This window comes from Enterobacter cloacae complex sp. S1 (genome assembly GCF_014930525.1).
In the GTDB taxonomy this organism is placed as follows: Bacteria; Pseudomonadota; Gammaproteobacteria; order Enterobacterales; family Enterobacteriaceae; genus Enterobacter; species Enterobacter hormaechei_C.
In genome coordinates, this window is sequence record NZ_JADBRE010000001.1 from 57672 (window position 1) to 242395 (window position 184724).

Sequence of the window (184724 nt, forward strand, 5' to 3'; positions counted from 1 at the left end):
GGCGAGAGCAGTACCATATCGCCGGGCTTCACGCGTGGGGCGATGAGGCGCATCGCCTGCTCCATGGTCTCGGTTTGCTCGGCGACTTCAGGACGCAACGCCGCCAGCTCGCTGCCATCGCGGCCAAAGCAATACAGGCGCACGTTCTCACCGTTGAGGTACTGCTTCAGCGAGGAGAAGTCAGCCGATTTACCGTCGCCGCCCAGCAGCAGGTGTAGCGTGCCATCAACGTGCAAACCGTTCAGTGCCGCCTCGGTGCTACCCACGTTGGTCGCTTTGGAATCGTTAATCCAGCGTACGCCGTTGTGCTCCAGCGCCAGCTGGAAGCGGTGCGCCAGACCGGTAAAGGTAGTGAGCGCCTTCAGGCTTGAAGATCGCGGCAGGCCAACGGCATCCGCCAGCGCCAGCGCCGCCAGGGCATTGGTGTAGTTATGCTGGCCGGAGAGCATCATTTCTTTCACGTTCAGCACTTTCTCACCTTTCACGCGTAGCCAGGTTTCGCCCTGCTGACGATTAAGGTGATAGTCACCCATGTTAATACCGAAGCTAATGCAGCGTTCGTCTGCGCCGCGCACCGGCATGGTGAGTGCATCATCGGCATTCACTACGCAAACTTTGGCATTTTCATAAACGCGCAGTTTGGCCGCACGGTACTGCTGCAAGCCGAACGGGTATCTGTCCATATGATCTTCGGTGACGTTTAGGATCGTCGCCGCCGCCGCATGCAGGCTTGAAGTGGTTTCCAGCTGGAAGCTGGAAAGCTCAAGGACGAACAGCTCACACCCTTTATCAAGCAGCATCAGAGCGGGCAGACCAATGTTACCGCCCACGCCGACATTTTTGCCCGCCGCCTTCGCCATTTCCCCCACCAGCGTGGTGACGGTGCTTTTACCGTTTGAACCGGTAATGGCGACGATCGGGGCCTGCGCCTCCCGGCAGAACAGTTCGATATCGCCGACAATCTCAACGCCTGCATCCGCGGCGGCGCTCAGGGAAGGATGCGCCAGCGCCATACCGGGGCTGGCAACAATCAGATCGGCGGCCAGCAGCCACTCATCATTCAGACCACCCAGGTGGCGTTCTACCTGCTCCGGCAGCTTGTCCAGACCCGGCGGAGAGACGCGCGTATCCATCACGCGCGGCGTCACGCCACGCGCAAGGAAAAAGTCCACGCAGGAGAGGCCGGTGAGGCCCAACCCGATGATTACGACTTTTTTGCCCTGGTAATCTGCCATGATTAACGTACCTTCAGCGTTGCCAGGCCAATCAGCACCAGCATCAGCGAAATAATCCAGAAGCGCACAATGACGCGCGGCTCCGGCCAGCCTTTCAGTTCATAGTGGTGGTGAATCGGTGCCATACGGAAGATGCGCTGACCGCGCAGCTTGAAGGAACCGACCTGCAAAATCACCGACAGGGTCTCAACCACAAACACACCGCCCATGATCACCAGCAGGAACTCCTGACGCAGCAGCACGGCGATAATGCCCAGCGCGCCGCCCAGCGCCAGTGAACCGACGTCGCCCATAAAGACCTGCGCCGGATAGGTGTTAAACCACAGGAAGCCCAGCCCCGCCCCGACAATCGCCGTACAGACGATCACCAGCTCACCCGCATGTCGCAGGTACGGGATGTGCAGGTAGTTTGCAAAGTTCATGTTACCGGTCGCCCACGCCACCAGCGCGAAACCGCCCGCGACAAACACGGTTGGCATGATGGCCAGGCCGTCCAGACCATCGGTCAGGTTGACGGCGTTGCCGGTGCCGACGATCACAAAGTAAGCCAGCAGAATGTAGAACAGCCCCAGCTGCGGCATCACGTCTTTGAAGAACGGCACCACCAGCTCGGTGGCCGGGGTGTCTTTTCCTGCCAGGTAAAGCGCGAAGGCCACGCCCAGCGCAATCACCGACATCCAGAAATACTTCCAGCGGGCGATCAAACCTTTGGTGTCTTTGCGCACGACTTTACGATAGTCGTCAACAAAACCGATGATCCCGTAGCCAACCAGGACGGTCAGCACGCACCAGACGTAGGGGTTAGACGGATAGGCCCACAGCAGAACGGACACCACAATCGCGGTCAGGATCATGATCCCGCCCATGGTCGGCGTACCGCGCTTGCTGAAGTGCGATTCCGGACCATCGTTGCGTACAACCTGGCCGAAAGAGAGTTTTTGCAGACGGGCAATCATGCGCGGGCCCATCCACAGCGAGATGAACAGCGCAGTCAGCAGGCTGACGATGGCGCGAAACGTCAGATAGGAAAAGACGTTAAAGCCTGAGTAATATTTGACCAAATGTTCGGCCAGCCAAACTAACATGTCCCGTTCTCCTGTAATGCGTGCACAACCTCTTCCATGGCGGCACTACGTGAACCTTTAACTAAAACAGTCACAATCTGTTTTTCTGTAATCAATGCCTTCAGGCGTTCGATCAGTGCAGATTTATCGGCAAAATGTTCGCCAACTTCACTGGCATCGGAAATGGCCTTGCTCAGCGTGCCTGCGCTCAATACGCGGTCAAGCCCGGCGGCTTTCGCCGCTTCACCCACCTGAACATGGCAGGCTTCGCTTTCATCACCCAGCTCGGCCATATCGCCCACAACCATCACGCGATAGCCCGGCATCTCAGACAAGACCTGCACGGCCGCCGTCATGGAGCCGACGTTAGCGTTGTAGGAGTCATCCAGCAGAAGTTTGTTTTCAGCCAGCTGGATCGGGAAAAGACGCCCCGGCACGGCTTTTAAATTTGCCAGACCTGCTTTGATCGCCGCGTGTGAGGCACCTACCGCCATTGAGAGCGCTGCCGCAGCAAGCGCATTGGCAATGTTATGACGACCGGGCAGGGGCAGCAGCACCTCGATGTCGCCCGTTGGGGTCGTGAGGGTGAACTCGGTGCCGTGTGACGTCACATGAATGTTGGTCGCCGAAAAATCACTGTTTGCCGCATTAGGTGAGAAGCGCCAGGTTTTGCGTGAACCAATGATGCTCTGCCAGTTCAGCCAGTCGTTGTTATCGGCGTTCATAATGGCGATGCCGTCATCCGGCAGTCCGGTATAAATTTCACCTTTCGCTTTCGCCACACCGGCCAGCGAACCAAAACCTTCAAGATGTGCCGCCGCCAGGTTATTCACCAGCGCCGCTTCCGGACGCGTCAGGCTCACGGTCCAGGCGATTTCGCCCTGATGGTTAGCCCCTAACTCAATCACCGCATATTCATGCTCGTGGGTCAGGCGCAGCAGCGTCATCGGTACACCGATGTCATTATTAAGGTTGCCCGCCGTATAAAGCGTGTTACCGCACTGGCTAAGGATCGCCGCCGTCATCTCTTTAACGGAGGTTTTGCCCGACGAGCCCGTCAGCGCCACGACGCGAGTCGGTACCTGCTGGCGAACCCATGCCGCCAGCTCGCCAAACGCCAGGCGCGTATCTTTCACCACAATCTGCGGCAAATCGATATCGAGCTTACGACTGACCAGCAGCGCGCCCGCGCCGTTATCTTTAGCCTGTTGCGCAAAATCGTGGGCGTCAAAACGCTCGCCCTTCAGCGCCACAAACAGGCAGCCCGCCGTCACCTTACGGGTGTCGGTGGTCACAGCCTCAATGGTCAGATCCTGACCATGCAGCATCCCCTGCAATACCGCAGCGGCCTGGCTTAACGTAATGCTAATCATGCCACCACTCCCAGCAGACGCGCTGCCGTCACGCGGTCGGAGTAATCCAGACGACGATTGCCGACGATCTGATAATCTTCATGACCTTTACCGGCCAGCAGAACCACATCGTTCTCCTGCGCCTGCATAATGGCGTTAGTCACGGCCTCCGCACGGCCTTCGACCACGCGCGCACGACCCGCATCCAACATGCCCGCCAGAATGTCATTGATAATGGCCCGCGGCTCTTCGGTACGCGGGTTGTCATCGGTTACCACGGGAATATCCGCGAACTGCTCAGCGATGGCGCCCATCAGCGGACGTTTGCCCTTGTCGCGATCGCCACCGCAGCCAAACACGCACCAGAGCTTGCCTGCGCAGTGCAGACGCGCCGCTTCCAGCGCTTTTTCCAGCGCATCCGGCGTGTGTGCGTAATCCACGACCACCGTCGGCTTGCCCGGCGCGCTGAACACTTCCATGCGGCCACAGACCGGTTGCAAACGCTCAGACGTTTTCAGCAGATCCGCCATCGGGTAGCCCAGCGCCAGCAGCGTCGCCAGCGCCAGCAGCAGGTTACTGACGTTAAAGGCCCCCATCAGGCGGCTTTCAATTTCACCTTCGCCCCAGGTGGAAGCGAAGCGGATCGTCGCCCCACTATCGTGGTAGTTCACCTCGACCGCCTTCAGCCAGCGGCCGCGGCAGTTCGGATTAATGCGATCTTCCATCGACACCGCCACCGCATCCGGCAGTTTTTCCAGCCAGCGGCGACCGACTTCGTCGTCGGCGTTAATGATCGCCTGCCCGTGGTGGTGAGTGGAATAAAGCAGCCATTTCGCCGCTTCGTAGTGCTCCATATCACCATGATAATCAAGGTGATCGCGGCTCAGGTTAGTAAAGACAGAGGCAGCAAATTTCAGGGCCGCCACGCGATGTTGTACCAGACCATGGGAAGAGACTTCCATCGCAGCGAAGGTCGCCCCCTGCTCAGCGAGGCCCGCCAGCACACGCTGCACGTCAACCGCCGAGCCTGTAGTGTTTTCCGTCGGGCTTACTTTGCCCAGAAGACCGTTCCCCACCGTGCCCATGACGGCACCGGCTTCGCCCAGCAGCTGCGCCCACTGCGCCATCAGCTGAGTGGTGGTGGTTTTTCCGTTGGTTCCTGTCACGCCAACCAGCTTTAACTGGTCGGAAGGTTCGTTGTAAAAACGTCCTGCCAGCGCGGAGAGACGCTCATTCAGCTGGCTGAGATAGATGACCGGCACGCCGTGCATTTCACGGATCTCACCGTCTGTTGCCTCATCTTTGGCCTCAGCAATAATGGCAGCAACACCTTGCGCAATCGCCTGCGGGATATAACGACGCCCGTCCGCCTGATGACCCACTACTGCCACAAAAAGATCGCCAGAAGCCGCTACGCGGCTGTCCAGTACCATCTCTCGCAGTGCTCGCGCAGGTAGCATAGGCACCCACGGAGCAAGAAGGTCGCGCAAATTACGATCTGCCACCTGTTCCCTCGCCTTGATTAATTACAAATTCACTTTTTTCGCCCGTCGCCAGCGCATCCGGTTCAATGTTCATGGTGCGCAACACGCCGCCCATAATAGCCCCGAACACAGGCGCGGAGACGGCGCCGCCGTAGTATTTACCCGCCTGCGGATCGTTGATGACGACCACCAGCGCAAAACGCGGATTGCTTGCAGGCGCTACGCCTGCGGTATAGGCAATGTATTTGTTGATATAGCGGCCGTCCGGCCCCACTTTTTTCGCTGTACCGGTTTTAATGGCGATACGATAGCCCTTAATTGCGGCCTTCACGCCGCCACCGCCAGGTAACGCGACGCTTTCCATCATATGCACGACGGTACGAACGATAGATTCCGGGAAAACACGTTCCCCCGGAACCGGTGGATCAACTTTGGTGATCGACAGCGGACGATAAATGCCATAGCTGCCAATCGTTGCGTAGACTCGCGCTAACTGTAAGGGAGTTACCATTAGCCCGTAGCCGAAAGAGAAGGTGGCCCTCTCTATGTCAGACCACCGTTGTTTTTGAGGATATAAGCCACTGCGTTCTCCGACCAACCCCAAATTGGTCGCCTTTCCCAGCCCAAAACGTGAGTAAGTATCTACTAACGCTGAGGACGGCATCGCTAACGCCAGTTTTGACACACCGACGTTACTCGACTTCTGTAAGACCCCGGTGAGGGTCAGTTCGCTGTAACGTGCCACGTCTTTGATTTCGTGACCGTTAATTCGATAAGGAATCGTATTCAGAACGGTATTTTCGTTGACGATGCCTCGCTGTAGAGCCGTCATCACTACCATGGGTTTTACGGTTGAGCCGGGTTCAAACACATCGGTGATGGAGCGGTTACGCATTGCATCTTTTGCTGTACCGGCAAAATTATTCGGATTGTATGAGGGGCTACTGGCCATCGCCAGCACTTCACCTGTCGCCACATCCACCAGCACGGCGCTGCCCGATTCCGCCTTGTTAAACGCGACGGCGTTGTTCAGTTCACGATAGACCAGCGCCTGCAAGCGTTCATCAATACTCAAGGCCAGGTTGTGCGCGGCCTGGCTGTCTGTCGAGGAAATGTCTTCAATGACGCGACCATAGCGGTCTTTACGCACGATTCGCTCGCCAGGCTGGCCGGTAAGCCACTTGTCGAAGCTTTTTTCAACGCCCTCAATCCCCTGGCTATCCACGTTGGTAAAGCCAATCAGGTGCGCGGTGACTTCGCCCGAAGGATAGTAACGGCGGGATTCTTCCCGCAGATGAATGCCCGGCAGCTTCAGTTTCTTAATGTAGTCAGCCATGTCAGGGTTCACCTGACGGGCAAGATAGATAAAGCGCCCTTTCGGGTTGGCGTTAACGCGCGACGCCAGCTGATCCAGCGGCATTTTCAACGCGTCTGAGAGCGCCTTCCAGCGGTTATCAAGGGTGATCCCGCCTGCGTCGTGTAACTCTTTCGGATCGGCCCAGATCGCCTTCACCGGCACGCTCACAGCCAGTGGACGACCGGAACGATCGGTGATCATTCCACGAGAGGTAGAAACTTCCTGCACGCGCAGAGAACGCATATCACCCTGACGTACCAGCATGTCAGGCGCGATGATTTGTAGCCACGCCACGCGTCCCAGCAGGAAACCCAGCGCCAGTAAAATGCAGCCGCAAAGCAACGCAAAACGCCAACTGACAAAGTTGGCCTGTTCTTCCTGGCGTTTTGGTTTTAGCGTTTTTGCCGCTGCTTTCATGCGTCGCGTTTTCCCTTATTTTTGTACTACGATATTTTCCTGCGAAGGATCAACATGCTGTAATTGCAGTTTTTCCGTTGCGATCCGTTCAACCCGGCTGTGATCGCCGAGCGCGTTTTCTTCAAGGATCAGATTTCGCCATTCAATATCCAGCGCATCGCGTTCCAGTACCATCTGTTCGCGCTGCGCAGTTAATAAACGGGTATGGTGAGCGGTGGTGACCACCATGACTGCCGTCACAATGATGCAAATGAACAAGCAGAGTGGCAGCTTCCCAAACCGCAAAAGATCGTCGCCGATCACGCCAGGCAAGGCATGGCGCTCGTTGCTTCCTAACGATCCCTTAACTTTGCTTAGGGTCTCTGTCACTCTGCTGATCATGCGTTCGTCCTCTCTGCAATACGCAGCACTGAACTACGGGCACGTGGATTCTCTGCCACCTCTTCTTCGCCCGGCATCAACTTGCCTAATGCTCGCAACTGACGGCCTCCCAGCTTTCTGAGTTGTTCTTCCGTCATCGGCAGCCCAGCTGGAACCTGCGGACCGCGGCTCTGTTCACGCATAAAGCGTTTTACGATGCGATCTTCCAGCGAATGGAAGCTGATGATGGATAACCGCCCACCCGGGGCCAGCACGTCGAGCGAGCTTTTTAGCGCCAGCTCTATTTCCTCCAGTTCACTGTTTACCCAGATACGAACCGCCTGGAAGGTACGGGTCGCAGGATGTTTGTGCTTGTCCTTCACCGGCGTTGCCGCCGCGATGACTTCTGCCAGCTCTTTGGTACGGGTCATTGGCTCAACGCGGTTGCGCTCCACGATGGCGCGCGCAATACGTTTGCCAAAGCGTTCTTCACCGAAGGTTTTGATTACCCAGGCAATATCCGCTTCGTCAGCCGTTTGTAACCATTCAGCGGCAGACTGGCCGCGAGTGGGGTCCATACGCATATCCAGCGGTCCATCACGCATAAAGGAGAAGCCGCGTTGTGCATCATCAAGCTGTGGTGAAGAGACGCCAAGATCGAGGAGAATCCCGTCGATCTTGCCGGTCAGGCCGCGCTCAGCGACATAATCCGCAAGCGCAGAGAAAGGTCCATGCACGATGGAAAAGCGAGGATCATCGATGGTTTGCGCAACGGCAATCGCCTGCGGATCGCGGTCAATTGCCAGCAGGCGTCCTTCCGCTCCAAGCTGGGAGAGGATCAAACGCGAGTGGCCACCGCGACCAAAAGTGCCATCAATATAGATGCCGTCTGGACGAATATTCAGGCCGTTAACGGCCTCATCCAGCAGCACCGTTGTATGTTTATAATTTTCCATCATATTTATAGAGACAAGTCCCGCAGCCGTTCCGATAATGTTGCGGAATCAGACTGCTCAGCGTCGATATCTTCCTTGACCTGTTGATACCAGGTCGTTTCGTCCCACAGTTCAAACTTGTTGAACTGCCCGACCAGCATCACTTCTTTAATCAGACCGGCATGTTGCCGCAACACAGGCGCAATCAATAATCGCCCGGCGCTATCCATCTGACATTCACTGGCATGTCCCAATAACAACCGCTGCACGCGGCGTTCTTGCGGGTTCATGCTCGACAGTCGCGACAGCTTTTGCTCAATGATTTCCCATTCAGGCAAAGGGTAAAGCAGCAGGCAGGGGGAGTTGATGTCAATGGTGCAAACCAGTTGACCCGAAGCGTTCTCAATCAGCTGGTCGCGATATCGGGTTGGTACCGATAAACGCCCTTTGCTGTCGAGATTGACTAACGTTGCTCCACGGAACATGCCAGCCTCACCCCTCCTCACCACTTTAACCCACAAATTCCCACCTGAAGGAGTTTACGGAGCGAGGGAAAAGCTTGTCAAGCCAGGACTCTCTCTATAAGGACGCGAAAGCACCGTATTTACAGAGCAAGAGTGACCTGGCTAATAACTACACAACTGGCGAGGCAAAATTAACGTTATGAATATTTGTAAGAAAAAAAACGAATATGCACACGAGCGTTAAGACTCACTCAATATCATCGCAGGGAAATATAAAGTGTCAGTTTGCGACGCGGGCAGCATTTTAAGGCATATCGCCGGGGGATAACAGCACCAGATTAAGCGCAAGGCAATATGGATTCGTTCGTGTGCATTGAGGGCTGAAGGGGAGAGTAAAAAATGGCTGAATATTCATCGGCTGGCGGCTGTTTGTAACAAAACAATACAAAAGAATGCCCGTTAAAAATTATAATTGCGCTTTTTAACGCCAAAACGGATTCAGAAAATAGCCGGCTACGAATCTTAGAGATAAATCCTAATTTTTATCCGGGAATTATTTCCCGCAATAAATGCGCCGCAAAAGGGGCAGTTTTACCGCCCCTGTGGAAATATTAATGGCGGCTCAAAATCCCGCGCCGATAGAGATTACGTTTGATACGCGTAAGCCCGGGTTTCGGTTTGCGAGGTTCATCCAGGCTTGCCAGAACAATCTCAAGCACGCGCTCGGCGACGTCGCGGTGACGCTGAGCCACGGCCAGCACCGGACATTGCAGGAAGTCGAGCAGTTCGTTATCGCCGAAGGTCGCAATCGCCAGATCGGATGGCAGCTTGCCATCGCGACGTAACGTCACGTCCATCACCCCCTGCAACAGGGCAAACGAGGTGGTAAACAACGCCTGCGGCATCGGGTGCGTTTCCAGCCATTTCTCGAACAGCTGAGCAGCCGCTTCGCGCTCATAGCTGTTGGCATACAGATAATGAACGTCACGCGGATCGTCTTTCCACGCCGTACGGAACCCTTGTTCACGCAGGAAGCTCACGGATAGTTCAGGCAAAGCGCCAAGATAGAGCACCGTTTCCGCCGGGAAGGTACGCAGCTCGGCAGCCAGCATTTCTGCATCGTCCTGATCGGCACCTACGACGCTGGTGAAATGTTCGCGATCCAGCGCGCGGTCGAGCGCCACAATCGGGAAGGGATCGTTCGCCCAGCGCTGATAGAAAGGATGCTCGGGTGGTAAAGAGGTCGACACGATGATGGCGTCAACCTGGCGTTGCAGCAGATGCTCAATGCAGCGCATCTCGTTGTCGGGCTGATCCTCGGAGCAGGCAATCAACAGCTGATAGCCCCGCTGACGAGCCTGACGTTCAAGATAGTTGGCGATGCGGGTATAGCTGGTGTTTTCCAGATCCGGGATCACCAGGCCAATCGAGCGGGTGCGTCCGGCACGTAAACCTGCGGCGACAGCATTCGGATGGTAATTATGCTCACGAACGACTGCCATCACTTTCTCAACGGTCTTATCGCTGACACGATACTGCTTTGCTTTACCGTTAATCACATAGCTGGCCGTGGTTCTCGACACGCCGGCGAGCCGGGCGATTTCATCCAGTTTCACAATTGCCCCTCAAAAAAAGAAAAAAGTCCATGGCCCTGTCAAGGTTATGGTTAAATATTTTAACATCTAAACGCAGAATAGCTTTCACGGCAACCGCTTTTGTCCGCGTTGTCGGCGGATTACGCAAAAAAAAGCCCGGCTTTGGCTACCGGGCTGAAAGAGGCGAACCTTTTGCGCAACTAACGCATGATTTTATCGCCGCGCGAGAGGCCAACAACGCCAGAGCGCGCAACTTCAACAATTTTTGCCACATCCCTGACGGAGGCCAGGAACGCATCCAGCTTATCGCTCGTTCCGGCAAGCTGCACAGTATATATAGAAGGCGTGACGTCAATGATCTGCCCACGGAAAATATCCGTGTTACGCTTGACCTCTTCACGGCCATAACCGCTGGCCTGAATTTTCACCAGCATCACTTCACGTTCGACGTAAGCCCCCTGCCCCAGCTCGCTGACGCGCAACACGTCCACCAGCTTGTGCAATTGCTTTTCGATCTGCTCAAGCACTTTCGCATCGCCGACAGTCTGGATCGTCATGCGGGAGAGCGTTGGATCATCGGTCGGCGCAACGGTCAGGCTTTCAATGTTGTATCCGCGCTGCGCAAAAAGCCCAATGACGCGTGACAGTGCGCCCGACTCATTTTCCAGTAATACAGATAATATCCGGCGCATATCAGGTTCTCTCCGTTTTGCTTAACCACATTTCATCCATACCACCGCCACGGATATGCATCGGATAAACGTGCTCTGTGCCGTCGACGATGACGTCCATGAAGACGAGGCGATTGTTTTTAACGTGCTCAAGCGCTTCGCCGAGCTTCGCTTCCAGCTCTGACGGATCGGTTACCCGCATGCCAATATGACCATAGGCTTCAGCCAGACGGACAAAGTCCGGAAGTGACTTCATATAAGACTGAGAGTGACGGCCGGAATAAATCATATCCTGCCACTGCTTCACCATACCGAGGTAACCGTTATTCAGGTTAAGCACCAGCACTGGCAACTCATATTGCAGCGCAGTAGAAAGCTCCTGAATATTCATCTGTATACTGCCATCACCCGTTACGCAGATAACCGTTTCGTTCGGCAACGCCAGCTTCACCCCCAGCGCGGCGGGCAGACCAAAGCCCATCGTGCCAAGCCCGCCTGAGTTGATCCAGCGACGCGGTTTATCAAACGGGTAATACAACGCAGCGAACATCTGATGCTGGCCTACGTCAGAAGTGACATACGCCTCGCCTTTGGTCAGATGCCAGATCGTCTCGATCACCGCCTGCGGCTTGATGTTCTCACTCTGCGTGTCGTATTTAAGGCACTGACGGCCGCGCCATTGTTCGATTTGTTGCCACCAGTCACGGATCTCATCCAGCGGTTGAGAGGCGGTCTCCTGCGCCAGCAGTTCCAACATTTGATCCAGCACCTGTCGTGCGTCCCCCACGATGGGCACATCCGCCGGCACCGTTTTAGAGATAGAAGTAGGATCGATATCAATGTGCAGCACCGTCGCATTCGGACAGTATTTCGCCAGGTTATTGGTGGTGCGATCGTCAAAACGCACGCCGACGGCAAAAATCACATCAGAATGGTGCATCGTCATATTGGCTTCATAGGTGCCATGCATACCCAGCATGCCCAGCGCCTGACGGTGGGTAGCCGGGAATGCCCCCAGCCCCATCAGCGATGACGCGACAGGAAGATTCAGCTTCTCAATCAGTTCGCGTAGTTGCGTTTCACAGGCTGCATTGACGGCGCCGCCCCCCACATAGACTACGGGCTTTTTCGCAGCCAGCAGCGTTTGCAGCGCACGCTTAATCTGGCCTTTGTGCCCTTGCGTCGTCGGATTATACGAACGCATGCTCACCGACTCAGGCCACAGGTAAGGCAGTTTATTCGCGGGATTGAGAATATCTTTTGGCAGATCGACAACCACTGGCCCAGGACGACCGCTGGCGGCCAGCCAGAAGGCTTTTTTCAGCACGCCCGGGATATCTTCCGTTTGCTTAACCAGAAAGCTGTGCTTCACCACGGGGCGTGAGATCCCCACCATGTCGCATTCCTGAAACGCATCATAGCCAATCAGTGACGTCGCCACCTGTCCGGAGAGAATGACCAGTGGAATAGAGTCCATATACGCAGTCGCAATGCCGGTGATGGCATTGGTCGCTCCCGGCCCCGAAGTGACCAGCACTACACCCACTTCGCCCGTGGCGCGGGCCAGGCCGTCAGCCATATGCACAGCAGCCTGTTCATGACGAACCAGAACATGATCAATACCGCCTACCGTGTGCAGCGCGTCATAAATATCGAGAACCGCGCCTCCGGGATAGCCAAACACTTGTTTCACGCCCTGATCGATAAGCGATCGGACGACCATTTCCGCGCCAGACAACATCTCCATGCTTTGCCTCCAGGCTTTTGTTATAGACGGTCAACAGAATTCTTTTCCGCGCCGTCTTCTGACAGGGTAAACCCATCTTATAATGTGCAGAGTGAGGGATACCTTAACCGCTCGTTATGAGGCAGGCAATTAGCAAACGGAATGCGAGAATGGGCAATAAAAGCAGAAAAAACAGCTATGAGACACGAATATGGTGAATTCGTCTGGTATGAGGGGAGACGCTAATAATTCATCTCTTAAATAGAGGATGGATCAGGAAATCATCTATTTTTAAGCCTCCCTGAGTGTCTGAAAAAATGCGCACAGAACAAAATATTGCCTGCATAAAAAATCACAGAATAAACCGCATGGCACCATGCGGTTTATTCACCCTGACTTATCGACGACAAATATTGATCAGCAGCTCTTCCATCCACTGATGCCCTTTATCCCGCCCCGCCGCTTCATGCCAGGAAAGATAACAGGTACGGCTATTCAGCTTGAGCGGCAGAGGTAAAATTTGTAAGCTCAGCGAATCGGAGAACTCTTCAGCAAGCCAGCGCGGTGCAATAGCGACTAGCTGCGTCTGAGAAACGACATTTAAAACGCTGACCATCGCCATCCCCTGATAGGCCACGCTGGCTTGCTTATCGGCAGTGTCATACCACGGCTGACTGAACGAAGCATATCTGTCCAGAGCAACAACGGCATGCTGCTCGCTGTAAACATCGCTTTCACGCAGCGGCGAATTCATGCGTGGATGTTTTTTGCTGGCGACTAACACCATTTCATCTTTGAACAACGGAACACAGGCAAACTCTGGACGGCGAAACTCTTCGTAGCCCAGAACGAACTCCGTTTCCTGATAACGAAGCTGGTGCTCAGTGTTTTGATTTAAAGATGATTTAAAAACGAGATGAATATTAGGAGCAATCTGTTCAACTTTATTATATATAACAGACGTCAAATAATTGTCTAACGGACTGCAAACACAGAGATGGAAAACCCGCTCACTGCTTAAAGGTTCAAACCCTGAGCCGGGAAGCTCATTTTGAACCAGCTGTAGCGCCTGACGAACCGAACCGAATAGCTGGAATGCACGCGCTGTGGGCTGGATACCTCTTCCATACCGGACGAATAACTCGTCGTTAAACATCACCTTAAGTCTGGCTACGGCATTACTCACGGCAGGTTGAGACATTCCCAGAGATTGCGCTGCTCGCGTAATATTCTGCTCCTGCATAACTGCATCAAATACAGTTAACAGGTTGAGATCCACTGTGCGTAACTGAGGCTTAACCCCATCATAAGGCTGTGGTTGGTTAATATTATTTTCTGGCATTTCTGACTCCACTGTCACGCTAAATTCCCTTTGCCAAAGTACAGTAATAACTTCGAAAAATATGATTTACCATGCATATACAACAAGCGAAAGGAAATTATTTAAAATTCAGAATATATAAAGAACCCTCATTCAAGAGATGGCATTACGCATTCCCTAAATGAAGAGCTAAAAATCGTTCAAATGATATCTAAAACTTTAATGCATGCATGAAACCATAAAGCAGGCAAATACACAATCACCGCCTTAGTTAATAGTAACTTAAGTAATATTAAACTATGCAGGGCAGACACAGCGATTTCATTAACAAAATGATATCACTATTGATAACTTTCCCACCCGTGATTCATTCATGGAACTTATAACTCAATGAAATTAAACATATTCCATTTCACACCACATCGGTAAAATTACTGTGTTCAATTGCTACCAAGTATATTCAAATTATTCCAGAGATGAATCGCCAGTCCAATAATAGACAATTAAGTCGGTTAGCCACGTAAAAACCAGCACAATTAGCTAATGTGTTTATCCTGCGTTGAGTGGCCGTTTTACCTGAGAGGGGTTGACATGAGTCGGCGTATCCAGTACCACTAAAAGCATATCGCATTCATCTGGAGCACGATTCATGATTCGCACCCTTCGTTTCACCGGTCTACTACTACTAAACGCATCCACTCTGCGCGGTAGGCTGGCGGGCGAAATTCAGCGTTGAATCGTCTTCAGTAAAACTAAAAACCCGCGCCACTGCGCGGGTTTTTTTATGCTCGTAGCAAGGCGCCCTAAGACTGACAAGGACCTAACCCATGAGCCAGCAAGTCGTTATTTTCGATACTACTTTACGTGACGGTGAACAGGCATTACAGGCGAGCCTGAGTGTTAAAGAAAAACTGCAAATTGCGCTGGCCCTCGAACGCATGGGTGTAGACGTAATGGAAGTCGGCTTTCCCGTCTCCTCGCCGGGTGATTTCGAATCAGTACAGACCATTGCCCGCACCATCAAAAACAGCCGCGTGTGCGGTCTGGCTCGCTGCGTTGAGAAAGATATTGATGTGGCCGCGGAATCCCTGAAAGTTGCAGAAGCCTTCCGTATCCATACATTCATTGCCACCTCCCCCATGCACATTGCGACAAAGTTGCGCAGCACGCTGGATGAAGTGATCGAACGAGCGGTGTATATGGTTAAACGCGCGCGTAACTACACTGATGACGTCGAATTCTCCTGTGAAGATGCAGGCCGCACGCCGATTGACGATTTGGCTCGTGTAGTAGAAGCCGCGATTAATGCCGGAGCCAGAACCATCAACATCCCGGATACCGTCGGCTACACCATGCCGTTTGAGTTCTCTAACATCATCACCGGCCTGTACGACCGCGTACCTAATATTGATAAAGCCATCATCTCTGTTCACACCCACGATGATTTGGGTCTGGCTGTGGGCAATGCCATCGCTGCCGTCCACGCCGGCGCGCGTCAGGTAGAAGGGGCAATGAACGGCATTGGTGAACGCGCCGGCAACTGCTCGCTGGAAGAAGTGATCATGGCGATCAAGGTGCGCAAAGACATTATGAACGTACACACTCGCATCAATCACAACGAAATCTGGCGCACCAGCCAGACCGTGAGCCAGATTTGCAATATGCCGATCCCGGCGAACAAGGCGATTGTTGGTACTGGCGCGTTCGCTCACTCCTCCGGTATTCACCAGGATGGCGTGCTGAAGAACCGTGAAAACTACGAAATCATGACTCCGGAATCCATCGGTCTGAACCAGGTTCAGCTGAACCTGACCTCACGCTCTGGCCGCGCGGCGGTGAAACACCGTATGGAAGAGATGGGGTATCAGGACAGCGATTACAACATGGATCAGCTGTACGACGCATTCCTGAAGCTGGCTGACAAGAAAGGCCAGGTCTTCGATTACGACCTGGAAGCGCTGGCATTTATCAACAAACAGCAGGAAGAGCCAGAACACTTCCGTCTGGACTACTTCACCGTTCAGTCAGGCTCAAGTGATATCGCTACCGCCTCCATCAAGCTGGCCTGCGGCGATGAAATTAAAGCGGAAGCCGCCAACGGTAACGGCCCTGTTGATGCCATTTACCAGGCGATTAACCGCGTCACTGAGTACGACGTAGAGCTGGTGAAATACGATCTGACGGCAAAAGGGCACGGTAAAGACGCCCTGGGCCAGGTTGATATCGTCGTCAACTATAACGGCCGCCGCTTCCACGGTGTGGGTCTGGCGACAGATATCGTCGAATCCTCCGCGAAAGCGATGGTGCATGTCCTGAACAACATCTGGCGCGCCGCCGAAGTCGAAAAAGAGCTGCAACGCAAAGCTCAGAATAAAGAGAACAACAAGGAAACCGTGTGATGTCGAAGAATTACCATATTGCTGTGTTGCCGGGTGACGGTATTGGCCCGGAAGTGATGGCACAGGCGCTGAAAGTACTGGAAGCCGTTCGTTCGCGTTTTGCGATGAAAATTACCACCAGCCACTACGACGTGGGCGGTATTGCCATTGATAACCACGGTACTCCCCTGCCGAAAGGGACTGTAGAAGGCTGCGAGAATGCCGATGCCGTTCTGTTTGGATCCGTGGGTGGCCCTAAGTGGGAACATTTGCCTCCAGCAGAGCAGCCAGAGCGCGGCGCGCTGCTGCCGCTGCGTAAACACTTCAAACTGTTCAGCAACCTGCGTCCGGCGAAGCTGTACCCGGGGCTGGAAGAGTTCTGCCCGCTGCGCGCGGATATTGCGGCCAACGGTTTCGACATCCTGTGCGTGCGTGAGCTGACCGGCGGCATCTACTTCGGTCAGCCAAAAGGCCGCGAAGGCAGCGGTCAGCATGAGAAAGCGTTCGATACCGAGGTCTATCACCGTTTTGAAATTGAACGTATCGCCCATATCGCGTTTGAGTCAGCGCGCAAACGCCGCCGTAAAGTGACCTCGATTGATAAAGCAAACGTGCTCCAGTCGTCCATTTTGTGGCGCGAAATCGTCAGTGAAGTCGCTAAGCAGTACCCGGACGTTGCGCTGTCGCATATGTATATCGACAACGCAACGATGCAGTTGATTAAAGATCCGTCCCAGTTTGACGTGCTGCTGTGCTCCAACCTGTTCGGCGATATTCTCTCGGATGAATGCGCGATGATCACCGGCTCCATGGGGATGCTGCCATCCGCAAGCCTGAACGAAGAAGGGTTTGGTCTGTATGAACCAGCAGGTGGTTCTGCCCCGGATATCGCGGGTAAAAACATCGCCAACCCGATTGCGCAGATCCTCTCCCTGGCTCTGCTGCTGCGCTACAGCCTGGATGCAGGCGAAGCAGCAACCGCAATTGAAAACGCCATTAACCGGGCGTTAGAAGAAGGCGTCCGTACCGGTGATTTAGCACGCGGCACGGCGGCAGTCAGTACCGATGAAATGGGCGACATCATTGCCCGCTATGTCGCTGAAGGGGTGTAATCATGGCTAAGACGTTATATGAGAAGTTGTTTGATGCGCACGTTGTTTACGAAGCACCAAACGAAACCCCACTGTTGTACATCGACCGTCATCTGGTACACGAAGTGACCTCTCCTCAGGCATTTGACGGCCTGCGCGCGCACAAGCGCCCGGTGCGTCAGCCGGGTAAAACCTTTGCCACGATGGATCACAACGTTTCCACCCAGACCAAAGACATCAATGCATCTGGCGAGATGGCGCGTATCCAGATGCAGGAGCTGATTAAGAACTGTAACGAGTTTGGCGTGGAGCTGTACGATCTGAACCACCCCTATCAGGGCATCGTCCACGTAATGGGGCCTGAGCAGGGGATTACGCTGCCGGGCATGACCATCGTCTGCGGCGACTCCCACACCGCGACGCACGGCGCATTTGGCGCCCTGGCGTTCGGGATTGGCACCTCTGAAGTTGAACACGTTCTGGCGACGCAGACCCTGAAGCAGGGCCGCGCCAGAACCATGAAGATTGAGGTGAAGGGCAAAGCCGCACCGGGTATCACCGCGAAAGATATCGTGCTGGCGATTATCGGCAAAACCGGCAGCGCAGGCGGCACCGGTCACGTCGTTGAGTTCTGCGGCGACGCTATCCAGGCACTGAGCATGGAAGGTCGTATGACCCTGTGCAACATGGCCATTGAGATGGGCGCCAAAGCAGGCCTGGTGGCCCCAGACGAAACCACCTTCAATTATGTGAAGGGGCGTCTGCATGCCCCGAAAGGACAGGATTTTGACGACGCGGTAGCGTACTGGAAAACCCTGAAAACGGACGAGGGGGCAATTTTTGATGCCGTTGTGACGTTACAGGCGGAAGAGATCGCCCCGCAGGTCACCTGGGGCACCAACCCGGGCCAGGTGATTTCCGTCAACGACAGCATTCCTGACCCGGCCTCCTTTGCCGATCCGGTCGAACGTGCCAGTGCGGAAAAAGCGCTGGCTTACATGGGGCTGAAACCCGGCGTACCGCTGACCGACGTGAGCATTGATAAAGTATTCATCGGCTCCTGTACCAACTCCCGTATTGAAGATTTACGCGCAGCGGCAGAAATTGCTAAAGGCCGCAAAGTGGCGCCGGGCGTGCAGGCGCTGGTTGTGCCGGGCTCCGGGCCGGTGAAAGCCCAGGCGGAAGCGGAGGGTCTGGATAAGATCTTTATTGAAGCAGGCTTCGAGTGGCGCCTGCCGGGTTGCTCCATGTGTCTGGCCATGAACAACGACCGCCTGAATCCGGGCGAGCGCTGTGCCTCCACCAGCAACCGTAACTTTGAAGGCCGTCAGGGCCGCGGTGGGCGCACCCACCTGGTCAGCCCGGCAATGGCCGCCGCTGCGGCAGTCACCGGTCATTTCGCCGATATTCGCAGCCTGAAATAAGGAGACAATCATGGCAGAGAAATTTACCCAACATACGGGCCGGGTTGTCCCTCTGGACGCCGCTAACGTCGATACCGACGCGATCATTCCTAAGCAGTTTTTACAGAAAGTGACGCGCACGGGTTTTGGTGCGCATCTGTTCAACGACTGGCGTTTCCTCGACGATAAAGGCGAAGTGCCGAACCCGGAATTCGTCCTGAACTTTCCGGAATACAAAGGCGCCTCCATTTTGCTGGCGCGGGAAAACTTTGGCTGCGGATCGTCGCGTGAACATGCGCCCTGGGCATTAACCGACTACGGCTTTAAGGTGGTTATCGCCCCGAGCTTCGCGGATATCTTCTACGGCAACAGCTTCAACAACCAGCTACTGCCGGTGACGCTGAGTGACGAACAGGTCGATGAACTGTTTGCGCTGGTGCAGGCGAATCCCGGGATTTCGTTTGAGGTGGATCTGGAAGCGGAAGTGGTCAAAGCCGGGGATAAGACCTACAGCTTCAGCATTGATGCGTTCCGCCGCCATTGCATGCTGAACGGTCTGGACAGCATTGGCCTGACGCTCCAGCACGAAGAGGCCATCTCCGCCTACGAGAAAAAACAGCCTGCGTTTATGGGCTAAAGGCAATGGCCCGCAGGGCGCGGGCCATTGATAAGGGTGCGTTGAGGCTCAACCACTCTGGAGAGGCGGGGAAAACTCCCCGCCAATACTGCTAACGTTTTGCTTCGTAAGCCAACACTGCCGCCAGCTCTGTTTTCTCCTGTCTGAAGTGCAGCTCACACAGCGAGTCGCGCACCATCCAGGTGAAGATCAACAGCGTCGTACAGATCAGAAACAAACCTAACAGCAGAGTACGTTTTGGCATTCCAGCCTCCTTATTGCTTTTCGGCAATGAAGAGACTAACCTCGCAATGTTGGTTGTGAAGTTGGTCTCCCCATCAGTTTTTTTGATGTGGGACTCTCCACTGTTTGCCTCTTGCGAAAGCCTGAGGCAAACAGCCTCAAGCACCCGTCACGCACTCTATGCGCCTTCTCTGCGCCTGTCAGAAAATCGTTTCATTTCGTGAAGCCGCCTTCCAGAATCAAACGTCTTTTACCCGACACGTCAACACCAGCGTGACAATCGAAATCGCCGCTATCACCCAGTACACGGATGGATGCCCATAGCTTTGCGCCAGCGCACCCTGAATCACCCCTGCCAGAATCACACCGGTAGAGATACTGTTGGTAAACAGCGTGGTCGCGGAGCCTGCGCGCCCCGGCATTAAATCCTGGAACCAGAGCATGCCTATCCCGGCAACGATTCCGATAAACACCGCGTTAAAGAGCTGTAACGCCAGCAAAGCTTCACGCGAATGGAACAGGATCAGCCCCGCGTAGAACAGTACCCCGGCCGCCACGGCGACGACCATCATCCGACGCTTTCCGAAACGTTTGACGTAGTAACCCGCCAGAATCATCGCCGGGATCTCCAGCCCGGCAGCGGTGCCCATCAGAATACCCGCCAGCTTGTCGGGCAGTCCCAGATCGCTGCTGATCCACAGCGGCATATCAATAATGTACATGGTGTTGCAGGTCCACATCAGCGTGGAGGCGATAAACAACATGCGGACGTTTTTATCCTGCCAGCCGCTCACCTGCGTGATGGGCTTGTCCGTCACCTGCTCTACGCGCGCCACCGATGGCAGCGCAAAGGCTATCAGCGCCAGGCTGATGACAAAAATCCCCGCCGCGATGGAAAACATGGTGGTGAAGCCGTAGTTCAGCGCCAGCATAAACGCCAGCGGCGGACCGATGACCCACGCGAGAGAGAGCTGCGCACGCATCACCGAGCTGAACATCACCACTTCTCTCGCCGAGCTGTCGGCGTACTCCCGGGCCAGGGCGAACAGTTGCGGCATGGCGGTGTTCGCCAGAGAGGCCAGCAGCACGCCGCAGGTAATGAGCGTCAGGTAATGGCGGTTGAAGGCAAACAGCAGCGCGTTGCCCACGGCCATGGCGCAACAAAAGAGGATCAGCTTGCGGCGATCGCCCTGGCTGTCGGATCGTTTCGCCAGCCACAGGCTGACGAGGATCCCGGCAATGGCGTTGACGGTGTAGAACAGACCCACCCAAAACGGCTGCGCCCCCACCTCGCGGCTGAGAAACAGGCTCAACGTCGGCGCCTGTAGCGCGCCGGCCACGCCCATCATGAAGGCCACCAGCATAAAAGCGGCGTACACGCCATTCAGGCGTCGCCCCATCGTCATCAACCAGAGCATTTGCAAGTCCTTATGAAAGCGAATCGAAATTGGGTGAAATAGTAAACGAAAAAAGCCAGCAAAAAACATTTTGCTGGCGGGTGATTAGCACCAATACTCAGTCACACATGATCGAGGCGAGTTAGCGAGAAGAGGTCGGTTTCGTAACGTCCCACTGCATCAGATCTTCCAGTATTCTCAGCCGCTGCTCTGCGCACTGGCGGGCCAGCCAGGACACTCCCTTTGTCGCTGAAAAATAGTGCTGATAAAACTGACGTGCGGTAGACCTCTTCATAATTTACCTCCTCGCTTCATCGAAAAGGATTATTGGCTTAATATAGGGATTAATAAATTGCTGATTTTTTGTCAGGAGTTCCCCTTTTATGCCTTCCGGTCGTCTGCAACAACAATTTATCCGCCTCTGGCAGTGCTGCGAGGGGCAATCGCAGGAGACCACGCTGAACGAGCTGGCCGAGCTCCTCAACTGCTCCCGGCGTCATATGCGCACGCTCCTTAATACCATGCAGCAGCAGGGCTGGCTAAACTGGGAGGCCGAAGCCGGACGCGGCAAGCGCTCGCGCCTGACTTTCCTTTATACCGGCCTGGCGCTACAGCAACAGCGGGCGGAGGATCTGCTGGAGCAGGACCGCATCGATCAGCTGGTCCAGCTGGTGGGCGACAAAGCCGCCGTGCGCCAGATGCTGGTCTCGCATCTGGGACGCAGCTTTCGTCAGGGACGCCACATTCTGCGGGTACTTTACTACCGCCCAATGAAAAATCTGTTGCCCGGTACGGCGTTACGTCGCTCTGAAACCCACATGGCCCGGCAGATATTCAGCGGTCTGACGCGGATAAATGAGGAAAACGGGGAACTGGAAGCGGATATTGCCCATCACTGGCAACAGGTGTCTCCGCTGCACTGGCGCTTCTTTCTACGCCCCGGCATTCATTTCCACCATGGACGCGAGCTGGAGATGCGCGACGTAATCGTCTCTTTAGAGCGCGCCCGCACGCTGCCGCTCTATTCGCATATCGCACGGATCCACTCTCCAACGGCTTGGACGCTGGATATTGAGCTTTCGCAGCCGGACAAATGGCTTCCGTGGCTTCTGGGCTACGTGCCATCAATGATCCTGCCTGCCGAGTGGCGCTCCCTGAACAATTTTTCCAGCCAGCCGATTGGTACGGGCCCCTACTCCGTTACACGAAATAACAGTAATCAGCTGAAGATCCGCGCCTTTGATGATTACTTTGGCTATAGGGCGTTGATCGACGAAGTGAACGTCTGGGTGTTACCGGATCTCAACGAAGAGCTGAGCGCAGGCCTGACCCTGGAAGGGCCAACAGCCGGTGAAAAGGCGTTCGAAAGCCGCCTGGAGGAGGGCTGCTACTACCTGCTCTTTGATGGCCGCAGCCATCGCGGGGCAAACCACGACGTCCGCAGGTGGATAAGCCATATTCTGGCGCCCGCTAACCTGATTTATCACGCAGAGGAGCAATACCAGACCTGGTGGTTCCCGGCCTATGGCCTGCTCCCACGCTGGCACCATGCGCAGCCCGTCCGCAGTGAAAAGCCTGCCGGACTGGAGACCATCACCCTCAGCTACTATCGCGATCACATTGAGCATCGTTTTCTGGCGAGGATCATGAGCACGCTGCTGGCAGCCGAAGGCGTGACGCTGGCGATACAGGAAGTCGATTATGATGAATGGCATCGCGGAGACGTCATCAGCGATATCTGGCTCAACAGCGCAAACTTTACGCTGCCGCTTGATTTCTCGCTCTTTTCTCACCTGTACGAGGTGCCCCTGATTCAGCACTGTATCAACCGGGACTGGCAGCAGGACGCCGCGCGGTGGCGGGCGGGAGAAATGGATCTGGCCGCCTGGTGTCAGGAATTACTGACCGGGCAGACGATCGTACCGCTGATTCACCACTGGCTGCTGATCCAGGGGCAGCGCAGCATGCGCGGCCTGCGGATGAATACCCTCGGCTGGTTTGATTTTAAATCCGCCTGGTTTGCGCCGCCGGAGCCATAACGCTTTCGTAATATTCACCAAATCATTACAATAGCGCCGTTCTCAACGGGGTGCTGCATCACTGATGTGCGCTGAGATAATACCCGTCGAACCTGATCCGGATAACGCCGGCGAAGGGATTTGAGGCTGTCTCTCAAAATCCTTTGCCACTCAACCCTGAGGTGCAAAGTGTTAAAAAACGTTCTTCCTCTGCTGGCGCTGTTTGCGCTGCCTGTTTTTGCTAAGCCCGTTCTGACGGTCTATACCTACGACTCCTTCTCCGCCGACTGGGGCCCCGGCCCGGTGGTAAAAAAAGCCTTTGAAGCCGACTGCAACTGCGAGCTGAAATTCGTGGCGCTGGAAGATGGCGTCTCGCTGCTCAACCGTCTGCGCATGGAAGGCAAAAACAGCAAAGCCGACGTGGTGCTCGGGCTGGATAACAACCTGCTGGAAGCCGCCACCCAAACCAGACTGTTCGCCAAAAGCGGTGTGGCGTCAGATGCCGTCAACGTACCGGGCGGCTGGAAAAACGACACCTTCGTTCCCTTTGATTACGGTTACTTTGCGTTTGTCTACGATAAAAACAAGCTGAAGAATCCGCCCAAAAGCCTGAAAGAGCTGGTCGAAAGTGACCAGAAATGGCGCGTAATTTATGAAGATCCGCGTACCAGCACGCCGGGTCTGGGGCTGCTATTGTGGATGCAGAAAGTCTACGGGGATAAAACGCCGGAAGCGTGGCAGAAGCTGGCCGCGAAAACCGTTACCGTCACCAAAGGCTGGAGCGAAGCCTACGGCCTGTTCCTGAAAGGCGAAAGCGATCTGGTGCTGAGCTACACTACCTCTCCGGCCTACCACATTATCGCCGAGAAGAAGGATAACTACGCCGCCGCGAACTTTGCTGAAGGGCATTATTTGCAGGTGGAAGTGGCCGCCCGCACCGCCGCGAGCAAACAGCCGGAGCTTGCCGAAAAATTCCTGAAATTTATGGTCTCCCCGGCATTCCAGAATGCTATTCCGACAGGAAACTGGATGTACCCGGTCACTGACGTTGCGCTGCCGGCAGGCTTTGAGCAGCTAAACAAGCCGCAAACCTCACTGGAATTTACGCCGCAGCAGGTTGCCGCCCAGCGCGCCGCATGGATTAGTGAATGGCAACGCGCCGTCAGCCGCTGATCCCCGGCTGGTTAGTTCCCGGGCTGCTCGCCGCCATACTGATGGTGGTCGTCAGCCTGGGTGCATTCCTTGCGCTGTGGTTTAACGCGCCAGAGAGCGATCTGCTCGCCCTCTGGCACGACAGCTATCTCTGGCACGTCATCCGCTTCTCCTTCTGGCAGGCGTTTCTCTCCGCGCTGCTGTCGGCGATCCCGGCCATTTTCCTCGCACGCGCCCTCTATCGCAGACGTTTTCCCGGCAGGCTTGCCCTGCTGCGGCTGTGCGCGATGACGCTGATCCTGCCCGTGCTGGTGGCGGTGTTCGGTATTCTGAGCGTCTACGGTCGGCAGGGCTGGCTGGCATCCCTCTTCAACCTGCTTGGTCTGGAATGGACCTTCTCCCCTTACGGCCTGAAAGGCATTCTGCTTGCGCATATTTTTTTCAATATGCCGATGGCGACGCGCCTCTTTTTACAGGCGCTGGAAAACATTCCCGGTGAGCAGCGTCAGATTGCCGCTCAGCTTGGCATGCGCGGCTGGTCGTTCTTCCGCTTTGTCGAATGGCCGTGGCTGCGACGCCAGATTGCCCCGGTGGCCGCGCTAATCTTTATGCTCTGCTTCGCCAGCTTCGCGACCGTGCTTTCTCTCGGCGGCGGGCCGCAGGCCACCACCATTGAGCTGGCGATCTATCAGGCCTTAAGTTACGACTACGATCCGGGCCGCGCCGCGCTGCTGGCGATGGTGCAGATGGTCTGCTGCCTGGCGCTGGTGTTACTCAGCCAGCGGCTGAGTAAAGCGATCCCCACAGGCAGCAATCACTTGACAGGCTGGCGCGATCCGCAGGACAGCCTGCACAGCCGCGTCGCGGATTTTATGCTGATCGCGCTGGCACTCCTGCTTCTGCTGCCCCCGCTGCTGGCCGTTATCGTTGATGGTCTGAATCGCAATGTGTTGTCGGTACTGCAACAGCCTGTCCTGTGGCAGGCGACGTGGACCTCATTGCGCATTGCGCTGGCAGCCGGGCTGCTGTGCGTGATCCTGACCATGATGCTGCTCTGGAGCAGCCGCGAGCTGTACGCGCGTCATGCCCGTAAAGCCGGACACGCGCTGGAACTGACGGGTATGCTGATCCTGGCGATGCCGGGCATTGTGCTGGCGACCGGATTCTTTTTACTGTTCAACAGCACTATCGGCCTGCCGGAAAGCGCCGACGGCATCGTCATTTTTACCAACGCGCTGATGGCTATCCCTTACGCGCTCAAGGTGCTGGAAAACCCAATGCGCGACGTCAACAGCCGCTACAGTTTGCTGTGTCAGTCGCTGGGCATGCAGGGCTGGCAGCGTCTGAAGGTGGTCGAACTCCGCGCGCTAAAGCGTCCGCTGGCTCAGGCGCTGGCGTTTGCCTGCGTGCTGTCGATTGGCGATTTTGGCGTTGTGGCCCTCTTTGGCAACGAGGATTTTCGCACGCTGCCGTTCTGGCTTTATCAGCAAATTGGCTCCTATCGTAGCCAGGACGGCGCCGTCACGGCACTTTTACTGCTGGTGCTGTGCTTTGCGTTATTTAGTGTTATCGAAAAACTTCCGGGGCGTGATGTTAAAACTGACTGATGTAACCTGGCTTTATGAGCACCTGCCAATGCGTTTTACCCTCTACGTTCGTCAGGGAGAGCGAATCGCAGTGCTTGGCCCCAGCGGGGCCGGAAAAAGTACTCTGCTCAATCTGATTGCCGGTTTTTTGCAGCCTGCCAGCGGGTCGATCGTCATTGATAATGGCGAATATACCTACGCTCCGCCGGCTAAGCGCCCGGTGTCGATGCTGTTCCAGGAAAACAATCTGTTCAATCATCTTACGGTGTGGCAGAACATCGCGCTGGGTATGGAGCCGGGGTTAAAGCTCAGTGTTGCGCAGCGTCAGACGCTGGAGGCGATCGCCGAACAAATGGGCCTGGCTGCGTTTATCAACAGACTACCGGGTGAGCTTTCCGGCGGCCAGCGCCAGCGCGTGGCGCTGGCACGCTGTCTGGTGCGCAAGCAGCCGCTGCTGCTGCTCGACGAACCCTTTTCGGCGCTCGACCCCGCCCTGCGTCAGGAGATGCTCTCGCTGGTTGAGGAGGTTTGCGAGCGCGAGCAACTGACGATGCTGATGGTTTCGCATAGCATCGAAGATGCCGCACGCATCGCGCCGCGATCGGTGGTGATCGCGGAGGGACGTATTCTGTGGGATGGGGAAACAGAAGAACTTCTGAGTGGTAAGGCGGGGGCGTCTTCATTGTTGGGTATTCGTGCGGTCTGATGCCCTCACCCTGGCCCTCTCCCACAGGGAGAGGGAAACACCTTAACGGCTCACCACCTTCAACAGGATCTCGCCGTACACCGGCATCAGCGGGTGGCGGATCAGCGCGATCAGCGCCACCACGGCCACTCCCAGCGTCAGCGGGGCCAGCCACAAAAGACGAGAGCGCGGAAGATAGCGCGTCAGGCGATTAACACTGGCTTTCGCGCTGCGCCACAGGCGCCAGCAGAGCCAGACCGCCAGCCACAGCAGGACCGCCGTTCCCAGCAGCAGCCACTTGAACTCACCGCTTTGCATACCGTCAGGAATATCGATGGCCGCACCCGCCAGGATCCCCGGCAGGAAGTAGAACGGCGGCCAGAAGACGCAGCCGATGATGTTCGGCACCACAAACTTCGCGACGGGCAGATCCAGCATCCCGGCCACCATCGGCACCAGCGGGCGCGTTGGGCCAACGAAGCGCCCCACGAGGATGGTGAACATGCTGTGCTGGTGCAGCGCGTGCTCGGTTTTATCCAGCAGCGCTTTGTTTTTTTTCATGAACGACCAGCGGTGCAGCGGCTTCTTAAAGCGCCAGCCCAGCCAGAAGGAGATCCAGTCCCCCAGCAAACAACCGATGATACCGGCCATCCACGCCTGCCAGAAATTGACCTCGCCGCTGCCGATAAGCGCCCCAAGCCCTGCCATCATCACGGTGCCGGGCAGGATCAGCCCGACCAGCGCCAGCGACTCCAGAAACGCCACCAGCGCCACGGCGATGAGCGAATACATAACGGACTGGGTAATAAAATGTTCCAGCAATGCCTGCATAACTATTCCGGTCAGAAAACGAATCAGCGATTCTGCTTAGCGCCCTGCACCGCGTCAAGGCATCAATTGTCTGAATAGTTTACAAGATGCGCCTGAAGTTCACCTGAATGTTTACCGATTATTCACATCCCGCACGGAATTCGCTCGGGCTGGCACCGGTGCACTTCTTAAACACGCGAGAGAAATAGAGCTGATCTTCAAAGCCGACGTTACGCCCGACGGTGGCGATAGGCATTCGGGTGGTGCTGAGCAGCAGTTTCGCCTGGCTGATGCGCTGATCCTCACGCCAGCTGAGTACACTCACGCCAAGCTGCTGGCGGAACAGATGAGAGAGCCGTGACGGCGACAGACACACATGCTGGGCGACGCTGGCAATATCAAACTGGCTGTCGGCAAGGTGGTCGCTGATGTACTGGCAGGCGTCGCGGACGCGGTTGTCCAGCGGCGGATTAAGCGACTCGTTGATGGCCTCCATGCGGCGCAGCAGCACCTGTTCAAGCAGGTTGATGGCCAGCAGTTCGGCGTAGCGCCCGCCCGCCTGCCCTGCCTCAATAATCTGTGCGAACAGCTCACGGAACTGCGCCAGATGCGCCTCATCCGGGCGATATAAACCGGTATGGGCGAAAATGGCCGGCCACGAGAGCCACTCCTGCCAGTAGGCGCGCGGACGGAAATAGACCCACTGGTGATACCACTCTTTGGCATCCGGATGGCGCCCGTAGTGGTGGATCTCCCCCGGCGGGAACAGCAGCATATCACCGGGGCGGCAGATAAACTGCTGATCCCCGTTTTTGACGACCCCTTCTCCGCGTACGGTCAGGTTGAGGATATATCCCTTCATGCCAAGAGGGCGATCGACGTAAAAATCGAGATATCCCTCGGCCTCAATTGGCGTCAGCCCCGCCACCAGATGGGCGTTAAATGAGTAGCCCGGCAGTAAGGGATCGTTTTGCGGTTCGGCCATAGATTCAGTTCTCCCAAGGGTCCTGAAGGAAACCAATTGTCCATATCGATAAAAGCAGTATAAAAATGGCCCGCGAAAAGATCCAAAAAGCATCACGCCTCTTTTACGTCCGCCATGTTTCAGCCTTTCCCCCTGATTTGTCCGCCAGTACGGGCAGATAAGCAGTAACAAAAGTGTCTATAAGTGCGGCAGAAATGTCCACATAGAATATTTGCACGGCGTCACACTTTGCGTGGCTACAGCAATTTAGTCCATAAGATTAGCGGATCCTGCCTGACGATTTTTGTCCCCAGTCTCTAATGTTCTTCCATACCTGTTTTTTGGATGGAGCAACACCATGGCAATTGCAATTGGCCTCGATTTTGGCAGCGACTCAGTTCGCGCGCTGGCAGTGGACTGTACGACTGGCCTGGAGATAGCAACCAGCGTTGAGTGGTATCCGCGCTGGCAAGAGGGGCGCTACTGCGATGCGCCGAACAACCAGTTCCGCCACCACCCGCGTGATTACATTGAATCAATGGAAGCGGCGATCAAAACCGTGCTGGCGGAGTTGACGGACGCCCAGCGGGCCGATGTCGTGGGGATTGGCGTTGACAGCACCGGCTCAACGCCTGCTCCTGTCGATGCCGAAGGCCGCGTACTGGCGCTGCGACCGGAGTTTGCCGACAACCCGAACGCCATGTTTGTACTGTGGAAAGACCATACCGCCGTGGAAGAGGCGGAAGCCATCACCCGCTTATGCCATCAGCCGGGCAAAACTGACTACTCCCGCTACATCGGCGGGATTTACTCCAGCGAGTGGTTCTGGGCCAAGATCCTGCACGTTACCCGCGCGGACGCGTCGGTCGCACAGGCAGCGGCATCATGGATTGAGCTATGCGACTGGGTTCCCGCCCTGCTCTCCGGCACCACTCGCCCGCAGGATATCCGCCGTGGCCGTTGCAGCGCCGGGCATAAATCGCTGTGGCATGAAAGCTGGGGGGGGCTGCCTCCGGCAGCGTTCTTCGATGAACTCGACCCGATCATCAACAAAAACCTGACATACCCGCTGTTTACCGACACCTTCACCGCCGATATTCCGGTCGGCACGCTCTGCGAAGAGTGGGCGAAACGCCTCGGTCTGCCGCAAAACGTGACCATTTCCGGCGGCGCGTTCGACTGCCATATGGGTGCCGTGGGCGCGGGTGCGCAGCCCAACACGCTGGTGAAAGTTATCGGCACCTCCACCTGTGACATTCTGACGGCAGATAAAGCCAGCGTCGGCGACCGCGCGGTGAAAGGCATTTGCGGTCAGGTTGACGGCAGCGTGGTACCCGATTTTATCGGCCTCGAAGCGGGTCAGTCCGCCTTCGGCGATATCTACGCCTGGTTTGGCCGCGTGCTCGGCTGGCCGCTGGATCAGCTGGCTGCCGCGCATCCTGAACTGAAAACGCAGATTACGGCGAGCAAAAAACAGCTCCTGCCGCAGCTCACCGAAGCCTGGGCAAAAAATCCGTCTCTCGACCACCTGCCGGTGGTGCTGGACTGGTTCAACGGCCGTCGTACGCCGTTTGCCAACCAGCGTCTGAAAGGAGTGATTACCGATCTCAACCTCGCGACCGACGCGCCCGCGCTGTTTGGCGGCCTGATCGCCGCCACCGCATTCGGCGCGCGCGCCATTATGGAGTGCTTCACCGGGCAGGGCATTGACGTGAACAACGTGATGGCGCTGGGCGGCATCGCCCGTAAAAACCCGGTGATTATGCAGGCCTGCTGCGACGTGCTGAACCGGCCGCTGCAAATTGTGGCCTCCGATCAGTGCTGTGCGCTGGGCGCGGCGATTTTCGCTGCCGTGGCCGCAGGCGTACATGCGGATATCCCGACCGCGCAACAGCATATGGCGAGCGCCGTCGAAAGTACGCTCCAGCCGCAGACTCAGCAGGCACAACGCTTTGAACAGCTTTATCAGCGCTACCAGCAATGGGCAAAAAGCGCCGAACTTCACTATCTCCCTGTCGCCGCCCCGGCCAAAAGCACCGCGGATACTACGGCAACCCTGACACATTAAGGACACGATAATGACCATTTTTAATAATTATGAAGTGTGGTTTGTGATTGGCAGCCAGCATTTGTACGGACCGGAAGCGTTGCAGCAGGTGACGAAACACGCGGAGCACGTTGTGAATGCGCTGAACGCGGAAGCCAAACTGCCGTGCAAACTGGTGCTGAAGCCGCTGGGTACCACCCCGGACGAAATCACCAACATTTGCCGCGATGCCAATTACGATGACAAATGCGCTGGCCTGGTGGTGTGGCTGCACACCTTCTCGCCAGCCAAAATGTGGATCAACGGCCTGGCTATCCTCAACAAACCGCTGCTGCAATTCCACACGCAGTTCAACGCCTCCCTGCCGTGGGACAGCATCGACATGGACTTCATGAACCTGAACCAGACCGCGCACGGCGGCCGCGAGTTCGGCTTCATCGGCGCGCGCATGCGTCAACAGCATGCCGTGGTGACCGGGCACTGGCAGGACGGTCAGGCACAAAAACGCATTGGCTCCTGGATGCGTCAGGCGGTATCTAAGCAGGATACCCGCCACCTGAAAGTGGTGCGTTTCGGCGACAACATGCGCGAAGTGGCGGTCACCGACGGTGATAAAGTGGCCGCGCAGATTAAATTTGGCTTCTCCGTCAACACCTGGGCGGTGGGCGACCTGGTGCAGGTGGTGAATGACATCAGCGATGGCGACGTTAACGCGCTGGTGGACGAGTACGAAAGCAGCTATCGCCTGACGCCTGCGGCACAGGTCAACGGTGACAAGCGCCAGAACGTGCTGGATGCCGCACGTATTGAGCTGGGCATGAAGCGTTTTCTGGAACAGGGCGGCTTCCATGCCTTCACCACCACCTTTGAAGATCTCCACGGCCTGAAACAGCTCCCGGGTCTGGCGGTACAACGTCTGATGCAGCAGGGCTACGGCTTTGCGGGCGAAGGCGACTGGAAAACTGCCGCTCTGCTTCGCATCATGAAGGTGATGTCGACCGGTCTACAGGGCGGCACCTCTTTTATGGAGGACTACACCTACCACTTCGAGAACGGCAACGATCTGGTGCTCGGCTCGCACATGCTGGAAGTGTGTCCATCCATCGCGGTTGAAGAGAAACCGATCCTCGACGTGCAGTACCTCGGCATTGGCGGCAAAGCGGATCCGGCCCGTCTGATCTTCAACACCCGTACCGGCCCGGCCATTAACGCCAGCCTGATTGACCTCGGCGATCGTTTCCGCCTGCTGGTGAACTGCGTCGATGCGGTTGAAACCCCGCATTCTCTGCCGAAGCTGCCGGTCGCCAACGCTTTGTGGAAAGCACAGCCTGACCTGCCAACCGCCTCGGAAGCCTGGATCCTGGCCGGCGGCGCGCACCACACCGTATTCAGCCACGCGCTTGACCTGAACGATATGCGTCAGTTTGCCGAGCTGCACGACATCGAACTGACCGTAATTGATAACGACACCCGTCTGCCAGCCTTTAAAGACGCGCTGCGCTGGAACGAAGTCTATTACGGTTCAAAACGCTAAGTACGGAGTGCCCGGTGGCACTTCGTTTACCGGGCCTACGGTTCTGTAGGCCGGATAAGCGCAGCGCCATCCGGCAGGAGACGACAATGTTAGAAGATCTCAAACGTCAGGTACTCGAAGCCAACCTGGCGCTGCCAAAACATAACCTCGTAACCCTGACATGGGGCAACGTCAGCGCCGTTGACCGGGAAAAAGGGGTGTTCGTGATCAAGCCTTCCGGCGTGGATTACACGGTAATGACCGCAGAAGACATGGTGGTGGTCAGCATCGAAACGGGTGAAGTGGTTGAAGGCAATAAAAAGCCCTCCTCCGATACGCCCACTCATCGCCTGCTGTATCAGGCCTTCCCGACCATCGGCGGGATTGTGCATACCCATTCGCGTCACGCGACCATCTGGGCGCAGGCGGGCCAGCCTATTCCGGCCACCGGCACCACCCACGCGGACTACTTTTACGGCACCATTCCCTGCACGCGTCTGATGACCGATGCGGAGATCGGCGGTGAGTACGAATGGGAAACGGGGAACGTGATTGTCGAAACCTTCGAAAAACAGGGAATCGACGCGACGCAAATGCCCGGCGTGCTGGTGCACTCCCACGGCCCGTTTGCCTGGGGTAAAAACGCGGAGGACGCGGTGCACAACGCGATCGTGCTGGAGGAAGTCGCCTATATGGGGATCTTCTGCCGCCAGCTGGCACCGCAGCTGCCGGATATGCAGCAAACCCTGCTGGATAAGCATTACCTGCGTAAGCACGGTGCGAAAGCCTACTACGGGCAGTAAACCCTTGCCCGGTGACGCTGCGCTTACCGGGCCTGCGGAACCTGTAGGCCGGATAAGCGCAGCGCCATCCGGCGGAACGGGCACTGTATAAAACCCCAGCAAACACCCCTCAACCAGGCTATAATCAGGCCTGGTTTTGTTTTATGGGATAACGCCGTGACGCAGGCGCAAGAAGGCTTTTTACTGACCAGACACTGGCGGGATACCCCTCAGGGTACTGAGGTTGAATTCTGGCTGGCAACGGACAACGGCCCACTAAACGTTACGCTCCCGCCGCAGGAGTCCGTGGCCTTTATTCCTGAAGCTCACGTCGAGAAAGTGAAACAACTGCTGCGCGGCGAAAACAACTGGCGCCTTACGCCGCTTCAGCTGAAAGATTTCCACCGCCAGCCGGTTTACGGCCTCTACTGCCGCGCCCATCGCCAGTTAATGCGCTATGAAAAACTGCTCCGTGAAGCGGGCGTGACGCTTTACGAGGCCGACATTCGCCCGCCTGAACGCTTTCTGATGGAGCGGTTTATCACCGCCCCCGTCTGGGTAGATGGCGCCGCGCAAAACGGCAGGATCGTTAACGCGCGCCTGAAGCCTAATCCGCACTATCGCCCGCCGCTAAAGTGGGTGTCGCTGGATATTGAAACCACCCGCCACGGCGAACTGTACTGCATTGGCCTGGAAGGCTGTGGGCAGCGGGTTGTCTATATGCTCGGGCCGCCGAACGGCGATGCGTCCGCGCTGGATTTTAATCTGGAGTACGTCAACAGCCGCCCGCAACTGCTGGAGAAGCTTAACCAGTGGTTTGCCGAGCACGATCCGGATGTTCTGATCGGCTGGAACGTAGTGCAGTTTGACCTGCGCGTGCTGCAAAAACATGCCGAGCGTTACCGTATCCCGCTGATTCTGGGGCGCGGCAACAGCGAGCTGGAGTGGCGTGAGCACGGTTTCAAGAACGGTGTTTTCTTCGCGCAGGCTAACGGTCGCCTGATTATCGACGGCATCGAGGCGCTGAAATCCGCCTTCTGGAACTTCTCTTCCTTCTCGCTGGAAGCGGTCGCCCAGGAACTGCTCGGCGAAGGTAAATCCATCGACAATCCCTGGGACCGAATGGACGAGATCGACCGGCGCTTTAATGAAGATAAGCCGGCGCTCGCTACCTATAACCTGAAGGATTGCGAGCTGGTGACGCAGATCTTCCACAAAACCGAGATTATGTCGTTCCTGCTGGAGCGGGCGACGGTGAACGGCCTTGCGGTCGACAGGCACGGCGGCTCGGTAGCGGCCTTCAGCCACCTCTATTTCCCCCGGATGCACCGGGCAGGGTATGTCGCCCCTAACCTTGGCGACGTGCCGCCGCAGGCCAGCCCCGGCGGTTACGTGATGGATTCACGGCCCGGACTGTATGACTCGGTGCTTGTGCTGGATTATAAAAGCCTGTACCCGTCAATTATCCGCACGTTTCTGATTGATCCGGTGGGGCTGGTAGAGGGGATGGCGCAGCCAGACGATGCGCACAGCACCGAAGGTTTTCTTGGAGCTCGCTTCTCGCGCGAAAAACACTGCCTGCCCGAAATTGTGGGAAACATCTGGCACGGCCGCGACGAGGCCAAGCGCCACGGCAACAAGCCGCTCTCACAGGCGCTGAAAATCATTATGAACGCCTTTTACGGCGTGCTGGGTACCAGCGCCTGCCGCTTCTTTGATCCCCGTCTGGCGTCGTCCATCACCATGCGCGGGCACGACATTATGCGCCAGACCAAAGCGCTGATTGAATCCCGGGGCTATGACGTTATTTATGGCGATACCGACTCCACCTTTGTCTGGCTGAAAGCGGCCCATTCAGAAGACGACGCTGCGCGAATCGGCAAAGAACTGGTCGCCTACGTGAACGACTGGTGGCGCGAAAATTTGCAAAAAGAGCGGTTAACCAGCGCGTTAGAGCTGGAGTTTGAAACCCATTTTGCCCGCTTTTTAATGCCGACCATTCGCGGAACCGACCAGGGCAGCAAGAAGCGCTACGCCGGGCTGATTGAGGAAGGTGACACGCAGCGGATGGTCTTTAAAGGGCTGGAGACGGTGCGCACCGACTGGACGCCACTGGCGCAGCAGTTCCAGCAAACCCTCTACCTGCGGGTGTTTCGCAACGAGCCCTATCAGGACTACGTGCGCGACACCATCGCCAGCCTGATGGCCGGTGAACTGGATGACCAGCTGGTATATCGCAAGCGCCTGCGCCGCCCGCTGGCCGAATATCAACGTAACGTTCCTCCCCACGTACGCGCCGCGCGGCTGGCGGATGAAGAGAATGTTCGCCGGGGCCGTGCGCCGCAGTATCAGAACCGGGGTACGATCAAATACGTCTGGACAACTAACGGCCCGGAACCCGTTGATTACCAGCAGTCTCCGCTCGATTACGATCACTACCTGACCCGCCAGCTTCAGCCGGTTGCGGAGGGAATTTTACCGTTCATCAATGACGACTTTGCTACACTAGTGACAGGACAACTTGGGCTATTTTGACGCGTGACGAAACCGTTGCCATCCAGTACCATAGCGCCCTTTCCATTCCCGGACCCATTTTTCGATGACCGTCTTTTTTGACGGGGTCGAACTATTGCCTGCAATTAAAGATTAGAGCCGAACAACTATGCCTTTTACACTTGGTCAACGCTGGATCAGCGATACAGAAAGCGAACTTGGATTAGGAACCGTCGTTGCCGTCGATGCGCGCATGGTTACCCTCCTTTTCCCTGCTACCGGTGAAAACCGCCTGTACGCTCGCAATGACTCCCCTGTTACCCGCGTAATGTTCAATCCGGGCGACACCGTGACCAGCCACGAAGGCTGGCAGCTGAAGGTTGAAGACGTAAAAGAAGAGAATGGACTGCTCGCCTACATTGGAACGCGTCTTGATACCGACGAGACGAATGTTATCCTGCGTGAAGTGCTGCTCGACAGCAAACTGGTTTTCAGCAAGCCGCAGGACCGTCTGTTTGCCGGGCAAATCGACCGAATGGATCGCTTCTCCCTGCGCTACCGCGCGCGTAAGTTCCAGAGTGAACAGTACCGCATGCCGTGGAGCGGCCTGCGCGGCCAGCGTACCAGCCTTATTCCCCATCAGCTGAATATCGCCCATGACGTGGGCCGTCGCCATGCGCCTCGCGTGCTGCTGGCTGACGAAGTGGGCCTGGGTAAAACCATCGAAGCAGGCATGATCCTGCACCAGCAGCTGCTCTCTGGCGCTGCCGAGCGCGTGCTGATTGTGGTGCCGGAAACGCTGCAACACCAGTGGCTGGTCGAGATGCTGCGCCGCTTTAACCTGCGCTTCTCCCTGTTCGACGACGAGCGCTATGCCGAAGCCCAGCACGACGCGGACAACCCGTTTGAAACCGAACAGCTGGTGATCTGCTCCCTGGACTTCGTACGCCGCAGCAAGCAGCGCCTGGAGCACCTGTGCGACGCAGAATGGGATCTGATGGTCGTCGACGAAGCACACCACCTCGTCTGGAGCGAAGATGCGCCAAGCCGTGAATACATGGCGATTGAGCAGCTTGCCGAGCGCGTACCGGGCGTTCTGCTTCTGACCGCCACCCCGGAGCAGCTGGGTCTTGAGAGCCACTTCGCCCGTCTGCGCCTGCTCGATCCGAACCGTTTCCACGATTTTGAGCAGTTTGTTGAAGAGCAGAAAAACTACCGTCCGGTGGCGGACGCCGTCGCGCTGCTGCTGGCCGGTAATCGTCTCTCTAATGATGAACTTAACACCCTCAGCGATCTGATCGGCGAGCAGGATATTGAGCCGCTGCTTCAGGCCGCGAACAGCGACAGCGATAATGCGGGATCTGCGCGTAAAGAGCTGATCGACATGCTGATGGACCGTCACGGCACCAGCCGCGTGCTGTTCCGCAACACCCGTAACGGCGTGAAAGGCTTCCCGAAACGCGAGCTGCACACCATCAAACTGCCGCTGCCGACTCAGTACCAGACGGCGATTAAAGTCTCCGGCATTATGGGCACCCGTAAATCAGCGGAAGATCGCGCGCGCGATATGCTCTACCCGGAGCAAATTTATCAGGAATTTGAAGGCGACACTGGCACCTGGTGGAACTTCGATCCGCGCGTGGAGTGGTTAATGGGTTATCTGACCGCGCACCGTTCCCGGAAGGTGCTGGTGATCTGCGCCAAGGCAGCCACCGCCCTGCAACTTGAACAAGTGCTGCGCGAGCGCGAAGGTATTCGCGCCGCCGTGTTCCATGAAGGCATGTCTATTATCGAGCGCGACCGCGCTGCGGCGTGGTTTAGTGAAGAGGACAGCGGCGCGCAGGTTCTGCTGTGCTCCGAAATCGGTTCTGAAGGCCGTAACTTCCAGTTCGCCAGCAATCTGGTGATGTTCGATCTGCCGTTTAACCCGGATCTGCTGGAGCAGCGTATCGGCCGTCTGGATCGTATCGGTCAGGCGCACGATATTCAGATCCACGTTCCGTATCTGGAGAAAACCGCCCAGTCCGTTCTGGTTCGCTGGTACCACGAAGGCCTGGATGCGTTTGAACATACCTGCCCGACGGGCCGCACCATTTATGACCAGGTGCATAGCGATCTGATCGGTTACCTCGCGGCTCCGGAAAACACCGAGGGCTTTGATGAGCTGATCAAATCCTGTCGAGAGAAGCACGACGCGCTGAAAGCTCAGCTGGAGCAGGGTCGCGATCGCCTGCTGGAGATCCACTCCAACGGCGGTGAAAAAGCGCAGCAGCTGGCCGAAAGTATCGAAGAACAGGACGATGACACCAGCCTGATCAGCTTCTCCATGAACCTGTTCGACATCGTCGGCATTAACCAGGACGATCGCGGCGAGAACATGATCGTGCTGACCCCGTCCGATCATATGCTGGTGCCGGATTTCCCGGGCCTGCCGGAAGACGGCTGCACCATCACCTTTGAGCGTGATGTGGCGCTTTCCCGCGAAGATGCACAGTTCATCACCTGGGAGCACCCGCTGATCCGCAACGGTCTGGATCTGATCCTCTCCGGCGATACCGGCAGCAGCACCATCTCCCTGTTGAAGAACAAAGCCTTGCCTGTGGGCACGCTGCTGGTGGAGCTGATCTACGTTGTGGAAGCGCAGGCGCCGAAACAGCTTCAGCTTAACCGCTTCCTGCCGCCAACTCCGGTGCGTCTGCTGCTGGATAAAAACGGTACGAACCTGGCCGGCCAGGTGGAGTTTGAAAGCTTCAACCGTCAGCTGAGCGCGGTGAACCGCCATACCGGCAGCAAGCTGGTGAATGCGGTGCAGCAGGACGTGCATGCCATTCTGCAACTGGGTGAAGCCCAGGCCGAAAAAGCGGCCAGAGTGCTGATCGATGCGGCGCGTAGCGAAGCCGATGAGAAGCTTTCTGCCGAGCTGTCGCGTCTGGAAGCGTTGAAAGCAGTGAACCCTAACATTCGTGACGATGAGCTGGCCGCCATTGAGAGCAACCGCCAGCAGGTGCTGGAAAGCCTGAATCAGGCGGGATGGCGTCTCGACGCCCTGCGTCTTATCGTTGTGACGCATCAGTAAGCGGAGCGCAAGATGGTAATGGAGCCCTACAATCCCCCGATGGATCCGTGGCTGGTCATTCTGTATCAGGACGAGCACATTATGGTGGTTAACAAGCCGAGCGGCTTGTTATCCGTGCCGGGGCGTCTGGAAGAGCATAAAGACAGCGTGATGACGCGTATCCAGCGTGATTATCCCCAGGCCGAGTCTGTCCATCGTCTGGATATGGCGACCAGCGGCGTGATTGTGGTGGCTCTGAATAAAGCGGCAGAACGCGAGCTGAAGCGTCAGTTCCGCGAGCGCGAGCCGAAGAAACAGTATGTCGCGCGCGTCTGGGGCCATCCGGCGCAGGCGGAAGGGCTGGTGGATTTACCGCTGATTTGCGACTGGCCGAACCGGCCAAAGCAGAAGGTGTGTTACGAAACCGGCAAGGCCGCGCAAACCGAGTATGAAGTGCTGGAGTACGCGCCGGATAACACCGCGCGCGTCCTGCTGAAGCCGATTACCGGGCGCTCCCACCAGCTGCGTGTGCATATGCTTGCGATGGGTCACCCCATTCTGGGGGACAGATTCTATGCGCCGCCGGAAGCGCTGGCGTTAGCGCCGCGCCTGCAACTGCATGCGCAGACGCTCACCATCACCCACCCTGCTTTCGGCAACGCCATGACGTTCAAAGCCCCGGTGGACTTCTGAAAAAATGGCACGACACTGTCGGGCCATTTTTTTATTTAAAACCTTTCTGCTCTTTAATTAGCTCGTAGGCTTTCTGGATTTCCTGCGCTTTCTGTTTCGCCATCTCCATCATCTCTGGCGGCAGGCCTTTCGCCACCAGCTTATCCGGATGGTGCTCGCTCATCAGCTTACGATAGGCGCGTTTGATGGTCGTGACATCGTCAGACGGCTTCACGCCGAGGACGTTACAGGCATCTTCAAGCGTAGGGCCACGCTGCGCCTGCTGCCAGCCGCCGCCGGACGATTGCTGCTGATAACCGCCGCCAAAGTGCGCGCCGCCCTGCATCATGCGCAGGAACTGATCGAACTGCATGCGGGAAATGCCCAACTCTTCAGCAATCACATACAGGACGTCCCGTTCATTCGGATGCAGAGAGCCATCCGCGAAGGCGGCCTGGATTTGAATTTCCAGAAACATCCGAATTAAATCAAAACGCCCGAAACAGATGCTACGGAACTGCCGCATTTTTTCACGCAGCGGGTAGTGATCTGATTTACCAATCCGGAACGCATTCTGCGCCGCGATGCGGGATTCGCCGTGCAGATTCATGCGATCCATAAAGACGCTGGCCACCTGAATATCGGCTTCCGTTACGCGTCCTTTTGATTTGGTTAAGTGCCCCATCACCTCGAAGGTGGTGGAGAAAAAGAGTGACTGGCGCTCGCGCTGGTTGGCAAACCAGGCCATTTTGCGGCTGCGTGCTTTATCAAACATATGGCCGATAATGAGGCCAAGAACGACACCCCAGAATCCGGCACCCATAATAATTGCGAACGCAACGCCGATTATTTTACCCCAATACTGCATATACTCCCCGAATGGTCATGTTCCTGGCCGACGCAACGCCATCATTACAGTGGTCGCGCCACGGTCAATTGAGGGACATCGCCTATAATTTGCATTATCATACTCGTCATTCGATAGCGAGCCTAACACTCTGGCGCGCAAACGGGCAGGATTAACGCTGGTACTGCGCTGATGAGTAAGATAGTCTCTGAGCGTTTGTAAGCCGTAGCCACTGATGACGGAACAATAAAATACAACGTATGAAAAAAAGTATCCCCACCCTTCTGGCCACAATGATTGGCACCGCCCTGTATAGCCAACAGGGGCTCGCAGCCGATCTCGCCTCGCAGTGTATGCTTGGCGTCCCAAGTTACAATCGCCCACTGGTGAAAGGCGATACGAATGACTTACCCGTCACCATTAATGCCGACAGTGCAAAAGGTAATTATCCTGACAATGCGACCTTTACGGGCAATGTCGATATTAACCAGGGAAACAGTCGCCTGCTTGCTGACGAAGTGCAATTGCACCAGAAGCAACCGGAAGGTGCTCAGGCGCCTGTCCGTACGGTGGATGCGCTGGGTAATGTGCACTATGACGACAATCAGGTCATCCTGAAAGGTCCGAAAGCCTGGTCGAATCTGAATACCAAAGACACCAACGTCTGGGAAGGTGATTACCAGATGGTCGGTCGTCAGGGGCGCGGTACCGCGGACCTGATGAAGCAGCGCGGCGAAAACCGCTACACCATTCTCGAAAACGGCACGTTTACCTCCTGTTTGCCAGGGTCAAATACCTGGAGCGTTGTGGGCAGTGAAGTGATCCACGACCGTGAAGAACAGGTTGCAGAGATCTGGAACGCCCGTTTTAAACTCGGCCCGGTGCCCATTTTCTATAGCCCTTACCTGCAACTGCCTGTGGGTGACAAACGTCGTTCAGGTTTCCTGATCCCGAACGCCAAGTACAGCACGTCGAACTACTTTGAGTTCTACCTGCCGTACTACTGGAACATTGCGCCCAACATGGACGCCACGATCACGCCGCACTATATCCATAAGCGCGGTAACATCATGTGGGAGAACGAATTCCGCTATCTGACCAAGGCGGGCGCGGGTCTGATGGAATTTGATTATCTGCCATCAGATAAGGTGTTCCAGGACGAGCATCCGAGCGAAGGTGATAAGCACCGCTGGATGTACTACTGGAAGCACGCCGGGGTATTGGATCAGGTGTGGCGCTTCAACATCGACTACACCAAAGTCAGCGATCCGTATTACTTCAACGACTTTGATTCTAAATACGGCTCCAGTACCGACGGTTACGCCACGCAGAAATTCAGCGTGGGCTACGCCATTGAGAACTTTGACGCGACGGTGTCGACCAAACAGTTCCAGGTATTTGATACGCAATCGCGTAGTACCTATGGTGCCGAGCCGCAGCTGGACGTGAACTGGTACCAGAACGATGTGGGTCCTTTCGACACGCGCGTTTACGCTCAGGCGGTCCATTTCGTCAACACCAACTCGGATATGCCGGAATCAACGCGTCTGCATATCGAGCCGACGATCAATCTGCCGTGGTCAAACGACTGGGCGAGCCTGAATACCGAAGCTAAGCTGATGGCCACCCACTACCAGCAGAAAAATCTGGACTGGTATAACAAACGCTATGGCACCGATCTTGAAGAGTCGGTAAACCGTACGCTTCCGCAATTCAAAATGGACGGGAAGCTGATCTTCGAACGTGATATGGGCCTTCTCGCCGATGGATACACCCAGACGCTTGAGCCGCGTATGCAGTATCTGTACGTGCCTTATCGCGATCAGAGCAAAATTCAAAACTACGACTCTTCCTTCCTGCAATCAGACTACAGCGGCCTGTTCCGTGACCGTACCTACGGCGGGCTTGACCGTATTGCGTCTGCTAACCAGTTAACGACTGGCGTCACAACGCGCGTATATGATGATGCTGCCGTTGAACGTTTTAACGTTTCTGTTGGTCAAATCTACTATTTCACCGAGTCTCGTACCGGTGATGACGACATTAACTGGGAGAAAGACAACAAAACGGGCTCACTGGTATGGGCGGGCGACACCTACTGGCGCATGACGGATCGTTGGGGTCTGCGCGGTGGTGTTCAGTACGATACACGACTGGACAATATCGCGACGGGCAGCGCAGCCATCGAATACCGTCGTGATGAAGACCGCATGTTGCAGTTGACGTACCGTTACGCCAGCCCGGAGTATATCCAGGCGACGCTGCCAAACTATGCGAATACAGACCAATACAAAGACGGTATTTCACAGGTGGGTACCGCCGCGAGCTGGCCGATCGCCGATCGTTGGTCAGTCGTCGGGGCCTACTACTATGACACGAATGCCCAAAAACCTGCTGACCAGATGCTGGGTCTGCAATACAACTCCTGCTGTTACGCAATACGTGTCGGTTACGAACGCAAACTTAACGGCTGGGATACGCAAAACAGTCAGGGCAAATATGATAACGTGATCGGCTTTAATATCGAGTTGCGCGGCCTGAGTTCCAACTACGGTCTGGGCACGCAGCAGATGCTGCGCTCGAACATTCTGCCGTATCGTAGTTCATTGTAATGTGCTTGATTTACAACGTAATCCGCTTTGCGGTTAATTGAAATGGAAAAAGTATGAAGAACTGGAAAACGCTGCTACTCGGTGTCGCTATGGTTGCGAATACCAGCTTCGCGGCCCCACAGGTTGTCGATAAAGTCGCGGCTGTGGTTAACAACGGCGTCGTGCTTGAAAGTGACGTTGACGGTTTGATGAAATCTGTAAAGCTCAACTCGGGCGAAGCAGGTCAACAGCTTCCGGATGACGCTACGCTGCGCCACCAGATCCTGGAGCGTCTGATCATGGATCAGATTGTTCTTCAGATGGGCCAGAAAATGGGCGTGACGATCTCTGACGAGCAGCTCGATCAGGCGATCGCCAACATTGCAAAGCAGAACAACATTACCCCGGATCAGATGCGTAGCCGCCTGGCCTATGACGGCATCAGCTATGCCACCTACCGTAATCAGATCCGTAAAGAGATGCTGATTTCAGAAGTGCGTAACAATGAAGTCCGTCGCCGCGTCACCATCCTGCCTCAGGAAGTGGATGCCCTGGCAAAACAGGTGGGGAATCAGAATGATGCCAGCACTGAGCTTAACCTGAGCCACATCCTGATCCCACTGCCGGAAAACCCAACTTCCGATCAGGCGGCTGAGGCGGAAAGCCAGGCGCGCGCTATCGTTGAGCAGGCGCGTAATGGTGATGACTTCGGCAAGCTGGCGATCACGTACTCTGCTGACCAGCAGGCGCTGAAAGGCGGCCAGATGGGCTGGGGCCGTATTCAGGAGCTGCCATCCCTGTTTGCCCAGGCGCTGAGCACGGCGAAGAAAGGCGACATCGTCGGTCCAATCCGTTCCGGTGTGGGCTTCCACATTCTGAAAGTGAATGACCTGCGCGGCCAGAGCCAGAACATTTCGGTTACCGAAGTACATGCGCGTCATATCCTGCTTAAGCCGTCTCCGATCATGACTGACGATCAGGCTCGTGCGAAGCTGGAACAGATCGCCGCAGACATCAAGAGCGGTAAAACCACCTTCGATAAAGCGGCAAAAGAGTTCTCTCAGGATCCTGGCTCTGCAAACCAGGGCGGTGACCTGGGTTGGGCGGCAGCGGATATTTACGATCCGGCTTTCCGCGATGCGTTAATGAAGCTGAATAAAGGCCAGATGAGCGCGCCGGTACACTCCTCCTTCGGCTGGCATCTGATCCAGCTGATGGACACGCGCAACGTGGATAAAACCGACGCGGCGCAGAAAGACCGTGCGTATCGCATGCTGTTTAACCGTAAGTTCTCTGAAGAAGCCGCAACCTGGATGCAGGAACAACGCGCCAGCGCTTACGTGAAAGTGTTGAGCAACTGATGAAACCGCATCGTGTTGTGATCACCCCCGGCGAACCCGCCGGGATTGGGCCTGACCTTGTGGTTCAGCTCGCCCAGCGCAGCTGGCCGGTAGAGTTGGTTGTCTGCGCAGATGCAACACTGTTACAAGACCGGGCAGCTTTGCTCGGTCTGCCTTTAACGCTCCTCCCTTACGTTGAAGGCCAACAGCCCGCACCGCAGCAGGCGGGTACTCTCACCCTGCTTTCTGTTCCGCTCCGTGCGCCTGTTGTCCCCGGTGAGTTACACACCGAAAACGGCCACTACGTTGTCGAGACGCTGGCGCGCGCCTGTGACGGTTGCCTTCAGGGCGAATTTGCCGCCCTGATCACCGGTCCGGTGCATAAAGGCGTGATCAATGACGCGGGCATTCCGTTTACCGGGCATACCGAATTTTTCGAAGAGCGTTCGCACAGCCCGAAAGTGGTGATGATGCTGGCAACCGAAGCAATGCGCGTTGCGCTGGTAACAACGCACCTGCCGATCAAAGCCATTCCGGATGCCATTACGCCTGAACTCTTGCGTGAGATCATTGGCATTTTGCATCACGATCTGCAAACCAAATTCGGCATTCCGCAGCCGCATGTGCTGGTTTGCGGCCTGAATCCGCACGCGGGTGAGGGCGGACATATGGGCACCGAAGAGATCGACACCATCATTCCGGTGCTTGAGGAGATGCGGGCGAAGGGGATGAACCTCAGCGGGCCTCTGCCTGCCGACACCCTTTTCCAGCCCAAATACCTGGATAATGCCGACGCCGTACTCGCGATGTACCACGATCAGGGTCTGCCCGTGCTAAAATACCAGGGCTTTGGCCGCGGGGTGAATATCACCCTCGGTTTACCCTTTATTCGAACGTCCGTTGACCACGGTACTGCGCTGGATCTGGCAGGCCAGGGAAAAGCGGATGTCGGCAGTTTTATTACGGCGCTTAATCTCGCCATCAAAATGATTGTTAATACTCAATGACTAATCGAGTCCATCAGGGCCACTTAGCCCGTAAACGCTTCGGGCAAAACTTCCTCAACGATCAGTTTGTGATCGACAGTATCGTTTCTGCCATTAATCCGCAGAAAGGTCAGGCCATGGTCGAAATCGGCCCGGGTCTTGCCGCGCTGACCGAGCCGGTAGGCGAACGCCTCGACGAACTGACCGTTATCGAACTCGACCGCGATCTGGCCGCGCGTCTGCAAACGCACCCGTTCCTCGGGCCGAAGCTGAAGATTTATCAGCAGGATGCGATGACCATGAACTTTGGCGAACTGTCAGAAAAAATGGGACAGCCGCTGCGCGTGTTCGGTAACCTGCCGTACAACATCTCCACCCCGCTGATGTTCCATCTGTTTAGCTATACTGATGCCATTGCCGACATGCACTTCATGTTGCAAAAAGAGGTCGTTAACCGTCTGGTTGCAGGGCCGAACAGTAAAGCGTATGGTCGTTTAAGCGTGATGGCGCAATATTACTGCAACGTGATCCCGGTATTAGAAGTACCGCCTTCCGCATTCACGCCACCGCCAAAGGTAGATTCTGCGGTTGTGCGCCTGGTGCCACATAAAACGATGCCGTACCCGGTCAAAGACCTGCGCGTGCTGAGCCGTATCACGACAGAAGCCTTTAACCAGCGCCGTAAAACGATTCGTAACAGCCTTGGCAATCTGTTTACCGTTGACGTATTAGCTGAGTTGGGCATCGACCCGGCAATGCGTGCGGAAAATATTTCCGTAGAGCAGTACTGCAAGCTGGCTAATTACATCAGCGACAATGCGCCGCAGAAGGAGAGCTAAGCCATGATTGATTCGCCCCGCGTCTGTGTTCAGGTTCAAAGCGTCTACATTGAGTCCCAATCCACACCGGATGAAGAACGTTTTGTCTTTGCTTATACCGTAACCATTCGCAATCTGGGGCGGATGCCTGTGCAACTGCTCGGGCGCTACTGGCTTATCACCAACGGCAATGGCCGTGAAATTGAAGTCCAGGGCGAAGGTGTGGTCGGTGAACAACCCCATATCGCCCCTGGCGAAGAGTATCAGTACACCAGCGGCGCGGTCATTGAAACGCCGCTGGGTACCATGCAGGGCCATTACGAAATGGTCGATGCCGACGGTAATGCTTTCCGCATTGCTATTCCCGTATTCCGTCTCGCCGTACCTACACTTATTCATTAATCTAATGTCTACATATCTGATTGGCGACGTTCACGGTTGCTACGATGAACTGATCGCATTATTAAAACAGGTCGACTTCACCCCGGGGCAGGACACGCTCTGGCTGACGGGCGACTTAGTGGCGCGCGGTCCCGGTTCCCTGGACGTCCTCCGCTATGTCAAATCGCTGGGTGACAGCGTGCGCATGGTGCTGGGCAACCACGATCTGCATCTGCTGGCCGTATACGCCGGGATCAGCCGTAATAAGCCGAAAGATCGCATTACCCCCCTGCTGGAAGCACCGGATGCCGATGAGTTGCTCAACTGGCTGCGTCGCCAGCCGCTGCTACAGATTGACGAAGAGAAAAAACTGGTGATGGCGCATGCCGGCATCACGCCTCAGTGGGATCTTGAGACGGCAAAAACCTGCGCGCGCGACGCCGAAGCGGTGCTGGCGAGCGACTCCTACCCGTTCTTCCTTGATGCGATGTACGGCGACATGCCAAATAACTGGAGTGATGACCTCAGCGGCCTGGCACGACTGCGTTTTATCACCAATGCTTTTACGCGGATGCGCTACTGCTTCCCGAACGGGCAACTGGATATGTATTGCAAAGATACGCCTGAAAATGCCCCTGCGCCGCTTAAGCCATGGTTTGCGATTCCGGGCCCCGTGACAAACGAATACAGTGTGGTATTTGGACACTGGGCATCGCTGGAAGGAAAAGGCACCCCGGAAAATATCTATGCGCTGGATACCGGATGCTGCTGGGGCGGGGATTTAACCTGCTTACGCTGGGAAGATAAAACCTACTTTGTGCAGCCATCCAACCGACAGCTGGACTTAGGCGAGGGTGAGGCAGTCGCCTCCTGAAGATGTTTATCCTCTCCCTTCGGGGAGAGGATAAAACCGTTAACGACGTTCCAGAATTTCGAAGCAGTAGCTGTGTGAGTTCTGCGCATCCGCATCGTGAAACTCACTGAATACGGACTCCCACTCGTCCGGATCGTAATCCGGGAAATGGGTATCCCCTTCCACTTCCGCATCAATGTGCGTCAGATACAGTTTCTGCGCTTTAGGCAGGAACTGCTCATACACACGCCCCCCGCCGATCACCATGATCTCTTCGGCATCGCCGCAGGCGGCAATTGCTTCATCAACGGACTTAACCCACTGAACGCGATCGTCAGTGCCCGGCTGGCTACTGATCACAATATTCTTACGACCCGGCAGTGGACGACCAATCGACTCCCAGGTCAGGCGGCCCATCACTACCGGCTTGTTTAACGTAGTACGTTTAAACCATGCGAGATCGGCAGGCAGGTTCCACGGCATGGCGTTTTCCATGCCGATAACGCGGTCTACCGCCAGCGCTGCAATCAGACTGATCATTGAAAATTTCCCGGATGCAAAAAATTGCCGCCACTATACGGAAAGCTTAATCTTTCGTCGACTGGCGGCAGGGTAAAGAATTAGAAATTTTTTAATATTGCTGGCAACTCCACTTCACGCAGAGGGTTTACTCTCCGGTTCATCCGCAGGATCACCAGTATGCTTGCCCTCTTCCGTTCCTTGCCAGCCGTGGCGCTGAACCAGCGACAGATGATTACGATCCTCGTTGATGATCTCCGTCAGCATGGTGCTGGTGCGTTTAAACACCGCAGCGCGTTCGGTTGCCGTACTGCTCGCCATCGCCACCATCTCTTCCACCATCTCATGATTAAAACGGCGGAACAGATCGGCACGCTCACGCGCTTCATACGCACCAAGCCCCAGGCTTTCCAGCGCCATGCGGCCAGATTTAAGCGCCCCTTCGAAGGTTTCGCGTTCAGGGGCTGCCACACCCGCCTGACGCAGCTGGATGTAGTGATCCACATCGCGCGCACGGGAGATAATGGTCAGATGCGGAAAATGCTCTTTAACCAGCTCAACCATCTGCATACTGGTCTCTGGATCGTCAATGGCATTAATCAACACCTCGGCTTTCGCCGCCCCGGCGGATTCCAGCAGATCAACTCGGGTCGCATCACCGTAAAACACTTTCATATCGAATTTACGCAGCGTATCGACATGGTCAGGATCGTGATCGAGGATAACCATTTTGACTCCGCTGGAGAGCAGTAAACGGCCAGTAATCTGCCCGAATCGGCCAAATCCGGCGATGATCACCCGCGGCTGCTCCTCGTCGATCTCATCGGCTTCTCGCTCCTGTTCGCTTCCCGTTTTTTCCAGACGCGTCAGCAGCACCAGCAGGATCGGCGTTGCGGCCATCGACAGCGCAACCGCCAGCGTCAGCGCTTTTGCCCATTCAGGATCGAGTACATTTGCCATCTGCGCTGCGCCAAAGACCACGAAAGCAAACTCACTCCCCTGCCCCAGTAGCACGGCAAACCAGCGGCGCTGCGGTTTTGGCACATTTAACGGGCGGGCAATCAGCCACAGCATCGCCATTTTAATGACCAGGAAACCCACCAGCAGAATGATGATGCGCAGCGGATGGGTTACCAGCGTCCCGAAGTCGATAGACATCCCGACGCCGATGAAAAACAGCCCCAGCAGCAGTCCTTTAAACGGCTCGATATCGCTTTCCAGCGCGTGACGGTATTCGGAGCTTGCCAGTAAGACCCCTGCGAGGAACGCGCCCATTGCCATCGACAGCCCGGCCTCTTCCAGCAGCAATCCAAAACCAAACACCAGGAATAACGCAACGGCGCTGAATACTTCGCGCAGGCCAGAGCGAGCAACAAAGCGCAGCAGCGGACGCGTTACGTAGCGACCAAGCAGAACAACCAGCGCCAGCGCACCGGCAACCTTCAGCGCTGATAAGGCAAATGCTCCCAGCGTCGTTGATGCGCCGCTGGCTGCCAGCAGCGGGATCATCGCCACCAGCGGGATGGCGGCAATATCCTGGAACAACAGTACGGAGAAGGTGCTGCGCCCCATTTGCGACACCGTCAGGTTACGCTCGTTCATTGCCTGCATGGCAATCGCCGTCGAGGAGAGCGCCAGCGTCATGCCGATCAGCTCTGCGACTTTCCACTCCATCCCCAGCAGAATGCAGAACCCGCCCAACAGCAGACCGCAGGCCAGCATTTGCAGGGCGCCACCGCCAAACACCGAGGCGCGCAGTTTCCACAGCCGCTGCGGATCCAGCTCCAGACCAATCACAAACAGCATCAGCACCACGCCGATCTCCGCAAAATGCAGGATCGACTCGGCATCCGTCACCAGCCGAAAGCCCCAGGGGCCAATCACACACCCGGCAATCAGATAGCCGAGCACCGAGCCCAGCCCCAGACGAACCGCCACTGGCACAATTAATGCCGCCGCGCCGAGGTAAATCAGCGCCTGTATCAGCGTATGGCTATCCATTGTGCGTCTCCTGCCACTCAAGTAAACGTTGTTTGTAGTGACGAGCCTGCGCCTGCAAGGTTTCATCGTCGCAGACAAAGGTACAGTGCATCGCAAAAGGCGGAAGCCAGTTCAGACCGCAGTAAAGGGCAGTAGCCTGGAGCGGCTGCGCCAGCACGTCAAATCCGGGGAAGGCGCCAATCTCAAAGTGGCTTTCCCCCCCTCCGGTGGTAACAGCCCACATCAGGCTTTTGCCCTGAAGCGCGTTGCCGTTGTGTCCATATGCCCAACCGTGGGAGAAAACTTTGTCGATCCACAATTTCAGCAGCGGAGGCGTGCTGTACCACTGCATCGGATGCTGCCAGACGATCAGATCGGCACGGGAGAGCGCCTCCTGTTCGGCGGCGACATCGATATTAAAATCAGGATAGAGTTGATAGAGGGAACGTATCTCTACGTTTTCGAGCGTCCCTGCCTGCTCAAGCATCCGCTTATTCGCATGCGAGTGCTGCGGATAGGGGTGCGCATAAATTATCAGAATCATTGAGTAGCCTGTTGTTTTACCGCCTTCTTTTACCAGAAGAGTGTAGACAGTAATTCAACAGGCTAATAGTGAATATTATTGACGGGCTAACGTCAGAAATCTGAATTAGTTATCCAGCTCGCCCATTGATTTAACCTGGTCACGGTTAATCTGTTCAGTTTGACCGGTTTCGGCGTTTTTGTACGATACCAGACCGGTATCGTCATCCACCTGCGGTTTCCCGTCAGTAACAATCGTTTTGCCATCGGTGGTTTTTACGGCCTGATTGGACGAACAGCCCGCCACGGTGAACATTGCGGTGGCAGCCAGAACGGAAGCGATCAGTAGTTTATTTTGCATGGTGTATTCCCCTGCTCTCAGTTGAATTTTCGTTATCGACCTAACTATTTTAGGCTAACTGACTGAAAGCGGATGAAAAACCAGAAGGTTCTTAAGATGGGAAAATTGCCCGGTAACCGGATGGCACCGGGCAATGTGTGTTACTTGCTAATCTGAGCGTGCATTTCCTGTACCGAAATCACCTTCTCGGTGGCATCCGCATTCAGCGCCATGGCCGTCGCGAAACCGCCGTTCAGGGTGGTGTCGTAATGCACTTTGTACTGGAGCGCGCTGCGGCGAATCAGTTTGGAGTCTTCAATCGCCTGGCGACCTGCGGTGGTGTTAATGATGTAGGTGTACTCGCCATTCTTAATGCGGTCCTGAATGTGCGGACGACCTTCATGCACTTTGTTCACCAGACGCGGGTTGATACCCGCTTCACCCAACACAATCGCCGTACCGTGAGTGGCGTCCAGCTCGAAGCCCTGTTTCAGCAGCTTGGCAGCCAGGTCAACCACGCGCTCTTTATCGCCTTCGCGAACGGAGAGCAGCGCACGGCCAGATTTTCTCATGGTGGAGCTACTGCCCAGCTGCGCTTTCGCAAACGCTTCTGCGAAGGTACGGCCAACGCCCATCACTTCCCCGGTAGAGCGCATCTCTGGCCCTAACAGCGGGTCAACGCCCGGGAATTTGTTGAACGGCAGTACCACCTCTTTCACCGAGTAGTAAGGCGGGATAATTTCTTTCGTGACGCCCTGCTGAGCCAGCGTCTGGCCAGCCATCACGCGCGCCGCCACTTTCGCCAGCGGAATACCGGTCGCTTTGGAGACGAACGGTACGGTACGCGCCGCACGCGGGTTGACTTCAATCAGATAGACTTCGTTGTCTTTTACCGCGAACTGAACGTTCATCAGGCCGCGAACCTGAAGCTCGAAGGCCAACTTCTGCACCTGCTGGCGCATCACGTCCTGAATCTCCTGGCTCAGGGTGTACGCTGGCAGAGAACAGGCGGAGTCACCGGAGTGCACGCCCGCCTGCTCGATGTGCTCCATGATGCCGCCAATCAGCACCCTTTCGCCGTCGCAGATGGCATCCACGTCGACTTCAACCGCGTCGTCGAGGAAGCGGTCGAGCAGCACTGGCGCATCGTTGGAAACGCTCACCGCCGTCTGGAAGTAGCGACGCAGGTCCGCTTCGTCGTAGACGATTTCCATCGCGCGGCCGCCCAGTACGTAGGATGGACGCACCACCAGCGGGTAGCCGATCTCTTTCGCTTTCTCAACGGCCATCTCAATGGCGGTCACGGTGGCGTTCGCCGGCTGTTTCAGCTTGAGACGGTCAACCGCCTGCTGGAAACGCTCGCGGTCTTCCGCACGGTCAATCGCATCCGGGCTGGTGCCGATAACCGGCACGCCTGCTGCTTCCAGCGCGCGCGCCAGCTTCAGCGGAGTCTGGCCGCCGTACTGCACGATCACGCCTTTTGGCTTCTCGATGCGCACGATTTCCAGCACGTCTTCCAGGGTAACCGGCTCGAAGTAGAGGCGGTCGGAGGTGTCGTAGTCGGTCGAGACGGTTTCCGGGTTACAGTTGACCATAATGGTCTCGTAACCGTCTTCGCGCAGCGCCAGTGAGGCGTGTACGCAGCAGTAGTCAAACTCGATGCCCTGGCCGATACGGTTTGGACCGCCGCCCAGCACCATAATCTTGTCGCGGTCGACGGACGGGTTCGCTTCGCACTCCTCTTCATAGGTGGAGTACATGTATGCGGTATCGGTCGAGAATTCAGCCGCACAGGTGTCCACGCGCTTGTAGACCGGGTGCAGGTCGTACTGGTCGCGCAGCTTGCGGATTTCCGCTTCACGCACGCCCGCCAGCTTGGCCAGACGCGCATCGGCGAAGCCTTTACGCTTCAGCACGCGCAGGAAGTCTGCGTCCAGTCCGGTGATGCCCAGCTCAGCGACCTGCTCTTCCAGACGCACCAGCTCTTCAATCTGCACCAGGAACCAACGGTCGATGTTAGTCAGGTTAAATACGCCGTCGACGGACAGGCCCGCGCGGAAGGCATCGGCGATGTACCAGATACGCTCTGCGCCCGCGTCTTTCAGCTCGCGGCGGATTTTGGTCAGTGCTTCCGGATCGTCCAGGCTGACTTTCGGGTCAAAGCCGGTCGCGCCCACTTCCAGGCCACGCAGCGCTTTTTGCAGGGATTCCTGCTGCGTGCGGCCAATCGCCATGACTTCACCAACAGATTTCATCTGGGTAGTCAGACGGTCGTTGGCACCGACGAATTTCTCGAAGTTAAAGCGTGGAATTTTGGTCACAACGTAGTCGATGGACGGTTCGAACGAGGCAGGCGTGCGGCCACCGGTGATGTCGTTCATCAGCTCGTCAAGGGTGTAACCCACCGCCAGTTTCGCCGCCACTTTCGCAATCGGGAAGCCGGTGGCTTTGGAGGCCAGTGCGGAGGAACGGGACACGCGCGGGTTCATTTCGATAACAATCAGACGGCCGGTTTTCGGGTTCACCGAGAACTGCACGTTAGAGCCGCCGGTTTCCACGCCGATTTCACGCAGTACCGCCATCGAGGCGTTACGCATGATTTGGTACTCTTTGTCGGTCAGCGTCTGAGCTGGCGCAACGGTGATGGAGTCGCCGGTGTGGATCCCCATCGCGTCGAAGTTTTCGATGGAGCAGACGATGATGCAGTTGTCATTTTTATCACGCACCACTTCCATCTCGTACTCTTTCCAGCCAATCAGCGATTCATCAATCAGCAGCTCTTTGGTTGGGGAGAGATCCAGGCCGCGCTCGCAAATTTCTTCAAACTCTTCGCGGTTGTAGGCAATGCCGCCGCCGGTGCCACCCATGGTGAAGGAAGGACGGATGATGCACGGATAACCCACTTCGGCCGCAACGGCCAGCGCTTCTTCCATATTATGCGCGATACCGGAACGTGCGGTATCAAGGCCAATTTTTTTCATTGCCACGTCGAAGCGACGACGGTCTTCTGCTTTATCAATCGCGTCGGCGGTCGCACCGATCATGGTCACGCCGAACTCTTCCAGCACGCCCTGACGCTCCAGCTCCAGCGCACAGTTCAGCGCCGTCTGGCCGCCCATGGTCGGCAGCACCGCGTCCGGACGCTCTTTCTCGATAATTTTACGTACCACTTCCCAGTGAATCGGCTCGATGTAGGTCGCATCCGCCATTTCCGGGTCGGTCATGATGGTGGCCGGGTTAGAGTTCACCAGGATAACGCGGTAACCCTCTTCACGCAGGGCTTTACACGCCTGCGCGCCGGAGTAGTCGAATTCGCAGGCCTGGCCGATGACAATCGGGCCAGCGCCAAGGATCAGGATGCTTTTTATGTCTGTACGTTTTGGCATGGTCTTCTCAGCTCCTGATTATTTAGCGGTCTTACGGTATTGCTCGATAAGTTCGATGAAGTGATCGAACAGCGGCGCGGCATCGTGTGGGCCCGGGCTGGCTTCAGGGTGGCCCTGGAAGCTGAACGCAGGCTTATCGGTGCGATGGATACCCTGCAAGGTACCATCGAACAGTGACTTATGCGTCACGCGCAGGTTAGCCGGCATCGTCGCTTCATCCACAGCGAAGCCGTGGTTCTGCGCGGTGATCATCACCGTGTTGTTGTCGATATCTTTCACCGGGTGGTTACCACCGTGGTGGCCAAACTTCATCTTGACGGTGTTCGCTCCGCTCGCCAGCGCCAGCAGCTGATGGCCGAGGCAGATGCCGAATACCGGAATGTCGGTTTCAAGGAAGGACTTGATGGCGGCGATAGCGTAGTCGCACGGCGCCGGGTCGCCAGGACCGTTAGAGAGGAAGATGCCGTCCGGGTTCATCTTCAGAACATCTTCCGCAGACGTTTGTGCCGGGACGACCGTCAGGCGGCAGCCACGGTCAACCAGCATACGCAGGATGTTGCGCTTGGCGCCAAAATCATAGGCCACCACATGGAACGGCAGCTCGCTTTCCGGTTTCGCTTCCGGCAGGTCGCCTTCCAGCGTCCAGCTTCCCTGCGTCCAGCTGTAGGCTTCAGCGGTGGTCACTTCTTTCGCCAGGTCCATACCGTTCAGTCCCGGGAAGGCTTTCGCTTTTTCCAGCGCCAGCGTCGCATCGAGGTTATCCCCTGCGATGATACAACCGTTTTGTGCACCCTTCTCGCGCAGCAGACGCGTCAGCTTACGGGTATCGATATCGGCAATCGCCACAATGTTGTGGCGCTTCAGGTAAGAAGAGAGGTCTTCGGTGTTGCGGAAGTTGCTGGCAATCAGCGGCAGGTCGCGAATGACCAGGCCTTGCGCATGTACCTGAGAGGATTCTTCGTCAGCCGCATTGGTGCCGACATTGCCGATATGAGGATAAGTAAGAGTAACGATTTGGCGAGAATAGGAAGGATCAGTGAGGATTTCTTGATAACCGGTCATTGAAGTATTGAAAACGACTTCCCCAACCGCCGAACCCGTTGCCCCTATGGCCCGACCGATAAACTGGGTTCCGTCTTCCAGAACCAATAGCGCTGACTTAATCAAAACACCCTCCAGAGAATATTCACTCACTTTATTTGCATATTAATTCATAACCATGTCATGGATCAATGCAAATGTGTTGCCAGCGGATTTTTGGCAAACGGCGGCATTCTGGGGATTTGCCATGTAAAAGTCAACTTAAAACGGGAGTTTTGTATATTCTTTTGCAAGCCTGGAGGCCTGAACTCAGATTAAGCGGCAAAAAGATCAACTAAATCACTGTGGAAACCGCTTGCGTATGCAGTTTAATAGAAAGGAACGTCTTGCAGGAATAAAAAGTGGACCAAATGGTCAAAATTTACAGTCCAGCAACAGAAATTATCGAGAAAACGCTTACTTTAAACCAGTTAGACACAATAAATACCCCAAACGGACAAAATAAAAGGGCAATAAAATATTGCCCTATGCAATCAATTAATTACGACTGCAATAACCACATCACGATGGGTAATAATGCTTACAAATTGTTGAGTTCGAGGACATCTCGCATATCAAAAAGACCATTACGCTTACCTTTCAGCCACAATGCCGAACGTACCGCCCCGTTTGCAAATGTCATACGGCTGGATGCTTTATGGGTGATTTCGACCCTTTCGCCAATATCGGCGAACATAGCGGTATGTTCACCGACGATATCACCCGCGCGAACGGTGGCAAACCCAATGGTGCCAGGCACGCGCTCGCCAGTGTGGCCTTCGCGAGAATAGACCGCGATGTCTTTCAAATCTTTATCCATTGCATAAGCAATCGCTTCGCCCATCGCCAGCGCCGTGCCTGACGGAGCATCGACTTTGTGGCGATGGTGCGCTTCGACGATTTCAATGTCGGTGTAGTCGCCCATCACCTTCGCCGCCTTCTCCAGCAGTTTCAGCATGACGTTTACCCCCACGCTAAAGTTTGCCGCAAAGACAATCGCAATCTCGGTGGACGCATCCTGAATGGCTTGCTTACCGACCTCGTCAAAACCGGTGGTGCCAATCACCATCCCTTTACCGTGCTGACGGCAAAACGCCAGGTGAGCCAACGTGCCTTCAGGGCGGGTAAAATCGATAAACACGTCAAAGTCTTCTTTCACCGCCTCAAGGCTGCTCTGCACGGTAACGCCCGTCTGACCTGCGCCTGCCAGCTCGCCTGCATCGGCTCCCAAAAGCGATGAACCTTCACGCTCCAGCGCCGCGCCAAGCGCCACGCCATCCATCTGTAGTGCCGCCTGAATCAGCTGACGGCCCATACGTCCACCCGCGCCCGCAATGGCGACGCGGATCTGTGCATCATGCATAGTTATTCTCTTACGTTAAAATGATGTAAATCGTTTTCAGATTAACCAGCCTTTGCACAGGCTGCCACAGAAAACGCCGATAATTAGAATTTAATGATAAACAGGGTGAGATATCAGTGAAAGACATGATCGTCAGCGAAAACCACATGATTCCCGCACCACCAGCGCAGGCGGCAGAATGATTCGTTTGGCGGGTTCGTCGTTGCCCTGTATGCGGCTGTAAAGTAACTCCCCTGCCTTACGACCAATCTCTTTCGCCGCCACCGATACGGTGGTCAATGCGGGCTGCACCAGAGCCGCTTCGGTAATATCATCGAAACCGACCAGCGCAAAATCACGTCCCGGCTCACGGCCCATCTTGCGTAAGCTTTGCATCACCCCCAGCGCCACAACATCCTGATAGCAAATCGCCGCACTGATGTGTGGATGCTCGAGAAGTAACGCCTCTGCCACGCGCGCGCCGTCGCTTTGGCTGGCGTGAGAGGTTCTGATCCAGGCAGGATTCGGCGTCACGCCGTACTCCAGCAGCTTGCTGGTAAAGCCCCCGATACGCTGCGCCCGAGAGCCCGAATTCTGGCTCCCTCCAATGAACGCAATGTGCCGATGGCCCATTCTGAGCAGATGCTCCGTCGCCATCTGCGTGCCTAAGAAGTTATCCGTTCCGACAAAATCAAAATCCGGATCGTTCAGCGGGCGCACAACCATGATAGCCGGAATATTGCGCCGCTTCAGACCCTCAAAAAAGGCCTGGGGCGTTTCCCGAGCCGCACACAGCACCATACCGCCGACGTTATTACGCATCAGTGAATCAACAAATTTTTGCTGTCGCTCTGCCGATTCCTCGCTATTCGCCAGAAAAAGCATCAGCTCGTGGCGCTCCATTTCATGACTTAACCCTGCCGTCATCTCGCTGTAAAAAGGGTTGGTGATATCGTGCAAGAGCAGCCCGACCTGGTTACTGCTGCGGTTACGTAAATTGGCTGCCGTCTGGTTATAGACATAGCCGGATTCATCCAGCGCCTTAAGCACACGTTCACGCGTGCTTTGCGAAATGCGGCCTTTGTTGCAGAGCACCATCGAGACCGTCGCCGTTGACACGCCGGCGCGTTTCGCGACATCGGCCAGTGTAATTCCCGTCATGTTGTCTCCTTCATCATCACTACAGGTTAATCGAATAACCTTTTTTTGCATTTTTCCCTGTGAGACTCTTCACATTACCGCTGTTGTTCTGGATTCGATTCGTATTTATGGCGGGTTAATCGCGTTAACCACTCTTCTCAAATACGGTTAATCGAATAACCTTAAATAACGATTACGGAGGATACAATGACAACCTACGACAAATTCCCCACGGTGGCGATACAGGGTTTTGATGACAGCGCCTGGCAAGGCTGGGAAGCAATAACCCGCGTTCTTGAGTCACAAACCCAACAGCGCAGCCGCACGGTGCTGGTGATTGACTGCTATCCGGGCGTGCGCATGACCGAGCTTGAAGAGAACGTGCTGCCGCGTCTACGCCCGACGCTGGCGATCAATGCTGAACAGGCGCGACGGGATGAGTGTGCCATTCATGAGATGCTGGCGCGCAACCTCACAGACGATCGCGTCTTTGGCGTTCTCTCCTGCCACCAGCTTGGAGAGTTTTTCGATCCCGCGCGTCTGGAGGCGTTGCAGGTTCAGGTGAACCAGTGTTCCGGGGGGCTGATTGTGATCTACGGACCCGGTGCGACGCTTGTCCATCCGGGTGATGTGCTGGTGTATGCCGATCTGCCGCGCTGGGAGATCCAGCAGCGTATGCGCCGGGGTGAGACTGGGAACTGGGGCGCAGATAATCAGCAGGAAGATATGCTTCGTCGCTACAAGCGCGCCTTTTTTGTCGAATGGCGCGTCTTCGATCGCCACAAAACGCCGCTGCTCAGGCGCACCGATTTTTTACTGGATACAACCCAGACGAACCAGCCCGCGATGGTCAGCGGCGAGGCCCTGCGAGCCGGGCTGAAGCAAACTACCACCCAGCCTTTCCGCGTGGCACCCTTTTTCGATCCTGGCGTCTGGGGCGGCCAGTGGATGAAACAGCAATTCGATCTCGATCCCTCTGCACCCAATTACGCGTGGTGTTTTGACTGCGTGCCCGAGGAGAACAGCCTGTTACTGCGTTTTGGCGCAGTGCGGATCGAGATCCCCTCTCAGGATCTGGTTTTGCTTGAGCCCCGTGCTCTGCTGGGCGAGAAAGTTCACGCACGTTTCGGCGCGGAATTCCCGATCCGTTTTGACTTCCTCGACACCATGGGTGGCCAGAATCTGAGCTTCCAGGTCCACCCCATTACCGAGTACATCCAGCAGCAGTTTGGGATGCACTATACCCAGGATGAGAGTTATTACATTCTGGAAGCGGAGCCGGGTGCCGTCGTCTATCTGGGGACCAAAACCGGCACAGACCCTGAGGCCATGATGGACGATCTCAGGCGCGCGGGTCGCGGTGAAAAACCGTTTGATGACGACCGCTTCGTTAATCAGATCCCGGCAAAAAAGCACGACCATTTCCTGATCCCGGCTGGGACGGTGCACTGCTCCGGCGCGGGAACCATGGTGCTGGAGATCAGCGCTACGCCGTATATTTTCACCTTCAAACTGTGGGACTGGGGCCGCCTGGGCCTGGACGGGCTGCCGCGCCCGGTACACCTGGAGCACGGTGAAAAGGTGATCGACTGGCAGCGCGACACGCGGTGGGTACATCAGCATCTGGTGAATCAGTTCGAACCTGTCGCGGAAGGAAACGGCTGGCGTGAAGAGCGTACTGGCCTGCACGAGCGTGAATTTATCGAAACCCGCCGCCACTGGTTTAGCGAACCCGTTGTGCACCACACCGGCGGCGGCGTGAACGTGCTGAATCTGGTAGAGGGCGACGAAGCAATTGTCGACAGCCCAACCGGTGCATTTGAGCCGTTTACCGTCCATTACGCCGAAACTTTCATCATTCCGGCAAGCGTAGGTGATTATCGCATTTCACCGTCAGCCCGTGCTTCCGGACACCCCCTCGCGACGATCAAAGCCTGGGTAAGGAGCTAACGATGATTCATTTTATTGTCGCCACTCATGGGCCGTTAGCCGCCGCGCTGCTGGAGAGCGGCCGGATGGTATACGGCGAGCTCCCCGGCGTACACACCGTTTGTCTGACCGAACAGGCGGGAATAGAAGGCTTCCGGCAGGATTTCATCGCCACGCTGGAAGCGGCAAGCGCCAACGCTGACGGCGTGCTGGTGCTGTGCGACATGCAAAGCGGCACGCCGTGGAACGTGGCCTGTGAGGCCGCGTTTAACCCACATACGCAGCCGCCGGTCGCCGTGGTGGCTGGAGTCAACTTCCCGATGCTGCTGCAAACCGATGAGGTGATGATGGCTCGCGATGTTCATCAGGCTGCCGGGCAGCTTATCGAAATTACTCTGCCGACGCTGGTACAGGCGAAACCGGCAGATACTGCACAGACAGACGATTTTTAAGGAGCCGCATATGAGTATTTCTTTTGTACGCATTGACGATCGCGTGATCCACGGGCAGCTCATTACACGCTGGGCCAGGGAGCTGCCCTGCGACGGCATCGTTGCCATTGACGATGCCGTTGCGGCCGATCCGCTGTTATCGTCGGTCATGAAAGGAGCCGTATCAGATACTAAAGTGTGGCTGTTCGATACGGCAACCGCGATCGAAAAACTGCCAAAAGTGATTGCCAGCGAAAAGCGCTATTTCGTGATTGGCAAATCTCCACTCACGCTACAGCGCATTGAGCAGGCGGGCATTAGCCTGAAAAACAGCAACGGAAAAATTAACGTCGGCCCGATGAGCGCCCGGGCTAACACGATCACCATCGGCCCGAATCAATCGGTAACCCAGGATGAAGCGGCGGCGTTCGAGTGGCTGACCGGGCAGGGACACGCGATTGAATTCCGCCTGGTTCCTGATGCCAGTTTTTATACCTGGCAGGATGCCAGACAAAAGCTGAAATAAGGAGCAGATCATGATTATCGAAGCGGCTTTAATTGGCCTGCTGTGTTATCTGGGCGCACTCAGTAGTCCGTGGCTTTTAGGGTTGACGGGCGGCTGGTATCTCATCTCCCGACCGCTCATTTCCGGGATGCTGGTTGGCCTGATCCTGGGCGATATCAAAACCGGGATTATGATTGGCGTAGCGGTGCAGGCGGTGTATATCGCAATGGTGACACCCGGCGGCTCGATGCCAGCAGATTTAAACTTTGTGGCTTATCCGGCCATTGCGCTGGGAATACTTTCCGGCAAAGGACCTGAGGTTGCCGTCGCGCTGGCGGCGACTATTGGGATCGCCGGAACCATTCTCTTCAATGCGATGATGGTGCTGAACTCCTTCTGGAACCATCGTGCGGATGTGGCGCTGGAGAACGGCGACGAGCGCGGGATCTACCTTAACAGCGCCATCTGGCCGCAGGCGATGAACTTTGTGCTGCGCTTTGTGCCTACCTTTATCGCCGTCTTTTTTGGCGCACAGTACATTAGCGGGTTTATGGACAGCCTGCCGCATATCGTCCTCTCCACCATGAACGTGCTGGGCGGCATCTTGCCCGCCGTCGGTATTGCCATCCTGCTTAAGCAGATCATCAAAAGCTATACCATGCTCATCTACTTTCTGGTGGGCTTCGTTTGCATCGTTTTCCTGAATCTCAATATGGTCGCGCTGGTGATCGTGGGCGCCCTGCTGGCACTGATTCATTACAACTATAAACCCGAGGCACCGCAGGCCGTGGCTTCAGCACCTGTCCCTGACGACGAGGATGAATTCTGATGGAAGAACGTAAACTCACCCGCAAGGATCTGCGCCGCTGCTGGCGAGCGTGGATGATGCACAACCTCTCCTCAATGAGCTTTGAACGCCTTGAATCCTTCGGCTTTTGCCTGAGCATGCTGCCGGTCGCAAAAAAGCTCTATCCCGACCCGGTACAACGTACCGAGATGCTGCGCCGTCACGCGTCGTTCTACAACACGGAGCCACAGATTGGCGCGATCGTTAACGGTATGGCGCTGGGGCTGGAGGAGAAAAAAGCCAACGGCGAGCCGATTGACGGTGAAACCATAAATACCCTGAAGGTAGGCCTGATGGGGCCAATTGCCGGGATCGGCGATTCGATGATCCCGGGCATGCTGATCCCGATCCTGCTTAGCATTGGGATGGCGCTGGCGGCAGGCGGAAATATCCTCGGTCCACTGTTTTATACCGTTGCCTGGCTGGCCATCATTATCCCTGGCTCCTGGTTCCTGTTTCTGAAAGGCTACCAGATGGGATCAGGCTCCGTGGAGATGCTGGTCAGCAGCAAATCTACCCGGCTACGGGAAGCGCTCTCGCTACTGGGCGTATTTGTCATGGGCGGCGTGGCGGCCAGCTACGTGAAGCTCGGCACCGGGCTGGAGTTCATCACCCGGGACGGGGTTAACATTCACGTTCAGCAGATGCTGGACGGTATTTTCCCGCAGCTGCTTCCGCTGGCGGTGGTGCTGGGGACCTGGTATCTGATGGCAAAACGCGGCGTGTCGCCGGTAAAAGCCATGATATTGCTGCTTATACTGGCAGCGCTTGGCGTGGCGTCCGGTTTGTTTGCAGGATAAGAAAACCGGGGCAATGCCCCGGCTTCTTTATGGATGGAAGTTATTCCACAGTTCTGCGACTTTATCCGGACGCGAAATAAACTGGAACCGTGCGGGGTCATCAATAAACTGCTGATAAACAGGCGCATCAGTAATGCCAAATTCCGGATAACTTCTCGGCGTAATCATCTGCAAGCGCCCTGGTCTGTAGTGACTGTTATGCTGCCAGACAATATGATTACCCTGAACTAAGGGATACCAGGCCAGACCTTTTCGCGCACGAACGGCCTCATACTCAAAGCCATATTCCCGATCGCACCACGCACCAAACGTCAGCGGCTCATTGGGCGAGGCCGAAATCGTCGCATGGCCCCATCCGGGAGGGACCAGTACCTTTTCACCCGGCCCCGCGAGTACCGCAAAACAACGTCCCGGATCGTCGTCCACATACTCCTGCATGTAGATAATCGCTTTACCCTGCCAGATTTCGTACAGCTCAGGGGGCGACCATCCGCTGTGCTGGCTAATACGGTGAACATGTCCCTGGCTGCGGACCGGCTCATCGCCAAGCGTGCCTGCCGCGTAGGTGACCACACCAAAAAGCAGCATGCGTTTTTCGAGCTCCGGCCTGTCCGCCAGACGCGCCACGTCCATCGCGATGGCATATACCTGTTCAGGCCCTTCGCAGTCCGGATTGCGCAGCGACGGGCGGATCTGATCCAGCGTTCTGATCTCCGGCATCGGCCCGGTAACATCCTCTCCGTAGCAAAAACCGAGCGGCTGACGGTTGATGGTCATATCAAGGCCATAGTTAGCCATGGCGCACCTCGTAACCTTCCCCGGAGGCAAAGATCCGCAGGGTGAAGCCCTCTGCCAGCGCCGCATAGTCGTGTCCCGCAATGCTCGGCCAGACGGCAAGGGAGGATAGCGTCTCGTTGCCAGTGTTAATCAAACGATGCGCTGTAAAAGGAGGAATAATATGCACGGAGCCAGCCGTCACCTGCTCAAGCCGCGCGTCGCCCGCCTCCGTTTGCAGCAGCAACAAGCCACATCCGCGCAGGCCAAAATAGACCTCGCCCTGTTCGCGGCGCTGATGAAAATGACCGCGAGTCATAAAGAACTCATCGCCCACGTTACCCGCACGCAGGTGAGTTACCCCAACGAAGAGTGCCCCTTCCCCTACGGGCGAGCCCAGTACGTCTACGTCATACACACTTTTTTGAGGATTGCCGCACTTCCACGCCTCGCCGTCTGCGAAGATCCCAGGAAGATCCGCAAGACGAGTCGTTTTGCGGATAAGCGGCCCGCCGGCTAGCGCGCCGGTAGCCCACGTCAACTGAGGTGGCAAAAAGATGTCTGAATTCATATCGCTCTCCGGCCCGAGGAGAACAGCAATATCATGATGGCAGATTAAACGATTAACCTAGTGATAAAAGCGTCAATATTGATGGTGAATCACAGTTAACCAGAAACAAAAATGCCGGAGGCTTTCGCCACCGGCATTTTGAAGATTGAGAGGACATTATTCCACTTCGCGGGCGTCGATTCGCAGCTCTTTCGGCACTTCGAAGACAATGTTCTCTTCACGGCCTTCCAGCGGCACCGCTTCGCCACCGCCCAGCTCTTGCAGGCGGGCAATGACGTTTTGCACCAGGATATCCGGCGCTGAAGCGCCTGCGGTAACACCGACGCAGGCCGCGTTTTTCACCCACGCTTCCTGAATGTCCGTTGCGTCGTCGATCAGAAAAGCTGCTTTCCCCATACGCTGCGCCAGTTCGGCCAGACGGTTGGAGTTAGAGGAGTTTTTCGAGCCGACCACCAGCACCACATCCGCCTGTTCAGCCAGCGCGCGTACGGCTTCCTGACGGTTGGTGGTTGCATAGCAGATATCATCTTTGCGCGGCCCGACGATTTTCGGGAAGCGCTGGCGCAGGGCGTCAATCACGTCTGAGGTGTCGTCTACGGAAAGCGTCGTCTGGGTCATAAACGACAGACGGGCTTCGTTTTTCACATCCAGCGTAAAGACGTCTTCCGGCGATTCGACCAGGTACATGCCCCCTTCCGGGTTGCTGTACTGGCCCATGGTGCCTTCAACTTCCGGGTGACCGGCGTGACCAATCAGAATTGACTCTTCACCACGACGGCTGGCGCGCGCCACTTCCATATGCACTTTTGTCACTAACGGACAGGTGGCATCGAATACGGTCAGATCGCGGCTTTTCGCCTCGTTGCGTACCGCCTGAGAGACGCCGTGCGCGGAGAAGATGAGGATTGCGCCGTCCGGCACTTCGCTGATCTGCTCGATAAAAATCGCACCGCGCTCGCGCAGGCTGTCGACCACGTAGCGGTTGTGCACCACTTCGTGACGCACGTAAATCGGCGCGCCGTAAATCTCCAGCGCGTTTTCAACAATGCTGATAGCGCGGTCTACACCGGCGCAGAAACCGCGCGGGTTAGCCAACAGGATCTGCATTTCAGGCCTCCAGTGCCGGATCGATCTCCAGCACTTCTACATCAAAATGAACGGTACGCCCGGCAAGCGGATGGTTGAAATCAACGGTAATGGAGTCCCCGTTGATTTCGCGGATCACGCCAGGCATTTCGCTGCCGTCCATAGCGGTAAAGAGCATAATCGCCCCGATTTCTGGTTCACCCGCGTCCATGAACTCACGACGCGAGAAATACTGGATCAGGTCCGGGCTTGGCACACCGAATGCCGCATCCGGCTCCAGCGAAAACGCTTTTTTCTCGCCCTCTTTCAGACCCAGAAGCTGCTGCTCAAGGCCTTCAGACAGGGAGGTGTCACCCAGACGAAACAGCGCCGGTTTGCCATTGTTGCGGGTGGATTCGGCCGTGGAGCCGTCATCCAGCTTCAGCGTGAAGTGAACGAGAACCGCGCTGTTGCTCTGTACGGATTTAGACATGCAAATTGCTCGCTTGTTTTGGGTCACCTGTTGCCCGGTGGCGCTACGCTTACCGGGCCTACGGGGGCCACAAATTCTGTAGGCCGGGATCGCTACGCGTCACCCGGCTGGTTTTGTTACGCCTGCTCTTTCGCGGCCGGTTTAGGCAAGAAGCCTTCCAGCACGATTAACGCCGCACCAACGCATATTGCGCTATCGGCGAGGTTAAAGGTCGCGAAGTGCCAGTCGCCGACGTAGAAATCGATCATATCGACCACAAAGCCGTGCCACAGGCGGTCAAACAGGTTACCCAGCGCGCCGCCAATGATCAGCGCGTAGGCGATGTTATTCAGCTTTTGCGTGGCCTTTGAGCGGTACATCAGCACCGCCAGCACGACGCAGATACCGATAGCGATACCCGCGAAGAACCAGCGCTGCCAGCCACCGCTGTCGGCAAGGAAACTAAACGCCGCACCATAGTTGCGGGCATAGTGCAGGTTAAGCGACGGAAACAGCGGGACCGTATCCCCCAGAGCGAAATTCTGGAGGATCAGGAACTTGCTGCCCAAATCAATAATCAGCACCACCACCACCAGCCACAGCCAGCGCAGTCCTGTTGAACAGAGAGTTTTACTCATCAGGCAAACTTACGTTTTTCGCCGTCACCGGCGACGTTGCTTACACAGCGTCCGCAGATGTCTGCGTGTTCCGCCACCTGACCGACATCAGTGGTGTAATGCCAGCAACGCGGGCATTTTTCACCGTCGGCTTTGCTCAGTGCGACCTTCAGTCCTTTGAGCAGTTCACTCTGCTGAGCATCAGCAGTAGCTTCGGCATAATCCGCAACTTTCGCACCGGAGGTCAACAGGACAAATCGTAATTCATCGCCCAGCGCGGTCAGTTTGGCCGCCAGCTCCGGTTCGGCGTACAGGGTCACGATCGCTTCCAGCGAACCACCGACTTTCTTGTCAGCGCGCGCCTGCTCGATAACCTTATTCACTTCGCCACGCACTTTCAGCAGCTCGTCCCAGTAGGCATCGTTCATTGCTTCAGTGCTGGAGAGGTCGAACAGACCTTCGTACCACTCGCCGGTGAAGACATACTTCTCGCGTTCGCCCGGCAGGTAACCCCAGATTTCATCCGCGGTGAAGGACATGATCGGCGCCATCCAGCGTACCAGCGCCTCTGCGATGTGGAACAGCGCAGTCTGGCAGCTACGACGCGCCACGCTGTCCGCTTTCGCGGTGTACTGGCGGTCTTTGATGATGTCGAGGTAGAACGAGCCCATCTCGATGGAGCAGAAGCGCATCAGGCGCTGCACCACTTCGTGGAAGTCGTAAGACTCATAGGCTTTAAGAATATCTTCCTGCGCCGCTTTCGCGCAGCCTACCGCCCAGCGATCGAGCACAACCATCTCTTCCGGCTTCACCATGTCTTTCACCGGATCGAACCCGTTCAGGTTCGCCAGCAGGAAGCGCGCGGTGTTACGAATACGACGATAGCTGTCAGCAGCACGTTTCAGGATCTCATCAGAGACCGCCATTTCGCCGGTGTAGTCGGTAGAGGCCACCCACAGACGCAGAATGTCCGCGCCCAGTTTGTTCATCACGTCCTGCGGAGAAACGGTGTTACCGATAGATTTGGACATCTTACGGCCCTGACCATCCACGGTGAAGCCGTGGGTCAATACCTGGCGGTAAGGTGCTTTACCCTTCATGGCGGTGGAGATCATCAGCGATGACATGAACCAGCCGCGGTGTTGGTCAGACCCTTCCAGATACATATCGGCAGCGTGACCAGCAAACTCCGGACGCACGTCAACCACGGAGGAGTGGGTAGACCCGGAGTCGAACCACACGTCCAGGGTATCCGGCACTTTCTCGTAGCTGTCTGCGTCAGCGCCCAGGATGTCGCGGGCGTCGAGATCCCACCACGCCTGAATGCCGTCAACTTCGACGCGCTTCGCCACTTCTTCCATAAGTTCCAGCGTGTTCGGGTGCAGCTCCTGCGTCTCTTTATGTACGAACAGAGACATCGGCACGCCCCAGGTGCGCTGACGGGAGATACACCAGTCAGGACGGTTAGCCACCATGGATTCGATTCGCGCCTGGCCCCAGTCAGGGATCCACTGCACGCCTTTGATCTCTTTCAGAGACTGCGCGCGCAGGCCTTTCTGGTCCATGCTGATAAACCACTGCGGGGTTGCACGGAAGATGATCGGGGTCTTGTGACGCCAGCAGCACGGATAGCTGTGCTGCATTTTCTCAACGTGCAGCAGCGCGCCGCTGGTGCGCAGCATGTCAACGATGATGTCGTTAGCTTTAAAGACGTTGATGCCGTCCAGCGCCGGGTACGTGCCTGGCAGGTAAGAGCCGTCCGGACCAACCGGGTTAGCGATTTCCAGACCATATTTCAGGCTGATGTTGTAGTCGTCAGGACCGTGGCCACCGGCGGTATGCACCGCACCGGTACCCGCGTCCAGCGTGACGTGGTCGCCCAGGATCGCCGGAACGTCGAAGTCCAGGAACGGGTGTTTGAAGCGCATCAGTTCCAGCGCGTCACCTTTTACGGTGCCCAGCACGGTGTAATCGGTGATGTTCGCGCGTTTCAGCACGCTTTCGACCAGGTCTTTCGCCAGGATAACCGCACGGCCATCAATCTGCACCAGCGCATACTCAAACTCGCCAGAGAGGGAGATCGCGCGGTTAGCAGGCAGCGTCCACGGGGTGGTGGTCCAGATCACCAGAGAGATCGGGCCGCTTACGCCAGGCAGACCAAATTTAGCTTTGATCGCATCCTGATCGACCGCTTCGAAGGCCACGTCGATAGAAGGCGAGGTTTTGTCGTAATACTCCACTTCCGCTTCTGCCAGCGCAGAGCGGCAGTCGACGCACCAGTGCACCGGCTTCGCGCCTTTGTGCAGGTGACCGTTGCCGATGATTTTACCCAGCGCACGGATGATGTTGGCTTCGGTTTTGAAGTCCATGGTCAGGTACGGGTGCGACCAGTCGCCCAATACGCCCAGACGGATGAAGTCAGCGCGCTGACCGTCAACCTGCGTAGCGGCGTATTCGCGGCACTTCGCACGGAACTCGGCGGCGGTGAACTTCTCACCCGGCTTACCGTATTCTTGCTCAACTTTCAGCTCGATTGGCAGACCATGGCAGTCCCAGCCCGGAACGTAAGGCGAGTCATATCCCGTGAGGCCTTTGGACTTCACGATAATGTCTTTCAGAATCTTGTTAACCGAGTGACCAATATGAATGCTGCCATTCGCATATGGAGGGCCATCATGCAGAATGAAGGTTTTTTTGCCTTTTTTGGCTGCACGAATGATGCCGTACAGGTCATCATCGGTCCAACGCGCCAGCATTCCCGGTTCGCGCTTGGCGAGATCGCCGCGCATCGGGAACCCTGTTTCCGGCAAATTCAGGGTTGATTTATAGTCACTCATCAGATTCTCGGTTCCGTATTTATCACGTAGGCATTTAAGCCGGGTTCAAAGCCCAAAAAACTCGCGGGCCGTTAATTCATCTCGCGCGATTTGCGCCTTAAGTTCATCCAGCGAAGCGAATCGCTGTTCATTGCGTATTTTTTTACGCAGTATCACATCTATATGGCGACCATACAGGTCCATTACAACGTCCAGCAGGTGTACTTCTAACTGTTGACGCACACCGGCAACCGTTGGACGTGTGCCAATGTTGGCGACGCCGTAGAAAGGCTTCTCGCCCAGCCCTGCCACTTCCACCGCATAGACCCCTTTAACCGGGGAGACCTGACGACGCAGCGGTATATTCGCCGTCGGGAAACCTATCGTGCGGCCCAGCGCATCGCCATGGACCACGCGACCTGAAATTGTGAACGGGTGACCCAGCAGCGTTTCTGCCTTGTCCAGTTCATCGTTCGCCAGCGCCTGACGTACCGCCGTGCTGCTTACGCGCACGCCGCCCTCACAGAAGGTCATCGTGCTGGTGACGTCAAACCCGTACTCCAGGCCAGCCTTCTGTAATAACAAGAAATCGCCCTGACGACCAGCGCCAAAGCGGAAATCATCGCCCACGGCGAGAAACTGCACGCCAAGCTGCCTGACCAACAGGTCGCTGACAAAATTTTGTGCGGTCAGCGCGGCAAACCGACGGTCGAACCGTACGCACAGGACGTAGTCCACCCCTGACTCCGCCAGGTAGCGTAACTTCTCGCGCAGACGCGTCAGCCGCGCGGGGGATTTCTCGCCTGCAAACAGCTCCAGCGGCTGAGGCTCGAAAATCATCACCACGACGGGCAGGCCTCGCGCCTCGCCTTCTTTACGCAATCCCTGCAACAGCGCCTGATGCCCACGATGCACGCCGTCAAAATTACCAATGGTCAGCACGCACCCGTGCGGGGCTTGACTGAGATTATGTATGCCGCGTATCAGCTTCATGACTGGCTCAAAACAGTGAAAATCGCCAAAGTATACCTTGTACAGCGGTTAAGGTTAACCGGCGATTGTTCACGCTAAACAGAAAGCCGTATGATTTCATCACGCTGACCTTTCACAGCAAAAAAATCTGTCCGCGAACTGCGATTTTTACGCCGAAAAGCTGTATTCACGAACGACAAGCTGGTAGAATCCTGCGCCATCACTACGTAACGTAGCGTCGCCACATTAACGGCGCTTATTTGCACAAATCCATTGACAAAAGAAGGTATAGAGGGCATATTCCTCGGCCTTTGAATTGTCCACATAGATCATATTTGGGAGTTGGACCTTGGCTAATATCAAATCAGCTAAGAAACGTGCCGTTCAGTCTGAAAAGGCTCGTAAGCACAATGCAAGCCGTCGCTCTATGATGCGTACTTTCATCAAGAAAGTATACGCAGCTATCGAAGCTGGCGACAAAGCTGCAGCGCAGAACGCATTTAACGAAATGCAACCAATCGTGGATCGTCAGGCTGCTAAAGGTCTGATCCACAAAAACAAAGCAGCGCGTCATAAAGCAAACCTGACCGCGCAGATCAACAAACTGGCTTAATCGCCACTTGTTGTTGCTTGTTTGAAAGAACCCGCTTAACGCGGGTTTTTTTATGTCTTCAGATTGCCGGCGGCGTAAAAAGCGCCGAATAGTCGCGATTGCAGATTCGCTGCACCGCCGGGTGCTGAATCATCCTTTCGGCGAATATGGCGTGATACTCTTCCATCACGTTATCCACCCTGCCGATCTCGGTAATTTTGTCGTCTGAATAGAGATCGTGCGCGTACAGCGTCGGAGCAACGAAGATAGCGTTATGCGCTTCGCCAAAGGCTTTCATCAGCGCCGCATCGTCGAACTCACCGAGAATTTCTACGTTCAGCCCCTGCGAGTTAAACCAGTTCAGCAGCTTACGTCCGAGCATGGACCGCCGACCCGGCACCAGCAAGCGGCGCTCTTCCAGGCAGGCCGGAAACGGTTTTTCCGGTGGCGGATTGATGCACCAGAAACTGACGCCGCATTCGCCAATTTTCACCGAGAACAAGCCTTCCTGCTGCGTGGAATCGATAGGGCAATCCGAAATAATCATATCCAGCTTATGCTGGCTCAGCTGTTCCAGCAGCATCTCGTGAGTGGATTCAAAGCAGCGTAAATGGATCTGTTCATCTTCCACCACCGCCGCATCCAGCACGCCACTCACCAGCCGTTTGGACAGCGCATCCGCCACCCCCACGTCAAAAAGCAGGTTAGACTCTTTGCGGTAGTTGACGATATCCAGCATCTCCTGGCTCAGGGTGAACATTTTATCCGCATAGCGGAACACCAGCTCGCCCAGCTCACTGGGCTCAATCCCACGGCCCTTGCGCTTGAACAACTTGCCCTGTAACCGCTCTTCCAGGGCTTTGATTTGCCCGGTAATGGTTTGTGGCGTCAGGTAAAGCGCTTCTGCCGCCCCCACGACCGAGCCCTGTTTATAAACGTGCCAGAAGTAATAAAGATGGTTGTAATTCAAATGAGACATCGCGTGTTCTCTCCCTGAGTGTGTATCGGGAGAAGGAGCCCCCTCCTCCCGGTTTTCCGTTATGCCTGGACAGCCTGTCCGGACAATTTCACCTTCAACAAGGTATAACCAATGGCTGCGGCCAGTAATGACCCGATGAGAATGCCGAGTTTTGCCCAGACGATAAGCTCAGGCGCGTTTGCGCCAAACGCCAGCGTCGAGATAAAGATCGACATGGTGAATCCAATACCGCACAGCACGCCGACGGCCATAATCTGGCTAAAGGTGGTCCCGTTTGGCAATGACGCCAGCTTCAGCTTCAGCGCCAGCCAGCAGAACAGGCTGATACCCAGCGGCTTACCGATAAACAGACCGGCGATGATACCCAGCGGCAGCACGGAGGTGAGTCCGTCCAGGGTAACCCCGGCCAGGGAAACTCCCGCGTTGGCAAACGCAAACAGCGGCAGGATCATAAAACCCACCCACGGATGAAGCACATGCTCCAGCTGTCTGGCAGGCGATTTGCCGTCCTGCTCCTTCAGCGGAATAAAGAAGCCAACGATGACGCCCGCCAGCGTGGCATGCACGCCAGACTTCAGCACCGCCGTCCACAGCACCATGCCCACCAGAATATAAATACCCGTACGTCGGACGTTGAAGACGTTCAGCAAGGCCAGCACCACAATAGCCACGGCCGCCACGCTCAGCGACAGAACCGACAGATCGCTGGTGTAGAACAGCGCGATAATCACGATAGCGCCCAGATCATCGATAATCGCCAGCGCCATCAGGAAAATTTTCAGTGCTACCGGGACGCGGCTACCGAGCAAGGCTAAGACCCCGAGCGCAAACGCGATATCCGTTGCGGCCGGGATCGCCCAGCCGTCACGCGCAACCGGATCCTGCCACGCAAACACGAGAAAGAGCAACGCCGGAACGATCATCCCGCCAATCGCCGCGATCACCGGAAACGCCGCGCGCTGACGGCTGGCAAGCGAACCGATCACCAGCTCACGTTTAACCTCCAGACCCACCAGCAGGAAGAACACCGCCATCAGCGCATCGTTGATCCACAGCAGCATGTTCTTGTTAATTTCCAGCGCCCCGACTTTCAGCTCGACGGGCGTTTCCAGAAATGCGTGATAGAGATCGCGCGTCATGCCCATATTGGCGAGCAGCATAGCGGCCGCAGCAGCAATAATCAGGATGACGCCGCCGGATGCCTCACTGCTAAAGAAACGGTGTAGTAATTTCACGTTTAAACTCTCTTTTACAACAATACCTCGGTAAAACCATAATATCAGCGCAAACAGATCGGTAAAAACAGATTAATATTGGGTATATATTCAGTTTAACCGAGGAATAACGCTATAAACAAAAAGCCCGGAATCGCTTCCGGGCTTTAAAGGATAGTAACCAGCTGGCGGGTTAGCGGGTTAAATCGTCGAAGAATTTTTTGACGCCATCGAAGAAGCTTTTGGAGCGCGGACTGTTTTTCTCGCCCGTCGGGCCACCAAAACTCTCCTGAAGCTCTTTCAGCAGCTGTTTCTGCTTGTCGTTCAGGCCGACCGGCGTTTCCACGACCACGCGGCATAACAGGTCACCCTGCGCGCCACCGCGAACGGATTTAACGCCTTTGCCGCGCATGCGGAACAGCTTCCCGGTCTGGGTTTCGCCAGGGATTTTCAGGTTAACGCGACCGTCCAGCGTCGGCACTTCGATTTCGCCACCCAGCGCCGCCATCGCAAAGTTGATCGGCACTTCACAGTACAGGTTGTTACCTTCACGCTCGAAGATGGCGTGCTGCTTCACCTGAACCTGAACGTACAGATCGCCTGCCGGTGCGCCGTGCTCGCCGGCTTCACCCTCACCTGCCAGACGGATGCGGTCGCCCGTATCCACCCCTGCCGGGATCTTAACGGACAGCGTTTTGGTTTTCTCCACGCGACCGTGACCGTGGCATTTGGTGCACGGATCTTTAATCAGCGTACCGCGACCATGACAGTGCGGACAGGCCTGCTGCACCGCGAAGAAGCCCTGGCGCATCTGCACCTGACCGGAACCGTGACAGGTTGGGCAGGTCTGTGGCTGAGTCCCCGCTTTCGCGCCGCTGCCGTGGCAAACGTCACACTCTTCCAGCGTCGGAATACGGATCTCTTTGGTGACGCCGCGAACCGCTTCTTCAAGCGTCAGCTCCATGTTGTAGCGCAGGTCTGCGCCGCGCGCCGCGCGCTGACGACCACGCCCGCCGCCGAAGATATCGCCAAATACATCACCAAAGATATCGCTGAAATCAGCGCCGCCGCCGAAGCCGCCGCCACCAAATCCACCGCCGCCCATGCCGCCCTGTTCAAAGGCCGCGTGACCATACTGGTCATAGGCCGCACGTTTTTGTGCATCGGTCAGGACTTCGTAGGCTTCTTTAATCTCTTTAAATTTGGCTTCAGCCTCTTTGTCACCCTGATTACGGTCAGGGTGGAATTTCATGGCCAGGCGCTTATACGCCTTTTTGATTTCACGCTCTTCCGCAGTTTTCGGAACGCCTAAAATCTCGTAATAGTCTTGCTTTGCCATTGGTTTTTTTAAGCCCCTTAACATGCGAGCACGGGCGTGGAGAATTCTCCTACGCCCGTGCCGATTACTTACCCTGCATCAGGGCGATTATTTTTTGTCTTTCACTTCTTCGAACTCAGCGTCGACAACATCGTCGTCTTTCGCGTTGTTCTGGGAAGCATCAGCGCCCGCCTGCTGCTGTGCGTGCTGCTGCTGAGCGATTTCCATCAGCTTCTGAGAAACCTGTGCCAGCTCCTGCATCTTCGCTTCGATGTCCGCTTTGTCTTCGCCTTTCAGAGACGTTTCCAGCGCGCTCAGTGCAGTTTCGATCGCAGTTTTGTCTTCCGCTGGCAGTTTATCGCCCGCTTCTTCAACCTGCTTACGGGTGCTGTGCAGCAGATGGTCACCCTGGTTACGGGTCTGAACCAGCTCTTCGAACTTACGGTCGGATTCCGCGTTAGCTTCGGCATCACGAACCATTTTTTCGATTTCCGCTTCGTTCAGGCCAGAAGATGCCTTGATGGTAATCTTCTGCTCTTTACCGCTGTTTTTGTCTTTCGCAGACACGTGCAGGATACCGTCAGCATCGATGTCGAAGGTGACTTCGATCTGTGGCATGCCGCGTGGTGCCGGGTTAATACCGTCCAGGTTGAACTGACCCAGAGATTTGTTATCCGCCGCGCGCTTACGCTCACCCTGAATCACATGGATGGTTACCGCAGACTGGTTGTCTTCAGCGGTAGAGAACACCTGGCTGTGTTTCGTCGGGATAGTGGTGTTTTTGTTGATGAGCGGAGTCATCACCCCACCCATGGTTTCGATACCCAGAGACAGCGGGGTAACGTCCAGCAGCAGTACGTCTTTTACTTCACCCGTCAGAACACCACCCTGAACCGCAGCACCGATAGCAACCGCTTCGTCCGGGTTCACGTCTTTACGTGGCTCTTTACCAAAGAACTCAGCCACTTTCTTCTGAACCATTGGCATACGGGTCTGACCCCCTACCAGGATAACGTCCTGAATGTCAGACACGGACAGGCCAGCGTCCTGCAATGCAACTTTCAGTGGCTCGATAGAACGGTTCACCAGGTCTTCTACCAGGCTTTCCAGTTTCGCACGGGTCACTTTGATGTTCATGTGTTTTGGACCGGTCGCGTCTGCGGTGATGTACGGCAGGTTCACGTCGGTCTGCTGAGCGGAAGACAGCTCGATCTTCGCTTTCTCAGCGGCTTCTTTCAGTCGCTGCATGGCCAGCGGGTCGTTACGCAGGTCAATGCCCTGATCTTTCTTGAACTCGTCAACGAGGTAGTTGATCAGACGGGTATCGAAGTCTTCACCACCCAGGTGGGTATCACCATTGGTTGCCAGAACTTCGAAGGTTTTTTCGCCGTCAACGTCGTCGATTTCGATAATAGAGATATCGAAGGTACCACCACCCAAGTCGTAAACCGCGATAGTACGGTTGCCAACTTCTTTATCCAGACCGTAAGCCAGTGCTGCTGCGGTTGGTTCGTTGATGATACGTTTTACTTCCAGACCTGCGATACGGCCAGCATCTTTGGTTGCCTGACGCTGAGCATCGTTGAAGTAAGCAGGTACGGTGATAACAGCTTCAGTTACCGGTTCACCCAGGTAATCTTCCGCGGTTTTCTTCATTTTCTTCAGCACTTCAGCAGAGATCTGCGGAGGTGCCGTTTTGGTGCCTTTCACATCAAGCCATGCATCGCCGTTATCGGCTGCGATGATTTTGTAAGGCATGATGGAAACGTCACGCTGAACTTCTTCGTCCTGGAAGCGGCGGCCAATCAGGCGTTTGATCGCAAACAGGGTATTTTGCGGGTTTGTCACGGCCTGACGTTTAGCCGGCTGACCAACCAGAGTTTCACCATCCTGGGTATAAGCAATGATAGAAGGCGTGGTGCGATCGCCCTCGGCGTTCTCCAGCACACGTGCAGTAGTGCCATCCATAATCGCTACACAAGAGTTGGTAGTACCCAGGTCGATACCAATAATTTTACCCATCTAAACGTCTCCACTAAAAATTCAGTCAACATGTGGTTGTGTACCTGTAATAAGGGCAGAACGTGCTTTTTCAACTGCCCAGATTTGATTTTTTTCAGGTCCACACACTGCGGTTGCTTACAAGATGGGGTCACAACGGCATCCATCAAGGGGGAAGGATAAAAAATTTTTTAATTTCACCCCGGTGAGATCATAGACGGCGTCGATGCCGCCCATTATGATGCCGCGCCCCGTCAGGTAGAACTGGCGCGGGTTTAACCATTTCACCATATTAATGATGATTTTTTTGAGGACTTATGGGCAACACTAAGTTGGCTAATCCGGCTCCGCTGGGCCTGATGGGTTTTGGCATGACCACCATTCTGCTGAACCTGCACAATATCGGGATGTTCCCGATGGACGGCATTATCCTGGCGATGGGCATTTTTTACGGCGGTATCGCACAGATCTTTGCGGGCCTGCTGGAATATAAGAAAGGCAACACCTTCGGCTTAACCGCCTTTACCTCTTACGGTTCCTTCTGGCTGACTCTGGTCGCAATTCTGCTGATGCCTAAAATGGGCCTGGCAGAGGCGGCAAACGCCCATTTCCTGGGCGTGTACCTGGGACTGTGGGGCGTGTTCACCCTGTTCATGTTCTTCGGTACCCTTAAGGCGAACCGCGCACTGCAATTCGTCTTCCTGAGCCTGACCGTACTGTTCGCTCTGCTGGCCATCGGTCACCTGGCGGATAACGAAGGCATCGTTCACGTTGCCGGCTGGGTAGGTCTGGTTTGCGGCGCAAGCGCAATCTACCTGGCCATGGGTGAAGTGCTGAACGAGCAGTTCGACCGCACCATTCTACCGATTGGTGAAAAACACTGATCCCTCTGTCGTGCCCGCGTCGCGGGTACGACGTCCCTCTGACTGGCGAAGCCACACCCCCAAAACCAGTCCCATCAGCGATAACGCCAGCACGTACCACGCAGGTGCAAGGAGTGACACCCCCATCAACACCGTCACCACAATCGGGGTCAGCCCACCGAAAATGGCATACGAGACATTATAAGAGAAAGAGATCCCAGTGAAGCGTACCTCCGGCGGGAAGGCGCGGACCATTACGTACGGTACGGCGCCAACGACGCCCACGCACAGCCCGACGACACCGTACAGCAGGAACAGCTGTTCAGGATGGGTGCCCGCAAGATGATAAAATGCCCAACTCGACGCAGCCAGAAGCAGACTGCCGACAATAAAGGTCGCGCTTGCGCCAAAACGATCCGCCGCCAGCCCGGCGGCCAGACAGCCAAAGCAGAGCATAATTGTCGCGATACTGTTCGCCTGTAACGTCACGGCAGGCGCAAAACCGTACTGTTTTTGCAGCCAGACCGGCGACATCAAAATGACCACCACGATCCCCGCAGACAGCAGCCAGGTCAGAAGCATCGACACCACTACCGCTTTTTTATGCCGCACTACTACGGTTTTCACCGGCAGTTCTTGCGCCAGCGCCTTCCGCTGCTGCATTTCCAGAAATATTGGCGTCTCCTGCAACCAGCGTCGCAGGTACATCGCCACCAGCCCAAACGCCCCGCCCAGCAGGAACGGTATACGCCAGCCCCAGTCGTGAACGGCCTGTTGCGTCATGCTGGTATTGATGATGGTTGCAACCACGGAGCCAAGCAGGATCCCGATCGTCAGCCCTGCGGTCAGCGTTCCGCACGCAATGCCGACGCGGCGCACCGGGACGTGCTCAGCGACAAACACCCAGGCGCCCGGCACTTCCCCGCCGATGGCCGCGCCCTGGAGAATACGCATCAGCAGCAGCAATAACGGGGCGATAATGCCCATCGACTCATAGGTAGGCAAAAGCCCAATCGCCAGCGTCGGCACGGCCATAAGCAGGATGCTGAGGGTAAACATCTTCTTGCGCCCAACCAGATCGCCAAAGTGCGCCATGACAATGCCGCCCAGCGGACGCGCCAGATAGCCGGCAGCGAAAATGCCGAAGGTTTGTACCTGACGCAGCCATTCCGGAATATCCGCCGGGAAAAACAGCGCCCCCACAACGGCGGCGAAGAAGACAAAGATGATGAAGTCGTAAAACTCCAGCGCGCCGCCCAGGGCAGCGAGCGTGAGGGTTTTGTAGTCCTGTCGATTCAGAGGTCGGGTGTTATGTGACATAGCGAACCATTGTGCATGTGTTGTGGATTATTTTTTACAGCAATCGTAAATAAAAAATTACTATATCGTAAATCCATTTACACGCTACCGCGGCTGGCGCTAATGTCACATTTTAAAGAATTTCAGGAGATTGTTTCGCGGCGAGCGCTTTTAGGGCGAAATGCTGCTACCACGTTGCCGTCAGTTTCCACATACGGACCGTCAAGCAGTTGTATACAATACGGTACACTTGCAAAGATACCGTGGACGATAACGCTGCCGTCCTCGGCTTTTACCCCTTCCAACGTCTCTTTTATCGACTTCGGCTGCCCCGGCAGGTTCAGGATCAGCGCCTGTTTGCGGATCACCCCGACCTGACGGGAAAGAATGGCCGTCGGGACAAAGTGTAGACTGATCTGGCGCATCTGCTCACCGAAGCCCGGCATTTCACGATCGGCGATAGCCAGCGTCGCGTCCGGCGTTACATCGCGGCGCGCGGGGCCGGTTCCGCCCGTCGTCAGCACCAGGTGGCAGCTCATCTCATCCACCAGTTCACACAGGGTTTGCTCGATGATCGGCTGCTCGTCCGGGATCAGGCGAGTCTGGATCTCAAACGGGGTAGTGAGCGCGCTGCCCAGCCACGCTTCCAGAGCAGGGATGCCTTTATCCTGATAAACACCGCTGGAGGCGCGGTCAGAAATCGACACTAAGCCGATGCGTAAGGTATTCATATCCATTCCATTCAAAAAGTACTGATTAAAGGGAATGATACACGCAGAGAGAAAATTCAGACAGAGGCGGGGGAAAGACGCGTGACCGGGAACCCGGTCACGCAGAATGATTACAGCAGGTCGCCGATCATTTTTTCCAGTTTTTCCTGGTCGATAGCAAACTTACGGATACCGTCCGCCAGTTTATCTACGGCCATTGGATCCTGGTTGTGCTGCCACAGGAACTCGGACTCGGTGATGCGCTCAGGGCGTGCTTTCACTTCGCCGGTGTAGGACAGTTTACGCTCGATAGCACCTTCGCTTTCTGCCAGCTCTTTCAGCAGCGCAGGAGCGATGGTCAGGCGGTCACAGCCAGCCAGCTCGATGATTTCGCCGACGTTACGGAAGCTTGCGCCCATAACAACGGTCTCATAGCCGTGCTGTTTGTAGTATTCGTAGATTTCAGTCACTGAAATCACGCCTGGATCTTCAGACGCCGCGTACTCTTTCTTGTCGGTGTTGGCTTTGTACCAGTCCAGAATACGGCCCACGAACGGAGAAATCAGGTATACGCCAGCTTCGGCACATGCACGCGCCTGCGCGAAGGAGAACAGCAGAGTCAGGTTACAGTTGATGCCTTCTTTTTCCAGCTGCTCAGCAGCGCGGATGCCCTGCCAGGTAGACGCCAGTTTGATCAGGATACGGTCATTGCTGATGCCCGCATCGTTGTACAGTTTGATCAGGCGTTTTGCTTTTGCGATAGACGCTTCGGTGTCGTAGGACAGGCGAGCATCAACTTCGGTAGAGATACGGCCAGGAACGAGCTTCAGGATTTCCAGACCGATGTTCACTGCCAGTTTGTCAGTAGCATCCACAACCTGCTGCGCGCGGTCATTGCTCTGTGCTTTTGCCCAGGTCACCGCCTCGTCGATCAGTTTGCGATACTCAGGGATCTGCGCGGCGTTAAGGATCAGAGAAGGGTTGGTTGTGGCATCCTGCGGCTGGTACAGCTTCATTGCCGCGATATCTCCGGTGTCAGCGACGACAGTGGTGAACTGACGAAGGGAGGTCAATTTATCCGTCATGATAGTGTTTCTCTTTTAACGTGCCCTGGATAATTCACACTACCGACAGCTTGCCAGCAGCGGAAAAATGACAGGTTTACTTGTTAGGGGGATGTAACCGGTCTGCCCTGATGATAACACGAGTGAGAGGCAGCGCAACCGCAGACAGTGCGCTTAGGCAGAGTATGATAAACTCAGAATATTAACAGGCTGCTAAGTAACAGCATGCACAATCAGTGGTAGCGCTTACATATTCACTTTGGCATCAACAAGAGGGACGTTAGTGCCTGATTTCTTTTTCTTTATCAACGAAGTCCTCTGGGGTTCGATCATGATATACCTGCTTTCAGGAGCAGGTATCTGGTTTACGTGGCGCAGCGGTCTGATTCAGTTTCGCTATATCCGCAAATTTGGCAGAAGTCTGAAAAACAGCGTCACCCCACAGCCGGGCGGCCTGACCTCGTTTCAGGCGCTCTGTACCAGCCTGGCCGCGCGCGTCGGCAGCGGTAACCTGGCCGGTGTCGCGCTGGCGATCGGCGCGGGCGGTCCGGGCGCGGTATTCTGGATGTGGGTGACGGCGATTATCGGTATGGCCACCTCCTTTGCTGAATGCTCGCTTGCGCAACTCTACAAAGAAAAAGACGGCAAAGGTCAGTTTCGCGGCGGTCCCGCCTGGTATATGGCTCGCGGGCTGGGAATGCGCTGGATGGGCGTTCTGTTCTCGATCTTTTTGCTGATTGCCTATGGCCTTATTTTCAATACCGTTCAGGCAAATTCCGTCGCCCACGCGCTGCGCTTTGCCTTCAATTGTCCGGAGTGGCTGACGGGCGGCGCGCTTGCCCTTCTCACCCTGCTGACCATTGTGACCGGGCTCAAAGGGGTTGCCCGCCTGATGCAGTGGCTGGCTCCGCTGATGGCGCTGCTGTGGGTGTCCACCAGCCTGATGGTATGCGCGATACATATCGACGAGGTGCCGAACGTCATCGTCACCATTTTCCAAAGCGCGTTCGGCTGGCGCGAAGCGGCTTCCGGCGCGCTGGGTTACACCCTTAGCCAGGCACTCACTGCGGGTTTTCAGCGGGGTATGTTCTCCAACGAAGCGGGAATGGGCTCCACGCCGAATGCCGCCGCAGCGGCCGCATCCTGGCCCCCACATCCCGCCGCGCAGGGCATTGTACAGATGATTGGCGTCTTCACAGACACCATTGTTATCTGCTCCGCCAGCGCGATGATAATGCTGCTGGCCGGTGCCGCTGAACAACCGTCCGGTAGTACGGCAGGCATTCATTGGGTACAACAGGCGCTGGTCTCCCTCGTCGGCGGCTGGGGCGCGGGCCTTGTCGCACTTGTCGTGGGACTTTTTGCCTTTAGTTCCATTGCGGTGAACTATATCTATGCCGAAAACAACCTTATCTTCCTGAAAGTTGACTCGCGTCTGGCCCGCAACATCCTTCGCGCGGGCGTGCTGGCGATGGTGTTTGTAGGTTGCCTGCTCAGCATGCCGATGATCTGGCAAATAGCGGACGTCATTATGGCGCTGATGGCCATCACGAACCTGACGGCCATTTTGCTGCTTTCACCGGTTGTGGCGCTGATCGCGCGCGATTATCTGCGTCAGCGCAAGCTCGGCGTACCGCCCGTCTTTGACGCCTCACGCTATCCCGAAATCGAGTCACAAATTGCCCCTGGCACCTGGGATGATTTGCCGCGGCAATAACAGCTATCGATCAATTCAGGGCGATTTTTTGTTAAAGTCGCTCTAAATTTCCTGCAAGGACTGGATATGCTGATTCTGATTTCACCTGCCAAAACGCTCGACTACCAGAGCCCGCTCGCCACTGAGCGTTATACCCAGCCGGAATTGCTGGACTACTCGCAACAGCTGATCCACGAGACGCGTAAGCTTTCGGCTCCGCAAATCGCTTCGCTGATGAGCATCAGCGATAAACTCGCCGACCTGAATGCCACCCGTTTTCATGAGTGGCAGCCTGACTTCACGCCCGCCAACGCCCGCCAGGCGCTGTTGGCCTTCAAAGGTGACGTCTACACTGGCCTGCAAGCAGAAACGTTTAGCGAAGCCGATTTCGATTTTGCCCAGCTGCATCTGCGCATGTTATCCGGCCTGTACGGGGTGCTGCGACCGCTGGATCTGATGCAACCGTATCGTCTGGAGATGGGTATCCGCCTGGAAAACGCTAAAGGTAAAGATCTGTACCAGTTCTGGGGCGATGTCATTACCGACAAGCTTAACGCGGCGCTGCAAGCCCAGGGGGACAACGTGGTGATCAACCTGGCCTCCGATGAGTACTTCAAATCGGTGAAGCCTAAGAAGCTGGATGCGGACATTATCAAGCCGATATTCCTCGACGAGAAAAACGGCAAATTTAAAGTGATCAGCTTCTACGCCAAAAAAGCGCGCGGTCTGATGAGCCGCTTCATCATTCAAAACCGTCTGACGAAGCCAGAGCAGCTCACTGGCTTTAACAGTGAAGGGTATTTTTTCGACGAGGCATCGTCAGGAAAAAACGAGCTGGTGTTTAAGCGTCACGAGCAATAAAAAGACAACCCCGCCAGCTGGCGGGGTTTGTGTTAATGGTGCTTCCGGTCCGGGCCCGGGCGACGATCGTCATGACGGTGGTGATCGTCACGATCGCGATGTTCATCGTGCGGACGCCAGTGGTTATCGCGCCAGTCATAGTGCGCTTTCCACCAGTCATGGTCGCGCCAGCGGCCGCCATCCCAGTAGTGCCCGTTATTATCCCGATCGCCAATTTGCAGTTTTACCGCTGGCACGAGGGTGATCTCAGCTGCCTGCACCGCCATGGGAGCGACCAGCATCAGTGAAAGCGCGATAAGTGCAGGTTTCAGTGTAGACATAGGTGACTCCTTATTCTTCTTGCCCAACGTGGGCCGATGTAAGGAGAGTACGTGATGGGAACGGGGGATGTTATTCTCTGCAATCCTAAACGCTAAGTGACCGCATTTATTGGGAATTTCTGCTTTTTTCCTGCTGTTTTTCTCCTTAATTTCTTCACAAAAAAGCCGGGTGGCGCTGCGCTTACCCGGCCTACGATGAGTTCGCCGTTGTAGGCCCGGTAAGGCGAAGCCGCCACCGGGCAGCACAATCACGCTCGGGTCATCATCAGCTTACGCAGCTCGGCAAAGTCTGCGGGCAGCTCATGAGACAGCAGCGGCAGGTCGGCGCGCTCGGCCAGCTCTTTTGGCAGCGGCAGCGTTTCCCCCAGGATCGCTTCCACGCTCTCTTTGAACTTGGCCGGATGGGCGGTGCCGAGGAACAGGCCATACTCACCCGGTTGAAGCTGATCGCGCAGGGCACGATAGGCAATCGCCGCGTGCGGCTCAGAGGTATAGCCCACCGCTTTCAGCTCGCGCATGGTGGCTTTAGTGGTTTCGTCCGTCACCGCTGCGTAACCCAGATCGCCCAGACGCCAGACCTTACGGCGGAACAGCTCTTCCACACGCGGCCAGTTGTTAGGCTGTGACACATCCATCGCATTGGAGAGCGTGGCCTGAGTCGCGTTCGGCGCCCATTTTCCGTCCTTCAGGAAACGCGGCACGGTGTCGTTGGCGTTGGTGGCGGCGATAAAGCGCTTCACCGGCAGGCCGAGTGATTTCGCCAGCAGGCCTGCCGTCAGGTCGCCGAAGTTCCCACTTGGCACGGAAACCACCAGCTGATTGCGCGCGTCCTGCGGCAGCTGCGCCACCGCTTCGAAGTAGTAGCAGATCTGCGCCAGCAGACGGCTGATGTTGATGGAGTTGGCAGAGTTCAGCCCCAGCGCCGCCTTCAGATCTTCGTCATCGAAGGCCTGCTTCACCAGCGCCTGACAGGCATCGAAATCGCCGTCGATCGCCACGGTTTCAATGTTGCCCCCAAGGGTGCAGAACAGTTTTTCCTGAAGCGGGCTGATTTTGCCTTTCGGATAAAGGATCACCACGCGGACGTTTTTCAGGCCGTAGAACGCATGGGCCACCGCCGCTCCGGTATCGCCTGAAGTCGCGGTAAGAATGGTCACCTGTTTGTCGCCGCTGATGTGGGTCAGCATCTGCGCCATAAAGCGACCGCCGAAATCTTTGAACGCCAGCGTCGGACCGTGGAACAGCTCCAGACAACCAACGTCAGGCTCCACCTGCTTCACCGGCGCCGGGAAAGCAAACGCCGCACGCACGCGTTCTTCGAGCAGCTCCTGCGGGATTTCGTCGCCGATAAAGGCAGACAGAATTTTGGTGCTGCGGGTGACAAAGTCCTGCTTCAGCAGCTCATCGATTTCGGTCAGCTGAAATTCCGGCAGGTCGTGGGGGAAGAACAGCCCCTGATTTTTGCCAAGCCCCTGCGTTACCGCCTGCGCGAAGCTGACCTGCTCGTTATGATCTTTAAGGTTGTAGAGTTTCATTCGTTATCCCAGTACTCGTGCGCCAGCCGTGTCCAGACGGCAAATATGAACAAAGCCTTCCTGATTTTGCAGGTAGTGTTTAGAGAGCCAGTCCGCCACGCGCTGCGCGGTGTCTGGCTTGTCGCATAAGGCGAACAGCGTCGGGCCGGAGCCGGAGATGCCGCACGCCTGTGCGCCGATATCCATGGATGCCTGTCGCGCTTCGTTAAAGCCCGGCAGCAGCTTCGTGCGATACGGCTCGGCAATGACGTCTTTCATCAGTTTCGCCGCCAGCTGCGGCTGACGGGTGTAGCAGGCGTGAATAAAGCCCGCCAGATGACGCCCGTGGGCGATACAGTCCTGACGACGATACTGCGCTGGCAGGATCGCACGCGCTTCGGCGGTAGACACTTTAATGCCCGGATAGGCCAGCACCCACAGCCACTCATCAAACCCTGGCACCTGCTGGCTGATGATGCCATTTTCTTCAATCATCAGCTGCATGCCGCCAAGGAAGCACGGCGCCACGTTATCATAATGAATGCTGCCGGAGATGCGCCCTTCCAGCTCGCCCATCAGTGCCAGCAGACGGCTGTTGTTCAGCGGCTTGCCGCAATGCTCATTCATCGCCACCAGCGCGGCGACCACCGAGCAGGCGCTCGAGCCCAGCCCCGAACCAATCGGCATGCTCTTTTCCAGCGTCATGGCGACCGGCACGTTTTTGCCGATCTCCTGACAGAAGCGTTCCCAGCACTGATAAACGATATTCTCGCGCGGTTCAGACGGCAGCTTACTGGCGAAGCGGCCGATGTTATTCAGGCTGAAGCGCTCTGCCGCCTCAACCGTAACCGTATCGCCCAGCAGCGAACCGTCCACCGGCGTGACCGCCGCGCCCAGCACGTCAAATCCGACGCTCATATTGGCGCTGGAAGCCGGGGCATATACTTTAACCATCTTAAACTCCTAACTTCCATGACAGGGTACGCAGCAGATCGGCAAACACGCCCGCCGCCGTCACATCATTCCCTGCGCCATAGCCGCGAAGCACCAGCGGCAGTGGCTGATAATAATGGCTGTAGAACGCCAGGGCGTTCTCGCCGTTTTTCACCTTGTACAGCGGATCGTTGCCATCCGCTTCGGCAATCTTCACCCGGCAGACGCCGTCTTCTTCAATGTTGCCAACATAGCGCAATACCTTACCTTCATCACGGGCTTTCGCAACGCGTGCGGCAAAGGCGTCGTCAAGCTGCGGCAACCTGGCCATAAAGGCGCTGACGTCACCGCTGTCATCAAATTCTGCTGGCAGCACCGGCTCAATCACGATATCCGAAAGCTCCAGCTCGCGGCCAGTTTCGCGGGCCAGGATCAGCAGCTTACGCGCCACGTCCATGCCGGAGAGGTCGTCGCGCGGATCCGGCTCGGTGTAGCCCAGCTCGCGCGCGGCGCGGGTGGCTTCCGACAAGCTCATCCCTTCGTCCAGCTTGCCGAAGATAAACGACAGGGAGCCGGAGAGGATGCCGGAGAAACGCTGTAGTTCGTCGCCCGCGTTCAGCAGGTTTTGCAGGTTCTCGATGACCGGCAGGCCCGCGCCCACGTTGGTGTCATACAGAAACTTACGGCGCGACTTACTCGCCGCCAGCCGCATCTGATGATAGTAATCCATCGACGAGGTGTTGGCCTTTTTGTTCGGCGTCACCACGTGGAACCCTTCGCGCAGGAAATCCGCGTACTGATCGGCCACCGCCTGGCTGGAGGTACAGTCAACGATCACCGGGTTAAGCAGGTGATATTCTTTCACCAGGCGGATCAGGCGGCCCAGGTTAAATGGCTCTTTCGCCTCTTCCAGCTCCGCCTGCCAGTTTTCCAGATTCAGACCGTGGACGTTAGTCAGCAACGCTTTCGAGTTCGCAATGCCGCAAACGCGCAAATCGATATGTTTCTTCTTAAGCCACTCCTGCTGGCGCTTCACCTGCTCCAGCAGCGCGCCACCGACACCACCGACGCCCACCAGGAACAGCTCAATCACCTGGTCGGTGTTGAACAGCATCTGATGCACCACGCGCACGCCGGTAGTGGCGTCATCGTTATCCACGACAACGGAAATGGAACGCTCTGATGAGCCCTGGGCAATCGCCACGATATTGATATTAGCCCGCGCCAGCGCGGCAAAGAATTTGGCGGAGATACCGCGCAGGGTGCGCATGCCGTCGCCGACCACCGAGATAATCGCCAGACGCTCCTGAATCGAGAGCGGCTCCAGCAGCTCTTCTTTCAGCTCCAGATAGAACTCTTCTTCCAGCGCGCGACGGGCACGCAGGCAATCACCCTGCGGAACGCAGAAGCTGATGCTGTATTCGGAAGAAGACTGCGTGATCAGCACCACGGAGATCCCGTTGCGGGACATAGCGGCAAAGACGCGTGCCGCCATACCGACCATGCCCTTCATCCCCGGGCCGGAGACGCTGAACATCGCCATGTTATTGAGGTTAGAAATGCCTTTCACCGGCAGGTCATCTTCATCCGCGCTGGCGCCAATCAGCGTGCCCGGCGCCTGAGGGTTACCGGTATTCTTAATCAGGCAAGGGATTTGGAACTGGGCAATCGGGGAGATGGTACGCGGGTGAAGAACTTTAGCGCCGAAGTAGGAAAGCTCCATCGCTTCCTGGTACGACATCGACTTCAGCAGCCTGGCGTCCGGTACCTGGCGCGGATCGCAGGTATAAACGCCGTCGACGTCAGTCCAGATCTCACAACAGTCTGCGCGTAAACAGGCGGCCAGCACGGCGGCGGAGTAGTCAGAGCCGTTACGCCCCAGCACCACCAGTTCGCCCTTCTCGTTACCGGCGGTAAAGCCTGCCATCAGGATCATATGGTCAGACGGGATTTTGCTCGCCGCAATACGACGTGTCGACTCGGCAATGTCGACGGTGGATTCAAGGTAGTGGCCCACAGCCAGCAGTTTTTCAACCGGATCGATGACCGTCACGTGGTGACCGCGCGCTTCCAGCACGCCTGCCATGATGGCGATAGAGAGTTTTTCACCCCGGCAAATCAGCGCCGCGTTGATGCTGTCCGGGCACTGACCAAGCAGGCTGATACCGTGAAGAACGTGTTTAATCTGGGCAAATTCAAGTTCAACGGTGCTTTTCAGCTGCGCCAGCGGGAAACCAGGCTGGGCGTCGGCCAGCCCCTGAAGCAGATCGGCAAAGATACGCTCGGCGTCGCTGATGTTCGGTAGTGCATCCTGACCACCGATGGTTTTTTCAATCATCGCCACCAGGTGGTTCGTGATTTTGGCCGGGGCAGAGAGCACGGTGGCAACCTGCCCCTGCCTGGCGTTGCTTTCCAGGATATCGGCAACACGCAGAAAACGTTCTGCATTTGCCACTGACGTACCGCCGAACTTCAACACTCGCATGGTTCTACCTCATTTCCTTTAGCCGAAAAAAAAGCCCGCACTGTTCAGGTGCGGGCTTTTTTCTGTTTTTCCTGTACGCGTCAGCCCGCATCGTTACCTGTGGTAATGATGATGGTTGTAGTAATGGTGGTGATGCTGATGCGTTTCATGGATGTTGTGTACTCTGTCATTATTATCTGTCTGTGCTCTATTCTTTTAGGGTTAAAGGATCGAGCCCCTTAAGTCAATGAATTTTTAATTCGATCACAATTCGGGACATTCTCACGTCCCGCTGCGCGCAGATTTATTTTCATCGGAATACCCCAGATGCAACCCCAGACATCAGCAGGATCGGCCATAATAAAAACCTATGACACTATTTTACTCGGCTAATTTTTTTTCAATATCATGAAGCAATCGGTGCAGCATTGCCGTATCGCGCTGCTCAAGACGCCCCAGGCGCTGCTGTAACCAGTCCACCATTTTCTGATCGTCAGCGACGCCCAACTGCTCAAGAAGGTTATTTGCACGAACACGCAGTGCCGCCAGCTGGTTTTCATCCGAAACTGTCACCGGTGGCTGAGAAATTTGTATTAAGGATGCTAATTGATAGCAATAGACCATCACCGCCTGCCCCAGATTGAGTGACGGATAATCCGCCACCATCGGCGCGCCCGTCAGCACGTCAGCCAGCTCCAGCTCTTCGTTAGTCAGCCCGGAATCTTCTCGCCCAAACACCAGCGCGGCTTTCTCCAGCCACTGGCTTTTCTCTTCCAGCATCGGCACCAGTTCAGCAGGCGTGGCGTAATAGTGAAACTTCGCCCGGCTGCGCGCGGTCGTCGCGACGGTAAACGAAATATCGTGGAGTGCGTCGGCGAGCGTAGCGTAAGTGGTTATATTATCGAGAATATCACCCGAACCGTGCGCAACCCAGCGCGCAGCAGGCTCCAGATGCGCCGTGCTGTCCACAATACGCAAATCGGTAAAACCCATAGTCTTCATGGCACGCGCCGCAGCGCCAATATTTTCAGCTCTTGCTGGTGCCACCAGCACAATCGACAGATGCATTTACGCTCTCTTTTTAATCAGTTAGCAGGTAAAAATGTGATTCAGTTCAACATATTACGCAGCACGAATTTACAATTTTGCAACACAAATCACCGAAATAGCGTTTCATAACAATTAAAAAAAGCTAAACTATTTTGTGGCTGAACAATCAGTTAGAATGTTAACAGAAGTCCATTATCCTTATGTTTTGTAATGATAATGACCATATGAATACTCTTTTCTGATTGGATTCGTACCGTTTATCAATCAATGTCCGCAACTAGTTGGTTTATTGAAAAATTGTGACAAAGGCTAGCATTCAGCTACGATGATTTCATCAAACTGTTAACGTGCTACAATTGAACTTGATATATGTCAACGAAGCGTAGTTTTATTGGGTGTCCGGTGTCACTTAGCCTGTTATGTTGCTGTTAAAATGGTTAGGATGACAGCCGTTTTTGACACTGTCGGGTCCAAAGGGAAAGTACCCACGACCAAGCTAATGATGTTGTTGACGTTGATGGAAAGTGCATCAAGAACGCAATTACGTACTTTAGTCACGTTAAGCCGATCATGTTAATTTGCGACATGCATCAGGCAGGTCAGGGACTTTTGTACTTCCTGTTTCGATTTAGTTGGCAATTTAGGTAGCAAACATGCAGACCCCGCACATTCTTATCGTTGAAGACGAGTTGGTAACACGCAACACGTTAAAGAGCATTTTCGAAGCAGAAGGCTACGATGTCTTTGAAGCGACCGATGGCGCAGAGATGCATCAGATCCTTTCTGAAAATGATATCAACCTGGTGATTATGGATATCAACCTGCCGGGCAAAAACGGGCTTCTTCTGGCGCGCGAACTGCGTGAACAGGCGAACGTCGCGTTGATGTTCCTGACGGGCCGTGACAACGAGGTTGATAAAATTCTTGGTCTGGAAATCGGCGCGGATGACTACATCACCAAGCCGTTCAACCCTCGCGAGTTAACCATTCGTGCACGCAACCTGCTGTCCCGCACCATGAATCTGGGTACGGTAAGTGAAGAGCGTCGTAGCGTCGACAGCTACAAATTCAACGGCTGGGAACTTGATATCAATAGCCGTTCGCTGATTAGCCCGAACGGTGAGCAGTACAAACTGCCGCGCAGTGAATTCCGCGCGATGCTGCACTTCTGCGAGAACCCGGGCAAGATTCAGTCCCGTGCAGAACTGCTGAAGAAAATGACCGGTCGTGAGTTGAAGCCACACGATCGTACCGTTGACGTAACCATCCGTCGTATTCGTAAGCACTTCGAATCTACGCCGGATACGCCGGAAATCATCGCCACGATCCATGGTGAAGGCTATCGTTTCTGCGGTGACCTCCAGGAGTAATTCTCCCGTCACGCAGTAAAAAACGGCGCATTTGCGCCGTTTTTTTTATCAATGCCACGGCATAATCGGTACCGCGCTTATCGCGTTTTTCGGTGAGCCGTCCACGACTTTGTCGGAATAAGCCAGATAAGCCAGGGTGTTACGCTTCGCGTCATAAAAACGGACCACCTGTAGCTTTTTGAACACCAGCGAGGTCCGTTTCTGGAATACGACGTCGCCCTGCGCTTTGCCGTTTTTGATTTTGTCACTCAATTCCACCGGGCCAACCTGCTGGCAGGAGATGGCCGCGTCAGACGTGTCTTCAGCCAGCCCCAGGCCGCCTTTAATCCCGCCGGTCTTTGCCCGGCTGACATAGCAGGTGACGTTTTTAACGTCCGGATCGTCAAAGGCTTCCACCACAATTTTGTGGTCCGGCCCAAACATTTTAAACACAGTATCCACGGAGCCAATTTGCTCCGCCTGTGCCACGCGCCCTGCCATCAGCGCCAGTGCTGCAAAGACTAAAACCTTGTATTTCATATTGTTACCATTCATAAAAATTACGCTGAGCGATTATTCAACAGGTTAGATAAAAATGTAGCAAGATCACAGGATTAGAATATATCCGCACATAAATCACTACAAAAAGCATTTATGCGCAAAAAAAACACTGAATGCTAAAACGTCAAAAAATGCTATTATCCGCTAACCTGTAAACAGGCACCTGCGGCAGTTTTAAGGATGAGGATAGTATATGGATCAGGCTGGAATTATTCGCGACCTGCTCACCTGGCTGGAAGGTCATCTCGACCAGCCTTTGTCACTGGATAATGTGGCGGCAAAAGCAGGCTATTCCAAGTGGCATCTGCAAAGGATGTTCAAGGATGTCACCGGTCATGCTATCGGTGCCTATATTCGCGCACGTCGTTTATCAAAGTCTGCTGTCGCGTTGCGCCTGACCGCGCGACCAATCCTGGATATTGCCCTGCAATATCGCTTCGATTCACAGCAAACCTTCACCCGCGCGTTTAAAAAACAGTTCTCGTTAACGCCAGCGCTTTATCGCCGCTCGCCGGACTGGAGCTCCTTTGGTATGCGCCCGCCGCTGCGTCTGGGCGAGTTTGCGATGCCAAAATATGAAATTATCACCCTGCCGGAAACGCACCTGGTCGGCACCACGCAGAGCTACTCCTGTTCCCTGGAGCAGATCTCCGAGTTCCGCCATCAGATGCGCGTTCAGTTCTGGCGCGAATTTTTAAGCCATGCTCCGGCGATCCCGCCGATTCTGTATGGCCTGAACGAAACGCATCCCAGCCAGGAAAAAGACGACGAGCAGGAGGTGTTCTATACCACGGCGCTGACGCCTGACATGGCGAACGGTTACATTCATGGCTCGAAGCCTGTCGTGGTGGAAGGCGGCGAGTATGTGATGTTCTCATACGAAGGTTTAGGATCGGGCGTTCAGGAGTTCATCCTGACCGTTTACGGGACCTGCATGCCGATGCTGAATCTGAATCGCCGTAAAGGTCAGGACATTGAGCGCTACTATCCGGCGCAAGATGCTAAACCGGAAGAAGGCCCTATCAATCTGCGTATGGAATTCCTGATTCCGGTACGTCGTTAACGCTGCAACTCATCCAGTGCAGGGGCATCAAGATGCGAAATGTCCCCTGCCATCTCAACTACCCACCCCGATGCCAGCCAGGCACTTTCCTGATAGTCGATACGGGAAATGGAACAGTTGCGCAGACGCAAACGGCGTTCGGCGTAAGCCGGCAGTCCCAGAATGGTGCTCACCAGGCAACCCAGCGCGATACCGTGGCTTACCAGCAGCGGTCGGCTACCTGCCGGGAGTTTCAGGCACTCGGCCAGCGCGGCATGCATGCGCACGCTCAGCTCCTGCATGGATTCCCCTTCAGGGATGCGACCATCTTCAGTGCCGTTCACCAGCGTGCGGCGCCAGCCTTCTTCGGTTTCCGTCAGCGTATCGATAGGACGTTTTTCCAGCACGCCCATATCCAGCTCGCGCAGACGCGGTTCGAGGGTCACGTCGCAGCCACAGGCATCGGCGATGATGCGTGCCGTCTGCTGCGTGCGGCCTAAATCACTGGAGATGACGTGAGTGATACCCAGCGTTCTGGCGCGCTCCGCCACCTGCCATGCTTGCTGCACACCTTTGTCGGTGAGAGGACTATCTGACTGGCCTTGAATACGTCGCTCGGCGTTCCACTGCGTTTCACCGTGGCGAACAAGGTATACCTGTAACATGCTTTTTTTCCGTTATACTGCGATGAATTTTTTAAATCGAGCTTAATTATGCACCATGTTGTCTCTGCTACCACCAATCCTGCCAAAATTCAGGCAATTCTAAGGGCATTTGAAGAGATCTTCGGCGAAGGATCCTGCCATATTGACGCCGTCGGCGTCGAGAGCGGTGTGCCGGAACAGCCGTTTGGCAGCGAGGAAACACGCGCTGGCGCACGAAATCGCGTGGCGAATGCAAAAGCCGCCGCGCCAGACGCTGACTTCTGGGTCGCGATTGAAGCAGGCATCGACGAAGGGGCGACCTTCAGCTGGGTTGTCATCGAAAGCCGTGAGCAGCGCGGCGAAGCGCGTTCTGCCACGCTGCCGCTGCCGGAAGTCATACTGGAGAAAGTCCGCGCGGGTGAGGCGCTGGGGCCGGTAATGTCGCACTACACCGGCATTGATGAAATTGGTCGTAAAGAGGGGGCGATTGGCGTCTTTACGGGTGGCAAGCTTACGCGTTCAGGCGTTTACCACCAGGCCGTTATTCTGGCGTTAAGTCCGTTCCATAACGCGATTTATCGTTAAGTTTGCAGGCCGGATAAGGCGAAGCCGTCATCCGGCGTTTTTCAGCAATACCGCTTCCAGCCACTGACGCAGTTCAACCGGCGCCGACTTCAGGCTGTTTGAACCACGGGTGATGGTCGCGATGCCCGCGCCCAGCTCGTTTTTCAGCTCGCGCTGGCTCATTTCGCCGCGCAGCAGTTCCTCAATAATGCGTACCCGCGTGCCCAGCGCTTCGCGTTCATCGGGCGTCAGCATCAGCTGTAGCAACGGTAAATGCAGATCTTTGTCGTAAGACTGGCGGAGCAACTCCACAAAACGAAGCCACTCCTGATGACGCTGTTCGGCCATGGCCGAGGAATACGGGGAATGCTGGGTCATGTTATGCTGCCTCTTGTACTCATTAGCGAGTACAGCATAACACAACCCGCGCCGATCAGTAACGTCTCTGCCACTCGGCATCGCTCATCAGGGTATCTTTCTGCCCCATGAAGTAGCGATAGTAGGCGTCATAAGCCAGCACATTCTTCACATAGCCGCGCGTTTCCGAGAACGGAATGCTCTCGACAAACGCCACGGCGTCGATGCGCCCTGCGCTGTTGCCAAGCCATGTCCGCACGCGGCCAGGCCCGGCGTTGTACGCCGCTGACGCGAAGATACGGTTATTACCGAACTGCTGATAGACGTACTGCAAGTAGCTGGTACCGATGTTGATGTTAGTCTCCGGATCCAGCAGCTGGGACGGGCTGCTGTAGCCTGGAATATTAAACATCTTCACCGTGTGCGTCGCGGTACCCGGCATAATCTGCATCAGGCCGCTGGCACCCACCGGAGAACGCACTTTCGGGTTCCAGGCGCTCTCCTGACGGGCAATGGCCATCGCGTAGCTTTGCGGAATATCTTTGCCGCTGGTGTAGCGATCGAACAGATCCTTATAAGCCAGCGGGAAACGCTCTTCGAGATGATCCCACAGTTTGCCGGCGATCGTCGCCTGCACGCTCAGATCCCACCAGCGATTATCAAATGCATAGCGGGCAAGCTGCGCTTTCTCATCGGTGGTACGGCTGGTGACCAGATTCGCCCATTCGCTGCGCGCGGTATTATCCAGATTCCAGTACATCAGCTCGCGCACGCGCGCCATTTCCGGCCCCTGCGTCAGCGCCGGGTTCGCGTTGGCTGGCGCTTTGTCGATCTTCAGGGTGTACTCCTCGCCCAGACGCTGCGCCGCCGCCATCGGGTAGAATCCGCGCTGCTGCATCAGGGAGTGGAGGATCTCTTTGGCTTCATCTTCACGACCACGTTCCAGCAGCATGTCCGCCTGCCAGTAACGCCATTCATCTTTCTCTTTGGCATCCATCGGCAGACGCGCCAGCCAGGTATTGAGGCCACGACGATCGCCCGTTCCCAGCGCCATGCGCACGCGACGCTCCACCAGCGAGACAGAGTTCGAACGCATCACCGCATCGTCACGCCAGCGCGCCTGTTCGTCGGTGACATCTGTCCCCATCAGTCGCCATGCCACAATATCGCGCAGCTCCTGAGTTTGATCGTCATTAAGCTCCTGGGCCTGCACCAGCTGCGGGATCATCAGCCGGGCGTTTTCCACATCATCACGCGCCACGCTGGCAAAGGCCACCGCCGCCATCTGGCGGGTAAAATCGGTCGCGCCGGTGGTACGCGCAAACGTCAGCACGGTATTGGGATCGTTTGCCAGACTGATAACGGCAGACGCAATGGTCTGATAATCTGCGGGCATCTGGCCCGCCAGCACGGTGACCAGCCGGGTGTTTCCGGCCTTCATCGCCAGGCGAATACGTTCCAGGTAAGAGAGCGGATCCTGCTTGCCCGAGGCGCGCCAGGCGCTGAACAGCGGGTCACAGGCGTTTGGCTGGCTTTTGCCCGTCAACCACAGCTCTTTCGCGCCGGTCCAGGCTTCCTCCTGCTGACCGGTCGCCCATTTCGCATAATAGTAATTACACTGCGCTTCCGTCGCGCCCGGTTTATCCGGGCTGAAAGCCAGCAGGCCGCGCCAGTCTTCGCGACGGGCCAGCTCGTTCACAAACCGGGACTTCAGGGTGCGCGCAGGCGGCAGGGTCGGGTTCGCCTGAATGAAGTTATTCACGGTGACGGTCGGTTGATTCATGAGATCGTCCGTGATCTGACGATACTCAAGATACGGATACAGCGGATAATCCTTCAGCGTCGGCATCAGCGCCTGCACGGTATCCATCTGCTTGTTGTCCCATGCCTGTTTAATCTGGGCATAGCGGTTACGTTGTTCATCCAGTGAATCGGCATGCACCGCCTGGCTTACCGCCATTACGCATACGCTGGCAGCCAGCAGACGCCAGACCACCCGTTTGGCTTTTTCCACAAGCTCTTCCTCATTGTTTTTCGTCAGTTGCAGCGTCTTGCCACGTCAAAGTTACATCAACTTATGCTAACCAGGCATCCCACAACGCGCCACGTCATGGACACTTTTTTACCTTTCTTGCGCGTTTTAACACTCCCGACGTTCCTGGCTGGGATTAGGGCGTGAAAAAGGCTACACTTCGAGGCTGAAATTCATTCTCATCACGATAAAAGAGGCGAAGTCCAACGTGGCTCAATTCGTTTATACCATGCATCGTGTCGGCAAAGTTGTCCCGCCGAAACGTCATATTCTTAAAAATATCTCGCTGAGCTTCTTCCCGGGCGCAAAAATCGGTGTTCTGGGTCTCAACGGTGCCGGTAAGTCCACCCTGCTGCGCATCATGGCCGGCATCGATACAGACATCGAAGGTGAAGCCCGTCCGCAGCCTGGCATTAAGATCGGCTACCTGCCGCAGGAACCCCAGCTGAACCCGGAACACACCGTGCGTGAATCCGTTGAAGAAGCGGTATCCGAGGTGGTTAACGCCCTGAAAGGTCTGGATGAAGTGTATGCCAAATACGCCGAGCCGGATGCGGACTTCGACAAACTGGCCGCTCAGCAGGGCAAATATGAGGAAATTATCCAGGCGCACGACGGTCACAACCTGAACGTGCAGCTGGAGCGCGCGGCCGATGCCCTGCGTCTGCCAGACTGGGATGCGAAAATCGCTAACCTGTCCGGTGGTGAACGCCGCCGCGTGGCGCTGTGCCGCCTGCTGCTGGAAAAACCAGACATGCTGCTGCTCGACGAACCTACCAACCACCTGGATGCGGAATCCGTGGCGTGGCTGGAGCGCTTCCTGCACGACTTCGAAGGCACCGTGGTGGCGATTACCCACGACCGTTACTTCCTCGACAACGTTGCGGGCTGGATCCTGGAGCTGGACCGCGGCGAAGGTATTCCGTGGGAAGGCAACTACTCTTCCTGGCTGGAGCAGAAAGATCAGCGTCTGGCGCAGGAAGCATCTCAGGAAGCGGCGCGTCGTAAGTCTATCGAGAAAGAGCTGGAGTGGGTGCGTCAGGGCGCGAAAGGCCGTCAGTCCAAGGGCAAAGCCCGTCTGGCACGCTTCGAAGAGCTGAACAACACTGAATACCAGAAACGTAACGAAACCAACGAACTGTTTATTCCACCTGGCGCACGTCTGGGGGATAAAGTGGTTGAAGTGACCAACCTGCGTAAGTCCTACGGCGACCGTCTGCTGATCGACGACCTGACCTTCTCCGTGCCGAAAGGCGCTATCGTTGGCATCATCGGTCCGAACGGCGCAGGTAAATCGACCCTGTTCCGCATGATGTCCGGTCAGGAACAGCCTGACAGCGGCTCTATCACCCTGGGTGAAACCGTGAAGCTGGCTTCCGTGGACCAGTTCCGCGACGCAATGGATAACAGCAAAACCGTGTGGGAAGAGGTTTCCGGCGGTCTGGATATCATGCGTATCGGCAACACCGAGATGCCAAGCCGCGCTTACGTTGGCCGCTTTAACTTTAAGGGCACTGACCAGGGCAAACGCGTGGGCGAGCTGTCCGGCGGTGAGCGCGGTCGTCTGCACCTGGCAAAACTGCTCCAGGTTGGCGGCAACGTTCTGCTGCTTGATGAACCTACCAACGACCTGGACATCGAAACCCTGCGCGCGCTGGAAAACGCCCTGCTGGAGTTCCCGGGCTGCGCGATGGTTATCTCGCACGACCGCTGGTTCCTGGACCGCATCGCAACCCACATCCTGGACTACCAGGACGAAGGTAAAGTGGAGTTCTTCGAAGGTAACTTCACCGAATACGAAGAGTACAAGAAACGCACGCTGGGCGCAGACGCGCTGGAGCCGAAGCGTATTAAGTACAAGCGTATTGCGAAATAAAAGCAAAACGGCAACTTCGGTTGCCGTTTTTTATGTTTGTACCCTCTCCCCGTGGGAGAGGGCCAGGGTGAGGGCATCAGGCCGCACAGTGTGTAGGCCGGGTAAGGCGAAGCCGCCACCCGGCTTTTTTATTTGCCCACGTAATACCGCTTCACCTCATCAAACTGCATCGCAAAGTCGATATAGCTCATCAGCGCAGGCGAATTGAGCTTACGGCTCGGGTAGGCCAGCCAGAGATCGTTTCCCTCAACGCTCCACGCCGGCAGCACCTTCACCAGCGCGCCCTTTTCGATCTTATCTTCCAGCAGGAATGCGGGTAACAGCGTGATCCCCGCCCCGGCAATGGCGCATTCCCGGGCGTACACCAGGTTATCGGTCATATGGGCGTTATCCGGCAGGTAGCGGTAATCCTCACTCTCGCTTCGCAGAAGCCACTCCGACCATGCCCGGTGCGTAATGCAGCGGTGCTCCACCAGCTGTCGGGGATGGATTAACGGCGCCCGACGCGCCAGGTAGTCGGGCGAGGCCAGCATGTAGCGAGGACAGTGCCCAATCATGCGGCCAATCAGGGAAGAATCCTGCGGTTTGCCGGTGCGCAGCGCCACGTCAAAGCCAGACTCGACCAGATCCACCACGTCGTCTGAGATCGACACATCCAGTGACACGTCCGGATAGCGAAGCTGGAACTCGGCATTCATATGCGCCAGCAGCGTTGCGCCAATTCCCGCCGGACAGGTGATCCGCAGCCGCCCGCTGGGGTTTTCACGCAGCCGCTGAATGGCATACTCCGCGCGCTCGCTGGCCGCCAGCATTTCACGACAGTGCACCAGATAGTGTTCGCCCGCAAACGTCAGGCTTATTCTGCGCGTGGTGCGATTCAACAGACGGATCCCCACCTGTTGCTCCAGCTGGCTAATCCGCTGGCTGACGCTGGATTTCGGCAGTTCCGCCTTCTGCGCCGCCGCGGTAAAGCTACCCATCTCGGCCACCAGCGCAAACAGTGCCATATCCTGAAGCTGTTTAAACATGATTGTTCACTCTGTACGAACGCTGAGTTCTTGATTGTCCATCTTATCATGCAGCTGACCACTTAATAGACTAGCCTCAACAAAACGCATGCCATTGAGGAGCACACCATGTCAGTGAAAGCCATTGCCGTTAACCCAGAAAATCCCTCCACCTTCGTTGAAATCACCCCGCCGATGCCGCAGCCCGGTGAACACGATCTGCTGGTGGAGGTAAAAGCCGTCTCCGTAAACCCGGTGGACACCAAGGTACATGCAGGCATTGCCAAAAGCGGACTGAAGGAGCCGCGCATTCTCGGGTGGGATGCCAGCGGTATCGTAAAAGCCGTTGGGGCTGGCGTCACCGGATTCAAACCGGGTGACGAAGTGTGGTACGCGGGGGATATCACCCGTCCGGGCAGTAATACCACGCACCAGCTGATCGATGCGCGCATTGTCGGGCACAAGCCTGCAAGCCTTGACTGGGCCGCCGCGGCTGCATTGCCGCTGACGGCGCTCACCGCGTGGGAAGGCCTGTTTGAACGGCTGAAGATTCAGGATGCCGACGCAGATAAAACGCTGCTGATAATTGGCGGCGCGGGTGGAGTCGGATCGCTGGCGATCCCGTTTGCGAAGCACAACAGCAAGGTGAAGATCGTCGCAACCGCTTCACGAGAAGATTCCGCCCGGTGGTGTCGCGATCGCGGGGCTGACATTGTTGTAAATTACCACGACCTGAAGGGAGAACTGGCGAAACAGGGGCTCACCTTTGTTGATTACATTTTTATCCTCAACGATACCGACGGGCACTGGGATGCGGTCAGCGATCTGATTGCCCCTCAGGGAGACATTTGTTCCATCGTTGAAAACGCGCATCCGCTGAACCAGGACAAGCTGAAGTCCAAATCTGCCGCCCTGCACTGGGAATTTATGTACACCCGTAGCATGTACCAGACCACGGATATGGCGCGTCAGGGTGAGATTTTAGATGAGGTGGCGAAGCTGGTGGATAACGGCGTGGTGGAAAGCTCGCTCAGCGAAACGCTGCACGGGCTAAGCGTGGAAAGCATTACCGAAGCGCACCGCAGGGTGCTGGAGGGGCATATGCGTGGGAAGGTGGTGGTTGAGTATTGAGTGAACTGATTCCCTCACCCCGGCCCTCTCCCAAAGGGAGAGGGCGATTAAAGCCCCCTCTCCTGGTGGGAGAGGGGAAGTTATTAACCCTGCTCCCCCATCATCTCCTTCACCAGTTCGACGCAGCGCAGGAAGCGGGAGTCGTAGTCCGACTCTTCCACATGTACAAACTCAACGTTGTTCTCGTTAAGCATCTCCACCAGCATGGTCTGGAACTCCCGCCTGTCCACCGAGCTGCCCAGGCTGCGCATGCCGTCGGCCACCCACGGGGTGTTGTTTTCCAGCAGGATCACCAGGTCAAAGCGGTATTCGTCAATCAGCGCCTGCACAAACGGGTGCTCGCGCCCTTCGTACTTTTTGCAGAACGCCTGCGTGGTGACGAAATCGGTATCAATAAAGGCGACTTTATTGGCGTATTTCACCGCAAAATCAATGTACTGGGCATGACCGAGCGCGATTTTATCGTAGTCGGAATACTGCAACGCCATCTCGTCGCCGCCAAGGTGTGAGAAGACGTAATCGCGGCCATACTCCCACGCACTGGTGGTATTGAAGATGTTAGCCAGCTTATTTACCAGCGTCGATTTCCCGCTCGACTCGCCGCCGAGGATCGCCACCGTACGCACGAAGAACGGCTTCACCTCGGTCGGGATGTAGTCCCAGTAACGGAACGGGTTCTCGCGGATCTGCGCCCCGCTGATGTTCATGAAGGTGCGTTTAGGATCGATCAGCACCGTCTCGATGCCCAGATGCTCGCGGAACTGCGGCGCGTCGGACTCTTCAGAGGTGTAGATCCAGTTAGGCGCAATGCCCTTCTCTTCCATAAACGCTTTGATGCCGTTGCTCCACACGTCCCAGCCGTGCGGATACGGCTCCATGCCCTCTTCGTTAAAGGCATGAATACGAATATTTTTCTGATATTTAAAGGTCTGAAGCAGCCAGCGCAGGCGGTCCGGCACGGTGGGCTGCTGCGACATGGCGCTGTCTTCAAACAGCTGGCGATCGCGGGTTTCATCATAACCCATGATGATATGCAGTTCGTCGACCTGGCTACAGGCGCGCTGGATCAGATAGATATGCCCAGTATGCAGCGGGTAGAACTTACCGAACACCACGCCAATGTTCTTTTGCATCCGCGGAAATTCAAGCCCCAGAAAACGGTGCAGCGCTTCCAGCTTCTGCGCGCTGGGGCTTTTGATTTTGGCGTTCAGCAGTTGGCTCAGGTAGCCCTTGGTCATGCCGCTGGCGTCCGCCACCTGCTGCAACGTGCAGCCCTTCTGGCGGATAGCGGTCTTGATGTAGTCAAATGATGACATAAATTACGGTGCCTCCTGCAAAATCGAATACGTAATTATAAGTCGTCAAAGACATTTAACGCATCTGCAAGTTTTTTAACGCCAAAAACCTGCATCCCTTCCGGAATTTTTTTCGGCACGTTGGCGGCCGGAACAATCGCGCGGCGGAAGCCATGTTTTGCCGCTTCGGAGATACGCTCCTGACCGCTCGGCACCGGGCGGATCTCGCCGGCCAGCCCTACCTCACCAAATACCACCAGATCCTGCGGCAACGGTCTGTCGCGCAGGCTGGAGACCATTGCCAGCAGCAGCGCCAGGTCCGCGCTGGTTTCCGTAACCTTCACCCCACCAACCACGTTGACGAACACATCCTGATCCGCCATTTGCAGACCGCCGTGACGGTGCAGCACCGCCAGCAGGATCGCCAGGCGGTTCTGTTCCAGACCGACCGCCACGCGCCGCGGGTTGCCCATCATCGATTGATCCACCAGCGCCTGAATTTCAACCAGCAGCGGACGCGTCCCCTCCCACAGCACCATCACCGAACTACCGGACGTGATCTCGTCGCCACGGCTCAGGAAGATGGCCGACGGGTTGCTGACTTCGCGAAGCCCCTGCTCGGTCATGGCAAACACGCCCAGCTCATTCACCGCGCCAAAGCGGTTTTTATGGCTGCGCAGGGTACGAAAACGGGAATCCGCATCGCCATCGAGCATCACCGAGCAGTCGATACAGTGTTCAAGCACTTTCGGTCCCGCCAGCGAGCCGTCTTTGGTCACATGACCAACCATCACAATCGCCACGCCGCGCGTTTTGGCAAAGCGCGTCAGGTAGGCCGCGGTTTCACGCACCTGCGCCACGCTTCCCGGTGACGACTGAATGTCAGCCATATGCATCACCTGAATGGAGTCAATCACCATCAGCTTCGGCTGCTCTTCTTCGGCGATCATGCAGATCTGCTCGATGCTGGTTTCCGAAAGCATATTCAGATTGCCGGTCGGCAGGCCGAGGCGGTGCGCGCGCATCGCCACCTGCTGAAGTGATTCTTCCCCCGTGACGTACAGGGTTTTCATCTGTTCGGCTAGCTTGCAGAGCGTTTGCAGCAGCAGGGTCGATTTACCCGCTCCCGGGTTACCGCCGATCAGAATGGCGCTGCCCGGCACTACGCCACCGCCGAGCACGCGGTCAAATTCTTTGAATCCGGTGGAAAAGCGCGGCAGCGCTTCCAGGCTGATATCCGAAAGTTTTTGTACCTTCGACACGCCTGCATTGCCCGCATAGCCGCTCAGCCGTTCATTGCGGGCCACGCTCGGCGAAGCCGCCACACCACGCACTTCGGTGATGGTGTTCCAGGCATGGCAGGCGCTGCATTGCCCCTGCCAGCGCGGATAATCCGCACCACATTCATTACAGACAAATGCGCGTTTTGGAGCTTTCGCCACGGTTTACCTCGTTATTTCTGTGCGGTCTGCGCGCCGGGTGGCGCTGACGCTTACCCGGCCTACAAAAGCAGGCCGCTATTTTTGATTAATGCTGCCGGAGAGAATACAGAACACCCCCATCAGATCAGCATGACGGATAGTGACTTCCGTCTTTTCATTCACTTTCGGCTTGGCATGGTAGGCAATACCCAGCCCGGCAACTTTGATCATCGGCAGATCGTTCGCGCCATCGCCGATGGCGACGGTCTGCTCGACCGGAATGGCATATTTCTCCGCCAGACGCGTCAGCGTATTGGCTTTGTACTGCGCATCCACGATGTCGCCGATGACCTGTCCGGTGAGTTTGCCGTCCATGATCTCCAGCTCGTTTGCCACCACGGTGGTCAGACGCAGCTTGTCACGCAGGTAGTCGGCAAAGAAGGTGAACCCGCCGGAGGCAATCGCCACTTTCCAGCCGAGCGTCTCCAGCTTGAGCACTAGCTGCGTCAGCCCAGGCATCAGGGGCAGTTCATCGCGCACCTGACGCAAAATGTTAGCATCGGCCCCCTTCAGGGTCGCCACGCGCTGTCTCAGGCTGGCGGTAAAATCCAGCTCGCCGCGCATCGCGCGCTCGGTGACTTCCGCCACCAGCTCGCCGCTGCCCGCCAGTTTAGCAATCTCGTCAATACATTCGATCTGAATGGCGGTGGAGTCCATGTCCATTACCAGCAGGCCGGGCGTTTTCAGGTGCGGAATTTTGCCGAGGGGGGCAACGTCCAGCCCGGCGTCGTGCGCCAGACGCGTGGCGCGCTGCGTCAGGGAACCCGCCAGGCGAATAACCTGATAATCTTCCACGCACCAGGCCGCAACGATGACCATCGCTGCGCCCAGTTTGGTTTGATACTGGGTGAGGCGTTGCTTATCCAGGCCGCGTCCGTACAGCAGCCAGCCGCTACGGCCAGCGTGGTAATCGAGAGGCATCACCTCATCGCCACTTAAAGAGAGCGGCAATCCTGGCCATAAAGAGACATCCGTTGGCAGGTCGCACCAGGTAATGTTCGGCATTGAAGCTCCTGTAATTTCGTTCGCGCCGGAAGGTTCCAGAGGGAAAATAACGCATGAGGCTACCCTGTAACCATCACTTCTGGCAACATTAAGCCGTAAATTTTAAGCAGGTGGAATATGGCTCGCGCAAAACTGAAATTCCGGCTTCATCGCGCCGTGATTGTCCTGATCTGTCTCGCACTATTAGTGGCGCTGATGCAGGGGGCATCCTGGTTTAGCCAGAATCACCAACGACAGCGTAACCCGCAGTTTGAGGAACTGGCCCGGACGCTGGCGCGCCAGGTGACGCTCAACGTTGCGCCGTCTATGCGCACCGAAACGCCGGATGATAAGCGAATAGCCCAGGTATTGCGCCAGCTTACGGAAAACAGCCGCATTCTGGATGCGGGTGTGTACGATGAACAGGGCGACCTGATTGCCCGCGCGGGTGAGCATGTCGACGTGCGCGACAGGCTGGCGCTGGATGGCAAAAAAGCCGGTGGTTATTTCAACCAACAAATCGTCGAACCCATTCAGGGCAAGAATGGTCCGCTCGGCTATTTACGTCTGACACTCGACACCCACACCCTGCCAACCGAAGCCAAACAGGTGGATAACACCACCAATATTTTGCGCCTGATGCTGCTGCTCTCGCTGGCGATTGGCGTGGTACTGGCGCGCATGTTGCTCCAGGGCAAGCGCACCCGCTGGCAGCAGTCGCCGTTCCTGTTAACCGCCAGCAAGTCGGTTCCCGAAGAGGAAGAGAGCGAGAAGAAAGAATAGTGATAAAGTAGGCGGATGATTCGGAAAAGGAACTCTGCCATGTCGACGTTACGCCTGCTAATCTCTGACTCTTACGATCCCTGGTTTAACCTGGCGGTAGAAGAGTGCATCTTCCGCCAGATGCCTGCCACCCAGCGCGTCCTGTTTCTCTGGCGCAACGCCGATACGGTCGTTATTGGTCGCGCGCAAAATCCGTGGAAAGAGTGTAACACCCGCCGTATGGAAGAGGACAACGTCCGCCTGGCGCGCCGCAGCAGCGGCGGCGGTGCGGTGTTTCACGATCTGGGCAACACCTGCTTTACCTTTATGGCGGGCAAGCCGGAGTACGACAAAACCATCTCGACCTCCATTGTGCTTAACGCGCTCAATTCGCTCGGCGTGACGGCTGAAGCCTCGGGACGTAACGATCTGGTCGTGAAAACGCCTGAAGGCGACCGGAAAGTGTCAGGCTCAGCCTACCGCGAAACGATGGATCGCGGATTCCACCACGGCACATTATTGCTGAATGCCGATCTGAGCCGTCTGGCAAACTATCTGAACCCGGACAAGAAAAAGCTCCAGGCCAAAGGCATTACCTCCGTGCGCGGTCGCGTGGCGAATCTGGTGGAGCTCCTGCCGGGGATTACCCATGAACGCATTTGCGATGCGATCCGCGAGGCCTTTTTCAGGCATTACGGTGAACGCGTAGAAGCCGAGGTTATTTCTCCGGATAAAACCCCGGATCTGCCAAACTTCGCGGAAACCTTCGCCCGCCAGAGCAGCTGGGAGTGGAATTTCGGTCAGGCACCGGCGTTTTCACACCTGCTGGATGAGCGATTTACCTGGGGCGGCGTTGAGCTGCACTTTGACGTCGAGAAAGGCCATATCTCTCGTACCCAGGTATTTACGGATAGTCTTAATCCGGCACCGTTAGAAGCGCTGGCTGCACGTTTGCAGGGCTGTCTCTATCGGGCAGATATGCTGCAACAGGAGTGTGACGCGTTACGTGTTGATTTTCCGGAACAGGAACAAGAGTTGCGGGAGTTATCGGCGTGGATTGCGCAGGCAGTACGCTAATAAAAAGCCCGCTGGCGCTCTGCTTAGCGGGCCTGGAAAACCGCAGGCCGGGTCAGGCGAAGCCGCCACCCGGCACAACAGGTATTACTCTTTATCGCCGAGCAGAACGGATTCCAGCGCGATTTTGATCATGTCGTTGAAGGTGGTCTGACGCTCGGCAGCGGTAGTCTGCTCGTGGGTACGGATGTGGTCAGACACGGTGCAGATGGTCAGCGCTTTCGCACCGAATTCAGCCGCCACGCCGTAGATACCGGCCGCTTCCATTTCCACGCCCAGAATGCCGTATTTTTCCATCACGTCGAACATGTCGCCTTCTGGCGAGTAGAACAGATCGGCAGAGAACAGGTTGCCCACGCGCGCGTCAACGCCCAGCGCTTTTGCCGCGTCAACCGCGTTACGCACCATGTCAAAGTCAGCGATGGCCGCAAAGTCATGATCTTTAAAGCGAATGCGGTTGACTTTAGAGTCGGTGCACGCGCCCATGCCGATCACCACGTCACGCAGCTTAACGTCCATGCGCACTGCGCCGCAGGAGCCGACACGGATGATTTTCTTCACGCCGAAATCGGTGATCAGCTCTTTGGTGTAGATGGAGCAGGATGGGATACCCATGCCGTGACCCATCACGGAGATTTTGCGGCCTTTATAGGTGCCGGTGAAGCCCAGCATGCCGCGCACGTTGTTCACTTCACGCACGTCTTCGAGGAAGGTTTCTGCAATGTGCTTCGCGCGCAGCGGGTCGCCCGGCATCAATACGACGTCAGCGAAATCACCCATTTCTGCATTAATGTGAGGAGTTGCCATCTTCAGTTCCTTTTACATTGTTGTTTTTGCCGGGTGGCGGCTACGCCTTACCCGGCCTACATTCTGTTTCTCCCTCTCCCGGTGGGAGAGGGCCGGGGTGAGGGCATCAGGCCGCACCCAATCCGTTTAGAACATAGCCTTGCCATATTCCATGTCAGACGTACCAAAGTATTTCGCAATCGTCTGGCCGATGTCCGCGAAGGTCTCACGGTGACCCAGCGAGCCCGGTTTGACTTTCGGGCCGTACACCAGCACCGGAATGTGCTCACGGGTGTGGTCGGTACCGGTCCAGGTCGGGTCACAGCCATGGTCAGCGGTCAGGATCAGAATGTCATCTTCCCCCACCAGCTCCATCAGCTCTGGCAGACGGCGGTCAAACAGCTCCAGACCCGCAGCATACCCGGCGACGTCGCGACGGTGGCCCCAGGAGGAGTCGAAGTCCACGAAGTTGGTGAAGACAATGGTCTTATCGCCCGCTTCTTTCATCTCTTTGATGGTGGCGTCGAACAGCGCATCCAGACCGGTCGCTTTGACCTTTTTGGTAATGCCGCAGTTGGCGTAAATGTCCGCGATTTTACCCACGGAAACCACGTGGCCGTCTTTCTCGTCGACGAGTTTTTGCAGCACGGTCGGCGCCGGTGGCTCCACGGCCAGATCGTGACGGTTGCCGGTACGCTGGAAGTTACCCGCTTTGTCGCCGATAAACGGACGCGCGATAACGCGGCCAATGTTGTAGCCGCCTTCGGTCAGCTCTTCACGGGCGATCTCGCACAGCTCGTACAGTTTATCCAGGCCAAACGTCTCTTCATGGCAGGCGATCTGGAACACGGAGTCAGCAGAGGTATAGAAAATCGGCTTGCCGGTTTTCATATGCTCTTCGCCGAGCTGATCCAGAATCACGGTACCGGAAGAGTGGCAGTTGCCGAGGTAGCCCGGCAGGTTGGCGCGCTTCACCAGCTTATCGAGCAGCTCCTGCGGGAAGCTGTTCTCGTGATCGGAAAAGTAACCCCAGTCAAACAGCACCGGCACGCCGGCAATTTCCCAGTGGCCGGACGGAGTATCTTTCCCGGAAGAGAGCTCGTGCGCCCACGCGTAGGCGCCCACCACTTCCGCGTTACCGTCCATACCGGCTGCGATCTTACCGGTAGAGCCTTCATGCGCTTTTACCAGCCCCAGACGGGTCAGGTTTGGCAGGTTCAGAGGGCCTTTACGACCGTTGTCCGCTTCGCCTTTTGCACAGGCTTCCGCGATGTGACCCAGGGTATCGGAACCCACGTCACCAAATCGTTCTGCATCTTCGGTTGCGCCGATGCCGAATGAGTCCAGCACCATAATAAATGCACGTTTCATAATTGTTCTCCGTACTTAGTGCTTCATAAAAATGCGATCAGATCAGTATACCGCTATTCAGTGATACGACGATAGACCGTCGGTGTGGTTTCCGGTGCTTTATCGTCAAGAGATATTGCCGCCTTCACCGCTTTCGCCGCGTCCTGCCAGCTGGCTTCATCTTTCGCGTGGATCACCGCCAGCGGACGTTGGCCGTCAACGCTGTCGCCCAGACGGGCCATATCGGTAAAGCCGACGCTGTAATCAATGGTGTCCGATGCCTGACGACGACCGCCGCCCATAGACACAACAGCCATGCCGAGCGCGCGGGTATCCATAGCCGAGACAAAGCCTTCGCTGTCCGCATAGACCGCTTTGCTGAGCATCGCGGTGGGCAGGTATTTCGCGTAGTTTTCCACGAAGTCGGTCGGGCCTTTCTGCGCCGCCACCATCCGACCAAAGATCTCCGCCGCTTTGCCGTTGTCCAGCACCGCCTGAAGCTTCGCGCGGGCTTCCGCGTCGTCTTTGGCCAACTTGCCGGAGATTAACATCTCAACGCACAGCGCCATGGTGACATCGAACAGGCGCGGGTTACGGTATTCGCCTGTGAGGAACTGCACGGCCTCACGGACTTCAACCGCGTTACCGGCGCTGGAGGCCAGCACCTGGTTCATGTCCGTCAGCAGTGCAGTGGTGCGCACGCCCGCGCCGTTGGAGACGCCAACGATCGCTTCGGCCAGCGCCTCAGAGAGTTCATAGGTTGGCATAAACGCGCCGCTGCCCACTTTCACATCCATCACCAGCGCATCCAGACCTTCCGCCAGTTTTTTGGCAAGGATAGAGGCGGTGATCAGCGGGATGGAGTCTACGGTCGCGGTAATGTCACGCGTCGCGTAGAAACGCTTGTCAGCCGGAGCAAGAGAGCTGGTCTGGCCGATAATCGCCACGCCAACGTCTTTAATAATGTCGCGGAAGCGGTTGTCATCCGGGAAGATATCGAAGCCCGGAATGGCTTCCAGTTTGTCGAGCGTACCGCCGGTATGACCCAGGCCGCGCCCGGAAATCATCGGGATGTAACCGCCACAGGCCGCCACCATTGGGCCGAGCATCAGAGACGTCACGTCGCCCACGCCGCCGGTGGAGTGTTTGTCCACAATTGGGCCGTTAAGGTTGAGGCTTTTCCAGTCCAGAACGGTTCCTGAATCTCGCATCGCCATGGTCAGCGACACGCGCTCAGGCATCGACATATCGTGGAAGAAAATGGTCATCGCCAGAGCCGCAATCTGCCCTTCAGAGATGGTGTTATCACGAATGCCATTGATAAAAAAGCGGATTTCTTCGTCGCTTAATGCATGACCATCACGTTTTTTACGAATAATTTCTTGTGCGAGAAACACGGTAACCTCCATGCGGAATCGGGTGAATGGCGGCGGATATGTTGACCCGCCCTACGATCCTGTAGGCCGGGTTAGCGTAGCGTCACCCGGCAATTCAACTTAGTAGCTGCTTGCGCTCTTACCGTCACCGTGACCCAGCGCTTTCAGCAAGCTGGCCAGCAGGCTGGACGCGCCGAAGCGGTAGTGGCGGGAATCAGCCCAGTCGGCGCCGAACAGCTCGTCGGCAATCGCCAGGAACTGCTGCGCGTCTTCCGCGGTACGCACGCCGCCCGCCGGTTTGAAGCCAACGGTTTTGGACACGCCCATATCACGGATGACTTCCATCATGATGCGTGCGCTTTCCGGAGTAGCGTTGACCGGCACTTTACCGGTAGAGGTTTTAATGAAATCCGCGCCCGCTTTGATGGAGATTTCAGACGCCTTACGAATCAACGCCTCTTCTTTCAGCTCGCCGGTTTCGATGATCACTTTAAGCAGCACGTTTGCCGCCGCACACGCGTCTTTACAGGCTTTCACCAGGTCAAAACCGACCTGCTCGTTGCCGGCGATCAGCGCGCGGTACGGGAATACCACGTCAACTTCGTCCGCGCCGTACGCAATCGCCGCGCGGGTTTCTGCCAGCGCGATCTCGATATCGTCATTGCCGTGCGGGAAGTTAGTTACGGTGGCAATGCGCACGTCCGGCGTGCCCTGCTCTTTCAGCGTTTTGCGGGCAATCGGGATGAAGCGCGGGTAGATACAGACGGCGGCGGTGTTACCCACTGGCGTTTTCGCCTGATGGCACAGGGCGATGACTTTTTCATTGGTGTCGTCATCGTTCAGGGTGGTCAGGTCCATCAGTTTCAACGCGCGCAGGCTGCTTGCAGTTAAATCGGTCATAACATTCTCCAACGGCAGTGCCGTATAAATTTTACCTTGCGGGTCTGTGAGTATTCTAACATTCACCCGCATCCACACTTCGACATTCATCACAGTTAATGAAAACTGTGTGCAAATTTGCATTACTGTAATGAGATCTTCTTCAAATTTTAGTGCGTTAATTGCTGACTAAATCGGCGATATCCCCTGTCTGATCAAAAGCGCCACCAGGCTGGCTTCCTACAATTCGTTCACCATCCGCAGAACAACCAAGGAAGTGAACATGCCCGACGCCCTGCAACAACGTTGCCAGCACATTGTGACCAGCCCGGTGTTAACCCCAGAACAAAAACGTCATTTTCTGGCGCTGGAAGCAGAGAACAATCTGCCCTATCCCGCTCTGCCAGAGGCGGCCCGGGCCGCGCTGGACGAGGGATTCATCTGCGACATGTTCGAAGGCCATGCGCCTTACAAACCGCGCTACGTGCTGCCGGACTACGCTAAATTTCTGGCTAACGGCTCAGAATGGCTGGAGCTGGAAGGGGCTAAAGATCTGGATGATGCCCTCTCGCTGCTCACTATCCTTTATCACCATGTTCCGTCCGTCACATCGATGCCGGTCTATCTGGGCCAGCTCGATGAGATACTCAGCCCCTATGTTAAAATTCTAACACAGGATGAAATCGATAGCCGAATAAAACGTTTCTGGCGTTACCTGGACAGAACCCTGCCCGATGCGTTTATGCATGCCAATATCGGCCCGGCGGATACGCCTGTCACCCGAGCCATCCTTCGTGCGGATGCAGAACTGAAGCAGGTTGCGCCGAACCTGACCTTTATCTACGACCCGGATGTAACCCCCGGCGATCTGCTGCTGAGCGTGGCGGAAAACATTTGTGAATGTGGTAAACCGCATATTTCTAATGGCCCGGTGAATGATAAAATTTTCACAAAAGGTCGCTATGGCGTGGTGAGCTGTTACAACTCCCTGCCGCTGGCGGGCGGCGGCAGCACGCTGGTGCGCCTTAACCTGAAAGCGATTGCGGAACACAGCCGCTCACCGGAAGACTTTTTCACCCGTACCCTGCCACACTACTGCCAGCAACAAATCGCGATCATCAATGCGCGCTGCGATTTTTTATATGAACAATCCGGCTTCTTTGAGAATAGCTTCCTGGTGAAAGAGGGGCTGATTGATGCCGATCGCTTTGTGCCGATGTTTGGCATGTACGGTCTGGCCGAAGCGGTGAATGTGCTGTGCGAGAAAGCAGGCATTACGGGACGTTACGGTAAGAACGAACAGGCCAATGCGCTGGGCTACCGCATCAGTGAACAGCTTGCGGCGTTTGTTGAAAACACGCCGGTGAAACACGGCTGGCAGCACCGCGCGATGCTGCATGCCCAGTCTGGGATCAGTTCCGATTCTGGCACCACGCCGGGCGCACGTCTGCCGTACGGCGACGAACCGGACCCTGTCAGCCACCTGCTGGCCGTGGCGCCGCATCATAAACACTATCATTCGGGGATCAGCGATATTCTCACCCTGGAGGAAACGGTTAAACGCAATCCTCAGGCTGTGGTGCAGCTGTGCCTGGGGGCGTTCAACGCCGGTATGCGTGAGTTCACCGCGAATGTAGCCGGAAACGACCTGGTGCGCGTCACCGGGTATATGGTGCGGCTCTCCGATCTGGAGAAATACCGGGAGGCCGGCTCGCGCACCAACACCACCTGGCTCGGCGAGGAGGCCGCGCGCAATACCCGTATTCTGGAACGTCAGCCGCGCGTGATAAGCCATGAACAGCAGATGCGCTTTAGTTAGTCAGGTCATACCCTTCTCCTGCGTGGACGGGCCGGGCAGCCGCCTGGCGTTGTTCCTCCAGGGCTGTAACCTGCGCTGCAAAACCTGCCACAACCCGTGGACGATAGGGCGCTGCAACGACTGCGGCGACTGTGTTCCCCACTGTCCTCATGATGCGCTGGCAATTCAGGCCGGGCGCGTCTGGTGGCAGGAGAGTCACTGTCAGCAGTGCGACACCTGTCTGCACCTGTGTCAGCAGCAGGCGACGCCGATGGCGCAGCGCTATAGCGTCGAGGAGATCCTCTCCCGGGTTCGCACGTCCGCGCCGTTTATTGAGGGCGTGACCGTCAGCGGGGGTGAGGCCACCACGCAGCTGCCGTTTTTGGTTGCGCTGTTCACCGCGATCAAAGCCGATCCGTCCCTGCGCCATCTGACGTGCCTGGTGGACAGCAACGGCCTGTTAAGCGAAACCGGCTGGCAAAAGCTGTTACCGGTGTTTGACGGCGCGATGGTGGATCTGAAAGCCTGGGGCAATGAACATCACCGTTTTCTGACCGGGCGCGAAAACACGCAGATCAAGCAGAGCATCCGCTGGCTGGCCGATCGTCATCGCCTGACGGAGCTGCGCCTGCTGGTGATCCCCGCTCGGTGTGATTATCTGCACCATCTGCCATCGCTGACCGCTTTTATCCACGCGTTGGGGAACGTTCCTGTGCGGATCAACGCGTTTCATGCTCATGGGGTTTACGGGGAGGCGGCGCGATGGCGGAGCGCCACGCCGGAGGACATCGAGCCGCTGGCGCAGGCCCTGGAACGGCAGCAGATCACGGTGATCCGCCCGGCCCTTTATTTATAGCGTGATGCCGAAGACCGCGCGGGTGTTTTCCAGCAGCGCGCTGGCAATCACATCTTCAGGCTCCTGACGCAGCTCACACAGCACATCAAAAACGCGCGCCGCCTGCTCCGGGCGGTTGGGCTGGCCCTGAAAACCATTCAGCGGCATGTCAGGCGCATCCGTTTCCAGCAGGAGCGAGGTCAGCGGGAGCTGCGCCATCACATCACGGGTTTTGCTGGCACGCGGATAGGTAATGGTGCCACCGACGCCAATCTTATAGCCCAGCTCAATAAAACGCTGCGCCTGCTGAAGGCTTCCAGCGAAACCATGGACCACGCCCCTGCGCGGCACGTCGATACGCTTCAGGTGCATCGCCAGTTTGTCATGGGTACGTCTGGAGTGGAGGATCACCGGCAGATCGTGGCGCTTTGCCAGCCGGAGCTGCGCATCCAGGATCGTCTGCTGGCGCTCAAACTGCGGATCTTCACGATAGAGATCGAGGCCGATCTCACCGATGGCAACCAGCTTCGTATCCGCATTTTGCAGCGTGGCATCCAGCCTGTCGAGATGGTCATCAAGATGGTGCTCAATAACGATCGGATGCAGACCCAGCGCGGCATACAGCGCATCGTGCTCCCGGGCAAGCGCCAGAACTTTGTCGAATCTCGCCGCTTCAATAGCGGGCACAATAATGGCTCTCACACCGGCCTCAGCCGCGCGCGCAATACTTGATGTTTCCTCCCCGCTAAACGGCGGGAAATCAAAGTGGCAATGGGTATCGATAAAGCAGTGCGTCACGCCAGATCCTCGTTATCGAGTAAGCCATCGTTGGCCTGCGGCGCGTCCACCAGCGGCATCGCCAACGCGTCATTGGCCACAACGGCAGGCGGCAAAATGATGCTTTTATGCCGATGAAGAGGCGGTTGCTCCGCCAGCATTTTCCCGACTGTCGCCAGGAAGTAACGCCCGCACAGCCGCCCCGTTTTGTAATCCATACGCAACGCAGGCAGCCGACTGCCCAGCGCCATGCTCAACAGCGGCTTAGGCGGATAAATTTCAAAGATGCGCAGCTTGCCCGGTGGTTTTTCAATAAAACGCTGCATCGCGCCGTAGGTGGTTTCATGCTGCTTCGCGATATTCACCAGCGGTTGCAGGCTGCTGTCGCCCAGCCAGCGTTCCATCCGCTTAAACCACTGTGGGGTGTAATACATCTGCGAAGGCACCGTGCGGATCACCACAATGGTTTTTGCCCCGCGCCGCGCCGCCTCCTGTACCGGCACCGCGTCGCTGATACCGCCGTCAAGATAGCTTATCCCCTCCAGCAGGGCGCCGGTGCGGTAGAATCCCGGGATCGCGCTGGACGCGCGGATGATATCCAGCCAGTTCTCTTTCTGCGGCGAAAAGTAACCCGGCGAATAGTCATCGCCACGGCTGGCGCACATCCAGAACTCTTTGCCGGTATCGAACAGACGTGACGCGGTATCCATGGCCAGCGGCATCTGGCTGGAGGTAGCATCCAGTAACCAGTCGAGATCGATCAGGTTCCCGCCGCGTACGAAGCGTACCGGATTGAAGAATTCTTTGGAGGTGGTGTAGCGCATAATCACTTTGCGCGCATAGCCGGGCTGGTTGCAGACATAGGCGGAGAGGTTCTGCGCCCCGGCAGAGGTACCGAAATAGAGATCGAACGGGTTGAATTGTGCGCGCATAAATTCGTCAAGCACGCCAGCAGTGAAAATACCGCGCTGCCCTCCCCCTTCACAGACCAGCGCAAGCTGGCCTGCATGAAACGGTTTTAACGTCAGCGGCGCAATATTGCCGAGCGTAACGGGAATTCGTTGCCCCACCTCTGCCTTCCTGTTTTCATTATTTTGATGAGACACAGTAACGCACTTCCCCGGTGGTTCTCAAACGAGAAAAAGCCAGTCACGAGGACTGGCTTGAGTTTGTTTAATAAATATTGCGTTTGCTACGGGCGACGTCGACCCGTAAACAGGCTGACCAGGAACAGAATAATACCGACGACGAAGACAATTTTCGCTGCCCATGCCGCGGTACCCGCCAGTCCACCAAAGCCCAATGCGGCGGCAATTAACGCGATAACCAGAAATATAATGCCCCAACGAAACATAAGCCTCTCCTTTACCATAGTTAATGTCGGCCGCTAAACGTGAGCGCTCAGGTCACTCACCGGCTTTTCCAGAATCGTTTTTATTTCGCCCGCGGTTTTCAGCCTGACGGGCGAATGGTACTGCTTTACTTCGTTTTCAGATCGTTTTTGACGCTTTTCACACCATCAATAGCTTTCGCAATTGACTCGGCACGATCGCTTTGTGCCTGATTCTCAACCGTACCGGACAGCTGGACCACACCATCGGTGGTTTCAACTTTCACCATACGGGATGGCACGATGTCGTCAGCTAACAGTTTAGCTTTGATTTCGCTGGTAGTTGCTGCATCTCCGGCATAGCCCTTCACCGACGATTCTTTGCTGTCACGTACGTGCAGTTTGTCGCTGACGGAGCTTACGCCCTCAACGCCTTTCGCCACTTTAACGGCTTCTTCGGCCTGGGTCTGGCTTTCAACGAAACCGCTCAGGGTGACAACCTTGTTGTCGGTTTTAACAGAAATATCGGTGCTCTTGATGGATTCGTGATCCACCAGTGCGGCTTTCACTTTTGCTGTGATTGAGCTGTCATCCATGAAATTACCGACTTTATTCATAGAGCTATCGATTTTTTCCCCTGCGGTATTGGCGGAATTTTGCGCTTTATCCATGGTGCTGGTTTCCGCCAGAGCAGAACCGCTTACCAGGACACTACCCAACGTTACGGCCAGCAGAGTTTTAGAAATCTTCAGTCTTGTCATATTCATCGATTTATTCCTGTGTTTTGCCCATTATTTGGGCGACATACTTCCCTAATCTTGGTTTTATATATTGCGAATTAACACCGGGGCAAAATGGAGAACCAATGGACATGCATTGAACAGTTAATTCATCCACGCCCGGTGCTAAACACTGAGTTAAATATAGATCACAATCAGAGGGGTGCATTCAGAATTGGGGAAAAAACGAACGAATAGCGAAAAATTGCGGTGAATTAAGAACATTCCGCAAGGGTTTAATAACACAGGAATTAAAGAAGAGCACGGCGGCTGCCGTGCTCTGAAAGGAAATTAATGCTCGCGCGTTTTGCGGAACTGAACATCAGGATAACGTTCCTGCGTCAGGTTCAGGTTTACCATGGTTGGGGCGATATAGGTCAGGTTATCGCCACCGTCCAGCGCCAGCTGAACTTCGTTCTTACGTTTAAATTCTTCGAATTTCTTCACGTCAGAACACTCAACCCAGCGCGCCGTCGCCACGTTCACCGATTCGTAAATCGCTTCCACGTTGTACTCGCTCTTAAGACGGGCAACCACCACGTCGAACTGGAGCACACCCACCGCGCCCACGATCAGATCGTTGTTGGCGATTGGGCGGAACACCTGTACCGCGCCCTCTTCGGAAAGCTGGACCAGGCCTTTCAGCAGCTGCTTCTGCTTCAGCGGATCGCGCAGGCGAATGCGGCGGAACAGTTCTGGCGCGAAGTTAGGGATACCGGTGAACTTCATCATTTCGCCTTGCGTGAAGGTATCGCCAATCTGAATGGTACCGTGGTTGTGTAAACCAATGATGTCACCCGGATAGGCTTCTTCTACATGCGAACGGTCGCCCGCCATGAAGGTCAGCGCGTCGGATATCACTACGTCTTTACCGATACGGACCTGACGCAGCTTCATGCCCTTTTCGTACTTACCGGAAACCACGCGCATAAAGGCGACGCGGTCGCGGTGTTTCGGGTCCATGTTGGCCTGAATTTTAAAGACGAAGCCGGAGAACTTCTCTTCCTTCGCTTCTACTTCGCGGGTGTCGGTTTTACGCGGCATCGGCTGCGGGGCCCACTCAACCAGACCGTCGAGCATATGGTCAACGCCGAAGTTGCCGAGTGCGGTACCGAAGAAGACCGGGGTAATTTCACCGCTCAGGAACAGCTCTCTGTCGAACTCATGCGACGCGCCTTTAACCAGCTCCAGTTCATCGCGCAGCTGGGCGGCCAGCTCTTCACCGACAGCGGCGTCCAGCTCCGGGTTGTCCAGACCTTTCACAATGCGGACTTCCTGAATGGTGTGGCCCTTACCGGTCTGGTACAGGTAGGTTTCGTCTTTATAGAGGTGGTAAACCCCTTTGAACAGCTTGCCGCAGCCAATCGGCCAGGTGATTGGCGCGCAGGCAATCTTCAGCTCGTTTTCCACTTCATCCATCAGCTCCATCGGATCACGGATGTCACGGTCGAGTTTGTTCATAAAGGTGAGGATCGGCGTATCGCGCAGACGGGTGACTTCCATCAGCTTGCGGGTACGATCTTCAACACCTTTCGCGGCGTCGATCACCATCAGGCAGCAGTCCACCGCCGTCAGCGTACGGTAGGTATCTTCGGAGAAGTCTTCGTGCCCCGGGGTGTCCAGCAGGTTCACCAGGCAGTCGTGATACGGGAACTGCATCACGGAGGTGGTAATCGAAATACCACGCTGCTTTTCCATCTCCATCCAGTCGGATTTAGCATGCTGGCTGGAGCCACGGCCTTTAACGGTACCCGCGGTCTGGATCGCCTGTCCGAACAGCAACACCTTCTCGGTGATGGTCGTTTTACCGGCATCCGGGTGCGAGATAATGGCAAAAGTGCGGCGTTTGGCCACCTCTTGCAGATAAGGAGACAACGTCATAATCAATTCTTCTTAGGTAAGCGCGGCAGCAGGCCGCGCATCATGGAATACGAAAAATGCGGCTATTTTACCCATCAACAGGGGGCAGGCAATCATTGTTTACACAGGAGCTGCTCCAGTTCGTTCAATGACGTAACGGTCCAGGTCGGCTCGATGCCTTCCGGCAGCGTGCGACCATGCGCATTCAGCCAGACGGTCGACAGGCCCGATCTCATACCTCCCAGAATATCAGATTCTGCCGTATCCCCCACCATCAGCACGCGATCGCGGTCAGGATTGCCCGCTTGCGCCAGCGCATAATCGAAAATACGCGGATCCGGCTTCGGTACGCCCACCTCTTCGGAGATCACCAGCGCGTCGAAATGATCGCGCAGGCCGGTGCGTTCAAGGCGGATCTGCTGAAGCGCGGTAAAGCCGTTGGTAATGATCCCAAGCTTCACCTTCCCTTTCAGCGAATCCAGCAGAGAAACGGCGCCGGGCAGCGGCGCGCAGATATCCGCCATCGCATTCAGGAAGGCCTCGTTCAGCGCCCCAGGACTGACGTTTAACCGTTCAGCCCACACGTCAAAACGCTGATGCTGAAGCTGTAACGCGGTGATGGCTCCGTTCTGGTAATCCACCCACAGCGGTTTGTTCACCGCCTGATAGTCCTGAAAATCTTCCGCGGTGAACGTCACGCTATAGTCGAGAAACATTCGCTGTAGGCCGCCGAACGAGTCAAACGTAAACAGCGTTTCGTCGGCATCAAAGAAAATCCAGTCCCATTTCATCGTTACAACCTTATTTTCGTTATCCAATCGGCAGAGCCATGATAATGGCGTCTTCACGTCCCTCTGCGGTGGGGTAGTAGTTACGGCGGATAGTCGCCTCGTTGAAGCCTAAGCTTTCATAGAGCGCGATGGCGGCGACATTGGACGCGCGCACCTCCAGCCACAGGGTGAAAACGTCACGGGTTTCCAGCTCACGAATGAGGTGCTCAAGCAGTTCCCTGCCCACCCCGCGGCGCTGGTAAGCGGGATCGACCGCAATATTAAACAGCGTCGCCTCGTCCAGAACGACCTGCGTGATGGCGAACGCAGCCATCGCACCGTCAACGTCCAGGCGGAGATTTAAATAGCGTTCGCCCTGATTGCTGGCAAACGTCTTTTCGCTCCACGGAAAGGCATGGGCGCGGGTTTCAATCGCGAACGCGGTGGTCAGGTCAGCCGTCGTGAGGGAAGAAATCGTGTTCATATTCGCAAATTTGTTGCCATAGCGCGCTACGCGCTTTTGGGTTGGCTTTCAGTTCGTCCAGCGCTGGCGAACTGATCTGGCTTCCTTCAAGAGGTAGCTCGTCCACCGCCCCGATTCGCCAGCTGTTACAGCGGCTGTCAGGGGGAAGCATCGCGACGCTTTCGGGCGCCAGCTGTAATACCTGATCGCGGGTCACCTTCAGGGTGCGAAGGACATCCTCAATCAGGGGCTCGTTCAGGGCAGGCGGCGCTTCTGCCACCATCACCAGGCGGACATGCGCAGGTATGGAGATGGCTATTTCGCCCCGCAACGCCGTCGGGCGACGCAAAGCCCACTGGGTAATGCCCAGCTGCTGCAACTGCCAGTCTCGTCGGGATGTCATAGCGAAAACTCCTGTCTCTCAGGCGCGCAAATATAGCAAATGTGTCGAAACTGCGCCATCTACCTACTATAATCCCCGCCTGAGTTTATTGAGGAACAATTCATGTCTGCATTTACCCCGGCAAGTGAAGTCTTGCTGCGTCACAGTGATGATTTCGAAGAAAGCCGTATTCTGTTTGCCGGAGATATGCAGGATGACCTGCCCGCGCGTTTCGACTGTGCTGAGAGCCGTGCTCACACCCAGTACTATCACCACTGGCAGGTGCTGAGCCGCCAGATGGGCGAGCGCGCGCGCTTTAGCCTGGCGGCGGAGCAGAGCGATATTGCTGACTGCGATACGCTCATTTACTACTGGCCGAAAAACAAGCCGGAAGCCCAGTTCCAGCTGATGAACTTGCTTTCTCTGCTGCCGGTCGGCTGCGATATTTTTGTTGTCGGTGAGAACCGCAGCGGGGTGCGTAGCGCAGAGCAGATGCTCGAAGCCTGGGCGCCGCTGACGAAAATCGACAGCGCCCGTCGCTGCGGACTGTACCATGGTCGTCTGGAAAAACAGACCACCTTCGATGCCGACGCCTTCTGGGACGAGTACCAGCTTGACGGCCTGACCATTAAAACCCTGCCGGGCGTGTTCAGTCGTGATGCGCTCGATACGGGCAGCAAGCTGCTGCTGTCCACCCTGACGCCTCACACCAAGGGCAAGGTGCTGGACGTCGGCTGTGGCGCGGGCGTGCTGTCAACGGTTCTCGCCAGCCACTCACCAAAAGTGCGTTTAACCCTGTGTGACGTGAGCGCCCCGGCAGTAGAAGCCAGCCGCGCCACGCTTGCTGCGAATGGCATAGAAGGTGACGTGTTTGCCAGCAACGTCTTCTCCGACGTGACCGGTCGCTTTGACATGATCATCTCTAACCCGCCGTTCCACGACGGAATGGAGACCAGCCTTGAAGCGGCGCAAACGCTGATCCGTGGCGCAACCCGTCACCTCAACAGCGGCGGTGAGCTGCGTATCGTAGCGAACGCCTTCCTCGCGTACCCGAAAGTGCTGGATGAAACCTTTGGCTTCCACGAAGTGATCGCCCAGACGGGCCGCTTTAAGGTCTATCGCACCGTGATGACGCGCCAGGCGAAAAAGTAAACCCCCGGTCCGGCGATGGCTGACGCTGCCATCGCCCATTTTTGCAGCAATCAAAACAACGTGCGCAATTTTCTGTTGACGTAAAGCTGAAAACATCTAGAATGCGCCTCCGTGGTTACGATACTTTTACAGTGTCGATGGTATGCGAAGGTGGCGGAATTGGTAGACGCGCTAGCTTCAGGTGTTAGTGTCCTTACGGACGTGGGGGTTCAAGTCCCCCCCCTCGCACCATAAATCACGTTGATATTGCTCGCACTGGGCGAAGGTGGCGGAATTGGTAGACGCGCTAGCTTCAGGTGTTAGTGTCCTTAGGATGTGGGGGTTCGAGTCCCCCCCCTCGCACCAACGAGGCGATATCAAACCAGTAAGATGACTGTGCGAAGGTGGCGGAATTGGTAGACGCGCTAGCTTCAGGTGTTAGTGTCCTTACGGACGTGGGGGTTCAAGTCCCCCCCCTCGCACCAATTATCTTACATCCCCTCAGCAGTGCCTCCTGTTTTTCCCTTTTATTTCAAACTCATCAGAATCACCAGCAGTCCACTGATTAGCGCAACGCATGATGGCAGCAGCACGTAATGCCGTAACTGTTTGTGCCAGATCATTGCGGATGTCACCAGCAAGCCTGAAACAATCATTGCTTTCCAGACATCAATGGGGAGATCGGCAAACATTAGCCCACCGATAATGGAACCAGGCAGTAATATTCCCCACCCACTTCCCAGCGCTTTGCTCAACATGGTTTCACCTCTCGCACTGATAATGATAACCAGTATCATATGATAGTAATTATCACTTGTCAGCATGCGACATAAGAAATTGCGCCAGCAATTGCTTTCCCATAATGACAGAGAATGTGTAAGGTGATAAATTGCCCACCTGTTAACTTCCGATAAAGTTTTTCTGATAATAAAAATTCAATTTTGTAGCGCCCAATATTACACAACAACACCTTGCTCATTGTTTTAATTGAGTTTTAATAAAAACGCACGCATATGACATCACAATCCTGGCTGTCTTTAGTCAACAAGAAATATCAGCTATCTTTACGTTTGTTTTTATTTCTGAACGCCGCATCAGCATTGTTCTCGGTAACAAACCCTCTCTATTCCGTGCGTGTGTTATCAGTCCCGCTCTTTGCCGTACTGACTATCAGCACAGGCTTACTTATCTGGCACTGGAAAAACAGCACGCGAAAAATAAATATCCCTGTTGTTTCAGCTATTTTTGGTCTTTTATGGGCCTGGCAGATCGTCTCTAAATTTCTGTTAATCACGCACGATCACGCGACCTATTTAATGATGGCGCTATTAACAGTTCTTTTTATAGGGTCTCTGGCGTTCGCAAGTAATATTAAAGCCTTTACGTTACATTCATTTCCCGCTTTTATATCCTGCCTGTGGCTTAGTCCGTCCGAAAACTGGCTGAGAATGGCCTATTTTTTCGCGCTGCCGGTGGTCGCCATTGGTATCCATCATGTTCTTCAGCGGCGCAATGACCGTTTCGCCCAGGAGCTGCTTTCCGAACTGCTGGAGGAGCGCGAAACCCTGACCGATCTCAGCATGATGGACCCGCTCACCGGCCTATATAACCGTCGCGGGCTGCAAAGCCGGCTGGAGAATCTTCCCAGGCCTGACGCTGGCGAGCACTTCGTGCTGCTGATGGATATCGACCACTTCAAAGCCTACAACGACCATTATGGCCATATGATGGGCGATCAGGCCTTGATCAGGGTCTCGGCTGCGATACGCGACGCCGTGCGCTCACGCGATGTTGTCGCCCGGTTTGGCGGGGAAGAATTTATGGTGCTGTTGAGTAACATCCCGCTGGAGCAAGCGCGACAGACGGCTGAACGCATACGTCAGAAGGTTTACGATCTTAAAATCCCCCATATGTTTAACGAAAGCGTCGCCACTAACGTGACCATCAGCATCGGCATCGCCATGTTCGAAGGTGAAGACGTTGAGGGCGCGCTGGCGAAAGCCGATAAAGCCCTCTATGAAGCCAAGCATATGGGACGTAACAGCATTCTGCTGAGCGAAGAGCTTCATACCGCCTGAAACCGCCTTCACAGCGCCAGGATAAAACGCTTGCGCTCGGTTTTATCTATAGTTAGGATTGGCAATCATTATCATTTAGATTTGTAATCCACACTATGGCGACTCGTACCGCACACATCGTTGAGCCCCTGCTCTGGCGAGCTCCACTCTCCGCCGGGGAAACGACGCTTGCGGATGCCATTCGGGAAAAAATTGCCGTAACGCGCGCCCATCTGCTGGATTTCATCAAACTGGATGAAGCACCGCCGCATCATGCTCTGACGCTGACTGAGTGGCAACGCCCTGCGGAGCTGCGGTCACTGCTGGCAACCTATTCCGACCATATTTATCGTAACCAACCTACCCTGACGCGGGAAAACAAACCGCTGTTATCCCTCTGGGCACAGTGGTATATCGGGCTGATGGTGCCGCCTGTCATGCTGGCCCTGTTGACCCAGGAAACGATGCTCGATCTCTCGTCGGAACATTTCCATGTTGAGTTTCATGAAACCGGGCGCGCTGCCTGTTTCTGGATTGATGTACATGAAGATCCGAGCGCGAGACACCTGTCAGCGCAGGCGCGTATGGAACGGCTGATTACAAGAGCGCTGGTTCCGGTCATTGATGCGCTGGAAGCGACGGGAGAGATTAACGGCAAACTGATCTGGAGTAATACCGGGTATCTTATCCACTGGTATTTAACGGAGATGAAGCCGCTGCTCGGCGACGAGAAAGTGGATGCACTGCGTCAGAGCTGTTTCTTTGCCAGACAGCTGTCGGATGGACGGGACAACCCTCTTTACCGCACCGTGGTTCCGCGTGAGGGACTTCTGGTACGTCGTACCTGCTGTCAGCGCTACCGTCTGCCGGACGTGCAGCAGTGTGGCGATTGCACGCTTAAGTAGTCTGGCCCCCTCTCCCGCAGGGCTAATGCCTGCACAGACGGCCCCCTCTCCCTTGAGGGAGAGGGCCGGGGTGAGGGGGAACATACGGCTCTGGCGGTCATTAAACGGCAACCTGCGTTGCCGTTTTGCTTTTACCTAAGCGACCTGCTGATTTTCCTCTTCTCCATTACGCTGTGCTTCTTCCGCTTCCTGCTGAAGCAACTGTTTCTCGTACACCTTGAAGAACGGGAAATAGATAATGGCGGAAACGCAGGCCAAAACCAGCACCAGAATGGCTGCACGGAAATCCCAGCCCAGCGCCCAGGCGGCACCAACCGGAGCCGGTGCCGTCCACGGCACAACGGAAATCACGCGGCCAATCAGATCAAACTTCATCGCTGCCCATGCCAGCACGGCATTAACCATCGGCGCCAGCAGGAAAGGAATAAAGAACACCGGGTTCATCACAATCGGCGTACCGAAAATCACCGGTTCATTGATATTGAAAATGCTTGGTACCACGCTCAGACGTCCAATGGAGCGCAGGTGCGCGGAGCGGCTACGCAGATAGCAGAACACCAGCCCCATCGTCGCCCCCGATCCGCCGATAACGATAAAGAACGTCCAGAAGGCTTCCATAAAGATGTGTGGCAAAGGCTGGCTCGCCGCCAGCGCGGTCTGGTTCGCCCCCAGGTTTGTCAGCCAGAACATTTGCAGCATCCCGGAGACAATCGCCGCGCCGTGGATCCCGGCAAACCACAGCAGGTGGCCAATCAGCACCGCCAGCAGGATCGCAGGCAGCGAGTCAGCCGCAGAGACCAGCGGTTTGAATATCGACATGATGGCCTGTGGGATCAGCATACCGAACTGCGACTGGATCAGCAGGCTCAGCGGGTAGAGCGTGAGCACCACCACCAGCACCGGGATCAGCAGGTCAAACGAGTTTTTGATCATCGGCGGTACCTGGTCTGGCAGGCGGATCCCGATATTGTGTGCTTTCAGGAAACGCATCATCTCAACGCAATAGATCGCCACCAGAATCGCGGTGAAAATACCGGTCCCTCCCAGGCTATCCACCGGTAAAGCGCCTTTGGTTTTAGGGGCGGCGACCAGCAGGAACGCCATCAGCGACAGCATCGCGCACATGAACGGATCCAGCTGATGCGTTTTAACGTAATGTTTGCCCAGGTTGTAGGCAATAGCCGCACAGATATAAAGGGACATCACCCCCATTGTCATATCAAACGGCGTCAGAATTTGACCTTCAAACTGCTTCGCCATATCCAGCCAGGCGCGAGCAAAACCCCAGGTGGTATCAGGCGAAAAAGGCGGGTAAGCGAACACTAATAAAAACGAGCCTACAATCATAAACGGCATCGCTGAGATAAACCCGTCACGAATAGCCATAACGTGACGCTGGGAAGAGATGCGCCCGGCAATAGGGCTGACATAATTTTCAACGAAGCGGAAAATCAGATTAAATGCAGCGTGGTTGGCAGACATAGCAGATCTCCTGTCAGACGTTCGTTTTGGACGCTCTCACGTCACACGTTGTTCCATACATCAGCGTCACAACCTTGCCGGATCGTGTACCTGCGGTACTGCTCAAACGGAATGGTTTCATAATTAGCTCTTATTATTAGATACAGGGGAAGTTACACACTTAGTATTAATCTCTGCATCACGCTCTGCAACCGGTTACTGTAACCGGTTTCTGTGAATGTGAAGGCGATCCAGAAATCGCCCCTGACGGATATTTGTTACTTAAGGGATATTTACAGCGACTAAATTCTTATGACAGATTACGCAGGATATTTGTCAGGAGGAATCAATGAGTTTGCAGTCTGTACAACAGTTTTTTGCCGAACACGCTCCGGATATAGAGATCATTGAGCTTAACCAAAGCACAGCGACTGTTGCCCTTGCTGCTGCCGCGCACAACGTTGAACCCGGCCAAATTGCCAAAACGCTGTCACTGAAAATTAAAAATGACGTGATTCTGGTGGTTGCAAAAGGCGATGCGCGTCTGGATAACAAAAAGCTTAAAGAGACATTCGGCGCAAAAGCCCGCATGCTCAGCAGCGATGAGGTAGTCACCCTGACGGGTCATCCTGTTGGCGGCGTCTGCCCTTTCGGACTGGAAAATCCGCTCTCTGTTTACTGTGACATCACATTAAAACAGTACGCGGAAGTGTTACCCGCAGCGGGTGCCATCCACAGTGCGGTGCGTATATCGCCCGACAGAATGGCGGAGCTGACCGCAGCAAAATGGGTCGATGTCTGCATTTAAACGTTGCGCCAGAAGAACTCTGGCGCACCACTTAACGCTGAGAGAATGAAGGAACGGTGAGAGCTGAACGACGCACTTCCCGGGCAGGGAGATGCGCCAGGATATCCGCCGCATCCAGTAATCCCACGTCAGAATTGACGCCCAGCTTTACCATTGCATTAAACTTATGCGCCCGGATGGTTTTAATATTGCGTTCAAGCTGCGCCGCAATTTCAGGGATTGAAAAACCCGATGACATATAACGCAGTATTGCCCTTTCGGTTGGGCTTAACATACGATTCTGGCTAACACACCAGTGATTGTACATGTTGTCATTCACCTGATGCGTTTCGCTGAGTAATGTCTCCAGCCCCTCCATTAGCTGTTTTAGCGGAACCGATTTACTGATTATCCCATGCAAGCGAGAAGGCGAAAGATGGCTGACCAGCCTCGCCTCCATTTCGTCAGAGGCGAGCACGATACGCTGGACGTCGCTGTGGGTGAAGGTGAGATCCCGTAAACAGGCCAGACAGTTTCTCCGCTCTTTACGCTCATCGGACAGTGAATAGATAACCGCATAGAATGAGATATCCGAGAGCGCCGCTTTAAAGCTGGCGAATCTGCTAAACAGGTGCACCTGGTAATGGCTTAGGGCGGGCATCGCAAAGAGATGCTTCAGCCCTACAGCGCTCATTGAGCAGCTTTCGATGACGGCGATATGTCTTGTTGCAGTGGTCTTTTCCATTCCTCAAACTCTCCATAAGCCGACATTAAACTGAGTTCTCGCATTCCCTGGGTACTGCTTATCCACGCGTACATATCGGCATTACTGCGAAGTGATAAGCGGCGCATTGCACTGTTTTTCTGTGCACTGATCGTTTTATTACTTTTATTCAGCAGCGTGGCTATTTGGTTGATTCCCCAACCTTTACCTAATAAACGCAACACCTTGCGTTCAGAGTGGGTGAGTGCAATCATTTGCTCACTCTCTTCTTCAATATCGGACGTTTCCGGTATTAATAACGTCTGGCTTATTCGCTCGGCACGTTCACTGCCCGCGCGAATAGCGTTAATAACGCCTTCGATCGGTTCCATATCCGAAAGCAGCGTGCTTTCCGGACGCATAAGAAGCTCTACTGCAAGTGGATAAAGGGGACGCGAGACAAGGAATATCCAGTGAATGTCCCGATACTGATTCATTAATCCATAATACTGCTCAAACGTGCCGCGAGGATTACGATACTCACCTGAAATATCGGCAATAACGACCCCAGCGCGACGCAATTGTAGTAGCGTCAACTCCTGCATCGAACGGCAGTACGTTATTTCAAAATCAGGAAAATGACGCGTCATGACGCCACCTAGCCCATTTTGCATGACCGGCACTCTACTAATCACCACTCCGTGTTTACCATTCAATGGCAACATAGACCCTCCCTGTCATAAATTCATTATTTAAGAACGAACTAACCCTACGAGTTTAAACACGCTTGCATCCCTCAGTACAAAACGGCTTAATACTCGCAAATCAGAAGAAATGTCACATGGGTTAAGAAACGCCCAATACTGGCTTAATATCGCATAAAGACCACAAAACTTTAATTAAGATTGCGTGAAAAGATTGAAAATATGAAATTAGAAATACTTAATATATTGTCTTTATAAATCTCTATTTTTATATTCATTAAATAAATAGAAAGTGCGGTTTTCTCCCCCTGCTCACGCGACTGATTGCACAAATGTTGATCTGGCCCAGCGCAAAGGGCCCTGCCCTTTGTGTTAAAAGTAAGCAATCTCTCTTCTCTTCAGGGCGTTTCATGCAGGCAGATCGGTCTACGCAACGTGCTACCACGCGGCTATGTATTCAGTGCGGGCTTTTTCTCTTACAACACGGGGCAGAAAGCGCCCTCGTGGAAGAACTTTCCACACGCCTTGGGCTGGCGCTGGGGATGGACAGCGTTGAGAGCTCCATCTCGTCAAATGCCATTGTGCTGACCACCATTAAAGACGGACAGTGCCTGACCTCCACCCGTAAAAATCATGACCGCGGCATTAACATGCACCTCGTGACGGAAGTGCAGCACATCGTGATCCTTGCTGAACACAAGCTGCTCGATCTGAGGGAGATAGAGAAACGCTTCAACCAGATCAAACCTCTCCGGTATCCACGCTGGCTGGTTGTGCTGATGGTGGGACTCTCCTGCGCCTGCTTCTGCAAGCTCAACGCGGGCGGCTGGGACGGCGCTGTCGTGACCTTCTTTGCCAGCAGCATCGCGATGTATGTCCGCCAGTTGTTGACGCACAGGCAACTGCATCCGCAAATTAACTTCTGCATCACGGCGTTCGTGGCGACAACCGTATCCGGCCTGCTTTTGCGCCAGCCTTACTTCGCCAGCACGCCTACTGTTGCGATGGCCGCCAGCGTATTGCTGCTGGTGCCGGGTTTTCCCTTAATCAACGCCGTCGCTGATATGTTCAAAGGCCACATCAACACCGGTCTGGCGCGCTGGGCGATAGCCAGCCTGCTGACGCTGGCGACCTGTATCGGGGTGGTAATGGCCATGACACTCTGGGGGTTACGCGGATGGGCGTGATGGATTTTCTGCTCACACTGGCGCAGGACATGCTCCTGGCAGCCCTTCCCGCCGTTGGCTTTGCGATGGTGTTTAACGTCCCACAGCGTGCATTACCCTGGTGTGCGCTGCTGGGTGCCATTGGCCACGGCTCACGTATGATCATGATGACCTCGGGCTTTAATATCGAATGGTCGACGTTTATCGCCTCCATGCTGGTCGGCAGCATCGGTATTCAGTGGTCCCGCTGGTATCTGGCGCACCCTAAAGTGTTCACCGTGGCGGCAGTCATTCCTATGTTCCCGGGCATTTCAGCCTATACGGCGATGATCTCCGCCGTCAAAATCAGCCACTTTGGCTACAGCGAACCGCAGATGATCCTGCTTCTGAGCAATTTCCTTAAAGCCTCGTCGATTGTGGGCGCGCTCTCCATCGGCCTGTCGATCCCCGGATTATGGCTTTACCGCAAACGTCCACGCGTATAATAAAATCGCTTGCAATTGTATCGTGCGCTATCTATATTCATTTCATGGACGCAAAAACGAACGACACCACCAACGCGCTTCTGCTGGATAACCAGCTCTGTTTTGCCCTCTATTCGGCAAATCTGGCGCTTAACAAGCTGTACCGGCAACTGCTGGCGCCGCTTAACCTGACCTACCCGCAATACCTTGTGATGCTGGTGCTGTGGGAGCAGGATGATATCACGGTGTCAGACATTGGCGAGCGGCTGTTCCTGGATTCCGCCACGCTGACTCCCCTGCTGAAACGCCTGGAAAGCGCAGGATTAATCTTCCGCCAGCGTTCCCGTCAGGATGAGCGTCAGGTCGCCGTCACCCTGAGCGACGCGGGTCGGGCGCTGCAACAGCAGGCCGTGAAGATACCCCACGCCGTGGGCTGTGCAGCGCAGTGTGATACCGACACCATGCTGGCGCTCAAGCAACAGCTCGAACTTTTGCGCCAACAGCTTCATCGCGCGTAAGGCTATACTTTACGCGTCTGATTCTAACTTAATACATCGCGCGCTATTTAATAGTGCATATAAACGTAAGATGAGGAACCTGCCATGTCTTTAGAAAAAGTTGTCTACACTGCCAAAGCCAAAGCAACCGGAGGCCGTGATGGCCGCGCAACGTCTTCCGGTGGCGTTCTGGATGTCAAACTGGGTGTGCCAAAAGAGATGGGCGGCATGGGGGGTGAAGTAACCAACCCTGAACAGCTGTTCGCTGCGGGCTACTCCGCCTGCTTCCTGGGCGCAATGAAGTTCGTTGCGGCACGCGACAAATTCGCTCTGCCAAAAGACGCCTTTATTGAAGGCGAAGTGGGGATTGGCCCGCTGCCAACCGGTTTTGGTATCGAAGCGAAGCTGAACATCCACGTTGAAGGGATGGACGCAGCGGAAGCCAAAAAACTGGTGGATGCAGCGCATATCGTCTGTCCGTACTCTAACGCGACGCGCGGCAATATCGACGTGACGCTGAACATCATCGCGTAAACTGCCGCCTGTGATTTTAGCCCCGGTAAGCGTAACGCCGCCGGGGAAATCCTCTCCTTTCCTCCCCCTCTCTCTGTGCTACCATAACCCTCAATCACGTCCGTAGTAATCAGTTGAGAAAGTGTTATGTCCTCCAGAATCCTGACTACCAGCATTGCTGGCATTGATGCCTTTATGCGCGATCCTCGCGGTGTGTTGACGCACGCCGAAGGCGGCACGCTCGCGGTATTTGCCGACAACGCCCCGGCGTTTTATGCGGTCACGCCGGAACGTCTGGCGCAGCTTCTGGAAATTGAAGCGAAGCTGTCGCGTCCGGCGAGCGATGTCATGCTGGATAATCAGTTTTTTGACGAACCCGCCAGCGCCCCGGTGGCCGTTCCAATGGGGAAATTTCCCATGTACGCCGGTTGGCAGCCGGACGCCGATTTTCAGCGGCAGGCGGCCTTATGGGGAATAGCCCTCGCGCAGCCCGCGACGCCAGAAGAGCTGGCGGCCTTTACCGCTTATTGGCAGGCTGAAGGAAAAGTCTTCCACCATGTTCAGTGGCAGCAAAAGTTCGCGCGCAGTCTGCAAATCAACCGCGCCAGCAACAATGGCCAGCCAAAACGTGATATCAATGCCTTTTCAGAACCGGACAAAAAAATCCCTGATGGATTCCGAGGTGCGAAATGAAAAACGTCGGCGACCTGATGAAACGTTTGCAGAAGATGATGCCCGCAAACGTGAAGCCCGCCTTCACCACCGGTGAAGAGCTGCTGGCATGGCAAAAAGAGCAAGGTAAAATTCGCGCGGCTGCCCTCGCCCGCGAAAACCGCGCGATGAAAATGCAGCGCACCTTTAACCGCTCGGGCATTCGCCCTCTGCACCAGAACTGTTCCTTCGAGAATTATAAGGTCGAGTCACAGGGGCAGATGAACGCCCTCAACCAGGCGCGCCAGTACGTGGATGAATTTGACGGCAACATTGCCAGCTTCATCTTTAGCGGAAAACCCGGCACGGGGAAAAATCACCTTGCGGCCGCTATCTGCAACGAGCTGCTGCTGCGCGGGAAGTCAGTGCTGATTATCACCGTGGCCGATATTATGTCCGCCATGAAGGACACCTTCAGTAACCGCGAAACCAGCGAAGAACAGCTGCTGAATGATTTGAGTAACGTGGATTTGCTGGTCATCGACGAGATCGGCGTCCAGACGGAGTCCCGCTACGAAAAAGTGATCATCAATCAGATTGTCGATCGCCGTTCGTCGTCAAAACGCCCGACCGGTATGCTGACGAACCACAATATCGACGAGATGACCCGACTTCTTGGCGAGCGGGTGATGGATCGCATGAAGCTGGGTAACAGCCTGTACGTCATCTTCGACTGGGACAGCTATCGCAGCCGCGTCACCGGCAAAGAGTATTAAGATATTTCCAGGGAGCACCGGAAGAGCAGAGGTATATACTGAACCCACTTTTGGCCCAAAACGGACCTTGTTGAGTAAATCATTATGAAAAAACAGTTCCTTATCAGCATCCTTACTGGCGCCCTGCTGGTGACTGGCGCAGCGCAGGCCGCATCATGGCAGGAGTCGCTCTCCAGCGCAGCAAGTGAGTTAACCAAAGAGAGCGGCACTTCCCAAGGCGGGCTGACAGCCTCGTCCCTCACCGGCCTGCTGAGTAACAGCTCCCAAAGCCTGAGCGCCGGAACGATGAACAACGCGGCGGGCATTCTGGAATACTGCGCGAAGCAGAAACTGGCTTCCGTTACCGATACCGAAAACATCAAAAACCAGGTACTGGGTAAACTGGGTCTGGACACCCAGGAGCAGAAAGCGGACACCAACTATATGGACGGTATTCAGGGTCTGCTGAACGCGCAAAATGGCCAGCAGCTGAACCTCAGCACCCTTGGAAATTCATCTCTGGCGAAACAGGTGAAAACGAAAGCCTGCGATCTGGTGTTGAAACAAGGCATTAATTTCCTCTCCTGATCGCCTCCCATTTTCTGCCACAACACGCCGGGTTTATTACGTTAGTCTTACACCGCGGCGTGAAGTGCGTTTTTTTACCCCCTGCCACCACCTCAGCCTCCGTGTGCCACGATGCGACTGTATTCAAAAATCCGATTTTATAAACCAAATCCTAACAACAGCACACTTTCGTGACACTAAAATTGCAGCTAAGCGACATCGCAATTACATTGTATTACCCAAAAAATAAGCAATTAGCCGGCTAAGCGTCCGGCATGATGAGGATCTGCTGTTGTCAGAGTTAATGTCCCTTGTCCTTTTCCTGGCTTCCATCGGCGTTTATGCCTGGAAAGCTGGTCGTCACACCTGGTGGTTTGTGGCCACCCTGGTGGTGCTCGGCATTTTTATTGTTTTAAACATTACGTTATATGCCAGCGATTACTTTACCGGCGACGGTATTAACGACGCGGTGCTCTACACGTTGACCAACAGCCTGACCGGCGCTGGTGTAGGTAAGTACATCCTTCCGGGCCTGGGGCTGGTGGTCGCCCTGGTGGGCATCTTCGCCACGCTGGCCTGGGTTCTGCGCCGTCGCCGTCACCGTCCGCATCATCATGGCTACAGCCTGCTGGCGCTGTGCCTGGCGCTGGCCTCCGTGGATGCCAGCCCGGCATTCCATCAAATTACCGAGCTGGTAAAATCCCAGTCGCGCGATGGCGATCCGGACTTTGCGGCCTATTACAAAGAACCCTCGAAGAAGATCGACAATCCCAGACTCAACCTGGTCTATATCTACGGCGAAAGTCTGGAACGCACCTATTTTGATAACGATGCTTTCCCGAACCTGACGCCAGAGCTTGGCGCGCTGAAAAACCAGGGCCTCGACTTCAGCCACACCATGCAGCTCCCTGGCACGGATTACACCATCGCCGGGATGGTGGCCTCTCAGTGCGGCATTCCGCTGTTCGCCCCGTTTGAAGGCAACGCCTCCGCCTCAATGTCGAGCTTCTTCCCGCAGAACATTTGCCTCGGCGATATCCTGAAAAATTCGGGCTATGAAAACTACTTTATGCAGGGCGCTAACCTGCGCTTTGCCGGGAAAGATGTGTTCCTGAAATCCCACGGTTTCGATCACCTGTATGGTTCCGAAGAGCTGAAAACCACGGTGGCCGATCCGGCCTACCGCAACGACTGGGGCTTTTACGACGATACCGTTCTGGATGAAACCTGGAAGAAATTCGAGGAGCTTTCCCGCGCCAGTAAACGTTTCTCGCTGTTTGCGTTGACCGTTGACACGCATCATCCGGATGGTTTCGTCTCACGCACCTGTAAACGTCAGGGCTACGACATTGACGGTAAAAACAACAAGTCGTTCAGCGCCGTTACCTGTAGCCAGGAGCATATCGCGGCGTTAATCGAGAAAATCAAAGCGTCGCCGTATTTCAAAAATACGGTCATCGTCGTCTCATCTGACCATCTGGCGATGAAAAACAGCGCCTGGGATGAGCTGAATAAGCTGGATCGCAGCAACCTGTTCTTTGTGCTGCGCGGCGATAAACCGCAGCAGGAGATCATTGCCGCTAAACGTAACTCGATGGATAACGGCGCTACCGTGCTGGATATTCTGGGTGGCGATAACTTCATTGGCCTGGGCCGCAGTACGCTGTCGGGCCAGTCCCTGTCGGAAATCTTCCTCAACATGAAGGAAAAAATCCTCGCCTGGAAGCCGGATATCATTCGTCTGTGGAACTTCCCGAAAGAGATAAAAGATTTCACCATCGATCAGGATAAAAAAATGATCGCGTTCTCCGGCAGCCATTTCCGCCTGCCGCTGCTGCTGCGCGTGTCGGATAACCGCGTCGAGCCGCTGCCGGAAAGCGAATACTCCGCGCCACTGCGCTTCCAACTGGCGGAATTTGCCCCGCGCGATAATTTCGTCTGGGTCGACAAATGCTACAAAATGGGCCAGCTCTGGTCGCAACAGCTGTCGCTGTCCACCGACTGGTGCGTCTCTCAGGGGCAACTCGGCGGCGAGCAGACCGTGCAACACGTTGACAAACCGCAGTGGCAGGGAAAAACCGCGTTTAAAGATACGATTATTGATACCGCACGCTATCAGCGCAACGTAGACCTGCTGAAAATCGTCGACAACGACATTCGTTATAAAGCAGACAGCTTCATCTTTAATGTTGCCGGCGCGCCGGAAGAGGTGAAGCAGTTCAGCGGTATTTCACGGCCGGAATCCTGGGGGCGCTGGTCTAACGCGCAGTTGGGCGATGAGGTGAAAATTGAGTATACCCATCCGCTGCCGGAGAAATTCGATCTGGTGATCACCGCCAGGGCATTTGGCCCCAACGCAAATCGTCCTATACCGGTGCGCGTCGGTGATAAAGAACAGACGCTGACGCTGAGCAATGACGTCACCACCAGCACGCTGCACTTCGATAACCCAACGCGCAGCAATACGCTGGTCATTGTGCCACCCGATCCGCAGTCCACTAACGAAGGGAATATTCTCGGTCACGCTCCGCGCAAGCTGGGGATCGGCATGGTGGAGATTAAAATTGTGAGCAGCGCTGGCTGATGACGGCGTTCACTCTTCGCCCGACGCGCATCGACGACGTCGCTGCCCTGCCCGCCATTGAACGCGCGGCGGGGCAGCGGTTTCGCGACGTTCCTGAGCTGGCCTGGCTGGCAGACAATGAGGTTATTTCTGTTGAAGATCACCTCGGTTACGCCGGACGCGGATTAAGCTGGCTGGCGCTGGCTGACGACAGGCCCGTGGGTTTTATCCTCGCCGAAGCTCATCCATCGTCGCTGTTTATTGTGGAACTGTCGGTTCACCTGGACTGGCAGGGACGAGGTCTCGGACGCCAGTTAATCGCCCGCGCCGCCGCGCATGCCCGCAGTCTGGGGCTGAACTCGCTGACGTTAACGACGTTTCGTGATGTCCCGTGGAATGCGCCCTTCTACAGGCGATTAGGGTTTGAAATGATGACAACGCTGACGCCGGAACTGCGCCAGAAACGCGAGGAAGAGACGGCGCACGGTTTAGCGTATGGTTCCCGCTGCGCCATGCGCCTGCCTCTGTAAAATCGCCCGGTGGCGCTGCGCTTACCGGGCCTACNNAGGCCGGGTAAGGCGAAGCCGCCCCCGACAAAACCCACAATCCGTAGGCCGGGTAAGGCGTAGCCGCGACCCGGCGAAACGCACAACCCGTAGGCCGGGTCAGGCGCAGCCGCCACCCGGCAAAACGCACATCCCGTAGGCCGGGTCAGGCGCAGCCGCCACCCGGCAAAACGCACAATCCGTAGGCCGGGTCAGGCGCAGCCGCCACCCGGCAAAACGCACAGCGTCAGAACGTTTCCCAGTTATCGCCCGCATCTGCGGTAGCCGGTTTACGCGCTACTACCGGTGCGGCAACGCTTTTCGCCGAGGCGAACTCGCGCGCCTTCATCTGTTCCTGCTGAATACGGAACACCGCAACGGCCTGCGTCAGACGGCTCGCCTGCTCTTCCAGTGCCGCGGCCGCCGCCGCAGACTCTTCCACCAGCGAGGCGTTCTGCTGGGTCACGCGATCCATCTCAGCCACCGCCAGCCCAACCTGGTCGATACCGCGGCTCTGCTCGTCAGACGCAGACGCGATTTCGCCCATGATATCCGTCACGCGCGTTACCGCATTCACGATCTCACCCATGGTTTCACCCGCGCTTTCAACAAGCGTTGAACCAATTTCCACGCGCCCCACGGAGTCTTCAATCAGGCTCTTGATCTCGCGAGCCGCCTGGGCGCTGCGCTGCGCCAGGTTTCGGACTTCACCTGCAACCACCGCAAAACCACGCCCCTGCTCGCCCGCACGCGCCGCTTCTACCGCCGCGTTCAGCGCCAGAATATTGGTCTGGAAGGCAATCCCGTCGATCACGCTGATGATATCGGCGATTTTCTGCGAACTGCCGGCGATGTCACGCATGGTCTGCACCACGTTATCCACCACCTTGCCGCCTTTCTGCGCGGTTTCAGACGCGCTCAGCGCCAGGTTGCTCGCCTGACGGGCGTTCTCGGCGTTCTGCTTCACGGTGGCAGTCAGCTGTTCCATGCTGGCGGCGGTCTCTTCCAGAGAGGCAGCCTGCTGTTCGGTACGGGATGAGAGATCGTTATTGCCCATCGAGATTTCGCTCGCACCACTGTAAATGGCGTTTGCGCCGTTACGCACGTCACCCACGGTACGCACCAGCTCGCCCTGCATATGGCGCAGGGAGTCAGCCAGTACACCCATCTCGTTGGAGCCTTCCACGTCGATGCGCTTCACCAGGTCGCCGCTGGCGATATGACGAATGCTGTCAATCAGACGGTTCAGCGGCGAAATCAGCGCCTGACGAATACCCAGCCAGACGGCAACAATCACCACCAGCACCGCAGCCAGCACGCTAATCAGCACCCAGATAGCCTGGCGGTAAGAGCTGTTGCTGTCTTCAACCGCGGTCTGATACAGCGCGTCGTTCTGTTGCAGGTAGTTGACGTACTGCTTCTCAAAGCCATCCTGATAGCTCTGGGTCGGCTGGTCGAAGAACTCATTGATTTTGCCCGCCCCCAGCAGCTGGATCAGCTCAGCCAGCGCGCCATGGTAAATATCGTAATTACGTTTGATTTCCAGTGCCGCAGCGTCGCTCTGACGCGGGTCGCGCGGCAGCGCTTCGTAATCCGCCCAGTTTTTTTCCGCCTGTTTCAGAGACGCAGAGGCAATCTGCATCAGCTCGGCGACGGTTGAGCCGCTGCCGATATTGTTCTGATCCATCATATAGCGGATACCCGCGCGGTTCAGGGTGTTACGGGTTTGCAGCAGCGCCACCCAGCTACCGTTCAGGGTGGATTGTTGCTGGCGAATGGTTTGCAGGATGGTGAAATTCTCTTTGTCATGCTTCAGGGCATTGAAGAAAAGACCACCAGACGTGAGTTGTAAAAGGCCAAATATCGCTAAAACCAGCAGTAAGCTGGTGACAATCTTGATTCGGTTTAACATGTTTTCTCTTTCCTCAGGCAGATACAGAATATTCGGCCTGGCATGAGAAAACTTTACGAAAATCATCCTGGAATTTAGGGTTTTTACGCTTCGTCCCTCGCGGCGATATGTCGGTTTCCAAGTTCAATAAACTCTTCCAGCAGCGCCGTGAGCTGCTTCATCTTCTCAGGCGTATATTCCGCCTCTATCTGCTGGTACGCCTCTTCCACCTGAGCCTGAGCACGCTGGTACAGCGCGTTGCCTTCTTTCGTCAGCGACACGTACAGCTTGCGCTGGTCAGTCACCGGTTTTAAGCGCAGCACCAGACCGTCGCGCTCCATCCGCGTCAGAATGCCGGTCAGGCTTGGGCGCAAAATGCAGGTGCGGAACGCCAGATCGTGAAAATCCATGGAGGGATGCTCGGCCAGCACGCGGACGATACGCCACTGCTGCTCGGTCAGATTATGCCGCTTCACTATCGGGCGGAAGTAGCCCATCGCCGCTTCACGCGCCTGCAACAGCGCGATGGTTAATGAGTCATGCATCATCTACCCCTTACATCATTAACAAATAAACAATTAAAAACAGATGCTTTTATAGACGACAACACGTTTTAACCCAAAAAGTCTAACAGAAACAAAGCTATTTTTTTAACCTATTGATTTAAATATAGATTCAACCTTTTATGTAAATTTATTGTTATTTGCATCACAAATTATTCACTTCTGATTGCGAAACGAACAGCAAAAGCATAAAACCAGATCATTAACATATTAATGAAATCAAAACCGAACAGCCGGTTTGAGGAGTATGGGAATGAAAGGTACTGTTTTTGCCGTAGCGCTAAACCACCAAAGCCAGCGTGTGGCCTGGGCTGAGGCGTTTGAAAAAGCCCCCTATAACGCGCCGCCAAAAACGGCGGTGTGGTTTATCAAGCCACATAACACTGTTATCCGCGCAGGCGAACCGATTCCCTTCCCGCAGGGAGAAACCGTGTTAAGCGGCGCGACGGTGGCGCTGGTGGTGGGCAAAACCGCCAGCAAAGTACGCGTTGAAGAGGCGGCGGCGTACATCGCCGGCTACGCGCTGGCTAACGAAATCAGCCTGCCGGAAGAGAGCTTCTACCGTCCGGCGATCAAGGCCAAATGCCGGGATGGATTTTGCCCGCTCGGCGAACCTGTCGCCGTTGATAACGTGGATAATCTGACCATCATCACCGACATCAACGGCCGCGAAGCGGACCACTGGAACACGGCCGATCTGCACCGCAACGCCACCGAACTGCTGAGCGCCCTGAGCGAATTTGCCACCCTGAACCCCGGCGATGCGATATTGCTCGGCACTCCGCAAAGCCGCGTCGAAGTTCGCCCGGGCGATCGGGTACGTATTCTGGCAGAAGGATTTCCGCCGCTGGAAAACCCGGTGGTGGAGGAACGCGACGTTGCCATCGCTTCGCGCAAGCCGCCGCACGCCACGCTGTTCGCCCTCGGCCTGAACTACGCCGATCACGCCAGCGAGCTGGACTTCAAACCGCCCACCGAGCCGCTGGTATTTATCAAAGCGCCAAACACCTTTAACGGCGACAACCAGACCTCGGTGCGCCCAAACAACATTGAATACATGCATTACGAAGCCGAGCTGGTGGTGGTCATCGGCAAAACCGCGCGCAAGGTCAGCGAAGCCGAGGCGATGGACTACGTGGCGGGCTATACGGTGTGCAACGACTACGCCATCCGCGATTATCTCGAAAACTACTATCGCCCGAACCTGCGGGTGAAAAGCCGCGACGGGCTGACCCCCATCAGCCCGAACGTAGTGCCAAAAGAAGCCATTCCTGACCCGCACAACCTTCGTCTTCGCACCTACGTCAACGGTGAACTGCGTCAGGAAGGCACCACGGCAGACCTGATCTTCAGCATCCCTTACTTGATTGCGTATCTGAGTGATTTCATGACCCTGCAACCGGGCGACATGATTGCCACCGGCACGCCGAAGGGGCTGTCCGACGTGGTGCCGGGCGATGAGGTGGTGGTGGAAGTGGAAGGCGTAGGCCGTCTGGTAAACCGAATTGTCAGTGAGGAGACTGCAAAATGAAAAAGATTAACCACTGGATCAACGGTAAAAACGTCGCCGGAAGTGAGTACTTCCACACCACCAACCCGGCCTCCGGCGAGGTGCTGGCAGAAGTGGCCTCCGGCGGCGAAGCCGAAATCCATCAGGCCGTTGCCGCCGCCAAAGAGGCGTTCCCGAAATGGGCCAACCTGCCGATGAAGGAGCGCGCGCGCCTGATGCGTCGCCTGGGGGATCTGATTGACCAGAACGTGCCGGACATTGCCGCGATGGAAACCGCCGACACCGGCCTGCCGATCCACCAGACCAAAAACGTGCTCATTCCGCGCGCCTCGCACAACTTCGAGTTCTTCGCCGAGGTGTGCCAGCAGATGAACGGCAAAACCTACCCGGTCGACGACAAGATGCTCAACTACACCCTGGTGCAGCCGGTGGGTGTCTGCGCGCTGGTGTCGCCGTGGAACGTGCCGTTTATGACCGCCACCTGGAAGGTCGCGCCGTGCCTGGCCTTAGGGAATACCGCGGTGCTGAAGATGTCTGAACTCTCCCCGCTGACCGCTGACCGTCTGGGCGAGCTGGCGCTGGAGGCGGGCATTCCGGCGGGCGTGCTCAACGTGGTGCAGGGCTACGGTGCGACGGCAGGCGACGCGCTGGTGCGCCATCACGACGTGCGCGCCGTCTCCTTCACCGGCGGTACCGCCACCGGGCGCAACATCATGAAAAACGCCGGGCTGAAGAAGTATTCCATGGAGCTGGGCGGCAAATCGCCGGTGCTGATTTTCGAAGACGCAGACATCGAGCGCGCGCTGGACGCCGCCCTGTTCACCATTTTCTCCATCAACGGCGAACGCTGCACCGCCGGCTCGCGCATCTTCATCCAGCAGAGCATCTACCCGGAGTTCGTCAAACGCTTTGCCGAGCGCGCCAACCGCCTGCGCGTGGGCGACCCGACCGATCCGAACACCCAGATTGGCGCGCTCATCAGCCAGCAGCACTGGGAAAAAGTCTCCGGCTACATCCGCCTCGGCATTGAAGAGGGGGCAACCCTGCTGGCGGGCGGCCCGGACAAACCGACCGATCTGCCTGCGCACCTGAAAGGCGGCAACTTCCTGCGCCCGACCGTGCTGGCGGATGTCGATAACCGCATGCGCGTGGCGCAGGAGGAGATCTTCGGGCCAGTGGCCTGCCTGCTGCCGTTTAAGGATGAAGCGGAAGGCCTGCGCCTGGCGAACGACGTGGAGTACGGCCTGGCATCTTACATCTGGACCCAGGACGTTAGCAAAGTGCTGCGTCTGGCGCGCAGCATCGAAGCGGGCATGGTGTTCGTCAACACCCAGAACGTGCGCGACCTGCGCCAGCCGTTTGGCGGCGTGAAGGCCTCCGGCACCGGGCGTGAGGGCGGCGAGTACAGCTTCGAGGTCTTCGCGGAGATGAAGAACGTCTGTATCTCCATGGGTGACCATCCGATTCCAAAGTGGGGGATCTGATCATGGGAAAATTAGCCTTAGCAGCAAAAATCACACACGTTCCGTCAATGTATCTCTCTGAACTGCCGGGCAAAAACCACGGCTGCCGCCAGTCGGCCATCGACGGGCATAAAGAGATCAGCAAGCGCTGCCGCGAGCTGGGCGTGGACACCATTATCGTCTTCGACACCCACTGGCTGGTGAACAGCGCGTATCACATCAACTGCGCGGACCATTTTTCGGGCGTCTACACCAGCAACGAGCTGCCGCATTTTATTCGCGACATGACCTACGACTACGACGGCAACCCGGAACTCGGCCAGCTGATTGCCGACGAAGCGGTGAAGCTTGGCGTTCGCGCCAAGGCGCACAACATCCCGAGCCTGAAGCTGGAGTACGGCACGCTGGTGCCGATGCGCTACATGAACGCGGATAAGCACTTCAAAGTGATCTCCATCTCGGCGTTCTGCACGGTTCACGACTTCGCCGACAGCCGCAGGCTGGGCGAGGCCATCATCAGTGCCATCGAAAAATACGACGGCACCGTGGCGGTGCTTGCCAGCGGCTCGCTCTCGCACCGCTTTATCGACGACCAGCGTGCGGAGGAAGGGATGAACAGCTACACCCGCGAGTTTGACCGTCAGATGGACGAGCGCGTGGTGAAGCTGTGGCGCGAGGGTCAGTTCAAGGAGTTTTGCAGCATGCTGCCGGAGTACGCCGACTACTGCTACGGCGAGGGCAATATGCACGACACGGTGATGCTGCTGGGGATGCTCGGCTGGGACAAATACGACGGTAAGGTGGAGTTTCTCACCGAGCTGTTCGCCAGCTCCGGCACCGGCCAGGTCAACGCCGTTTTCCCGCTGCCCGCGTAAGGAGCCACCATGCCGCACTTTATTGCTGAATGTACCGACAACATCCGCGAAGAGGCCGACCTGCCAGGGCTGTTCGCCAAAGTGAACGAGGCGCTCGCCGCCACGGGCATCTTCCCCATCGGCGGCATCCGCAGCCGCGCCCACTGGCTGGACACCTGGCAGATGGCAGACGGTAAGCACGATTACGCCTTTGTGCATATGACGCTGAAGATTGGCGCGGGGCGCAGCCTGGAAAGCCGGAAAGAGGTCGGTGAAATGCTGTTTGCGCTGATCAAAACGCACTTCGCGGAGCTAATGGCGGGCCGTTATCTGGCGCTCTCTTTCGCCATGGAAGAACTCGATCCGACGCTGAACTACAAACAAAACAACGTGCACGCGTTGTTTAAGTAATACCGCACGGTCTGTCCCCTCTCCCTCCGGGAGAGGGTTAGGGTGAGGGGAAATCTCTGCGGCCTGATGCCCTCACCCCGGCCCTCTCCCACAGGGAGAGGGAGAAAACAAATAAAAACAGGATATCGCCATGCTCGACAAACACACCCATACCCTGATCGCCCACCGCCTGCATCAGGCGGAACAATCCCGGGAGCAGATCCGCGCGATCTCGCTGGAGTACCCGGAGATCACCATTGAAGACGCCTACGCCGTCCAGCGCGAATGGGTGAGCCTGAAAATCGCCGAAGGCCGCGTGCTGAAAGGCCACAAGATCGGCCTCACCTCCAAAGCGATGCAGGCCAGCTCGCAGATCAGCGAGCCGGACTACGGCGCGCTGCTGGACGATATGTTCTTCCACGACGGCAGCGACATCCCCGTGGATCGCTTTATCGTCCCGCGTATCGAAGTGGAGCTGGCCTTCGTGCTGGCAAAACCGCTGCGCGGCCCGAACTGCACGATCTTCGACGTCTACAACGCCACGGATTACGTCATCCCTGCCCTGGAGCTGATCGACGCCCGCTGCCATAACGTTGACCCGGAAACCCAGCGCCCGCGCAAGGTGTTCGACACCATCTCCGATAACGCCGCCAACGCGGGCGTGATCCTCGGCGGCCGCCCGATTAAACCCGACGAGCTGGATCTGCGCTGGATCTCCGCCCTGCTCTACCGCAACGGTGTGATCGAAGAGACCGGGGTCGCCGCAGGCGTGCTTAACCACCCGGCAAACGGCGTGGCGTGGCTGGCGAACAAACTCGCGCCATACGACGTGCAGCTTGAGCCAGGCCAGATCATCCTCGGCGGCTCGTTTACCCGCCCGGTTGCCGCCAGCAGAGGCGACACCTTCCACGTCGACTACGGCAACATGGGCTCGATTAGCTGCCGCTTTGTGTAGGAGTGCACCATGGAAAACGCATTTAAGACCGCGCTGAAAGCCGGAAAGCCACAAATCGGCCTGTGGCTGGGGCTGACCAGCAGCTACAGCGCTGAGCTACTGGCCGGGGCCGGTTTTGACTGGCTGCTGATCGACGGGGAGCACGCGCCGAACAGCGTGCAGACCGTCCTGACTCAGCTCCAGGCCATCGCCCCTTATCCCAGCCAGCCGGTGGTGCGCCCATCGTGGAACGATCCGGTGCAGATCAAGCAGCTGCTGGACGTGGGGGCGCAAACCCTGCTGGTGCCGATGGTGCAAAACGCCGACGAAGCCCGTCTGGCGGTCAGCGCCACCCGCTATCCGCCTGCCGGCATTCGCGGCGTCGGCAGCGCGCTGGCGCGGGCGTCGCGCTGGAACCGCATCCCGGAGTATCTGCATCAGGCTAACGACGCCATGTGCGTGCTGGTGCAAATCGAAACTCGCGAGGCGCTGAAAAACCTGCCGCAGATCCTGGACGTGGAAGGGGTGGACGGCGTGTTTATCGGCCCGGCGGATCTGAGCGCCGACATGGGCTTCGCCGGTAATCCGCAGCACCCGGAGGTGCAGGCCGCCATTGAACAGGCGATCGCGCAGATCCTCAGCGCGGGCAAAGCGCCCGGCATCCTGATGGCGAATGAACAGCTGGCAAAACGCTATCTCAGCCTCGGCGCGTTGTTTGTCGCGGTCGGCGTGGATACCACCCTGCTCGCCCGCAGCGCCGAAGCGCTGGCGGCCCGCTTTACCGACGTCACCACAGCAGTTGATAACAATAAATCCGTCTACTAAACGTACGATGTGGAGCGCAACATGACGACCTCAACCCTGCATAATAAAGCTGTTGAACATCGCGTTATTAATAAGCTGTTCCGTCGTTTGATCGTGTTTCTTTTTATCTTGTTTGTTTTCTCGTTTCTGGATCGCATCAACATCGGCTTTGCCGGGCTGACGATGGGCAAAGATCTGGGCCTCACGTCGACCATGTTTGGCCTGGCCGCGACGCTGTTTTACGTGACCTACGTGCTGTGCGGTATCCCCAGCAACATCATGCTGGCGAAGGTCGGCGCCCGCCGCTGGATCGCCGGGATCATGGTGGTGTGGGGCATCGCCTCTACCTGCACCATGTTCGCCACCAGCCCCGAAACGCTCTACGTCCTGCGCATGCTGGTGGGCATTGCCGAAGCCGGTTTCCTGCCGGGCATTCTGGTCTATCTCACCTGGTGGTTCCCGGCGTATCACCGCGCCCGCGCCAACGCGCTGTTTATGATCGCCATGCCGGTGACCATGATGCTCGGCTCGATCCTCTCCGGGTACATTCTGGCGATGGACGGGCTGTGGAACCTGAAGGGCTGGCAGTGGCTGTTCCTGCTGGAGGGGCTGCCATCGGTGGTGCTCGGCGTGGTGACCTGGTTCTACCTTAACGACACCCCGGATCAGGCCACCTGGCTGGATGATGACGAAAAGCAGGCACTCAAAACGATGATCGCCCGCGAACAGGAGCTGGCCATTGCGCACGCCGCCACGCCGCGCTCGACGCTGCGCGAGGTGCTGACGCCCGCCGTGCTGCTCTACACGCTGGCCTACTTCTGCCTGACGAATACGCTGAGCGCGATCAACATCTGGACGCCGCAGATCCTACAAAGCTTCAATACCGGCAGCAGCAATATCGTGATTGGCCTGCTGGCGGCGATCCCGCAGTTTTGCACCATCCTCGGGATGATCTGGTGGAGCCGCCGCTCCGACAGGCTGAAAGAGCGAAAAAAGCACACCATCCTGCCGTATCTGTTTGCCGCGGCGGGATGGATGCTGGCCTCGGCGACCGATCACAGCCTGATCCAGCTGCTTGGCATCATCATGGCCTCAACCGGATCGTTTACCGCCATGGCGATATTCTGGACCACGCCGGATCAGGTTATTAGCCTGCAATCCCGCGCGGTGGCGCTGGCGGTGATCAACGCCATCGGCAACGTCGGGTCTGCCGTCAGCCCATTGCTGATAGGTATTCTGCGCGACGCGACCGGCAGCTTCAGCTCGGGACTGTGGTTCGTGGCGGGCCTGCTGGTGGTGGGCGCGCTGGTGCTGACGCGCATTCCGATGACACAGCGGGATCAACAGAGGAACGATCATGTGCCAGAGCCCCATCGCCAACATTGATATCAGCAAGGATTACGACGAAAGTCTGGGCACCGACGATGTGCACTACCAGTCGTTTGCCCGCATGGCGGCCTTTTTTGGCCGCGACATGCAGGCGCACCGCCACGACCAGTATTTTCAGATGCATTTTCTCGACACCGGGCAGATTGAGCTCCAGCTCGACGACCACCGTTACTCGGTGCAGGCGCCGCTGTTCGTGCTAACGCCACCGTCGGTGCCGCACGCGTTTATTACCGAATCCGACAGCGACGGCCACGTGCTGACGGTGCGCGAGGATCTCATCTGGCCGCTGTTAGAAGTGCTCTACCCCGGTACGCGGGAAGCGTTCGGCCTGCCGGGGATCTGCCTGTCGCTTGCCGACAGGCCTGACGAGCTGGCGGCGCTGAAGCACTACTGGCAGCTGATTGCCCGGGAATCCACGGAACAACTGCCCGGTCGCGAGCATACGCTGGTCCTGCTGGCGCAGGCGGTATTTACCCTGCTGCTGCGCAACGCGAAGCTCGACGACCACGCTTCGGGCGGCATGCGCGGCGAGCTGAAGCTTTTTCAGCGCTTTAACCAGCTGACAGATGCTCATTACCACGAGCACTGGACGGTGCCGGAGTATGCCAGCGAATTGCATCTCACCGAATCTCGCCTGACCGATATCTGTCGCCGCTTCGCCAACCGCTCGCCGAAACGGCTGATCTTCGACCGCCAGCTGCGGGAAGCCAGACGTTTACTACTGTTTTCCGACAGCGCGGTCAGCGAGATTGCCTGGCAGCTGGGGTTTAAGGACCCGGCCTATTTTGCCCGGTTTTTTAACCGCTTAGTGGGGTGTTCGCCGAGCGCGTATCGGGCGCAGAAAGTACCGGTATCGCCTGTTCCCCTCACCCCTGCCCTCTCCCAAAGGGAGAGGGAGTAACCGTCCCCTCTCCCTTTGGGAGAGGGTTAGGGTGAGGGAAATCACACTCTGCGATCTCACCCGAAAAGTACCTGCCGTTGTCCCAATCGTCCCTTCACGTTCCGCCCCTCTCACGCTTCAATTAAACAACAAAAACAAAACATAAATTTAACAACCCTATTCCGATACGAGGTCCCTATGAAGCCTGAAGATTTCCGCGCTGATGCCAAACGTCCGTTAACCGGTGAAGAGTATTTAAAAAGCCTGCAAGATGGCCGTGAGATTTATATCTACGGCGAGCGCGTTAAGGACGTCACTACCCACCCGGCATTTCGCAATGCGGCGGCGTCCATCGCCCAGATGTACGATGCCCTGCACAAGCCAGACATGCAGGATACCCTCTGCTGGGGTACCGATACCGGCAGCGGCGGCTACACCCATAAATTCTTCCGCGTGGCGAAAAGCGCCGACGACCTGCGCCAGCAGCGCGACGCCATCGCCGAGTGGTCGCGCCTGAGCTACGGCTGGATGGGCCGCACGCCGGACTACAAAGCCGCGTTCGGCTGCGCGCTCGGCGCTAACCCTGCCTTCTACGGTCAGTTCGAGCAGAACGCCCGCAACTGGTACACCCGTATTCAGGAAACCGGCCTGTACTTTAACCACGCCATCGTCAACCCGCCGATCGATCGCCATAAACCGGCGGACGAGGTGAAAGACGTTTACATCAAGCTGGAGAAAGAGACCGACGCCGGGATCATCGTCAGCGGCGCGAAAGTGGTGGCCACCAACTCGGCATTGACCCACTACAACATGATCGGTTTTGGTTCTGCGCAGGTGATGGGCGAAAACCCGGACTTCGCGCTGATGTTCGTCGCGCCAATGGATGCCGAAGGGGTGAAGCTGATCTCCCGCGCCTCTTACGAGATGGTGGCAGGGGCGACAGGCTCTCCGTACGACTACCCGCTCTCCAGCCGCTTTGACGAGAACGACGCCATTCTGGTAATGGATCATGTGCTGATCCCGTGGGAAAACGTGCTGATCTACCGCGATTTCGACCGCTGCCGTCGCTGGACGATGGAAGGTGGCTTCGCCCGCATGTACCCGCTTCAGGCCTGCGTGCGTCTGGCAGTGAAGCTCGACTTCATCACCGCTCTGCTGAAGAAGTCGCTGGAGTGTACCGGCACCCTCGAGTTCCGCGGCGTGCAGGCGGATCTCGGCGAAGTGGTGGCGTGGCGCAACATGTTCTGGGCGCTGAGCGACTCCATGTGCTCCGAAGCCACGCCGTGGGTAAACGGCGCGTATCTGCCTGACCACGCGGCGTTACAGACCTACCGCGTGATGGCGCCAATGGCCTATGCGAAGATCAAGAACATCATCGAACGTAACGTGACCTCCGGGCTGATCTACCTGCCGTCCAGCGCGCGGGACCTGAACAACCCGCAGATCGACCAGTACCTTGCGAAGTACGTGCGCGGCTCCAACGGGATGGATCATGTCGAACGCATCAAGATTCTGAAACTGATGTGGGATGCCATCGGCAGCGAGTTTGGCGGACGTCACGAGCTGTACGAAATCAACTACTCCGGTAGCCAGGATGAGATCCGCCTGCAATGCCTGCGTCAGGCGCAAAGCTCCGGCAACATGGACAAGATGATGGCGATGGTTGACCGCTGCATGTCCGAGTACGACCAGCACGGCTGGACCGTACCGCACCTGCACAACAACACTGATATCAACATGCTGGATAAGCTGCTGAAATAACGCAGCGGGAGGTTTCAATGCAATCTGAAGAACGCCTGCGTTTTCGCGACGCGATGGCCAGCCTGTCGGCGGCGGTGAATGTGGTCACCACCGAGGGCGATGCGGGTCGCTGCGGCATTACCGCCACCGCCGTCTGTTCGGTCACGGACACTCCGCCCTCGGTCATGGTTTGCATCAACGCCAACAGCGCCATGAACCCGGTCTTCCAGGGCAACGGCAAACTGTGCGTCAACGTGCTGAACCACGAGCAGGAGATCATGGCCCGCCACTTTGCCGGGATGACCGGCATGGCAATGGAGGAGCGCTTTGCTCTCTCCTGCTGGCAGAAAGGACCGCTGGCGCAGCCGGTGCTGAAAGGCGCTCTGGCAAGCCTGGAAGGTGAGATAACCCAGGTGCAAACCATCGGCACCCATCTGGTCTACCTTGTGGAGATTAAGAACATCATCCTCAGCAGCGAGGGGCACGGCCTGATCTACTTCAAACGCCGTTTCCACCCGGTGATGATGGAGATGGAAGCCGCGATTTGATCCCGTTGCACAAAAAAACGCTAAGGTTTCCGCAAAGGTGCGCCGTTAACTATCCATAAGATAAATTTTCCGGGGCGGCTGGCGACGTCGTCAGCCGCCCCCTTAACGCTGGAAAGTCTTATGGCCCCTTCACCCCGCAGCCGCTCGGCTGAACGTCTGGTTGAAATCATTATTGCCCTGCACCGCAACGGAAGCGTTAATCGCCGCGATCTGATGCAAAAATTTGGCATTACCGAACGCACGGTGTACCGCGATTTACAGGCGCTTTCCCCGATTATTGAACACGACGGCAAAGGGCGCTATCAGCTGCTGCCCGCGTATCAGCCCTGCCGCTGCGTGCACTGCCCTGAAGCGAACGACAAAAGCCCACAGGGCTAGATTATTCTCAGTGATCTCAATCACATAATTTCTCCCACCGGGGGTGAGCTTTAACCACTCACCCTCGCTTTTGACCGCTCACGCATCGCTTTCAACCACTCACCCATTTACCGTGCTTTACACGCGCGAGGATCTGGCACGATCGCTCCAGCATTAATCAATACCTCCTCACAACGAACCCTGACCCTTTTTTCTTTACATAAAAAACCAGGTCTTATTATGGATACTAAAAAACTACTTAAGCACGTGCCCTGGGCCATCCTCGGGATCATCGGTGCTTTCTGTCTGGCGGTTGTCGCATTACGCCGGGGCGAGCACGTCAGCGCCCTGTGGATCGTGGTCGCGTCGGTTTCCGTCTACCTTGTGGCTTATCGCTACTACAGCTTGTACATCGCGCAGAAGGTCATGAAGCTCGACCCGACGCGCGCCACCCCGGCGGTTATTAACAACGACGGCCTGAACTACGTGCCAACCAACCGTTACGTGCTGTTTGGTCACCACTTCGCCGCCATTGCAGGCGCGGGTCCGCTGGTCGGTCCGGTGCTGGCTGCGCAGATGGGCTACCTGCCGGGTACGCTCTGGCTGCTGGCGGGCGTAGTGCTGGCGGGAGCGGTGCAGGACTTTATGGTGCTGTTTATCTCCTCACGCCGTAACGGTTCGTCGCTGGGCGAGATGATCAAAGAGGAGATGGGCCGCGTGCCAGGCACGATCGCTCTGTTCGGCTGCTTCCTGATCATGATCATCATCCTGGCGGTGCTGGCCCTGATCGTGGTGAAAGCGCTGGCCGAAAGTCCGTGGGGCGTCTTCACCGTCTGCTCTACCGTACCGATTGCGCTGTTCATGGGCATCTACATGCGCTTCCTGCGCCCTGGCCGCGTTGGCGAGGTGTCGGTCATCGGTATCGTGCTGCTGGTCGCCTCCATCTACTTCGGCGGCGTGATTGCGCACGACCCGTACTGGGGCCCGGCGCTGACCTTTAAAGACACCACCATCACCTTCGCGCTGATCGGCTACGCATTCATCTCAGCGCTGCTGCCGGTGTGGCTGATTCTGGCTCCGCGTGACTACCTGGCAACCTTCCTGAAAATCGGCGTTATCGTCGGGCTGGCCATTGGTATTGTGATCATCAACCCGGAGCTGAAAATGCCGGCGGTGACGCAGTACATTGACGGTACCGGTCCGCTGTGGAAAGGCGCCCTGTTCCCGTTCCTGTTTATCACCATTGCCTGCGGTGCCGTGTCTGGCTTCCACGCGCTGATCGCCTCCGGCACCACGCCGAAGCTGATGGCCAACGAAACCGACGCGCGCTTCATCGGTTACGGCGCGATGCTGATGGAATCCTTCGTGGCGATCATGGCGCTGGTTGCGGCGTCGATTATCGAGCCTGGCCTGTACTTTGCGATGAACACCCCGCCGGCGGGTCTCGGCATTACCATGCCAAACCTGCATGAGATGGGCGGCGAAAATACCGCGCTGATCCTGGCACAGCTGAAAGACGCCAGCGCGCACGCGGCGGCGACCGTCAGCTCCTGGGGCTTCGTGATTTCACCTGAGCAGATCATGCAGACCGCGAAAGACATCGGCGAACCGTCCGTGCTGAACCGCGCAGGTGGTGCGCCAACGCTGGCGGTGGGTATCGCACACGTGTTCCACAAAGTGCTGCCGTGGGCGGACATGGGCTTCTGGTACCACTTCGGTATTCTGTTTGAAGCGCTGTTCATCCTCACCGCGCTGGATGCCGGTACGCGTGCAGGCCGCTTCATGTTGCAGGATCTGCTGGGTAACTTCGTGCCATTCCTGAAGAAAACCGACTCTCTGGTGGCCGGCGTTCTGGGCACTGCGGGCTGCGTAGGCCTGTGGGGTTATCTGCTGTATCAGGGCGTTGTTGACCCGCTGGGCGGCGTGAAGAGCCTGTGGCCACTGTTCGGTATCTCTAACCAGATGCTGGCGGCTGTGGCCCTGGTGCTGGGTACCGTTGTCCTCGTGAAGATGAAACGCACCAAATACATCTGGGTCACCGTGGTGCCTGCGCTGTGGCTGCTGCTCTGCACTACCTGGGCGCTGGGTCTGAAACTGTTCAGCACCAACCCGCAGCTGGAAGGCTTCTTCTTCATGGCTAACCAGTACAAAGAGAAGATTGCCGCAGGCGGCGCGGATCTGACCGCGCAGCAGATTGCCAACATGAACCATATCGTGGTGAACAACTACACCAACGCGGGTCTGAGCATTCTGTTCCTGGTGGTGGTGTACAGCATTATCTTCTACGGCATCAAAACCTGGATGAAAGTGCGTAACGTTGAGGGCCGTACGGACAAAGAGACCCCGTACGTACCGGTGCCGGAAGGCGGCGTGAAGACCTCCTCACACCATTAATTAAGCATGTTACTGTAGGCCCGGTAAGCGTAGCGCCACCGGGCTTCTTCTATCTGGAACCCTCAATGTTTGGTAACTTAGGCGAAGCAAAAAAATACCTTGGTCAGGCGGCGAAAATGCTGATTGGCATTCCGGACTATGACAACTACGTTGAGCATATGAAGACCAACCATCCGGATAAGCCGTACATGACCTACACTGAATTCTTCCGCGAGCGTCAGGAAGCGCGCTACGGCGGAAGTGGAGAAGGCGGCGTCCGCTGCTGCTAAAGGAGAAACCATGACCCCGATTGCCGTTACCCTGCTGACCGGTTTCCTCGGCGCCGGTAAAACCACCCTGCTGCGCCACATTCTGAACGAGCAGCACGGCTTCAAAATCGCCGTCATCGAAAACGAATTTGGCGAAGTCTCCGTTGACGATCAGCTGATTGGCGACCGCGCCACGCAGATCAAAACCCTGACCAACGGCTGCATCTGCTGCACCCGCTCTAACGAATTAGAAGACGCCCTGCTGGACCTGCTCGACAGCCGCGATCGCGGTGACATCGACTTCGACCGACTGGTGATCGAGTGCACCGGCATGGCCGACCCCGGCCCGATTATTCAGACCTTTTTCTCCCATGAGATCATTTGCCAGCGCTATCTGCTGGACGGCGTCATCGCTCTGGTGGATGCGGTACACGCCGACGAGCAGATGAACCAGTTCACCATCGCCCAGTCCCAGGTTGGCTACGCCGACCGCATCCTGCTGACCAAAACCGACGTGGCGGGTGAAAGTGAAAAACTGCGCGAGCGCCTGACGCGCATCAACTCGCGTGCGCCCATTTACACGGTGACGCATGGCGATATCGATCTCGCTCAGCTGTTCAACACCAACGGCTTTATGCTGGAAGAGAACGTCACCGCGAAACCGCGCTTCCACTTTATGTCCGACAAGCAAAACGACGTGACGTCGATTGTGATGGAGCTGGACTACCCGGTGGACATCAGCGAGGTCTCCCGCGTGATGGAGAACCTGCTGCTGTCATTTGCCGACAGGCTGCTGCGCTATAAAGGGATGCTGTGGATCGACGGCGAGCCGAACCGCCTGTTGTTCCAGGGCGTGCAGCGCCTGTACAGCGCCGACTGGGATCGCCCGTGGGGCGATGAAGCGCCGCACAGCGTGATGGTGTTTATTGGAATACAGCTGCCGGAAGAGGAAATTCGGGCAGCGTTTGCGGGGCTGAAGAAATAACCGCACCGATCATCCCCTCTCCCCCGCGGGGAGAGGGTTAGGGTGAGGGGGAACTTATTTCAACGCCTCCGGCAGCGTTACAATCCATAGCTCGCTGTCGGATTCCGATTTCTTCAGCGGCTTCACGCTGAGGGTGGTTTCAACCGGTTTGTCATCCAGCGTCAGCGCCCCCTGCGCGTTCACCCGATAATCCTTGAGCGTCTTGCCTTCGACTGGCTTCTGCATCGCCACCTTCACGCCAAAGTCATTATCGTTCGCCACTGCCAGCGTTTTGCTGTCAATCAGCGCCAGCCCTTCGGCCTTTTCCTGCTGCCAGCCCAGCGCACGCAGATCGACCACCTGCGTTTTTTCCGCAAGCGTGATGCCGCGCTGCGCCAGCGTTTTCTCATCATCAAACTCCGGGTATTCGCCCGGCTTGTCGAAGGCCGCCAGATCGCTCGCCTTGCTCAGATCAACCCTGTAGATGAGGTTACGCATTGCGTCATTTTTATCCTCGCCCTGTTCAATCAGCAGGATGGTGTGGTTATCCAGCGCCACTATGTCGCCGACTTTGGCGTCGCTGTTTTTGCTGTAGGCCGCGCTGTCGACAGGGTAGCCGTACATCGCAGTTTTCCCGGTCGCCGGATCGAAGCTCACCAGACGCGTAAACAGCGCCTGTTTTTTGCTCTTCCCGTCGATATCCAGCGTGCTTTGCACGGCGGCGATAATGCGTCCGTCCGGCATGCGGGTCAGCCCTTCAAAGCCCCGGTTTGCCTGACGCCATTTGATAACGTTTGGCAGACCGCCCGCGATGGATTTCTCCCCTTCCGTCGCCTGCGGACCGTGGATCGCGAGGATTTTCCCTTTACTGTCGACGTTAATCAGGAACGGGCCATACTCATCGCACAGCCAGTAACCGCCCTTCCCGTCCGGCGTGATGCCTTCCGTATCCAGCCCGCGGTTATCGCCTTTCAGCACTTTTAAGGTGTCGCTTAGCGCGACTTCATTGGTAGATCCAATCACGCCGCTTTGCAGCGGCAGGCCGTTGATCTCGCCTTTATCGTCATGCAGCGGTCGCGCGTCCACGGCCTCCGCTTTGCCGTTTAGCACACGGATCGTCATCAGCAGCGGGGCGAAATCCGGGGTAACAAAGATTTTGGCATCGTTTTTCCCCATTTTTGGCGAATCCGCGTTAGGACCGCGATCGGTCACGGTCGCAAACGTCAGCGCATCGCCCTGCTTGCCCGTGAACAACAAACCCGAACCCATCCCCACCGGGAGCCCGTTCGGGAATGTGCTGGCAAACGCACCGCTGTATTTGACATGCGCGCCTTCGGGAAAGCTGACGACATAGCGCTCCGCGGTTGGCTGTGCCGCCAGGCCAGAGAAAGAGAGCGCACAACCGATTAGCACAGGAATAATTTTTCTTTTCATATTGTTAGCATCCAGTAAGTGAAGCCAACAACGTAATGAAGAAAGGTGTCAGAAAAATGACATGTAATGGCAACGAAGCGGCGCGTACGGACGTATATCAATCACCAGAAATGTAAACCTCTGTCTTTATCTGTGTCAGCTGAAATACTTTTGGAAATTATTAGAAACCCAATTAATTCATGGCGAAGGACTATTTGCACCTCGTTCATTTTACGTTTAGCCAGGAATGTAAACTGTCCCTAAACGCGAATGTATTGGACATTGACGATTTGCCATATAAACAACTCATCAACATTTACCATTCAAAAACCCAACAAAAACAGCATATAAATGCGAGACATATCACATTTGCAGTCATAAACATCGCTTGTTAAGGTGCCCTCAGATTAATTTAATGACGAGGAAACACTCATGAAAAAACTTAACATCCTGATCCTTTCTGCTCTGACCGCCGTATCGGGCTCCGCACTGGCCATGGGTGGCAGCATTGAGCAGGGTAAAAACTTTACTAACCTCAATCTGGAAATGGGGAAATCCTCATCCGGCCTGTATGCGGAGAGCAACTGGCTGAAAAACACCGATGACGGCACCCAGACCGGCGGCGTTGGGGCAGGCTACAACCTGGAAGTGGGTCCGGTGATGCTGAACGCTGGCGCGAAAGCCATCTACATCGGCCCGAAAAAAGGCGATAACGGCGTAGCATTCCCGATTGGCGGCGGCGTTAACGTTGCGCTTACGGACAGCATTCACGTGTTTGGTGAAGGTTATGTGGCGCCAGACGGCCTGAACAACAGCGTGAAGAACTATGTTGAAGCTAACGGCGGCGTAAGCTGGACGCCAGTCAAACCTGTCACGCTGAAAGTGGGCTATCGCCACGTGAGCGTAGACGGTAAAGACGGTCGTCCAAACCACACGCTGATCGATGGTGCATATGTAGGCGGTGGAGTGTCCTTCTAAGCCTGTTTGCGCGTTTCGCCCGGCGGCGCTACGCTTGCACGGGCCTACAATGAAGGGTGCAATGTATTAAAATTATTGCACATTGATTGTAGGCCGGGTAAGCGCAGCGCCACCCGGCAAGAAAGGCGATGCGACCGTTAATAAAAAACCTGCCGGATGGCAGGTTTTTTTATTAACGCATTACTTGCGAACGACCACCAGCTTCTGGTTCACAAACTCTTTGATCCCCAGGTCCGACAGCTCGCGTCCGTAACCCGAACGTTTTACGCCGCCGAACGGCAGCTCTGCCGCAGTGTCGGTGAGCCAGTTGATGTATACCATCCCGGTCTCAATGCGCGACGCCATTTTCTTCGCGCGATCGATGTTCTGGCTGAACACCGCGCCGCCCAGACCGTAGTGGGAATCGTTAGCCAGTGCGACCGCTTCGTCGTCGCTTTTCACCACGTAAACCTGCGCTACCGGACCGAAGAACTCCTCGAAGTACGCCGGGTTATCGCGCGAGATATGTGTCAGGATCGTCGGCTCAAAGAAGCTTCCGTCACGCTGAACCGGCTTGCCGCCATGGTGCAGCTTCGCGCCATTTTTCACCGCCTCGTTAACCTGTTTAGTTAGCGTCTCCAGCGCGTCTTTGGATGACAAAGGCCCCAGCGTGGTGCTTTCGTCCAGCGGATCGCCAATTTTCACCTGCTTAAACGCCTCGGTGAATTTGCTCAGGAAGGCGTCTGCAATCTTTTCATGCAGGATAAAGCGCTTCGCCGCGGTACAGACCTGCCCGGCATTGTTCAGCCGCGCGTTAACGCCGATCTTCACGGCTTTATCCAGGTCGGCATCGTCCAGCACCACGAACACGTCGTTCCCGCCCAGTTCCAGGGTCGATTTTTTGATGTGCTTCGCAGCCTGTGCCGCAACCACGCTACCCGCTTTTTCTGAACCGGTCAGCGCCGCCCCCTGTACGCGATCGTCGGCGATGATGTTCGCCACCTGTTCGGACGAGATAAACAGGTTGGTCCACGCCCCTTCCGGCGCGCCCGCTTCACGTACCAGCTGTGCAAAGGTCTCTGCACAGTGCGGCACGATGCTGGCGTGCTTGGCGATCACCGGGTTGCCCGCTGCCAGGTTTGGCGCCAGAACGCGCATCAGCTGATAGTACGGGAAGTTCCATGGCTCGACGGCCATCAGCACGCCGATGGGGTGATGTTCAACCCATGCTTCCCCGAGTTCAGAGTCATACTTCACCGGGGCCAGGAACTGCTTCGCGTTGTCCGCATAGTAGCGGGCGATTTGCGCGCACAGTTTCACTTCGCCACGGCTTTGTTCGATGAGCTTACCCATCTCCTGACTGGCGATTTTCGCCAGATCCTCCACGCGTTCGTCGATCAGGTCCGCCAGCTTATGCAGCACCGGCAGGCGCTGGCTTATGTCGCCTTTCGCCCAGTCGGAGTGATAGAGCGCATCGGCTGCCTTCAGCGCCGCTTCAACGTCTGCGTCAGTGTGAGAGGGATATTCTTTGATGAGCTGGTTCGTGGCAGGATTTACTGTCTGGTAGGCCATATCGAATCTCCTTGTTTTACCGCTTAGGGTATTAAGGGTAGTCAATCTGACTGGCTTTGAAGGTAAAGTTGGGTATATACGGAGGGTTCTTAACAAGACGCTGCCAGGCGATGCGCAGACATGGTATAAAAAATGCTCATCAATGGAGTTCCTATGACCGATACCCGCCACATCCGCCAGACCTTTAACCGCGCAGCAGGCCTTGAGCTGCGCAGTACGTGGCAAAGCACCCGGGCATATAAACGTCATTGCCATCCACAGCTCTCCATCGGCGCGATTGTGGAAGGCCAGACCTGCTGCGTAAGTCATGGCAATGCGTACGTTCTTGATCCCGGTGATCTTATCGTGATCCCGGCTTATGCCCCGCACAGCTGCAACCCCGTTGCCGGGAAGCCGCGCAGTTACCATATGCTCTATATCGACACCGATCTTCCCCTGGCGCTACAGGTTATTCGCGATCCCACGCTCTTTAAGCACTTTCTTGCCGTTGTCGGGACGATGTCCTCCGCATCCGTGGAGACCCTGCTTTCTGCCCTTCCCCGTTGCGCGGGTGAGATGAATGCACCTCGCTCAACCAGTCAGCAGGTTCAGCAGGCGTTACTCTCCGACCTTGCCGCACCGCCTTCCCTTGACGAACTCGCCCAACGATTCTCACTGCGCAAGGAGACGCTGATCCGCACTTTCAGGCAGGATACCGGCCTGACGCCGGGCAGTTTCCTCAACATTTCGCGCGTGGAGTACGCCAAAGCGCGGCTGCGCGCGGGGGATGATATCGCCGACGTGGGCTACCAGAGCGGGTTTGCCGACCAGAGTCATTTTCATAAGACCTTCGTGAATTATACCGCTGCCACGCCGCGCCAGTACGCCACGGGCCGATCAATATCAGACAATAATCAGGATACGTAACGTCGTAAGGTGACCTCAGATTTGTCACTGAGGTCGCTATGGAACTGTTATTTCCCTCCGCTTTTCTTGCCCTGGCGCTGGCGCATTTTGTTGCCCTGTTAAGCCCGGGCCCGGATTTCTTCCTGCTGGTAGGCTACGCCGCCCGCTATCGGCTGCGCGGCAGCGCCGGATTGTGTCTCGGCATCGCCGCAGGTAACGGGTTGTATATCTTACTGGTGATTATCGGCTGGAGCGCGCTGCGCCAGTTTGGGTGGCTGTTTACGCTTATCGAACTGTCCGGCGCGCTGTACCTGCTGTGGATTGGCTCGCATCTTGTGCGCAGCCGCCCGCAGCCGCTGGCGCTGGAAGAAACCCGCCAGCGCTGCCCTTCTCTGCGAAAGCAAATCCTGCTGGGGCTGGGTTCGGCGCTGTTAAATCCCAAAAACGCGTTGTTCTACCTGGCGCTGATGACCGCGTTACTCGGGCCGGACGTCACGCTGCTTCAGCAGGCGACCTGCGGCGTCTGGATGGTGATGGTGGTGCTGGTATGGGATCTGGCGCTGGTATCGCTGATGGGGTTACCGGCGGTTCAGCGAAAGCTCAGCCGTTCGCTCTGGCTGATAGAGCGCACGGCGGGGGTGGTGTTGATGGGGTTTGGTGGGTGGGTGCTGTGGCGGGTAGTGGCAAATATCCTCTGAGAGAAAAGGTAGCCTGACGCTGCCTGTGATATTTTTTGTTCTGATCTCGCAGCATCGCCTCGCGCAAAATGGCATTAAGCCGCGTCTGGTAACCTTTCCCTGGCCGTTTAAGCCACTCCATCACGTCGGCGTCAATGCGTACTGATGCCTGAGTTTTGAGCGGTCGATAGAATTTTCCCCGCACGGCACCGGCCCAGCGATCATCCTCCGTGGCCGGTATATCGCTGTAATCAATTTCCCTGTCGGGTTTATCCGCCAGCGCTTTGAGTTCAGCCTCCCGGCGGGCACTCACTTCCGGTGCACTACCGCGTTTATGTTTAACGATGCTCATAACGCCTCCTCTCTTTACGATCTGCTTTACGCGCACTGATGATACGTATGATTTCATCCCCGCTTTCAAAACGTACCGTGTGCGCGACCAGAATGACAATAACGCCCTGTACAAGACCAATGGTTTGCCAGCGAAACTCCCCGTTTTCATAACGATCCTGAACAGACAAATGGCAGGGATCGTCAAAAACCAGAACTGCATCTTCAAAACGAATGGCGTGTTTTTGCAGATTGCTTTTCGCCTTATTGCTATCCCACTCATACTCTATAGGCATAGTGTACCCTTCCCTGATTGTATATACAAAAAAGCATATACAAACAGATCAGCATTTGAACGAAAAAGACAATGTTTTGATTTGATTTCTGAAGGAGCATTCCAGAAAGTGAGATGACTGGCCTCGTGCAGCTTTGCACTTTTCCCCCGTATCCCTCTATCCTTAGCCCATGGAAAAACATACCGAACTCAAACGCGCCAAGCTTCTAGCGCTGTCGCTGCTGCTGATTGCCGTCGCAGCGTTTATCACCACTCTGTTCCTGCCGCAAACCTTCTGGGTGCGCGGCGTAAAAGCCATTGCCGAAGCGGCGATGGTCGGCGCGCTGGCGGACTGGTTTGCCGTTGTCGCGCTGTTCCGCCGGGTGCCAATTCCCTTTATCTCGCGCCATACGGCGATTATCCCGCGCAATAAAGACCGCATCGGCGACAATCTCGGCCAGTTCGTGCAGGAAAAGTTTCTCGATACGCAATCCCTTGTCGATCTTATCCGTCGTTACGAGCCCGCACAGATGATTGGGACCTGGTTCAGCCAGCCCGATAACGCCCGGCGCGTGGGGCAGCATCTGGTGCAGGTGATGAGCGGTTTTCTGGAACTTACCGACGATGGGCGCATTCAGCGCCTGCTCAAACGCGCCGTCCACAAGGCTATCGACAAGGTCGATCTAACCGAGACCAGCGCTGTCATGCTGGAAAGCATGACCAAAAACAACCGTCACCAGGTGCTGCTGGACGCCATCATCAACCGCCTGATTACCCTGATTCAGCGGGAAAGCACGCGGGAATTTATTGCCGACCAGATCGTCCACTGGCTTAAGACCGAGCATCCGCGCAAGGCGATGGTGCTGCCCACCGAGTGGCTGGGCGATCAAAGCGCGGAGATGGTGTCGAACGCGGTGAACACGCTGCTGGACGATATCAGCCACGACCGCACGCACCAGATCCGTCAGGCGTTTGACCGCGCCACGATCAAGTTCATCGACAATCTGAAAAACGATCCGGAGATGACGGCGAAAGCCGAGAATATCAAACACTACCTGAAGAATGACGAAGCCTTTAACCGCTATCTGGGGGAAATGTGGGCTGACCTGCGCCAGTGGCTGAAAAATGACATGCAGAGCGATGATTCCCGCGTGAAGCAGCGTATCGCCAACGCCGGGCTGTGGTTTGGCGAAACGCTGACCAACGACGCCAGCCTGCGGGCGTCGCTGAATGAGCATCTGGAGCAGGCCGCGCACCGCGTGGCGCCTGATTTCGCCGCGTTCCTGACGCGACATATCAGCGACACGGTGAAAAGCTGGGATGCCAAAGACATGTCACGCCAGATAGAACTCAATATCGGTAAAGATCTTCAGTTCATTCGCGTTAACGGTACCCTGGTGGGCGGAACAATTGGCCTGATCCTGTTTCTGCTCTCGCAACTGCCCGCCATGCTGGGGCATTAATCCGCTTTTGGCGGCGCGATAACGTAGCGCGTCGCCTCGAAGCGGTTCAGGATCAGGTGCACCAGAAAGACCATCGTCAGCGTGACCACCAGCGCGAAGGTGACGGAGGTGATGCGGTACAGATCGCTGAACACCAGGTCGCTGTCCGGATGCATGTTCTGCCCGAACATAATGCCGATGGTGGTGATACTGGCGAAGCCTACCCCGGCGCCGACCTTCTCCATTACGTGCAGACGCGCGCCAAACGCCAGTCCAAGGCCAATCAGCGGCATCATCAGCAGCATATGGCTGCTGTGATCGTAGAGGATAAGCTGGACGACAAGGATATAGAGACACCCCAGCACCACGCCGACCACGCGCCAGATGGAGCTGATAACCGATCCGCGATAGTGCATCGGGAACAGGATCAGAATGCCCGCCATCAGCGCCGAAAGAGAATCGCTTAAGTCGCTCATCTGGAACACCACGAAAATCAGCGTCGACACGGTGCCCGAGAGCAGAGACTCGTGGCGCACGCGGGCGTCATCTTTCTCGATCAGCGGCGGCGGCTTACGCGGCTCCACGTCCGGCAGCAGGTAGTTCATCAGCGCGCTCAGGCACACCGCCATCACGCTCGCTTCGATGTTAGAGAATAAAAGCGTGTGCCAGTTGGTGGTGGGGTAGCTCATAAAGTTGAGCATCACGCTCTGGCAAACCACGCCCATCGAGCCGAACAGGAACAGCGGCCCCTTACTCATAAAGCGAAAACGCATCACGTACAGGGCAAACACCACCAGCGTCATAATGACCGGCCACTGGGACAGATAGCCGATGATAAACACCATTTCGATGCAGTTCAGCGAGGCGCTGAAGATAAACTGCTTCGCCACGTGGCGGTTAAACACCGGCACCAGCGAGAGCAGCATGATCGGATAGACCACAAAAAACACGCCGTAGCTGGTGTTGTAGAAACTCGAAATACTGAGCGCAATCATCCCGGCAAAGACGATACGCAGGGTCTGGCGAAAGTCGTTTGCCGTATAGACGATGTTGCCGTGCGGGGTAAATACCCGCGCCAGGGTGCTAATAGACATAGTGAAGCAGGCTCACCAGATGGATTTGCATCCCGGAGAAGAATCGCGCAAACGGCCCTTCGCTATTGTAGAGCTGCACGGTGGCGCGCGCGCCGGTCGGCAGCGACTTCGGTAAGGCTTCGTCCAGCGCCACGTGAATGCGCATACGCTGGGCATCACGCACCCAGCGGTTGGAGGTTTCCGGTTCAGAAAGTTGACCGTTTACGGCCTCCTGTCCGGCGAGGATCCCCGCGTCGCTGCTGGTGACGTGGGCACGGAAAACTTGCCCCGGGAAGGCGTCAAACACCACGGCGGCGTCGGTCCCCTGGTGGGTATGCCGCAGGCTCTTCTCGCGGAAATCCGCCACGATATCGATCCGGGTGTTCACCAGCGCCAGCGCAGCCGAACCGGACGAGGCGTAAAAACCGGGGCTTAATTGCAGGTTACTGACCGTGCCGTCCGCCTCGGCGTAGACCTTCGTCCAGCCAAGATTTAGCTCCGCTTCATCCAGCGCGTTACGGTATTTTTGCAGCGTCACGTTGTGGTGCTCGTCCTGCTCGCCGCGCTGAATGCGCAGGTTATGAATATTCGCCTGAATCGAGCTGACGGACTGCTCGCTGCTCTGCCAGGTGGTACGGACCTTATCCAGATCCGCCTGCGACACGCTCTGCAAGGTACTCAGTTTCTGGTAGCGGTCGAAGGTAACTTTGTCATTACGCGCCGTCAGCACCGCGGTTTTCAGGCTGGCCTGCGCCGCGGCAATCTGCGCGTCCAGCTGATCGTTAGACAGACGCGCCTGTTCCAGCGCAATCTGCGCCGCTTCGACCTTATTGCGAAACGGCGTGGCGTCGAGCTCAAACAGCAGATCGCCTCTCTTAACCTGGCTATTGTTGTGGACATGTACCGCCGCCACATACCCGGAGACGCGGGCAGACACCGGGGTCACCACGCGCATCACGGTGGAGTCCGGCGTCAGCGGGATCCAGATATCCGCGACGATAAAGTAGACAAACATCAGCAGGAAAGAGGCAATACTCACCCTTACCCAGCGGGCAAACTTTTGTTCAGGAGTCATTATTTTTCGGTCTTATTATCTTCTTCGCGGATTGTCCGCAAATTGCAGGCGATTTGATTGAGTGTGGCACTGAAAATATCGAGATGTTCCGGCGCGATGTTTTGCGATACGCGCGCCTGATACGTCTCAATCACCTGAGAGAGCCTTTCAAGAATGGCTTTTCCCTCAGGCGTCAGCGTCAGCAGCCGGATACGCTTGTCATACGGCGAGACGGTGCGCAGCAGGTAGCCCTGCTTTTCCAGCTGTGTCAGCGTACGCATTAGCGGAGGCAGTTCAATCCCCTGCACTTCCGCCAGCTCGCTGACCGAGACGTTATCCCCGAGTTGATGAAGCTGCATCATCACCGTCCAGCTCGACTGGGTTAACCCGGTGTCGAGAATGGCGTCGTCGATGACTGCGCGCCACTGACGCACGATCATCGCCATCCGCATGCCCATCGGCCTGCGGCTAAACAGATCTTCTTCACTCATGGGGAATCCTCTCGTAGTACGCCATTACGATAATAGTTATCAGGGTAAGTATCAAGAAACGAGAAGTTAAAGCGCAGGAATTGCGAAACGATGTTCTCCCTCTCCCTGTGGGAGAGGGTCGGGGTGAGGGCATCAGCCCGCAACGGCGTTTAGCGGCTAAAATGCTTCCTGACGGCACTTTTCCCCGAAGCCGTCACCACCACCTCCCTGTACCCCGCCACCCGCTGGATCCAGCCTTTGCTTTCCATGTGGATGAGCAGCGCCGCGCCAGCCTCTCCCCCCAGATGAAACCGCCGCTCGCTCCAGTCCAGGCAGGCGCAGCACGCCTTGCGACGGGTATTGGGATTTAACGGAATACCAAGCTTCAGAAACTGCTCGCGGCCATGTAGCGTGAGCGCTGAACCGTCTGCCTCAAGCCAGCCTTCCGCCTGCATGAATTCATAGATATGCACCGCCACCGTTCCGGCAAGATGGTCGTAGCAGGTTCGTGCTTCGCGCAGGGCTTTTGGCGCGGAGGTTTCCGGCGGCGTGATGCGGCTCCAGGAGAGTCCCATCATCTGCTCGACAAGCGCCGCCACGTCGTGTCCCGCCAGGCGATAGTAGCGATGCCGCCCCTGAGACAGGCAGGTAATCAGCTTTCCCTCCACCAGCCGCGCGAGATGCCCACTGGCGGTCGACGGCGCAACGTCTGCCGCCACGCTCAGCTCTGTAGCCGTCCACGCCCGCCCGTCCATCAGAGCACAGAGCATCTTCACGCGCGACGGATCGGCCATTGTAGCCGCTACAGCGGCAATGGCCTGTTCCAGCGCCGCCGCAATTTCACCCTGCTCGCCGGGCCTGTTGTCGAAAATCACATGAACGTCATACATCCGCGTGCCCTCCCGTTTCGGAGCTGTACTCCCGCATCAGCTGCGCCACGCGAATACGGTAGAAAGAAAAAATCGACGCCCGGCCTTCGGCCTGCGCGGCCTGATGAAAGACGTTCTGCTTCCAGCGGCGGACGGCCTCTTCATCCCGCCACCAGGAAAGGGACAGGATTTTGCCGTCGGTCGTCAGGCTCTGGAACCGTTCGATATCAATAAAGCCGTCGATATCGGCCAGCAAAGGCTTAAGCTCTGCGGCAAGTTGAAGATAGCGCGCCTGATGCGCCGGTGCAGCTTTAACTTCGAAAAGGACTGCGATCATGAAGGTCTCTCCGTTGTGATGATATGGAGAGAATGCGGGACTAATGGTGTGGATGCTTCGGTATGGAGCGAAGTGTTTGCCGGATGGCGCTGCGCTTATCCGGCCTACGGTGTTTTGTAGGCCCGGTAAGCGTAGCGCCACCGGGCAGGGTTTAACCCACAATCGACCTCGGCTCCATAAACGCCCGAATCCCCCACTCGCCATCGTCACGTCCCGCCAGGCTTACGGGCGCTGGTGGCGATAATCCGCGAGCGCGGGATTACTCCAGGTTAGCCTTGTTCAGCCCATATGCCGCATCCAGCGAGCCCGGCTCCATGCGGGAGGTAATGCCCAGGCGGTTCCAGGCGTTGATCGCTACGATGGCGAAGTTCAGCTCTGAAATTTCCACGTCCGAGAAATGCTCCGCCACGCTGCGGTACAGCGCGTCGCTCACGCCGAGAACGCCAATCTGGGTCAGCGCTTCGGTGAAGGCCAGCGCGGCTTTCTCGCGGGCGCTGAACAGCGGCGACTCCCGCCACGCCGCCAGATGGTACAGGCGCAGCTCGCGCTCGCCGGCAATTTTGGCCTCTTTCGAATGCATATCCAGGCAGAAGGTACAGCCGTTCAGCTGCGAGACGCGAATGTCGATCAGGTGCTTCAGCGCCGGATCAATGGAGGTTTTCGCCACTTCCATGCTCAGGGCGGAAAGCGCGTTGGCGAGTGCAGGTGTGGCTTTGTGGTGGTTTACGCGGGTGCTCATTGTCTTTCCTCTTTTTTGTGCGGTTTTTATCATGCGATGAGGCAAATCTACGTCGTTAATGACATAGTAAAAAGACACAAAAAACCTGAAATGAGGTAGGACATGAAGCCAGGCTATCACGACATTTATACCCGCTATCGCGATAACATCACGCGCGGCGTACTGAAGCCCGGCGACAAAGTGCCTGCCATCCGCGTGCTGGCTGAAGAGCTGAAGGTGGCGCGAAAAACCGTTGAAACAGCCTATGCCATTCTGACGGGGGAAGGATATCTGGTAAGCCAGGGCGCGCGCGGCACGCGGGTGAATCCGGATCTTCTGCTGCCCGCGCAAAACGCTCCGGCAGAACAAGCGACCGGCACGCTGCCGGCGTCGTTGATTAGCCAGCGCGAACGGGCCGGTTTTCTGCGCCCCGGCATTCCCGCGCTCGACAGCTTCCCCTATAAAAAATGGCTGCTGCTGGCAGGCCAGGCGACGCGCGCCATGCGTCAGGATGAAATGCTCAACCCGCCGGTGCTGGGCTGGTATCCGCTGCGCGAGGCAATTGCCCGCTATCTCAATATCTCGCGCGGGTTGTCCTGCACCGCAGAACAGGTGCTGATCACCAGCGGCTACAGCGGCAGCCTGCGCCTGATCCTCGACACGCTCGCCAGCCGCAGCGATAAGGTGGTATTTGAGGATCCGGGCTACTTTATGGGCCAGCAGTTGCTCAAGCGCATTGTGCCCCGCCTGCACACCGTGCCGGTCGATCGCGCAGGGATGGATACGGACTACCTGCTGCGTAATCACCACGATGCCCGCTTCGCCATCGTTACCCCGTCGCACCAGAGCCCGCTGGCGGTGACGCTCTCCCTGCCGCGCAAGCAGCAGCTGCTCGACTGGGCGTCACAAAACGAGGCGTGGATTATCGAAGATGACTATGACGGCGAATTTCACTACACCCGCAAAGTGCTGCCGTCGTTGAAAAGCCTCGACCAGCATGACAGGGTGATCTTTATGGGCACCTTCAGCAAAACCATCATGCCTTCACTGCGCATGGGCTACGTGGTGATGCCCGCCAGCACCGTCGGCGCGTTTACCGACAGCGCGGACATCCTCACCAGCGGCCAGCCGGTGCTGACGCAAAAGATCCTCACAGCCTTTCTCAACGAGGGGCATTTTTTCCGTCATCTGAAAAAGATGCGCGCGCTCTATCAAACCCGCCGCGACTGGATGATTGCCGCCCTGCGTGAGGTCTATGGTGATCTGTTCTTCACCGAGCAAAACGACGGTGGAATGCATATTGTCGCGTTCCTCGCAAAGGGAAGCGCTGACCGGGAGATCGCCCGCTGCTGGCAGGAACAGCAATTGCAGGTCAATGCGCTTTCGGCGTGGTATCGCGGGTCGGGCAAACGCTACGGGCTGGTGATGGGCTATAACAACGTGCGGTCATATCAGGAGGCGGTTGAGCTGCTGGAAAGGCCGAAACGGCAGACGCTTGCGCTGTTGAGCTGAAAACCGCCGGGTGGCGGCTGCGCCTTACCCGGCCTACGGTCTCCTGTAGGCCCGGTAAGCGTAGCGCCACCGGGCAACCCTATGCTCACACATCATATCGCGATAACCCGACGTCCTTGAGCTGCTCGTCGCTCATCTGGCTCAGAATACGGCGGGTACGGTTGATGCGATACCAGTTACGCAGCGTTTTCGCTACCCAGACAAACGCGATAAACGGACGTTTTGAACGATTCTCGTAGAATTCCATGATGCTCTCCTCGCTGTGCCAGTGGAGTTATCATCATGGAAAACGGCCAGTACAATACAGATTCAAAAACTGCTTTTGTTTACCATACAGATCCGCTAAAACGGTATCTGCATGGTGGTTTACCCATCAATCTGTACTGGTTTAATGCTCTGTATGGTAAAAAAAAAGGATACAGCATGACGCGCTATCAACATCTGGCCAACCTCCTGGCGGAACGTATCGAACAAGGGCTGTATCGCAGCGGTGAACGTCTGCCGTCGGTACGCACGCTGAGCCAGGAGCACGGCGTGAGCATCAGCACCATACAGCAGGCCTACCAGATCCTCGAAAACCGCCAGCTGATTACGCCTCAGCCGCGCTCCGGCTATTTTGTCTCGAAACGCAAAGCCCAGCCGCCCGTCCCGGCGATGACGCGCCCGGTGCAGCGCCCCGTGGACGTCACCCAGTGGGACGAAGTGATGATGCTGCTGGACGCCCGCGCCGACAAAGAGATGATCTCCTTTGGCGGCGGCTCACCGGACATTAACCAACCGAGCCTGAAGCCGCTGTGGCGTGAGATGAGCCGCATTGCGCAGCATAATCCGGGCGAAATGCTGAGCTATGACGTGCTCGACGGGCGCCTGGAGCTACGCGAGCAAATCGCCCGTCTGATGCTGGATGGCGGCTCCACCGTGGCGGCAAACGAGATTGTCATCACCAACGGCTGCCACGGCGCGCTGTCGATCGCCCTGCTCTCGGTGTGCAAGCCGGGTGACATCGTGGCAGTCGAGTCACCATCGTTTCACGGCACCATGCAGATGCTACGCGGCTTTGACATCAAGGCCATTGAAATTCCCACCGATCCCGAGACCGGGATCAGCATCGAGGCGTTAGAGCTGGCGCTGGAGCAATGGCCGATCAAGGCGGTGATCCTGGTGCCGAACTGCAATAACCCGCTCGGGTTTATCATGCCGGAGTCTCGCAAGAAGCAGGTCTTAGCCCTGGCACAGCGGCACGATATCGTGATTGTTGAGGATGACATTTACGGCGAGCTGGCGGCGGAGTACCCGCGTCCGCGCACCATTCATTCTATGGACATAGATGGCCGCGTGCTCTTATGCAGCTCGTTTACCAAAACCGTGGCGCCGGGCCTGCGGGTCGGCTGGATCGTGCCGGGGCGCTATTACGACCGGGTGATGCACATGAAATACGCCGCGGGCGGGTTTAACGTGCCGGGCACGCAGATGGCGGTGGCGGCGTTTATTCGCGACGGCCATTACCATCGCCACGTGCGCCGTATGCGTCAGATTTATCAGCAGAATATGGAAACCTATACCTGCTGGGTGCGGCAGTATTTTCCGGCAGAGATATGCGTCACCCGCCCGCAGGGAAGCTTCCTGCTGTGGGTTGAGCTGCCGGAGACGGTCGATATGGTGTGCGTCAGCAAGCAGCTGTGCCGTCTGAAGATCCAGGCTGCGGCCGGGTCGCTGTTTTCTGCCTCCGGGAAGTACCGCAACTGCCTGCGGATCAACGTGGCGTTGCCGCCGACGGAGAAGAACCGCGAAGCGCTGAGGAAGATGGGCGAGGCAATTGTGATTGCGATGGAGGAGTAGTGCGGCCTGTTGCCCTCACCCCAACCCTCTCCCAAAGGGAGAGGGTGGAAACCGCCACCGGGCAATGGTCAACGACTCAGAACTTCCACGAAACGCTGCCAACAATGCTGCGTTCTGCACCGAAGTAGCAGTAATAGAGCGAGTTACACGCCGCGACGTAGCTTCTGTCCGTCAGGTTATTGACGTTCAACTGCGCGCTCACGCCCGTGAGCCCCACTTTCGACAGGTCATACCCCACGGTCATATCCACCAGCGTGTACGACGGAAGCGTATGGGTGTTCTGGCGATCGCTGGCGATCCCGTTGACATAGCGCACGCCGGAGCCGACGGTCAGGCCGTCCAGAGGGCCGGTTTTGACGTCGTAACTCAGCCAGGCGCTGGCCATGTTACGCGGGGCATAAACGGCGCGCTTGCCCTCCTCTTCCGGGCTGCTCTTCTTGTAGCGAATATCCGTGTAGGTGTACGCCGCCTGCATACGCAGGCTGTCGGTCAGCTGACCAATCGCCTCCAGTTCAACGCCTTCGGATTCGATTTCACCGATGGAACGGTACGGATCGGTCGGCTCCTCTTTAGTGGCAATGTTCTTCTGGTTAATGCGGAACACCGAGGCGCTGAACTGGCTGTTCAACCCCTCCGGCTCATACTTCACACCCGCTTCCCACTGCTTGCCCTTCATCGGATCCAAAATGTTGCCCTGCTCGTCGGCAAAGCTGGTCGGCGTAAAGGCGGTAGAGTAACTGACGTACGGCGCGACGCCGTTATCAAATAGATACAGCAGCGCCGCACGGCTGCTGAAGTTGTTTTTATCCAGATCGCTGCGGGTGTGGTTGAAGTTGTCGACGTTCGACACGCTCACCTGGTCGTAACGCCCGCCCAGCGTGAGGCGCCAGCGGTCAATGGACATCTGATCCTGTAGGTAGTAGCCGGTCTGGCGCAGCTTGTGTTTTTCCCTGCTGTACTGGGTGATGTAGTCCGGCTTCGCGCCGTAAACAGGATGGAAAGCGTCAATCGGCGGGAAGCCGCCGTAGTAGCCGGTGACGTTGTTGGTGCGGTCCTGGTAGTCCATGCCGATCAGCACGCGGTGGTTTACCGCCCCGGTATCGAAGCTGCCGTCGACCTGGTTATCCAGGGTGATGGCGTTCATCTTCTCGTCGGAGCCGGAATAGCCGCGGTTCAGCTCGGTGTCATTCAGCCAGCCTGCGGCATACACCTGGTTCAGCTCGACTTTGGTGTGCAGGTAGCGCAGCTTCTGGCGCACGGACCAGCCGCTGTCAAACAGGTGCTCAATGTTATAGCCGACCATGTTTTCCCGACGATCGTACTTGTCGTAATCGTCCTCGCCCTCGAAGAAGGTGTTGGAGATTTTCTTACCGCTGTGCGGTACAACGGTGCCCTCATATGGCAGGCCGGAGTGGCTACCGCCTTCCGGATCGCGGTGCAGGTAGGCCATCAGATCCAGACGGGTGTTGTCGGTGATACGCCAGGTCAGGCTCGGCATCAGGGCGTAACGCTCTTCCTTCAGCGGATCGAACTGGGAATCGGCATAGCGGGTCATCCCGCTGAGGCGCACCGCCACGCGGTCGTTATCATCAACCGGGCCAGTGACGTCGAACATCGCCCCACGCTGGTTATTGTTACCGGCGAAGAGCTTGATCTCCCCGCCAGGATCGAACGATGGCTTACGGGAGGTGAGCGCCACAATCCCGCCCGGCGATGAGCGGCCATAGAGCACGGAGGCCGGACCGCGCACGACTTCGATACTGTCCAGGAACCACGGGTCAACCACCAGCGAGCTGTGGGAGTTGGTGTCGCCCATCATCTTCAGGCCGTCGAGGTAGACGTTGTCCAGACTGCCGTCCGAGAAGCCGCGCAGCACCATGTAGTCAAAGCGGTTTGACGCCCCGATCTGGTTGCTGTAGACCCCCGGCGTGTAGCTCACGGCCTGACGCACGCTGGTTGCGCCCTGCTCTTCGAACTGCTCGCGAGTGACGATAGAGACCGACTGCGGGGTTTCAATATCCGGTGTTTCAAGCTTGGTGGCCGCAGACTGCATCTGCGAGGTCACCACCACGGTGTCAGTTTTTTGGGCATCCTGCGCCAGTAAAGGAAAAGCGACGCTACCGGTAACCCATCCCACCAGCAGTGCCAGACGCGATTTAGCAAACATAACCCTCTCCAGAGATATTTCTTATTGTTAATAAGAATTATTACCTTTTTGAGAGTGCAAACGGCTATGCGTGCCGCCAGGTTACGTATGCGCGATGCTAAACCGCACGGGATGCATTCGCGCAACAGGAGAAATTACGTTAGCGGAGTTTGCGCACGTCACCCGGTGAAATCCCGTAATGACGGCGAAACGCGGTGGCGAAATTGGTGGCATGCTGATAGCCACACATCCACGCCGCCTGCTGCACGCTGTGGCCTTCCAGCAGATAGCGGCGCGCCAGCGCAAGGCGGCAGTCGCGCAGGTAGTCGAAAAGCGTGCAGCCGTAGCGCTGACGGAACTTGCTGCGCAGGCTGCTCGGGCTCATTGCCGCAAGGGCTGCGAGTTGCGCGAGAGTATGATCCCGTTCAGGAGACTGTTCCAGCAGGCTCCGCACGCGTTCAAGACGCGCATGTTCAGGGCGGCCTGGGCAAGGCTGCTGGCGCTGGTTGAGGCCGTGACCGAGCAGCTGATACATCAGCCCCTCCAGCAACAGCTTGCGTGAGAGCACGCTTCCCCCCTGCCGCTGCGCATGCAGAATACCTGACATCACAAACTCGGGAACCTGCCAGACAAACGCGGGTGCATTCAGGCTTTGCCATTCCAGAAGCAATGACTCAAGCAGGGCTTCACGTCCGGCATCGTGCGGGTAGACGCCAAACGAGAGCGTTTTCAGCGTGCTGTCGGCATCGTGACGCGCGCTCATCACCTGATCTTCACTCAGACGTGAGCTGAACGCCATGCCCGGGCGGACGGGATAATTGATACCATTGAGTGTGAGCGTCACGCACCCTTCCAGCACCACCAGCATATAGAGCGGGCTGCTGTGGCGAGAGGTGGTTTCATAGGGCTGTAATACACGTACGTCGGAATGGGTCAGCGAAATGCCGGACGAGAGCATCATCTCTTCAACATTCCCCTGCAACACGGGGCTACCGCTGACCTGCGCCTCTTTTAACTGGGGGAAACGGTAGTCGATGCCGTAGCGCTCGCCGAATACCTGAAAATCTTCAACAAAAAATATGCGTTTCGCTGATCTATTTTCACTCTGGAGCATCATTCGGGGCCTGCATCGGGGAAAGGACAGGCAAAACAGTACCATCCATTTGTAATGGCAGCAATCACCGGGCGCAGACACTATTACGCTCCGGACGAAGCCGGAGCGAAGGCATATATTTCCTTGCGAGAAATATATTTATGCTTCCTGCCACTCAGCAAAAACCTCTTTATGGTTTTTGGTCAGGACAACTTTATTATCTTCGACCTTATCAACCCAGCCGAGAGGAATAAAGTGGTGTTTGCCGCCCGATTCCGGATCGCTCTTCGCAAGCTTGATACGCTCACCATCAAGATGGTCCACAACCCCGACGTGCGTTCCGCAGCTGGCGACAACCTGAGTGTGATCCTTAATTGCGCTTTTATCTACCATCATTATTCTCCTGTTTCGGTTATTTGCCTGTTGCACGACATTAACTGTAGCGCATAAATTCAGGCTTAAACGTCTTATTAGCATTTTGAAACATCATTGACAGAACTGAATATTAAGTCTACTTAATGCCGAAATGGAAAAATAAGAATGAGATGAATTATTACCGACTGATTATTTCCCGTTCATAATTAGATTATCGCAACCAACGAGGAGGTATTTATGACGATTCGCAATAATCGGGCAGAAATTTCACTGGCTCTTGGTGAAGCGGTTTTAGACATCGTGCAAAAAGGCCATGAAGTATCGCGAGAAAATCTCGCCCAGGCGATGAAAATCAAAGCGGAGAAAGAGCGCGACGATGAGCGGCTTCTTAACTACTGGAAGGCCTGTAATATGCTGGTTTGAACCTGGCGGCGTTTAGCCTGACTAAACGCCGCCTGCTGTTACTCGTCGAAGAACCAGTAGCCCTGGTTAATCAAACCGGTCAGCTCTTCCACAAACGCAGGATTATTCAGCGCATCGCCCAGCTCAGCCTGGCCGAGCTCGGTGAAGCGGCACAGCGCGTCCGCCCCGTTCACATCCGCCGTTTCCAGCTGTTCGCTGTTGATAAAGACGCTGCCGTTGATGTTCAGCACGCGCAGCCCGCTCAGGCGGGAGAGCGTTTCGCCCCCTTGCAGCGCGTCGAGCACCTCTTCTGCGGAATACGGCGGCTCGGCGGCGGCAATATCCAGCTCGTGACGCGGCGTGGAGACGAAGCTGCCAAACCATTTCGTAAAATCATCTGGCTTGCTAATCATGTCGATCATCATCTGGCGAATGCGTTCGAGCTCGTACTGCTCCACGCGGCCAGGGTGTTCGCGGCAGGTCAGATCCGGATCGCTGTAATGTTCGCCGCCCAGATCGTTCTCCAGCGCGTAGTCGGCAAAGCTGCTAATCAGATCGCGACCGTTCGGCCCGCGGAAACCGACAGAGTAGTTGAGCGCGGTTTCATGGGTGAAGCCGTCATGCGGGAATCCAGGCGGAATGTAAAGGATATCGCCCGGCGCCAGATCTTCGTCGATGATCGGCTCAAACGGATCGACATGCAGCAGGGCCGGATGCGGACAGAACTGACGCATCGGCAGCTTGTCCCCCACGCGCCAGCGGCGGCTGCCCATCCCCTGGATAATAAACACATCGTACTGATCGATATGCGGCCCAACGCCGCCACCCGGGACGGAGAAGGAGATCATCAGGTCATCAAGACGCCAGTCCGGCAGGACGCGGAACGGACGCACCAGCTCTGCTGCGGGCATATGCCAGTGGTTCACCGCCTGCGCCAGCAGGGACCAGCCGGTTTCACCGAGGTTATCGAAATGCTCAAACGGGCCATTGCTCGCCTGCCACTTGCCGTTAGCATGGCTTACCAGGCGGCTATCAACTTCCGGCTCCATCGCCAGACCCGCCAGTTCATCAGGGGTAATGGGGTCGACAAAATTCGGGAAGGCATTTTTCAGCACAACGGGTTGTTTTTGCCAGTATTTTTCAAGAAATTCCGGCCAGTTCAGGTTCAGTTGATACGCCATGGGTAGCACCAGTGAGAGGGGAGACAGGCGCGATTATAGAAGAGACAGCGAGGGGGGAACTTGTCATGGGTCAATCGAGCGCGCGTAGGTCGGGTAAGGCGAAGCCGTCACCCGACGCACACGCCGGCTTAAACTTAATCCAGGTTCAGCTCGTCATAATGGGTAATCAGTTTACCCACGATGCCGTAGTCCAGCGCTTCCGCCGGTGACATCCAGAAGTTACGGTCGGTGTCTTTCTTCACTTTCTCCAGCGGCTGGCCGGTGGCGTCAGCAATCAGCTTGTTCACGCGTTCCAGCATGCGGATGATCTCGCGCGCTTCGATTTCGATATCCGTTGCCTGACCGCGCACGCCGCCCAGCGGCTGGTGGATCATAAAGCGGGTATTCGGCAGAGCGTAGCGGTGCTCTTTTTTCGCCGCCAGGAAGATGGTAATCCCGGCGCTCGCCACCCAGCCGGTGCCGATCACATGCACTTCCGGACGGATAAACTTAATGAAGTCGTGGATGGTGTCGCCCGCTTCCACGTGGCCGCCCTGACTGTTGATGTACAGCTTGATCGGATCGTTGCTGACGCTTTGCAGCAGGATCATCTGAGTGATGACCTTCTGGGCCAGCTCCTGGTTAATCTCTCCGGAGATGACAATCGAACGGGATTCCAGCAGTTTTTGCTGTAGAGCGCCCGCGCCGTTTGTTCCTTCCGCTTTTTCCTTGTCGCTTTCTTTCAGTGTGTAGTGCATTGTTGTTTCCTCAGCTTGTCGCGCTCAAAACCAGAGTGTAGCCTGTTTTACCCGTCAAAGTCCTCAAGCGCACACAATGCGAACATCCTGTGCCACAAAGGTATCGATAAGGTCCCTCTCCATATTCTCGTCCACCACCAGCACGTCAATGTCGCGGCTATTTGCCACCACGTAGCGCGCCACGCCGGGAAGCTTGTCCGGGGTCAGCGCGACAATGGTCTCGTTACTCTGGGCAATCACCGCTTTTTTGAACTCACAGTCGGCAAAATCAAAGCCGGTCAGCCCCGTATCAGGATCCATCGCGCAGCCGCCGATAAAGGCCTGATCGAAGATAATCCCCTGGATCTGGCTCACCGCCGTTGCGCCAGTCGCCCCACCGGATGCCCGCTGGATCGGCCCGCCGATCATAATTACCTCGCACAGCGGATGGTGCAGCAGCGCCGCCGCAATAACCGGCGAATTGGTCACCACCGTAACGCTTAACTCCGCAGGCAACGCTTTCGCCAGCGCCAGATTCGTCGTGCCGGTATCGATAAAAATGCAGCAGCCTGCCTTGACAAGCGTTGCAGCTTTCTGCGCGATTGTGATTTTTTTTGCACTGTTTATCTGCTCGCGGCTGATAAAGCTCCCCGCCTCCGGCAGCTGAAGCACCGCCCCGCCGTAGACCTTTTTACAGATGCCCTTCTTGCTCAGCTCGTGCAAATCACGGCGTATAGTGTGCTCTGAAACCCCCATCTGGATCGCCAGCTCTGCGCAAACCACTCTTCCACTCTCGGTCAGGATCTGACGGATCCGAGCTTGTCGTTGATCCGGAAAAGCAGCATAATCGAGCATTAAAAATCCTTTAAATAAACCTAATCGCGTATCAGTACGCATAATGTTGCACAACCGCGCAAGACAAACAACGAGGGTTATGATGAATATTGCACATGTCGCGCTTTGGACGCGCAGCCTGGACGCCCAGGTCAGGTTCTGGGAAACGATTTTTGGCGGGCGGAGCAACGAGCGCTACCTCAGTAACAACCGCCAGGGCTTTGCCTCGCACTTCATTACGCTGGACAACGGGCCGACCATTGAGCTGATGACCGTCCCCGACCTGCCCGACGCTCCCGCTTACCCAGAGTTTATCGGCTGGGCGCATATCGCCATTGATGTTGGCAGTAAAGCAAAGGTGGACAGCATGGCGGAGCAGGCACGCTCGGGCGGAACGTTGCTCAGCGCCCCGCGGATGACGGGAGATGGATTTTATGAAGCCGTGATTGCCGATCCGGACGGAAACCGGATTGAGCTTGTGGGTGAGTCTACCAGTTAAGCGATCGCCACCGCTCTGTGCGGCGCAGGAAGGGAACGCCCTCAATATTTATCACACATTTTGGGGGCTGGAAATTAAGGCTTATCACGTCTTATGATGCCCCTTTACAAAAGGGGGCGTCAGGATGAAGGCCGATTTTTTAAAAATCATTAACCGTAAATTTTTCATCGCCATTATAACCTCGTCCACCTTCGTGACAGGGTGTACCTTTAGCGTTATATGGTTCTATCTCGCTAACATTGACCGACTGGATATTCTTTATGATGCGTTGAGCGTGACGAGCGCTATTGGCATCATATTTGGTTTCACTCTGCTTTCCCTGTTCGGCTTCAGTATCGTTATATTTATTTCGTCTTTCTTACTGTATTTAATCTACTTATCGAATGAACAATCGCTAAAGCATTATGAAGGCTTACCCTCACGACTCGCGAATGTGAGTCTGGTAAACAGCATCATGATTTGCATCGTGTTTATCAGCGGCATGAGTCTTTATTATTTTCGCAACTGGAATGGATTTGCCGTTACGATAACGGCGATCGGCCTGCTTCTGTTGACGACCTGGAGTATGTCGAGATGGCAAATTTTCACCCATGTATATGTTAAAATTGATAACGCGCTGGAAAAGAAATACCTCGCAACATGGCCGATTAAGTTCGGGTTACCTGCTTTATTGCTTATTCCTGCGTGTGTTCAGGTCCTCCCACTTCTGTTCGTGACCAGCCAGCTTGATTTTAACAGTGAAACAAGCATGCTCGCGCAATTAACCATTTTCACCGGGCTGTCAGTGGTTCTGGCCGTGGTCGGCATTTTTCCTGGTATGATCCTCGTAAGTGAACAGAAAAACATCATCCAGATGATAACGACAATAGTGATTGTCATTCCGGCCCTGGTGTTCCTGATGACGATTTTCTTTAGACCCACGCCGAACTTGCTTATCAACATGACCCTCAATCTTTCTGGCATCAGTGACTGGCGGACTCACCAGTATTACATCGAGACGCAGACGCATCCCCACGCCATGTTTGACGGAGCAACGTGGAACACCCGTTACTATAAAGAAATCCCGTCACGATTTTTTATCACTGGGGTAAATATCTTTTCACTGGGTAATATTCAGCTCATATGCCCAAGCCAGATTAACGCAGCGAGAGCGGCAAGCCTGAAAACAACGGCGGATGATTTCGAGGCTTACGATCTCCGCAGTAAAGCGCTGAAGCGCACAGCCATGAAATGTATCCCATTCAAAAAAGAACAGATCCATCAATGGGATTCACCGATTTCCGAACCTGTATTTTATCAAAAAGTAAAATCGACAGGCAGTAATAACATTTTGGATCTCCTGAAGGAGATTAAACCACCGCACGCATCGTAATGTCAGGGGCCAGACACCTGCCCGGCAGGTGTCTGGCTGCATTAATTTACCCGCACAGGACGAACGCTGTGCTCTTCGCTACCCGGCTCCCCTTCCCTACTCAACCTGCGCTCCGCCAGCAGACGACAAACCTCCGCATGCTTCTCTTCGGTAAAGGTAAAGCGCGACATAAAGCCCATGCGGATCAGCGACCCAATCGCCGGCAGCAGGCAAATCCCGAAGAACAGCCCCGCCAGCACGCCTTCGCTCTGGCTCTGCGCCTGCGGCACGTAGCCGATCATCGTCAGGAACACGCCGATGAGCCCGCCGCCTACCGCCACCGACATCTTGCCGGTAAAGGTCTGCCCGGAGAAAGTGATCGCCGCGCAGCGCTTGTGGGTGTGATACTCCGCGTACTCGATGGTGTCGGCGATCATCGACGAGGTGAGGATATTGGTCATCATCACGAACAGCGTGCTCAGGCCGAGCAGGACAAACAGCAGCGCCGTGTGCTGATAGCCCGTGAACCACATCACCACGCGCACCGCCACGTCCAGCCCGCAGAGGATCATAAACAGCTTCCGCTTCTGCATCCGACGGGTCAGCAGCGGGGCGACCAGGCACAGCACCGCCGCCACTATCCCCATCACGCCAATTGCCATTTGCAGGCTGCCGTCGCCCATATTGTTGATAAAGAAGTAGATATAGAGACCGCCCGCCACGTTATGGAACACGCAGAAAAAGAACGACAGCAGGACAATAAACAGCGGCTTGTTCTGGCGCAGGTTGTGGAAGGTGTCGCGCATCGTCACCTTTTCCGGGCTCGGCGGAACGCGCTCTTTGATCTGCATAAAGCCGTTGAGCATCAGCGGCAGGCCCACCAGCATCATCACCAGCGCCGCCATAAAGTAGCCTTTATCGTTGCTGTACTGGGCAAAGAACGCCGCCAGCTTCGGGAAGAAGATGTTAGCGCAGGCGATCCCGGCATTCACTCCGAGCATCGCCGCCGTCACCGCGCGGGTGCGCTGGCCGGAGTCGTTGGTCATCACCGATGACATCGACCAGAACGGGATATCGGAGATGGCGTACAGCGTCCCCCACAGGATATACGTCACCCCGGCGTAGAGGATTTTGGTGGTCATATCCGCTTCGATTTTATAGAACGCCAGCAGGGTGACCCCGGTGATCAGCAGCGGGGCGATCAGCAAAAAGTGGCGAAACTTGCCGAAACGGCTGTTAATGGTGTCCATAATGCTGGCAAACAGCGGATCGTGAACCGCATCCCACGCACGGGCAATCAGGAAGATAGTACTTGCCGCCAGCGCCGAGATCCCCAGCACGTCGGTGTAAAAATAGTTAATAAACGAACCCACTAAACCAAAGCTAAAACACTGACCTAAACCATAGCCAAAGTAAGACCACAACTCGCGAGACGGTATTTTCATTGTCATTGCCATAGTGCGTACCTGGTTGCCCGGCGACAGCGCGCCGGGTCATTATTATTAGCCCTGCGGATTCGGGGCGATTTTGCGCAGCTTCTTCATCAGCGCGATTTCAGCGCGTGAGAACGGGATACCGTTCTCCTCAAACACGTCGTGGAACCACAGGCGGCAGTAGTCCGTGGACTCCTTCATCACTACCGGCCACGGCAGCCAGGTCTGGGTTTTACCGCGCACCAGCCCCCACTGATACGGCGCGACCTTCGCCATGTACATCAGCGGGAGCTGCTCTTCGATGGTGCCGCCCACGTGACGCGCCAGCCATTCGGTGCAGAAGATTGGGCGGCCCAGCGCCTGAAGCTGCTGGATAATCGCCGTCATGCGCCCGGTATTGGTATAGGCGTGGTAGCTCACCACATCTGACAGCGCCAGCGCGGTCTGGTCCAGCGGGTGCTGGTAAAACGTCTCGCCCTCTTCTTCCGCCGGCAGACGCCACGCGCAGATGGTGAGCGGCTGGGTCGGGTCTTCCTCACGCACCCAGCGGAACGCCTGCTTCATCAACTCGTGCGCGCAGGTTTCCAGCTTCTCGTCGTACAACACCTCTTCGGTGCCGGTCGCGAAAATGCCGCGGTTGCCCGGCTCGTTATACAGATCCCAGAGCAATACGCGCTTATCCTCGCGGAACTGGCGCACAACGTCGCGGATATAGCGCTCAATCTGTGGCCAGCAGTCGCGATCGCACACCTTATCGCGTCCCGGGCTCGCTGCCGCCTGGCTGTTGTGCTTGCCCGGTACGGGCGGCTTTTGCGGGCCGAGGTACGGCTCGTCGCCGGAGAACCCGCAGTCGTCCATCAGGGTCAGCATGGTGCTGAACCCATGACCGTCGGCAATCGTCAAAAAGCGGTCGATGCGCGCCATCAGCCCGTCGCGGTCGTGCTCCCAGACGATGAACGGCAGGTTGATGCGCAGGGTGTTATAGCCCGCGTCCGCCGCCCAGCCCAGCTCGCGGTCGATGGTGTCGGCATCGAAGGTCTCTTCCTGCCAGATATCGGTCCAGTTCACCGCCGTCGACGGCAGATAGTTAAACCCGCACAGCCAGCCTTTCTGCTGATACCACGCCTGTGCCTGCTCCCTGCTCCATTGCTCTTTCATTACGCATCCTCTTACTGATAATATTTAGCTAATAAATATTAGTTGCAGAATAAATGCGCAAATCGTGGCGCTCAGAAAAGCGACGCCTCTCACAAAGTTCACGCTTCGATGGATGAGAAACGTGATCAGCGGCGCGGAAGCGCGCGGTTAGGGTATGATGCAAATTCGCGAAAGGGAGAGGACGGATGAAGCGAAAAACAAAAGTGACGATGAACGATATTGCGCGGGCGGCGGGGGTGTCGCAGGCGACGGTATCGCTGGTGCTCAACCAGTCCCGCAACATCAAGCTCAGCGACGACACCCGCCAGCGGGTGATCAACGTCGCCACCGAGCTCGGCTACGACCGCCTCCCCGCCGTTCACGCCCCGCGCAACCAGGAAGAGATCGCCCTGCTGGTCAGCTCCATGCAGAGCTTCGACCCGTTTATCGACGCCATCAGCCAGGCGCGGGAAGCGGCGTGGCGCAACGAGACCCTGCTCACCGTCTACGACTACGGCGACGACATGGAGCTGGCCCTGAACATCATCCGCCAGCTGGACAAGCGCAACTGCATCGGGATTATCCTTGCCTCTCCGGTCACGAACGTCGTCGATATGACGGCATTCCAGGACTGCACCCGCATCCCGCTGGTGCTGCTCAACCAGCGCGACCCCGGCTCGCCGCTGCTGCCGTCGTTTATTCCGGACGACTACGCCAACGCTTTCCAGGTTACCAGACACCTCATCGCCTGCGGCGCCACGCGCATCGCCCACATCACCGGCGAGAGCTGGATGGAGGCCTCGCGCCAGCGTCTGGCGGGCTACCAGGCGGCATTACAGCAGGCCGGACTCGCGTGCGACGATGGCCTGGTGCGCCAGACCAACTGGCAGTTCAGCGAGTCCTTTACCGCGACAGCTTCGCTGCTGGAACTGGCCGAGCGCCCGGACGCCATCTTCTGCGCCAGCGACTGGCTGGCGATTGGCTGCTACCAGGCGCTGGCGGTGAACGGCGTGCGCATCCCGCAGGACATGCTGCTGGCGGGCTACGACGACCAGAAGATTTCCGAGCAGCTCACCCCGCCGCTGACCAGCATCCAGTTGCCCTACAGCGAGCTGGGACGGCTGGCGGTGGAGTACCTGTGCAATCAGGAAGATGCCGCCACGCACGTGACGCTGGCGGGCAGGCTGAAGGTGCGCGCCTCAAGCCTCGTCTGAGGTAAACACCATGCCCGCGTAGGGCTTCTCGCGACACGCCGCCAGCCGCGCGGCGAGGCTGCCCACGTGCAGCTCCAGCTTGTGCCCGTCCGGGTCGAGAAAATAGAACGATGCTCCCTCGCTTTTGTTCTGCTTCCAGACGGTGACGCCCGCCTGCTCAAGCCTGTACGAGAACGGTTCAAAATCTTCTTCCGCGACGGTAAACGCGTAGTGGGTGTAGTCGCTCTCCTGCGGCGGCACGTACTGGCGCGCCTCGTCGTACGACAGACAGACCCACAGGTCGCCGCAGGTGAGATAGGCCCCGGTATTCCAGCGGGCGTGCAGCGCAAGCCCCAGCAGCTCGTGCCAGAAGGTGACGCTTTTTTGCAGGTCGCTGACCGCGAGGGTCAGGTGGTTGAGTGATTGCAGCATGACGTGCCCTTTTGTTTTTCGCGCCGGACATGGTACGGTAAAGAGATGAACATAAACCACGCCGTGCTCACCGTAAACCGCTGGTGGCTGCCTTCTTAAAGGCGGCACGGAGTAGTTTTCCTCATTTTCAGATAGCCGCCGAAAGGCGGCTTTCACTTTTCTAAGACCCTTTCGGCTACTGCACATTAAGGAGTCTTTATGAACGCACCCACCATCCTCACCGGCGATCGCCCAACCGGCCCGCTGCACCTCGGCCACTTTGTCGGATCGCTGCGCCAGCGCGTGGCGCTCCAGCACACCCACAACCAGTTTGTGCTGATTGCTGACCTTCAGGGGCTGACCGACAACGGCAGCAACCCGCAAAAAATTCGCGACAACATCCCCGAAGTGCTGGCCGACTACCTCGCCGCGGGCATCGACCCGAACCTGACCACGATCTGCCTGCAATCCGCCCTGCCCGCCCTCGCCGAGCTGACGATGCTGTATATGAACATCGTCACCGTCGCCCGCGTGGAGCGTAACCCGACGGTGAAAAACGAGATTGCGCAGAAAGGCTTTGCCCGCTCGCTGCCGGTTGGGTTTATGGCCTACCCCATCAGCCAGGCAGCGGATATCACCGCGTTCAAGGCCGAGTGCGTGCCCGTCGGAGACGACCAGTTGCCGATGATTGAGCAGACCAACGAGATTGTGCACAAGATGAACAGCCTGCTGCCCGCCCCGGTGCTGCGCCACTGTAAGGCGATGCTGAGCGACACCAGCCGCCTGCCCGGCATAGACGGCAGCGCCAAGATGTCGAAATCGCTCGGCAACACGCTACACCTTTCGGCCAGCGAAGAGACGATTCATCGTGCGGTCAGCGCGATGTACACCGACCCGAACCACCTGAAGGTGAGCGACCCGGGGCAGATTGAGGGGAACGTGGTGTTTACGTACCTCGACGCGTTTCATCCGGACAAGGAGAAAGTGGCGGCGATGAAGGCGCACTATCAGGCGGGCGGGCTGGGCGACAGGGTGTGTAAGAACGAGCTGGAGGCGTGTTTGCAGGAGCTGATTGCGCCGATGCGGGAGCGGAGGGCGATGTATATGCGTGACAAGGGGGAATTGATGGCGATGCTGAAGCGCGGAACGGAACGGGCGCAGGGGGTGACGCAGGCGACGTTGAGGGAGGTGAAGGTTGGGTTGGGAGTGCCGGTGTTTTGAAATAACGTCATGCAGCGTATGTATTCAAATATTATATGCGCTGCATAATATTATTTATCGGCAATTCAGCGAATATTACATTTATTATTAACAGGAACCATTACCATCCCTTCTTTAAAAGATGACCAATATCAATCTGGGTATTCATTTCGGAATTTAGCCCGGCTTATTAACCACTTTATGTATATTCGCTATACAGTCTAAAACCTAGCATTGCTGCATTTACTCTTCTACCCCTACAAGGAATTGTCATGCAGCTTTATACCAATGAATTTACCGCTGAGTTGAAAGCGGAAATAGATCGTTCGCCTTTTTCCGATGAACAACTGGCCGCCATGCCTGAGGACGCGCGCGCCATTATTGCCGAACAGGAAGCCTTTCATCGACAACATCCCGTCACCGCCATCTGGCGGATCGCCACGGCTGGCAGCCAGACCCGAATGGGCGGCATGGTACTTCCCGTCGATCGTGAAGCCACAGTGCTCATGGACGATGGGAGTTACACCAGCCCGATTGTCGAAGGAGACTGTGTGGCCTATCCGGATGGAACGCTCGCCACGATTATGACCTCATCAGGAACCGCATTTACGTGGAAAGGACACGGCGTTGCCCTGGTAGGTAGCCTGCTTGATAACGATGACGAGATTATCAGCACACCGCTCGGCAGTACTTATCTGGTCACCCGCGAAGGGATTCCACCTCAAGAGGATTTCTTAACCTGGCCCGGAGAATAGGCCATGGGCTACCGTTCAACGAACTACGGTCGCGGTCAGGCGCTGCACGGCGACAGAACGACCACCGGCGCAATATGCTGTAGCACCCTGCCCAACTGCACCGAGCACGGTCGCGGCGTTATCCGCGTTGGCGATAAAACTACGGCATGCCCTAAATGCGGCAAACAGGGCGTTGTTGCAGACGGCGAACCTCGCGTTAACTGGATGGGACAAACCTCAGCCGTCGATGGTTCTGTCGTCATTTGTGGCTGCCCGCACGGAACCAACCGCGTGATCGCCCCACCGGGAGAGTGGCTCGGCTCCGGTCCCTCTCCTGAACAGATCGCACAGGAAAAGCATCAGGCCATGCTCGCAGCACGCCGAAAAGAGCAAGAGGCCGAAGCGCAGCGACAAGCAGAAGAACGCGATCGCAATCGGGTCTTTGCGAAATCCTGCCTGCGCGGTGAAGGCTGTAACGATGCAGGCACCGGAAGTGAGCCGCACACCAACTTCGCTGAAATGGCATTTTACCAGGCCATGCCCAACGACACCCCGCAGCACGCCCAGGCGGCAAAGCGTAAGGCGCTCCCAAAACCAAAGCAACGCAGCGCGCTTTATCTCTGGTGGAATGGGCATCACGAGGAGATGGACTATCAGGCTGCCGTTGCAGCCGAAGAAAAGGCCTGGATCGCGCGGAACGCGATAGCCGATGCCAGCGAACTCGCACTGGTTAGCGGGCGTACTGTCATTTCCGGCACATGGGCCGTGCGCGGCGCTACACTTGGCGAGATAGCCACGGGAGGCCTTGGTGCACCTGTCGCAGGGCTGCTGATAGGGATGTATCCCGGCAAGCTGAACGACGGCGAGCAGGATTTTATCGACAGGATGCGCGCCGAGCAGATGCGGGAAGCCCCTACCCGCGTTCGCTTCACCTGGGAGAACGACGCCAGCGGTAACCCGACACCGCGCGGCTGGCATACGCCGCCGGGCAAAGACAGCGTGCGCGTTCGCAGGATGGAGTGGGATAGTCAACGCCAGGCGTACACCTTTACCACCGAAGAAGACCCCGGCATCACCCTCATCTGGACACCGGACCGCACCGGAGAGAGTAAGCCGTGGGATACGGGCAATCACAACCCGGTACGGATACCGAACCCGGTTGTGGTTGATCCGCTGCCGGAGGATACGGCGATTGGTGCGACGATCAGCCCGACACCGGAAGAGAAGACGTTTGCGGATTATATTCTGATTCTGCCGGTGGGCGGGGTGCCGCCGATTTATGTCTATCTCAGCGGGAGACGTCGCAGTGGATTACCCGAAGATGGACATGATTATCATCAGGCACCTAAAACCAGCGAAATTACAGGATTAAGGGGTTTAAGAGAGGTGAAAGCGAAAACGCCCAAGCAGGGTGGTAGTGGTAAAAGGGCAAGATGGGTTGATTCGAAAGGACGAAGAATATATGAATGGGATTCTCAGCATGGCGAACTCGAAGAATACAGAGCTAGTGACGGCGAGCATCTCGGCTCTATTGATTATAAAACTGGTGAAATTTTGAAACCTGCCGTAAAAGGTAGAAATATTAAATCTTATTTATGAGGCTTATTATGGGATTAAGATTAAGATTACAGTGGTATGATAAAGAAACTGAGTTAGGTGAAGGAAATGAATTTTCTTCAGATTTTGGCGATGATGCTCAGATCATGACAAAAGATCTTGGCCTACCAACTAAGGGGAACGTTAATAATGGTTTTTTTGATGTTGAACCCGAATGGATACCCATTCTACAACCCCACTTCTTACATAAAATAACCCCCACTATTTATGACTATCAGGTTTCTTTTGACTATAGGGATAAATGGTGAGAGGCATTGCCCGATAATCGTATCGGGCAAACTAAAAATCTCCATCAAGATGAAAAAGATCAATCAAAAAATCAGAGGAGAGCCTCTTCCCTTATCCCTACAATATATTGAGTCGGTAAAAAAACGGTATGAGACACATCGCATTAATCCTATAAAACAGGGCGGCGCTGTATATGATCTAGATAATATGAGCATAACAACACCTAAACATCATATTGATATACATCGAGGAAATTAGGATGAAAACCATCAGCCATTATACTGAAAGTGAATTTTTATCCTTAGTACAAAAAATATGCTCTGCCAATTGTGAAACAGAGGAAGATGGTAATTGTCAGGTTAGAGAGTTCGAACGGCTTGCAGAGCATCCCTCAGGTGCAGATCTTATTTTTTATCCCGAAGATGGAAAAGATGATAGCCCAGAAGGCGTTGTTCATGAAGTAAAAGAGTGGCGTCAGCGTCGTGATAAACCTTGCTTCAAGTCTGAGTGATTCTTTAGGATTAAAACAATGATCGTTTACTCTATAGATGTATACAGTAAAACAGATGAACTTTTACTTTATGAAATCATAATCTCTCAGCGAAATGTAGCTGCGCTGTATGACATTATGGGTATTTCAGATGAAGATGAAGCCGACTTCACGTATGGCATAGGTGTTTATAATATAAATGAAAAACAGGCACATCTTTTAGAAAAACTCATAGGTAAAACATTCTACTCGGACGATTTAATTTTTCAGCTTTCAGGAGGAGATCTTTAAATGAAGATTAAATATATAATGCCCTTTTTCTCATTTCGAAAACCTAAGAATTTACATCTGGACGGTACTTTATAGCTCTAAATACTGAAACGAGAAAAAAAAGCTTACGTTTAAACTATAGGGCGGACTTATACAGATGATTACAAACATGAGGCAATGATTGTTTATTTAGGGAAAAGTCATAACGAATTGGTTGATGCAGGATTTATTTCATGGAAAACATATCCAAAGGGACATTCAGGCTCTATGAACCAACACCTGGAAATGGCAAAAGAAGGCATTAATTTAAGTTTTTTGAGAGAAGCTCAAGCCCTTGTTGTGATAAACCATAAATCGAAGCCGATTTGCATATTTGTGGTATGGACGGCGAAGACCTACAGGAAGACTGCGAAGAAGCGTTTGGCGTTCAGCTTGCCACGCAAGAAGATGGCTATGTGAAAACATTCTCTCTTGCTGAGAATGAGTATCTGTTTACGGGCGAGGGTAGAGATTTTTTTGGTATCTGTCGGTTTATGCGCTGGATACGTGGCATACCCGAACCTGTTATATGCGATTTAACCGTTGGCGAACTTCACGCTGTGCTGGTTAAGGCTGTGAAAGAGCAGGTAAAGCACGAGTGATTTCTGAAGATTACGGGCATGGGATAACATGCCCGTATCGTTTTATTGCTTCAAGGATTACATGAGGTGGGAAGCACAGTTACTCCGACATCGCCTTCCCTGTTCCACGTTTAACAGCCGGTATATCACCTGTATCATTCAGCGCTCCCGGAAACGTCTTCAACCACTGCGCGACTTTCTGCTTATTTATATTCACCACACTCATACCTTCCAGGCATCCCCATAATTCTCTTGTATGCTGTTGCGTAATCACAATGCAGTCTTTCATGGCACGGATTTTTACGGGCATACCTTTGATAAAGCCAGCGCGGGTTAACCAGTCCCCGCCGAGGAGAAGGTATTTCATGTCTATGCGTGCATACAGTTCGCAGCAGGCGGCACTGTCCTGAGGCGTTTCCGCGCGGGGATGAATGGGTGCCGCATTGGGCTGGTTGCCATGAAGGCGGCGGGCGCTGTTTTTGCGTACCAGCTCGCGGTTTTCAATCATGCCGGTGAAAGCGTCTGATTCTGTTTTGCAAACAGTAAACTCTGGCTTAAAATTCGTCGCAGCCATTTTCAACTCCTTTTCAGTTGCTAGTGGTTAGCGGTATGGGGGTGTTGCAGCACCTTCATATCGCGAATTCTTCGTTAAATATTCCTCGATACTTCCTTTGCCGTTCGGCGTAATTTCTGGTGCTCATTATACAGGGCTGAATATAAACACAGCGGTTTGGTGTAGGGGAAATTTGGAATTTGCGAGGGGGATTCAGGAAATGAAATCAGACGAACTGAAGCAAGATTCTAACGCAAGGTTTTGGTTCTAAATCACTGGAAAGCCTTTCGAGAAGAAAAAGCACAGCGAAGCACTCTTTTTTGTTTAGAGCTGCTGAAGGATGTTTTTTTTCTTCTCCGAGTCCAATTTCGGCCAAAGACGGACTAAAGAGGCCAGTTCATCATCTTCTGTGTAGAAGTATGCTACAGGCACTTCGAGAACTTTAGCGAGATGCCGAACGACTTCAATGCTTGCCTGGTGAACCCCCTTCTCGTAGCGGTTGATACGCGCGCTTGCTGCAAACTCATCTATGCCAGCCAAAATACCCAGGTTTTTTTGCGATAACGCCATGTCCAAGCGCACCTCTTTGAGGCGTCGACTGAAGAGCTGATTGTGGGAATTGGATGTTTTCATAACTACGATAATCGTAGTTAATGCCTAAGGAAGATACTACGTTTTACGTAGTGCAAACACTAGATTGATTTTCACGTAAGGATTTCACAAATCCTCGAGCACCCTCGCAAAACTACGTAAAACGTAGTTTTATGGATTCCAAAGAAGCTACGAATAACGTAGTGTCTGGTTCAGTCATCTTTTCTCAAGGGGGATATGAAGAATGGTTTGGTACAAAGCGTGCGTTTTAGCTGCTCTCAAAAAGGAACGAGATTTTGCACGCCACCTTCGGTCTCAGCGCCTAGACAACGATTAACGCTCTTAAGAGACCGTGACACAAAGGAAAATTCTTCTTTGCAGGATCAGTTGGCATCAATCCTGAACTCATATGGCCACGTCGTACCTTTAAATCTGCGGATCGAGGCTTACTGGAAGAAGAATCAAGCACAGCAAAGAGTTACGTCAAATCATACGTAAATCTTTAACAATTCGTGTTTTATCATCATAAAAATTTCGTTCTAAGAAATTTTTTACGTAAAATATAACGTAATTGCGTCTTTAAAACAGGGACTAGAAC

177 protein-coding genes, 3 tRNA genes, 3 pseudogenes, 1 riboswitch and 1 other annotated feature (1 of these 185 only partly in view) are annotated in these 184724 nt (G+C 56.0%); of the genes and pseudogenes, 87 read left to right on the forward strand and 96 right to left on the reverse strand.

The window, feature by feature from the left end; translation table 11 throughout:
• The 12 genes from murD to leuO form a co-directional block, all read right to left on the reverse strand.
• Positions 1 to 1235, reverse strand: partial view of a UDP-N-acetylmuramoyl-L-alanine--D-glutamate ligase gene (gene murD, locus IM290_RS00255; RefSeq protein ID WP_047364708.1) — the 5' portion only. 82 nt of this gene lie to the left of the window's left edge; 1235 of the gene's 1317 nt are visible here — the first part of the coding sequence; the start codon lies at positions 1233 to 1235; its stop codon lies beyond the left edge, outside the window.
• A 2-nt stretch (positions 1236 to 1237) separates the two neighbouring features.
• The gene (gene mraY, locus IM290_RS00260; protein WP_003856353.1) at positions 1238 to 2320 is read right to left on the reverse strand and encodes a phospho-N-acetylmuramoyl-pentapeptide-transferase; all 1083 of its coding nucleotides are present in this window, start codon (positions 2318 to 2320) and stop codon (positions 1238 to 1240) included.
• The gene (gene murF / locus IM290_RS00265; protein WP_023303078.1) at positions 2314 to 3672 is read right to left on the reverse strand and encodes a UDP-N-acetylmuramoyl-tripeptide--D-alanyl-D-alanine ligase; all 1359 of its coding nucleotides are present in this window, start codon (positions 3670 to 3672) and stop codon (positions 2314 to 2316) included. The genes mraY and murF overlap by 7 nt, the downstream gene beginning before the upstream one ends.
• Positions 3669 to 5156 carry a UDP-N-acetylmuramoyl-L-alanyl-D-glutamate--2,6-diaminopimelate ligase gene (gene murE / locus IM290_RS00270; RefSeq protein ID WP_017694519.1) on the reverse strand — a complete coding sequence of 496 codons (1488 nt, stop codon included), beginning with the start codon at positions 5154 to 5156 and terminating at the stop codon, positions 3669 to 3671. Before murE ends, murF begins: the two co-directional genes overlap by 4 nt.
• Positions 5143 to 6909 carry a peptidoglycan glycosyltransferase FtsI gene (gene ftsI, locus IM290_RS00275; protein ID WP_003856361.1) on the reverse strand — a complete coding sequence of 589 codons (1767 nt, stop codon included), beginning with the start codon at positions 6907 to 6909 and terminating at the stop codon, positions 5143 to 5145. The genes murE and ftsI overlap by 14 nt, the downstream gene beginning before the upstream one ends.
• 15 nt (positions 6910 to 6924) lie before the next feature.
• Positions 6925 to 7290 carry a cell division protein FtsL gene (ftsL, locus tag IM290_RS00280; RefSeq protein WP_003856363.1) on the reverse strand — a complete coding sequence of 122 codons (366 nt, stop codon included), beginning with the start codon at positions 7288 to 7290 and terminating at the stop codon, positions 6925 to 6927.
• Positions 7287 to 8228, reverse strand: coding sequence for a 16S rRNA (cytosine(1402)-N(4))-methyltransferase RsmH (rsmH, locus tag IM290_RS00285; RefSeq protein ID WP_063136706.1), 942 nt, complete (start codon positions 8226 to 8228; stop codon positions 7287 to 7289). The genes ftsL and rsmH overlap by 4 nt, the downstream gene beginning before the upstream one ends.
• Before the next feature lie 2 nt (positions 8229 to 8230).
• A complete protein-coding gene (mraZ, locus tag IM290_RS00290) occupies positions 8231 to 8689 on the reverse strand; it encodes a division/cell wall cluster transcriptional repressor MraZ (protein WP_033486443.1) in 459 nt (152 codons plus the stop codon).
• A 590-nt stretch (positions 8690 to 9279) separates the two neighbouring features.
• Positions 9280 to 10284 carry a catabolite repressor/activator gene (gene cra, locus IM290_RS00295; protein WP_003856369.1) on the reverse strand — a complete coding sequence of 335 codons (1005 nt, stop codon included), beginning with the start codon at positions 10282 to 10284 and terminating at the stop codon, positions 9280 to 9282.
• A 179-nt stretch (positions 10285 to 10463) separates the two neighbouring features.
• Positions 10464 to 10955, reverse strand: coding sequence for an acetolactate synthase small subunit (gene ilvN / locus IM290_RS00300; RefSeq protein ID WP_003856371.1), 492 nt, complete (start codon positions 10953 to 10955; stop codon positions 10464 to 10466).
• Between the two features lies 1 nt (position 10956).
• Positions 10957 to 12681, reverse strand: coding sequence for an acetolactate synthase 3 large subunit (ilvI, locus tag IM290_RS00305; protein ID WP_015572665.1), 1725 nt, complete (start codon positions 12679 to 12681; stop codon positions 10957 to 10959).
• Positions 12682 to 13057: 376 nt separating this feature from the next.
• Positions 13058 to 14002, reverse strand: a complete 945-nt coding sequence (gene leuO / locus IM290_RS00310; protein ID WP_193042058.1) for a transcriptional regulator LeuO — start codon at positions 14000 to 14002, stop codon at positions 13058 to 13060.
• Positions 14003 to 14630: 628 nt separating this feature from the next.
• Here leuO and leuL point away from each other — a divergent pair.
• The 5 genes from leuL to leuD all read left to right on the forward strand — a co-directional run bounded on the left by leuL (position 14631) and on the right by leuD (position 19490).
• Positions 14631 to 14717, forward strand: a complete 87-nt coding sequence (gene leuL, locus IM290_RS21780) for a leu operon leader peptide (RefSeq protein ID WP_193042074.1) — start codon at positions 14631 to 14633, stop codon at positions 14715 to 14717.
• Between the two features lie 91 nt (positions 14718 to 14808).
• The gene (gene leuA / locus IM290_RS00320) at positions 14809 to 16380 is read left to right on the forward strand and encodes a 2-isopropylmalate synthase (protein ID WP_193354472.1); all 1572 of its coding nucleotides are present in this window, start codon (positions 14809 to 14811) and stop codon (positions 16378 to 16380) included.
• Entirely contained in the window at positions 16380 to 17471 is a 1092-nt protein-coding gene (gene leuB, locus IM290_RS00325; RefSeq protein ID WP_047728777.1) for a 3-isopropylmalate dehydrogenase, read from the forward strand. Before leuA ends, leuB begins: the two co-directional genes overlap by 1 nt.
• Before the next feature lie 2 nt (positions 17472 to 17473).
• Complete coding sequence (gene leuC, locus IM290_RS00330) at positions 17474 to 18874, forward strand: 3-isopropylmalate dehydratase large subunit (RefSeq protein WP_193042056.1); 1401 nt, start codon at positions 17474 to 17476, stop codon at positions 18872 to 18874.
• 10 nt (positions 18875 to 18884) lie between these two features.
• Positions 18885 to 19490 carry a 3-isopropylmalate dehydratase small subunit gene (gene leuD, locus IM290_RS00335; RefSeq protein WP_045141617.1) on the forward strand — a complete coding sequence of 202 codons (606 nt, stop codon included), beginning with the start codon at positions 18885 to 18887 and terminating at the stop codon, positions 19488 to 19490.
• A gap of 91 nt (positions 19491 to 19581) precedes the next feature.
• Here the strand turns inward: leuD and IM290_RS00340 are convergent, their stop codons facing one another.
• The 3 genes from IM290_RS00340 to sgrT form a co-directional block, all read right to left on the reverse strand.
• On the reverse strand, positions 19582 to 19734 hold the full coding sequence (locus IM290_RS00340; protein WP_010427008.1) for a Hok/Gef family protein: 153 nt from the start codon (positions 19732 to 19734) through the stop codon (positions 19582 to 19584).
• A gap of 217 nt (positions 19735 to 19951) precedes the next feature.
• The gene (locus IM290_RS00345) at positions 19952 to 21130 is read right to left on the reverse strand and encodes a sugar efflux transporter (protein ID WP_193042055.1); all 1179 of its coding nucleotides are present in this window, start codon (positions 21128 to 21130) and stop codon (positions 19952 to 19954) included.
• A gap of 121 nt (positions 21131 to 21251) precedes the next feature.
• Entirely contained in the window at positions 21252 to 21404 is a 153-nt protein-coding gene (gene sgrT, locus IM290_RS00350; protein WP_003856388.1) for a glucose uptake inhibitor SgrT, read from the reverse strand.
• Between the two features lie 88 nt (positions 21405 to 21492).
• On the opposite strand from sgrT, the gene sgrR reads away from it, so the two are divergent.
• From sgrR to thiQ, 4 genes are all read left to right on the forward strand, one after another.
• Complete coding sequence (gene sgrR, locus IM290_RS00355) at positions 21493 to 23148, forward strand: HTH-type transcriptional regulator SgrR (RefSeq protein WP_193042054.1); 1656 nt, start codon at positions 21493 to 21495, stop codon at positions 23146 to 23148.
• Between the two features lie 36 nt (positions 23149 to 23184).
• A riboswitch (TPP riboswitch) is annotated at positions 23185 to 23285 on the forward strand.
• 31 nt (positions 23286 to 23316) lie between these two features.
• Entirely contained in the window at positions 23317 to 24300 is a 984-nt protein-coding gene (thiB, locus tag IM290_RS00360; protein ID WP_032647227.1) for a thiamine ABC transporter substrate binding subunit, read from the forward strand.
• Positions 24276 to 25886, forward strand: a complete 1611-nt coding sequence (thiP, locus tag IM290_RS00365) for a thiamine/thiamine pyrophosphate ABC transporter permease ThiP (protein WP_193042053.1) — start codon at positions 24276 to 24278, stop codon at positions 25884 to 25886. The genes thiB and thiP overlap by 25 nt, the downstream gene beginning before the upstream one ends.
• Positions 25870 to 26571, forward strand: coding sequence for a thiamine ABC transporter ATP-binding protein ThiQ (gene thiQ / locus IM290_RS00370; protein ID WP_193042052.1), 702 nt, complete (start codon positions 25870 to 25872; stop codon positions 26569 to 26571). Before thiP ends, thiQ begins: the two co-directional genes overlap by 17 nt.
• A gap of 42 nt (positions 26572 to 26613) precedes the next feature.
• Here the strand turns inward: thiQ and IM290_RS00375 are convergent, their stop codons facing one another.
• Both IM290_RS00375 and araC read right to left on the reverse strand, forming a co-directional pair.
• Positions 26614 to 27381, reverse strand: a complete 768-nt coding sequence (locus IM290_RS00375) for a DedA family protein (protein WP_193042051.1) — start codon at positions 27379 to 27381, stop codon at positions 26614 to 26616.
• Between the two features lie 118 nt (positions 27382 to 27499).
• Complete coding sequence (gene araC / locus IM290_RS00380; protein WP_003856402.1) at positions 27500 to 28345, reverse strand: arabinose operon transcriptional regulator AraC; 846 nt, start codon at positions 28343 to 28345, stop codon at positions 27500 to 27502.
• A gap of 337 nt (positions 28346 to 28682) precedes the next feature.
• On the opposite strand from araC, the gene araB reads away from it, so the two are divergent.
• The 6 genes from araB to rluA all read left to right on the forward strand — a co-directional run bounded on the left by araB (position 28683) and on the right by rluA (position 38907).
• Complete coding sequence (gene araB / locus IM290_RS00385) at positions 28683 to 30392, forward strand: ribulokinase (protein ID WP_045911006.1); 1710 nt, start codon at positions 28683 to 28685, stop codon at positions 30390 to 30392.
• A gap of 10 nt (positions 30393 to 30402) precedes the next feature.
• Complete coding sequence (gene araA / locus IM290_RS00390; protein ID WP_015572656.1) at positions 30403 to 31905, forward strand: L-arabinose isomerase; 1503 nt, start codon at positions 30403 to 30405, stop codon at positions 31903 to 31905.
• An 86-nt stretch (positions 31906 to 31991) separates the two neighbouring features.
• On the forward strand, positions 31992 to 32687 hold the full coding sequence (gene araD / locus IM290_RS00395; RefSeq protein ID WP_108394145.1) for an L-ribulose-5-phosphate 4-epimerase: 696 nt from the start codon (positions 31992 to 31994) through the stop codon (positions 32685 to 32687).
• Positions 32688 to 32843: 156 nt separating this feature from the next.
• A complete protein-coding gene (gene polB / locus IM290_RS00400) occupies positions 32844 to 35201 on the forward strand; it encodes a DNA polymerase II (RefSeq protein ID WP_193042050.1) in 2358 nt (785 codons plus the stop codon).
• A gap of 127 nt (positions 35202 to 35328) precedes the next feature.
• Positions 35329 to 38235: an RNA polymerase-associated protein RapA gene (gene rapA, locus IM290_RS00405; protein ID WP_015572654.1), complete on the forward strand. Its 2907-nt coding sequence runs from the start codon at positions 35329 to 35331 to the stop codon at positions 38233 to 38235.
• Positions 38236 to 38247: 12 nt separating this feature from the next.
• The gene (gene rluA, locus IM290_RS00410) at positions 38248 to 38907 is read left to right on the forward strand and encodes a bifunctional tRNA pseudouridine(32) synthase/23S rRNA pseudouridine(746) synthase RluA (RefSeq protein WP_003856412.1); all 660 of its coding nucleotides are present in this window, start codon (positions 38248 to 38250) and stop codon (positions 38905 to 38907) included.
• Positions 38908 to 38938: 31 nt separating this feature from the next.
• Here rluA and djlA read toward each other — a convergent pair whose 3' ends face one another.
• Positions 38939 to 39754: a co-chaperone DjlA gene (gene djlA / locus IM290_RS00415; RefSeq protein ID WP_015572652.1), complete on the reverse strand. Its 816-nt coding sequence runs from the start codon at positions 39752 to 39754 to the stop codon at positions 38939 to 38941.
• 239 nt (positions 39755 to 39993) lie between these two features.
• On the opposite strand from djlA, the gene lptD reads away from it, so the two are divergent.
• From lptD to apaH, 6 genes are read left to right on the forward strand one after another with little or no spacing between them, the layout of a single operon-like run.
• The gene (gene lptD, locus IM290_RS00420; RefSeq protein WP_193042049.1) at positions 39994 to 42345 is read left to right on the forward strand and encodes an LPS assembly protein LptD; all 2352 of its coding nucleotides are present in this window, start codon (positions 39994 to 39996) and stop codon (positions 42343 to 42345) included.
• Between the two features lie 53 nt (positions 42346 to 42398).
• On the forward strand, positions 42399 to 43685 hold the full coding sequence (surA, locus tag IM290_RS00425) for a peptidylprolyl isomerase SurA (protein ID WP_017383803.1): 1287 nt from the start codon (positions 42399 to 42401) through the stop codon (positions 43683 to 43685).
• Entirely contained in the window at positions 43685 to 44671 is a 987-nt protein-coding gene (gene pdxA, locus IM290_RS00430; RefSeq protein ID WP_015572650.1) for a 4-hydroxythreonine-4-phosphate dehydrogenase PdxA, read from the forward strand. The genes surA and pdxA overlap by 1 nt, the downstream gene beginning before the upstream one ends.
• The gene (rsmA, locus tag IM290_RS00435) at positions 44668 to 45489 is read left to right on the forward strand and encodes a 16S rRNA (adenine(1518)-N(6)/adenine(1519)-N(6))-dimethyltransferase RsmA (protein ID WP_193042048.1); all 822 of its coding nucleotides are present in this window, start codon (positions 44668 to 44670) and stop codon (positions 45487 to 45489) included. The genes pdxA and rsmA overlap by 4 nt, the downstream gene beginning before the upstream one ends.
• 3 nt (positions 45490 to 45492) lie before the next feature.
• A complete protein-coding gene (apaG, locus tag IM290_RS00440; RefSeq protein ID WP_003856425.1) occupies positions 45493 to 45870 on the forward strand; it encodes a Co2+/Mg2+ efflux protein ApaG in 378 nt (125 codons plus the stop codon).
• A 4-nt stretch (positions 45871 to 45874) separates the two neighbouring features.
• Positions 45875 to 46723, forward strand: coding sequence for a bis(5'-nucleosyl)-tetraphosphatase (symmetrical) ApaH (apaH, locus tag IM290_RS00445; RefSeq protein ID WP_015572649.1), 849 nt, complete (start codon positions 45875 to 45877; stop codon positions 46721 to 46723).
• Positions 46724 to 46762: 39 nt separating this feature from the next.
• Here the strand turns inward: apaH and folA are convergent, their stop codons facing one another.
• The 8 genes from folA to IM290_RS00485 form a co-directional block, all read right to left on the reverse strand.
• A complete protein-coding gene (gene folA / locus IM290_RS00450; RefSeq protein ID WP_003856431.1) occupies positions 46763 to 47242 on the reverse strand; it encodes a type 3 dihydrofolate reductase in 480 nt (159 codons plus the stop codon).
• A 114-nt stretch (positions 47243 to 47356) separates the two neighbouring features.
• Positions 47357 to 49222, reverse strand: coding sequence for a glutathione-regulated potassium-efflux system protein KefC (gene kefC / locus IM290_RS00455; RefSeq protein WP_023295908.1), 1866 nt, complete (start codon positions 49220 to 49222; stop codon positions 47357 to 47359).
• Positions 49215 to 49745 (reverse strand): glutathione-regulated potassium-efflux system oxidoreductase KefF, encoded by a 531-nt coding sequence (kefF, locus tag IM290_RS00460; protein ID WP_193042047.1) that lies wholly within the window; start codon positions 49743 to 49745, stop codon positions 49215 to 49217. Before kefF ends, kefC begins: the two co-directional genes overlap by 8 nt.
• A gap of 105 nt (positions 49746 to 49850) precedes the next feature.
• On the reverse strand, positions 49851 to 50084 hold the full coding sequence (locus IM290_RS00465) for a YgdI/YgdR family lipoprotein (RefSeq protein WP_003856439.1): 234 nt from the start codon (positions 50082 to 50084) through the stop codon (positions 49851 to 49853).
• Between the two features lie 140 nt (positions 50085 to 50224).
• The gene (gene carB, locus IM290_RS00470) at positions 50225 to 53449 is read right to left on the reverse strand and encodes a carbamoyl-phosphate synthase large subunit (RefSeq protein WP_193042046.1); all 3225 of its coding nucleotides are present in this window, start codon (positions 53447 to 53449) and stop codon (positions 50225 to 50227) included.
• 18 nt (positions 53450 to 53467) lie between these two features.
• Complete coding sequence (gene carA, locus IM290_RS00475) at positions 53468 to 54616, reverse strand: glutamine-hydrolyzing carbamoyl-phosphate synthase small subunit (protein ID WP_023324136.1); 1149 nt, start codon at positions 54614 to 54616, stop codon at positions 53468 to 53470.
• Between the two features lie 454 nt (positions 54617 to 55070).
• Positions 55071 to 55892 (reverse strand): 4-hydroxy-tetrahydrodipicolinate reductase, encoded by an 822-nt coding sequence (gene dapB / locus IM290_RS00480; protein ID WP_193042045.1) that lies wholly within the window; start codon positions 55890 to 55892, stop codon positions 55071 to 55073.
• 132 nt (positions 55893 to 56024) lie between these two features.
• On the reverse strand, positions 56025 to 57032 hold the full coding sequence (locus tag IM290_RS00485; RefSeq protein WP_015572642.1) for a LacI family DNA-binding transcriptional regulator: 1008 nt from the start codon (positions 57030 to 57032) through the stop codon (positions 56025 to 56027).
• Between the two features lie 186 nt (positions 57033 to 57218).
• On the opposite strand from IM290_RS00485, the gene IM290_RS00490 reads away from it, so the two are divergent.
• The 5 genes from IM290_RS00490 to IM290_RS00510 are packed head-to-tail and all read left to right on the forward strand — an operon-like array spanning position 57219 to position 61523.
• Positions 57219 to 58961 (forward strand): class I mannose-6-phosphate isomerase, encoded by a 1743-nt coding sequence (locus IM290_RS00490; protein ID WP_063136698.1) that lies wholly within the window; start codon positions 57219 to 57221, stop codon positions 58959 to 58961.
• Between the two features lie 2 nt (positions 58962 to 58963).
• Positions 58964 to 59392 carry a PTS sugar transporter subunit IIA gene (locus IM290_RS00495; protein ID WP_193042044.1) on the forward strand — a complete coding sequence of 143 codons (429 nt, stop codon included), beginning with the start codon at positions 58964 to 58966 and terminating at the stop codon, positions 59390 to 59392.
• 10 nt (positions 59393 to 59402) lie between these two features.
• Positions 59403 to 59897 (forward strand): PTS sugar transporter subunit IIB, encoded by a 495-nt coding sequence (locus IM290_RS00500; RefSeq protein ID WP_015572639.1) that lies wholly within the window; start codon positions 59403 to 59405, stop codon positions 59895 to 59897.
• Between the two features lie 10 nt (positions 59898 to 59907).
• Entirely contained in the window at positions 59908 to 60705 is a 798-nt protein-coding gene (locus tag IM290_RS00505) for a PTS sugar transporter subunit IIC (protein ID WP_193042043.1), read from the forward strand.
• The gene (locus tag IM290_RS00510) at positions 60705 to 61523 is read left to right on the forward strand and encodes a PTS system mannose/fructose/sorbose family transporter subunit IID (RefSeq protein WP_015572637.1); all 819 of its coding nucleotides are present in this window, start codon (positions 60705 to 60707) and stop codon (positions 61521 to 61523) included. Before IM290_RS00505 ends, IM290_RS00510 begins: the two co-directional genes overlap by 1 nt.
• 27 nt (positions 61524 to 61550) lie before the next feature.
• Here IM290_RS00510 and IM290_RS00515 read toward each other — a convergent pair whose 3' ends face one another.
• The 8 genes and pseudogenes from IM290_RS00515 to IM290_RS21545 all read right to left on the reverse strand — a co-directional run.
• Positions 61551 to 62321, reverse strand: coding sequence for a glucose-6-phosphate isomerase family protein (locus IM290_RS00515; RefSeq protein ID WP_017694538.1), 771 nt, complete (start codon positions 62319 to 62321; stop codon positions 61551 to 61553).
• Positions 62314 to 62868: a glucose-6-phosphate isomerase family protein gene (locus tag IM290_RS00520; protein WP_017383813.1), complete on the reverse strand. Its 555-nt coding sequence runs from the start codon at positions 62866 to 62868 to the stop codon at positions 62314 to 62316. The genes IM290_RS00515 and IM290_RS00520 overlap by 8 nt, the downstream gene beginning before the upstream one ends.
• A 156-nt stretch (positions 62869 to 63024) precedes the next feature.
• Positions 63025 to 63975, reverse strand: a complete 951-nt coding sequence (gene ispH, locus IM290_RS00525; protein ID WP_017383814.1) for a 4-hydroxy-3-methylbut-2-enyl diphosphate reductase — start codon at positions 63973 to 63975, stop codon at positions 63025 to 63027.
• 1 nt (position 63976) lies between these two features.
• On the reverse strand, positions 63977 to 64426 hold the full coding sequence (gene fkpB, locus IM290_RS00530) for an FKBP-type peptidyl-prolyl cis-trans isomerase (protein ID WP_003856450.1): 450 nt from the start codon (positions 64424 to 64426) through the stop codon (positions 63977 to 63979).
• A gap of 116 nt (positions 64427 to 64542) precedes the next feature.
• Positions 64543 to 65043: a signal peptidase II gene (gene lspA / locus IM290_RS00535; protein ID WP_003856452.1), complete on the reverse strand. Its 501-nt coding sequence runs from the start codon at positions 65041 to 65043 to the stop codon at positions 64543 to 64545.
• Complete coding sequence (ileS, locus tag IM290_RS00540; RefSeq protein WP_193042042.1) at positions 65043 to 67859, reverse strand: isoleucine--tRNA ligase; 2817 nt, start codon at positions 67857 to 67859, stop codon at positions 65043 to 65045. The genes lspA and ileS overlap by 1 nt, the downstream gene beginning before the upstream one ends.
• Before the next feature lie 45 nt (positions 67860 to 67904).
• A complete protein-coding gene (gene ribF, locus IM290_RS00545; protein WP_063659353.1) occupies positions 67905 to 68831 on the reverse strand; it encodes a bifunctional riboflavin kinase/FAD synthetase in 927 nt (308 codons plus the stop codon).
• A 7-nt stretch (positions 68832 to 68838) separates the two neighbouring features.
• A pseudogene (locus tag IM290_RS21545) lies at positions 68839 to 69044 on the reverse strand (DUF2575 domain-containing protein); the annotation flags it as partial.
• A 115-nt stretch (positions 69045 to 69159) separates the two neighbouring features.
• Here IM290_RS21545 and rpsT point away from each other — a divergent pair.
• Positions 69160 to 69423 carry a 30S ribosomal protein S20 gene (gene rpsT, locus IM290_RS00550; RefSeq protein ID WP_003856458.1) on the forward strand — a complete coding sequence of 88 codons (264 nt, stop codon included), beginning with the start codon at positions 69160 to 69162 and terminating at the stop codon, positions 69421 to 69423.
• 58 nt (positions 69424 to 69481) lie between these two features.
• On the opposite strand, the gene nhaR is transcribed toward rpsT, so the two are convergent.
• The 4 genes from nhaR to dnaK all read right to left on the reverse strand — a co-directional run bounded on the left by nhaR (position 69482) and on the right by dnaK (position 74935).
• On the reverse strand, positions 69482 to 70381 hold the full coding sequence (nhaR, locus tag IM290_RS00555; RefSeq protein ID WP_003856462.1) for a transcriptional activator NhaR: 900 nt from the start codon (positions 70379 to 70381) through the stop codon (positions 69482 to 69484).
• A 59-nt stretch (positions 70382 to 70440) separates the two neighbouring features.
• A complete protein-coding gene (gene nhaA, locus IM290_RS00560; protein ID WP_193042041.1) occupies positions 70441 to 71616 on the reverse strand; it encodes a Na+/H+ antiporter NhaA in 1176 nt (391 codons plus the stop codon).
• A 172-nt stretch (positions 71617 to 71788) separates the two neighbouring features.
• Positions 71789 to 72934: a molecular chaperone DnaJ gene (gene dnaJ, locus IM290_RS00565; RefSeq protein ID WP_014830600.1), complete on the reverse strand. Its 1146-nt coding sequence runs from the start codon at positions 72932 to 72934 to the stop codon at positions 71789 to 71791.
• A gap of 87 nt (positions 72935 to 73021) precedes the next feature.
• Positions 73022 to 74935 carry a molecular chaperone DnaK gene (dnaK, locus tag IM290_RS00570; protein WP_006810169.1) on the reverse strand — a complete coding sequence of 638 codons (1914 nt, stop codon included), beginning with the start codon at positions 74933 to 74935 and terminating at the stop codon, positions 73022 to 73024.
• A 296-nt stretch (positions 74936 to 75231) separates the two neighbouring features.
• On the opposite strand from dnaK, the gene satP reads away from it, so the two are divergent.
• Positions 75232 to 75798, forward strand: a complete 567-nt coding sequence (satP, locus tag IM290_RS00575) for an acetate uptake transporter (RefSeq protein ID WP_003856474.1) — start codon at positions 75232 to 75234, stop codon at positions 75796 to 75798.
• On the opposite strand, the gene IM290_RS00580 is transcribed toward satP, so the two are convergent.
• From IM290_RS00580 to tal, 3 genes are all read right to left on the reverse strand, one after another.
• The gene (locus IM290_RS00580) at positions 75775 to 77097 is read right to left on the reverse strand and encodes an MFS transporter (RefSeq protein ID WP_193042040.1); all 1323 of its coding nucleotides are present in this window, start codon (positions 77095 to 77097) and stop codon (positions 75775 to 75777) included. The genes satP and IM290_RS00580 overlap by 24 nt on opposite strands.
• Before the next feature lie 122 nt (positions 77098 to 77219).
• Positions 77220 to 77807, reverse strand: a complete 588-nt coding sequence (gene mog, locus IM290_RS00585; RefSeq protein ID WP_003856479.1) for a molybdopterin adenylyltransferase — start codon at positions 77805 to 77807, stop codon at positions 77220 to 77222.
• A gap of 110 nt (positions 77808 to 77917) precedes the next feature.
• Positions 77918 to 78871 carry a transaldolase gene (gene tal / locus IM290_RS00590; protein WP_003856481.1) on the reverse strand — a complete coding sequence of 318 codons (954 nt, stop codon included), beginning with the start codon at positions 78869 to 78871 and terminating at the stop codon, positions 77918 to 77920.
• Positions 78872 to 79133: 262 nt separating this feature from the next.
• On the opposite strand from tal, the gene IM290_RS00595 reads away from it, so the two are divergent.
• Positions 79134 to 80567, forward strand: coding sequence for a sodium:alanine symporter family protein (locus tag IM290_RS00595; protein WP_193042039.1), 1434 nt, complete (start codon positions 79134 to 79136; stop codon positions 80565 to 80567).
• Positions 80568 to 80633: 66 nt separating this feature from the next.
• Positions 80634 to 81407 carry a peroxide stress protein YaaA gene (gene yaaA / locus IM290_RS00600; protein ID WP_193042038.1) on the forward strand — a complete coding sequence of 258 codons (774 nt, stop codon included), beginning with the start codon at positions 80634 to 80636 and terminating at the stop codon, positions 81405 to 81407.
• Between the two features lie 32 nt (positions 81408 to 81439).
• Here yaaA and IM290_RS00605 read toward each other — a convergent pair whose 3' ends face one another.
• The 7 genes from IM290_RS00605 to yjjY all read right to left on the reverse strand — a co-directional run bounded on the left by IM290_RS00605 (position 81440) and on the right by yjjY (position 88246).
• Complete coding sequence (locus tag IM290_RS00605; RefSeq protein WP_015572627.1) at positions 81440 to 81727, reverse strand: DUF2502 domain-containing protein; 288 nt, start codon at positions 81725 to 81727, stop codon at positions 81440 to 81442.
• A gap of 248 nt (positions 81728 to 81975) precedes the next feature.
• A complete protein-coding gene (gene thrC, locus IM290_RS00610) occupies positions 81976 to 83262 on the reverse strand; it encodes a threonine synthase (protein WP_193042037.1) in 1287 nt (428 codons plus the stop codon).
• 3 nt (positions 83263 to 83265) lie between these two features.
• Positions 83266 to 84195: a homoserine kinase gene (thrB, locus tag IM290_RS00615; protein WP_022650380.1), complete on the reverse strand. Its 930-nt coding sequence runs from the start codon at positions 84193 to 84195 to the stop codon at positions 83266 to 83268.
• A 1-nt stretch (position 84196) separates the two neighbouring features.
• Positions 84197 to 86659 carry a bifunctional aspartate kinase/homoserine dehydrogenase I gene (gene thrA, locus IM290_RS00620; protein ID WP_193042036.1) on the reverse strand — a complete coding sequence of 821 codons (2463 nt, stop codon included), beginning with the start codon at positions 86657 to 86659 and terminating at the stop codon, positions 84197 to 84199.
• Between the two features lie 24 nt (positions 86660 to 86683).
• Positions 86684 to 86801, reverse strand: a sequence feature (Thr leader region).
• Positions 86740 to 86808, reverse strand: coding sequence for a thr operon leader peptide (thrL, locus tag IM290_RS00625; RefSeq protein WP_015572623.1), 69 nt, complete (start codon positions 86806 to 86808; stop codon positions 86740 to 86742). It overlaps the preceding feature by 62 nt.
• Before the next feature lie 211 nt (positions 86809 to 87019).
• Positions 87020 to 87706: a tRNA/rRNA methyltransferase gene (locus IM290_RS00630; RefSeq protein ID WP_023295898.1), complete on the reverse strand. Its 687-nt coding sequence runs from the start codon at positions 87704 to 87706 to the stop codon at positions 87020 to 87022.
• 399 nt (positions 87707 to 88105) lie between these two features.
• Positions 88106 to 88246 carry a protein YjjY gene (gene yjjY / locus IM290_RS00635; RefSeq protein WP_001541509.1) on the reverse strand — a complete coding sequence of 47 codons (141 nt, stop codon included), beginning with the start codon at positions 88244 to 88246 and terminating at the stop codon, positions 88106 to 88108.
• Positions 88247 to 88341: 95 nt separating this feature from the next.
• Here yjjY and arcA point away from each other — a divergent pair, with 95 nt between their 5' ends.
• The gene (arcA, locus tag IM290_RS00640; protein WP_003856501.1) at positions 88342 to 89058 is read left to right on the forward strand and encodes a two-component system response regulator ArcA; all 717 of its coding nucleotides are present in this window, start codon (positions 88342 to 88344) and stop codon (positions 89056 to 89058) included.
• Positions 89059 to 89106: 48 nt separating this feature from the next.
• On the opposite strand, the gene creA is transcribed toward arcA, so the two are convergent.
• Positions 89107 to 89577 carry a protein CreA gene (creA, locus tag IM290_RS00645; protein ID WP_017383825.1) on the reverse strand — a complete coding sequence of 157 codons (471 nt, stop codon included), beginning with the start codon at positions 89575 to 89577 and terminating at the stop codon, positions 89107 to 89109.
• Between the two features lie 214 nt (positions 89578 to 89791).
• Between creA and robA the strand changes: the two genes are divergently transcribed.
• Positions 89792 to 90661: an MDR efflux pump AcrAB transcriptional activator RobA gene (gene robA, locus IM290_RS00650; protein WP_193042035.1), complete on the forward strand. Its 870-nt coding sequence runs from the start codon at positions 89792 to 89794 to the stop codon at positions 90659 to 90661.
• Here the strand turns inward: robA and gpmB are convergent.
• Positions 90658 to 91305, reverse strand: coding sequence for a 2,3-diphosphoglycerate-dependent phosphoglycerate mutase GpmB (gpmB, locus tag IM290_RS00655; protein ID WP_006810187.1), 648 nt, complete (start codon positions 91303 to 91305; stop codon positions 90658 to 90660). The genes robA and gpmB overlap by 4 nt on opposite strands.
• Before the next feature lie 48 nt (positions 91306 to 91353).
• On the opposite strand from gpmB, the gene yjjX reads away from it, so the two are divergent.
• Entirely contained in the window at positions 91354 to 91869 is a 516-nt protein-coding gene (yjjX, locus tag IM290_RS00660; protein WP_015572619.1) for an inosine/xanthosine triphosphatase, read from the forward strand.
• Positions 91870 to 91896: 27 nt separating this feature from the next.
• Here the strand turns inward: yjjX and trpR are convergent, their stop codons facing one another.
• Both trpR and sltY read right to left on the reverse strand, forming a co-directional pair.
• Complete coding sequence (gene trpR, locus IM290_RS00665; protein WP_003856511.1) at positions 91897 to 92226, reverse strand: trp operon repressor; 330 nt, start codon at positions 92224 to 92226, stop codon at positions 91897 to 91899.
• 55 nt (positions 92227 to 92281) lie between these two features.
• Positions 92282 to 94219, reverse strand: a complete 1938-nt coding sequence (sltY, locus tag IM290_RS00670) for a murein transglycosylase (protein ID WP_193042034.1) — start codon at positions 94217 to 94219, stop codon at positions 92282 to 92284.
• A gap of 226 nt (positions 94220 to 94445) precedes the next feature.
• On the opposite strand from sltY, the gene ettA reads away from it, so the two are divergent.
• Complete coding sequence (gene ettA, locus IM290_RS00675; protein ID WP_006810191.1) at positions 94446 to 96113, forward strand: energy-dependent translational throttle protein EttA; 1668 nt, start codon at positions 94446 to 94448, stop codon at positions 96111 to 96113.
• A 128-nt stretch (positions 96114 to 96241) separates the two neighbouring features.
• Here the strand turns inward: ettA and IM290_RS00680 are convergent, their stop codons facing one another.
• Complete coding sequence (locus IM290_RS00680) at positions 96242 to 97141, reverse strand: LysR family transcriptional regulator (protein ID WP_032647182.1); 900 nt, start codon at positions 97139 to 97141, stop codon at positions 96242 to 96244.
• 108 nt (positions 97142 to 97249) lie between these two features.
• Here IM290_RS00680 and IM290_RS00685 point away from each other — a divergent pair, with 108 nt between their 5' ends.
• Positions 97250 to 98251, forward strand: a complete 1002-nt coding sequence (locus tag IM290_RS00685) for a zinc-binding alcohol dehydrogenase family protein (RefSeq protein WP_064489911.1) — start codon at positions 97250 to 97252, stop codon at positions 98249 to 98251.
• Between the two features lie 83 nt (positions 98252 to 98334).
• On the opposite strand, the gene nadR is transcribed toward IM290_RS00685, so the two are convergent.
• The 3 genes from nadR to serB form a co-directional block, all read right to left on the reverse strand.
• Entirely contained in the window at positions 98335 to 99567 is a 1233-nt protein-coding gene (gene nadR, locus IM290_RS00690; protein ID WP_015572616.1) for a multifunctional transcriptional regulator/nicotinamide-nucleotide adenylyltransferase/ribosylnicotinamide kinase NadR, read from the reverse strand.
• Positions 99568 to 99602: 35 nt separating this feature from the next.
• Positions 99603 to 100988, reverse strand: coding sequence for a DNA repair protein RadA (gene radA, locus IM290_RS00695; protein ID WP_017383829.1), 1386 nt, complete (start codon positions 100986 to 100988; stop codon positions 99603 to 99605).
• Between the two features lie 75 nt (positions 100989 to 101063).
• Positions 101064 to 102032: a phosphoserine phosphatase gene (serB, locus tag IM290_RS00700; protein ID WP_003856524.1), complete on the reverse strand. Its 969-nt coding sequence runs from the start codon at positions 102030 to 102032 to the stop codon at positions 101064 to 101066.
• Positions 102033 to 102149: 117 nt separating this feature from the next.
• Here serB and IM290_RS00705 point away from each other — a divergent pair, with 117 nt between their 5' ends.
• A complete protein-coding gene (locus tag IM290_RS00705) occupies positions 102150 to 102794 on the forward strand; it encodes a YtjB family periplasmic protein (protein WP_193042033.1) in 645 nt (214 codons plus the stop codon).
• A 39-nt stretch (positions 102795 to 102833) separates the two neighbouring features.
• A complete protein-coding gene (gene lplA / locus IM290_RS00710; protein ID WP_015572614.1) occupies positions 102834 to 103850 on the forward strand; it encodes a lipoate--protein ligase LplA in 1017 nt (338 codons plus the stop codon).
• An 84-nt stretch (positions 103851 to 103934) separates the two neighbouring features.
• Here lplA and deoD read toward each other — a convergent pair whose 3' ends face one another.
• The 4 genes from deoD to deoC all read right to left on the reverse strand — a co-directional run bounded on the left by deoD (position 103935) and on the right by deoC (position 108259).
• Positions 103935 to 104654, reverse strand: coding sequence for a purine-nucleoside phosphorylase (gene deoD / locus IM290_RS00715; RefSeq protein WP_003856538.1), 720 nt, complete (start codon positions 104652 to 104654; stop codon positions 103935 to 103937).
• A 126-nt stretch (positions 104655 to 104780) separates the two neighbouring features.
• Positions 104781 to 106004: a phosphopentomutase gene (gene deoB / locus IM290_RS00720; protein WP_003856540.1), complete on the reverse strand. Its 1224-nt coding sequence runs from the start codon at positions 106002 to 106004 to the stop codon at positions 104781 to 104783.
• Positions 106005 to 106057: 53 nt separating this feature from the next.
• Positions 106058 to 107380: a thymidine phosphorylase gene (gene deoA, locus IM290_RS00725; RefSeq protein ID WP_017383831.1), complete on the reverse strand. Its 1323-nt coding sequence runs from the start codon at positions 107378 to 107380 to the stop codon at positions 106058 to 106060.
• Positions 107381 to 107479: 99 nt separating this feature from the next.
• Complete coding sequence (gene deoC, locus IM290_RS00730) at positions 107480 to 108259, reverse strand: deoxyribose-phosphate aldolase (RefSeq protein ID WP_003856543.1); 780 nt, start codon at positions 108257 to 108259, stop codon at positions 107480 to 107482.
• Between the two features lie 262 nt (positions 108260 to 108521).
• Here deoC and IM290_RS00735 point away from each other — a divergent pair, with 262 nt between their 5' ends.
• Positions 108522 to 110057 (forward strand): YjjI family glycine radical enzyme, encoded by a 1536-nt coding sequence (locus IM290_RS00735; protein ID WP_193042032.1) that lies wholly within the window; start codon positions 108522 to 108524, stop codon positions 110055 to 110057.
• A complete protein-coding gene (locus IM290_RS00740) occupies positions 110032 to 110892 on the forward strand; it encodes a YjjW family glycine radical enzyme activase (protein ID WP_017694551.1) in 861 nt (286 codons plus the stop codon). Before IM290_RS00735 ends, IM290_RS00740 begins: the two co-directional genes overlap by 26 nt.
• Here IM290_RS00740 and IM290_RS00745 read toward each other — a convergent pair.
• The 8 genes from IM290_RS00745 to IM290_RS00780 all read right to left on the reverse strand — a co-directional run bounded on the left by IM290_RS00745 (position 110887) and on the right by IM290_RS00780 (position 117253).
• On the reverse strand, positions 110887 to 111669 hold the full coding sequence (locus tag IM290_RS00745; protein ID WP_032652508.1) for a TatD family hydrolase: 783 nt from the start codon (positions 111667 to 111669) through the stop codon (positions 110887 to 110889). The genes IM290_RS00740 and IM290_RS00745 overlap by 6 nt on opposite strands.
• Entirely contained in the window at positions 111666 to 112718 is a 1053-nt protein-coding gene (locus IM290_RS00750; RefSeq protein WP_032670596.1) for a patatin family protein, read from the reverse strand. Before IM290_RS00750 ends, IM290_RS00745 begins: the two co-directional genes overlap by 4 nt.
• Before the next feature lie 122 nt (positions 112719 to 112840).
• Entirely contained in the window at positions 112841 to 113002 is a 162-nt protein-coding gene (locus tag IM290_RS00755; protein WP_003856556.1) for a DUF1328 domain-containing protein, read from the reverse strand.
• Positions 113003 to 113127: 125 nt separating this feature from the next.
• Positions 113128 to 113745 carry a molecular chaperone OsmY gene (gene osmY / locus IM290_RS00760; RefSeq protein WP_015572610.1) on the reverse strand — a complete coding sequence of 206 codons (618 nt, stop codon included), beginning with the start codon at positions 113743 to 113745 and terminating at the stop codon, positions 113128 to 113130.
• Positions 113746 to 114048: 303 nt separating this feature from the next.
• Positions 114049 to 115638: a peptide chain release factor 3 gene (gene prfC / locus IM290_RS00765; RefSeq protein WP_006810210.1), complete on the reverse strand. Its 1590-nt coding sequence runs from the start codon at positions 115636 to 115638 to the stop codon at positions 114049 to 114051.
• A gap of 92 nt (positions 115639 to 115730) precedes the next feature.
• Positions 115731 to 116408, reverse strand: coding sequence for a pyrimidine 5'-nucleotidase (gene yjjG, locus IM290_RS00770; RefSeq protein ID WP_017383835.1), 678 nt, complete (start codon positions 116406 to 116408; stop codon positions 115731 to 115733).
• A gap of 19 nt (positions 116409 to 116427) precedes the next feature.
• Positions 116428 to 116871, reverse strand: a complete 444-nt coding sequence (rimI, locus tag IM290_RS00775; protein ID WP_193042031.1) for a ribosomal protein S18-alanine N-acetyltransferase — start codon at positions 116869 to 116871, stop codon at positions 116428 to 116430.
• Positions 116840 to 117253 carry a DNA polymerase III subunit psi gene (locus IM290_RS00780; RefSeq protein ID WP_023295888.1) on the reverse strand — a complete coding sequence of 138 codons (414 nt, stop codon included), beginning with the start codon at positions 117251 to 117253 and terminating at the stop codon, positions 116840 to 116842. The genes rimI and IM290_RS00780 overlap by 32 nt, the downstream gene beginning before the upstream one ends.
• A 102-nt stretch (positions 117254 to 117355) precedes the next feature.
• On the opposite strand from IM290_RS00780, the gene rsmC reads away from it, so the two are divergent.
• From rsmC to IM290_RS00800, 4 genes are all read left to right on the forward strand, one after another.
• A complete protein-coding gene (gene rsmC / locus IM290_RS00785; RefSeq protein ID WP_015572609.1) occupies positions 117356 to 118384 on the forward strand; it encodes a 16S rRNA (guanine(1207)-N(2))-methyltransferase RsmC in 1029 nt (342 codons plus the stop codon).
• A gap of 144 nt (positions 118385 to 118528) precedes the next feature.
• Positions 118529 to 118615: transfer RNA gene (locus tag IM290_RS00790), tRNA-Leu, on the forward strand.
• A gap of 28 nt (positions 118616 to 118643) precedes the next feature.
• Positions 118644 to 118729, forward strand: a tRNA-Leu gene (locus IM290_RS00795).
• Positions 118730 to 118761: 32 nt separating this feature from the next.
• Positions 118762 to 118848, forward strand: a tRNA-Leu gene (locus IM290_RS00800).
• A 42-nt stretch (positions 118849 to 118890) separates the two neighbouring features.
• Here the strand turns inward: IM290_RS00800 and IM290_RS00805 are convergent.
• Positions 118891 to 119160 (reverse strand): DUF1435 domain-containing protein, encoded by a 270-nt coding sequence (locus tag IM290_RS00805; protein WP_026080652.1) that lies wholly within the window; start codon positions 119158 to 119160, stop codon positions 118891 to 118893.
• Between the two features lie 216 nt (positions 119161 to 119376).
• Here IM290_RS00805 and IM290_RS00810 point away from each other — a divergent pair, with 216 nt between their 5' ends.
• Both IM290_RS00810 and fhuF read left to right on the forward strand, forming a co-directional pair.
• On the forward strand, positions 119377 to 120441 hold the full coding sequence (locus IM290_RS00810; protein WP_003856569.1) for a GGDEF domain-containing protein: 1065 nt from the start codon (positions 119377 to 119379) through the stop codon (positions 120439 to 120441).
• 95 nt (positions 120442 to 120536) lie between these two features.
• Entirely contained in the window at positions 120537 to 121325 is a 789-nt protein-coding gene (gene fhuF / locus IM290_RS00815) for a siderophore-iron reductase FhuF (RefSeq protein WP_003856570.1), read from the forward strand.
• A gap of 135 nt (positions 121326 to 121460) precedes the next feature.
• Here fhuF and IM290_RS00820 read toward each other — a convergent pair whose 3' ends face one another.
• Positions 121461 to 122807 (reverse strand): PTS cellobiose transporter subunit IIC, encoded by a 1347-nt coding sequence (locus IM290_RS00820; RefSeq protein ID WP_003856571.1) that lies wholly within the window; start codon positions 122805 to 122807, stop codon positions 121461 to 121463.
• Positions 122808 to 123135: 328 nt separating this feature from the next.
• Here IM290_RS00820 and IM290_RS00825 point away from each other — a divergent pair, with 328 nt between their 5' ends.
• A complete protein-coding gene (locus IM290_RS00825) occupies positions 123136 to 123594 on the forward strand; it encodes a YbaK/EbsC family protein (protein ID WP_003856572.1) in 459 nt (152 codons plus the stop codon).
• Positions 123595 to 123625: 31 nt separating this feature from the next.
• Here the strand turns inward: IM290_RS00825 and bglJ are convergent, their stop codons facing one another.
• Together bglJ and IM290_RS00835 are read right to left on the reverse strand one after the other, a co-directional pair.
• Complete coding sequence (gene bglJ, locus IM290_RS00830) at positions 123626 to 124267, reverse strand: DNA-binding transcriptional activator BglJ (RefSeq protein WP_045344441.1); 642 nt, start codon at positions 124265 to 124267, stop codon at positions 123626 to 123628.
• Positions 124264 to 125001 (reverse strand): LuxR C-terminal-related transcriptional regulator, encoded by a 738-nt coding sequence (locus tag IM290_RS00835; RefSeq protein ID WP_193042030.1) that lies wholly within the window; start codon positions 124999 to 125001, stop codon positions 124264 to 124266. Before IM290_RS00835 ends, bglJ begins: the two co-directional genes overlap by 4 nt.
• 389 nt (positions 125002 to 125390) lie before the next feature.
• Between IM290_RS00835 and IM290_RS00840 the strand changes: the two genes are divergently transcribed.
• The 9 genes from IM290_RS00840 to IM290_RS00880 all read left to right on the forward strand — a co-directional run bounded on the left by IM290_RS00840 (position 125391) and on the right by IM290_RS00880 (position 132686).
• Positions 125391 to 126167 (forward strand): threonine/serine exporter ThrE family protein, encoded by a 777-nt coding sequence (locus IM290_RS00840; protein ID WP_193042029.1) that lies wholly within the window; start codon positions 125391 to 125393, stop codon positions 126165 to 126167.
• Positions 126158 to 126631: a threonine/serine exporter gene (locus IM290_RS00845; protein ID WP_193042028.1), complete on the forward strand. Its 474-nt coding sequence runs from the start codon at positions 126158 to 126160 to the stop codon at positions 126629 to 126631. Before IM290_RS00840 ends, IM290_RS00845 begins: the two co-directional genes overlap by 10 nt.
• Positions 126632 to 126675: 44 nt before the next feature.
• Positions 126676 to 127128 (forward strand): MarR family winged helix-turn-helix transcriptional regulator, encoded by a 453-nt coding sequence (locus tag IM290_RS00850; RefSeq protein WP_193042027.1) that lies wholly within the window; start codon positions 126676 to 126678, stop codon positions 127126 to 127128.
• Positions 127129 to 127212: 84 nt separating this feature from the next.
• The gene (locus IM290_RS00855; RefSeq protein WP_176608773.1) at positions 127213 to 127641 is read left to right on the forward strand and encodes an organic hydroperoxide resistance protein; all 429 of its coding nucleotides are present in this window, start codon (positions 127213 to 127215) and stop codon (positions 127639 to 127641) included.
• 126 nt (positions 127642 to 127767) lie between these two features.
• On the forward strand, positions 127768 to 128313 hold the full coding sequence (gene dnaT / locus IM290_RS00860) for a primosomal protein DnaT (RefSeq protein ID WP_003856579.1): 546 nt from the start codon (positions 127768 to 127770) through the stop codon (positions 128311 to 128313).
• Positions 128310 to 129047 carry a DNA replication protein DnaC gene (dnaC, locus tag IM290_RS00865; protein ID WP_003856580.1) on the forward strand — a complete coding sequence of 246 codons (738 nt, stop codon included), beginning with the start codon at positions 128310 to 128312 and terminating at the stop codon, positions 129045 to 129047. Before dnaT ends, dnaC begins: the two co-directional genes overlap by 4 nt.
• A gap of 84 nt (positions 129048 to 129131) precedes the next feature.
• Positions 129132 to 129614 (forward strand): DUF2501 domain-containing protein, encoded by a 483-nt coding sequence (locus IM290_RS00870; protein ID WP_193042026.1) that lies wholly within the window; start codon positions 129132 to 129134, stop codon positions 129612 to 129614.
• 271 nt (positions 129615 to 129885) lie between these two features.
• Positions 129886 to 132177, forward strand: a complete 2292-nt coding sequence (gene opgB / locus IM290_RS00875) for a phosphatidylglycerol--membrane-oligosaccharide glycerophosphotransferase (protein ID WP_193042025.1) — start codon at positions 129886 to 129888, stop codon at positions 132175 to 132177.
• Positions 132177 to 132686, forward strand: a complete 510-nt coding sequence (locus IM290_RS00880; protein WP_032103061.1) for a GNAT family N-acetyltransferase — start codon at positions 132177 to 132179, stop codon at positions 132684 to 132686. Before opgB ends, IM290_RS00880 begins: the two co-directional genes overlap by 1 nt.
• Positions 132687 to 132948: 262 nt before the next feature.
• Here IM290_RS00880 and tsr read toward each other — a convergent pair whose 3' ends face one another.
• Positions 132949 to 134613 carry a methyl-accepting chemotaxis protein gene (gene tsr / locus IM290_RS00885; RefSeq protein ID WP_017383845.1) on the reverse strand — a complete coding sequence of 555 codons (1665 nt, stop codon included), beginning with the start codon at positions 134611 to 134613 and terminating at the stop codon, positions 132949 to 132951.
• An 83-nt stretch (positions 134614 to 134696) separates the two neighbouring features.
• On the reverse strand, positions 134697 to 135137 hold the full coding sequence (gene hpaR / locus IM290_RS00890) for a homoprotocatechuate degradation operon regulator HpaR (RefSeq protein WP_017383846.1): 441 nt from the start codon (positions 135135 to 135137) through the stop codon (positions 134697 to 134699).
• Positions 135138 to 135408: 271 nt separating this feature from the next.
• On the opposite strand from hpaR, the gene hpaG reads away from it, so the two are divergent.
• The 14 genes from hpaG (at position 135409) to yjiA (ending at position 149651) form a co-directional block, all read left to right on the forward strand.
• Entirely contained in the window at positions 135409 to 136686 is a 1278-nt protein-coding gene (gene hpaG / locus IM290_RS00895) for a 4-hydroxyphenylacetate degradation bifunctional isomerase/decarboxylase (protein ID WP_193042024.1), read from the forward strand.
• The gene (gene hpaE, locus IM290_RS00900) at positions 136683 to 138149 is read left to right on the forward strand and encodes a 5-carboxymethyl-2-hydroxymuconate semialdehyde dehydrogenase (protein WP_023303046.1); all 1467 of its coding nucleotides are present in this window, start codon (positions 136683 to 136685) and stop codon (positions 138147 to 138149) included. The genes hpaG and hpaE overlap by 4 nt, the downstream gene beginning before the upstream one ends.
• A gap of 2 nt (positions 138150 to 138151) precedes the next feature.
• Positions 138152 to 139003: a 3,4-dihydroxyphenylacetate 2,3-dioxygenase gene (gene hpaD, locus IM290_RS00905; RefSeq protein ID WP_033486716.1), complete on the forward strand. Its 852-nt coding sequence runs from the start codon at positions 138152 to 138154 to the stop codon at positions 139001 to 139003.
• A gap of 9 nt (positions 139004 to 139012) precedes the next feature.
• Complete coding sequence (locus IM290_RS00910) at positions 139013 to 139393, forward strand: 5-carboxymethyl-2-hydroxymuconate Delta-isomerase (protein WP_077580065.1); 381 nt, start codon at positions 139013 to 139015, stop codon at positions 139391 to 139393.
• Between the two features lie 130 nt (positions 139394 to 139523).
• The gene (gene hpaH, locus IM290_RS00915) at positions 139524 to 140327 is read left to right on the forward strand and encodes a 2-oxo-hept-4-ene-1,7-dioate hydratase (RefSeq protein WP_015572593.1); all 804 of its coding nucleotides are present in this window, start codon (positions 139524 to 139526) and stop codon (positions 140325 to 140327) included.
• 9 nt (positions 140328 to 140336) lie between these two features.
• Positions 140337 to 141131, forward strand: a complete 795-nt coding sequence (gene hpaI, locus IM290_RS00920; RefSeq protein ID WP_015572592.1) for a 4-hydroxy-2-oxoheptanedioate aldolase — start codon at positions 140337 to 140339, stop codon at positions 141129 to 141131.
• 21 nt (positions 141132 to 141152) lie between these two features.
• Complete coding sequence (gene hpaX / locus IM290_RS00925; RefSeq protein WP_015572591.1) at positions 141153 to 142496, forward strand: 4-hydroxyphenylacetate permease; 1344 nt, start codon at positions 141153 to 141155, stop codon at positions 142494 to 142496.
• Positions 142468 to 143400, forward strand: coding sequence for a 4-hydroxyphenylacetate catabolism regulatory protein HpaA (gene hpaA, locus IM290_RS00930; RefSeq protein WP_193042023.1), 933 nt, complete (start codon positions 142468 to 142470; stop codon positions 143398 to 143400). The genes hpaX and hpaA overlap by 29 nt, the downstream gene beginning before the upstream one ends.
• A 177-nt stretch (positions 143401 to 143577) precedes the next feature.
• The gene (hpaB, locus tag IM290_RS00935) at positions 143578 to 145140 is read left to right on the forward strand and encodes a 4-hydroxyphenylacetate 3-monooxygenase, oxygenase component (RefSeq protein ID WP_010427196.1); all 1563 of its coding nucleotides are present in this window, start codon (positions 143578 to 143580) and stop codon (positions 145138 to 145140) included.
• Positions 145141 to 145157: 17 nt separating this feature from the next.
• Positions 145158 to 145667: a 4-hydroxyphenylacetate 3-monooxygenase reductase subunit gene (locus IM290_RS00940; RefSeq protein WP_017383854.1), complete on the forward strand. Its 510-nt coding sequence runs from the start codon at positions 145158 to 145160 to the stop codon at positions 145665 to 145667.
• A 120-nt stretch (positions 145668 to 145787) separates the two neighbouring features.
• Complete coding sequence (locus IM290_RS00945) at positions 145788 to 146045, forward strand: HTH domain-containing protein (protein WP_017383855.1); 258 nt, start codon at positions 145788 to 145790, stop codon at positions 146043 to 146045.
• A 219-nt stretch (positions 146046 to 146264) separates the two neighbouring features.
• Positions 146265 to 148418 (forward strand): carbon starvation CstA family protein, encoded by a 2154-nt coding sequence (locus tag IM290_RS00950; protein WP_003856608.1) that lies wholly within the window; start codon positions 146265 to 146267, stop codon positions 148416 to 148418.
• A 65-nt stretch (positions 148419 to 148483) separates the two neighbouring features.
• On the forward strand, positions 148484 to 148687 hold the full coding sequence (locus IM290_RS00955; protein ID WP_003856610.1) for a YbdD/YjiX family protein: 204 nt from the start codon (positions 148484 to 148486) through the stop codon (positions 148685 to 148687).
• Between the two features lie 10 nt (positions 148688 to 148697).
• Complete coding sequence (gene yjiA / locus IM290_RS00960) at positions 148698 to 149651, forward strand: GTPase (RefSeq protein WP_193042022.1); 954 nt, start codon at positions 148698 to 148700, stop codon at positions 149649 to 149651.
• A 54-nt stretch (positions 149652 to 149705) separates the two neighbouring features.
• Here the strand turns inward: yjiA and IM290_RS00965 are convergent, their stop codons facing one another.
• Entirely contained in the window at positions 149706 to 151064 is a 1359-nt protein-coding gene (locus IM290_RS00965; RefSeq protein WP_193042021.1) for an esterase-like activity of phytase family protein, read from the reverse strand.
• 411 nt (positions 151065 to 151475) lie between these two features.
• Between IM290_RS00965 and IM290_RS00970 the strand changes: the two genes are divergently transcribed.
• Positions 151476 to 152021 (forward strand): YfaZ family outer membrane protein, encoded by a 546-nt coding sequence (locus IM290_RS00970; RefSeq protein WP_006810254.1) that lies wholly within the window; start codon positions 151476 to 151478, stop codon positions 152019 to 152021.
• 180 nt (positions 152022 to 152201) lie between these two features.
• Here the strand turns inward: IM290_RS00970 and IM290_RS00975 are convergent, their stop codons facing one another.
• A complete protein-coding gene (locus tag IM290_RS00975) occupies positions 152202 to 153572 on the reverse strand; it encodes an NAD-dependent succinate-semialdehyde dehydrogenase (protein WP_193042020.1) in 1371 nt (456 codons plus the stop codon).
• Between the two features lie 153 nt (positions 153573 to 153725).
• Between IM290_RS00975 and IM290_RS00980 the strand changes: the two genes are divergently transcribed.
• On the forward strand, positions 153726 to 154478 hold the full coding sequence (locus IM290_RS00980; RefSeq protein WP_045906509.1) for an AraC family transcriptional regulator: 753 nt from the start codon (positions 153726 to 153728) through the stop codon (positions 154476 to 154478).
• A gap of 38 nt (positions 154479 to 154516) precedes the next feature.
• On the forward strand, positions 154517 to 155155 hold the full coding sequence (locus IM290_RS00985; protein ID WP_047736941.1) for a LysE family translocator: 639 nt from the start codon (positions 154517 to 154519) through the stop codon (positions 155153 to 155155).
• Positions 155156 to 155186: 31 nt separating this feature from the next.
• On the opposite strand, the pseudogene IM290_RS00990 reads toward IM290_RS00985, so the two are convergent.
• A pseudogene (locus IM290_RS00990) lies at positions 155187 to 155486 on the reverse strand (BrnA antitoxin family protein); the annotation flags it as partial.
• Positions 155473 to 155760, reverse strand: a complete 288-nt coding sequence (locus tag IM290_RS00995; RefSeq protein WP_015572580.1) for a BrnT family toxin — start codon at positions 155758 to 155760, stop codon at positions 155473 to 155475. The pseudogene IM290_RS00990 and the gene IM290_RS00995, both read right to left, overlap by 14 nt.
• A 169-nt stretch (positions 155761 to 155929) precedes the next feature.
• On the opposite strand from IM290_RS00995, the gene IM290_RS01000 reads away from it, so the two are divergent.
• On the forward strand, positions 155930 to 157201 hold the full coding sequence (locus IM290_RS01000; protein WP_045348387.1) for a DUF445 domain-containing protein: 1272 nt from the start codon (positions 155930 to 155932) through the stop codon (positions 157199 to 157201).
• On the opposite strand, the gene IM290_RS01005 is transcribed toward IM290_RS01000, so the two are convergent.
• From IM290_RS01005 to IM290_RS01030, 6 genes are all read right to left on the reverse strand, one after another.
• A complete protein-coding gene (locus IM290_RS01005) occupies positions 157198 to 158274 on the reverse strand; it encodes a DUF2955 domain-containing protein (RefSeq protein ID WP_193042019.1) in 1077 nt (358 codons plus the stop codon). The genes IM290_RS01000 and IM290_RS01005 overlap by 4 nt on opposite strands.
• A complete protein-coding gene (locus IM290_RS01010) occupies positions 158264 to 159331 on the reverse strand; it encodes an HlyD family secretion protein (RefSeq protein WP_086524236.1) in 1068 nt (355 codons plus the stop codon). Before IM290_RS01010 ends, IM290_RS01005 begins: the two co-directional genes overlap by 11 nt.
• Positions 159328 to 159798: a MarR family winged helix-turn-helix transcriptional regulator gene (locus IM290_RS01015; RefSeq protein WP_015572576.1), complete on the reverse strand. Its 471-nt coding sequence runs from the start codon at positions 159796 to 159798 to the stop codon at positions 159328 to 159330. The genes IM290_RS01010 and IM290_RS01015 overlap by 4 nt, the downstream gene beginning before the upstream one ends.
• A gap of 149 nt (positions 159799 to 159947) precedes the next feature.
• On the reverse strand, positions 159948 to 160667 hold the full coding sequence (locus IM290_RS01020) for a helix-turn-helix transcriptional regulator (protein ID WP_017383867.1): 720 nt from the start codon (positions 160665 to 160667) through the stop codon (positions 159948 to 159950).
• Complete coding sequence (locus IM290_RS01025) at positions 160660 to 160983, reverse strand: antibiotic biosynthesis monooxygenase (protein WP_193042018.1); 324 nt, start codon at positions 160981 to 160983, stop codon at positions 160660 to 160662. Before IM290_RS01025 ends, IM290_RS01020 begins: the two co-directional genes overlap by 8 nt.
• A gap of 259 nt (positions 160984 to 161242) precedes the next feature.
• Positions 161243 to 161722, reverse strand: a complete 480-nt coding sequence (locus IM290_RS01030; RefSeq protein ID WP_193042017.1) for a carboxymuconolactone decarboxylase family protein — start codon at positions 161720 to 161722, stop codon at positions 161243 to 161245.
• 102 nt (positions 161723 to 161824) lie between these two features.
• On the opposite strand from IM290_RS01030, the gene IM290_RS01035 reads away from it, so the two are divergent.
• Entirely contained in the window at positions 161825 to 163213 is a 1389-nt protein-coding gene (locus tag IM290_RS01035) for a PLP-dependent aminotransferase family protein (protein WP_017694575.1), read from the forward strand.
• Positions 163214 to 163298: 85 nt separating this feature from the next.
• On the opposite strand, the gene IM290_RS01040 is transcribed toward IM290_RS01035, so the two are convergent.
• A complete protein-coding gene (locus IM290_RS01040) occupies positions 163299 to 163460 on the reverse strand; it encodes a DUF1127 domain-containing protein (RefSeq protein ID WP_003863073.1) in 162 nt (53 codons plus the stop codon).
• 176 nt (positions 163461 to 163636) lie between these two features.
• Between IM290_RS01040 and IM290_RS01045 the strand changes: the two genes are divergently transcribed.
• Entirely contained in the window at positions 163637 to 165052 is a 1416-nt protein-coding gene (locus IM290_RS01045) for a PLP-dependent aminotransferase family protein (protein WP_026080655.1), read from the forward strand.
• Positions 165053 to 165128: 76 nt separating this feature from the next.
• Here IM290_RS01045 and foxA read toward each other — a convergent pair whose 3' ends face one another.
• From foxA to IM290_RS01060, 3 genes are all read right to left on the reverse strand, one after another.
• Positions 165129 to 167237: a ferrioxamine B receptor FoxA gene (foxA, locus tag IM290_RS01050; RefSeq protein WP_193042073.1), complete on the reverse strand. Its 2109-nt coding sequence runs from the start codon at positions 167235 to 167237 to the stop codon at positions 165129 to 165131.
• A 121-nt stretch (positions 167238 to 167358) separates the two neighbouring features.
• Entirely contained in the window at positions 167359 to 168315 is a 957-nt protein-coding gene (locus IM290_RS01055) for an AraC family transcriptional regulator (protein WP_015572569.1), read from the reverse strand.
• A 135-nt stretch (positions 168316 to 168450) separates the two neighbouring features.
• On the reverse strand, positions 168451 to 168684 hold the full coding sequence (locus tag IM290_RS01060) for a DUF2171 domain-containing protein (protein ID WP_003863067.1): 234 nt from the start codon (positions 168682 to 168684) through the stop codon (positions 168451 to 168453).
• 219 nt (positions 168685 to 168903) lie between these two features.
• Here IM290_RS01060 and IM290_RS01065 point away from each other — a divergent pair, with 219 nt between their 5' ends.
• Positions 168904 to 169089 (forward strand): hypothetical protein, encoded by a 186-nt coding sequence (locus IM290_RS01065; RefSeq protein WP_023295865.1) that lies wholly within the window; start codon positions 168904 to 168906, stop codon positions 169087 to 169089.
• Positions 169090 to 169127: 38 nt separating this feature from the next.
• Here IM290_RS01065 and IM290_RS01070 read toward each other — a convergent pair whose 3' ends face one another.
• The 3 genes and pseudogenes from IM290_RS01070 to IM290_RS01080 form a co-directional block, all read right to left on the reverse strand.
• Positions 169128 to 170249 (reverse strand): cupin domain-containing protein, encoded by a 1122-nt coding sequence (locus IM290_RS01070; RefSeq protein ID WP_193042016.1) that lies wholly within the window; start codon positions 170247 to 170249, stop codon positions 169128 to 169130.
• A gap of 134 nt (positions 170250 to 170383) precedes the next feature.
• A pseudogene (locus IM290_RS01075) lies at positions 170384 to 170989 on the reverse strand (ATP-dependent Clp protease proteolytic subunit); the annotation flags it as partial.
• 60 nt (positions 170990 to 171049) lie between these two features.
• Positions 171050 to 171820, reverse strand: a complete 771-nt coding sequence (locus tag IM290_RS01080) for a DeoR/GlpR family DNA-binding transcription regulator (protein WP_193042015.1) — start codon at positions 171818 to 171820, stop codon at positions 171050 to 171052.
• Positions 171821 to 171902: 82 nt separating this feature from the next.
• Here IM290_RS01080 and IM290_RS01085 point away from each other — a divergent pair, with 82 nt between their 5' ends.
• Complete coding sequence (locus IM290_RS01085; protein WP_193042014.1) at positions 171903 to 172298, forward strand: VOC family protein; 396 nt, start codon at positions 171903 to 171905, stop codon at positions 172296 to 172298.
• A 124-nt stretch (positions 172299 to 172422) separates the two neighbouring features.
• A complete protein-coding gene (locus tag IM290_RS21550; RefSeq protein ID WP_226876009.1) occupies positions 172423 to 173670 on the forward strand; it encodes a hypothetical protein in 1248 nt (415 codons plus the stop codon).
• A gap of 41 nt (positions 173671 to 173711) precedes the next feature.
• On the opposite strand, the gene IM290_RS01095 is transcribed toward IM290_RS21550, so the two are convergent.
• Together IM290_RS01095 and IM290_RS01100 are read right to left on the reverse strand one after the other, a co-directional pair.
• Positions 173712 to 175106, reverse strand: a complete 1395-nt coding sequence (locus IM290_RS01095) for an MFS transporter (RefSeq protein ID WP_193042013.1) — start codon at positions 175104 to 175106, stop codon at positions 173712 to 173714.
• A 45-nt stretch (positions 175107 to 175151) separates the two neighbouring features.
• On the reverse strand, positions 175152 to 176240 hold the full coding sequence (locus IM290_RS01100; protein ID WP_023295856.1) for a cellulase family glycosylhydrolase: 1089 nt from the start codon (positions 176238 to 176240) through the stop codon (positions 175152 to 175154).
• Positions 176241 to 176425: 185 nt separating this feature from the next.
• On the opposite strand from IM290_RS01100, the gene IM290_RS01105 reads away from it, so the two are divergent.
• Positions 176426 to 177433: a LacI family DNA-binding transcriptional regulator gene (locus IM290_RS01105; protein ID WP_160177170.1), complete on the forward strand. Its 1008-nt coding sequence runs from the start codon at positions 176426 to 176428 to the stop codon at positions 177431 to 177433.
• On the opposite strand, the gene fosA is transcribed toward IM290_RS01105, so the two are convergent.
• The gene (fosA, locus tag IM290_RS01110) at positions 177419 to 177844 is read right to left on the reverse strand and encodes a FosA/FosA2 family fosfomycin resistance glutathione transferase (protein ID WP_169724058.1); all 426 of its coding nucleotides are present in this window, start codon (positions 177842 to 177844) and stop codon (positions 177419 to 177421) included. The two genes, IM290_RS01105 and fosA, sit on opposite strands and share 15 nt — an antisense overlap.
• Positions 177845 to 178042: 198 nt before the next feature.
• On the opposite strand from fosA, the gene trpS reads away from it, so the two are divergent.
• The 8 genes from trpS (at position 178043) to IM290_RS01145 (ending at position 182821) form a co-directional block, all read left to right on the forward strand.
• Positions 178043 to 179044 carry a tryptophan--tRNA ligase gene (trpS, locus tag IM290_RS01115; protein WP_193042012.1) on the forward strand — a complete coding sequence of 334 codons (1002 nt, stop codon included), beginning with the start codon at positions 178043 to 178045 and terminating at the stop codon, positions 179042 to 179044.
• A gap of 251 nt (positions 179045 to 179295) precedes the next feature.
• Positions 179296 to 179778, forward strand: a complete 483-nt coding sequence (locus IM290_RS01120; RefSeq protein WP_193042011.1) for a hypothetical protein — start codon at positions 179296 to 179298, stop codon at positions 179776 to 179778.
• Between the two features lie 3 nt (positions 179779 to 179781).
• Positions 179782 to 181356: an S-type pyocin domain-containing protein gene (locus tag IM290_RS01125; protein WP_193042010.1), complete on the forward strand. Its 1575-nt coding sequence runs from the start codon at positions 179782 to 179784 to the stop codon at positions 181354 to 181356.
• 8 nt (positions 181357 to 181364) lie between these two features.
• Positions 181365 to 181622, forward strand: coding sequence for a colicin E3-like toxin immunity protein (locus IM290_RS01130; protein ID WP_193042009.1), 258 nt, complete (start codon positions 181365 to 181367; stop codon positions 181620 to 181622).
• 49 nt (positions 181623 to 181671) lie between these two features.
• Positions 181672 to 181860, forward strand: a complete 189-nt coding sequence (locus tag IM290_RS21785; protein WP_370532097.1) for an HNH endonuclease — start codon at positions 181672 to 181674, stop codon at positions 181858 to 181860.
• A gap of 1 nt (position 181861) precedes the next feature.
• Positions 181862 to 182113 (forward strand): bacteriocin immunity protein, encoded by a 252-nt coding sequence (locus tag IM290_RS01135; RefSeq protein ID WP_074135039.1) that lies wholly within the window; start codon positions 181862 to 181864, stop codon positions 182111 to 182113.
• An 18-nt stretch (positions 182114 to 182131) separates the two neighbouring features.
• Complete coding sequence (locus IM290_RS01140) at positions 182132 to 182383, forward strand: hypothetical protein (protein ID WP_045350134.1); 252 nt, start codon at positions 182132 to 182134, stop codon at positions 182381 to 182383.
• A gap of 156 nt (positions 182384 to 182539) precedes the next feature.
• Entirely contained in the window at positions 182540 to 182821 is a 282-nt protein-coding gene (locus IM290_RS01145; protein ID WP_193042683.1) for a DUF6392 family protein, read from the forward strand.
• A 261-nt stretch (positions 182822 to 183082) separates the two neighbouring features.
• Here IM290_RS01145 and IM290_RS01150 read toward each other — a convergent pair whose 3' ends face one another.
• The gene (locus IM290_RS01150; RefSeq protein ID WP_193042682.1) at positions 183083 to 183556 is read right to left on the reverse strand and encodes a SymE family type I addiction module toxin; all 474 of its coding nucleotides are present in this window, start codon (positions 183554 to 183556) and stop codon (positions 183083 to 183085) included.
• 303 nt (positions 183557 to 183859) lie between these two features.
• Complete coding sequence (locus IM290_RS01155; protein WP_071922641.1) at positions 183860 to 184168, reverse strand: helix-turn-helix domain-containing protein; 309 nt, start codon at positions 184166 to 184168, stop codon at positions 183860 to 183862.
• Between the last annotated feature and the right edge of the window lie 556 nt (positions 184169 to 184724).

Bases quoted from the DNA above. Each gene is read 5' to 3' on its own strand.
- mraY (WP_003856353.1), bottom strand. From the start codon at position 2,320: ATGTTAGTTTGGCTGGCCGAACATTTGGTCAAATATTACTCAGGCTTT.
- murF (WP_023303078.1), bottom strand. From the start codon at position 3,672: ATGATTAGCATTACGTTAAGCCAGGCCGCTGCGGTATTGCAGGGGATG.
- ftsI (WP_003856361.1), bottom strand. From the start codon at position 6,909: ATGAAAGCAGCGGCAAAAACGCTAAAACCAAAACGCCAGGAAGAACAG.
- ftsL (WP_003856363.1), bottom strand. From the start codon at position 7,290: ATGATCAGCAGAGTGACAGAGACCCTAAGCAAAGTTAAGGGATCGTTA.
- rsmH (WP_063136706.1), bottom strand. From the start codon at position 8,228: ATGATGGAAAATTATAAACATACAACGGTGCTGCTGGATGAGGCCGTT.
- mraZ (WP_033486443.1), bottom strand. From the start codon at position 8,689: ATGTTCCGTGGAGCAACGTTAGTCAATCTCGACAGCAAAGGGCGTTTA.
- ilvN (WP_003856371.1), bottom strand. From the start codon at position 10,955: ATGCGCCGGATATTATCTGTATTACTGGAAAATGAGTCGGGCGCACTG.
- ilvI (WP_015572665.1), bottom strand. From the start codon at position 12,681: ATGGAGATGTTGTCTGGCGCGGAAATGGTCGTCCGATCGCTTATCGAT.
- leuO (WP_193042058.1), bottom strand. From the start codon at position 14,002: ATGCCAGAAAATAATATTAACCAACCACAGCCTTATGATGGGGTTAAG.
- leuL (WP_193042074.1), top strand. From the start codon at position 14,631: ATGATTCGCACCCTTCGTTTCACCGGTCTACTACTACTAAACGCATCC.
- leuA (WP_193354472.1), top strand. From the start codon at position 14,809: ATGAGCCAGCAAGTCGTTATTTTCGATACTACTTTACGTGACGGTGAA.
- leuB (WP_047728777.1), top strand. From the start codon at position 16,380: ATGTCGAAGAATTACCATATTGCTGTGTTGCCGGGTGACGGTATTGGC.
- leuC (WP_193042056.1), top strand. From the start codon at position 17,474: ATGGCTAAGACGTTATATGAGAAGTTGTTTGATGCGCACGTTGTTTAC.
- leuD (WP_045141617.1), top strand. From the start codon at position 18,885: ATGGCAGAGAAATTTACCCAACATACGGGCCGGGTTGTCCCTCTGGAC.
- IM290_RS00340 (WP_010427008.1), bottom strand. From the start codon at position 19,734: ATGCCAAAACGTACTCTGCTGTTAGGTTTGTTTCTGATCTGTACGACG.
- IM290_RS00345 (WP_193042055.1), bottom strand. From the start codon at position 21,130: ATGCTCTGGTTGATGACGATGGGGCGACGCCTGAATGGCGTGTACGCC.
- sgrT (WP_003856388.1), bottom strand. From the start codon at position 21,404: ATGAAGAGGTCTACCGCACGTCAGTTTTATCAGCACTATTTTTCAGCG.
- sgrR (WP_193042054.1), top strand. From the start codon at position 21,493: ATGCCTTCCGGTCGTCTGCAACAACAATTTATCCGCCTCTGGCAGTGC.
- thiP (WP_193042053.1), top strand. From the start codon at position 24,276: ATGGCAACGCGCCGTCAGCCGCTGATCCCCGGCTGGTTAGTTCCCGGG.
- thiQ (WP_193042052.1), top strand. From the start codon at position 25,870: ATGTTAAAACTGACTGATGTAACCTGGCTTTATGAGCACCTGCCAATG.
- IM290_RS00375 (WP_193042051.1), bottom strand. From the start codon at position 27,381: ATGCAGGCATTGCTGGAACATTTTATTACCCAGTCCGTTATGTATTCG.
- araC (WP_003856402.1), bottom strand. From the start codon at position 28,345: ATGGCCGAACCGCAAAACGATCCCTTACTGCCGGGCTACTCATTTAAC.
- araB (WP_045911006.1), top strand. From the start codon at position 28,683: ATGGCAATTGCAATTGGCCTCGATTTTGGCAGCGACTCAGTTCGCGCG.
- araA (WP_015572656.1), top strand. From the start codon at position 30,403: ATGACCATTTTTAATAATTATGAAGTGTGGTTTGTGATTGGCAGCCAG.
- araD (WP_108394145.1), top strand. From the start codon at position 31,992: ATGTTAGAAGATCTCAAACGTCAGGTACTCGAAGCCAACCTGGCGCTG.
- rapA (WP_015572654.1), top strand. From the start codon at position 35,329: ATGCCTTTTACACTTGGTCAACGCTGGATCAGCGATACAGAAAGCGAA.
- rluA (WP_003856412.1), top strand. From the start codon at position 38,248: ATGGTAATGGAGCCCTACAATCCCCCGATGGATCCGTGGCTGGTCATT.
- djlA (WP_015572652.1), bottom strand. From the start codon at position 39,754: ATGCAGTATTGGGGTAAAATAATCGGCGTTGCGTTCGCAATTATTATG.
- lptD (WP_193042049.1), top strand. From the start codon at position 39,994: ATGAAAAAAAGTATCCCCACCCTTCTGGCCACAATGATTGGCACCGCC.
- surA (WP_017383803.1), top strand. From the start codon at position 42,399: ATGAAGAACTGGAAAACGCTGCTACTCGGTGTCGCTATGGTTGCGAAT.
- pdxA (WP_015572650.1), top strand. From the start codon at position 43,685: ATGAAACCGCATCGTGTTGTGATCACCCCCGGCGAACCCGCCGGGATT.
- rsmA (WP_193042048.1), top strand. From the start codon at position 44,668: ATGACTAATCGAGTCCATCAGGGCCACTTAGCCCGTAAACGCTTCGGG.
- apaG (WP_003856425.1), top strand. From the start codon at position 45,493: ATGATTGATTCGCCCCGCGTCTGTGTTCAGGTTCAAAGCGTCTACATT.
- apaH (WP_015572649.1), top strand. From the start codon at position 45,875: ATGTCTACATATCTGATTGGCGACGTTCACGGTTGCTACGATGAACTG.
- folA (WP_003856431.1), bottom strand. From the start codon at position 47,242: ATGATCAGTCTGATTGCAGCGCTGGCGGTAGACCGCGTTATCGGCATG.
- kefC (WP_023295908.1), bottom strand. From the start codon at position 49,222: ATGGATAGCCATACGCTGATACAGGCGCTGATTTACCTCGGCGCGGCG.
- kefF (WP_193042047.1), bottom strand. From the start codon at position 49,745: ATGATTCTGATAATTTATGCGCACCCCTATCCGCAGCACTCGCATGCG.
- IM290_RS00465 (WP_003856439.1), bottom strand. From the start codon at position 50,084: ATGCAAAATAAACTACTGATCGCTTCCGTTCTGGCTGCCACCGCAATG.
- carB (WP_193042046.1), bottom strand. From the start codon at position 53,449: ATGCCAAAACGTACAGACATAAAAAGCATCCTGATCCTTGGCGCTGGC.
- dapB (WP_193042045.1), bottom strand. From the start codon at position 55,892: ATGCATGATGCACAGATCCGCGTCGCCATTGCGGGCGCGGGTGGACGT.
- IM290_RS00485 (WP_015572642.1), bottom strand. From the start codon at position 57,032: ATGACGGGAATTACACTGGCCGATGTCGCGAAACGCGCCGGCGTGTCA.
- IM290_RS00490 (WP_063136698.1), top strand. From the start codon at position 57,219: ATGACAACCTACGACAAATTCCCCACGGTGGCGATACAGGGTTTTGAT.
- IM290_RS00495 (WP_193042044.1), top strand. From the start codon at position 58,964: ATGATTCATTTTATTGTCGCCACTCATGGGCCGTTAGCCGCCGCGCTG.
- IM290_RS00500 (WP_015572639.1), top strand. From the start codon at position 59,403: ATGAGTATTTCTTTTGTACGCATTGACGATCGCGTGATCCACGGGCAG.
- IM290_RS00505 (WP_193042043.1), top strand. From the start codon at position 59,908: ATGATTATCGAAGCGGCTTTAATTGGCCTGCTGTGTTATCTGGGCGCA.
- IM290_RS00510 (WP_015572637.1), top strand. From the start codon at position 60,705: ATGGAAGAACGTAAACTCACCCGCAAGGATCTGCGCCGCTGCTGGCGA.
- IM290_RS00515 (WP_017694538.1), bottom strand. From the start codon at position 62,321: ATGGCTAACTATGGCCTTGATATGACCATCAACCGTCAGCCGCTCGGT.
- IM290_RS00520 (WP_017383813.1), bottom strand. From the start codon at position 62,868: ATGAATTCAGACATCTTTTTGCCACCTCAGTTGACGTGGGCTACCGGC.
- ispH (WP_017383814.1), bottom strand. From the start codon at position 63,975: ATGCAGATCCTGTTGGCTAACCCGCGCGGTTTCTGCGCCGGTGTAGAC.
- fkpB (WP_003856450.1), bottom strand. From the start codon at position 64,426: ATGTCTAAATCCGTACAGAGCAACAGCGCGGTTCTCGTTCACTTCACG.
- lspA (WP_003856452.1), bottom strand. From the start codon at position 65,043: ATGAGTAAAACTCTCTGTTCAACAGGACTGCGCTGGCTGTGGCTGGTG.
- ileS (WP_193042042.1), bottom strand. From the start codon at position 67,859: ATGAGTGACTATAAATCAACCCTGAATTTGCCGGAAACAGGGTTCCCG.
- ribF (WP_063659353.1), bottom strand. From the start codon at position 68,831: ATGAAGCTGATACGCGGCATACATAATCTCAGTCAAGCCCCGCACGGG.
- nhaR (WP_003856462.1), bottom strand. From the start codon at position 70,381: ATGTCTCATTTGAATTACAACCATCTTTATTACTTCTGGCACGTTTAT.
- dnaJ (WP_014830600.1), bottom strand. From the start codon at position 72,934: ATGGCAAAGCAAGACTATTACGAGATTTTAGGCGTTCCGAAAACTGCG.
- dnaK (WP_006810169.1), bottom strand. From the start codon at position 74,935: ATGGGTAAAATTATTGGTATCGACCTGGGTACTACCAACTCTTGTGTA.
- satP (WP_003856474.1), top strand. From the start codon at position 75,232: ATGGGCAACACTAAGTTGGCTAATCCGGCTCCGCTGGGCCTGATGGGT.
- IM290_RS00580 (WP_193042040.1), bottom strand. From the start codon at position 77,097: ATGTCACATAACACCCGACCTCTGAATCGACAGGACTACAAAACCCTC.
- mog (WP_003856479.1), bottom strand. From the start codon at position 77,807: ATGAATACCTTACGCATCGGCTTAGTGTCGATTTCTGACCGCGCCTCC.
- tal (WP_003856481.1), bottom strand. From the start codon at position 78,871: ATGACGGATAAATTGACCTCCCTTCGTCAGTTCACCACTGTCGTCGCT.
- yaaA (WP_193042038.1), top strand. From the start codon at position 80,634: ATGCTGATTCTGATTTCACCTGCCAAAACGCTCGACTACCAGAGCCCG.
- IM290_RS00605 (WP_015572627.1), bottom strand. From the start codon at position 81,727: ATGTCTACACTGAAACCTGCACTTATCGCGCTTTCACTGATGCTGGTC.
- thrC (WP_193042037.1), bottom strand. From the start codon at position 83,262: ATGAAACTCTACAACCTTAAAGATCATAACGAGCAGGTCAGCTTCGCG.
- thrB (WP_022650380.1), bottom strand. From the start codon at position 84,195: ATGGTTAAAGTATATGCCCCGGCTTCCAGCGCCAATATGAGCGTCGGA.
- thrA (WP_193042036.1), bottom strand. From the start codon at position 86,659: ATGCGAGTGTTGAAGTTCGGCGGTACGTCAGTGGCAAATGCAGAACGT.
- IM290_RS00630 (WP_023295898.1), bottom strand. From the start codon at position 87,706: ATGCATCTGTCGATTGTGCTGGTGGCACCAGCAAGAGCTGAAAATATT.
- arcA (WP_003856501.1), top strand. From the start codon at position 88,342: ATGCAGACCCCGCACATTCTTATCGTTGAAGACGAGTTGGTAACACGC.
- creA (WP_017383825.1), bottom strand. From the start codon at position 89,577: ATGAAATACAAGGTTTTAGTCTTTGCAGCACTGGCGCTGATGGCAGGG.
- robA (WP_193042035.1), top strand. From the start codon at position 89,792: ATGGATCAGGCTGGAATTATTCGCGACCTGCTCACCTGGCTGGAAGGT.
- gpmB (WP_006810187.1), bottom strand. From the start codon at position 91,305: ATGTTACAGGTATACCTTGTTCGCCACGGTGAAACGCAGTGGAACGCC.
- yjjX (WP_015572619.1), top strand. From the start codon at position 91,354: ATGCACCATGTTGTCTCTGCTACCACCAATCCTGCCAAAATTCAGGCA.
- trpR (WP_003856511.1), bottom strand. From the start codon at position 92,226: ATGACCCAGCATTCCCCGTATTCCTCGGCCATGGCCGAACAGCGTCAT.
- IM290_RS00680 (WP_032647182.1), bottom strand. From the start codon at position 97,141: ATGTTTAAACAGCTTCAGGATATGGCACTGTTTGCGCTGGTGGCCGAG.
- IM290_RS00685 (WP_064489911.1), top strand. From the start codon at position 97,250: ATGTCAGTGAAAGCCATTGCCGTTAACCCAGAAAATCCCTCCACCTTC.
- nadR (WP_015572616.1), bottom strand. From the start codon at position 99,567: ATGTCATCATTTGACTACATCAAGACCGCTATCCGCCAGAAGGGCTGC.
- serB (WP_003856524.1), bottom strand. From the start codon at position 102,032: ATGCCGAACATTACCTGGTGCGACCTGCCAACGGATGTCTCTTTATGG.
- IM290_RS00705 (WP_193042033.1), top strand. From the start codon at position 102,150: ATGGCTCGCGCAAAACTGAAATTCCGGCTTCATCGCGCCGTGATTGTC.
- lplA (WP_015572614.1), top strand. From the start codon at position 102,834: ATGTCGACGTTACGCCTGCTAATCTCTGACTCTTACGATCCCTGGTTT.
- deoD (WP_003856538.1), bottom strand. From the start codon at position 104,654: ATGGCAACTCCTCACATTAATGCAGAAATGGGTGATTTCGCTGACGTC.
- deoB (WP_003856540.1), bottom strand. From the start codon at position 106,004: ATGAAACGTGCATTTATTATGGTGCTGGACTCATTCGGCATCGGCGCA.
- deoC (WP_003856543.1), bottom strand. From the start codon at position 108,259: ATGACCGATTTAACTGCAAGCAGCCTGCGCGCGTTGAAACTGATGGAC.
- IM290_RS00735 (WP_193042032.1), top strand. From the start codon at position 108,522: ATGCCCGACGCCCTGCAACAACGTTGCCAGCACATTGTGACCAGCCCG.
- IM290_RS00740 (WP_017694551.1), top strand. From the start codon at position 110,032: ATGAACAGCAGATGCGCTTTAGTTAGTCAGGTCATACCCTTCTCCTGC.
- IM290_RS00755 (WP_003856556.1), bottom strand. From the start codon at position 113,002: ATGTTTCGTTGGGGCATTATATTTCTGGTTATCGCGTTAATTGCCGCC.
- osmY (WP_015572610.1), bottom strand. From the start codon at position 113,745: ATGAATATGACAAGACTGAAGATTTCTAAAACTCTGCTGGCCGTAACG.
- prfC (WP_006810210.1), bottom strand. From the start codon at position 115,638: ATGACGTTGTCTCCTTATCTGCAAGAGGTGGCCAAACGCCGCACTTTT.
- yjjG (WP_017383835.1), bottom strand. From the start codon at position 116,408: ATGAAATGGGACTGGATTTTCTTTGATGCCGACGAAACGCTGTTTACG.
- rimI (WP_193042031.1), bottom strand. From the start codon at position 116,871: ATGAACACGATTTCTTCCCTCACGACGGCTGACCTGACCACCGCGTTC.
- IM290_RS00780 (WP_023295888.1), bottom strand. From the start codon at position 117,253: ATGACATCCCGACGAGACTGGCAGTTGCAGCAGCTGGGCATTACCCAG.
- rsmC (WP_015572609.1), top strand. From the start codon at position 117,356: ATGTCTGCATTTACCCCGGCAAGTGAAGTCTTGCTGCGTCACAGTGAT.
- IM290_RS00805 (WP_026080652.1), bottom strand. From the start codon at position 119,160: ATGATACTGGTTATCATTATCAGTGCGAGAGGTGAAACCATGTTGAGC.
- IM290_RS00810 (WP_003856569.1), top strand. From the start codon at position 119,377: ATGACATCACAATCCTGGCTGTCTTTAGTCAACAAGAAATATCAGCTA.
- fhuF (WP_003856570.1), top strand. From the start codon at position 120,537: ATGGCGACTCGTACCGCACACATCGTTGAGCCCCTGCTCTGGCGAGCT.
- IM290_RS00820 (WP_003856571.1), bottom strand. From the start codon at position 122,807: ATGTCTGCCAACCACGCTGCATTTAATCTGATTTTCCGCTTCGTTGAA.
- IM290_RS00825 (WP_003856572.1), top strand. From the start codon at position 123,136: ATGAGTTTGCAGTCTGTACAACAGTTTTTTGCCGAACACGCTCCGGAT.
- bglJ (WP_045344441.1), bottom strand. From the start codon at position 124,267: ATGAGCGCTGTAGGGCTGAAGCATCTCTTTGCGATGCCCGCCCTAAGC.
- IM290_RS00835 (WP_193042030.1), bottom strand. From the start codon at position 125,001: ATGTTGCCATTGAATGGTAAACACGGAGTGGTGATTAGTAGAGTGCCG.
- IM290_RS00840 (WP_193042029.1), top strand. From the start codon at position 125,391: ATGCAGGCAGATCGGTCTACGCAACGTGCTACCACGCGGCTATGTATT.
- IM290_RS00845 (WP_193042028.1), top strand. From the start codon at position 126,158: ATGGGCGTGATGGATTTTCTGCTCACACTGGCGCAGGACATGCTCCTG.
- IM290_RS00850 (WP_193042027.1), top strand. From the start codon at position 126,676: ATGGACGCAAAAACGAACGACACCACCAACGCGCTTCTGCTGGATAAC.
- IM290_RS00855 (WP_176608773.1), top strand. From the start codon at position 127,213: ATGTCTTTAGAAAAAGTTGTCTACACTGCCAAAGCCAAAGCAACCGGA.
- dnaT (WP_003856579.1), top strand. From the start codon at position 127,768: ATGTCCTCCAGAATCCTGACTACCAGCATTGCTGGCATTGATGCCTTT.
- dnaC (WP_003856580.1), top strand. From the start codon at position 128,310: ATGAAAAACGTCGGCGACCTGATGAAACGTTTGCAGAAGATGATGCCC.
- IM290_RS00870 (WP_193042026.1), top strand. From the start codon at position 129,132: ATGAAAAAACAGTTCCTTATCAGCATCCTTACTGGCGCCCTGCTGGTG.
- IM290_RS00880 (WP_032103061.1), top strand. From the start codon at position 132,177: ATGACGGCGTTCACTCTTCGCCCGACGCGCATCGACGACGTCGCTGCC.
- tsr (WP_017383845.1), bottom strand. From the start codon at position 134,613: ATGTTAAACCGAATCAAGATTGTCACCAGCTTACTGCTGGTTTTAGCG.
- hpaR (WP_017383846.1), bottom strand. From the start codon at position 135,137: ATGCATGACTCATTAACCATCGCGCTGTTGCAGGCGCGTGAAGCGGCG.
- hpaG (WP_193042024.1), top strand. From the start codon at position 135,409: ATGAAAGGTACTGTTTTTGCCGTAGCGCTAAACCACCAAAGCCAGCGT.
- hpaE (WP_023303046.1), top strand. From the start codon at position 136,683: ATGAAAAAGATTAACCACTGGATCAACGGTAAAAACGTCGCCGGAAGT.
- hpaD (WP_033486716.1), top strand. From the start codon at position 138,152: ATGGGAAAATTAGCCTTAGCAGCAAAAATCACACACGTTCCGTCAATG.
- IM290_RS00910 (WP_077580065.1), top strand. From the start codon at position 139,013: ATGCCGCACTTTATTGCTGAATGTACCGACAACATCCGCGAAGAGGCC.
- hpaH (WP_015572593.1), top strand. From the start codon at position 139,524: ATGCTCGACAAACACACCCATACCCTGATCGCCCACCGCCTGCATCAG.
- hpaI (WP_015572592.1), top strand. From the start codon at position 140,337: ATGGAAAACGCATTTAAGACCGCGCTGAAAGCCGGAAAGCCACAAATC.
- hpaX (WP_015572591.1), top strand. From the start codon at position 141,153: ATGACGACCTCAACCCTGCATAATAAAGCTGTTGAACATCGCGTTATT.
- hpaA (WP_193042023.1), top strand. From the start codon at position 142,468: ATGTGCCAGAGCCCCATCGCCAACATTGATATCAGCAAGGATTACGAC.
- hpaB (WP_010427196.1), top strand. From the start codon at position 143,578: ATGAAGCCTGAAGATTTCCGCGCTGATGCCAAACGTCCGTTAACCGGT.
- IM290_RS00940 (WP_017383854.1), top strand. From the start codon at position 145,158: ATGCAATCTGAAGAACGCCTGCGTTTTCGCGACGCGATGGCCAGCCTG.
- IM290_RS00945 (WP_017383855.1), top strand. From the start codon at position 145,788: ATGGCCCCTTCACCCCGCAGCCGCTCGGCTGAACGTCTGGTTGAAATC.
- IM290_RS00950 (WP_003856608.1), top strand. From the start codon at position 146,265: ATGGATACTAAAAAACTACTTAAGCACGTGCCCTGGGCCATCCTCGGG.
- IM290_RS00955 (WP_003856610.1), top strand. From the start codon at position 148,484: ATGTTTGGTAACTTAGGCGAAGCAAAAAAATACCTTGGTCAGGCGGCG.
- yjiA (WP_193042022.1), top strand. From the start codon at position 148,698: ATGACCCCGATTGCCGTTACCCTGCTGACCGGTTTCCTCGGCGCCGGT.
- IM290_RS00965 (WP_193042021.1), bottom strand. From the start codon at position 151,064: ATGAAAAGAAAAATTATTCCTGTGCTAATCGGTTGTGCGCTCTCTTTC.
- IM290_RS00970 (WP_006810254.1), top strand. From the start codon at position 151,476: ATGAAAAAACTTAACATCCTGATCCTTTCTGCTCTGACCGCCGTATCG.
- IM290_RS00975 (WP_193042020.1), bottom strand. From the start codon at position 153,572: ATGGCCTACCAGACAGTAAATCCTGCCACGAACCAGCTCATCAAAGAA.
- IM290_RS00980 (WP_045906509.1), top strand. From the start codon at position 153,726: ATGACCGATACCCGCCACATCCGCCAGACCTTTAACCGCGCAGCAGGC.
- IM290_RS00985 (WP_047736941.1), top strand. From the start codon at position 154,517: ATGGAACTGTTATTTCCCTCCGCTTTTCTTGCCCTGGCGCTGGCGCAT.
- IM290_RS00995 (WP_015572580.1), bottom strand. From the start codon at position 155,760: ATGCCTATAGAGTATGAGTGGGATAGCAATAAGGCGAAAAGCAATCTG.
- IM290_RS01000 (WP_045348387.1), top strand. From the start codon at position 155,930: ATGGAAAAACATACCGAACTCAAACGCGCCAAGCTTCTAGCGCTGTCG.
- IM290_RS01005 (WP_193042019.1), bottom strand. From the start codon at position 158,274: ATGTCTATTAGCACCCTGGCGCGGGTATTTACCCCGCACGGCAACATC.
- IM290_RS01015 (WP_015572576.1), bottom strand. From the start codon at position 159,798: ATGAGTGAAGAAGATCTGTTTAGCCGCAGGCCGATGGGCATGCGGATG.
- IM290_RS01020 (WP_017383867.1), bottom strand. From the start codon at position 160,667: ATGTATGACGTTCATGTGATTTTCGACAACAGGCCCGGCGAGCAGGGT.
- IM290_RS01025 (WP_193042018.1), bottom strand. From the start codon at position 160,983: ATGATCGCAGTCCTTTTCGAAGTTAAAGCTGCACCGGCGCATCAGGCG.
- IM290_RS01030 (WP_193042017.1), bottom strand. From the start codon at position 161,722: ATGAGCACCCGCGTAAACCACCACAAAGCCACACCTGCACTCGCCAAC.
- IM290_RS01035 (WP_017694575.1), top strand. From the start codon at position 161,825: ATGAAGCCAGGCTATCACGACATTTATACCCGCTATCGCGATAACATC.
- IM290_RS01040 (WP_003863073.1), bottom strand. From the start codon at position 163,460: ATGGAATTCTACGAGAATCGTTCAAAACGTCCGTTTATCGCGTTTGTC.
- IM290_RS01045 (WP_026080655.1), top strand. From the start codon at position 163,637: ATGACGCGCTATCAACATCTGGCCAACCTCCTGGCGGAACGTATCGAA.
- IM290_RS01055 (WP_015572569.1), bottom strand. From the start codon at position 168,315: ATGATGCTCCAGAGTGAAAATAGATCAGCGAAACGCATATTTTTTGTT.
- IM290_RS01060 (WP_003863067.1), bottom strand. From the start codon at position 168,684: ATGGTAGATAAAAGCGCAATTAAGGATCACACTCAGGTTGTCGCCAGC.
- IM290_RS01065 (WP_023295865.1), top strand. From the start codon at position 168,904: ATGACGATTCGCAATAATCGGGCAGAAATTTCACTGGCTCTTGGTGAA.
- IM290_RS01070 (WP_193042016.1), bottom strand. From the start codon at position 170,249: ATGGCGTATCAACTGAACCTGAACTGGCCGGAATTTCTTGAAAAATAC.
- IM290_RS01080 (WP_193042015.1), bottom strand. From the start codon at position 171,820: ATGCTCGATTATGCTGCTTTTCCGGATCAACGACAAGCTCGGATCCGT.
- IM290_RS01085 (WP_193042014.1), top strand. From the start codon at position 171,903: ATGAATATTGCACATGTCGCGCTTTGGACGCGCAGCCTGGACGCCCAG.
- IM290_RS21550 (WP_226876009.1), top strand. From the start codon at position 172,423: ATGAAGGCCGATTTTTTAAAAATCATTAACCGTAAATTTTTCATCGCC.
- IM290_RS01095 (WP_193042013.1), bottom strand. From the start codon at position 175,106: ATGGCAATGACAATGAAAATACCGTCTCGCGAGTTGTGGTCTTACTTT.
- IM290_RS01100 (WP_023295856.1), bottom strand. From the start codon at position 176,240: ATGAAAGAGCAATGGAGCAGGGAGCAGGCACAGGCGTGGTATCAGCAG.
- IM290_RS01105 (WP_160177170.1), top strand. From the start codon at position 176,426: ATGAAGCGAAAAACAAAAGTGACGATGAACGATATTGCGCGGGCGGCG.
- fosA (WP_169724058.1), bottom strand. From the start codon at position 177,844: ATGCTGCAATCACTCAACCACCTGACCCTCGCGGTCAGCGACCTGCAA.
- trpS (WP_193042012.1), top strand. From the start codon at position 178,043: ATGAACGCACCCACCATCCTCACCGGCGATCGCCCAACCGGCCCGCTG.
- IM290_RS01120 (WP_193042011.1), top strand. From the start codon at position 179,296: ATGCAGCTTTATACCAATGAATTTACCGCTGAGTTGAAAGCGGAAATA.
- IM290_RS01125 (WP_193042010.1), top strand. From the start codon at position 179,782: ATGGGCTACCGTTCAACGAACTACGGTCGCGGTCAGGCGCTGCACGGC.
- IM290_RS01130 (WP_193042009.1), top strand. From the start codon at position 181,365: ATGGGATTAAGATTAAGATTACAGTGGTATGATAAAGAAACTGAGTTA.
- IM290_RS21785 (WP_370532097.1), top strand. From the start codon at position 181,672: ATGAAAAAGATCAATCAAAAAATCAGAGGAGAGCCTCTTCCCTTATCC.
- IM290_RS01135 (WP_074135039.1), top strand. From the start codon at position 181,862: ATGAAAACCATCAGCCATTATACTGAAAGTGAATTTTTATCCTTAGTA.
- IM290_RS01140 (WP_045350134.1), top strand. From the start codon at position 182,132: ATGATCGTTTACTCTATAGATGTATACAGTAAAACAGATGAACTTTTA.
- IM290_RS01145 (WP_193042683.1), top strand. From the start codon at position 182,540: ATGATTGTTTATTTAGGGAAAAGTCATAACGAATTGGTTGATGCAGGA.
- IM290_RS01150 (WP_193042682.1), bottom strand. From the start codon at position 183,556: ATGGCTGCGACGAATTTTAAGCCAGAGTTTACTGTTTGCAAAACAGAA.
- IM290_RS01155 (WP_071922641.1), bottom strand. From the start codon at position 184,168: ATGAAAACATCCAATTCCCACAATCAGCTCTTCAGTCGACGCCTCAAA.